199 protein-coding genes, 2 tRNA genes, 3 rRNA genes, 1 pseudogene and 1 riboswitch (2 of these 206 only partly in view) are annotated in these 230,686 nt (G+C 69.7%); of the genes and pseudogenes, 121 read left to right on the top strand and 84 right to left on the bottom strand.

Going from position 1 to position 230,686, the window contains the following annotated elements; all coding sequences use genetic code 11:
• From nrdE to P6897_RS09805, 4 genes are all read left to right on the top strand, one after another.
• Nucleotides 1-1,479, top strand: the 3' portion of a protein-coding gene (gene nrdE, locus P6897_RS09820; RefSeq protein WP_023954601.1) for a class 1b ribonucleoside-diphosphate reductase subunit alpha. The gene continues 690 nt to the left of window position 1, outside the view; 1,479 of the gene's 2,169 nt are visible here — the last part of the coding sequence; the start codon falls outside the window, past its left edge; the stop codon is at nt 1,477-1,479.
• 35 nt (nt 1,480-1,514) lie between these two features.
• Nucleotides 1,515-2,492 carry a class 1b ribonucleoside-diphosphate reductase subunit beta gene (gene nrdF, locus P6897_RS09815; protein ID WP_094259728.1) on the top strand — a complete coding sequence of 326 codons (978 nt, stop codon included), beginning with the start codon at nt 1,515-1,517 and terminating at the stop codon, nt 2,490-2,492.
• A 337-nt stretch (nt 2,493-2,829) separates the two neighbouring features.
• Nucleotides 2,830-3,999, top strand: a complete 1,170-nt coding sequence (locus P6897_RS09810) for an RtcB family protein (RefSeq protein WP_282501074.1) — start codon at nt 2,830-2,832, stop codon at nt 3,997-3,999.
• A 169-nt stretch (nt 4,000-4,168) separates the two neighbouring features.
• On the top strand, nt 4,169-5,086 hold the full coding sequence (locus P6897_RS09805; RefSeq protein ID WP_282501073.1) for a nuclease-related domain-containing protein: 918 nt from the start codon (nt 4,169-4,171) through the stop codon (nt 5,084-5,086).
• A gap of 87 nt (nt 5,087-5,173) precedes the next feature.
• On the opposite strand, the gene P6897_RS09800 is transcribed toward P6897_RS09805, so the two are convergent.
• The 3 genes from P6897_RS09800 to P6897_RS09790 form a co-directional block, all read right to left on the bottom strand.
• Nucleotides 5,174-6,481, bottom strand: a complete 1,308-nt coding sequence (locus tag P6897_RS09800; RefSeq protein WP_282502584.1) for an MFS transporter — start codon at nt 6,479-6,481, stop codon at nt 5,174-5,176.
• A gap of 44 nt (nt 6,482-6,525) precedes the next feature.
• Nucleotides 6,526-6,954 (bottom strand): MarR family transcriptional regulator, encoded by a 429-nt coding sequence (locus P6897_RS09795; RefSeq protein WP_282501072.1) that lies wholly within the window; start codon nt 6,952-6,954, stop codon nt 6,526-6,528.
• 114 nt (nt 6,955-7,068) lie between these two features.
• Nucleotides 7,069-7,284, bottom strand: coding sequence for a hypothetical protein (locus tag P6897_RS09790; RefSeq protein WP_282501071.1), 216 nt, complete (start codon nt 7,282-7,284; stop codon nt 7,069-7,071).
• 39 nt (nt 7,285-7,323) lie between these two features.
• On the opposite strand from P6897_RS09790, the gene P6897_RS09785 reads away from it, so the two are divergent.
• From P6897_RS09785 to P6897_RS09720, 14 genes are all read left to right on the top strand, one after another.
• On the top strand, nt 7,324-7,749 hold the full coding sequence (locus P6897_RS09785; protein WP_112617533.1) for a MarR family transcriptional regulator: 426 nt from the start codon (nt 7,324-7,326) through the stop codon (nt 7,747-7,749).
• A gap of 22 nt (nt 7,750-7,771) precedes the next feature.
• Nucleotides 7,772-8,233, top strand: coding sequence for a DUF3817 domain-containing protein (locus P6897_RS09780; protein ID WP_112617002.1), 462 nt, complete (start codon nt 7,772-7,774; stop codon nt 8,231-8,233).
• Nucleotides 8,234-8,242: 9 nt separating this feature from the next.
• Nucleotides 8,243-8,653, top strand: a complete 411-nt coding sequence (locus P6897_RS09775) for a hypothetical protein (protein WP_282501070.1) — start codon at nt 8,243-8,245, stop codon at nt 8,651-8,653.
• A gap of 57 nt (nt 8,654-8,710) precedes the next feature.
• Entirely contained in the window at nt 8,711-9,475 is a 765-nt protein-coding gene (locus P6897_RS09770; protein WP_282501069.1) for a DUF1684 domain-containing protein, read from the top strand.
• 78 nt (nt 9,476-9,553) lie between these two features.
• Nucleotides 9,554-11,068: an ABC transporter substrate-binding protein gene (locus P6897_RS09765; RefSeq protein ID WP_282501068.1), complete on the top strand. Its 1,515-nt coding sequence runs from the start codon at nt 9,554-9,556 to the stop codon at nt 11,066-11,068.
• Nucleotides 11,069-11,103: 35 nt separating this feature from the next.
• Entirely contained in the window at nt 11,104-12,051 is a 948-nt protein-coding gene (locus P6897_RS09760) for an ABC transporter permease (protein WP_282501067.1), read from the top strand.
• Nucleotides 12,048-12,923 carry an ABC transporter permease gene (locus tag P6897_RS09755; RefSeq protein WP_114588264.1) on the top strand — a complete coding sequence of 292 codons (876 nt, stop codon included), beginning with the start codon at nt 12,048-12,050 and terminating at the stop codon, nt 12,921-12,923. Before P6897_RS09760 ends, P6897_RS09755 begins: the two co-directional genes overlap by 4 nt.
• A complete protein-coding gene (locus P6897_RS09750; protein WP_274178554.1) occupies nt 12,920-13,735 on the top strand; it encodes an ABC transporter ATP-binding protein in 816 nt (271 codons plus the stop codon). Before P6897_RS09755 ends, P6897_RS09750 begins: the two co-directional genes overlap by 4 nt.
• The gene (locus P6897_RS09745) at nt 13,732-14,511 is read left to right on the top strand and encodes an ABC transporter ATP-binding protein (protein ID WP_282501066.1); all 780 of its coding nucleotides are present in this window, start codon (nt 13,732-13,734) and stop codon (nt 14,509-14,511) included. The genes P6897_RS09750 and P6897_RS09745 overlap by 4 nt, the downstream gene beginning before the upstream one ends.
• 504 nt (nt 14,512-15,015) lie before the next feature.
• Nucleotides 15,016-16,535, top strand: a 16S ribosomal RNA gene (locus tag P6897_RS09740).
• A gap of 373 nt (nt 16,536-16,908) precedes the next feature.
• Nucleotides 16,909-20,015 (top strand): 23S ribosomal RNA (locus P6897_RS09735).
• Nucleotides 20,016-20,115: 100 nt separating this feature from the next.
• Nucleotides 20,116-20,232, top strand: a 5S ribosomal RNA gene (gene rrf, locus P6897_RS09730).
• The 16S, 23S and 5S rRNA genes sit together here, the layout of an rRNA operon.
• Nucleotides 20,233-20,331: 99 nt before the next feature.
• Nucleotides 20,332-20,988 carry a GntR family transcriptional regulator gene (locus P6897_RS09725; RefSeq protein WP_269266029.1) on the top strand — a complete coding sequence of 219 codons (657 nt, stop codon included), beginning with the start codon at nt 20,332-20,334 and terminating at the stop codon, nt 20,986-20,988.
• 25 nt (nt 20,989-21,013) lie between these two features.
• Nucleotides 21,014-22,036, top strand: a complete 1,023-nt coding sequence (locus P6897_RS09720; protein WP_282501065.1) for a 1-aminocyclopropane-1-carboxylate deaminase — start codon at nt 21,014-21,016, stop codon at nt 22,034-22,036.
• Nucleotides 22,037-22,041: 5 nt separating this feature from the next.
• Here the strand turns inward: P6897_RS09720 and P6897_RS09715 are convergent, their stop codons facing one another.
• On the bottom strand, nt 22,042-23,169 hold the full coding sequence (locus P6897_RS09715) for a methyltransferase (RefSeq protein WP_282501064.1): 1,128 nt from the start codon (nt 23,167-23,169) through the stop codon (nt 22,042-22,044).
• A gap of 67 nt (nt 23,170-23,236) precedes the next feature.
• Here P6897_RS09715 and P6897_RS09710 point away from each other — a divergent pair, with 67 nt between their 5' ends.
• Nucleotides 23,237-23,632, top strand: coding sequence for a hypothetical protein (locus P6897_RS09710; protein WP_274179570.1), 396 nt, complete (start codon nt 23,237-23,239; stop codon nt 23,630-23,632).
• On the opposite strand, the gene P6897_RS09705 is transcribed toward P6897_RS09710, so the two are convergent.
• Together P6897_RS09705 and P6897_RS09700 are read right to left on the bottom strand one after the other, a co-directional pair.
• Nucleotides 23,611-24,264 (bottom strand): response regulator, encoded by a 654-nt coding sequence (locus tag P6897_RS09705; protein WP_269266033.1) that lies wholly within the window; start codon nt 24,262-24,264, stop codon nt 23,611-23,613. The two genes, P6897_RS09710 and P6897_RS09705, sit on opposite strands and share 22 nt — an antisense overlap.
• Nucleotides 24,261-25,934: a sensor histidine kinase gene (locus P6897_RS09700; RefSeq protein ID WP_282501063.1), complete on the bottom strand. Its 1,674-nt coding sequence runs from the start codon at nt 25,932-25,934 to the stop codon at nt 24,261-24,263. Before P6897_RS09700 ends, P6897_RS09705 begins: the two co-directional genes overlap by 4 nt.
• Before the next feature lie 153 nt (nt 25,935-26,087).
• Here P6897_RS09700 and P6897_RS09695 point away from each other — a divergent pair, with 153 nt between their 5' ends.
• The gene (locus P6897_RS09695; protein ID WP_114588223.1) at nt 26,088-27,617 is read left to right on the top strand and encodes a CitMHS family transporter; all 1,530 of its coding nucleotides are present in this window, start codon (nt 26,088-26,090) and stop codon (nt 27,615-27,617) included.
• A gap of 6 nt (nt 27,618-27,623) precedes the next feature.
• Here the strand turns inward: P6897_RS09695 and P6897_RS09690 are convergent, their stop codons facing one another.
• Complete coding sequence (locus P6897_RS09690; protein WP_112617948.1) at nt 27,624-28,637, bottom strand: Gfo/Idh/MocA family oxidoreductase; 1,014 nt, start codon at nt 28,635-28,637, stop codon at nt 27,624-27,626.
• A gap of 51 nt (nt 28,638-28,688) precedes the next feature.
• On the opposite strand from P6897_RS09690, the gene P6897_RS09685 reads away from it, so the two are divergent.
• Complete coding sequence (locus tag P6897_RS09685) at nt 28,689-30,020, top strand: M20/M25/M40 family metallo-hydrolase (RefSeq protein ID WP_282501062.1); 1,332 nt, start codon at nt 28,689-28,691, stop codon at nt 30,018-30,020.
• Here P6897_RS09685 and P6897_RS09680 read toward each other — a convergent pair.
• Nucleotides 30,013-30,525: a hypothetical protein gene (locus P6897_RS09680; protein WP_274179576.1), complete on the bottom strand. Its 513-nt coding sequence runs from the start codon at nt 30,523-30,525 to the stop codon at nt 30,013-30,015. The two genes, P6897_RS09685 and P6897_RS09680, sit on opposite strands and share 8 nt — an antisense overlap.
• Nucleotides 30,526-30,712: 187 nt before the next feature.
• Between P6897_RS09680 and P6897_RS09675 the strand changes: the two genes are divergently transcribed.
• The 5 genes from P6897_RS09675 (at nt 30,713) to mmsB (ending at nt 36,653) form a co-directional block, all read left to right on the top strand.
• Nucleotides 30,713-31,720, top strand: a complete 1,008-nt coding sequence (locus P6897_RS09675; protein WP_114588219.1) for a LacI family DNA-binding transcriptional regulator — start codon at nt 30,713-30,715, stop codon at nt 31,718-31,720.
• Between the two features lie 112 nt (nt 31,721-31,832).
• Nucleotides 31,833-32,594, top strand: a complete 762-nt coding sequence (locus P6897_RS09670) for an L-ribulose-5-phosphate 4-epimerase (protein WP_282501061.1) — start codon at nt 31,833-31,835, stop codon at nt 32,592-32,594.
• 63 nt (nt 32,595-32,657) lie between these two features.
• Nucleotides 32,658-33,773, top strand: a complete 1,116-nt coding sequence (chvE, locus tag P6897_RS09665; protein ID WP_282501060.1) for a multiple monosaccharide ABC transporter substrate-binding protein — start codon at nt 32,658-32,660, stop codon at nt 33,771-33,773.
• Between the two features lie 97 nt (nt 33,774-33,870).
• Nucleotides 33,871-35,400: a multiple monosaccharide ABC transporter ATP-binding protein gene (gene mmsA / locus P6897_RS09660; RefSeq protein ID WP_112617952.1), complete on the top strand. Its 1,530-nt coding sequence runs from the start codon at nt 33,871-33,873 to the stop codon at nt 35,398-35,400.
• A 23-nt stretch (nt 35,401-35,423) separates the two neighbouring features.
• Nucleotides 35,424-36,653 (top strand): multiple monosaccharide ABC transporter permease, encoded by a 1,230-nt coding sequence (gene mmsB / locus P6897_RS09655; RefSeq protein WP_269266039.1) that lies wholly within the window; start codon nt 35,424-35,426, stop codon nt 36,651-36,653.
• A gap of 94 nt (nt 36,654-36,747) precedes the next feature.
• Here mmsB and P6897_RS09650 read toward each other — a convergent pair whose 3' ends face one another.
• From P6897_RS09650 to P6897_RS09590, 13 genes are all read right to left on the bottom strand, one after another.
• The gene (locus P6897_RS09650; protein ID WP_282501059.1) at nt 36,748-37,689 is read right to left on the bottom strand and encodes an NADP-dependent oxidoreductase; all 942 of its coding nucleotides are present in this window, start codon (nt 37,687-37,689) and stop codon (nt 36,748-36,750) included.
• Between the two features lie 20 nt (nt 37,690-37,709).
• Nucleotides 37,710-41,663, bottom strand: coding sequence for an ATP-dependent RNA helicase HrpA (gene hrpA / locus P6897_RS09645; RefSeq protein WP_282501058.1), 3,954 nt, complete (start codon nt 41,661-41,663; stop codon nt 37,710-37,712).
• Nucleotides 41,664-41,694: 31 nt separating this feature from the next.
• On the bottom strand, nt 41,695-42,477 hold the full coding sequence (locus tag P6897_RS09640; RefSeq protein ID WP_258524794.1) for a hypothetical protein: 783 nt from the start codon (nt 42,475-42,477) through the stop codon (nt 41,695-41,697).
• The gene (locus P6897_RS09635; protein ID WP_282501057.1) at nt 42,474-43,895 is read right to left on the bottom strand and encodes a protein kinase; all 1,422 of its coding nucleotides are present in this window, start codon (nt 43,893-43,895) and stop codon (nt 42,474-42,476) included. Before P6897_RS09635 ends, P6897_RS09640 begins: the two co-directional genes overlap by 4 nt.
• A 67-nt stretch (nt 43,896-43,962) precedes the next feature.
• The gene (locus P6897_RS09630) at nt 43,963-44,817 is read right to left on the bottom strand and encodes a protein phosphatase 2C domain-containing protein (RefSeq protein WP_282501056.1); all 855 of its coding nucleotides are present in this window, start codon (nt 44,815-44,817) and stop codon (nt 43,963-43,965) included.
• Nucleotides 44,817-46,115 (bottom strand): FHA domain-containing protein, encoded by a 1,299-nt coding sequence (locus tag P6897_RS09625; protein ID WP_282501055.1) that lies wholly within the window; start codon nt 46,113-46,115, stop codon nt 44,817-44,819. The genes P6897_RS09630 and P6897_RS09625 overlap by 1 nt, the downstream gene beginning before the upstream one ends.
• A 51-nt stretch (nt 46,116-46,166) precedes the next feature.
• Complete coding sequence (locus tag P6897_RS09620; protein ID WP_282501054.1) at nt 46,167-48,671, bottom strand: transglutaminase domain-containing protein; 2,505 nt, start codon at nt 48,669-48,671, stop codon at nt 46,167-46,169.
• The gene (locus tag P6897_RS09615; RefSeq protein WP_282501053.1) at nt 48,668-50,023 is read right to left on the bottom strand and encodes a DUF58 domain-containing protein; all 1,356 of its coding nucleotides are present in this window, start codon (nt 50,021-50,023) and stop codon (nt 48,668-48,670) included. The genes P6897_RS09620 and P6897_RS09615 overlap by 4 nt, the downstream gene beginning before the upstream one ends.
• On the bottom strand, nt 50,020-50,985 hold the full coding sequence (locus P6897_RS09610) for a MoxR family ATPase (protein ID WP_274179557.1): 966 nt from the start codon (nt 50,983-50,985) through the stop codon (nt 50,020-50,022). Before P6897_RS09610 ends, P6897_RS09615 begins: the two co-directional genes overlap by 4 nt.
• Nucleotides 50,986-51,016: 31 nt before the next feature.
• Entirely contained in the window at nt 51,017-56,953 is a 5,937-nt protein-coding gene (locus tag P6897_RS09605) for an Ig-like domain-containing protein (RefSeq protein WP_282501052.1), read from the bottom strand.
• Between the two features lies 1 nt (nt 56,954).
• Nucleotides 56,955-58,106, bottom strand: a complete 1,152-nt coding sequence (locus tag P6897_RS09600) for a serine/threonine-protein kinase (RefSeq protein WP_274179555.1) — start codon at nt 58,104-58,106, stop codon at nt 56,955-56,957.
• 106 nt (nt 58,107-58,212) lie between these two features.
• The gene (locus P6897_RS09595; protein WP_269266051.1) at nt 58,213-59,259 is read right to left on the bottom strand and encodes an FHA domain-containing protein; all 1,047 of its coding nucleotides are present in this window, start codon (nt 59,257-59,259) and stop codon (nt 58,213-58,215) included.
• A gap of 33 nt (nt 59,260-59,292) precedes the next feature.
• On the bottom strand, nt 59,293-60,888 hold the full coding sequence (locus P6897_RS09590) for a phospholipid carrier-dependent glycosyltransferase (protein WP_274179554.1): 1,596 nt from the start codon (nt 60,886-60,888) through the stop codon (nt 59,293-59,295).
• Between the two features lie 22 nt (nt 60,889-60,910).
• Here P6897_RS09590 and rsmI point away from each other — a divergent pair, with 22 nt between their 5' ends.
• Complete coding sequence (gene rsmI / locus P6897_RS09585; protein WP_274179553.1) at nt 60,911-61,735, top strand: 16S rRNA (cytidine(1402)-2'-O)-methyltransferase; 825 nt, start codon at nt 60,911-60,913, stop codon at nt 61,733-61,735.
• Between the two features lie 87 nt (nt 61,736-61,822).
• Here rsmI and P6897_RS09580 read toward each other — a convergent pair whose 3' ends face one another.
• The 5 genes from P6897_RS09580 to P6897_RS09560 form a co-directional block, all read right to left on the bottom strand.
• Complete coding sequence (locus P6897_RS09580) at nt 61,823-64,159, bottom strand: glycosyl hydrolase 53 family protein (protein WP_282501051.1); 2,337 nt, start codon at nt 64,157-64,159, stop codon at nt 61,823-61,825.
• A gap of 107 nt (nt 64,160-64,266) precedes the next feature.
• On the bottom strand, nt 64,267-65,160 hold the full coding sequence (locus P6897_RS09575) for a sugar ABC transporter permease (RefSeq protein ID WP_112617967.1): 894 nt from the start codon (nt 65,158-65,160) through the stop codon (nt 64,267-64,269).
• Complete coding sequence (locus tag P6897_RS09570) at nt 65,160-66,788, bottom strand: ABC transporter permease subunit (RefSeq protein WP_114589280.1); 1,629 nt, start codon at nt 66,786-66,788, stop codon at nt 65,160-65,162. The genes P6897_RS09575 and P6897_RS09570 overlap by 1 nt, the downstream gene beginning before the upstream one ends.
• Before the next feature lie 61 nt (nt 66,789-66,849).
• Nucleotides 66,850-68,085 (bottom strand): extracellular solute-binding protein, encoded by a 1,236-nt coding sequence (locus P6897_RS09565; protein WP_282501050.1) that lies wholly within the window; start codon nt 68,083-68,085, stop codon nt 66,850-66,852.
• Between the two features lie 145 nt (nt 68,086-68,230).
• Nucleotides 68,231-70,252 carry a beta-galactosidase gene (locus tag P6897_RS09560; protein ID WP_282501049.1) on the bottom strand — a complete coding sequence of 674 codons (2,022 nt, stop codon included), beginning with the start codon at nt 70,250-70,252 and terminating at the stop codon, nt 68,231-68,233.
• A gap of 197 nt (nt 70,253-70,449) precedes the next feature.
• Here P6897_RS09560 and P6897_RS09555 point away from each other — a divergent pair, with 197 nt between their 5' ends.
• Genes P6897_RS09555 through P6897_RS09545 form a run of 3 tightly spaced genes read left to right on the top strand, consistent with a single transcriptional unit; the run spans nt 70,450 to nt 74,035 of the window.
• Nucleotides 70,450-71,466: a LacI family DNA-binding transcriptional regulator gene (locus P6897_RS09555; RefSeq protein WP_274179549.1), complete on the top strand. Its 1,017-nt coding sequence runs from the start codon at nt 70,450-70,452 to the stop codon at nt 71,464-71,466.
• 59 nt (nt 71,467-71,525) lie between these two features.
• A complete protein-coding gene (gene metG, locus P6897_RS09550; RefSeq protein WP_282501048.1) occupies nt 71,526-73,094 on the top strand; it encodes a methionine--tRNA ligase in 1,569 nt (522 codons plus the stop codon).
• 2 nt (nt 73,095-73,096) lie between these two features.
• Nucleotides 73,097-74,035: a TatD family hydrolase gene (locus P6897_RS09545; RefSeq protein WP_274179547.1), complete on the top strand. Its 939-nt coding sequence runs from the start codon at nt 73,097-73,099 to the stop codon at nt 74,033-74,035.
• A 4-nt stretch (nt 74,036-74,039) separates the two neighbouring features.
• Here the strand turns inward: P6897_RS09545 and P6897_RS09540 are convergent, their stop codons facing one another.
• The gene (locus P6897_RS09540) at nt 74,040-75,005 is read right to left on the bottom strand and encodes a LacI family DNA-binding transcriptional regulator (RefSeq protein ID WP_274179546.1); all 966 of its coding nucleotides are present in this window, start codon (nt 75,003-75,005) and stop codon (nt 74,040-74,042) included.
• Between the two features lie 8 nt (nt 75,006-75,013).
• The gene (locus P6897_RS09535) at nt 75,014-76,330 is read right to left on the bottom strand and encodes a glutamyl-tRNA reductase (RefSeq protein ID WP_269266062.1); all 1,317 of its coding nucleotides are present in this window, start codon (nt 76,328-76,330) and stop codon (nt 75,014-75,016) included.
• A 164-nt stretch (nt 76,331-76,494) separates the two neighbouring features.
• Here P6897_RS09535 and hemE point away from each other — a divergent pair, with 164 nt between their 5' ends.
• From hemE to P6897_RS09485, 10 genes are all read left to right on the top strand, one after another.
• Nucleotides 76,495-77,517 (top strand): uroporphyrinogen decarboxylase, encoded by a 1,023-nt coding sequence (gene hemE, locus P6897_RS09530; RefSeq protein WP_282502583.1) that lies wholly within the window; start codon nt 76,495-76,497, stop codon nt 77,515-77,517.
• Nucleotides 77,514-78,920, top strand: a complete 1,407-nt coding sequence (locus tag P6897_RS09525; protein WP_282501047.1) for an FAD-dependent oxidoreductase — start codon at nt 77,514-77,516, stop codon at nt 78,918-78,920. The genes hemE and P6897_RS09525 overlap by 4 nt, the downstream gene beginning before the upstream one ends.
• Complete coding sequence (gene hemQ, locus P6897_RS09520) at nt 78,917-79,609, top strand: hydrogen peroxide-dependent heme synthase (RefSeq protein ID WP_274179544.1); 693 nt, start codon at nt 78,917-78,919, stop codon at nt 79,607-79,609. The genes P6897_RS09525 and hemQ overlap by 4 nt, the downstream gene beginning before the upstream one ends.
• Complete coding sequence (locus tag P6897_RS09515) at nt 79,609-80,823, top strand: ferrochelatase (RefSeq protein ID WP_274179543.1); 1,215 nt, start codon at nt 79,609-79,611, stop codon at nt 80,821-80,823. Before hemQ ends, P6897_RS09515 begins: the two co-directional genes overlap by 1 nt.
• Nucleotides 80,820-81,800 carry a hydroxymethylbilane synthase gene (hemC, locus tag P6897_RS09510; RefSeq protein WP_274179542.1) on the top strand — a complete coding sequence of 327 codons (981 nt, stop codon included), beginning with the start codon at nt 80,820-80,822 and terminating at the stop codon, nt 81,798-81,800. The genes P6897_RS09515 and hemC overlap by 4 nt, the downstream gene beginning before the upstream one ends.
• Nucleotides 81,797-82,567, top strand: a complete 771-nt coding sequence (locus tag P6897_RS09505) for a uroporphyrinogen-III synthase (RefSeq protein WP_112617980.1) — start codon at nt 81,797-81,799, stop codon at nt 82,565-82,567. Before hemC ends, P6897_RS09505 begins: the two co-directional genes overlap by 4 nt.
• Nucleotides 82,564-83,559, top strand: coding sequence for a porphobilinogen synthase (gene hemB / locus P6897_RS09500; RefSeq protein ID WP_274179541.1), 996 nt, complete (start codon nt 82,564-82,566; stop codon nt 83,557-83,559). Before P6897_RS09505 ends, hemB begins: the two co-directional genes overlap by 4 nt.
• A complete protein-coding gene (hemL, locus tag P6897_RS09495; RefSeq protein WP_282501046.1) occupies nt 83,556-84,875 on the top strand; it encodes a glutamate-1-semialdehyde 2,1-aminomutase in 1,320 nt (439 codons plus the stop codon). The genes hemB and hemL overlap by 4 nt, the downstream gene beginning before the upstream one ends.
• 58 nt (nt 84,876-84,933) lie before the next feature.
• Nucleotides 84,934-85,779: a 16S rRNA (adenine(1518)-N(6)/adenine(1519)-N(6))-dimethyltransferase RsmA gene (rsmA, locus tag P6897_RS09490; protein WP_269266070.1), complete on the top strand. Its 846-nt coding sequence runs from the start codon at nt 84,934-84,936 to the stop codon at nt 85,777-85,779.
• Nucleotides 85,780-85,879: 100 nt separating this feature from the next.
• Complete coding sequence (locus tag P6897_RS09485) at nt 85,880-86,800, top strand: phosphodiesterase (protein ID WP_274179538.1); 921 nt, start codon at nt 85,880-85,882, stop codon at nt 86,798-86,800.
• On the opposite strand, the gene P6897_RS09480 is transcribed toward P6897_RS09485, so the two are convergent.
• Nucleotides 86,745-88,268, bottom strand: a complete 1,524-nt coding sequence (locus tag P6897_RS09480; RefSeq protein ID WP_274179537.1) for a stealth conserved region 3 domain-containing protein — start codon at nt 88,266-88,268, stop codon at nt 86,745-86,747. The genes P6897_RS09485 and P6897_RS09480 overlap by 56 nt on opposite strands.
• Before the next feature lie 198 nt (nt 88,269-88,466).
• Here P6897_RS09480 and P6897_RS09475 point away from each other — a divergent pair, with 198 nt between their 5' ends.
• The 8 genes from P6897_RS09475 to P6897_RS09440 all read left to right on the top strand — a co-directional run bounded on the left by P6897_RS09475 (nt 88,467) and on the right by P6897_RS09440 (nt 95,382).
• Nucleotides 88,467-89,537: an aldo/keto reductase gene (locus tag P6897_RS09475; RefSeq protein ID WP_282501045.1), complete on the top strand. Its 1,071-nt coding sequence runs from the start codon at nt 88,467-88,469 to the stop codon at nt 89,535-89,537.
• Complete coding sequence (locus P6897_RS09470) at nt 89,534-90,475, top strand: 4-(cytidine 5'-diphospho)-2-C-methyl-D-erythritol kinase (protein WP_274179535.1); 942 nt, start codon at nt 89,534-89,536, stop codon at nt 90,473-90,475. The genes P6897_RS09475 and P6897_RS09470 overlap by 4 nt, the downstream gene beginning before the upstream one ends.
• Nucleotides 90,472-91,785 (top strand): GNAT family N-acetyltransferase, encoded by a 1,314-nt coding sequence (locus P6897_RS09465; RefSeq protein ID WP_282501044.1) that lies wholly within the window; start codon nt 90,472-90,474, stop codon nt 91,783-91,785. The genes P6897_RS09470 and P6897_RS09465 overlap by 4 nt, the downstream gene beginning before the upstream one ends.
• A 113-nt stretch (nt 91,786-91,898) precedes the next feature.
• Nucleotides 91,899-92,189, top strand: coding sequence for a DUF427 domain-containing protein (locus P6897_RS09460; RefSeq protein WP_112617988.1), 291 nt, complete (start codon nt 91,899-91,901; stop codon nt 92,187-92,189).
• A gap of 4 nt (nt 92,190-92,193) precedes the next feature.
• Nucleotides 92,194-93,015, top strand: a complete 822-nt coding sequence (locus tag P6897_RS09455; RefSeq protein WP_114589291.1) for an ATP-binding cassette domain-containing protein — start codon at nt 92,194-92,196, stop codon at nt 93,013-93,015.
• Between the two features lies 1 nt (nt 93,016).
• Nucleotides 93,017-93,700, top strand: coding sequence for an ABC transporter permease (locus P6897_RS09450; RefSeq protein ID WP_282501043.1), 684 nt, complete (start codon nt 93,017-93,019; stop codon nt 93,698-93,700).
• Nucleotides 93,697-94,410, top strand: a complete 714-nt coding sequence (locus P6897_RS09445) for an ABC transporter permease subunit (protein ID WP_112618041.1) — start codon at nt 93,697-93,699, stop codon at nt 94,408-94,410. Before P6897_RS09450 ends, P6897_RS09445 begins: the two co-directional genes overlap by 4 nt.
• 54 nt (nt 94,411-94,464) lie before the next feature.
• Complete coding sequence (locus tag P6897_RS09440; protein ID WP_023950327.1) at nt 94,465-95,382, top strand: ABC transporter substrate-binding protein; 918 nt, start codon at nt 94,465-94,467, stop codon at nt 95,380-95,382.
• A 57-nt stretch (nt 95,383-95,439) separates the two neighbouring features.
• On the opposite strand, the gene P6897_RS09435 is transcribed toward P6897_RS09440, so the two are convergent.
• Nucleotides 95,440-97,257: an ABC-F family ATP-binding cassette domain-containing protein gene (locus tag P6897_RS09435; protein ID WP_274179530.1), complete on the bottom strand. Its 1,818-nt coding sequence runs from the start codon at nt 97,255-97,257 to the stop codon at nt 95,440-95,442.
• Between the two features lie 59 nt (nt 97,258-97,316).
• Complete coding sequence (locus P6897_RS09430) at nt 97,317-97,835, bottom strand: MarR family winged helix-turn-helix transcriptional regulator (protein ID WP_274179529.1); 519 nt, start codon at nt 97,833-97,835, stop codon at nt 97,317-97,319.
• Nucleotides 97,836-97,934: 99 nt separating this feature from the next.
• Here P6897_RS09430 and P6897_RS09425 point away from each other — a divergent pair.
• From P6897_RS09425 to P6897_RS09395, 7 genes are all read left to right on the top strand, one after another.
• Nucleotides 97,935-98,006: transfer RNA gene (locus P6897_RS09425), tRNA-Gln, on the top strand.
• Nucleotide 98,007: 1 nt separating this feature from the next.
• Complete coding sequence (glmU, locus tag P6897_RS09420) at nt 98,008-99,480, top strand: bifunctional UDP-N-acetylglucosamine diphosphorylase/glucosamine-1-phosphate N-acetyltransferase GlmU (protein ID WP_274179528.1); 1,473 nt, start codon at nt 98,008-98,010, stop codon at nt 99,478-99,480.
• On the top strand, nt 99,455-100,489 hold the full coding sequence (locus P6897_RS09415) for a ribose-phosphate diphosphokinase (protein ID WP_112617994.1): 1,035 nt from the start codon (nt 99,455-99,457) through the stop codon (nt 100,487-100,489). Before glmU ends, P6897_RS09415 begins: the two co-directional genes overlap by 26 nt.
• A gap of 126 nt (nt 100,490-100,615) precedes the next feature.
• Nucleotides 100,616-103,321 carry an HAD-IC family P-type ATPase gene (locus tag P6897_RS09410; protein WP_274179527.1) on the top strand — a complete coding sequence of 902 codons (2,706 nt, stop codon included), beginning with the start codon at nt 100,616-100,618 and terminating at the stop codon, nt 103,319-103,321.
• Between the two features lie 88 nt (nt 103,322-103,409).
• On the top strand, nt 103,410-103,904 hold the full coding sequence (locus tag P6897_RS09405) for an FMN-binding protein (protein ID WP_274179526.1): 495 nt from the start codon (nt 103,410-103,412) through the stop codon (nt 103,902-103,904).
• Nucleotides 103,901-104,773 carry an FAD:protein FMN transferase gene (locus P6897_RS09400; RefSeq protein ID WP_282501042.1) on the top strand — a complete coding sequence of 291 codons (873 nt, stop codon included), beginning with the start codon at nt 103,901-103,903 and terminating at the stop codon, nt 104,771-104,773. Before P6897_RS09405 ends, P6897_RS09400 begins: the two co-directional genes overlap by 4 nt.
• Complete coding sequence (locus P6897_RS09395; protein ID WP_282501041.1) at nt 104,770-106,317, top strand: flavodoxin reductase; 1,548 nt, start codon at nt 104,770-104,772, stop codon at nt 106,315-106,317. The genes P6897_RS09400 and P6897_RS09395 overlap by 4 nt, the downstream gene beginning before the upstream one ends.
• A gap of 51 nt (nt 106,318-106,368) precedes the next feature.
• Here the strand turns inward: P6897_RS09395 and P6897_RS09390 are convergent, their stop codons facing one another.
• The 4 genes from P6897_RS09390 to P6897_RS09375 form a co-directional block, all read right to left on the bottom strand.
• Nucleotides 106,369-107,778 carry an HNH endonuclease signature motif containing protein gene (locus tag P6897_RS09390; protein ID WP_282501040.1) on the bottom strand — a complete coding sequence of 470 codons (1,410 nt, stop codon included), beginning with the start codon at nt 107,776-107,778 and terminating at the stop codon, nt 106,369-106,371.
• A 99-nt stretch (nt 107,779-107,877) separates the two neighbouring features.
• Nucleotides 107,878-108,297, bottom strand: a complete 420-nt coding sequence (locus P6897_RS09385; RefSeq protein WP_282501039.1) for a hypothetical protein — start codon at nt 108,295-108,297, stop codon at nt 107,878-107,880.
• Nucleotides 108,294-109,877: an ATP-binding protein gene (locus P6897_RS09380; protein ID WP_323985794.1), complete on the bottom strand. Its 1,584-nt coding sequence runs from the start codon at nt 109,875-109,877 to the stop codon at nt 108,294-108,296. Before P6897_RS09380 ends, P6897_RS09385 begins: the two co-directional genes overlap by 4 nt.
• Nucleotides 109,874-110,605 (bottom strand): response regulator transcription factor, encoded by a 732-nt coding sequence (locus P6897_RS09375; protein WP_274178006.1) that lies wholly within the window; start codon nt 110,603-110,605, stop codon nt 109,874-109,876. Before P6897_RS09375 ends, P6897_RS09380 begins: the two co-directional genes overlap by 4 nt.
• A gap of 88 nt (nt 110,606-110,693) precedes the next feature.
• On the opposite strand from P6897_RS09375, the gene P6897_RS09370 reads away from it, so the two are divergent.
• Nucleotides 110,694-111,707 carry a magnesium and cobalt transport protein CorA gene (locus P6897_RS09370; protein WP_282501038.1) on the top strand — a complete coding sequence of 338 codons (1,014 nt, stop codon included), beginning with the start codon at nt 110,694-110,696 and terminating at the stop codon, nt 111,705-111,707.
• 76 nt (nt 111,708-111,783) lie between these two features.
• Here P6897_RS09370 and gndA read toward each other — a convergent pair whose 3' ends face one another.
• On the bottom strand, nt 111,784-113,376 hold the full coding sequence (gene gndA / locus P6897_RS09365) for an NADP-dependent phosphogluconate dehydrogenase (RefSeq protein WP_274178004.1): 1,593 nt from the start codon (nt 113,374-113,376) through the stop codon (nt 111,784-111,786).
• Nucleotides 113,377-113,445: 69 nt separating this feature from the next.
• Nucleotides 113,446-114,108, bottom strand: coding sequence for a bifunctional 4-hydroxy-2-oxoglutarate aldolase/2-dehydro-3-deoxy-phosphogluconate aldolase (gene eda, locus P6897_RS09360; protein WP_274178003.1), 663 nt, complete (start codon nt 114,106-114,108; stop codon nt 113,446-113,448).
• Nucleotides 114,109-114,204: 96 nt separating this feature from the next.
• Here eda and P6897_RS09355 point away from each other — a divergent pair, with 96 nt between their 5' ends.
• A complete protein-coding gene (locus P6897_RS09355; RefSeq protein WP_274178002.1) occupies nt 114,205-115,647 on the top strand; it encodes an FGGY-family carbohydrate kinase in 1,443 nt (480 codons plus the stop codon).
• 8 nt (nt 115,648-115,655) lie between these two features.
• Nucleotides 115,656-116,612: a phosphoglycerate dehydrogenase gene (locus P6897_RS09350; RefSeq protein WP_274178001.1), complete on the top strand. Its 957-nt coding sequence runs from the start codon at nt 115,656-115,658 to the stop codon at nt 116,610-116,612.
• Here P6897_RS09350 and P6897_RS09345 read toward each other — a convergent pair.
• Nucleotides 116,587-117,282: an FCD domain-containing protein gene (locus P6897_RS09345; protein WP_114589581.1), complete on the bottom strand. Its 696-nt coding sequence runs from the start codon at nt 117,280-117,282 to the stop codon at nt 116,587-116,589. The two genes, P6897_RS09350 and P6897_RS09345, sit on opposite strands and share 26 nt — an antisense overlap.
• Before the next feature lie 163 nt (nt 117,283-117,445).
• Between P6897_RS09345 and P6897_RS09340 the strand changes: the two genes are divergently transcribed.
• The 6 genes from P6897_RS09340 to mfd all read left to right on the top strand — a co-directional run bounded on the left by P6897_RS09340 (nt 117,446) and on the right by mfd (nt 126,041).
• Nucleotides 117,446-118,834: a GntP family permease gene (locus P6897_RS09340; RefSeq protein ID WP_274178000.1), complete on the top strand. Its 1,389-nt coding sequence runs from the start codon at nt 117,446-117,448 to the stop codon at nt 118,832-118,834.
• 40 nt (nt 118,835-118,874) lie between these two features.
• Nucleotides 118,875-119,642 carry a glucose 1-dehydrogenase gene (locus P6897_RS09335; RefSeq protein WP_112618007.1) on the top strand — a complete coding sequence of 256 codons (768 nt, stop codon included), beginning with the start codon at nt 118,875-118,877 and terminating at the stop codon, nt 119,640-119,642.
• A gap of 15 nt (nt 119,643-119,657) precedes the next feature.
• A complete protein-coding gene (locus tag P6897_RS09330) occupies nt 119,658-120,671 on the top strand; it encodes a zinc-binding dehydrogenase (protein WP_274177999.1) in 1,014 nt (337 codons plus the stop codon).
• A gap of 429 nt (nt 120,672-121,100) precedes the next feature.
• A complete protein-coding gene (locus P6897_RS09325; protein WP_269266094.1) occupies nt 121,101-121,739 on the top strand; it encodes a 50S ribosomal protein L25/general stress protein Ctc in 639 nt (212 codons plus the stop codon).
• 65 nt (nt 121,740-121,804) lie between these two features.
• The gene (gene pth / locus P6897_RS09320; protein ID WP_274177997.1) at nt 121,805-122,386 is read left to right on the top strand and encodes an aminoacyl-tRNA hydrolase; all 582 of its coding nucleotides are present in this window, start codon (nt 121,805-121,807) and stop codon (nt 122,384-122,386) included.
• A 58-nt stretch (nt 122,387-122,444) separates the two neighbouring features.
• Nucleotides 122,445-126,041: a transcription-repair coupling factor gene (gene mfd / locus P6897_RS09315; RefSeq protein WP_274177996.1), complete on the top strand. Its 3,597-nt coding sequence runs from the start codon at nt 122,445-122,447 to the stop codon at nt 126,039-126,041.
• A gap of 31 nt (nt 126,042-126,072) precedes the next feature.
• Here mfd and P6897_RS09310 read toward each other — a convergent pair whose 3' ends face one another.
• The 3 genes from P6897_RS09310 to P6897_RS09300 all read right to left on the bottom strand — a co-directional run bounded on the left by P6897_RS09310 (nt 126,073) and on the right by P6897_RS09300 (nt 131,695).
• Nucleotides 126,073-127,512, bottom strand: a complete 1,440-nt coding sequence (locus P6897_RS09310) for a basic amino acid/polyamine antiporter (RefSeq protein ID WP_282502581.1) — start codon at nt 127,510-127,512, stop codon at nt 126,073-126,075.
• 73 nt (nt 127,513-127,585) lie between these two features.
• Nucleotides 127,586-128,944, bottom strand: a complete 1,359-nt coding sequence (gene gdhA / locus P6897_RS09305) for an NADP-specific glutamate dehydrogenase (RefSeq protein ID WP_112618012.1) — start codon at nt 128,942-128,944, stop codon at nt 127,586-127,588.
• Nucleotides 128,945-129,022: 78 nt separating this feature from the next.
• Nucleotides 129,023-131,695, bottom strand: a complete 2,673-nt coding sequence (locus P6897_RS09300; protein WP_282501037.1) for a phosphoenolpyruvate carboxylase — start codon at nt 131,693-131,695, stop codon at nt 129,023-129,025.
• Nucleotides 131,696-131,812: 117 nt separating this feature from the next.
• On the opposite strand from P6897_RS09300, the gene P6897_RS09295 reads away from it, so the two are divergent.
• The 10 genes and pseudogenes from P6897_RS09295 (at nt 131,813) to P6897_RS09250 (ending at nt 140,804) form a co-directional block, all read left to right on the top strand.
• Entirely contained in the window at nt 131,813-132,472 is a 660-nt protein-coding gene (locus P6897_RS09295) for a MazG family protein (RefSeq protein WP_274177993.1), read from the top strand.
• Nucleotides 132,473-132,503: 31 nt separating this feature from the next.
• Complete coding sequence (gene hisS / locus P6897_RS09290; RefSeq protein ID WP_282502580.1) at nt 132,504-133,760, top strand: histidine--tRNA ligase; 1,257 nt, start codon at nt 132,504-132,506, stop codon at nt 133,758-133,760.
• A 76-nt stretch (nt 133,761-133,836) separates the two neighbouring features.
• Nucleotides 133,837-134,532 (top strand): annotated as a pseudogene (locus P6897_RS09285) (SGNH/GDSL hydrolase family protein); the annotation flags it as partial.
• A 144-nt stretch (nt 134,533-134,676) separates the two neighbouring features.
• Entirely contained in the window at nt 134,677-135,354 is a 678-nt protein-coding gene (locus P6897_RS09280) for an O-methyltransferase (protein WP_274178047.1), read from the top strand.
• A 98-nt stretch (nt 135,355-135,452) separates the two neighbouring features.
• The gene (eno, locus tag P6897_RS09275) at nt 135,453-136,733 is read left to right on the top strand and encodes a phosphopyruvate hydratase (RefSeq protein ID WP_274177992.1); all 1,281 of its coding nucleotides are present in this window, start codon (nt 135,453-135,455) and stop codon (nt 136,731-136,733) included.
• Nucleotides 136,734-136,764: 31 nt separating this feature from the next.
• On the top strand, nt 136,765-137,235 hold the full coding sequence (locus tag P6897_RS09270) for a septum formation initiator family protein (RefSeq protein WP_240309863.1): 471 nt from the start codon (nt 136,765-136,767) through the stop codon (nt 137,233-137,235).
• Nucleotides 137,236-137,339: 104 nt separating this feature from the next.
• Nucleotides 137,340-137,810 carry a DUF501 domain-containing protein gene (locus P6897_RS09265; protein WP_274178046.1) on the top strand — a complete coding sequence of 157 codons (471 nt, stop codon included), beginning with the start codon at nt 137,340-137,342 and terminating at the stop codon, nt 137,808-137,810.
• A complete protein-coding gene (locus P6897_RS09260) occupies nt 137,807-139,072 on the top strand; it encodes a S8 family serine peptidase (RefSeq protein WP_274177991.1) in 1,266 nt (421 codons plus the stop codon). Before P6897_RS09265 ends, P6897_RS09260 begins: the two co-directional genes overlap by 4 nt.
• A 43-nt stretch (nt 139,073-139,115) precedes the next feature.
• The gene (locus P6897_RS09255) at nt 139,116-140,552 is read left to right on the top strand and encodes an FAD-dependent oxidoreductase (RefSeq protein WP_274178045.1); all 1,437 of its coding nucleotides are present in this window, start codon (nt 139,116-139,118) and stop codon (nt 140,550-140,552) included.
• Nucleotides 140,553-140,731: 179 nt separating this feature from the next.
• Nucleotides 140,732-140,804, top strand: a tRNA-Leu gene (locus tag P6897_RS09250).
• Here the strand turns inward: P6897_RS09250 and P6897_RS09245 are convergent.
• A complete protein-coding gene (locus tag P6897_RS09245) occupies nt 140,764-141,672 on the bottom strand; it encodes an EamA family transporter (protein WP_274178044.1) in 909 nt (302 codons plus the stop codon). The two genes, P6897_RS09250 and P6897_RS09245, sit on opposite strands and share 41 nt — an antisense overlap.
• A 42-nt stretch (nt 141,673-141,714) precedes the next feature.
• Between P6897_RS09245 and P6897_RS09240 the strand changes: the two genes are divergently transcribed.
• The 4 genes from P6897_RS09240 to ilvA all read left to right on the top strand — a co-directional run bounded on the left by P6897_RS09240 (nt 141,715) and on the right by ilvA (nt 145,308).
• Nucleotides 141,715-142,194: a MarR family transcriptional regulator gene (locus tag P6897_RS09240; protein ID WP_274177990.1), complete on the top strand. Its 480-nt coding sequence runs from the start codon at nt 141,715-141,717 to the stop codon at nt 142,192-142,194.
• A gap of 78 nt (nt 142,195-142,272) precedes the next feature.
• Nucleotides 142,273-142,839 carry a LemA family protein gene (locus tag P6897_RS09235; protein WP_282501036.1) on the top strand — a complete coding sequence of 189 codons (567 nt, stop codon included), beginning with the start codon at nt 142,273-142,275 and terminating at the stop codon, nt 142,837-142,839.
• Nucleotides 142,840-142,903: 64 nt separating this feature from the next.
• Entirely contained in the window at nt 142,904-144,085 is a 1,182-nt protein-coding gene (locus tag P6897_RS09230) for an AI-2E family transporter (protein ID WP_112618019.1), read from the top strand.
• Nucleotides 144,082-145,308, top strand: a complete 1,227-nt coding sequence (gene ilvA / locus P6897_RS09225) for a threonine ammonia-lyase (RefSeq protein ID WP_282501035.1) — start codon at nt 144,082-144,084, stop codon at nt 145,306-145,308. Before P6897_RS09230 ends, ilvA begins: the two co-directional genes overlap by 4 nt.
• A 25-nt stretch (nt 145,309-145,333) precedes the next feature.
• On the opposite strand, the gene greA is transcribed toward ilvA, so the two are convergent.
• Together greA and P6897_RS09215 are read right to left on the bottom strand one after the other, a co-directional pair.
• On the bottom strand, nt 145,334-145,825 hold the full coding sequence (gene greA, locus P6897_RS09220; RefSeq protein ID WP_112618021.1) for a transcription elongation factor GreA: 492 nt from the start codon (nt 145,823-145,825) through the stop codon (nt 145,334-145,336).
• Nucleotides 145,826-145,909: 84 nt separating this feature from the next.
• A complete protein-coding gene (locus P6897_RS09215) occupies nt 145,910-146,305 on the bottom strand; it encodes a DUF4307 domain-containing protein (RefSeq protein ID WP_112618022.1) in 396 nt (131 codons plus the stop codon).
• Nucleotides 146,306-146,385: 80 nt separating this feature from the next.
• On the opposite strand from P6897_RS09215, the gene P6897_RS09210 reads away from it, so the two are divergent.
• Nucleotides 146,386-146,631 (top strand): hypothetical protein, encoded by a 246-nt coding sequence (locus tag P6897_RS09210; RefSeq protein WP_112618023.1) that lies wholly within the window; start codon nt 146,386-146,388, stop codon nt 146,629-146,631.
• A gap of 34 nt (nt 146,632-146,665) precedes the next feature.
• On the opposite strand, the gene P6897_RS09205 is transcribed toward P6897_RS09210, so the two are convergent.
• Nucleotides 146,666-147,358, bottom strand: a complete 693-nt coding sequence (locus tag P6897_RS09205; protein WP_274178043.1) for a hemolysin III family protein — start codon at nt 147,356-147,358, stop codon at nt 146,666-146,668.
• Nucleotides 147,359-147,454: 96 nt separating this feature from the next.
• On the opposite strand from P6897_RS09205, the gene P6897_RS09200 reads away from it, so the two are divergent.
• Nucleotides 147,455-148,231 (top strand): isoprenyl transferase, encoded by a 777-nt coding sequence (locus tag P6897_RS09200; RefSeq protein ID WP_112618024.1) that lies wholly within the window; start codon nt 147,455-147,457, stop codon nt 148,229-148,231.
• Between the two features lie 228 nt (nt 148,232-148,459).
• Entirely contained in the window at nt 148,460-149,779 is a 1,320-nt protein-coding gene (locus P6897_RS09195) for a PhoH family protein (protein ID WP_112618051.1), read from the top strand.
• A 39-nt stretch (nt 149,780-149,818) separates the two neighbouring features.
• Here the strand turns inward: P6897_RS09195 and P6897_RS09190 are convergent, their stop codons facing one another.
• The 7 genes from P6897_RS09190 to xseA are packed head-to-tail and all read right to left on the bottom strand — an operon-like array spanning nt 149,819 to nt 155,747.
• The gene (locus tag P6897_RS09190; RefSeq protein ID WP_282501034.1) at nt 149,819-150,472 is read right to left on the bottom strand and encodes a response regulator transcription factor; all 654 of its coding nucleotides are present in this window, start codon (nt 150,470-150,472) and stop codon (nt 149,819-149,821) included.
• Nucleotides 150,469-151,443, bottom strand: coding sequence for a HAMP domain-containing sensor histidine kinase (locus tag P6897_RS09185; RefSeq protein ID WP_181574278.1), 975 nt, complete (start codon nt 151,441-151,443; stop codon nt 150,469-150,471). The genes P6897_RS09190 and P6897_RS09185 overlap by 4 nt, the downstream gene beginning before the upstream one ends.
• A gap of 10 nt (nt 151,444-151,453) precedes the next feature.
• Nucleotides 151,454-152,848, bottom strand: coding sequence for a class II fumarate hydratase (locus P6897_RS09180; RefSeq protein WP_274177986.1), 1,395 nt, complete (start codon nt 152,846-152,848; stop codon nt 151,454-151,456).
• A gap of 29 nt (nt 152,849-152,877) precedes the next feature.
• On the bottom strand, nt 152,878-153,555 hold the full coding sequence (locus tag P6897_RS09175) for a carbonic anhydrase (RefSeq protein ID WP_274177985.1): 678 nt from the start codon (nt 153,553-153,555) through the stop codon (nt 152,878-152,880).
• Nucleotides 153,552-154,193 carry a DUF4245 family protein gene (locus tag P6897_RS09170; protein ID WP_282501033.1) on the bottom strand — a complete coding sequence of 214 codons (642 nt, stop codon included), beginning with the start codon at nt 154,191-154,193 and terminating at the stop codon, nt 153,552-153,554. The genes P6897_RS09175 and P6897_RS09170 overlap by 4 nt, the downstream gene beginning before the upstream one ends.
• Complete coding sequence (locus P6897_RS09165; RefSeq protein ID WP_023950420.1) at nt 154,193-154,426, bottom strand: exodeoxyribonuclease VII small subunit; 234 nt, start codon at nt 154,424-154,426, stop codon at nt 154,193-154,195. The genes P6897_RS09170 and P6897_RS09165 overlap by 1 nt, the downstream gene beginning before the upstream one ends.
• A 10-nt stretch (nt 154,427-154,436) precedes the next feature.
• On the bottom strand, nt 154,437-155,747 hold the full coding sequence (gene xseA / locus P6897_RS09160) for an exodeoxyribonuclease VII large subunit (RefSeq protein WP_282501032.1): 1,311 nt from the start codon (nt 155,745-155,747) through the stop codon (nt 154,437-154,439).
• A 58-nt stretch (nt 155,748-155,805) separates the two neighbouring features.
• Here xseA and P6897_RS09155 point away from each other — a divergent pair, with 58 nt between their 5' ends.
• Nucleotides 155,806-156,867, top strand: coding sequence for a 4-hydroxy-3-methylbut-2-enyl diphosphate reductase (locus P6897_RS09155; RefSeq protein ID WP_274177982.1), 1,062 nt, complete (start codon nt 155,806-155,808; stop codon nt 156,865-156,867).
• Nucleotides 156,864-157,445, top strand: a complete 582-nt coding sequence (locus tag P6897_RS09150) for a DUF6264 family protein (protein ID WP_112618031.1) — start codon at nt 156,864-156,866, stop codon at nt 157,443-157,445. The genes P6897_RS09155 and P6897_RS09150 overlap by 4 nt, the downstream gene beginning before the upstream one ends.
• 71 nt (nt 157,446-157,516) lie before the next feature.
• Here P6897_RS09150 and fbaA read toward each other — a convergent pair whose 3' ends face one another.
• Nucleotides 157,517-158,545 (bottom strand): class II fructose-bisphosphate aldolase, encoded by a 1,029-nt coding sequence (fbaA, locus tag P6897_RS09145; RefSeq protein ID WP_274177980.1) that lies wholly within the window; start codon nt 158,543-158,545, stop codon nt 157,517-157,519.
• Between the two features lie 210 nt (nt 158,546-158,755).
• On the opposite strand from fbaA, the gene glpX reads away from it, so the two are divergent.
• Together glpX and P6897_RS09135 are read left to right on the top strand one after the other, a co-directional pair.
• Nucleotides 158,756-159,745 (top strand): class II fructose-bisphosphatase, encoded by a 990-nt coding sequence (gene glpX, locus P6897_RS09140; RefSeq protein WP_274177979.1) that lies wholly within the window; start codon nt 158,756-158,758, stop codon nt 159,743-159,745.
• A 130-nt stretch (nt 159,746-159,875) separates the two neighbouring features.
• Nucleotides 159,876-160,058 (top strand): UDP-N-acetylmuramyl pentapeptide phosphotransferase, encoded by a 183-nt coding sequence (locus P6897_RS09135; protein WP_240309861.1) that lies wholly within the window; start codon nt 159,876-159,878, stop codon nt 160,056-160,058.
• 36 nt (nt 160,059-160,094) lie between these two features.
• Here the strand turns inward: P6897_RS09135 and P6897_RS09130 are convergent, their stop codons facing one another.
• Nucleotides 160,095-161,342, bottom strand: coding sequence for a DNA recombination protein RmuC (locus P6897_RS09130; protein WP_282501031.1), 1,248 nt, complete (start codon nt 161,340-161,342; stop codon nt 160,095-160,097).
• 98 nt (nt 161,343-161,440) lie between these two features.
• On the opposite strand from P6897_RS09130, the gene P6897_RS09125 reads away from it, so the two are divergent.
• Complete coding sequence (locus tag P6897_RS09125) at nt 161,441-162,103, top strand: DUF6226 family protein (RefSeq protein WP_282501030.1); 663 nt, start codon at nt 161,441-161,443, stop codon at nt 162,101-162,103.
• A gap of 252 nt (nt 162,104-162,355) precedes the next feature.
• On the opposite strand, the gene P6897_RS09120 is transcribed toward P6897_RS09125, so the two are convergent.
• Both P6897_RS09120 and P6897_RS09115 read right to left on the bottom strand, forming a co-directional pair.
• Entirely contained in the window at nt 162,356-163,750 is a 1,395-nt protein-coding gene (locus P6897_RS09120) for an HNH endonuclease signature motif containing protein (protein ID WP_282501029.1), read from the bottom strand.
• Between the two features lie 73 nt (nt 163,751-163,823).
• The gene (locus P6897_RS09115) at nt 163,824-164,420 is read right to left on the bottom strand and encodes an exonuclease domain-containing protein (protein ID WP_274177975.1); all 597 of its coding nucleotides are present in this window, start codon (nt 164,418-164,420) and stop codon (nt 163,824-163,826) included.
• Nucleotides 164,421-164,529: 109 nt separating this feature from the next.
• Between P6897_RS09115 and ychF the strand changes: the two genes are divergently transcribed.
• The 3 genes from ychF to P6897_RS09100 all read left to right on the top strand — a co-directional run bounded on the left by ychF (nt 164,530) and on the right by P6897_RS09100 (nt 166,743).
• Nucleotides 164,530-165,609 (top strand): redox-regulated ATPase YchF, encoded by a 1,080-nt coding sequence (gene ychF / locus P6897_RS09110; protein ID WP_274177974.1) that lies wholly within the window; start codon nt 164,530-164,532, stop codon nt 165,607-165,609.
• 52 nt (nt 165,610-165,661) lie between these two features.
• Nucleotides 165,662-166,105, top strand: a complete 444-nt coding sequence (locus tag P6897_RS09105; RefSeq protein WP_282501028.1) for a hypothetical protein — start codon at nt 165,662-165,664, stop codon at nt 166,103-166,105.
• A gap of 98 nt (nt 166,106-166,203) precedes the next feature.
• Nucleotides 166,204-166,743 carry a DNA starvation/stationary phase protection protein gene (locus P6897_RS09100; protein ID WP_112614998.1) on the top strand — a complete coding sequence of 180 codons (540 nt, stop codon included), beginning with the start codon at nt 166,204-166,206 and terminating at the stop codon, nt 166,741-166,743.
• Nucleotides 166,744-166,843: 100 nt separating this feature from the next.
• On the opposite strand, the gene P6897_RS09095 is transcribed toward P6897_RS09100, so the two are convergent.
• Both P6897_RS09095 and P6897_RS09090 read right to left on the bottom strand, forming a co-directional pair.
• Nucleotides 166,844-167,884 carry a zinc-dependent alcohol dehydrogenase family protein gene (locus P6897_RS09095; protein WP_282501027.1) on the bottom strand — a complete coding sequence of 347 codons (1,041 nt, stop codon included), beginning with the start codon at nt 167,882-167,884 and terminating at the stop codon, nt 166,844-166,846.
• A gap of 66 nt (nt 167,885-167,950) precedes the next feature.
• A complete protein-coding gene (locus P6897_RS09090; RefSeq protein ID WP_112614994.1) occupies nt 167,951-168,313 on the bottom strand; it encodes a hypothetical protein in 363 nt (120 codons plus the stop codon).
• Nucleotides 168,314-168,505: 192 nt separating this feature from the next.
• Between P6897_RS09090 and P6897_RS09085 the strand changes: the two genes are divergently transcribed.
• Nucleotides 168,506-168,766, top strand: coding sequence for a hypothetical protein (locus P6897_RS09085; protein WP_114589563.1), 261 nt, complete (start codon nt 168,506-168,508; stop codon nt 168,764-168,766).
• Nucleotides 168,767-168,793: 27 nt separating this feature from the next.
• On the opposite strand, the gene P6897_RS09080 is transcribed toward P6897_RS09085, so the two are convergent.
• Together P6897_RS09080 and P6897_RS09075 are read right to left on the bottom strand one after the other, a co-directional pair.
• Complete coding sequence (locus P6897_RS09080; protein ID WP_258524558.1) at nt 168,794-168,919, bottom strand: hypothetical protein; 126 nt, start codon at nt 168,917-168,919, stop codon at nt 168,794-168,796.
• A 238-nt stretch (nt 168,920-169,157) separates the two neighbouring features.
• Complete coding sequence (locus P6897_RS09075; protein ID WP_282501026.1) at nt 169,158-169,556, bottom strand: glucose-6-phosphate dehydrogenase; 399 nt, start codon at nt 169,554-169,556, stop codon at nt 169,158-169,160.
• Nucleotides 169,557-169,723: 167 nt separating this feature from the next.
• Here P6897_RS09075 and P6897_RS09070 point away from each other — a divergent pair, with 167 nt between their 5' ends.
• Nucleotides 169,724-170,638 carry an alcohol dehydrogenase catalytic domain-containing protein gene (locus tag P6897_RS09070; protein WP_282501025.1) on the top strand — a complete coding sequence of 305 codons (915 nt, stop codon included), beginning with the start codon at nt 169,724-169,726 and terminating at the stop codon, nt 170,636-170,638.
• A 50-nt stretch (nt 170,639-170,688) separates the two neighbouring features.
• Here the strand turns inward: P6897_RS09070 and P6897_RS09065 are convergent, their stop codons facing one another.
• From P6897_RS09065 to P6897_RS09030, 8 genes are all read right to left on the bottom strand, one after another.
• Nucleotides 170,689-171,237 (bottom strand): type 1 glutamine amidotransferase domain-containing protein, encoded by a 549-nt coding sequence (locus tag P6897_RS09065; RefSeq protein WP_112614984.1) that lies wholly within the window; start codon nt 171,235-171,237, stop codon nt 170,689-170,691.
• Between the two features lie 302 nt (nt 171,238-171,539).
• Complete coding sequence (locus tag P6897_RS09060) at nt 171,540-173,048, bottom strand: DHA2 family efflux MFS transporter permease subunit (protein ID WP_282501024.1); 1,509 nt, start codon at nt 173,046-173,048, stop codon at nt 171,540-171,542.
• Nucleotides 173,049-173,192: 144 nt separating this feature from the next.
• A complete protein-coding gene (locus P6897_RS09055; protein WP_274177968.1) occupies nt 173,193-174,149 on the bottom strand; it encodes a glycosyltransferase family 2 protein in 957 nt (318 codons plus the stop codon).
• On the bottom strand, nt 174,146-175,276 hold the full coding sequence (locus P6897_RS09050; protein WP_269266130.1) for a cysteine desulfurase family protein: 1,131 nt from the start codon (nt 175,274-175,276) through the stop codon (nt 174,146-174,148). The genes P6897_RS09055 and P6897_RS09050 overlap by 4 nt, the downstream gene beginning before the upstream one ends.
• Nucleotides 175,276-176,133 carry a carboxylating nicotinate-nucleotide diphosphorylase gene (gene nadC / locus P6897_RS09045; RefSeq protein WP_282502579.1) on the bottom strand — a complete coding sequence of 286 codons (858 nt, stop codon included), beginning with the start codon at nt 176,131-176,133 and terminating at the stop codon, nt 175,276-175,278. Before nadC ends, P6897_RS09050 begins: the two co-directional genes overlap by 1 nt.
• Nucleotides 176,133-177,710, bottom strand: coding sequence for an L-aspartate oxidase (gene nadB, locus P6897_RS09040; RefSeq protein ID WP_282501023.1), 1,578 nt, complete (start codon nt 177,708-177,710; stop codon nt 176,133-176,135). The genes nadC and nadB overlap by 1 nt, the downstream gene beginning before the upstream one ends.
• On the bottom strand, nt 177,707-179,020 hold the full coding sequence (gene nadA, locus P6897_RS09035; protein WP_282501022.1) for a quinolinate synthase NadA: 1,314 nt from the start codon (nt 179,018-179,020) through the stop codon (nt 177,707-177,709). The genes nadB and nadA overlap by 4 nt, the downstream gene beginning before the upstream one ends.
• A 10-nt stretch (nt 179,021-179,030) precedes the next feature.
• Nucleotides 179,031-179,726: an NUDIX domain-containing protein gene (locus P6897_RS09030; protein ID WP_274177965.1), complete on the bottom strand. Its 696-nt coding sequence runs from the start codon at nt 179,724-179,726 to the stop codon at nt 179,031-179,033.
• 108 nt (nt 179,727-179,834) lie between these two features.
• Between P6897_RS09030 and P6897_RS09025 the strand changes: the two genes are divergently transcribed.
• From P6897_RS09025 to gcvP, 4 genes are all read left to right on the top strand, one after another.
• Complete coding sequence (locus tag P6897_RS09025; RefSeq protein WP_269266134.1) at nt 179,835-181,007, top strand: MarP family serine protease; 1,173 nt, start codon at nt 179,835-179,837, stop codon at nt 181,005-181,007.
• 75 nt (nt 181,008-181,082) lie between these two features.
• Nucleotides 181,083-181,174: riboswitch (glycine riboswitch) on the top strand.
• A gap of 140 nt (nt 181,175-181,314) precedes the next feature.
• Nucleotides 181,315-182,427, top strand: a complete 1,113-nt coding sequence (gene gcvT, locus P6897_RS09020) for a glycine cleavage system aminomethyltransferase GcvT (RefSeq protein ID WP_282501021.1) — start codon at nt 181,315-181,317, stop codon at nt 182,425-182,427.
• Nucleotides 182,424-182,807: a glycine cleavage system protein GcvH gene (gene gcvH / locus P6897_RS09015; RefSeq protein ID WP_114589552.1), complete on the top strand. Its 384-nt coding sequence runs from the start codon at nt 182,424-182,426 to the stop codon at nt 182,805-182,807. Before gcvT ends, gcvH begins: the two co-directional genes overlap by 4 nt.
• Nucleotides 182,804-185,683, top strand: a complete 2,880-nt coding sequence (gene gcvP / locus P6897_RS09010; RefSeq protein ID WP_282501020.1) for an aminomethyl-transferring glycine dehydrogenase — start codon at nt 182,804-182,806, stop codon at nt 185,681-185,683. Before gcvH ends, gcvP begins: the two co-directional genes overlap by 4 nt.
• A 96-nt stretch (nt 185,684-185,779) precedes the next feature.
• Here gcvP and P6897_RS09005 read toward each other — a convergent pair whose 3' ends face one another.
• Genes P6897_RS09005 through P6897_RS08990 form a run of 4 tightly spaced genes read right to left on the bottom strand, consistent with a single transcriptional unit; the run spans nt 185,780 to nt 189,647 of the window.
• Nucleotides 185,780-186,526, bottom strand: coding sequence for a CPBP family intramembrane glutamic endopeptidase (locus P6897_RS09005; protein WP_282501019.1), 747 nt, complete (start codon nt 186,524-186,526; stop codon nt 185,780-185,782).
• Between the two features lie 48 nt (nt 186,527-186,574).
• Nucleotides 186,575-187,123, bottom strand: coding sequence for an Lrp/AsnC family transcriptional regulator (locus P6897_RS09000; RefSeq protein WP_023950488.1), 549 nt, complete (start codon nt 187,121-187,123; stop codon nt 186,575-186,577).
• Nucleotides 187,120-188,484, bottom strand: a complete 1,365-nt coding sequence (locus P6897_RS08995; protein WP_282501018.1) for a M20/M25/M40 family metallo-hydrolase — start codon at nt 188,482-188,484, stop codon at nt 187,120-187,122. The genes P6897_RS09000 and P6897_RS08995 overlap by 4 nt, the downstream gene beginning before the upstream one ends.
• A gap of 2 nt (nt 188,485-188,486) precedes the next feature.
• Entirely contained in the window at nt 188,487-189,647 is a 1,161-nt protein-coding gene (locus tag P6897_RS08990) for a Xaa-Pro peptidase family protein (protein WP_282501017.1), read from the bottom strand.
• A 374-nt stretch (nt 189,648-190,021) separates the two neighbouring features.
• Between P6897_RS08990 and P6897_RS08985 the strand changes: the two genes are divergently transcribed.
• From P6897_RS08985 to P6897_RS08910, 16 genes are all read left to right on the top strand, one after another.
• Nucleotides 190,022-191,632 carry an ABC transporter substrate-binding protein gene (locus tag P6897_RS08985; RefSeq protein WP_282501016.1) on the top strand — a complete coding sequence of 537 codons (1,611 nt, stop codon included), beginning with the start codon at nt 190,022-190,024 and terminating at the stop codon, nt 191,630-191,632.
• Between the two features lie 117 nt (nt 191,633-191,749).
• On the top strand, nt 191,750-192,679 hold the full coding sequence (locus tag P6897_RS08980; protein WP_023950495.1) for an ABC transporter permease: 930 nt from the start codon (nt 191,750-191,752) through the stop codon (nt 192,677-192,679).
• Nucleotides 192,669-193,619, top strand: a complete 951-nt coding sequence (locus P6897_RS08975) for an ABC transporter permease (RefSeq protein ID WP_023950496.1) — start codon at nt 192,669-192,671, stop codon at nt 193,617-193,619. Before P6897_RS08980 ends, P6897_RS08975 begins: the two co-directional genes overlap by 11 nt.
• Nucleotides 193,616-195,340, top strand: coding sequence for an ABC transporter ATP-binding protein (locus P6897_RS08970; protein WP_274177958.1), 1,725 nt, complete (start codon nt 193,616-193,618; stop codon nt 195,338-195,340). Before P6897_RS08975 ends, P6897_RS08970 begins: the two co-directional genes overlap by 4 nt.
• Before the next feature lie 11 nt (nt 195,341-195,351).
• Nucleotides 195,352-195,906 (top strand): PH domain-containing protein, encoded by a 555-nt coding sequence (locus P6897_RS08965; protein WP_274177957.1) that lies wholly within the window; start codon nt 195,352-195,354, stop codon nt 195,904-195,906.
• A gap of 234 nt (nt 195,907-196,140) precedes the next feature.
• Nucleotides 196,141-197,865: an ABC transporter substrate-binding protein gene (locus tag P6897_RS08960; RefSeq protein WP_269266146.1), complete on the top strand. Its 1,725-nt coding sequence runs from the start codon at nt 196,141-196,143 to the stop codon at nt 197,863-197,865.
• A 112-nt stretch (nt 197,866-197,977) separates the two neighbouring features.
• Complete coding sequence (locus tag P6897_RS08955) at nt 197,978-199,498, top strand: ABC transporter permease (RefSeq protein WP_282501015.1); 1,521 nt, start codon at nt 197,978-197,980, stop codon at nt 199,496-199,498.
• Nucleotides 199,495-200,538 carry an ABC transporter permease gene (locus P6897_RS08950; RefSeq protein WP_269266148.1) on the top strand — a complete coding sequence of 348 codons (1,044 nt, stop codon included), beginning with the start codon at nt 199,495-199,497 and terminating at the stop codon, nt 200,536-200,538. Before P6897_RS08955 ends, P6897_RS08950 begins: the two co-directional genes overlap by 4 nt.
• Nucleotides 200,535-202,190 (top strand): ABC transporter ATP-binding protein, encoded by a 1,656-nt coding sequence (locus P6897_RS08945; RefSeq protein WP_282501014.1) that lies wholly within the window; start codon nt 200,535-200,537, stop codon nt 202,188-202,190. The genes P6897_RS08950 and P6897_RS08945 overlap by 4 nt, the downstream gene beginning before the upstream one ends.
• A gap of 109 nt (nt 202,191-202,299) precedes the next feature.
• Complete coding sequence (typA, locus tag P6897_RS08940) at nt 202,300-204,213, top strand: translational GTPase TypA (RefSeq protein WP_023950506.1); 1,914 nt, start codon at nt 202,300-202,302, stop codon at nt 204,211-204,213.
• A 106-nt stretch (nt 204,214-204,319) separates the two neighbouring features.
• Nucleotides 204,320-205,042, top strand: coding sequence for an AzlC family ABC transporter permease (locus P6897_RS08935; protein ID WP_112614942.1), 723 nt, complete (start codon nt 204,320-204,322; stop codon nt 205,040-205,042).
• Nucleotides 205,039-205,353: an AzlD domain-containing protein gene (locus P6897_RS08930; protein WP_282501013.1), complete on the top strand. Its 315-nt coding sequence runs from the start codon at nt 205,039-205,041 to the stop codon at nt 205,351-205,353. Before P6897_RS08935 ends, P6897_RS08930 begins: the two co-directional genes overlap by 4 nt.
• 9 nt (nt 205,354-205,362) lie before the next feature.
• Nucleotides 205,363-205,764 (top strand): histidinol dehydrogenase, encoded by a 402-nt coding sequence (locus P6897_RS08925; protein WP_114589536.1) that lies wholly within the window; start codon nt 205,363-205,365, stop codon nt 205,762-205,764.
• 9 nt (nt 205,765-205,773) lie between these two features.
• Entirely contained in the window at nt 205,774-206,100 is a 327-nt protein-coding gene (gene fdxA, locus P6897_RS08920; protein WP_023950512.1) for a ferredoxin, read from the top strand.
• Nucleotides 206,097-207,203 (top strand): succinyldiaminopimelate transaminase, encoded by a 1,107-nt coding sequence (gene dapC, locus P6897_RS08915; RefSeq protein WP_282501012.1) that lies wholly within the window; start codon nt 206,097-206,099, stop codon nt 207,201-207,203. Before fdxA ends, dapC begins: the two co-directional genes overlap by 4 nt.
• Before the next feature lie 101 nt (nt 207,204-207,304).
• On the top strand, nt 207,305-208,597 hold the full coding sequence (locus P6897_RS08910) for a citrate synthase (RefSeq protein ID WP_274177950.1): 1,293 nt from the start codon (nt 207,305-207,307) through the stop codon (nt 208,595-208,597).
• 127 nt (nt 208,598-208,724) lie between these two features.
• Here P6897_RS08910 and ppk2 read toward each other — a convergent pair whose 3' ends face one another.
• Complete coding sequence (gene ppk2, locus P6897_RS08905) at nt 208,725-209,525, bottom strand: polyphosphate kinase 2 (RefSeq protein ID WP_282501011.1); 801 nt, start codon at nt 209,523-209,525, stop codon at nt 208,725-208,727.
• 92 nt (nt 209,526-209,617) lie between these two features.
• On the opposite strand from ppk2, the gene P6897_RS08900 reads away from it, so the two are divergent.
• Nucleotides 209,618-211,225 carry an L-lactate permease gene (locus P6897_RS08900; RefSeq protein ID WP_282501010.1) on the top strand — a complete coding sequence of 536 codons (1,608 nt, stop codon included), beginning with the start codon at nt 209,618-209,620 and terminating at the stop codon, nt 211,223-211,225.
• 25 nt (nt 211,226-211,250) lie between these two features.
• On the opposite strand, the gene dapD is transcribed toward P6897_RS08900, so the two are convergent.
• Nucleotides 211,251-212,201: a 2,3,4,5-tetrahydropyridine-2,6-dicarboxylate N-succinyltransferase gene (dapD, locus tag P6897_RS08895; protein ID WP_114589533.1), complete on the bottom strand. Its 951-nt coding sequence runs from the start codon at nt 212,199-212,201 to the stop codon at nt 211,251-211,253.
• A 43-nt stretch (nt 212,202-212,244) separates the two neighbouring features.
• Between dapD and dapE the strand changes: the two genes are divergently transcribed.
• From dapE to P6897_RS08880, 3 genes are all read left to right on the top strand, one after another.
• On the top strand, nt 212,245-213,321 hold the full coding sequence (gene dapE, locus P6897_RS08890; protein ID WP_282501009.1) for a succinyl-diaminopimelate desuccinylase: 1,077 nt from the start codon (nt 212,245-212,247) through the stop codon (nt 213,319-213,321).
• Between the two features lie 10 nt (nt 213,322-213,331).
• The gene (locus tag P6897_RS08885) at nt 213,332-214,537 is read left to right on the top strand and encodes a hypothetical protein (RefSeq protein ID WP_282501008.1); all 1,206 of its coding nucleotides are present in this window, start codon (nt 213,332-213,334) and stop codon (nt 214,535-214,537) included.
• A gap of 73 nt (nt 214,538-214,610) precedes the next feature.
• The gene (locus tag P6897_RS08880; protein WP_023950528.1) at nt 214,611-214,784 is read left to right on the top strand and encodes a DUF3117 domain-containing protein; all 174 of its coding nucleotides are present in this window, start codon (nt 214,611-214,613) and stop codon (nt 214,782-214,784) included.
• Nucleotides 214,785-214,851: 67 nt separating this feature from the next.
• Here the strand turns inward: P6897_RS08880 and P6897_RS08875 are convergent, their stop codons facing one another.
• Nucleotides 214,852-215,487 (bottom strand): class I SAM-dependent methyltransferase, encoded by a 636-nt coding sequence (locus P6897_RS08875; protein WP_112614926.1) that lies wholly within the window; start codon nt 215,485-215,487, stop codon nt 214,852-214,854.
• A 71-nt stretch (nt 215,488-215,558) separates the two neighbouring features.
• On the opposite strand from P6897_RS08875, the gene P6897_RS08870 reads away from it, so the two are divergent.
• Complete coding sequence (locus tag P6897_RS08870) at nt 215,559-215,954, top strand: Sec-independent protein translocase TatB (RefSeq protein ID WP_240309858.1); 396 nt, start codon at nt 215,559-215,561, stop codon at nt 215,952-215,954.
• Here P6897_RS08870 and P6897_RS08865 read toward each other — a convergent pair whose 3' ends face one another.
• The 3 genes from P6897_RS08865 to P6897_RS08855 are packed head-to-tail and all read right to left on the bottom strand — an operon-like array spanning nt 215,955 to nt 218,892.
• Nucleotides 215,955-217,091 carry an Mrp/NBP35 family ATP-binding protein gene (locus tag P6897_RS08865; protein WP_282501007.1) on the bottom strand — a complete coding sequence of 379 codons (1,137 nt, stop codon included), beginning with the start codon at nt 217,089-217,091 and terminating at the stop codon, nt 215,955-215,957.
• Nucleotides 217,088-217,621: a DUF1003 domain-containing protein gene (locus tag P6897_RS08860; protein ID WP_112614922.1), complete on the bottom strand. Its 534-nt coding sequence runs from the start codon at nt 217,619-217,621 to the stop codon at nt 217,088-217,090. Before P6897_RS08860 ends, P6897_RS08865 begins: the two co-directional genes overlap by 4 nt.
• A complete protein-coding gene (locus tag P6897_RS08855; protein WP_112614920.1) occupies nt 217,621-218,892 on the bottom strand; it encodes a CBS domain-containing protein in 1,272 nt (423 codons plus the stop codon). Before P6897_RS08855 ends, P6897_RS08860 begins: the two co-directional genes overlap by 1 nt.
• Before the next feature lie 50 nt (nt 218,893-218,942).
• Between P6897_RS08855 and P6897_RS08850 the strand changes: the two genes are divergently transcribed.
• Together P6897_RS08850 and P6897_RS08845 are read left to right on the top strand one after the other, a co-directional pair.
• Nucleotides 218,943-219,674: a general stress protein gene (locus tag P6897_RS08850; RefSeq protein WP_282501006.1), complete on the top strand. Its 732-nt coding sequence runs from the start codon at nt 218,943-218,945 to the stop codon at nt 219,672-219,674.
• 8 nt (nt 219,675-219,682) lie between these two features.
• Nucleotides 219,683-220,342: an alpha/beta family hydrolase gene (locus P6897_RS08845; protein ID WP_274177942.1), complete on the top strand. Its 660-nt coding sequence runs from the start codon at nt 219,683-219,685 to the stop codon at nt 220,340-220,342.
• A gap of 16 nt (nt 220,343-220,358) precedes the next feature.
• Here the strand turns inward: P6897_RS08845 and P6897_RS08840 are convergent, their stop codons facing one another.
• The 3 genes from P6897_RS08840 to P6897_RS08830 all read right to left on the bottom strand — a co-directional run bounded on the left by P6897_RS08840 (nt 220,359) and on the right by P6897_RS08830 (nt 224,638).
• Nucleotides 220,359-222,080 (bottom strand): gamma-glutamyltransferase, encoded by a 1,722-nt coding sequence (locus P6897_RS08840; protein WP_282502578.1) that lies wholly within the window; start codon nt 222,078-222,080, stop codon nt 220,359-220,361.
• A gap of 62 nt (nt 222,081-222,142) precedes the next feature.
• Nucleotides 222,143-223,579, bottom strand: coding sequence for an aminopeptidase P family protein (locus tag P6897_RS08835; protein WP_282501005.1), 1,437 nt, complete (start codon nt 223,577-223,579; stop codon nt 222,143-222,145).
• A gap of 39 nt (nt 223,580-223,618) precedes the next feature.
• Nucleotides 223,619-224,638 (bottom strand): endonuclease/exonuclease/phosphatase family protein, encoded by a 1,020-nt coding sequence (locus tag P6897_RS08830; RefSeq protein WP_282501004.1) that lies wholly within the window; start codon nt 224,636-224,638, stop codon nt 223,619-223,621.
• A gap of 58 nt (nt 224,639-224,696) precedes the next feature.
• Between P6897_RS08830 and P6897_RS08825 the strand changes: the two genes are divergently transcribed.
• Complete coding sequence (locus P6897_RS08825) at nt 224,697-225,575, top strand: PHP domain-containing protein (protein ID WP_112614912.1); 879 nt, start codon at nt 224,697-224,699, stop codon at nt 225,573-225,575.
• A gap of 28 nt (nt 225,576-225,603) precedes the next feature.
• Here the strand turns inward: P6897_RS08825 and P6897_RS08820 are convergent, their stop codons facing one another.
• Complete coding sequence (locus P6897_RS08820) at nt 225,604-227,058, bottom strand: DEAD/DEAH box helicase (RefSeq protein ID WP_274177939.1); 1,455 nt, start codon at nt 227,056-227,058, stop codon at nt 225,604-225,606.
• 130 nt (nt 227,059-227,188) lie between these two features.
• On the opposite strand from P6897_RS08820, the gene P6897_RS08815 reads away from it, so the two are divergent.
• Nucleotides 227,189-227,905 carry a ferritin-like fold-containing protein gene (locus P6897_RS08815; protein ID WP_023950553.1) on the top strand — a complete coding sequence of 239 codons (717 nt, stop codon included), beginning with the start codon at nt 227,189-227,191 and terminating at the stop codon, nt 227,903-227,905.
• 12 nt (nt 227,906-227,917) lie between these two features.
• Here the strand turns inward: P6897_RS08815 and P6897_RS08810 are convergent, their stop codons facing one another.
• Nucleotides 227,918-228,208: a hypothetical protein gene (locus P6897_RS08810; protein WP_114589527.1), complete on the bottom strand. Its 291-nt coding sequence runs from the start codon at nt 228,206-228,208 to the stop codon at nt 227,918-227,920.
• A 2-nt stretch (nt 228,209-228,210) separates the two neighbouring features.
• Nucleotides 228,211-228,435, bottom strand: a complete 225-nt coding sequence (locus P6897_RS08805; protein WP_064956528.1) for a DUF3107 domain-containing protein — start codon at nt 228,433-228,435, stop codon at nt 228,211-228,213.
• 140 nt (nt 228,436-228,575) lie between these two features.
• Here P6897_RS08805 and P6897_RS08800 point away from each other — a divergent pair, with 140 nt between their 5' ends.
• On the top strand, nt 228,576-230,686 hold the 5' portion of the coding sequence (locus P6897_RS08800) for a PD-(D/E)XK nuclease family protein (protein WP_282501003.1). The gene runs 961 nt beyond the window's last position; 2,111 of the gene's 3,072 nt are visible here — the first part of the coding sequence; its start codon is at nt 228,576-228,578; its stop codon lies off the right edge, out of view.

Genomic DNA, 230,686 nt, shown 5'->3' with positions numbered 1-230,686 from the left:
ATCAAGCAGATCGAGAACCAGTCGTCGGGCATCATCCCCGTCATGAAGCTGCTCGAAGACAGCTTCAGCTACGCCAACCAGCTCGGTGCGCGTCAGGGAGCCGGCGCGGTGTACCTGTCGGCGCACCACCCCGACATCCTCAAGTTCCTCGACACCAAGCGCGAGAACGCCGACGAGAAGATCCGCATCAAGACGCTGTCGCTGGGTGTCGTCATCCCCGACATCACCTTCGAACTCGCCAAGAACGGCGAGGACATGTACCTGTTCTCGCCCTACGATGTCGAGAAGGTCTACGGCGTTCCGTTCGGCGACATCTCGGTCACCGAGAAGTACCGCGAGATGGTCGACGACGCGCGCATCAAGAAGACGAAGATCAACGCTCGTGAGTTCTTCCAGACCCTCGCCGAGATCCAGTTCGAGTCGGGCTACCCGTACATCATGTTCGAGGACACGGTGAACAAGGCCAACCCGATCAAGGGTCGGATCAACATGTCGAACCTGTGCTCGGAGATCCTCCAGGTCAACACGCCGACGACGTACAACGAGGACCTCTCGTACGCCCAGATCGGCAAGGACATCTCCTGCAACCTCGGGTCGATGAACATCGCGCTCGCGATGGACGGCAAGGACCTCGCCCAAACCGTCGAGACCAGCATCCGCGCCCTCACCGCGGTCAGCGATCAGAGCCACATCGCCTCGGTCCGCTCGATCGAGGACGGCAACGACCGTTCGCACGCGATCGGTCTCGGTCAGATGAACCTGCACGGCTACCTTGCGCGCGAGCACGTCCACTACGGCTCGGAAGAGGGCCTGGACTTCACGAACATCTACTTCTACACGGTGCTGTTCCACGCGCTGCGGGCCTCGAACAAGATCGCGATCGAGCGCGGCACGTACTTCGAGGGCTTCCCCGACTCGACCTACGCGTCGGGCGAGTTCTTCGACAAGTACATCGAGCAGGAGTGGGCGCCCCAGACCGACAAGGTGAAGGGTCTGTTCGACGGCATCCACATCCCGACGCAGGACGACTGGCGCGAGCTGAAGGCATCCATCCAGCAGCACGGCATCTACAACCAGAACCTGCAGGCGGTGCCCCCGACCGGCTCGATCTCGTACATCAACAACTCGACGTCGTCGATCCACCCGATCGCGTCGAAGATCGAGATCCGCAAGGAAGGCAAGCTCGGCCGCGTCTACTACCCGGCGCCGTTCATGACGAACGACAACCTCGAGTACTACGAGGACGCGTACGAGATCGGCTACGAGAAGGTCATCGACACCTACGCCGCCGCGACCCAGCACGTCGACCAGGGTCTGTCGCTCACGCTGTTCTTCAAGGACACCGCGACCACGCGCGACATCAATAAGGCCCAGATCTACGCCTGGCGCAAGGGCATCAAGACGATCTACTACATCCGCCTGCGGCAGATGGCGCTCGAGGGCACCGACATGTCCGAGTGCGTCAGCTGCATGCTGTGACGGATGCCGGAACCCGAACCAGGAACTGAAGCGACATGACTCCCGAACCGCTCAAGCTCGTCGACCACGTGCAGGCGATCAACTGGAACCGCATCCAGGACGATAAAGACCTCGAAGTCTGGAACCGTCTGGTGAACAACTTCTGGCTGCCCGAGAAGGTGCCGCTGTCGAACGACATCCAGTCGTGGAACACGCTGACGCCCGATGAGCAGACGCTCACCATGCGCGTGTTCACGGGGCTGACGCTCCTCGACACGATCCAGGGCACCGTCGGCGCCGTCTCGCTCATCCCCGATGCGATCACGCCGCACGAGGAGGCCGTCTACACGAACATCGCGTTCATGGAGTCGGTGCACGCGAAGAGCTACTCGTCGATCTTCTCGACGCTCGCCTCGACCCCCGAGATCGACGACGCGTTCCGCTGGTCGGTCGAGAACCCGAACCTTCAGAAGAAGGCCTCGATCGTCATGGACTACTACCGTGGCGACGAGCCGCTCAAGCGCAAGGTCGCCTCGACCCTGCTCGAGTCGTTTCTCTTCTACTCGGGGTTCTACCTGCCCCTGCACTGGTCGGCGAAGGCGAAGCTGACGAACACCGCCGACATCATCCGCCTCATCATCCGTGACGAGGCCGTGCACGGCTACTACATCGGCTACAAGTTCCAGAAGGGCTACGAGCAGCTCACGCAGGCCGAGCGCGACGAGATCAAGGACTACACGTTCTCGCTGCTCTACGAGCTCTACGACAACGAGGTGCAGTACACGCAGGACCTCTACGACGCCGTCGGCCTGACTGAAGACGTCAAGAAGTTCCTGCACTACAACGCCAACAAGGCGCTGATGAACCTCGGCTTCGAGGCGATGTTCCCCGCCACGGTCACCAACGTGAACCCGGCGATCCTCTCGGCCCTGTCGCCGAACGCCGACGAGAACCACGACTTCTTCTCGGGGTCGGGCTCGTCGTACGTCATCGGCAAGGCCGAGGCCACCGAAGACGAGGACTGGGACTTCTGAGCCGACTCGCGCACGAAAGCGGCGCGTGTGACGGGAGCGCTCCGGCGATTCCCGGCGCACGCGCCGCTTTTTCGTTGACGCCGCGCCACGCCCACGCATAGGGTTGCGACGCCGCGCGAATCCGCACGGCATCACCGGAGGAACGACATGACCACGCGCAACGAGCGCCTGATCGCAGCGGACCTGGGCCAGTTCCAGCTCCGCAATGAGTCGTACCCTCCGGTGCGAGACGTCTGACCCGCCACTGTCAGCACGCCCCGCACCGCACAGGTCCGGGGCGTTCGTGTGTTCCTCTCCATGCGCCCGTTCCCGGACCGTCATCACAAGGAAAGGAACCATGGAGAAGCTCTCGAACAGGCTGCTGTCGTGGGCGAGCATCATCGACGAGAAGACCCTCGATCAGGCTCGCACCGCGTCTGGCATGCCGTTCATCCACCCGCACCTGGCGCTCATGCCCGACGCGCACCTCGGCAAGGGGGCGACCGTCGGGTCTGTCATCCCGACGCTCGGGGCGATCATGCCGGCCGCCGTCGGCGTCGACATCGGATGCGGCATGATCGCTGTCCGCACGCAGTTCACGAAGTCGCAGCTGCTCGGCCGTGACCTCGGGGCGCTGCGTGAGCAGATCGAGCGGGCGATTCCGCTGTCGGCCGGTCGCGACAACCGCAGGATCGTCGCGACGGCTGAGCCGCGCGTCGCCGAGCTGGAGGAGCTCGCCGAGAAGAACGAGTTCGACCCCGCCCGCTATGCCGGGCACTGGCGCAACCAGCTCGGGTCGCTCGGGTCGGGCAACCACTTCATCGAGGTGTCGGTCGACGAGACCGACGCGGTGTGGATGTTCCTGCACTCCGGTTCGCGGGGAGTGGGCAACAAAATCGCGACGCACCACATCGGGGTCGCGCAGCGGCTAGCGAAACAGTGGTGGATCGACCTTCCCGACCCCGACCTGGCGTACCTCGTCGAGGGCACGGAGGAGTTCCGGCGCTACATCCGCGAGCTCCGGTGGGCGCAGCACTTCGCGCTCCTGAACCGCGAGGAGATGATGGACCGGGTGGCTCGTCAGCTGTCCGAGACGATGGGCGTCGACGTCGAGGAGCTCGAGCGCATCAACTGCCACCACAACTTCACCGAGAGCGAGAGGCACTTCGGCAAGCAGGTGTGGGTGTCGCGCAAGGGCGCGATCCAGGCGGATGCTGGCCGGCCCGGCCTCATCCCGGGATCCATGGGCACGGCGTCGTACGTCGTCTCGGGGCTCGCCAACCCGCTCTCGCTCAACTCGTCCCCGCACGGCGCGGGGCGGGAGTACTCGCGGTCGGCCGCGCGCCGGACCTTCACGCACGACCAGCTGCGGGAGGCAATGGCGGGGATCGAGTTCCGCGACACGGATGCGTTCATCGACGAGATCCCGCAGGCTTACAAGCCGATCGATCGCGTCATGGCGGATGCCGCCGACCTCGTCGAGGTGCGGCACACGCTGCGTCAGCTGGTCAACGTGAAGGGCGACTGACCCTCGCCGTGACGGATGGGAGGGGCGGATTCTGCGGCATCCGCCCCTCCCTTATCGATCGCCGACAGCACCTAAGACGGGACGAGCGCATAGGGGTAGTCCGCGCACACCCCTCGGAGATCGCCTCGATTCTTTGCTCTGTGTCACCGGTAGATGGTTGGCTCGATGGATGGTCGAGGTTCTGGCATCCATCGCGGCGCTCCTCGCGCTCGTTCTGGTCGTCGTTGTTCTGGTGTGGAGGTATCGCGCTCGGTCGACTCGCGTGCGCACCGCGGCCGAGCGCGCGGCGAGCGAGCAGCATCTGGCGGAGGTCACCGCGTCTCATGCGGCGGCGGTGAACCAATTGCGGAACGAACACGAGGCTGCAGTGCAGGCCGTGATCGACGAGTGTGATCGCGCCGTGGGCGAATCGGGCCGAGCGCGTGATCAGATGGCGCGTGTCCTCGGAACGGACGCGGTCTCGAAGCGTCTGATCGCGGCGGCCTGCGCTGATGTCGGTCTGTCGGGCGTGCTCGTCACGAATGTCGTCTTCGTGCCTGACGACACTCGGAACACCTTCTTCGCCCAGATCGACCACGTCCTCTTGACGCGGCAGGCCGCGATCCTCGTCGAGAACAAGTACTGGCAGGGCCTGGTCTTCGACGATGTCCGACCGAGTAGCGTGATCCCGGCGTTCCGGGCGATGCTCGACGAGGAAAAGCTCGAGGCGCCTTTCGCGCTGCAGATCCGGCCCATCTCAGAGTCTGCGTGGGAAGTCCTGCGGCACGTCGGCGCTGATTCCCCGGCCGTGCAGGTCCGCCGTCAGGCGAGACGCCTGGCTGAACACCTCAGGGCGCGATGGGGCGAGGCCCCGTTCTTCACCACCGCGGTGCTCTACTCGCACGGCGATGCGTCCGTCCACGCGAAACCGGTGAGTCGGAGCTCCAGCGGCGTGACGACGAGAGTCCTCAGCGGGTCAAAGGGGCTCGTGCGCATGCTCGCCGAGGTCCGGCAGCAGCCACCCACCGCGCTGACGGTGGCACAGCTCGAACAGCTCCGTGCCTACTTCGAGTCACTCGGAGCTCACGTCGAACGCGTCGGCGACTGAACCGCATCCCTTTCGGAGGAGAAAAGCACGTCGGAGGGTGGATTCGAGGAGTCCGCCCTCCGACGTGCAGATGTCCTCCGGAAGCGGTCAGGCGTCGCCCTGGCCGATGTCCGCGGCCTCGGCGATCGCGGTCTCGTGCGGGCGGCCGAGGTGGCGGAGGGTACGGCCGGCGGCGGCGAGGATCGCGATCGCGACGATGAGCGCGGCGACACCGAGCCAGTACGGCGCGCTCGGGGTGATCGCGGCGGCGAGGGGGCCGGCCACGGCGGGGGCGATCGCGCCACCGATGAAGCGCACGCCCGAGTAAGTGCCGCTCGCGACGTTCCGGGGGAGGTCGGTGGCTTCCATGACGGCCTCGGTCAGCGCGGTGTTCAGCACGCCGAGGAACAGACCGGCCACGATGACGGTGACGATCAGCACGGTGGCGCTGTTGATGCCGATCGCGAGCACGGCTTCGGCGACGGCGAGCAGCCCGAGCATCGTGAACAGCACGGGCCGAAGGCCCAGCCGCCGGGTCAGCACGGGAGCGGCGAGCACTGACGTCAGGGCGACGGCGAGCCCCCAGCCGAAGAAGACGAGTCCGAGCTCGTGGGCTCCGAACGTCATCCCGGCCTGCGCCGCGGCGGACTCGATGGGATACGGGCTATAGGCCAGCAGCACGAAGAACGCGACGTTGTAGAAGAACGCCGTCAGCGACAGCGTCAGCAGGGCCGGGTTGCGCAGCGCGCGGAACGACGCGAGAAGCGACACCTTCGCCGGCGCGGCGGCACCAGCCGCCGGCGCGGGGGAGCGGAACACGACGAGGATCGCGAGCAACGCGATGGCCATGAGTGCGGCGGTACCGAAGAAGGGACCGCGCCACGACAGCTCGCCGAGCGCGCCGCCGAGGAGCGGTCCGACCGCCAGGCCGATGCCGAGGGATGCCTCGTACAGCACGATCGCCTGACGGCTTCCGCCGCTCGCGGCTCCGACGATCGCGGCCAACGCCGTCGCGATGAAGAGCGCGTTGCCGATTCCCCAGCCGGCGCGGAAGCCGATGATCTCGACCACGCCGCCGGAGAGTCCTGCTGCCGCGGCGAACACGACGATCAGGGCGAGCCCGAGCAGCAGGGTCTTCTTGACGCCGAGCCTCGACGACACCCAGCTCGCGAACAACATGACGATGCCGGTGATGAACAGGTAGCTGGTGAAGAGCAGCATCGTCTCGGATGGCGTTGCATCCAGCTCGCGGCTGATCGCCGGGAGGATCGGATCGACCAGACCGATGCCCATGAACGACACCGTGCAGGCGAAGGCGATCGCCCATACCGCGACGGGTTGGCGCCAGATGGACGCCTTCGCGGTCTCGGCTGTCGCCTTCGTCTGATCGCCGGTCGCGGACCGTTCTGTATGCATCGCGCTGGTCACGCGCACCTTCCTCTCTTCGGGGTCTGTGGTGGTCATCGCAGTTCCGGCTCCTCGAGCAGCCCTGCAAGGAGCTCGGCAGCGCGCGCGAGGGTCGATCGGTCGGCGGCACTGAGCCTCGCCCATGCCGGCCCGGTCACCTCGAGCGCCTGCGAGCGGAACGCCTCGAACTGGCGCCGCCCCTCCGCGGTGATCGACACGAGCGAGGCCCGGCCGTCCTCGGGGTCGGGTGCGCGCTCGACGAGCCCCTCCGCTTCCATCCGACGCACCAGCGTCGTCATGGTGGGCTGGCTGACGCGTTGCCACTCGGCCAGGTCGCTCACCCGCGTGGGGCCGAGCTCGTTGAGGGCGGCGAGCGCACGCCACGTTCCCGCGGCGGCGGCGACCTCGACCCGGCGGGCCACAGCACGGTTGAACCGGCTCGACGCCGACATCAGGAGGATGGGGGAGTCGGAGAACTGCATAGCTCAACTATACAACATGCATAGAGGAGCTATCTAAAAGGCTCGACCCCCGAAAATGACGAAGCCCCCGGCATCCTCCTCGCGAGAGAGGATGCCGGGGGCATTCGCGTGGCGTCAGCGGCCGCCGTTGATCAGCCCGAGCCATTGACCGAACGGCTTCTCGCCGCGGATGTCGGTGTGTTGCTCGTTCTGCTCTTCGTTCGTGATCATGGTGACCTCCCCGCTTCTTCCGTGGAACTCATCATGAACATCGGCTCGCGTCGGCGCGCGGTCCTTGACGAACGACGCTCGGCGCGTTAGGCGCGCGACACAGCTTTTCTCGGTCGCCATCACCGCATGAGAGAGCCCGCGCCTCCTACAATCGTGACCGTGTCGGAAACTCCTGCCCTCACGCGCGAGCCGCGCTTCAGCCCGGTCATCGCGCTCATCGCCGTCTCGGCGTCGTGGGAAGGCCGGCTCTCCGCAGCCCTGCGCGACCTCGGCCTGTCCACCCGCAAGTTCGGCCTGCTCGGGCACATCGGGTCAGAGCCCGGAATCTCGTTCTCCGAGCTCGCCCGCCGGTCGCACATCACGGTGCAGTCCGCGCACACCGCGGTGCGCACCCTCGTCGACGAGGGGCTCGTCGCCGATGCGACCGCGCACGCCGGCTCGGCATCCGATCTGCGCATCACAGCGAAAGGCATCGCAGTCATGGAGCAGGCCCACCAACGGCTGCTCGAGCTCGACGCGACGCTCAGCGACAACATGCCGGGGCTGGCCTCGTCGATGGACGGCATCCGCGCAGGAATCGTCTGAGTCGGCTGGATAGGGTTCGAGGGTGTTCCGAACCCCGCTGACCGCATTCCGTTCGCTCGCGATCGCCGAGGCATTCTCGTGGACGCTGCTCATCCTGGGCCTCATCCTCCGGTCCGCCTTCGACCTTCCGATCGCCGTGACGATCGGCGGGGGCATCCATGGCTTCGTGTTCCTCTGCTACGGCGCGACCGCGGTCCTCGTCGCGTGGAACAACCGGTGGTCGCTCGTCCCGACGATCTGCGCCGTCGCCGCCGCCGTGGTCCCGTACGCGACCGTGCCGACGGAGATCGTGCTGCGTCGTCGCGGGCTCCTCGAGGGGGAGTGGCGCACCGAGGCGACCGACGACCCGCGCGACCAGCGGGCAGTCGACCGATTCCTCCGGTGGTTCGTCCGCCGTCCGGCGGTGCTCGCCGTGATCCTCGCGGTCGGCATCATCGCGGCGTACGTCGTGCTGCTGGTGATCGGACCTCCCGGACGGGCGTAACGTGATCGAATGCTGCGCATCGTTGCCCGCTTCGCCCTTGCCGCTCTGCTGATCGTCGCGGGAGCCGCGCATCTGACCGTGCTCCGGCGGGGGTATCGCATCGCGGTGCCCGACTGGGCGACGCGGCTGCTGCACACCGACAAGGACATGTTCGTCGTCGCCAGCGGCGCGGTCGAGATCATGCTCGGCACCGGGCTCATCGCGCTGCCGCGCGAGCGCCGACGCATCGCCGCCGCGATCGCCGCCTTCTTCGTCGCGGTGCTCCCGGGCAACATCCACCAATGGCGCACCGGAGCCGCGGCTCCCGGCCTCGACACCGACGCGCGGCGATTCGGCCGCCTCTTCCTCCAGCCGGTGCTCGTCGCCTGGGCGCTGTGGGTGGGCGGCCCCGCGCGCGACACGTCAGCGTCGTCGCGCTGACGACGCAATACGCGGACACGGAATTTCTCGGGACGGCCCCGCGTTTGGTTGCCTGTCATGGTGAGCACATCCGCATCCGCAGCAGCATCCGTCTCTTCGGCTGAGTCCGACTACCGAGCCTGGGCGGCCTACCGCCGGGAATCGGTCTCAGCTCCGCAAGGGTCCCTCGCCCTCGTGCTCACGCACTGGTCGGCTCCGGGCGAGCCCGCCGTCGACGACGAGACGGCGCGTGCGGGGCATCCGGTCGACGCGCTGCTCACCCGACTGCAGCGAACCGACATCGAGACCGGTCTTCCCCAGGAGGGCTACCGCATCTGGCGGCAGGACTCGCCCGCCAACGAAGCGTTCGAAGACATCGAGCGCTGGGAGTACGACCCGGCCTGGGTGATCGAGGGCCGCTTCGAGCTCGTCGACGAAGACCGCGTGGTCCCCTTCGAGCACATCAAGGACGGCGGCGCGACGCGCGGCCTCCCGGTCTCGGGCGACCTGGTCTTCGAGATCGACGGCACCGAGTACCGGCTCGCCGCGTTCGACACCAACTACGGCGGTCCCAAGCTGCACCTCGTCTTCGGCGACCAGACCAACGGGGCCGAGTCCTACGGCGCCGGTCGCTTCCTCTTCCTCGACCACCCCGGCGCGACCGGCGACCTGGCCCCCGGCGACAGCACGCCGGTCACGGTCGACTTCAACCGGGCCGTCGTTCCGCCGTGCGGCTTCTCGAACCAGATGAACTGCCCCCTCCCGCCGCTGCAGAACCGCCTGCCCTTCCCGGTCCGTGCCGGGGAGAAGAAGGTCCGGTTCGCCGGCGACTTCTCGCTCTGACCTTTCTCCCGCACCACTCGAAACGGCGAGCGCCCGCACCTCGCTCCGCCGCCCCCTCCACACAGCAAAGGAACACCCGTGACTTCACGCGGCTTCTCCCGGATCGTCGCCGCCACCGCGGCAGCGACGGCCGGTCTTCTCGTCCTGGCCGGATGCTCCGGATCCACCGAGCCGGCCGGTTCGGCCGGCGCGAGCGACCCGAATGCCGAGATCGTCGTCGGATCGCAGAACGAGCCGACCAACCTCGACCAGATCTTCGGCGGCTCATCCGGGGTGACCGAGGTCTTCACGGGGAACGTGTACGAGGGTCTGTTCCGGATCACCGATGACGCTCAGGTCGAGCCCCTTCTGGCAGCCGAGACGACGGTGTCGCCAGACGGGCTGGTGTACACCTTCACCCTCGAGGACGCGACCTTCCACTCGGGTAAGGAGCTCACCGCGGATGACGTGAAGTACAGCCTCGAGCGCTTCGTGAGCGACGAGTCGATCGCGGCGCGCAAGCGCCAGCTGAGCGTCATCGACACCGTCACGGCGGTCGACGACAAGACCGTCGAGGTGACCCTCTCGCAGCCCTCGATCAGCTTCACCTACAACCTGGGCTACGTCTGGATCGTCAACGAGGATGCCGGCGACCTGACGGCGACTGCCGACGGCACCGGTCCCTACGAGCTCGGTGACTACCGCAAGGGCGACTCGATCACCCTCGACGTCAACGACGCGTACTGGGGCGACGCGCCGAAGAACGGCGGAGTCGTCTACCAGTACTACGCCGACCCGACGGCCCTGAACAACGCTCTGACGACCGGCGCGGTCGACCTCGTCACGAGCCAGTCGAACCCCGACAGCATCGCCGAGTTCGAGGCCGCCGGCTTCCAGGTCATCGAGGGCACCTCGACGACGAAGGAGCTGCTGGCGTTCAACGACCGGATCGCTCCGTTCAACGACGCGCGCGTGCGCAAGGCGATCTACTCGGCTATCGACCGCGAGAAGCTGCTCGATGCGATCTGGGACGGCCGCGGCGAACTCATCGGCTCGATGGTGCCGCCCTCCGAGCCCTGGTACCTCGACCTCGCGGACAACAACCCCTACGACCCGGCGCTGTCGGAGAAGCTCCTCGCCGAGGCCGGCCAGCCGGGAGGGTTCACGTTCACCGTCGACACCCCCGACTCGGGCGTGCACTCGACGGTGGCGGAGTTTCTGAAGTCGGAGCTCGCGAAGGTCGGAATCACGCTGAACATCAACATCATCACCGACGACGAGTGGTACCAGAAGGTCTACACCGAGAAGAACTTCGAGGCCACGCTGCAGGGCCACGTCAACGACCGCGACATCAACTTCTACGGCAACCCCGACTTCTACTGGGGCTACGACAACACCGATGTGCAGACGTGGCTCGCGGACTCCGAGGCGGCCGCATCCGTCGACGAGCAGACCGAGCTGATCAAGAAGGCGAACCAGCAGATCTCGGATGACGCGGCCAGCGTGTGGCTCTACCTCAACCCGCAGCTGCGCATCGCGGCCGAGGGCGTGTCGGGCGTGCCCAAGAATGGACTGAACTCGTTGTTCTACGTCTCCGACATCACGAAGGCCTGATCTCCATCACCCGGTATCTGATTCGACGGACAGGATTGCTGCTGCTGGCCTTCGCGCTGGCGGTGGTGATCCTGTTCGTCGTGCTGCGCGTTCTCGGCAACCCGGTTTTCGCCCTCATCTCGGTGGGGGCGACGGACGCCGAGATCGCGGCCGCCGCCGCGCGGCTCGGCGTCGATCGGCCGATCCCGGAGCAGTTCCTGGCCTACCTCGGCCAATTCGCGAGCTTCGACCTGGGGCGATCGTTCACGAACAACCTGCCGGTCGGCGACGAGATCCTCCGTCGGCTGAACGTCACGCTGCCCCTGACGCTCATCGCGTTCGTCCTGTCGGTGCTGATCGCGGTGCCGGTGGGGTTCATCGCGGCCTGGAAGGCGCGCACCTGGTACGGGACCGCGTTCTCGGCCGTGTCGCAGCTGGGCGGAGCGATCCCGGTCTTCTGGGTCGGCATCCTGCTCGTCGCGGTGTTCGCGCTGAACTGGCGATTGCTGCCGGCAGGCGGCTTCCCGCGGCGCGACTGGGAGGACCCCGGCGCCGCGCTCGTCTCGCTCACGCTCCCGGTGCTCACGATCGCGCTCGTGGCGGGCAGCGATCTCGCGCGGTACGTCCGCAGCGCGACGCTCGACGTGCTCGGCCAGCAGTATCTGCGCGCGGCTCGGGCCACGGGGCAGAGCTTCGCCACGGCGATATGGCGTCACGGCGTGCGCAACGCCGTCGTCCCGTTGATCTCGATCCTGGCGATCCAGCTGTCGACGACTTTCGTCGGCGCCGTCATCATCGAGCGGGTCTTCGCGCTCCCCGGTCTCGGCGACATGCTGCTGGTCGGCATCAAGGAGCAGGACTTCCCGAGCGTCCAGGGGGTGCTGCTCTTCTCGACCGCCCTCGTGCTGCTGCTCGGCTTCGCGGCCGACATCACGCAGCGCATCATCGACCCGCGACTGCGCGACACGATCTCGGGCAATCGCAGAGCGAAGGCGGCGGCATGACAGCGACGACCCTTCCGGACTCGGGTGCCGTCAGGGCGCCCGGGCGCGGGCGCCCGCGACGCCGGCGCTCGGTGAACCTCGCCGTCGGCGGCATCCTGTTCGGTGCCATCGCGGTGATCGGCCTGATCTCGCTGCTGTGGACCCCGTTCACCTTCGACGACACCAGCGGCGGCCGGCTGCAGCCGCCGTCCGCCGAGCACTGGGCCGGAACCGACCGCCTCGGGCGCGACCTCTTCACGCAACTCATGATCGGGGCGCGGCTCGCGCTGACCGTCGGATTCGGGTCGGTGCTGATCGCGGCCATCGTCGGCATCGGGCTCGGTCTGCTCGCGGCTGTGGCCCGGCGGTGGGTCGATGATGCGCTCACGAGCCTGCTCGACATCGCGATCGCCTTTCCGACCCTGCTGCTGGCGATGCTGATCGTCGCCTGGCGCGGGGCATCGGTCGACTCGGCGATCCTCGCGATCGGTCTCGCCGGCTCGGCGGTGATCGCCCGGCTCACCCGCATCGCCGCGACACGCGTCCTCGCGATGGACTACGTCACCGCCGCTCGAACCTCGGGCACGAGCAGGCTCGGCATCGTGTTCCGACACGTGCTGCGGAACGTCTGGCCGACCCTCATCGTGCCGCTCGCCCTGCAGTTCGGCGGCGCGGTCGGCGCGGAGGCGTCGCTGTCGTACCTCGGGCTCGGCTCCCCGCCGCCCAACGCATCGTGGGGCCGGATGCTCGAGGAGGCGCAGAGCACGGTGCTCGTCGCACCGACGGCGGCGATCCTCCCCGGCGTCCTGCTGGTCGCCTTCATCATCGGCGCGAACCTGCTGGCCGACGGCCTGCGCGACATCGCCGATCCGACCACGAGGAGCATCGGATGACCGCCGCGCTGACCGCATCCGGTCTCGGCGTCCGGATCGGCGACGACCGCACGCTCGTGCACGGCGTCGACGTGACGCTCGAGCCCGGCGAACGTCTGGGCATCATCGGCGAGTCCGGCTCGGGCAAGTCGCTGACCGCGCTGGCGATGCTCGGTCTGCTCGCGTTTCCGCTGACGCCGTTCGGTTCGGCGACGATCGCGACCCCCGACGGCCGGGTCGAGGTTGTCGGAACCGCCTCGCGCCGCCTCGACCGGGTGCGCGGCCGGACGATCTCGGCGGTCTTCCAGGAGCCGCTCGCCTCGCTCGATCCGCTCATGCGTGTCGGCAGACAGCTGGCGTGGCCGCTCGCCAAGCACCGCGGCCTGAGCGGTGACGGGCTGCGTCGCGGCGTGCTCGATGCGCTCGCGGACGTGCAGCTGCCCGACCCCGAGCGCATCGCGCGATCGTTCATCCACGAGATCTCCGGCGGCCAGCGACAGCGCGTCGCGATCGCGCTCGCCCTGGCCGCCGGGCCGAGCATCCTCATCGCCGACGAGCCGACGACCGCGCTCGACGTGACGGTCCAGGCAGGCATCCTCGATCTCCTCCAGCGCGAGGTGAGCGAGCGAGGGATGACGCTGCTGTTCATCAGCCACGACCTGCCGGTCGTCTCGCGTATCGCCGACCGCGTCCTCGTCATGCGTGATGGGCGTCAGGTCGAGCTCGGCGACACGGCGCAACTGCTCCGGTCTCCCCAGCACGAGTACACCGCGCAACTGGTCGCCGCCTCGCGCGCTCTCGACGACTTCCTGCCGGCGAAGGGAACCCGATGACGGCCGACGGTCGCGCGACACTCGCGCTCGAGCATGTCGACTTCGCCTACGGTCGCGGCGCGAATGTGCTCCACGACGTATCGCTCTCGCTCGCTCCCGGCGAGACCGTCGGGCTCGTGGGGGAGTCGGGCGCGGGGAAGACGTCGGTACTCCGGCTGCTGCTGGGCCTGGCGACGCCGACATCGGGGCGCGCGCTCTTCGAGGGCGCGCCGCTTCGCGGCGCGGACCGTGCACAGATGCGTTCGCTGCGCCGAGCGGTGCAGCCGGTCTACCAGGACCCGTTCTCGTCGCTCGACCCGCGGATGACGGTGGGGCAGTCGATCGCCGAACCGCTGCGGTCCCTCCGCATCACCCGCGACCGATCGCAGCTCGACGCCCGGGTCGCCGAGCTCCTCACGGCGGTCGACCTCGACGCGGATGCCGCGGGCCGCTACCCGGACGCGTTCTCCGGAGGACAGCGCCAGCGGATCGCCATCGCTCGCGCCCTCGCGCCGCGGCCCCGACTGCTGCTGGCGGATGAGCCCGTGAGCGCTCTCGACACGTCTGTGCGCATGCATGTCATCCAGCTGTTCCAGCGGCTCGCGGCAGAGCAGGGCATCGGAATGCTGCTGGTCTCGCACGACCTGACGATCGTGTCGGCGCTGTGCGAGCGGATGACGGTGCTCCGCGCCGGTCGCGTCGTGGAGGAGGGCCCGACGTCGCGGCTGCTCACTTCGCCGGCGAACGAGTACACCGCGCAGCTCGTCGACGCCGTGCCCCGTCTTCCCGCGGAATGACGCGGATCTGCGGACGCGACACGCCCGGGATGTCGCGTCGCTTTGCCACGATGCCGGGAGCCGCGTAACTTATTACTTGTTCGCCCCACAGGGAAGAGCGAGAGGGCCGGAAGGTCCCGCCTCCCTCAAGCGGAGAACAACCCGAAACAGACGCTTCCGAGCGTCGCAGGTCCAAGACCTGCCACAGGGTCCCCATCACACCCCCACAACTGACTCGGTCTCCGAGTCTCGTTCTGGAACAGGTCGTCGGTGGGGTATGGTTGTGAAGTTGCCCTCTGGGCTGGCTGTGAGGTCAGTTGGGGGAGCGTCCGATCCTTGAGAACTCAACAGCGTGCACTTGTCAAATGCCAAATAACCTCGACTCCACTTCGGTGGGGTGAGATTCCTTTGGATCAAAGACCTTCCCTTCGGGGGAGGCAACGGATAGTCAGCAATGATTTATCTCTTTGGTCAGCATCAAACTCGCTGCTCCAGTCTTTTTCCGGCTGGTCGCAGCAAATTTTCTTTACGGAGAGTTTGATCCTGGCTCAGGATGAACGCTGGCGGCGTGCTTAACACATGCAAGTCGAACGGTGAAGCAGAGCTTGCTCTGTGGATCAGTGGCGAACGGGTGAGTAACACGTGAGCAATCTGCCCCTGACTCTGGGATAAGCGCTGGAAACGGCGTCTAATACCGGATACGAGCTGCGACCGCATGGTCAGTAGCTGGAAAGAATTTCGGTCAGGGATGAGCTCGCGGCCTATCAGCTTGTTGGTGAGGTAATGGCTCACCAAGGCGTCGACGGGTAGCCGGCCTGAGAGGGTGACCGGCCACACTGGGACTGAGACACGGCCCAGACTCCTACGGGAGGCAGCAGTGGGGAATATTGCACAATGGGCGAAAGCCTGATGCAGCAACGCCGCGTGAGGGATGACGGCCTTCGGGTTGTAAACCTCTTTTAGCAGGGAAGAAGCGAAAGTGACGGTACCTGCAGAAAAAGCGCCGGCTAACTACGTGCCAGCAGCCGCGGTAATACGTAGGGCGCAAGCGTTATCCGGAATTATTGGGCGTAAAGAGCTCGTAGGCGGTCTGTCGCGTCTGCTGTGAAAACCCGAGGCTCAACCTCGGGCCTGCAGTGGGTACGGGCAGACTAGAGTGCGGTAGGGGAGATTGGAATTCCTGGTGTAGCGGTGGAATGCGCAGATATCAGGAGGAACACCGATGGCGAAGGCAGATCTCTGGGCCGTAACTGACGCTGAGGAGCGAAAGGGTGGGGAGCAAACAGGCTTAGATACCCTGGTAGTCCACCCCGTAAACGTTGGGAACTAGTTGTGGGGTCCATTCCACGGATTCCGTGACGCAGCTAACGCATTAAGTTCCCCGCCTGGGGAGTACGGCCGCAAGGCTAAAACTCAAAGGAATTGACGGGGACCCGCACAAGCGGCGGAGCATGCGGATTAATTCGATGCAACGCGAAGAACCTTACCAAGGCTTGACATATAGAGGAAACGTCTGGAAACAGTCGCCCCGCAAGGTCTCTATACAGGTGGTGCATGGTTGTCGTCAGCTCGTGTCGTGAGATGTTGGGTTAAGTCCCGCAACGAGCGCAACCCTCGTTCTATGTTGCCAGCACGTAATGGTGGGAACTCATGGGATACTGCCGGGGTCAACTCGGAGGAAGGTGGGGATGACGTCAAATCATCATGCCCCTTATGTCTTGGGCTTCACGCATGCTACAATGGCCGGTACAAAGGGCTGCAATACCGTGAGGTGGAGCGAATCCCAAAAAGCCGGTCCCAGTTCGGATTGAGGTCTGCAACTCGACCTCATGAAGTCGGAGTCGCTAGTAATCGCAGATCAGCAACGCTGCGGTGAATACGTTCCCGGGTCTTGTACACACCGCCCGTCAAGTCATGAAAGTCGGTAACACCTGAAGCCGGTGGCCCAACCCTTGTGGAGGGAGCCGTCGAAGGTGGGATCGGTAATTAGGACTAAGTCGTAACAAGGTAGCCGTACCGGAAGGTGCGGCTGGATCACCTCCTTTCTAAGGAGCATCTGACTCTTCGGAGTCCAGAACCCAGATCGAAGGCACATGTTCTTCGCTGGGAGCTCATGGGTGGAACATTTGACATGGTGCGAAAGATGAGGTTCTTCTCTAGTACGCCGCTTGCGGTGGGAACGGGGAGGGTTTCGGAGGTCGCACCTGCACGCTGTTGGGTCCTGAGGGACCGGATGAGAGTCCGCAACCTCTGGGCCTTTTCTTCATGCTGCTTGGGTGGCATGTGGGAGGGTACCGCCCGTACTTTGAGAACTACACAGTGGACGCGAGCATCTTCGATGCGACACCTTCGGGTGTTGTGTCGTGAAGATGATCTTAAAGATCATTAGTCAATTTTTTGACGATTCAACTCATGTGATTTCAAGTCTTTAAGAGCAAACGGTGGATGCCTTGGCATCTGGAGCCGAAGAAGGACGTAGCAATCTGCGATAAGCCTCGGGGAGTGGATAAGCACACTGTGATCCGAGGGTGTCCGAATGGGGAAACCCCGCTGGGCGGCGTGCCGACCTAGTGACTCCCGCCTGAATATATAGGGCGGGTAGAGGGAACGTGGGGAAGTGAAACATCTCAGTACCCACAGGAAGAGAAAGCAACAGCGATTCCGTTAGTAGTGGCGAGCGAAACCGGATCAGGCTAAACCTTGCGTGTGTGATAGCCGGCAGGCGTTGCACGTTGGGGGTTGTGGGACTTTTCTGATCATTCTGCCGAGTGGTCGACGTTACAAGAAGGTATAGACGAACAGGTTTGAATGCCTGGTCATAGAGGGTGCGAACCCCGTAGTCGAAATGCTTCTCTTGGCGTGAAGAGTATCCCAAGTAGCACGGGGCCCGAGAAATCCCGTGTGAATCTGTCAGGACCACCTGATAAGCCTAAATACTCCCAGATGACCGATAGCGGACAAGTACCGTGAGGGAAAGGTGAAAAGTACCCCGGGAGGGGAGTGAAATAGTACCTGAAACCGTTTGCTTACAAACCGTTGGAGCCTCCTTAGTAGGGGTGACAGCGTGCCTTTTGAAGAATGAGCCTGCGAGTTAGCGATACGTGGCGAGGTTAACCCGTGTGGGGTAGCCGTAGCGAAAGCGAGTCTGAATAGGGCGATTCAGTCGCGTGTCCTAGACCCGAAGCGAAGTGATCTATCCATGGCCAGGTTGAAGCGACGGTAAGACGTCGTGGAGGACCGAACCCACTTAGGTTGAAAACTGAGGGGATGAGCTGTGGATAGGGGTGAAAGGCCAATCAAACTTCGTGATAGCTGGTTCTCTCCGAAATGCATTTAGGTGCAGCGTTGCGTGTTTCTTGCCGGAGGTAGAGCTACTGGATGGCCGATGGGCCCTACAAGGTTACTGACGTCAGCCAAACTCCGAATGCCGGTAAGTGAGAGCGCAGCAGTGAGACTGTGGGGGATAAGCTTCATAGTCGAGAGGGAAACAACCCAGACCACCAACTAAGGTCCCAAAGCGCGTGCTAAGTGGGAAAGGATGTGGAGTTGCTCTGACAACCAGGAGGTTGGCTTAGAAGCAGCCACCCTTGAAAGAGTGCGTAATAGCTCACTGGTCAAGTGATTCCGCGCCGACAATGTAACGGGGCTCAAGCACGCCACCGAAGTTGTGGCATTGACATTATTGGTAGGCCTTCGTGGTCCAGCCGTGTTGATGGGTAGGAGAGCGTCGTGTGCCGGGTGAAGCGGCGGGGTGACCCAGCCGTGGACGGCACACGAGTGAGAATGCAGGCATGAGTAGCGAAAGACGTGTGAGAAACACGTCCTCCGAAAGACCAAGGGTTCCAGGGTCAAGCTAATCTTCCCTGGGTAAGTCGGGACCTAAGGCGAGGCCGACAGGCGTAGTCGATGGACAACGGGTTGATATTCCCGTACCGGCGAAGAACCGCCCAAGCTAATCCAGTGGTGCTAAGAGTCCTAACCCGGGCTTAGTTGATCCCTTCGGGGTGAGACGGTCCGGTCTAACGCTCGACCCCATGCTGGTGCGGCTAGCGTATTAACAGGTGTGACGCAGGAAGGTAGCCCAACCCGGGCGATGGTTGTCCCGGGGCAAGTGCGTAGGCCGAGTCATAGGCAAATCCGTGACTCATCAAGGCTGAGACACGATGCGGATAAAAAGTGGGTGATCCTATGCTGCCGAGAAAAGCATCGACGCGAGGTTCTAGCTGCCCGTACCCCAAACCGACTCAGGTGGTCAGGTAGAGAATACCAAGGAGATCGAGAGAATCGTGGTTAAGGAACTCGGCAAAATGCCCCCGTAACTTCGGGAGAAGGGGGGCCTTCCACTTATTAGGATTTACTCCGAAAGGGTGTGGAGGCCGCAGAGACTAGTGGGTAGCGACTGTTTACTAAAAACACAGGTCCGTGCCAAGTCGCAAGACGATGTATACGGACTGACGCCTGCCCGGTGCTGGAAGGTTAAGAGGACCGGTTAGCCGCAAGGCGAAGCTGAGAATTTAAGCCCCAGTAAACGGCGGTGGTAACTATAACCATCCTAAGGTAGCGAAATTCCTTGTCGGGTAAGTTCCGACCTGCACGAATGGCGTAACGACTTCCCAACTGTCTCAACCGCGAACTCGGCGAAATTGCACTACGAGTAAAGATGCTCGTTACGCGCAGCAGGACGGAAAGACCCCGTGACCTTTACTACAGCTTGGTATTGGTGTTCGGCGTGGCTTGTGTAGGATAGGTGGGAGACTTTGAAGCGGTGACGCCAGTTACCGTGGAGTCATTGTTGAAATACCACTCTGGTCACTCTGGATATCTAACTTCGAACCGTAATCCGGTTCAGGGACAGTGCCTGGTGGGTAGTTTAACTGGGGCGGTTGCCTCCCAAAAAGTAACGGAGGCGCCCAAAGGTTCCCTCAACCTGGTTGGCAATCAGGTGGCGAGTGTAAGTGCACAAGGGAGCTTGACTGTGAGACTGACAGGTCGAGCAGGGACGAAAGTCGGGACTAGTGATCCGGCAGTGGCTTGTGGAAGCGCTGTCGCTCAACGGATAAAAGGTACCTCGGGGATAACAGGCTGATCTTGCCCAAGAGTCCATATCGACGGCATGGTTTGGCACCTCGATGTCGGCTCGTCGCATCCTGGGGCTGGAGTAGGTCCCAAGGGTTGGGCTGTTCGCCCATTAAAGCGGTACGCGAGCTGGGTTTAGAACGTCGTGAGACAGTTCGGTCCCTATCCGCTGCGCGCGTAGGAAATTTGAGAGGATCTGACCCTAGTACGAGAGGACCGGGTTGGACGAACCTCTGGTGTGCCAGTTGTTCCGCCAGGAGCACCGCTGGTTAGCTACGTTCGGGATGGATAACCGCTGAAAGCATCTAAGCGGGAAGCCGGCCTCAAGATGAGATTTCCATGCCTTCGGGCGAGAGGCTCCCAGCCAGACTACTGGGTTGATAGGCCGGATGTGGAAGCGTGGTAACACGTGAAGCTGACCGGTACTAATAAGCCGATGACTTGATAACACACCGTTTTTGGTGCTTGCGTCCACTGAGTGGTTCTCGATGTACGGTCGAGAACCGCATAACGAATTGATCGTTGTGCAGACTGAAACATCAATAGTGTTTCGGCGGCCATAGCGTGAGGGAAACGCCCGGTTACATTCCGAACCCGGAAGCTAAGCCTCACAGCGCCGATGGTACTGCAGGGGGGACCCTGTGGGAGAGTAGGACACCGCCGGACTTCTTTCGTAAGAGGGCCACCCAATGCTGGGTGGCCCTTTTTCGTGCCCCCGGGGCCGTTCGCTTGACGTACTGAGCCAGGTAGTGTGCAATATATTGCATGCCGCTCGTTCCCGTCTCTCGCCCAGCCTCTCTGCGCGACCACGCGTACACGGCGCTTCGCGACGCGATCGTGAGTGGCAGGCTCGAGCCGGGCGCTCGTCTCCGCGATAGCGAGCTCGAGGAGTGGCTCGGGGTCAGCCGTACGCCGATTCGTGAGGCGATCGCCCGTCTGGAGGCCGCGGGGCTCGTCCGGACGCGGCGGGCGAAGGCCACGGAGGTGGCGCCGCTCGATGAGCGCGAGGCTCTCTCGGCGCAGCGTATTGCGGCATCACTGCATGAGTTGGCGGTGCGCGAGGGAGTGCGCCAGCTCACGGCGTCGGACCTCGATGCGATGCGTGCTGCGAACGACCGGTTCGCGGACGCACTGCGCGCGGATGACATCGACGCAGCGCTCGCGGCCGACGACGACTTCCATCGCGTCGCGGTTTCGGCGAGTGCCAACCCTCTTCTCGGCACTCTGCTCGAGCAGGTGACACCCCTTCTGCGACGCCTGGAGCGTGCTCGGTTCTCGAGCCTCGCCGGCCGCGACTCGGTGGCGGCCCATGCCCGCATCATCGAGCTCTGCGCCACCGGCGAGGGCGAGGCGGCCGCTGCAGCGACGCGTGAGAACTGGCTGACGCTCGAACGACTGTTGACCCATCCCGATCCCGCCTGAGCTCCACCCGACCCCAGGAGAACCGATGTCCCTCGCCGACTTCCCTCGTCACCCGCTCACCTTCGGACCCAGCCCCGTGCACCCGCTGGATCGCCTCTCAGCCCATCTCGGGGGTGCCCGTGTCTGGGCGAAGCGAGAAGACGTGTCGAGCGGCCTCGCATACGGCGGCAACAAGACTCGCAAGCTCGAATACATCATTCCGGATGCTCTCGCTCAGGGCGCCGACACGCTCGTCTCCATCGGCGGGATCCAGTCGAACCACACTCGCCAGGTGGCGGCGGTCGCGGCGCACCTGGGGCTGAAGGCCGTCGTCGTTCAGGAGAACTGGGTTGACTGGCCGGACGCTGTCAACGACCGGGTCGGCAACATCCTGCTCTCGCGGCTCATGGGAGCGGATGTCCGCCTGTCGCCCGCGGGCTTCGACATCGGATTCCGAGACTCGTGGAAGGAAGCGATCGCCGATGTGGAGGCCTCCGGCGGCAAGCCCTATGCGATCCCGGCGGGCGCGAGTGATCACCGCCTCGGCGGACTCGGGTTCGCCAATTGGGCGCACGAGGTGCGCCAGCAGGAAGAGCAGCTCGGTGTGTTCTTCGACACGATCGTCGTCTGCACCGTGACGGGGTCGACCCACGCCGGGATGGTGGCCGGGTTCGCCGACCTCGCGGAGAACTTCGGTGACCGTCCCCGGCGGGTCCTCGGCATCGACGCCTCGGCCACGATCGACAAGACCCGTGACCAGGTGCGCCGGATCGCGCGTCGCACGGCGGAGCTGATCGGTGTCGGCCGTGAGCTGCGCGAGGATGAGATCCAGGTTCTCGAGGGCTGGGCGGGGGAGCGCTACGGCATACCCGTGGACTCGACGGATGAGGCGATCTACCTCACGGGGCGCCTGGAAGGAGTCATCCTCGACCCGGTCTACGAGGGAAAGTCCATGGCGGCTCTGATCGACCTGGTCTCTTCCCGCGACATCCCCGCTGACTCGAACGTGCTCTATGCGCACCTCGGCGGGCAGCAGGCGATCAACGCCTACAGCGGCCGCTACCACTGAGACGGTCAGCGGCGCGTGGACACCGTGACCGTGAACTTCGGGTCTCGGGCCACCTGCCGGGTGGGGCCGACAACGCGCTCGAGCTCCGCTCGGTACTGCAGCGCGGAGTTCCAGACGCACCACAGTTCGCCGCGCGGCCGCAGCACACGCGCCGCATCGCGGAACAAGCGCGGGGCGATGCGGTCGCTCATCGCGGCACCGGAATGGAACGGCGGGTTCAGCGCGATCAGCGACGCGCTCGCATCCGGGCGCCGGGCGAGCAGGTCATCGCGTACCACCTCGACGCGCTCGGACACACCGTTGGCCCGCATCGTGGCCGCCGTGGACGCCACGGCTGCGGCCGATTGATCCGAGGCATACACGCGGACGTCGGGGTGACGGGTGGCCCACGCGGCCGCGACGACTCCCGTGCCGCAGGCGAAGTCGATCCACGGGTCGTCTGCCGTTCCGCCCGGTGCGGTCTCGGGCAGGTTCGCGAGGAGGAGTCGTGTCCCGATGTCGAGGCGCGGACCCGCGAACGCGCCGCCGTACGCGCGGATCTCGATCCCGTCGCTGCGTCCAGATCGCGCCTCGGGAAGCGTCGTCTGCGGGAGTGGACCGCGGGCGACGAGCACCCGGGACTTCCCACGCGCATGCGTGACGTCGAGGCGCTCGAAGGAGCCGCGGAGAACGTCGTTCATCGCGACCGTCATGTGCTTGATTCGCCCTCCGGCGTAGACGACGACGTCGGGGGAGGCCGCCGCCGCGATGGTGGCGGCGATGTCGGCGAGAGCATCGAGCGAGCGTGGCAGCCGAAGCAGCACGACTCGCGCGCCCGCGACGAGCGCGGCATCGAGCGGGAGAGAGGTGAATGTCGCCTGGGGGACGAGACGCTTCGCGTTCGCGGCGAGAGCGGCCTCGCCGCTGAGGGGGTCCTGGTGGACTCGGATGCCCTCGGCTCCGGCGGCCGCAGCGCCCAGGGTGAGCGCGCCGTAGCTGTCTCCGATGACGGTGACCTCGTCGGGGCCCGTTTCGGCGCGGGCAGATTCCGATTCATCCAGGATCAGGAGATCGGCGGCATCGGCGGCGACGAGACCGGGCGCTTCGACGTCGGGCCAGCGGCGGAGAAGAGAAAGATCGAGCGCGCCGGACACCCGGGTAAGCCTAGTGCGGAGAAAGCAAGGGTTCGCCGGGCGGCCGTGGAGCGCGCAGACTGAACGCATGAGAACCGCGCTCCGCTGGCTGCTCGCCGGCGCCATGATCTTCGCCGGCCTGAGCCACCTGTTCTGGGCGCGCCGTGACTTCCAGGCCCAGGTGCCTGACGCGGTCGTCGAGAAGCTCCCGATCGATCGTGATGGCGTCGTCGTCGCCTCCGGAGCGGTGGAGGCACTGTTCGGGGTGGCGCTGCTCGCCTTGCCGCGCGAGCGCTCGCGCATCGGTGCGCTGCTCGCCGCGTTCTTCATCGCCGTCTTCCCCGGCAACATCGATCAGTGGCGAAAGGGACGCAGCGCCTTCGGGCTCGACACCGATCGGCGTCGATTCGTCCGGCTCTTCTTCCAGCCCGTTCTCGTCACGTGGGCCTGGTGGTCGACGCGTCAACCGCGCGACGCTGCGTAACGGTGCTCCGGGCGGCCCGTCGATCCGTAACGCAACCGCACGTCGACGACCCCGCGCGCGGCCATCGCCGCGAGGTGGCGCTGAGCCGTCGCCCGTGAGATACCGCATTCGGTCGCGATCTCGCCCGCCGATGCCTCCCGCGCCCCGAGGGTCGTGAGGATCATCTGCTCGGTCGCCGAGCGCGTCGTGGTGGCGGGACCGCCGTGGACGATCGACAGGGCGCGATCGATGTCGTCCTGCTCCACGTCGGCGGTGTCGAGGACGTTCCGGTAGCGGGCGTACCGCTCCAGGCGCTCGCGGAGAGCGCGGGAATCGAACGGCTTGATCAGGTAGCCGATGGCCCCCGCACGCAGGGCGCGGCGCACCGTCTCGGCATCGGAGGCCGCCGACAGCACGATGGCATCGGTGTCGATCGAGCGCACGAGCTCGACGCCCTCGCCGTCGGGCAGGTAGTTGTCGATGAGAACGAGGTCGGGGCGGTGCTCGGCGATCGCGGAGCGAGCTGTGCCGATCGACCGGGCCGGCTCGAGCGCGCGGAACCCGGGAACCGCGTCGACGGCGTCGCGGTGGAGATCCGCGACGCGGAAGTCGTCGTCGACGACGAGGACCCGGAGCGGGGCTGTCGTGGTCATGAGTCGTCCTCCTCGGGGCGGGGTGCGGTCGGCTCGGTAGTCGCGGTCGTGTCGGGCGCCGCGGTGCGCAGCACGCCCGGCAGCCGGGCGGCGAAAACCGCTCCGGATGCCGCGGAGCCGCGGCCGCCCGGATCGATCAGCCACACGTCGCCGCCGAGACGGCGCGCCAGCTCGCGCGAGAGCGGCAGGCCGATCCCGCGCCCGCGCACGCGGTCGTCGCCCGGCTCCGCAGACGGCGCGAAGACATCGCGGCCGTCCGCCACACCGGACCCCGAGTCGGCGACGGTCGTCACGAGCGCGTCGCCGTCGCCGAAGAAGGTGACCTCTACCCAGCGGGGTTCGGCTTCGTGCGCCGCGGCGGCGACGGCGTTGTCGATGAGATTCCCGATGACGGCCGCGGCATCCTCGACACGCGAGAGCTCTCCGAGGACGAGGGTGTCTTCGCCGACGGCGATGCCCACTCCGCTCGCGGCTGCTTCGGTCGCTTTCGCCGCGAGGAGCGCCTGGAGGAACAGGTCGTCCACCCGCTCGATGCCGGCGACGGCGATCGGAACGCTGCCGCGCTCGAGGAGTTCGTCGAGGAACGCTCGGGCGTCGCCGACCCGCTCGGCGTCGATCAGGCCTGCGGCGACATGCAGGCGGTTCGAGAACTCGTGCCGCTGCACCCGCAGCGCCCCGGTCACGGTCTGAACCGACGAGAGCTGTTCGCCGAGCTCGGCGACATCCGTGTGATCCCGAACGATCACCACGTCCCCGAGCTCGCGGCCACCGCGCCGCACCGGATGCACGTCAACGGCCAGCACGCGGGGGCCTACGACGACACGGTGCAGCGGAAGCCCTTCCATGATCGCGGAGACGACAGCCGCGGGCAGGGGCAGAGCGGAGAGCGGCTGCCCCACGGAGCGCTCGAGACCGAGCAGCTGTTCGGCAGTCGTGGACGCGACCCGCACGACACCGTTCTCGTCGAGGGCGAGCACGCCGTCTCCGATGCCGTCGAGGACCGCGCTCTGCTGCTGCACCAGCGCGGTCAGCTCCTCGGGCTGCAGACCGAGCGTCGTCTTCTCCCAGCGGCGTCGCAGAACCGAGCCCGCGGCGATGCCGATGCCGAGTGCAAGAAGCGCGGCGATCCCGATCGCGAGAAGCACGGACGGCAGGTCGTCGAGCACGCTGCCCTCTTCGAAACCCACACTCACCTCACCCACCGGCTCGCCGCCGTCGGGCGGGAGGACGGGCACCTTGGCGCGTGCGGAGCGCCCGAGGGTTCCGACCTCCCAGTCGACGACCTCCTCGCCGCCGAGAACGCGGTCGAACGGGGTCGACACGGTCTCGCCGAGACGACGCGGATCGGGGTGGGCGAGCCGGATGCCGTGGTCGTCGGTGATCACGACGAAGAGCGCGTCCGTGCGCTCGGCGATCGCGAGAGCCGTGCTCTGCAACGATCCGCCGACGAGGTCGGCAGCATCCGGGGTACCGGGGTCGTCGGACCACCGGGCGACGGCGGTGCGCACCTCCGGGGTCGCTGCGACCGAGCGCGCGATGTTGAGGGCGCTCTCTTCCGCGGCGTTTCGCACCTGCGTCACCGCGATCACCGCGAACGCCGCCGTGCACACGAGCAGCACGGTCGCGACGACGCCGAGCTGCACGAGGAAGAGCCGCGTCGTGAAGCGCATCCGACCTCCCCTTGCTCGCGCGCAGAATGCGCAGAACACACGCTACGCGCTCAAGTCGCCGGAATGAGCCCAAGCGCGCGGGTCGACGGCGAAGCGACCTAGATTCGACCGATCGCACCGTGGGTCCGTGCGCCCGCCGACGAAGGAGTCGACATGACAAATCCTGTGAACCTCGTGGCCGCCGCCGCGGCCGAAGAGGGGTACGACCTCGCCTTCATCCCGCCCGAGGGCGTTCTCGTCGCGCTCGGGTTCACGATGGTGCTGACCTTCATGGCGCTCATCATGACGCGCCGGCTCACCCCGATGGTCGCGCTCATCATCGTGCCGACGGCATTCGGCCTCTTCGCCGGCGCCGGCCTGGGGCTCGGCGACATGATCATCGACGCCATCACGAGCATGGCGCCGACCGCGGCTCTGCTGATGTTCGCGATCATGTACTTCGGCATCATGATCGACGTGGGGCTCTTCGACCCCCTCATCCGGGTGATCACCCGCGTGCTCAAGGACGATCCCGCCAAGGTCGTGCTCGGGACCGCTGTGCTCGCGGCGGTGGTCTCGCTGGACGGCGACGGCTCGACCACGTTCATCATCACGACCTCGGCGATGCTGCCCATATACCTCCGCCTGGGTATGAGTCCCGTCGTGCTCACCTGCGTCGCGGGCCTGATGAACGGCACGATGAACATCGTCCCGTGGGGCGGGCCGACTGTGCGTGCGGCGTCGGCGCTCGGTCTGCAGCCGACCGACGTGTTCGTGCCGATGCTGCCCTCGCTCGCGGCAGGCATCGTCGTCTCGCTGACCTTCGCCTGGTTCCTGGGACTTTCGGAGCGTCGACGGCTCGCCGGCAGCATCGACACGTCCCGTCTCGGCGGGGGAGACGGCGTGCTCGGTGGGCCCAAGCTCTTCCGCGGTGCCGACCCGCGACCGGGCGCGCTGGCAACGCTGCGCACCGGGAACGTCGTGACCGTGCGCGGCCGGAAGCCCGTTCCGGCGGCGCAGTGGGTCGAGGAGCGCGACACCGCTATGGCCGACACGATGCTGGACCCGAATCGGGCGACACTGCGTCCGCGCCTGGTGTGGGTCAACCTCGCGCTCACGCTCGTGGTCATGGTCCTGCTCGTCCTCGACCTGTTCCCGCTCGCGTACGTGTTCATGGTGGGTGCGGCGCTCGCCCTCGTCATCAACTTCCCGAAGCTCAAGCAGCAGGCGGACGAGATCGTCGCCCACGCGCCTTCCATCGTCGGCGTGGTCTCGATGGTGCTCGCGGCGGGCGTGCTCGTGGGCGTTTTGAACGGTACGGGGATGGTGGCCGCGATGGCCTCGTGGGTCACCGAGGTGATCCCGTCGCAGCTCGGACCGCACCTCGCAGTGATCACGGGCGTCCTGTCGATCCCGTTCACGTTCTTCATGTCGAACGACGCCTTCTACTTCGGCATCCTCCCGATCCTCGCCGAGAGCGCCGCGACCTATGGCATCGAGCCGGTCGAGATGGCGCGTGCGTCGATCACGGGGCAGCCTGTCCACCTGCAGAGCCCGCTCGTGCCCGCCATCCTGCTCCTCGTGTCGCTGGCGAACGTGAATCTGGGCGACCACCACAAGAAGGTGCTGTGGCGTGCGTCGATCGTGTCGCTCGTCATGCTCGCCGTCGCGGTGCTCGTGGGCGTGGTGCCGTTCGCCGCCTGAGCGGGATCACCCTTCCTGCGGGTAGCGCACGCCGATCTGATCGCGGATATCGTCGAGCACGCCCATGATCGCGACGGTCTCTGCGATCGGCAGAACGTCGCCGTCGGTCCGTCCGGCGGCGACGAGGGCCTCCGCCTCGAGGGCCTGGAACTGCATGCCGCGCCCCTCGATCTCCGAGCGGTACTCCTCGAGGATCGTGCCGTCGTGCGATACGACGCGGAAGTCGGTGGCCGCGTACCAGACGCCCGAGATCTCGACCCGCGCTTCGGTACCGACGATGTGAGCGGTGTTCGGCCCGGCCCCGCGGGAAGACGACACGGTCGTCGAGACCGCACCCGAGGGGTGGGTCATGACCGTCGCGACCTCGGCGTCGGCGCCTGTCTCCATCAGCCGCGCGAGCGCCCTCACCTGCGTCGGGAGCCCGAGGAGGTCGCAGACGAACGACACGGGGTAGATGCCGAGGTCGAGCAGCGCGCCGCCACCCAGCGAGAGATCATTGAGACGGTGCGTGGGATCGTCGGAGATCCGCTGCGTGTGATCGGCGAACACCGTCCGGACCTCGCCCAGGGTTCCGGCGGCGACGATCTCGCGCAGGCGGACCATGTGCGGGAGGTAGCGAGTCCACATCGCCTCCATGACGAGGACGCCCGCGTCGGCTGCCAGATCGCGCAGCGCCACGGCCTCGTCACGGTTGAGGGTGAACGGCTTCTCCACCAGCACGTGCTTGCCGTGCTGGATCGCGAGCGCGGCGGCGTCGCGATGACCCGGATGCGGGGTGGCGATGTAGATGATGTCGACGTCGGGGTCGGCCGCGAGCTGCTCGTACGAGCCGTGAGCGTGGGGGATGCCGTATTCCTCGGCGAAGCGTGTCGCCGAGTCCTGTGTGCGTGAGCCGACGGCCACGACCTCCCGGCCCGCTGTTCGCAGATCGCGGGTGAACGCGTGGGCGATTCCGCCGGTCGCCAGAATGCCCCATCGCAGGCCGGTGTCGGAGCTGCCGGACGTCGTCTGATTCGTCATAACGCGAGCCTAGCCAGCGGCTGACCGACCCGCGCGGCGTAGGCTCGCAGGGTGGACACCGCTGCCGTCGATCGCTTCCGCGAGCTGTTGCGGATCCCCACCGTCTCGCACGCGGAGCCGGCCTCGTCCGATGGGGCTCAGCTCGTGCGCTTCCGCGAAGCGGTGCGTCGGCTCTACCCACGCCTGCACGACGAGCTCGAGTACGAGACGGTGGGGGAGCACGCGATGCTCTACCGGTGGCGGGGCCATGCCTCGGACGCGTCGCTCGTACTCATGGCGCACTACGACGTCGTTCCGGTCGTTCCCGGCGAATGGATGCATCCGCCATTCGACGCCGTCCTGGCCGGCGAGGGCGAGGAGAGGACGATCCATGCGCGCGGTGCGATCGACGATAAGGGCTCACTGGTGGCGATTCTCGAAGCCGTCGAGGCTCTCGTCGAGGAAGGATGGCGGCCGGCGCGCGACGTGTATCTCGCCTTCGGGCACGATGAGGAGGTCGCCGGTCTCGGTGCTCCCGCGATCGTGGAGGTGCTGCGCTCCCGTGGCGTCCGGCCGGCGCTCGTCCTCGACGAGGGCGGGGCAGTCGTCTCGGGTGCCGTGCCCGGCGTCGACGTCGAGACCGCGATGATCGGCGTCGCCGAGCGCGGGGTGATGACGCTCGGGCTCACGGCGCGCGAGGCGGGAGGGCACGCGTCCACTCCGCCCCCGCTGCCGGCCACCGCGCGACTGGCGCGGGCGATCGACCGGTTGCATCGACACCCGGCGCCCGTGCGGCTCGTGCCGCCGGTGCGGGCGATGTTCCGCACCCTGGCGCCATTCGCCCGCGAGCCGTTCCGCTCCATCTTCACCAACCTCTCCGTCACCGGAGCGCTGCTCGCGCGGGCGCTGCCTCGCTTCGGCGCCGAGACCAACGCACTGGTGCGCACGACCGCGGTCGTGACGGAGCTCGACGGGGCGGATGGCGAGAACGTGCTCGCCACGGCTGCTCGCGCAGCCGTCAACATCCGCCTGCTCACGGGCGACTCGGTTGCTGCGGCAACCGAGCGCGCGCGGCGAGCGATCGCCGATCCCCGGATCGAGATCGAGGTTCGCCACGGCTCGGACCCATCGCCCGTGTCACCCTGGCGCGGCGAGGGATGGCGCCGGATCGCGAGTGCGGTCGGTTCCGCTCTCGGCGAGGACGTCGTCGCCACGCCGTACCTGCAGCTCGGGGCGAGCGACAGTCGGTGGTTCACCGCGATCTGCGAGAACGTCTACCGATTCGCGCCGTTCCGGCTGACCGCCTCCGAGCGCGAAGCGCTTCACGCGCACGACGAGCGGATCCGTGTGCACGTGTGGCTTCGCGGGATCGAGTTCTACCGCGACCTGCTGCGACTCAGCTGACGGGGGAACGCCGGGGCGGCGAATCGGAGACGCCGGTGAGGAACGCGACGATCTCGTCGGCGCTCGCCGAGATCTCGGGTCCGCGACCGAAGGTCCAGCCGGCGTCGGTCGCGCGCACGGTGTGGCCTGCGATGGCGGCCCGTCGTGCGAACGGGGCGCTCGTCGAGGCCGCGAGCGCGACCGCGCCCGCGATATCGAACGGGAGCGGACGCCGGTCGCTCGGCAAACGGAGGTAGGCACGCGCGACCGCCGTGAGTTCTCGGACGCTGCGCCGTCGCCCCCGCGCGATACGGCCGGCGAGTTCGGCGAGGGAAGCGCCGTCGCCGTCGCCCGACAGGCCTGCTTCGTCGACGAAGGCGCGGCGGCGATCGAATGGAGCACCGTCGAGCGCGGAGGCTGCGAGGGCGACCACCGTCGCGATCTGCCCACGACGGTCGGAGGGGGCCGCCGCGGCGTCATCCGCCGACCGGTGACTCAAAGGCAGGAAGCGCGCCAGGTCGGACATGCGGTCAGCATACGGCGGTGTCGGGGCGGGAGGGCTTCTCGCCGCTGGTGTGACGCGAACCGCGGTCGTCACATGGCCGCGGAGCGCTCCGTGTGACTGTCACATAGAGCGGACCACGTGTTTTCGAAACCCGCGGTGCATAATGGGCACGAGCCGATGTGAACGTGCGCATCGGGCCGGAGGAACCATGAGCGAAGACGCTACGGGCCGTCGCCCGAGCATTCGCGATGTCGCGCGTCTGGCCGGTGTATCGCATCAGACGGTCTCGCGCGTGCTCAACAATCATCCGAGCATCCGCGCGGAGACGAAGGATCGCGTGCTCGCGGTCATGGCGGAACTGGACTACAGCCCCAATCGGGCGGCCCGCGCGCTCGTCACGAGCAGGTCGCACACGATCGGAGTGCTGACGTCGTCGGCGACCCAGTACGGTCCCGCGTCCTCGATCGCGGCGATCGAGGCGGCCGCGCGCGAACGCGGCTACTGGGTCTCCACCGCCAACGTCGACGCCCGGGATCCGAGCTCGATCCAGGCCGGGCTCGCGCACCTGGTGGCCCAGGCGGTCGAGGGACTCGTCGTGATCGCGCCGCAGGTGCGCGTGTTCCGTGCCCTGGCCGCCCAGCCGATCGGCATCCCGTACGTCACGCTGCAGTCCACCGAGGTGGATCCCGGCCACGCCCTGTCGGTCGACCAGATCGCCGGCGCCCGGCTGGCCACACGGCACCTCATCGAGCTCGGCCACCGGTCGATCTACCACATCGCCGGCCCCCAGGACTGGATCGAGGCTGAGGCGCGGATGCGCGGATTCCTCGAGGAGATGAGCGATTCCGACATCCCGACGACGGCGCCGGTGCTAGGCGACTGGACGGCCGAATTCGGCTACTACGCCGGGCGCGAGCTGCTCCGGGTCCGTGACTTCACAGCGATCTTCTCGTCGAACGATCAGATGGCGCTCGGGCTCCTGCACGCCATCCGCGATGAGGGGCTGGACTGCCCGCGCGACATCAGCATCATCGGGTTCGACGACATCCCCGAGGCCGCGCACTTCTGGCCGCCGCTGTCGACCGTGCGTCAGGACTTCGCCGAGCTGGGGCGTCGTTGCGTGGATCTGTTGCTCGGCCAGGGCTCAGGCGAGGTGGACCCGGCGGTGCTCGTGCCCGAGCTGGTCGTTCGCTCGTCCACCGGGCCGCGCCGCTGAGTCGTCGTTATCGATCCGAGACACGCCGGGAGTTGACACTCCCGTTCGGACCGTGGCTATAGTGTCGCAATGTGAACGGTCACATCGATCGTCACACGATCGAGGCCCGCCGATGGTGGCCGGGCGAAGGAGCACTCGAGTGGCACGCAACGCAGCGATCAGCAGCGAGTACGTCGACGGCGTGAAGGTCGAAGTCGCGGTGGCGCGGGTTCGGGCCGAGGTGGCGTCGTTGCACGCGGAGCTGGTGCGTTACGGGCTGGTCGTGTGGACCGGTGGCAACGTGTCGGGGCGGGTTCCGGGGGCTGATCTGTTCGTGATCAAGCCGTCGGGGGTGTCGTATGACGAGTTGGCTCCGGAGAACATGATCGTGTGCGATCTGGACGGCAATGTGGTGCCGGGGACGCCGGGCAGTGACCGGTCGCCGTCCAGTGATACGGCGGCGCATGCGTATGTGTATCGGAACATGCCCGAGGTGGGTGGTGTGGTGCACACGCATTCGACGTATGCGGTGGCGTGGGCGGCGCGGGGTGAGGAGATCCCGTGTGTGATCACGGCGATGGCTGATGAGTTCGGGGGGCCGATCCCGGTGGGGCCGTTCGCGATCATCGGTGATGACTCGATCGGCCGGGGGATCGTGGACACGCTTCGGGGGCATCGTTCCCGGGCGGTGTTGATGCAGAACCATGGGCCGTTCACGATCGGGTCGAGTGCGAAGGATGCGGTCAAGGCTGCGGTGATGGTGGAGGACGTGGCTCGCACGGTCCACATCGCCCGGCAGGCGGGGGAGTTGCTCCCGATTCCGCAGGACGCGATCGATGCGCTGTACGACCGGTATCAGAACGTTTACGGACAGACCACCGACGACCGCCGGTAGCCCCGCACCGGGGCGCGGTCACCATTTCCCGCAAGACAGTGAAGTCACTGGAAAGGACACACAGTGAACAAGAAGTTCCTGTACGCAGCAGCGACGCTCGCCGTCGGCGCCCTGGCGCTCTCGGCATGCTCCAGCACCGGCGGCGGTGAGGGCGGCGGAGACGGCGGCCTCATCGGCGTCGCGATGCCCACCAAGAGCTCGGAGCGCTGGATCCAGGACGGCAACGCCGTCAAGAAGGCCCTGGAGGACCAGGGATACCAGGTCGACCTCCAGTACGCCGAGGACGACATCCCGACCCAGGTCTCGCAGATCGAGAACATGATCACCAAGGGTGCCGAGGCGCTCATCGTGGCCTCGATCGACGGCACGACGCTGACCGAGGCGCTGCAGAACGCCGCGGACGCGGAGATCCCCGTCATCGCCTACGACCGACTGATCAAGGGCACCGAGAACGTCGACTACTACGCGACGTTCGACAACGCGCTCGTCGGCCGTCAGCAGGCCTGGACGGTCCTGAACGGCCTCGGGCTGACCGACCTCGAGGGCAAGCCGCTCGACGGCGCGCCGGCCGGTCCCTTCAACATCGAGCTGTTCGCCGGCTCGCTCGACGACAACAACGCGTTCTTCTTCTGGGACGGCGCGATGGAGGTCCTGGAGCCGCTGATCGACGACGGCACCCTCGTGGTCAAGTCGGGTCAGACCGACATCGAGCAGGCCGCAACGCTGCGCTGGGACGGCGAGACCGCCCAGAGCCGCATGGAGGACATCCTGACGGCCAACTACTCCGACGGCACGCAGGTCGACGCCGTCCTCTCGCCCTACGACGGCATCTCGCGAGGCATCATCTCCGCGCTCGAGGGTGCGGGATACTCCACCGGCGCCGAGTGGCCGATCATCTCGGGCCAGGACGCCGAGGTCGACTCGGTCAAGGCGATCCTCGCCGGTGAGCAGTACGCGACCATCTTCAAGGACACCCGCGAGCTCGCCAAGGTCGCGGCCGACATGGCCGCCGCCGCTCTGAAGGGCGAGGAGCCCGAGGTCAACGACACCGAGACGTACGACAACGACGTCAAGGTCGTGCCCTCCTTCCTTCTGGCGCCGGTTCCCGTCGTGAAGGACAACGTGGAGTCGTCGCTCGTCGACACCGGTTACTGGACCGCCGAAGAGCTCGGTCTCTGAGCCGCGGCATCCGCCCATCCTCGGAACGGCGGCGGGAGCGAACCGCTCCCGCCGCCGCACCCGAGAAATCATCCACCCCCACAAGGAAGTCGGAGACGTGAGCGAAACCATCCTCGAGATGCGCGGGATCACCAAGACCTTCCCCGGCGTCAAGGCGCTCTCGAATGTCAATCTCGCCGTCCAGCGCGGCGAGATCCATGCGATCTGCGGTGAGAACGGCGCGGGGAAGTCGACCCTCATGAAGGTGCTGTCCGGGGTCTACCCGCACGGCACCTACGACGGCGAGATCGTCTACGCGGGCGACACCGTCGAGTTCAAGAATCTGCGCGACAGCGAGGCGCGCGGGATCGTCATCATCCACCAGGAGCTGGCGCTCAGCCCGTACCTGTCGATCGCCGAGAACATCTTCCTGAACAACGAGCGGAAGGGCGCCGGCGGCCTCATCGACTGGAATAAGACCAACTTCGCCGCGGCCGAGCTGCTGCGTCGCGTCGGGCTCAAGGAGAACCCGACGACGAAGGTCAACCAGATCGGCGTCGGCAAGCAGCAGCTCGTCGAGATCGCCAAGGCCCTGTCGAAGGAGGTCAAGCTGCTGATCCTCGACGAGCCGACCGCCGCGCTCAACGACGAGGACTCCGACCACCTGCTCGATCTGATCCTGAGCCTGCGCGAGCAGGGCATCACGTCGATCATCATCAGCCACAAGCTGAACGAGATCAAAAAGGTCGCCGACACCGTCACGGTCATCCGCGACGGCAAGACGATCGAGACGATCTCGAAGAACGACGTCACCGAGGACCGCATCATCAAGGACATGGTGGGCCGCGACCTCGAGCACCGCTATCCCGATCACGAGCCGCAGATCGGCGATGAGCTGCTGCGGGTCGAGAACTGGACCGCGCACCACCCGCAGGACCCCACCCGCGTCGTCGTCGACGACGTTTCGGTGACGGTCCGGGCGGGCGAGATCGTCGGCATCGCCGGGCTCATGGGCGCCGGGCGCACCGAGTTCGCGATGAGCCTGTTCGGCCACAGCTACGGCACGCGCATCTCGGGCAAGGTGTTCATGCGCGGCAAGGAGATCCGCACGCGCACCGTCTCGGAGGCCATCGCCAACGGGCTCGCGTACGCCACCGAGGATCGCAAGACCTACGGGCTGAACCTCATCGAGGACATCAAGCGCAACATCTCGATGGCGTCGCTGAAGAAGCTCGAGAAGGCGGGTCTGGTCGACGACAACGAGGAGTTCTCCGTCGCGAACCAGTACCGCAAGAGCATGAACATCAAGGCGCCGACCGTCCTCGCCAAGACCGGGAAGCTCTCGGGCGGCAACCAGCAGAAGGTCGTGCTGTCGAAGTGGATCTACTCCGACCCTGAGGTGCTCATCCTCGACGAGCCCACGCGCGGCATCGACGTGGGGGCGAAGTACGAGATCTACACGATCATCAACAAGCTCGCCGCAGCGGGGAAGGGGATCATCGTGATCTCGTCCGAGCTGCCCGAACTGCTCGGCATCTCCGACCGTGTGTACGCCCTCTCCGAGGGGCGCATCACCGGTGAGCTGCCCATCGCCGACGCGACTCCCGAGTCGGTCCTCAAACTCATGACCATGGAGAAGCCCCGCTGAGCGGGGCCGCAGGAGATCCTCGAATGTCTCAGAACAACGCCCCTGAAACCGCCGCCGGCGGCGGGCTCAACCCGACCGAGAACCGTTTCACGCGCTGGATCGGACACATCCTCGCCGACCTCGGCAAGAACGGCATCTTCATCGCGCTGATCGCGGTGGTCGCCCTGTTCGCCATCCTCACCAACGGCATCCTGCTGCGCCCGCAGAACCTGTCGAACCTGGTCGTCCAGAACGGCTACATCCTGGTGCTGGCCATCGGCATGGTGATGATCATCATCGCCGGCCACATCGACCTCTCCGTCGGCTCGGTCGCAGCCTTCATCGGCGCCGTGTCCGGTGTGTTCGCGGTCAAGATGGGGATGCCGTGGTGGCTCGCCATCGTCCTGTCCCTCCTGATCGGCGCGCTCGTGGGAGCCTGGCAGGGCTTCTGGGTGGCCTACGTCGGCATACCCGCGTTCATCGTGACATTGGCGGGCATGCTCATCTTCCGCGGTCTCGCGCTCGTGGTGCTGGGCAACGCGAACATCGGCTCGTTCCCCACCGAGTACCGAGCGCTCGGCAACGGCTTCCTGGCGGGCATCTTCGGTGAATCCGATCCCGACCTGTTCACCCTCGTCATCGGTGCGCTCGGCATCGTCGCGCTGATCGTGCAGCAGTGGCGGACTCGCGCCGGACGCCAGAAGTACTCGCAGGACGTCGAGCCGCTCGTCTGGTTCGTCGCGAAGCTCGCGCTCATCGCGGTCGTCATCGGGTGGTTCACGTGGGCCCTCGCCTCGTACAAGGGCATCCCCGTCACCCTGATCGTGCTCGCGGTGCTGGTGCTGGTGTACGGCATCGTCATGAACCGCACCGTGTTCGGCCGTCACATCTACGCGATCGGCGGCAACCGCCACGCGGCCGAGCTCTCGGGCATCAAGACGCGCCGCGCGGACTTCTGGCTGTTCGTCAACATGGGCGTGCTCGCCGCTCTCGCCGGTCTCATCTTCACCGCCCGACTGAACCTCGCCGGGCCCAAGGCCGGTGACGGATTCGAGCTCGAGGCGATCTCCGCGGCCTTCATCGGCGGTGCGGCGGTGCAGGGTGGTGTCGGCACCATCGGCGGCGCGATCATCGGTGGTCTGATCATCGGTGTGCTGAACAACGGCATGTCGATCATGGGCATCGGCATCGAGTGGCAGCAGGCCGTGAAGGGTCTCGTGCTGCTGCTGGCCGTCGCCTTCGACGTCTACAACAAGCGGCGCTCGGGCAACTGACGACCCGCGCCTGAGCGAAGCGGCGCCCGCGCCGGCATCCTTCCGAGGATCGCCGGTGCGGGCGCCGCTTCGCTGTGGTCGGGGGAGCTGCCGGTCAGGGCAGGAGCGTGATCTTGCCCGGAGTGTGTGCGGCGACGAGACGGTGCGCCTCTGCGGCCTCGGCGAGGGGCAGTTCGGGTCCGAGCTCGACGCGGAAGGCGCCGGCGGCGAGCAGCGCCGCGGCCACCGGGATCGCCTCGGCCCGCCAGGCCACCTGCTGCTCGGTGAGCGGCTCGGGGCTTCCCCCGGAGAACGCGCGGATGCCGAGCCCCGCGGCATCCGCTCCGCGCACGATCGTCGCGATGCGGGAGCGGTCGGCGACCAGCTCGAGCGAGACGTCGAGCGCCTCGTCGGTGCCGGCGCAGTCGAGGGCCACGGTCACCCCCTGCGGGGCGGCCGCGCGGACACGGTCGGCGAGGCCGTCGCCGTACCCGACGGGCGTCGCGCCAAGATCGCGGACACGGTCCGAGCGGGCCTCGCTCGCCGTGGCGATGACAGCAGCTCCCCTCAGCCGGGCGAACTGGATCGCCGCCTGACCGACCGAGCCGCTGCCGCCGTGCAGCAGCAGGGTGTCGGCGGGTCCGACGTCGAGCGAGCGCAGCGACTGATACGCCGTCGCCACGGGGATGCCGAGAGCGGCCCCGACCGCGGGGGAGACCCCGGCGGGGAGCGGCGTCAGCTTGTCGGGCGTGACGACGATGTCGGTCGCATAGACACCGCTCGCCCCGAAGACCACGACCTCGTCCCCGACACGGAAGCCGTCGACATCCGCGCCGACCGCCGTGACAACGCCGGCGCCGTCATTACCGACGCGCCGCGGCTTCGAGATCGTGGCCGACGGCCGCAGGCCCGCCCGCAGCTTGTGGTCGATCGGGTTCACACCGGCCGCTGTCACGCGTACACCCACCTGACCGGGGCCCGGAGCGGGCACCTCGATGTCGCTGAGGGAGAGGACCTCGGGTCCGCCGAACTCGGAATACGTCACTGCGTGAGCCATGGGGCCACGCTACCGACTGATCAGCCCGTGCCGGCCAGCGTCTTCGTGATCCGCTGGATAGACACGGGCTCGGCGGTGCCGAGACGCTGTGCGAAGAGGCTGACGCGGTACTCCTCCAGCAGCCAGCGTGCGTGTCGCAGGTTCGGCGGAGCGTCGTCCGCTGGTGGGATCGTCCCGCCTGCTTCGGTGAACAGCGTCGCGGCGCGCTCGTACTCGGTGAGGCGCTGCCGGTCGCGTCCGGGGTTGTCGCTCAGGGACGACACCCGTTCGAGAGCGCCCTGGAGGTACCGCGGCAGGTGCGCGAGCCGGGACGTGCCGGTCCGCGACAGGAAGCCGGGGAACACCAGGCCGGCCAGTTGCTGCTTCACGTCGCCGAGAGCGGCGAGCAGGACCATCGAGTTCTCCTTGCGGATCGCCCGCTCGACGTCGCGCTGAAGGGTGAGGATCCGCGCGCTCAGCGAGACGGTCTGGAACAGCTCCTCGACCACGGCCGCCGAGAACGCGGCGCGCACCGCCTGGAACTGCGCCGGCGTGCGGACGGATGCCGCGGTGCGGTCGATGACAGCATCCGCGACAGCGACACGCGCATCCTCGATGAGAGCCTTCGCCGACGCGTACGGGGATGCCGCGAGCGCGAGCTTCTCGGGCGCAGTGAGGTGGTCGAGGACGTACGTGGCCGGAGAGGGGACGGAGAGCAGGACGAGTCGCCTGACGCCCGCGCGGGTCAGGCGATGGGCTCGCTCGGGGGTCGCCTCGATGCGCAGGGCGACGGATGCTCCCTCGTCGACGAGGGCGGGATAGCCCCGCACGACGCCGCCGGCGACCCTGGTGTCGACGAGCTCGGGAAGATCGCCGAAGGTCCAGTCGGTCAGGCCGGTCTGCTCGACGATGCCGGTCCGCTGGTCGCCTTCCGGTCCGGCACCCGTCGGCGCGGCCGGTGACGCTGCGGCGGGCTGCGCGCCGGGACGCGGGGCGGCCTTCGCGAGGGAGCGGGCGACGGAGGCCCGGCTGCGGTTCGCGAGTCGCTGCTGCAGCTCGGCGAGGTCGCGCGACGAGCCGAGCGGGCGCCCGCGCTCGTCGACGGCGCGGAAAGACATCGACAGGTGCGCCGGCACGCGTTCGAGGTCGAAGTCCGATGACGTGACCGGCTGATTCGCGACCCGCTGGATGCGCGCAGCGAGCGCGTCGCGCAGCGTCAGGGCGGGCAGGCCGTTCCGCGACTCGGGCCCATCGCCGGCGAGTTCCTCGGCGAACCGGGAAGCCCAGTCCGCGGCGGGCACGACGTGCCGGCGGATCGCCTTGGGGAGAGCGCGCAGGAGGCCCGCGATCAACTCGTCGCGCAGCCCCGGCACCTGCCAGTCGAACCCGTCCGGGCGGAGCGAGGCGAGCAGCGCGAGGGGGACGACCACGCTGACGCCGTCGTCGGGCGCCCCGGGTTCGAAGCGGTACGCGAGCGACAGCACCTGATCGCCCTGGCGCCAGCGGGCGGGGAAGGCGCGCTCGTCGCTTCCCGCGGCATCTCCGGCGAGGTCGCTCTCGGTCATGTCGAGCAGACGCGGCGTGCGAGCGGCGGCGTCACGCCACCATGCTTCGAACGATCGGACATCGAATACGTCGCGCGGGATGCGGGCGTCGTAGAACGCGAACACCGCTTCGTCGCCCACGAGGATGTCGCGACGCCGTTCGCGTTCCTCGATCTTCTCGAGGCGTCGCCGGAGCTCGAGGTTGCGGCGCTCGAACGCCGTCAGGCGCTTGTCGAGGTGCGCGGAGTTCCAGTCGCCCTCGACGAGCGCGTGCCGGAGGAACAGCTCGCGGGCGAGCTCACGGTCGCGCCCGGCCAGCTGCACTCGCCGGCGGGGCACGATCTCGACCCCGAAGAGGGTGACCTTCTCGGCGGCGACGGCGGCTCCGGCATCCTTCGACCAGTGCGGATCGCTCATCGAGCGGTGCGCGAGGTCTCCGGCGAGTTCTTCGGCCCACGCGGGGTCGATCGCCGCCACCGTACGGGCGTACAGGCGCGAGGTCTCGACGAGCTCGGCTGCCATCACGGCGTCCGGTGACGCCTTGCGCAGACCCGAGCCGGGGAAGATCGCGAACTTCGCGCCGCGGGCGCCGCGGTACTCGGCACGGGGGCGCTGGGGCTTGCCGCCGCCGCTTCGACCGGCCGCGGTCCGCGTGGCCGAGGTGCTCCGGGTGTCGAGGATGCCGATCTGCGAGAGGAGACCGGCCAGGATCGCACGGTGCACACGGTCGGGATGCGCGGCGCCCGTCGTCGCGATGGGCTCGTCGCGTCCGCGCTTCCCGCGGTCGCGGTCTCCGCGGGCGAGCGCGCTCAGCTGGCGGTGGACATCGAACCATTCCCGCACGCGGACGTAGTTCAGGTGTTCCGCGCGGCAGGTGCGGCGGAACGCGCTGGAACCGAGCTCGCGCTGCTGGTCCTGCAGGTGGTTCCACAGATTGAGCAGCGTCAGGAAGTCGCTCGTCGGATCGGTGAACCGGGCATGCAGCCGGTCGGCTTCCTCGCGCCGCTCTTCGGGGCGCTCCCGCACGTCCTGAATCGACATGCCCGCCACGATCGCGAGGACGTCGCGCGTCACGCCGAGGGTGCGTGCCTCGACGAGCATGCGCGCGAAACGCGGATCGATCGGAAGACGCGAGATCTCGCGGCCGGTGTCCGTCAGGCGCCAGGCGCCCTTCTCGTCGCGGCGCACCGCCCGCAGCTCCACGAGCAGATCGAAGGCCGCCTTCACACCGCGGGAGTCCGGCGGCGTCAGGAACGGGAAGTCGGCGATGTCGCCGAACCCGAGCGCGAGCATCTGCAGCACCACCGACGCGAGCGATGTCCGCAGGATCTCCGGCTCGGTGAACTCGGGTCGCGAGATGAAATCGTCCTCGGCGTAGAGGCGGATCGCGATACCCGCCGAGGTTCGGCCGGCACGCCCGGCGCGCTGCTGAGCGGAGGCCTGCGACACGGCCTCGATCGGCAGCCGCTGGATCTTCGACCGGTTGCTGTAGCGCGAGATGCGCGCCGTGCCGGCGTCGACGACGTAGCGGATGCCGGGGACGGTGAGGCTCGTCTCGGCGACGTTGGTCGCGAGGATGACCCGGCGCCGGACTCCGGCGACCCGCGAGGGCTCGAAGACGCGGTGCTGTTCCGCGGCGGAGAGTCGCCCGTACAGGGGGAGCACCTCGGTGGGGCGTGCGTCTTTCGCGTACGCGGAACGTACGGCGTCCATCGCGTCGCGGATCTCCGCCTCGCCGGGGAGGAAGACGAGCACATCGCCGTCGGGCTCGCGGTCGAGTTCGCGCAGCGCCGCGACGAGCCCGTCGACATCGTCTGCGGTCGTCTCGTCCTCGCCGCTGTCGTCGTGCGGCCGGTACCGCACCTCGACGGGGTAGGTGCGACCCGAGACCTCGATGATCGGCGCGGGGGCGCCCTGGGCGTCGGCGAAATGCGCGGCGAAGCTCTCCGGATCGATCGTCGCCGAGGTGACGATGACCTTCAGGTCGGGACGGCGGGGGAGGATGCGGCGCAGATAGCCGAGGAGGAAGTCGATGTTGAGCGAACGCTCGTGCGCTTCGTCGATGATGATCGTGTCGTACCGGCGCAGCATCCGGTCGCGGTGGATCTCGTTGAGCAGGATGCCGTCGGTGACCAGCGCCACCTGCGTGTCGGCGGAGACCTGGTCGGTGAACCGGACCTTGTAGCCGACGGCGCCGCCGAGGGGCACCTCCATCTCGGCGGCGATGCGCTCGGCCACCGTCCGCGCGGCGATCCGACGCGGCTGAGTGTGGGCGATGCTCGTGCGTCCGAGCTCGAGACAGATCTTCGGCAGCTGAGTGGTCTTGCCCGACCCGGTGGCACCCGCGACGATCACGACCTGGTGGTCTCGGATGGCGCGCGCGATCTCTTCCCGTGCCCCGCTGACGGGCAGCTCAGGCGGGAAGGAGATCACAGGGGCGGGCGAGGACACAGCCCTCCATCGTACGGCGCTGCGGCGCGGTTCAGGCCTGTTCGCTGCGGATCTCGTCGAGCAGTGGCAGATCTGCGGCGGTCACGAGGCGTGAGAGCACCGCGTGCTCGACGAGTCGCGCCCGCCGATTGGTGGCCAGCTTGCCCACGCCGCCGCGGAGGCCGCGCACGCCCTCACGGTCGAGCTTGTCGCAGACGTTGTCGAGCTTGCGGTTGAAGGTTGTCAGCGGCCAGCCGAGACGCTCCGCCGCCGCAGCCGACGTCGGCACCTGGCTCGAGCCGACCATGCCTCCCCGGAGGATCGGCTCGCACATGGCCAGCAGCAGCAGACGCTGGCTGGAGGTCAGCGCGACGGCGCCCACGGTCGTCGTGCCGACGTGGTCGTCCGTCGTGCGAGGGAAGCTGTCACGGACGGTGAATCGAGACCCGTCGGTGTGGACCGTCAGCTCGTAGGTGTACGCGCCCGCCGTGAACATGACCACGAGAGCGGGGAACACGAGGGGAACCCGCGCTCCCGGGCCGAGTACGGCCTGATAGGCGCCGTCGGGAGTGGCGAGACTGACGGAGATCGACTGTCCGATGTTCGACAGCCACCACAGGCCGTGCTCGGCATCGATGGCGAGCAGCCGACGGTGCAGGTACGGGTTGGTGTCGATGACGAGGTCGGCGTCGCGGCCGATCGCGTAAGTGGTCCCCGCGACCGGACGGAACCACTCGCCGCAGAACTCGATCGCGACGCTCTCGGCGGTCTCGCCGGCGGCGGCGCCCACCTCCTCGCGGTCGTGCTCGTCGGTGTCGTGCTCGATGGCTGTCATGCTCCTCCTCCGATGATCATCACGATGGCCGTCGCGGCGGCGCCGAGGAGGATGACCCCGGCCCCGACGACCGCGATGACCGTGCCGTTCCCGCGGCGCTTCGCGGCGGTCGCCGCGGGCTGGCGGACGGGCGCCTCCACGCGGACGCGCGCGACCTCGGGGACCTCGCGCGGCGCGCGGGCCCGGTAGCGCTCGCCGTCGGCATCCGGCCCGACCGCGAGACGCTCGGTGTCCACTCGGCCGCGCACCACCTCATCGCGCAGCGCTCGCCGCACGAGGGTCGTCGGCTCGCTGTCGGGACCAGCCAGGGGGAGGTCCTGCGGCGGCCGGGATCCCTGCGCGCCGGGGAGGGACCGCGACACCAGACGCGTGTGATCGTCGTCGGGGTCGCTGCTCCGGGCCGACAGGACGGTGCGGTCGTCAGCCTCGGCGGTGCGACGGACGGCCAGAGCGGTGCGGTCGTCGTCGGGGCCGGTGCGCCGCGCGGCCAGCACGGTGCGCTCGTCGGAATCGTCGTCGACCGGGGCGCGGCGGCGTTCGGCGAGCACGGTGCGGTCGGCGAGCACGGTGCGGTCGGTGAGCACGGTGCGGTCGGCGAGCACGGTGTGGTCGGCGTCGTCGTCGTCGCCTTCGGGTCGGCGCCGACTCGCCAGCACGGTCCGCTCGTCCTCGTCGGGCGTAGGCGCAGCCGCAGCGTCCTCTTCGACCGGCTCGCGGACGTCGAGGTGCGTGACCGGGAGGTGACAGTCCGACTCGATGCGCTGCAGCTCGAGACCGAACTCGGCGGCAGACGGACCTCGCCCCGCCTCCGTCGACTCGAGGGTCGCGAGGACGAGCGTCTCCAGTTCGGCAGGAACCGAGTCGACCCCCTCGAGCGGCGATGCCGTGTCGGCCACGGGGCGCCCCGTCAAAAGCTCGGCGGCCGCCGCGGCGAGGCCGTGCACATCGGTGGCTCGCGCACGAGGCGACAGGTCATGCCTGTCGCGAAGAAGCAGATCGTCACTGTCGAAGCCGATCATGGCGGGCCAGCCGTAATCGGTCGTCAGAACGTTCTCGATACGCATGCGGCCGTGGGCGATTCCGCTCCTGTGGGCGGTCTCGACAGCGCCGCAGAGGCGGACGAGCAGCCGGAGGGTCTCGGGCACGCTCATCGGACGCCGCGAGGCGGTCTCGGCGAGGGCAGCGCGCGAGCAGTACTCCATGACGAGGTACGGTCTGCCGTCGTCGGTCGTGTCAGCGGAGTGCACCGTCGCCGCGCTCGGATGCGTCGTCAGGGCGATCAAGCGCGCGGCGGCTGCGGCGAACGCCGTGCGCTCGCGCTCGCCGAGCGGATGGCGGAAGACCTTGACCGCTACCGGCTTCCTGCCGGCGGCATCCCGGTACAGGTGAACGTCCGCGCGGTCGCTCGACGAAAGCACTCGGTCGGGGTTTCGGCCGTCGATGGCCGCAGGGACCGGGACCGGCGGGCGGGACCGACGACGCAGCTCAGCCATGGTCCGCTCGGCGGCGTCGAGAGCGCGCCGTGGCGACCTCGACCGTCGCGGTGACGGACTCGCTGTTCATGAAGCCGCCGGTCGTGTCCTCGAGCCGAGGACTGATGCCGCCGGCGACGACGTCCAGGACGATCGTGCTGATGTTGTCGCGGCCGCCGTGAGCCAAGGCCTGCGTGACGAGGGACTCCGCGGTCTGCGCGGGGGAGCCGCCCATCATGAGCCCCGCGCGAAGAGCCTCGTCGGAGAGCTCTCCGGTGAGCCCGTCGGAGCAGACGACGATGCGCTCACCGGTGACGATCGGGATGAGCCAGAAATCGGCGCGGCTGCGCTCGCCGCCGATCGCTCGGGTGATGACGTTCCGGCCCTCGTACGTCGACATCTGATCACGGGTCAGCTGCCCGGCATCCACGAGCTCCTGCGCGACCGAGTGGTCGATCGTCAACTGCTCGAGGCGCTCGGCGAGCAGACGGTAGACGCGCGAGTCGCCGACGTTGACGATGAGCCAGCGCCGCACCCCGCCCTGCTGCACGGCGACGACGCCGGACAGGGTCGAGCCCGCACCGCGGGAGGTTCCGGCGGCGACGACGGACACCGCGGAATGGGCCCGTTCGACAGCGTCGGCGACCTCCTCGGGGCGCAGGTCGTCGCGGCCCACGAGCGGCCGGAACACCTCGATGACCGCGGCAGATGCGCGATCGCCGGCATCATGTCCGCCCATGCCGTCGGCCACGACGAACACGGGGTACTCGGCCAGCAGAGCGTCCTCGTTCACCGACCGGCGGCGCCCCGTGTCGGTGCGGCTGCCGCTGGTCACATGGACGTCGATCGGAGGAGTGGTGGTGGTCATCAGGCCTCGGTGAGCTGGAGCTCGGCGTCGCCCAAGTGGAAGACGCCCGATACCGGCGTAGGCCCGGAAGCCTCGACATCGTCGGGACCGACGAAGACGCCGTTGGTGGACGCCAGGTCGGTGATCGTCCAGACCGTACCGGTGTGCTGCAACAGCGCGTGCGTCTTCGACACCGTGCGGGTGACATCGTCGATCGCGATGATCTGCGCGTCGGGCGCTGCGTCGGGGGCGACCGGGTTCCGGCCGAGGACGACGGCCGCAGCGGAGAGCGCGACGGACGACCCGTTCGGCAGACGGAGCGTGGCCTGCGGTCCGCGGCGGGCCGCGAGCACGGTGCGCTCATCGACATCCGCCTCATCGTCGACGGGCGCGGCCACCGGGGCGGCCACCGGGGCGGCCTGCGCGACCGGTGCCGCAACCGGCTGCGGTGCCGGCGAAGGCGAAGCCGTCGGAGCGGACCACGACTGGGGGGCCGGATCCGCAACGCCGGGCCCGGCGGGCGGAGGCGGCGGAGCCCAGGGGCTCGCGCTGATCGGCTCGGCTGCGGGGGCGGCGGGCGTCGGCACGCCGGGCGCGGCGTTCGACGGTGCGGCGCTCGCGGGAGCGAAGAGCGGCGGTGCCGGTGGCGCGGCCGGCGCGGGCGACGCGAGAGCGGCCGTGGCCGGGGCGGACGGGACACAGGCATCCGTCGGGGGACTGCGGAAGGGTGCCGGCTCGGCGGGCGCCTCGCGGCCGAGCCACCGGGCGGAACCCCACCCGACGACGCTCGCCCACACCGGGAAGAGCAGGGCGCCCAGCACGACGAACCCCGTGCCCAGGCCGAACCCGCGGCACAGGGAGCGCAGCATGCGGATCTGGATCACCAGCGCGAAGGCGAGGAAGCCCAGCCAGATGAGAGCGGGCACGACCGCCGCGGCAGCCAGGGCGCCGGCGGCGCTGCCCGCGTCGCCGCCGAAGCCGGCGTTGAGGGCGATCCCGGCGAAAACCCCGGCGACGACCCCCGAGATGATCGTGACCAGCACGGCACCGCCTGCCAGCACCGCCGCCCACCAGCCGCGCATTCCGGCGAGGACGTAGAGCTCCCAGAAGTTGAGCACCGGGACCCACGCCCGCCAGGGATCGACACCGGTCTTGCGGAACACCGCCGTCAGCGCGAGCGCGGTCCACACATAGATGCCGATGCCGAGCACCACCTGGACGATTCCGAGCGCCGCGAACGCGCCCGAGGGCCCGCCGTTCCCACCGCCGAGCGCCATGACGGTCGTCGCAGCGTCGATCGTGAAGCCGTGTGCCTTCACCTGTTCTCCTGCCCTCGAGCGCGGTGCATCCCGCGCGTGCCGCGTGCCACCTTATCGATCCCGTCGGCTGCGCGGCAGTCGTTGCGCACGGCTGATGCGACGTTCCCGTCGCATCAGCGAACGCAGCGACACCCGCGCGCGCAGCCGAGCCCAGAAGCTCAGCCCCTCGTCGAGCCGCGAGCGCTCCGACTCGACGATCCGCCAGAAGCGATCGGCGTCGTCCTCATCGGGCGGTGCGACATCGAACACGGAACGGTCCGCGAGCGTCGCCAGCTCGGCTGCTCCGGCCGAACCGCCGTACGCCGTGACGAGCTCGTGCCGCGTCCGTGAGCCGGGGCCGGGGAGACCGTGGTCGACCGCGGAATCGACGAACTCCTGCCAGCCGCCGGTGAATCGCGCGACCGGGTCGGTGCTCGTGCGGCGACCGCGGCGCCGCGCAAGCTTGACCAGCACGATGAGCGCGAACGGTCCGAAGAGCAGCAGCAGGACGAGCAGCGAGACCCCGCCGATGCGAAGCGCCGTCCACAGGGCGGTGAGGTCCTGCGAGGTTGCGGAATCGTCGTTCGGACTCCGCCCGCCGTCGCTCGGATTGGCGTCGGCGGGCTGCACCGTCTCGGCCTGCTCCTGTCGCACGTCGGTCGGGATCTTCGGGTCCTGCCGCTGCTGCGTATCGGGAGAGGGGAACACCGCGTGCTGGGGAGTGACGTCGACGGCAACCCACTCGGGGCCGACGCCGCGTACCTCCAGCCAGGCCGAGACGTCGCCTGCCGCGCAGACCCCCTCGTCACAGGTCGTGAGCGTGTCGTCGGTCGAATCCAGCCGCGCGCCCACGACGATCCGGGCGTCGAAGCCGAGCCGATCGGCGATCATCATCGCCGCCACGGCGAACTGCTCGTCGTCGCCGACCGCGGCGACCAGCGCCGCGTCGTCGTCACCGCCCACCTCGTCCTCGCGTGCGAGGAGATCCGCGAAGAGCTGGTCGATGCGATCGGTGGAGTGCCCGGCCCGGCTCGGCTGGAACGCGTAGTCGCCCAGCTCGGCAGTCCACGCCGGCGGTGCCGCCGGATCGATCGTGAGCGCATGGCTGAGGAAGCCCCGTGCGCGCAGCAGCTCCACGAGCTGTTCGAGGCTTGCGCCTCCGGACCCGCTCGCGTGCTCGTCCACCCACCGCACGAGAGTCTCGGGCACGACATCCTCGCTGAGCGTCGGACCCGATCGTGCCGGCTCGAGCGAGCCGAGAGTCGGCGGATCCTCGCGATACGCGGTGCCCTGTCGGTACTCCGCCCCGGGCGCGAGCCCCGGCGGGGCCAGCTGGACCCCCGCGGCCGTCTCGGCGTTGTAGTAGAAGCCGTCGGCGAGGGTTGCGGCATCCGATCCGTCGAAGTCGACCGAGGTGACGGCGCCGAGCGTCGGCATCCAGACCTCGTTCCACCCCTCGATGACGATGCGCCCGGCACCGGCCGCGGAACCGGGGTCGGCAGGCAGCGCCGACGGAACCCGGGTGAAGGAGGAGCGCGCGTCACCCGGCGCCGCGGCGGGGTCGACGACCCGGGCCGACCGGCCGTCGTAGTACGGCAGCGTGGCCAGGCGCACGCGGTCGACACCCGCCGGCGCGGCCACACGGAACATCGTCTGGTCGAACCGGTCGTCGCCGAACCAGGTGCGGTACTGCCCGAGGGGGCTCAGCTCGGCGGCGATCTCGAGTCGCGGGTCGACCTCGGCTCGCAGAACGTCGCGCGAGGTGCCGGCGAGCGCCCACGGCGCGACGACGGTCGCCGCGACCAGCCCGACGGCGACCATTCCCGCCGCGGTCGCGGCGCGGCCGGCGAGCCCTCGGATGGGGCGGTTTCCGCTCCGTACCCCCGTCGCGGCCGTCGCGGCCGCTATCGCGCGTCGGCGATCCGCCGTGGTGCGCCACACGATCGCGACGAGAGCCATCACGAGCGCGGCCATTCCGACCAGCGCCTCCCGGCTCAGCGACACCGGCCCGACGCTCAGGCCCGGCATCGGTGCGGTGGCGCCGAAGGCGATTCCGAAGACGGTCGGGAGGAGTGTCGTGACGACGGCCAGCGGCCACCATCGTCCGCCCCGCCACGCGATCGAGAGGGCGAGCACCGTCGCAGCGAGGAAGACCAGAAAGGCCGGTGCGAGTGTCGCCTGGTAGCTGCCGAGCGGCAGCTCGAGCGTCAGCAGGTCCTTCCATCCGGTGACCGGGGCCGTCACGACTCCCCGCAGTCCCTGAAGGGCCTGAGACACCGAGCCGAGCGAGCCGGGGGCCGCGAGCGGGAGGCCGAGGACGACGTACGTCGCGATCGTCGCGAGCGCGAGCCACCAGCCGTTCAGGCGCCAGCGCAGGCCGGCTGCTGCGAGAGCCGTCCCCGCGAGCATCGCGGCGACGACGACGATGACGAACGCGGCGCTGCGATAGATCGGCCAGGCCGCGAGAGCGCCCACGGAGATCACGAGCAGGAGGACCGCGGCCTGCGCGATGAGGAATCGCCACGCGGTTCGGGGGGTGCGTCGAGCCCGCAGGTCGCGCCGTGCCGGGGCGCTCACGACTGCGCCGCCCGCGACAGCAGCTGACGGAGGTCGTCGAGGAGCCCGATGGAGAGCACCGACATCGACCCGAGGGCCTTGAAGCCGGGCTCGGCCTCGAGTGAGCAGGTCACCGCGATGACCCCGACGTCGGCGGGGAAGGCCAGCGCGGCGGACTGCAGCTGCGCGGGGGTCAGGGGCGAGCCGCAGACGAGGAACGCGATCGACACGTCGGGGTGGCTCTCCGCAGCGAGCGACGCGGCATCGCGAAGGGGGCTGACGTGCTCGATGCGGTCGAGCCCGGCGAGGTCGTCGAGCAGCGTGCGGGTCGTGATGGTGGTGAGCTCGCGGATGGTGCGGATGCGCCGACGTGCGAACTCGGGCACCTCGCCGCCGACGACGACGTCTACGTCGCGGCCGTCGCGGATGCCGCGGATGCCGAGTGAGGCGGCGGCGCTGACGGCGAGCTCGAACTCCTCGTCGGAGGCGTACTCGTCGTCACCGACCGCGAGGGCGATGACCATACGACTGCGCCGGGTCTCCTCGTACTGGCGCACCATGAGGGTGCCGGTCTTCGCCGTCGACTTCCAGTGGATCTGGCGCTGCGAGTCACCGGCGACATACGGCCGGATGGCATGGAAGGAGAAGTCCGCGTCGACGACGGTGCGCGACGCGCTGCCCTCGAGATCGCGGATGTAGCCGGTCGTGGTGCTGCGCAGCGTGGTGGTGACGGGGTGGATGTAGAGCGTGTGCACGTCGTCCCACGTCCCCTCCCGCTTGAGGATGCCGAGGGGGTCGCCCCGCACGGTGCGAGCGGGGCCGACCGTGATGATGCCGCGCCGGTGCGTCGGCACCACGACCTGTTCGGTGTGGGTGTGTCCGTGGCGCAGCAGGGGAACGTGCACATCGACGATGCCGTCGCCCACCGGGACGTCGATGCGACCGGGCAGGGCGGGCGCTGTGCCGACGTTGGTCACGACGAGCGTCCCCTCGACCTGCGTTCCGGCGACGACCCGGTCGTGCTCGAGCTGCAGGTCGACCTGGTAGGCGCGTGCGCTGAAGAGGAAGGGCACCGACAATGCGAGGAGCACGAGGGCCGCCACACCGGCGGCGGCGAGCTCCATGAGACCGAGCGGCAGTCCGACACCGAGCCCGACGACAGCGGTGATGACCATGAGCCACCCGGCCACCGTGACCGTCTCGGAGATCCATCGCGCCGTGGCCGTGGCTGCGCGTCGCAGACGCCGCCACGATTGCACGCCGCGCACCGCGAGCACGGTGGTGCGGCCGGTCGTGCCGAACCGCGTGCGCGCGAAACCCGTGCCCTCCGAGAAGGAGGTGCGGGTGAGGCGGGACTCGGTGTCGAAGCTCACACGGTCTCTCTCTGGCTGGGCGGCACCGTGTCGAGGAGCACCTGCCCGATGACGGCGCCGGCCGTCACACCGTCGAACTCGGCCTCGGGGTCGAGGATCAGCCGGTGCGCGAGCACCGGCTCGGCGAGGGCCTTCACGTCGTCGGGCGTGACGTAGCTGCGACCGTGGGCGATCGCCCAGGTCTTCGCCGCCTTCGTCAGCGCGATCGCGCCGCGGACGCTCACCCCGAGGCGCACTTCGGTGGCGAGGCGGGTGGCCTCGATCAGACGGGCGATGTAGTCGAGGACGAGCGCGTCGAGGTAGACCCCGCGCGCGATGTCGGCCATGCTCACGACGCCCTGGGGGGTGATGACGGGGGAGACCTCGCGGCGGGTCTCGGCAGCACCCTCGAGGATGCGCACCGTTGCCGCGTGGTCGGGATACCCGAGCGTCGTCTTCATCAGGAAGCGGTCGAGCTGCGCCTCCGGCAGCCGGTAGGTGCCCGCCTGCTCGACGGGGTTCTGCGTCGCGACGACGAGGAAGGGCACACCCACCCGGCGGCTGACGCCGTCGACGGTGACCTGGCCCTCTTCCATGACCTCCAGCAGCGCGGACTGCGTCTTGGGCGAGGCGCGGTTGATCTCGTCGGCGAGCACGACGTTGGCGAAGATCGGACCCTGGTGGAATTCGAACTCGCCGCGGCTCTGGTCGTAGACCGTGATGCCGGTGACATCGCCGGGCAGCAGGTCGGGGGTGAACTGGATGCGGCTGCTCGTGCCCTGCACGGTCTGCCCCATGGCGCGGGCGAGCGAGGTCTTGCCGGTGCCGGGGTAGTCCTCCAGCAGCAGGTGTCCCTCGGAGACCATCGCGGTGAACGCGAGCTCGATGACATGCCGCTTGCCGAGGACGACCTTCTCGACGTTGTCGACGAGCGTCGCGAACGTCTCCTGGAACCAGGAGGTCTGCTCCGGTGTGATGCTCATGGGGTCCTCTCGCTTCGCCGTGCGGCGGGGGTCAGGGGGTGCCGTCGCCGGCACCGCCGGCGGGGTCGGTGGGAGTCGGTTCCGGTGCGGCGATCTGCTCGCAGGTGCGTTCGAGGGTGAGCTTCTGCAAGCTGGACAAAGGCCCCGCCCACGTGATCGTGTAACGGTTGCTTCGTACCGCGCCCGTGCCGCCGACGGCCTCGGAGGCCACCGAATACGTGCCCGACGGGAGACCGGGCGGATTCCAAGCCGGAACCGACGTCTGATCCGAACGGCACGACGGTAGCGAGTTCGCGGACACCTGAACCGGGAAGGAAGCCGTGGACGACGCAGGACCGATGGGTGAAGCATCCGAGCAATTGGTCGGGTAGCCGAGGAACGTGTCGCACCACTGTCCCGACCAGCCAGTCACCGGTCCGTTGTAACTCGGCGCGAAGTCGCGGGCCGGGTTGCCACCCTGCAGCAGGCGGAACTGCGCGTCGTCAAACGGGGGGTTGGTCGGCTGATTGAGCTGGGCGTCATAGGTGTACGTCGTCCCATCGCCGTTCGGCCGCGTGTTCACGGAGAACGTGATCCCGTCCGGCGCCTCGACGTTGCCGACGGGACGCGCAGAGATCTCGGCGCCGGTGACGCCGAAGCCCTTCTTGCCGTTGAACGTGTGCTCAGCGCATGCCCACACCGTCTTGCGTTTGAACGCCTGCGCTTCGAACTGCTGACTCGTCGCCGAACCGGTGGGCACGCATGCGTCGGCCGAGACGTCGCTGAAGCCGATGAGGGTCTGCGTCCCATCGCCGTTCGAGGTCACCGATGCGGTCACGCGCATCGAGTTCGACGTGTTGGTCTCCGACAGGGTCAGGCCCGGGGCCCCGACTCCGTGCGCCGTCACGGCACGCGACTGTCCTTCGCTCGAGCCCGCCGCGATGGGAGGCAGGTCGAAGGTCGTCAGCGGCGTCGCAGTGAGCGTGGTCGCGGAGTTGGAGCCGACGTCGTAGTTCGTGAAGGTCGCGGTACCGCCGACCACCGGACGCGTGTCCGATCCCTGGCGGCCGCCGGTCAGTCGGACGCTGCCGGTCGTGGCGTCGAGTCCTGTCACCGTGATCGTCGCGCGGCCGCCGTCGCGGCCGTTGGGCGCCGGCTCGAACGACGAGCCGGCGGGCTGTGCCGGCGGGCGGTAGGCCCAGGCCTGCGCGCGCACGGTCGATCGCGACTCGCCGACGGAGCTGTACGCCCGGGCTTCGTATGTGATCTTCTCGCCGACGGGGGCGGAGATCGGCGAGCACGACCCGGAGGCTGGGCACGTGGCGACCTCGCGACCGTCCGCCGTGATGCGGTAGCCCTGGACCGCGGGGTAGGAGCCGCCGTCGGAGGTCACACGCAGGCTCACCGAGTCGCCGGTGTACGCGGTCCACTCCATGCGGGCGGGATTCGCCGGAAGGCCTTGCAGGTCGAGGATGACCTGTCCGTTGCGGGCACCGCTGGACTGCCGCCCCTGCGCGTCCTCGACGGTGAAACTCCCCGTGCACTCGGCCGCGCCCGGCGCATCCGAGCTCCACGTCGCGCGCACCGCAGTGTCGCTCGCCCGGGAGAAGGACACCCCGGTGCAGTTGCCGGGGCCGCTTGCTCCGACGAGCCTCAGGGGCGTGCCGGGCAGCGGGTTGACTTCGCCGGCGCCGCCGATCACTTCGATCGTGCACGAAGTCGCGCCGCCGGACTGCGAGCAGGTCTGCACCGCCGACCCGCCCTTGGGGAGCGTCGACGGTGCCGGACCGACGGTCAGGAGGAGGTTCGCCGGTGCGGCGTCGGAGTGACTCGGGAGCGAGATCGCGACGGGTTCCTGGCGACCGGGGCGCGCGGCATCCGCTGCCGTCACCGTCGCCGTGTTTCCGTCGACCGTGACGGTGAACTGGTCTCCGCCGTACGAACCGGCGTAGCGGACCGACTCCCAGTCGGCGCGGCCGGCCCACTGGACCATCTGCGCGAGGTCGTAGGTCTGCGTCGATCCGGGACTCACGGTGAGCGACGCGCTCCGCAGAGTCGGCTGCGGGATCTCGGCCTCGACGGTCACGCGGAGCGTCAGGAACGTCGGGACGTCTTGCGTGCTCAGCCGCGCCGGCACGATGCAGCTGTCGGTCCACGGTGCACCGGCGCCCGCGGTGTAACGGATCGTGGTGCCCGATACGACGCTGCAGACGGCTTCGCCGCGCGCGCCGCCCGTGCGGATGCCGTCGTCGATGACCAGGGTCGCGCCGCGGGGCACGCGCACCGCGTCGGCGAGGTCGACCTCGACGCTCTCCTTCTCGCGCACCTGCAGGGGCGGGTAGCCTTCACGCAGCGCGAGCCGGACGTCGGCCTCACCGGGCACACGGAGGAATCCGTAGGACGTGACCTCGGTGCCGTCGAAGGCGGTTCCGGTGACCTCGAAGGGGATGAGGCGTGATCGCTCGGGCAGCTCACCCGAGATCTTCCAGCCGTCGACGTCGAGATCCGTCGGTTCGCCCCAGAGCGAGAGACGCAAGCCCGAGGCGTCGCCGGTGTTCCACGACACCTGTCCGTCGAGGACATCGACGCCCTGCGGGAAGTCCTCACGGTTCTCGAGCGTCAGCACGGTGTCGCGCACGACGGGATAGTCGGGAACCGGCTCGCGCACCGTCTTGACGACGATCAGTCCGATGGCGGTGTCGCCGCGCTCGTTCCTCACGGTGTAGGTGTACGAGAAGGTGCCGAGCACGTCGCCGGCCCGCAGCGTCACGGCGCCGTTGTCGACGGTTCCGATCAGGCTCTGCAGGGTCTCGTACTCGCTCGAGCCTTCCTGAGCGTTGGGGGCGACGCCGATCAGCTCGAGGTCGCTCCCCGCGGGATCGATGTCGTTGTCGGTGGGCCGCACGACCGCCGTGCTCTCGGCGCCGACCTGCACCTGCAGGTAGTCGCTGTAGGTGACCGGGCTCGGGTCGGTCTGCGTGTCGATGACACCGACGCGGACGTCCGCGGTGCCGGTCGCGCCACTGGGGTCACGGACGGCGTACGGGAACCTGACCTGACCGCTGAAGCCGTCCGGGCTCGTGTAGATGATGGCCGAGCCGTCTGCGGAGATCGTCGCCGACCCCTGCTCGGGCTGCGCGACGATCCGATCGAGCACGACCGGGTCGCCGTCGGGGTCGACCGCGTAACCGTCGAGGGGGATGCTGACCGATTGCCCGCTGAGGACACGGCCGACGAGCGTGCGCGGGAGCGGAGCCTGATTCGACTCGTCGCCCACGACCGTGACCGTCACGCGCGCCGTATCGGTGACCTCGGGGAAGCCCAGCCGGAAGACCGTGTAGGTGAGCGCGTACGTCCCGGCCTGCTCGGGCGCGAGGTAGCGCAGCAGGCGGCTGGTGGCGAAGGCGAGTCCGCCGCCGGTCTCGTTCACGATCGACGACGGGTCGATCGCGATGAGCGCGCCCGACGGGGCCGTGTCGTTCGCGAGCACGGGGATGTCGATCTGCGTGCCCGCTCGCACCGTCACAGCATCGTCGACGGCAATGGGAGGCTCGGCGCTGGCCGAGGGCAGCAGGACCACCGTGAGCTCGCCCTGGGCTGTCGCGGCTGCACTGCCGGTCCCGTCCGAGACGGTATACCGCACGACGCCGAGGCGCCCCGGCTCTCCCGAGTCGGTCGTCCCGCTGACCCGCAGCAGGCTCTGCCCGACCAGGTCGACGCCCAGTGATGCGAAGGGATCGCTCTCGGGGCGGATGTCGCTGAGCAGCAGCACCGAACCGGCGGGGTTCGACACCGCCGAGGCGACGTCGATGGTCGCGTCCTCGTTCGGCCGCACGAACGCCGTGAGAGGCGGGGTCGTGATGCCCGCGGATTCGGGCGCGAGCATCGTGACGCGCACCATCGCGGTGGCCTCTGTCAGCGAATCCCGCACGTTGTACTGCACGAGATACGAACCGGGGGCCGAGGCGCTCACGACCATGCTGAGGGCGGCGGGGTTCGCCGCCGCCGTCGTCTGCGCCTCGTTGAGCGGCACGACGCCGGTGAGGGAGACCGGCCCGGCGGCGCCGGTGACGTACGGCGCCACGGACACATCCAGGGGCTCACCGACGACTCCCGTAACGGCGAACGACTCAGCGGTGAGCTCGGGCGTCGGGGTCACGGTGATCGTGAGCGGCTGCGTCACCGTCGCTCCGCGCGCGTCGGAGACCGTGACCGTGATGGTCACGGCCAATCCCTCCGTCGTGTTGGGATCGGGATGCTGGTAAGTGAGCGTCCCCTCGGGCGACGTCGTCACGGTTCCCACGCCGGTGTCGTTGGTCGCGCCGGCGAGGAAGACCGGATCGCCCTCCGGATCGACCCAGCCCTCGAGCAGCTCCGCTGAGACGGTTCCGCCGGGAGCCACCGTGAGCGATGGCCACGTCGCGAGGCATCCCTCGACGCCGCACCATACCGGCGGGCTGTTCTGATCGTCGGGGACGACCGTGAGGGTGACGGTGGCGACCTCGGAGAGCAGGCCGTCGGCGGCGGTGCCGTCGGTCACGCGGTAGCGGAGCGTCGCCGTGCCGGAGGCCTCGGGGGAGACCGCGACCGTCAGCTGCTGCTGCGCGCCCGTGATGGAGGCCGTGCCGAATGCCGGATCGAGGTTCTCGAGCGAGGCCGGGTCGATGCTCAGCACGTCCTCGTTCGGGTCGTGGTCGTTGAGCAGGACGGGCAGGAGCGTCACCGAGCCGGCGCGGACGCCGAACGCGTCATCGACGGCCACCGGCGGCTTGGGGTCGACCACGCGCTCCGAGGTGGCATCATCCTGCTGCTCGACCTCGACTTGGCGATCGAGGTCCCACTGCTGCGACGATGCGACGAGCGCGCCGTCGGGCACGTTCCAGACCCAGCCCGAACGGCGGTCGTTCAGTGCGAGCCTCGTGCCGTTGCCGATGAACGCGGGGTCGACGTTGTCGCCGATGTCCGCGCCGCGGTAGTCCAGGTCGGTCACGGTGTCGGGGTCGGCGCTCGACCAGAGAGACCCGGCCGACTCGCCGTCGCCCAGCCACGCGGCGTACACCGTCGTGTCGAGCACGGCCGGCTTGGCCGGGGCGCCGGCGCCGGGGCGGTCGAGCACCCGCGATGCGGTGCCGCCGGAGATATCGACGGCCACGACGCCCTCGGCGTCGGCGACGTAAGCCCGGTCTCCGTCGGGAGCGGCATCCTGCAGCCGCGCGCCGGTGGCGAGGTCGGTCGTGATGGGCTCGTCGCGGCCGCGCAGCCAGACGTCGCCGGTCGCTTCGTCGAGGAGCACCCAGCGGGTTCCGACGACACTGAGCTGCGCCGTCTCGAGCTCCGCCGGTCCGGTGTCTTCGCCGAGGATGCTGCCCGTGCGTGAGTCCGCGCGGACCACACGACCATCGTCGGCCGAATAGGCGTACACCACGCCTGCCGCGTCGACGGCGACGGCGGTGGCGACGAAGCGGGGCCGCTCCTCGCCCTCGGGCACCTCGGCGTCGGCGTACGGATCGATCGGGATGCCTTCGCCGCCGCCGGACAGGCTCGACCCGAACACGGCGCCGGCGTCCGTCCGGTACGCGATCGCGTCGCCGGTCACGGCGATGTCGGCGGTTCCCGGAGGCGTCGGGGTGAAGGCGTCCTCCGCGTCGTCCGTGAGGTCGGCGGGACGCCCCATGTCGACATCGGAGAACTGGGAGGCGCCGTCGCTGTAGACGAACAGACGGTCCGTCGTCTGCGCGACCGCGCTGCCGTTGTCGACCTGCTTCACGGTGTCGATCTCGCCGAGCTCGAGGTTGACACGGGCGTATCCGCTGCCGGCGCCGTTCTGCAGCGCCCACACGGTCGGGTCGTCGGGCGGCGTCTGCTGCGCGTCGTATCCGGGCCACACGACCGCCAGGGTCGCCGTGACCGCGAGGACCGCCGTCACCGCGCCCGCGGCGATCCAGGTGGTCCGGCGCACGCGGGGTCGCGTGCTCTCGCGCCGTGCCATCTCAGAACCCTCCGCCGACGATGAGGAGCGTCGTCGCCGCTCCGGCTCCGGCCACCAGCAGAGCGCCGCCGGCGATCAGCGCGACCCGCGCGGCGGTGCCGAGACGGCGGGTCGGCTCGGCCCCGGCGAGGATCGTTCCCTCATCGGGGCGACGGTCGACGGCCTTTGCTGCCCGCGCCGGGCGACGCGACTCGTATGCCACCGACGGACGGACGGGTCCGCGCGCACGGTCGTCGGCGAAGTCGACGCTGGCGCCAGCCGCGGCCCACTCGTCGACGGCGACCTCCATCGGAGTGTGCGGCAGTCCGAGTTCGTGCTGGACGAGCTGCAGGTCGTGGGCGAGGTCGGCTGCCGTGGCTTGCCGCGCACCCGGATCGCGACTCATCGCGCGTGCGAGGACCTGTTCCAGGCGCTCGGGCACGTCGCCGCGGCCGATCGGTGTGTACGACGCTTTCCGGATGCGCGACTTCAGCTGCTCGCGGCTGTTCTGGCCGCTGCCGGCACGCTCGAACGGGCTGCGGCCGGCGAGGAGTGAGTACAGCGTCGCCCCGAGCCCCCAGACCTCGGCCGTCACCGAGCCCGAGATGCGCTCGTCGATGATCTCGGGAGCACTCCAGGGCACCGACATCGCGAACACCTCGTCGCCGTCGGAACGACCCGAGATGGCGGCGGCGATGCCGAAATCCGACAGCACCGGAGTGCCGAAGGTCGTGATGAGGATGTTGGACGGCTTGATGTCGCGGTGGAGCAGTCCGGAACGGTGCGCGGTCTCGAGCGCCGAGCCGATCTTCACGCCGAGCTGCAGCACCTCCGCGACCGGGATCACCTCGCGGCGGTAGCGATTGGTGAGGGAGGTGGGGCAGTACTCCATCACGATGTAGGGCCGACCATCGGAGGAGATCGAGGCCTCGTAGATGGTCAGGATCGAGGGATGCGAGCTCAGACGCGCCATCACGTCCGCTTCGGCATTGAACATGCGGAGCAGGCTCTCGTCGACGATGTCCTCGAGGAGCACCTTCACGGCGACAGGACGGCGCGGGAGGTTCTGCTCGAAGAGGAAGACATCGGCGAACCCACCGGTTCCGAGGGGGCGGACGTAGGTGAATCCCGCAAGACCGGGCGGCGCGGAGGGCAGTCTCGACGCCACAGTCATGCACCCCCTGTCAACGGGGGCGCGATGTCATCGTCCCCCGGAATCCGAATCCGGTGAGATTTTTCTAACACACCGAGGTCGGGCCGGGAAATCGCTTGTCGTCGCCTCACGAGAGCGACTCGAAAGTCGCGCGGATCCCGTCGCCGAGATCGAGCACGGCCCCGGGGGAGACGCGCGAGGCAGCGCCGCTCCGCAGCAGGCCGGCTTCGCCCGAAGCGTCGCGCACGATGGTGCCGTTGGTCGAGCCGAGGTCGCGCACGACGAGCGCGCCATCGTCGAGCCGGACCTCCACGTGAGTTCCCGACACCTCTTTGCGGGGCGAGGGCACGGCAACGATCCGGGCGCCGGGATGCTGCGCCGCGCGGGGCGCCCTCCCCAGCACGATGGGGCGGTCGAGCGGGTAGTCGCCGCCGGGCTCGAGACGCAGGACATACCGGTGGGATGCGGGTGCGTCGGCTACGGGGGCGGGGGCGCGACGGGACCCGAGGACGGTGCTGTCGTCGACCTCCGCCTCCCGAGGCGACTCCGGTTCCGATACCAGTTCGGGCTCGGGTTCGGGCTGCGGGCGCCGTCGCGGCCCGAAGGGCGGGGTCAGCGCGCGTCGGTCGACGGCGACGGTCTCGAGCGGGTCGGCGTCTTCGAGCGCGGCAACGGGGGCCGCGGAGGATGCTGCGGAAGCCGGGATCGCCGCGACGGCGGCGCGTGCGGTCGCGCCCCATTCGAGGGCGTCGGTGCGGACGACGCCCCGACCGATCGGGAGCAGTGAGCGACCGGGCTCGGTGCCGAGCCCGAGCGAGATGCCCGCCACGTGCTGAGCCGATCCCTCGACCCAGGTCCCGACCCCGGTTCCGGCATAGCTGCTGCGCTGCGGACCGTGCAGGTCGATCGTGGCCGCGCCGCGGACGGCGACCGAGACCGCGCTCGATCCGGCGTCGACGACCTCGACGAGGGCGAAATCGGGCAGGGCTCCGATGCCGACGGCCGCGATCGCCGAGAGGACGTCCTCGAACGCGGCATCCCTCCCCGTCATCGCCTCCCACACCGCAGCGGCGAGCGCCTCGCCGGCACCCGGACCGAGCAGCAGGGCGAAGCGATCGGTGACCATCGCGAACCCCGCGCCGCGGGTGTCGTCGGGCGTCGGGTAGCGGAACACGCGCCTAGCCTACGGTGCCGCGCGCGGCGGGCGTCAGACCCAGCCGGGCAGCCAGTTGTGCAGCCGGTAGAACTCGTAGGGCACCGAGATCGCCGACCACAGCGGGAACCAGAATGCGGCGAGGACCAGGACGAGGCCGAGGAACACGACGACGACGCGTTCGACGCCGCGGGTGGTTCCTCGATCGCGACGCGCGGACCGGACCGCCGATCGGATGACGAAGACCAGAGCGAGCAGGAGGAACGGCTGGATCAGGACCGTGTAGAACTGGAAGATCGTGCGCTCGGGGAAGAGCAGCCACGGCGAGTACGTCGCGACGACACCGGTCAGGACGATGCCGTACGCGCCGTCACGGGTGCGGAACAACAGGTAGACGAGGTACAGCACGCTCGCGACGCCCGCCCACCAGACGATGGGGTTCGGCATGCTGTACAGGATCTCCCAGCAGCCGTTGGGGTCGGTGCACGAACCGGTTCCGCCGGGCGTGCTGCCCGCGTACATCGAGGTCGGGCGCAGAAGGAGCGGCCATTGCGCCGCGGGGCTCGCGTAGGCGTGGGGAGTCGACATCCCGGCCGTCGACCCGTACATCGACTCGTGATATCGCCACAGGCTCTGCAGCGACAGGGGTACCCATGACCAGAATCCGGTCGCGGGGTTCGCGTCCGCAGCGTGCCGGTCGTACCCGCCGTCGGTCACGAACCAGCCGGTCCACGACGCGAGGTACACCACGAGCGCCACCGGCACGAGCAACACGAACGACACCGCCCCTTGCCGGACCGTCGCGTCGGCGGGCCAGAACAGGATGCCGGCGCTGCGGCGGGCGAGGGCATCGCTGACGACGAGGTAGATGCCGATCGCCGCCAGCACCCAGACGCCCGACCACTTCACCGCGGTCGCCGCGCCGGCCGCCGCACCCGCGGCGATCACCCACGGGCGGTTCCACAGCACCGGTCCCCAGGCGGGGGCGCCGACGTCGTCCCATCGCGCCGCGATGCGCTCGGCGAGAACGACCCGGCTGCGTTCGCGGTCCAGCACGACGAACCAGAACGCCAGCAGGGTGAACAACGTCAGGAAGATGTCGAGCAGCGCCACCCGGCTCATCACGATCCCGAGGCCGTCGATCGCGAGCAGGCCGGATGCCAGCGACGCGAAGACGATCGAACCGGTGAGGCTGCGTGCGAGGAGGTAGAGCACGAGCACGCACGCCGTGCCGGCGAGAGCCGTGCCCAGGCGCCAGGCGAAGGTCGAGTCGGCGCCGAACAGGGCCATCGGCAGACCGATGAGGTACTTGCCGAGCGGGGGGTGCACGACGAAGCTGCCCGTCGTCGTGAAGATGTCGGTCTCGCCCGCGAGGAAGCGTTCGTCGGCGCCGTCCGGCCAGGTTGCGGCGTACCCGAGCACCCACTGGCTCCAGGCATCCTTGACGTAATAGGTCTCGTCGAAGACCACGGCGTGGGGATGAGCCAGGTTCCACATCCGCAGGACGGCGGCGATCAGCGTGATCACCAGCGGTGCGATCCAGGCCATTCGCCGCGCGAAGACCGGGTCGCCGCTGAAGCGGGCGTGCCACCGGTCGAGAAGGGTCGGCCGACGCTTCTCGGGGAGCAGCGGCTCAGCGGTCGTCGTCACGCCGCCAGCCTATGCTGGGGCGGTGATCATCCTCGCCGCGACGCCCATCGGCAACCTCGGCGACGCCACGACGCGGCTCGTGACCGCGCTCGAACAGGCGACGACCATCGCGGCCGAGGACACACGCACCACCCAGCGCCTGCTCCAGGCCCTCGGGGTGACCAACCGTCCCCGTCTGATCGCCCTTCACGACCACAACGAGAAGCAGCGAGCCGTCGAGCTCGTCGAGCGCGCCCGTACCGAGGACGTCCTCGTCCTCAGCGATGCCGGGATGCCCACGGTCAGCGACCCCGGGTTCGGGCTCGTCGCCGCGGCGGCGGCAGCGGGGGTCACCGTGACCGTTCTGCCCGGTCCGAGCGCCGTGCTCGCCGCGCTCGCCGTCTCCGGGCTTCCGACGGACCGGTTCGCCTTCGAGGGCTTCCCGCCCCGCAAGCCGGGGGACCGGCGCCGGCTCTTCGACCAGCTGGCCGGCGAGCAGCGCACGCTCGTCTTCTTCGAGGCGCCGTCGCGCATCGCCGAGGTGCTGCGGGCGATGGCCGAGGCGTTCGGAGGCGACCGCCGAGCGGCCGTCTGCCGCGAGCTGACGAAGCTGCACGAGGAGGTGGCGCGCGGCACGCTCGATGAGCTCGCCGCGTGGGCTGCCGACGGCGTCCGCGGCGAGATCGTCATCGTGGTGGAGGGCGCCGGGGCGCGCGAGATCGACCCCGCCGACGCGCTCGCGCAGGTCCAGCGGCTCGTCGCCGACGGCATCCGGCTCAAGGAGGCCGCCGTCGAGGTCGCGGCCGCGACCGGCCTGTCGTCCCGCGACCTGTATCAGGCCGCCCTCGCCGCCCGCGCCGGGTCCTGACGCGGGCCCGTTCGCGCGAGAACGCACCGACCCCGCGAGAACGCACCGTATCGGGCACGTTCTCGCGACGACGGTGCGTCTTCGGCGTCAGCTGCGCCGCATGCGGGCGCCCCGCCGGACGGCGAGGGGCAGACCGACGAACACGAGAAGCGCGGCGGCCGTGAGCGCGGCGAGGGGGAGTGCGCCGCCGGATGCTGCCAGGGCATCGGGTCCGGCGGTGAGCGCGGACGCCGTGCCGGGCAGCGCAGGTGCGGATGCCTCGGGGGCGGGCACCAGCCCGACGAGCGCATCGAGCGCAGCCCGGAGCGTCGTCGTCGAGGCGTCGACCTCCGCCTGCGGCGTCGCCGGGGCCGCCAGGACCGAGCGCGCAGACGCCAGTGCCGCGTCGACCGCGGCGAGGGATGCCGCGGTGTACATCGACCGGTCCAGCGAGGCGGCCTCGACCGTCGCCGCGGTCAGCGCCGCGAAGTCCGCCGCGGGTGCTGCGCGGACGAGCGCGACGTCGTCGATCGTCCCCCAGGCGCCGGCGGGCAGGTCGCCTGCGATCCGGACGGTGAGCGTATCGCCCGCTGACGCGAACACGGCGTCGGTGACCGGGGTCGACCACACGCGCCAGCCGTCGAGGGCGAAGCCGGTCTCCGCAGGCAGCGCGCGGGCAGCAGCCGCTTCGTTGGACAGGCTGAGCTGCAGGCGTCCGTCGGCCCCGGCGGCCCCACCTTGGGCGGCCGCGGAGGCGGTGTACCAGCCCGCCTCCGGCACGACGACCTCCTGCGCGAGGGAGAAGCCGTACGCGGCGTCGGCCCAGAAGTGCGCCGAGTACGTGCCGGTACGAGGATCGTCCTCCGCCCGCACGGTCAGGCCGCCTCCTTCCGAGCGCCACATCGAGACGTCCGCGTCTTCGAAGCCGCCGTTGCGGAGCAGGTTCCGCGCGATGACGGTGACCGTCGCCGACGTGGCATGGCCTGCCGAGGTGGTGCCCGAGAAGGTGTGCACGCCCACGCCGTCGACGGCATCCGGTCCCGGGGTCCAGTCGACGCTCTGCTCCTCGGTCGTCCCATCGGTGTAAGACACGGTGACGGTGTCGGGCAGCGCGATCGGGTCGCCGTCCGTGACGGTGAGCGCGACACGCTCGACATCGCTGACGGTCCGCGGAGCGATCGCGCCGGTGCGCACGTACGAGAACACGTTCAGCGACGCGAGGGGGTAGCCGTCGTGGTCGAACAGGGCCTGGTTGTCCCACGCGGAACCGCCGAACCACTGTCCCGCGTCATGGGGCTCGTAGCCGCCGGCGTAGCTCGACGCCCAGCCGGATCCGTCGCGCTCCCAGAGCACGCGGTTGGACTCGAGCTGCTCGGGCGGACCGACCGGCAGCCACGCGGGCTCCCAGTAGAAGACGCCGAGCCCGGCCTCGCCCACGTTCGCCACGGCTTGCACGACGTCGCGTACGGCGGCGGCCTGGCCCTGCACGCTCACGGGGTAGCGCGTCGCGTCTTCCGGGGTCTTCACGACGTTCGGGTGTCCGTCGCCGTCGTCGAGCGTGTACGCCCACGACGTCTCGGCCACGAGCACCTTCTTGTCGTACGTCTCGGCGATCTGCGACAGCACCGCCGTGAGGTTATCGGGCGTGCCGTGCCAGAACGGGTAGTACGACGACGCGAACACGTCGTAGTCGACATCCCGCGCCTTGAGCTCCCGGGCGACGCCCGCGTAGAACCCGGGGCGCTCGGGGTTGGTGAAGTGCAGCACGACGCGGGCGTCGGGCATGACGTCGCGGATCGCGGCCGACCCGGCGCTGAAGATCCGCGCCATGTCATCCCACCCGGTCACCCCGGCGATGCCGCCATTGGTCTCGTTTCCGACCTGCACCATTCGCACGTCGACCCCGGCGTCGCGGAATCGTATGAGCGCGTCGCGCGTGAACGCCCCGGTCGCCGCGACCTTCTCGTCGACGGTCATGCCCGCCCAGGCCTTCGGAGCCTGCTGCTTGGCGGGGTCTGCCCAGAAGTCCGAGTAATGGAAGTCGACCAGGACGCCCAGGCCCGCCGCCGTCGCGCGACGGCCGATCTCGATCGCCCGGGTGACGTCGACGTCGCCACCGCCGTACCCGTTGCCGTCGGCGTCGAAGGGGTCGTTCCAGACGCGGATCCGGATGTCGCTGACCCCAGCATCCCGAAGGATCCTGAACAGGTCGCCCGGGTTGCCGTCGGCGTCACGGAACACCACGTCCGACTCCTCGAGCGACAGCACCGACGACACGTCGACGCCGCCGATGAAGTCGGCCGGCAGGTTCTCGACCCGCGGCACGGTGATCGTGCTCGGGACTGGCGCCGGGTCGTCGGCTGCCGACGCCGGCAGCGCGAGCGCCCCCAGCGACAGGACCGCCGCAGTGACGGCCGCGGTCAGCCGCGGGATGATTCGTGGCATGTGCCTCTCCTTCGAGGTCGGCGCGCGCGGGCGCGCGAGAGCGTACGGTCCCGGCGAGTGCGTACCGGGGAGGGTGTTGTTTGGGCGAGAGGGTGCGTTCTCGGGCGTCAGCCCTTGACGGAGCCGGCGGTCAGCCCGCCGATGATGTAGCGCTGCAGGCCGAGGAACAGTGCGAGCACGGGGATCGCGGCGAGCACCGCGCCGGCCGCGAAGAGGCCCCAGTTGCTCGCGAGCTGGTTCGACACCCACTGGTACATGCCCACGGCGAGGGTCCAGTTGTCCTGCGACACCAGCACGATCTTCGAGATGATGTAGTCGCCGAACGATGCGATGAACGCCAGTAGGGCCACGACCGCGAGGATCGGGGTGACGAGCGGCATGATGATCCGCCAGAACACCTGGGCGTGCGTTGCGCCGTCGATCTTGGCCGACTCGTCGAGCTCCATCGGGATCGTGTTGAAGAACCCGTACATGAGGAAGGTGTTCACACCCAGGGCGCCGCCGAGGTAGACGCAGATGAGCGCGATCTTCGAGTTCAGGCCGAGGGCGGGGAACACCTCGCCGAGGGCGAGGAGCATCAGGAAGATCGCCACGAAGGCGAGCGCCTGCGGGAACATCTGGATGATGAGCAGGGCCGTGAGGCCCGGACGGCGACCGCGGAAGCGGAACCGGGAGAAGGCGTACGCTGCCGCGGCCCCCATCAGGACGGCGCCGACCGCCGACGCCCCGCTCACGATCAGCGTGTTGCCGTACCAGGTCCAGTACGACGTGCCGCTGAGGGAGGCGAAGTTCGCGAGGTCGAAGACGCCGAACAGCTGGTTGCTCGCGGCGAGGCTGCCGCGCGGGTTGAGCGCGGCCGAGACGACGTAGAGCAGCGGGAACATCGCGTAGAAGAGGATGACGAGCGCGACGAGGTACTTCCAGCCGACTTCGAGCAGCCACCGGCGGCGGCGAGCGCCGACGCGGCTGGGCGGGGTGGCGACGGTGGTGGTTGCGGACATCACTGGTACTCCTCCAGCTTGCGGGTCTGGCGGAACGCCAGGGCGGAGATCGCGCCGACCACGATGAACACGAGGATCGACAGGGCGCTGGCCAGGCCGTAGTCGGCAGCGCCGCCCGAGACTCCCGAGATGTCCCAGATCGCGGAGATCAGGATGTCGGTGGATCCGAGCGCATAGGGCGCGCCGGGGATCGCCGGCCCGCCGCTGTTGAACATGTAGATGACGGTGAAGTTGTTGAAGCTGAAGGCGAACGACGAGATCAGCAGCGGGGCGGTCGCGACGAGCACGAGGGGGAGGACGATCGCACGGAACTGCCGGAACCGGCCCGCGCCGTCGATCGACGCGGCCTCGAGCGTGTCGGACGGCAGTGCCTGCAGCGCGCCCGTGCACACGAGGAAGTAGTACGGATAGGTCAGCCACACGTTGACGAAGAGCACCGCGATGCGAGCCAGCCACGGGTCGCCGAGCCAGTCGATGTTCGCGCCGCCGAAGAAGAACTCATTGATGACACCGAACTCGGCGTTGAACATGCCGCGGAACAGCAGGGCCGACATGAACGCCGGGAAGGCGTACGGGAGGATGAACAGCGTCCGAAGGATCTTGCGGCCCTTCACCCGCGGGTCGTTGAAGATGAGCGCCACCACGAGCCCCATCGCGAACGGAATGAGCACCGACAGCGCCGCCCAGACGAACGTCCAGAGCGTGACGAGCGCGAGCGGCTCGAGCAGGCCCGGGTCTGTGACGAGGCGCAGGAAGTTGTCGAACCCGACGTTCACGACCCAGCCGGTGGGCAGGGCCGCTCCGTCCGCGGAGACGAATCGGCCGTCGTCTGTTGCCGTGTAGACGGCACCGGATGCCGTATCGGTGATGGTCTGCGCGTCGGCATCCCACGTCAGCGTCGAGAGGTACACGGCGCCGGTCGAGCCGTCGCGCGTGCGGATCGAGCCGTCGTTGGGGTCGTCCGAGACCGGTACGCGCAGCTCGACGATCTGCTCCTGCAGCGCGGGGTCGCCGAGGAAGGTGCCGCGGGGAACGACATTCCAGCCGGGAACGTCGGTGGGGGCGCCCGAGCCCGACGCGTCACCGACGACCTCGAGCGGCCGGTCGGTGGCCCCGGCCTTGATCTCGCCGTCGTCGACGATCGCGAAGCCGTACTCGCCGCCCTGTTCGACGACCGAGAGCGGGTACGAGGGCGAGGTGTCGATGCGTCGCTCGCCCTGGGCCAAAGCAGCGGCCACCGCCTGGTCCTGCGAACCGACGTGGCCGGCGCCGTAGTTCGTGAAGGCGATGTACGCCGTGTAGCCGAAGATGAAGACCTGGAACACCAGCAGGAAGGCGAGTCCCGGGAGCAGGTACTTCAGCGGCAGTGCGCGCTTGGTGAAGTACACGATGTCGGCGGCGACGAGCAGGACGGCCGCCGCGGTCGCGATGAGCCACGACTCGGCTTGGACGGCGGCGAACACCCCCATCAGGCCGAAGGCATTGACGATCGCCATCAGCACGAGCTTCACGACGAAGCCCCAGCCGATGCCCGACCAGCGTCGGCCATGCGGTTCTGACTGCTGCGAGCGGTCGGGGGAGCGAGGCGGCGGTGCGCTCTCGCTCACGGTTCCCTGGGGGACCGACATGTGCATCTCCTTCACGAGAGAGGTCCGGGGGCGGAGCGGTGTGCTCCGCCCCCGGAGGGGGTCAGCCGATCGCGGCCTGGACGTCGGTCACCATGGTGTTCCAGGTGCTGACGGGGTCGCCGCCCTTGATGATCTGCACCTGTGCGGCGTTCCACAGGTCCCAGACCGAACCCATCTCGGGGATCGAGGGCTGCGGCACGCCGTTCGCGGCGGAGGCGAGGAAGCCGGCGACGACGGGGTCGGACGAGACCTCGGCGGCGAGGGTCTTCCACGCGGGCAGGCGCGGGTCGGCCTCGTAGAGGGCGCGCTGCGCGTCATCCGTTGCGAGGTAGGTGGTCAGGAACTCCTGGGCCAGCAGCTTGTTCGCGCTCTCCGAGCTGATGTAGAAGCCCTGGACGCCCACGAACGGCGCGGCGGTCTCGCCGCCGGCCGACGGGATCGGGTTGACCTTGACGTTCACACCGTTGGCGGTGAGGGCCTCGATCGCCCACGGGCCCTGAACCGTGTACGCGGCGGTACCGGCGGCGAAGAGCTCGTTGTTGGTGTCGTAGTCGATCGTGGTCGAGATCTCGCCGGAGCCGGCCTCGCCGTGCGCGCCGAGCCAGGTGGCGAAAGCCTCGCCGCCCGCGCCGCCCATGCCGACCTCGGTCGTGTAGGAGCCGGTGGCGTCCTGCACGAACACCGGGGCGCCGAACGACGTCTGGAACCCGTACATCGTGTACGCGTCGCCCTTCTGACCCGCCGTGTTGATGACGAACGGACGCTCGGCGCCCGCGGTCTGGGCGCGGGCGATCATGTCGTCGAAGGACGACGGCGCCTCTTCGCCGACGAGGTCGGTGTTCTGCACGAGCGCGATCGTCTCGAGCGCGTAGGGGAAGCCGTAGAGCTGCCCGTCGTAGGTGAACGCGTCGACGGCGACCTTCTCGATCTGGTCGGTTTTGTCGCCGAGGTCGATCGTGTCGACGACGCCGGCCGAGACGAAGGAGCCGAGGAAATCGTGGGCGCCCACCGTGATGTCCGGACCCTCGCCGGTCGGCACCTGGTTGATGAAGTCGTTGCGGATGTCCTCGAAGTTCTTCTGGACCAGCTCGATCTTGGTGCCGGTCTCGTCTTCGAAGGCCTTCGCCGCCGCCTCGATGGCCGGCGCGCGGTTGGCGTCGGTCCAGACGACGAGCGAGCCGCCGGCCGAGCCGCCGTCGGCGTTGCCGCTGTCGGTGGGGGTGCTGCCGCCGGAGCAACCGGCGAGCAGGACGGTGGTCGCCGCGATGGCGACGATTCCGGTCCCGATCTTGCGCATGGATCTTCCTTCCGAAGTGGTCGATCGGAAGGGCCTCGTGCGAGGTCGCTCCGTCACGACCGATGTGGATGCCGCTGCCGGGTGGCGGCGGCGCTTTCTCAGTGCATGCCGTGAGACGTCGGCTGTCTCCCGGCGTCGGGGTGGGTCAGTGACCACCCCCGGGTGCTGTGCGCGGTGCGCGGATGACGGCGACGTCGCCCGCACTCACCTCCAGCGTGCCCCGGACGGCGCGCCCTGAGAACAGGTCGACACCTTCCAGGGCGAGCTCAGCGTCCGTCGCCGCATGGTTGATCGCGATGACGTAGTCATCGGCGTCGCCCGCGCGGCGGACGATCTCGAGGCCGGCCGGCGCGCCGACCGGGGCGATGCCCGCGTCGGCGTAGACCTCCGCCATGATGGCGGCGAGGCCGGCGGCATCCGGTCGCGTACTGACGTACCAGCCGGTGCCCGCTCCGTGCCGCTTGCGCGTCACCGCGGGCATCCCGGCGCCCGGTCCGTCGACGTAGGTCGCGCGGGTCTCCGCGTCCGACACCACCAGGTGCTCGTGCCAGACGTCGGCGGTATGGGACGCGCCGCCGAACTCGATCGTCGTGGTCGCGCCCGCGCGCAGCGGCAGGTGCTCCTCGACGCGGACTCCGAGCGACGGCTCGAGGGGAGCGGCGAAGCCGCCCGGGTGCACGGCATCGTTCTCGTCGACGACGGCCGAGAAGAACGAGACGACCAGCGTGCCGCCGGCTTCGACGTACCGGTTGAGGTTGTCGGCGTCAGCCTGACGCAGGAGGTACTGCGCGGGGGCGATGACGAGCTTGTAGCCGGAGAGATCGTGGCCCGGCAGGGCGAAGTCGACCGTGATGTTGTCGCGCCACAGGCGCTCGTAGAACGCCCGGATCCGCTCGTCGTGCGAGACGTCCTCCGAGGGACGCCACTCGAGGTCCTGCGCCCAGAACGACTCGAAGTCCCACAGGATCGCGACGTCGGCGTGGACGCGCGAGCCGCGCACCTCGGTGAGGCGATTCAGCTTCGCGCCGAGATCGACGACCTCGCGGAAGACGCGTGACTCGGTGCCGGCGTGCGGCAGCATCGCCGAGTGGAATTTCTCGGCGCCCGAGCGCCCGGCGCGCCACTGGAAGAAGAGGATGCCGTCGGCACCGCGGCCCAGGTGCGACAACGAGTTGCGCGCCATCTCGCCCGGTCGCTTGGCGACGTTGCGCGGCTGCCAGTTGACCGCCGAGGTCGAGTGCTCCATCAGGATCCAGGGCTTGCCGCCCCCGACCGAGCGTGAGAGGTCGGCGGCGATGGCCAGGCCGATCTCGCCCTCGACGTCTGCAGCCCACAGGTAGTGGTCGTCCGAGACGATGTCGACCTCACGCGCCCAGGCCCACAGATCGCAGCCGTGGTGCTGATTCGCCATGAAGTTCGTCGTCACCGGAAGGGACGAGAACCGCCGGATGGCGTCGCGCTCCGCGATGAAGCACGCGCGCAGCTGGGCGTCGGTGAACCGCGCGAAGTCGAGCCGCTGCGCGGGGTTGACGACCGAGGGAGCGGCAGCGGGGACGCCGACGTGCTCCCAGACGCCGTAATGCTGCCCCCAGAAGGCGGTGCCCCACGCCGCGTTGAGGGCGTCGAGCGAGCCGTACTTCTCCTGCAGCCAGCCGCGCCAGGCGCGCTGGGCGTGCTCGGAGTAGTCCTCACCGACGGGGACGCCGTACTCATTGTGGACGTGCCACATGACGACGGCCGGGTGGTCGGCGTAGCGCTCGGCCAGCGTCGAGGCGATGCGCACGGCCGCCTCGCGGTAGGCGGGGGCCGAGTGCGACGCCATGCCGCGCGACCCGAAGCCCATCACCACGCCGTCGCGGTTGACGGCGCGGGCATCGGGGTGCTCGGCGAAGAACCAGGCCGGCGGGGATGCCGTCGGGGTGCCGAGGTCGACGGCGATGCCGTTCTCGTGGAGAAGGCCGATGATCTCGTCGAGCCAGTCGAAGTCGAAAACGCCCGCGCTGGTCTCGATGAGCGCCCACGAGAAGATGCCGACGCTGACGAGGTTCACTCCGGCTTCGCGCATGAGGCGGACGTCCTCGCGCCAGACCTCGCGGGGCCACTGCTCCGGGTTGTAGTCGCCGCCGTAGGCGATCCCGTCGATGGCGGGCCAAACGCTCGCAGGCATGAAACGCTTCCTCGTGTCTCTCAGATGCGCCGGTCGTACTGTGACCGGTCACAGAGTGTGTGACCACTGTAAGCGCGCGACCGATCCGCGACCCGCCCCGTTATCGAACTGTGACCGGTCCCAGAAGGATTGCCAGCCTCGGCGCGTCCTCGAGGGCGCGAGACGGGTGAACGTCCCGTCCGGAGTAGGCTCGCGACGTGAACGGCTCCACCGGCGCGTCGCGCAAACCGACCATCCGCGACGTCGCGGCAGCGGCCGGCGTCTCGCACGGCACCGTGTCGCGGGTCATCAACGGCGGGCACTGGGTGTCGCCCGAGGCGCGGGACGCCGTCGACCGCGCGATCCGCGAGACCGGCTACACCGCGAACCACGCGGCCCGGAGTCTCGCGACGGGGCGGTCGAACTCGCTGGCCTTCCTGCTGACCGAGCCCCAGCACCTGCTTTTCGCCGACCCGACCTTCGCCCTGCTGCTGCGGGGAGCGACCGAGGCACTGGCCCAGCGTTCGATGACCCTCGTGCTCATGATCGCCGACACCGCGGCCGAGCGGGCGAACGTCGAGCGGTACGTGCGCGCGGGGCACGTCGACGGCGTGCTGCTCATCTCGTCGCACGAGTCGAACCCGCTGCTCGCCTCGCTGATCTCCGCGGGCGTGCCCACCGTGTGCACCGGTGTCCCGCTCGGCGATCGCGCGCACGTGCCCACCGTCTCGGTCGACGAGCAGGAGTCGGCACGCATCATGACGCGTCACCTCCTCTCGCGTGGTCACCGCCGCATCGCTGTGATCACCGGGCCCGACGACACCCCGGGCGGTCGGTACCGCCTGCAGGGGTTCCGTGAGGAGATGGGCGATCTGTTCGATCCCGAGCTCGTCGAGCAGGACGTCTATTCGAGCGACGCCGGCGCGGCGGCCATGACCCGTCTGCTGGAGCGCGCCCCCGACATCGACGCCGTCTTCGCGGCATCCGATGTCATGGCGGTGGGCGCGATCGCCGCCATCCGCCGCAGCGGACGGCGCGTTCCGGACGACATCGCCGTCGCCGGCTTCGATGATTCGGGCCTCGCGGCGACGCACGATCCGCCCCTGACGACGATGCGTCAGCCGTGGAACGAGATCAGCTCGGCGATGGTCGACATGGTGCTGCAGGTGATCGCGGGGGGTGACCCGGAGCCGCTCGTGCTGCCGACATCCCTCATCGTGCGCGAGACCGCGTGACGCGTCGCTGTGTCGACACACGGCCGCGGCGGTCCGCGCACTCGAACTAGAATCTCGGGGTGAGCAACGGCCGCAGCTTCTACATCACCACACCGATCTACTACCCGAGCGACCTGCCCCACATCGGGCACGGCTACACGACGGTGGCGGTGGATGCGCTCGCGCGCTGGCACCGCCAGGCGGGCGACGACACGTGGATGCTGACGGGCACCGACGAGCACGGTCAGAAGATGCTCCGCGCCGCGGCGGCGAACAACGTCACCGCTCAGGAGTGGGTCGACAAGCTCGTCGAGGAGTCCTGGTTCCCGCTGCTGCGCACCCTCGACGTCGCGAACGACGACTTCATCCGCACGACGCAGGAGCGTCACGAGGAGCGCGTGAAGGTATTCGTGCAAACGCTGTTCGACCGCGGATACATCTACGCGGGCGAGTACGCGGCGCTGTACTGCGTCGGCTGCGAGGAGTTCAAGCCCGAGGCCGAGATCGTCAACGGCACCGGTGCCTTCGAAGGCCTCAAGGTCTGCGCGATCCACTCCAAGCCCCTCGAGCTGCTGCAGGAGAAGAACTACTTCTTCAAGCTCAGCGAGTTCCAGGACCGCCTGCTCGAGCTGTACAAGACCGTCCCCGAATTCGTCCGCCCCGAATCGGCGCGCAACGAGGTCGTGTCGTTCGTGAAGTCGGGCCTCAAGGACCTGTCGATCTCGCGGTCTGCGTTCGATTGGGGCATCACGGTGCCCTGGGACCCCTCGCACGTCATCTACGTGTGGGTAGACGCTCTGCTGAACTACGCCACTGCGATCGGCTACGGCACCGACCCCGACGAGTTCGCGCGGCGCTGGCCCGCGTATCACGTCGTGGGCAAGGACATCCTGCGGTTCCACGCCGTGATCTGGCCCGCGATGCTGATGGCCGCCGGGCTCGACGTGCCGCGCGGCGTCTTCGCGCACGGCTGGCTGCTCGTCGGCGGCGAAAAGATGTCGAAGTCCAAGCTCACCGGCATCGCGCCGACCGAGATCACCGACGTGTTCGGCTCGGACGCCTACCGGTTCTACTTCCTCTCGGCCATCGCGTTCGGCCAGGACGGCTCGTTCTCATGGGAAGACCTGTCGGCCCGGTACCAGGCCGAGCTCGCCAACGGGTTCGGCAACCTCGCGTCGCGGACGATCGCGATGATCGAGCGCTATTTCGAGGCGATCGTGCCGGCGCCCGCCGAGTACACCGAGAGCGATCTCGCGATCCAGCGCATCGTCGCCGACGCCGCCGTCGCCGCGGACACTGCGATGGAACGGTTCCGGCCCGACGAGGCGATCGCTGCGATCTGGACGATCGTCGACGCGCTCAACGGCTACATCACCGAGAACGAGCCGTGGGCTCTCGCGAAGGACGACGCCCAGCGGGCGCGTCTGGGCACCGTCCTGTACACCGCCGCCGAGGGGCTGCGCGCCCTCGCGGTGCTCCTGTCTCCGGTGATGCCCGAGTCGACGCGCAAGCTGTGGGTGGCGCTCGGCATCGACGCCCGGCTCGAGGACCAGCCGCTGCGCGACGCCGGCACCTGGGGTGTGCTCCCCGCCGGTACGACGGTCAACGGCCTCGCGCCGCTGTTCCCCCGGGTCGAGCAGCCCGCCTGAGCATGGCCGACTCGCCAGAGAACACCGATCCAGCCGGCCCGGCATCGTCACTTCGTGGCGAGTCGACGGATGACGTGTCGCAGTACGTGCGCCAGCGCTCCCAGGCGGCGCGGGATGTGCGCTGGCCGGAGGCGCCGGAACCGCTTGCGGTGCCGGTCTACGACAACCACACCCACCTCGAGATCGAGGACGGTGACGAGCCGCGCACCCTGGAGGAGCAGCTCGAGCTCGCGGCATCCGTCGGTGTGATCGGCGTCGTCCAGGCCGGCGGCGATATCGACTCGTCGCGCTGGTCGGCGTGGGCGGCGGCATCGCATCCGCGCGTCCTCGCCGCCGTCGCCATCCACCCGAATGAGGCGCCGCTTTACGCTGCGGCGGGCCGGCTCGGCGAGGCCATCGCCGTCATCGACGAGCTGGCCGCGCAGCCGCGCGTGCGGGCGATCGGCGAGACGGGGCTCGACTTCTTCCGCACCGATGAGGACGGGCTGCCCGCCCAGTTCGAGAGCTTCGAGGCGCACATCGAGCTCGCGAAGAAGCACGGCGTCGCGATGCAGATCCACGACCGCGACGCGCATGACGCGGTCCTCCAGACGCTCGAGCGGGTCGGTGCGCCCGAGCGCACGGTCTTCCACTGCTTCTCGGGCGACGCCGACATGGCGCGGATCGCCGCCGACCGCGGTTACTGGCTGAGCTTCGCCGGCAACGTGACCTTCAAGAACGCGCAGAACCTGCGCGACGCCCTCGCGGTCACGCCCCGCGAGCGCATTCTCGTCGAGACCGACGCCCCGTTCCTCACGCCGGCTCCGCACCGGGGGCGGCCCAACGCGCCGTACCTGATCCCGGTGACGCTGCGCTTCATGGCCGCCGAGCTCGGGGTCGACGTCGAGGAGCTGTCCGCTCAGGTCGCCGCGAACACGCTCGAGGTCTACGGCGAGTTCTGACGCGTCAGCGCGTCGACGAGCCGCGGACGATCTCCCACGGAAGGTCGACGACGTCGGGCGACGCGGCATCGCGGATGCTGCTGAGCGCCTGGAACATCGCGGCGGGGGCGAGCTCCGGGTGCACGCAGACGTGCGTGACGCCCAGGCGGGTGTTCACGGCGCAGTCACTGGTGCACAGCGCGACGAACTGCATGTCGCGTGGGATGACGAAGTCCATCTCTTCGAGCTGCAGGTAGATGGCCGGCCCCTCTTCGGCGAAGGAGAAGATCGCATCCGCGCCGGCATCGCGGAGCTCGCCGACCCGGCGGGGGAGGGTGCCGTGCTCCGCGTCGAGGTACGCGACGAGGGGTTCACGGCCGCGCACGGTGCTCCACGCGTGGTACGCGGTCTCGCCGATTTCGTCGCGGGGCGAGCCCGCATCGTCGACGAGGAACCCGATTCGCCGGGCCCCACCGGCTTCGAGCAGGGCGAGCGCCGCGCGCACCGCCTCGTCGTAGCCGGTGCGGACGGTGATGGACAGCTCGGTGTCGACGTAGAGGTCATTGGTCGCGACGGGGATGCCGCGGGCGATGGCCTCGCGCAGCAGCAGGTCGTCGGCGGCCACCTCGGCGAAGTAGACGACGTCGATCTGCGCACCACGGAGCAGATCGGGTCGTGCCGCGGGCAGCATCGTGACCGTGAAGCCCTGATCGGCGGCAGCGCTGACGAGCGCGCCGATGTGCCGGCTGCGGTGGAGGGCGCCGCGCTTGGACAGGTCCAGCTCGGCATCCTGGGGAACGACGAAGCCGACCGACATCGTGCGGCCGCTCCGCAGCGCCGCGGCGTACTTGTTCGGCTGATAGCCGAGCTCGGCGGCGATCGCCTTGATGCGCTCCCGGGTCTCGGGGCGCAGGCTTCCGCGATCGTTAAGCGCCTGACTGATGGCGGCCGTCGAGACACCCGCGCGCAGCGCGATGTCTTTCAGGGTCACCGGCCGGCTCATGACCGACCGGCTCCCGCTTCGGCGTCGCCCGGGGCGCGCTCGGTCGGGACGGTGCCGCCCGGCGAGGTCGCTCCGGTCGCGGCGGGGAAGACGGTGGCCACCGCATCGGCCCAGGCTGCACCCGAACCGGAGGAGGCGAGCGTGTGCCCCTGCGCGATCAGGCGATGCAGCAGGACGCCGGAGAAGTGGCGCAGCGCAGCCTCGACCTGAGGCGACTCGCCCCGCAGGTGAGCCCGCTCGAGCTCGTCGTCGAGGATGCCGGTGATGTAGCCGCGCATCGCCACGACCGACGGGGCGACCTCGTGCACGCGACGCGCGGCGGCGTGCCGTGCTGCGGCTCCCGCGACGATCTCGCGCGCCTCGTCGAGCGTCGCGAATTCGTCGATCGGCGCGTGGATGCGGATCGTCTCGAGGTCGAGCAGCTCGATGTCGGGAACATCGCGCAGCGCCGGGTCGACGTTGCGGGGCAGACCGAGGTCGATGATCAGCTGCGTGCGGTCGGCGCCGCTGCGCCGTGCCGCGTGCTCGGCAGCGGTCAGAGCGTAGGTGTCGGTCGTGGTCGTGCAGGTGATGATGACATCGGCGGCTGCCGCCTCTTCGGCGTAGTGCTCGGCGTCGACGGCGACGAGGTGCTCGCGCTGGGCGAAGCGGCTGCGGCCCGAGCGCGAGTGCACGCGGACGTCGACGGCACCCTTGTCGCGCAGAGCGGCGAGGGATGCCGCGGCGTAGCGGCCGGTGCCCACGAGCAGAACCCGTGCAGTGGACCAGTCCGCCACCCGCGAGGATGCGAGCTCGAGGGCGAGTCGCACGAGCGAGCGGCCCGACTCGCCGATGCGTGTGCTGTTCTTCACGGCGCGCGAGGTCTCGGTGGCCCGCTGGAAGAGGTGCTCGAGGGGCGCCGTGGTCAGTCCGCCGCGCCGCGCGTCGTCGAGGGCGCGGCGCACCTGGCCGGCGATCTCGTCCTCGCCGACGGCGACGGAGTCGAGTCCGGATGCGACGGAGAAGAGGTGGTGGGCGACCTTGTTGCCGTGAGCGAAGTCGACGGTCTCGCGAACGGTCCGGTACGGAAGATCGCTCAGCTTCGCGATCTCTTCCATCGCGGCATCCATCGCCGGGATCGTCGAGGGGAAGTCGGCGTCGTCGCGCAGGTCGAAGTACGCCTCGAAGCGGTTGCAGGTCGCGAGCACGACGGCACCCTGGATGGCGTCATGGGCCTCTGTCAACCGGGTGCCGACTTCGTCTCCGATGACGGAGAGTCGCTCGAGTGAAGCGAGCGGCGTGGAGCGCTGATGCGCGGTGAGAGCGACGAGCACGTGCGGAAGAACCCCCTGGAATCGTGACTAGTATATCGATTAACTCATTCGAGGAGATCATCATTCCGGCATCCGCCCACCCTCTCGTCACGCACGCCACCGGCTCGAGCCGGCTCGTGCGCACCCTGCTCGGCGAACGCGTCGAGAAGACCCCCGTCTGGTTCATGCGCCAGGCCGGCCGGTCACTGCCCGAATACCGTGCGCTGCGCTCGCAGGGCACGATGCTCGACGCCTGCCTGACGCCCGAGCTCGCCAGCGAGATCACGCTCCAGCCGGTGCGCCGGCACGGCGTCGACGCGGCGATCTTCTTCAGCGACATCATCGTGCCGTTGGCGATCCTCGGCATCGAGGTGGAGATCGCGGCGGGTCGCGGACCCGTCTTCGCCCAGCCGCTGCGGACGGCGGCCGACATCGCCCGCGCGGTCGAGATCGATCCCGCTCTCGTGCGCGAACGCGGCGAGGCCATCGCCCGCGCCGTCGAGCTGACGACCGGGATGCTGGCCGAGGAGTCCGAGTCGCGCGGCGAGCCGCTGCCGCTCATCGGCTTCGCCGGAGCCCCCTTCACCCTCGCCGCCTACCTCGTCGAGGGCGGACCGTCCAAGGACCACCTGGCCGCCCGCCGTCTGATCCACGAGGACCCGGCTGCCTGGCGAGCGCTGACGGAGTGGCTCGCCCGCGTGACGGGGGAGTTCCTCGCGCTGCAGGTCGAGTCCGGCGCCAGCGCCGCGCAGCTGTTCGACTCGTGGGCGGGCGGTCTCCCTCCCGAGGACTACCGCGCGGCGGCTCTGCCGGCATCCGCGGCGTCGTTCGACGCCGTGCGAGCTCTCCCGGTCCCCGTCGGCTCGGGCATCGACCACATCCCGCTCGTGCACTTCGGTGTCGGGACGGGCGAGATCCTGCGTGACATGGCCTCGATCGGCATCGACGCCCTCGGAGTCGACTACCGCGTGCCCCTCGACGAGGCCGCTCGTCGGGTCGGCGGCGACCTGACGCTGCAGGGCAACCTCGATCCCGCGTTGCTCTTCGCTCCGACCGAGGTCCGCGACGCGGCGATCGCGCGCATCCTCGAGGCCGGGCGTGCGGCCCGCGCACACGTGTTCAACCTCGGGCACGGGGTGCCCATGGAAGCCGATCCCGACGCCATCAGCTCGGTGGTGCGGACAGTTCACGCCTGGCGGTCGGCATGACCGTCGAGACCGACGTCGTCGTCGTCGGGGCCGGTATCGCCGGGCTGGTCGTCGCGCTCGAAGCCGTGACAGCGGGGAAGCGCGTCACCGTCCTCGAGTCCGATGACCAGATCGGCGGGATGCTGCGCCGTGGGCGCATCGCCGGAATCGACGTCGACCTCGGGGCGGAGTCCTTCGCCAAGCGGACCGATGCGGTGCCGCGACTCATCGCCGACTTCGCCCTGCCGCTCGAGGTCGTCGCACCGCGGTCGGGTCCCGCGCACCTGGTCTCGCAGCACGGCGTCGGCCTGCCCGGCACCCGGTGGAGCCGTCTGCCGTTGCCGCGACGCACGGTCATCGGCATCCCGGCCGACCCGCTCGCTTCGGATGTGGTCGCGATCATCGGCGACCGCGCGGCCGAGCGGGCCGCCGCCGAGGTGCTCGACGCCCCGATCGACCCGACCGCCTCGCTCGCCGACGTCGTCGAAGAACGCCTCGGCGAAGGCCTCCTCCGTGCTCTCGTGGATCCGCTCTGCCGCAGCATCTACTCGCAGCCGGCCGCGGCCGTTCCGCTCCCGCGTCTTCACCCGAAGATGTGGGCGGCGTTCGAGCGAACCGGATCGTTGCTGGCCGCGGCCGCGGAGGTCGCCCCGAACGCGCCCGGCGGAACCGCTGTGGGCGGGATCTCCGGGGGCATGTGGCGGCTCGCCGACGCCGTCGCGAGCCTCGCCGCCGAGCGAGGCGCGGTGATCCGCACCGGCACCGCGGTCGGCCGGGTCGAGTCGGCGCGGGGCTCCGGCGTCACGGTGGCGCTCGCCGACGGCGGGACGATCCGTGCCGAGCACGTCGTCATCGCGACCGGCCCGCGAGGCGCCGCAGCCCTGCTCGGGCAGGACAGCGGCGCCATCGACGCAGCCGCCACGGCGCCGATCCAGCCCGCGGTTCGCCTGCTCACCGCGGCGGTCACCTCCGACGACCTGTCTGCGGAGCCGGTCGGCTCCGGCGTCATCGTCGCTCCTGACGCGCGCACCGCGGCCAAGGCTCTCACCCACATCGACGCGAAGTGGGCCTGGGCCCGGGAAGCGCTGCCCGAGGGAACGCATGTCGTGCGCCTCTCAGCGCGTGCCGACGACACCGCCGGCCTCGACTCCGCCGCAGCCGTTGCCCGCGAGATCTCGCATCTCACCGGTGCGCGCGTCGACCGAAGCGACGTCGGTGAGATCATCACCACCCGCTGGCGCGATGCCGTCGTCCCGGCCGAGTCCGAGGCGTGGACGGCGACGGTGATGGATGCCGCCGCCCGCGGCATCCACGTCACCGGCGCCGTCGCCGCCGGGACCGGACTCGCCTCGGTCATCCCGCACGCCCGCGCGCTGGCCCATGAGCTCTTCGCCGTTCCCTCCGTTCGAAAGGACTCCCGATGACCGAAGAACAGATCCCGCTCGGTTACACCCTCTTCGCGATCCTCGCGGGCCCGCGCCCGCGGCCGCAGACGCCCACCGACGCCGACCTCGCCGAACTCGAGCGCGTCGTCGCCGGACTGCCCGACGCAGGAGTGACGGTGCGTGGCCTGTACGACGTCACCGGCATGCGTGCCGGCGCCGATCTGATGGTCTGGCTGCACACCGCCCCCGGCTCCGACGACGACCCGGCGGCGCTGCAGCGCGCCCTGCGCGAACTTCGGCGGACGGCCGCGCTGGCCGCCTTCGACCTCGAGTGGAGCGCCATGGGCGTGCACCGCGAGGCGGAGTTCAACAAGCGGCACGTTCCCGGTTACCTTCGCGGCGAGCACGCCCGCGACTGGCTCTGCCTCTACCCGTTCGTGCGCAGCTACGAGTGGTACCTGCTGCCCGAGGAGGAGCGCTCGGCGATGCTCGCCCAGCACGGCCGCCGCGGCGCGAAGTTCTCGGACGTCATCGCCAACACCGTCTCGACCTTCGCCCTGAGCGACTACGAGTGGCTCCTGCCCCTCGAGAGCGACGAGCTGATCAGTCTCGTCGACCTCATGCGCGACCTGCGCGCCACCGATGCGCGGCGGCACGTCCGTGAAGAGGTGCCCTTCTACACCGGCCGACGCGTCGAGGTGTCCGAGCTGGCGGAGGTGCTGTCCTGATGAGCGCGAACGAGTTCCGCCCCAAGCCCCCGCGTGCCCAGAGCGCGCCGCCGTGCGCCCCCGGCTGCGCGGTTCCCGCCGCCGGTCCGGCGTCGTGCGGGGGAGCGCCCCACGTGAGCGAGCCCACGTCGTACGACGCGCTCCTCCTCCTCGGCTTCGGTGGCCCCGAGGGCCAGGACGACGTTCTGCCGTTCCTCCGCAACGTCACCGCCGGGCGCGGCATCCCCGACGAGCGCCTCGAAGAGGTCGCGCACCACTACCGCCACTTCGGCGGCGTGTCGCCGATCAACCAGCACAACCGCGAGCTCAAGGCCGCCCTCGAGGCGGAGATCGCCGCGCGCGGCCTCGGGCTGCCGGTGTACTGGGGCAACCGCAACTGGATGCCGTACGTCGACGATGCCCTGCGCGACCTGCACGCCGACGGGCATCGTCGCGTCATCGCGATCGCGACGAGCGCCTACAGCTCCTACTCGTCGTGCCGCCAGTACCGCGAAGACCTGGCCGACGCGATGGAGGCCACCGGACTGGCGGGCGAGGTCGAGATCGATAAGGTCCGGCAGTTCTTCGACCACCCCGGGTTCGTCGCTCCGTTCGTCGACGGCATCCGCGACGGCCTGGCGAAGGTGCGCGAGCGCGGCATCGCCGAGGAGGACATCGAGATCCTCTTCTCGACGCACTCGATCCCGAACTCCGACGCCGACCGTTCCGGCCCGCCCGAGCGCGGCTTCGGCCCCGGTGGCGCGTACGTCGCGCAGCACACCGCTGTCGCGGAGGCGATCGTGGCCGAGCTCGGCACGACGAGCCCGTGGCAGCTGGTGTTCCAGAGCCGGTCGGGCCCGCCGTCCGTGCCGTGGCTCGAGCCCGACATCAACGACGCGATCGCCGAGCTGCCCGCCGCGGGGCGCAAGGCCGTGCTGATCGTGCCGCTCGGGTTCGTCAGCGACCACATGGAGGTGCTCTGGGACCTCGACACCGAGGCGATGGAGACGGCCGAGGAGCACGGGCTGTTCGCGGTGCGCACCGCGTCGCCCAGCACGCACCCGGCCTACGTCGCGGGTCTGGTCGACCTCGTCGAGGAGCGGCTCGAGGGGACGCCCGTCGAGGAGCGTCCCGCGGTGACCTCACTGGGCCCCTGGTACGACGTGTGCCGTCCCGGATGCTGCGAGAACAAGCGCCTGGGCTTCCAGCCGGCGCTCGCGGGGGTGGCGCCGTGACAGCCGGTGCACACGACGTCGACAGGTCCGCGGCGCCGGTGCTCCGTCTCGGGACACGGGCGAGCCTGCTCGCCACGACCCAGTCGCGCCACGTCGCCGACGCGATCACGGATGCAACCGGGATCACCGTCGAGCTCGTCGAGATCACCACTGACGGCGATGTGCTGACCGGCTCGCTCGCGCAGATGGGCGGTACCGGTGTGTTCGCCACCGCCTTGCGCGAGGCGCTGCTGCGGGGCGACTGCGACCTCGTCGTGCACTCGATGAAGGACCTTCCCACCGCGCCCTACCCGGGATTGACCATCGGTGCCGTGCCGCCGCGGGCTCCGCAGCGCGACGTGCTGTGCGGTCCGAGCGAGGAGACGACTCTCGACGGTCTGCCCGAGGGGGCCGTCATCGGCACCGGGTCGCCGCGCCGCGTCGCGCAGGTCCTCCGGCGCCGGCCCGACCTGCGTGTGCGCGACATCCGCGGGAACATCGACACGCGCCTGCGCAAGATGCGCGACGGTGAGTACGACGCGATCGTCCTCGCCGAGGCGGGGCTGCGGCGCATCGAGCGCGACGCGGCGATCGGCGAGGTCTTCGGGCTCGACCAGTGGCCGACATCGGCCGGTCAGGGAGCCCTCGCGGTCGAGATCCGCACGGTCGACCTCGACGGACCGATCGGTCGCGCGGTCGCGCTGATCGACGACGCCGAGTCGTCGTCGCGCGCCCTCCTGGAGCGTGCGGTCCTCCGCCGCCTGGAGGCCGGGTGTGCCGCGCCGGTGGGGATCTCGGTCACCGGGCTCGCGGCCGAGTCCGTCTTCGTCGCCGAGGTCTACGCGCCCGGGGGCGACCGCACGGTGCGCGCCCAGCGTGCCCTGCGCGCCGACCTGACCTCCGAGGGCGAGCGTGAGTCGGTCGCCGCCGATGTCGTCGCCGAGCTGCTGGACGGCGGTGCCGCGGACATCGCCGATCTGCCGGGGACGAGCCGATGACGGGCGGCCTGAAGGGACGCCGCATTCTGATCCCCCGCGGGGGATCCTGGGGCGAGCGCGTGCGCGATGAACTCGAGCGCCGCGGCGCGACCGGCGTGATCGCGCCCCTCATCCAGTCGCGGCCCCCGCGCGATCTCGCCGCCCGCGACGCCGCCTTCACCGCTCTGGCTGCGGGGGAGTACGCCTGGGTCTTCATCACGAGCGCCGCGACCGTCGAGCAGCTCGTCGCCCAACGAGTGAGCATCCCGATCGGAACGCGCATCGCCGCGGTCGGCCGCCCGACTGCGCGCGCCGTGGCCGACGCCGGCTTCGAGGTCGAGTTCGTGCCGGTCGGCACCTCGTCGGCGACCAACATGATCGCGCAGTGGTGCGCCGGACGCTCGCCGCGATCGACGGGGCGCTGTCTCGTGCTCCGCTCCGACCTGGCGATGGCCGTCATCAGCGACGAGCTCGAGCTCCAGGGCTACGAGGTCGACGTCTGCATCGCGTACCGGACGGTCGGGGTCGACCTGACCCCCGAGATCGCCGAGGAGGTGCGCACCGGGAAGATCGACACCGTGCTCCTCACGTCGCTCAGCGTCGGGCGCGAGCTCCGCCGTCAGGTCGGCATCCCCGGGCCCGAGGTGTTCATCGCCTCGATCGGTCCCGGCACCACGCGCGACGCCGAGAAGCTCGGCTACACCGTGCACCACACCGCACACTCGCAGAGCGTCGACGCCCTCATCGCAGAGCTCGACGCGCGACCCGCACCAGAGGATTCCCCATGAGCACCTTCCCCGAGCGGCGCCTGCGCCGCACGCGCCGCACCCCCGCGATGCGCCGCCTGTCGACCGAGCACCACCTCGTCGCCGCGCAGCTGGTGCTGCCGGTCTTCGTGAAGGAGGGCATCGACGAGGCGCTGCCGATCGCCAGCATGCCGGGCGTCATGCAGCATCCGATCGAGGCCATCGCGAGCGTCGTGACGGATGCCGCGGACGCGGGCATCGGCGGGATCATGCTCTTCGGCGTTCCGGCCGTCCGCGACGCCGAGGGATCGGGGGCGGTCGCCGAGGACGGCATCCTCAATCGCGCGATCCGCGTCGCGCGAGACGCCGCTCAGGGACGCATCACGGTGCAGGCCGACCTGTGCCTCGACGAGTTCACCGACCACGGTCATTGCGGGCTGCTCGCGGCCGACGGGTCGGTCGACAACGACGCGACCCTCGAGGTCTACGCGCGGATGGCGCTCGCCCAGGCTCGGGCCGGTGCCGAGGTGCTGGGGCTGTCGGGGATGATGGACGGCCAGGTCGCCGTCATCCGAGCCGCGCTCGACGAGGCCGGTCACAGCGACGTCGCGCTGCTGGCGTACTCAGCGAAATACGCCTCGGCCTATTACGGGCCCTTCCGCGACGCCGTCGAATCGACTCTGCAGGGCGACCGCCGCACGTACCAGCTCGACCCCGCCAACGCGCGTGAGGGGCTGGCCGAGGCGATGCAGGACATCGCCGAGGGCGCCGACTACGTCATGGTCAAGCCCGCGGGCCCCTACCTCGATGTACTCGCGCGCGTCGCGGAAGCCGCCACAGTGCCGGTCTGGGCGTACCAGGTGTCGGGGGAGTACGCGATGATCGAGCTGGCCGCGCGGGCCGGCGCGATCGATCGTGACCGTACGATCGCCGAGTCGCTCGTCGGCATCCGGCGCGCGGGTGCCGATGTGATCCTCACGTACTGGGCCCGCGAGGTGGCGGACTGGATCCGCGCTGGAAAGGACTTCGCATGACCCGCAATGACGAACTGTTCGACCGTGCCCGGGCTGTCATCCCCGGAGGTGTGAACTCCCCGGTCCGCGCCTTCGGCTCGGTGGGGGGCACACCGCGCTTCTACGTTTCCGCGACCGGTCCCTACGTCACCGACGCGGAGGGACGCGACTACGTCGACCTCGTCGCGAGCTGGGGGCCGGCGCTGGTCGGACACGCTCATCCCGAGGTCATCGACGCCGTCGTCGACGCTGCCCGCCGCGGTCTGTCGTTCGGTGCGTCGACCCCCGCCGAGACCGAGCTGGCGGAGGAGATCCGCCGCCGCGTGCCGATCGCGGAGAAGATCCGTCTCGTCTCGACGGGCACGGAAGCGACCATGACCGCCATCCGGCTCGCGCGGGGTGCGACCGGACGTGACCTGCTGGTGAAGTTCTCGGGCCACTATCACGGTCACTCCGACGGGCTCCTCGCTCAGGCCGGCTCGGGACTCGCGACCCTCGCCCTGCCCGGATCGGCGGGCGTCCCCGCTCCGATCGCCGCGCAGACCCTCGTGGTGCCCTACAACGACCGGGCCGCCCTCCAGGCCGTCTTCGCCGAGCACGGCCCGAACATCGCCGCGGTGATCACCGAGGCCGCCGGCGCGAACATGGGGGTCGTCCCGCCCGTGCCCGGCTTCACGACGTTCCTCCGCGAGCTCACGACCCGGCACGGCGCGCTGCTCATCAGCGACGAGGTCCTGACCGGATTCCGCTCCGGACCCTCGGGCTACTGGGGAGTCCTGCGCGAGACGGGCGAAGACGTCGCTCCCGACCTGCTCACCTTCGGCAAGGTCGTCGGAGGTGGTCTTCCGGTCGCGGCGCTGGCGGGACGCGCTGAGATCATGGATCTGCTCGCGCCCCTCGGCCCCGTCTACCAGGCCGGCACGCTCTCGGGGAATCCCGTCGCGGTCGCGGCCGGTCTCGCCACCCTCCGGCTCGCCGACGCCGACGTCTACGCGCGCATCTCGCGAGCGGCCGACACGGTCTCCGTCGCGGCCTCGGCCGCCCTCGATGCGGCCGGTGTGCCGCACATCGTCCAGCGCGCGGGAACGCTCTTCAGCGTCTTCTTCGGCTCGGCGGTGGTCGCGGGCGTCCCCGACTACGAGACGGCGACGCGTCAGGATGCCGGCGCCTACGCGGCCTTCTTCCACGCGATGCTCGACGCGGGGGTGTCGCTTCCCCCCTCGGCGTTCGAGGCATGGTTCCTCACCGCCGCGCACGACGACGTCGCCCTCGGCCGGATCCTCGAGGCGCTGCCGGGCGCCGCTCGGGCTGCCGCTGGCGTCTCCGCGGACGTATGACCTGCAGCGCCGCGCCGTCCGCCGGGCGACGCGGCGCCGCGCAACTAGGCTGGTCCTCATGCCTGTGACCCTGCTCGGTGCCGCCGAGATCCGCGCCCTCGCGGCCGAACTCGACGTGACGCCGACCAAGAAGCTCGGGCAGAACTTCGTCGTCGACGCCAACACCGTCCGCAAGATCGTGCACGCCGCCCGCGTCCAGCCCGGTGAGCGGGTCGTCGAGATCGGACCCGGTCTGGGGTCGCTGACGCTCGCGATCCTCGAGGCCGGAGCGAGCGTCACAGCGGTCGAGATCGACCACCGCCTCGCCGCGCACCTTCCGGTCACCGCGGCCCGGCACGGCGTCGCCGACGGCGCGCTGACGGTCGTCGACGCCGACGCGCTGCGCGTCACCGAGCTTCCGGGCGAGCCGACCGTGCTCGTCGCGAACCTGCCGTACAACGTCAGCGTTCCCGTCCTGCTGCATTTTCTCGAGACCTTCCCGTATCTGCGGCGCGGTGTGGTGATGGTGCAGGCCGAGGTGGCCGAACGCCTCGCCGCTGCGCCCGGGTCGAAGATCTACGGCTCGCCGAGCGCGAAGGCCGCGTGGTACGGATCGTGGCGTCTCGCCGGCACGGTCTCGCGGCAGGTGTTCTGGCCCGTCCCGAACGTCGACAGCCTGCTGGTCGCCTTCGAGCGGGATGCCGAGGCGCGCGGCGACGAAGCCCTCCGCCGCCGCACATTCCAGATCATCGACGCGGCCTTCGGCCAGCGGCGCAAGATGCTCCGCCAGGCGGTCTCGCCGCTGTTCGGCGGAACCGCGGCGACGGCGTCGGCGGCTCTCGAGGCCGTCGGCATCGACCCGACCCTGCGCGGCGAGCAGCTCACGATCGACGATTTCGTGCGGCTCGGGGCATCTGTTCACTGAACGCTCATCAGCGCGTCATCGGGTTCTCCCGAAACATGCCGGTAACATTCGGGACGAGCCGCGAGCGTCGCGGCGAGCATCACCCGACCCGGAAGAGACGATGCGAACCGCCGAGTACCCGGCACCCGAAAGGGTGCTGCTGCACCTGAGCGACACCCACCTGCGAGCCGCCGGCTCCCAGCTCTTCGACCGCGTCGACGCGGCCGCGCACCTGCGCCGGGCCCTCGATGCGATCGAGACGGCCGCCCTTCGCCCCGACGGGATCGTCTTCACCGGCGACCTCGTCGATCTCGGCGAGCGCGGTGCGTACGCCGAGCTGCGCGACCTGGTCGAGCCGTTCGCCGAGCGTCTGGGGACCCGCGTCTTCTGGGTCATGGGCAACCACGACGACCGCGCAGGATTCCGCGAGACGCTGTGGCGCGAGCCCGGTACCGCTGATGCCGCCGATCGCGTCGACGAGATCGACGGGCTTCGGCTCATCACGCTCGACACCAGCGTCCCCGGCGCGCATCACGGCGAAGTGCGCCCCGCGCAGCTGGCGTGGCTGCGCGAGGTGCTGTCGACCCCGGCCCCGCTGGGGTCGATCCTCGCCATGCATCATCCGCCGGTCCCGAGCGTCCTGCCGCTGGCGGCCAGCGTCGAGCTCCGCGACCAGCGCTCGCTCGCCGCTGTGCTCGCGGGCTCGGACGTGCGCGCCATCATCGCGGGCCACCTGCACTATTCGACCTTCGCGACGTTCGCCGGCATCCCGGTCTCGGTGGCGTCCTCGACCTGTTACGCGCAGGACCTCACGGTTCCCGTGGGAGGCACGCGCCCGCAGGACGGCGCGCAGTCGTTCAACTTCGTCCACGTGTACGACGACACGGTCGTGCATTCGGTCGTGCCGGTCGATGCGCCGGCCACCCTCGAGTACACCGACGCGGGCGAGGCTCAGCGGCGGCTTGCCGAGGCCGGGATCGCGCCCGTCAGCGCTTCACGCCGGAGCGCGCCGCCGACGCGTCCCGTGCCCGTCCTTCGCTGACCGCCGGGATCTCCCAGGGCGCGCGGATCGGGAACATCCGCTCCAGCACATCGCGCAGCGATGCGACCCGGATCTCCTCCGGAACCTCGGTCTCGCCGCCGTCGTTCAGGCAGAACATGTCGATGTCGCGACGCTTCGCCAGCCGCTCCATTCCGGCGAGCGAGCGGGCGAGCGTCGTCTGCACGTACCGGGTGCGCGGCACCGATGTCGGCAGCGCGCGCCCCGTGAACATCGCGTAGTAGTGGTAGAGCGAGTTGGTCACGGAGATGTCGGTCGCAGCGCGGAAGCGGGATGCCGCGGTGCGGCGGAAGTCCTCGGGGAACGTCTCCTCGAGCTCCTGCATGACGCTGCGGCGCAGGGGAGCGGCGCAGTGCTCGAGGTCGCGGACGATGACGCGCCCGAAGCGCTCCTGCAACAGGGCTCGGTTGACGCGCAGGCCGTTGTCGTGGCCCGAGCGCTCCAGGCGCGGGTCGCCCGCGCCGATGCGCACGTCGCACTCGACGAACGACGAGATGCCGCCGGGCGAGAAGAAGAGCTCGGGACGCACGGGGCGACCGAAGAACATGTCGTCGTTCGAGTACAGGAAGTGCTCGGCCAGCCCGTCGATGCGGTGCAGCTGGGCCTCGACCGCGTGCGAGTTGTGCGTGGGCAGAGTGGAGGGGTCGGCGAAGAACTCCTCGCTGCGCACGATCGTCACCTTCGGGTGGTCGGCGAGCCATGCGGGCGCGGGGGAGTCCGTCGCGATGAAGATCCGCCGCACCCACGGCGCGTACATGTGCACGCTCCGCAGGGCGTAGCGGAGCTCGTCGACGTGCCGATAGCGGGCCGGACCGTCATCTCCCTCGCCGACGACGTACTCGGAGAGCTGGGCGGCGCGCTGCCGCTGGAACTCGCTCGCCGAGCCGTCGACCCACGAGAACACCATGTCGATGTCGTGGGTGACCTCGCGGGGGTGCGGGTCGAGCATTCCGACCACCGTCTGCCATTCGCGTCCGTACCGCGACCCGCTCACGATGTGCACGTCCTGCGCCGGCGTGATGCGCCGCATGAGCGCATTCGCCTGCGGAGCCTCGACGGCCGTCTCGCCGAACCGCCAGAACTCCACGCGCACGCCGTACTCGTGGTCGTACCGCCGGCCTCCGCCAGCGCTGACGCGGGGGCGGTAGGCCCGGAGCGCGTGGGGTGCGGAATCGGGGATGTCCGCATCGGCCGCGAAAACAGGGGCCGTGCCTTTCGCCTTGAGATACAGCGGCTCGCGCTGACCGAGGCTGCGCAGGGTCGCCGCCGTCCTGTGCGCGTCGGCGAGGTCGATCGCGAGCGCGGGCGTGTGGAGATCGTGCCGGATGAGCAGCGTGCGGATGCCGGCGGACTCGAGCGCGTCGGCGATCAGCAGCAGGTCGGCGGTGCGGGCGCCGTCCGGCGTCGTGGTCTCGTGGACGAGGCGCAGGACGCCTTCGTCGAGGATCACGTCGTCGCGGCTCGCGGGCAGATCGATCCAGGGGTTCTCGCGGCGGGGCAGAGCGGAAAGGGCCAGGGTTTCCTCCTCGGGGGATGATTGTCTCGGTAGGCAGACTAGACATTCTCCGTTACATCGGTGTTTCCGCGCACCTCGGAGACTCTGCGCGAATGAGGACGCAGGCGGGTGCGCGCTCGATAGGCTCGGACGGTGACCGCCTCGCCCCGCTTCCCCGCCTCGCGCGGCGGAGACCTGCACCGTCCCTATACCGCAGCCCCCGATCGCTACGAGAGCAGCGGGTACCGCCAGGTCGGGGCCTCCGGGCTGTTCCTGCCGCCGATCTCGCTCGGGCTGTGGTGGAACTTCGGCGACAACATCCCCTTCGACCGTCAGCGCGAGGTGCTGCGCCACGCCTTCGACCGCGGCATCACGCACTTCGATCTCGCCAACAACTACGGGCCGCCCTACGGTTCGGCCGAGACGAACTTCGGACGCATGATGCGCGAGGATTTCGCGCCCTACCGCGACGACCTGATCATCTCGTCGAAGGCGGGGTACGACATGTGGGACGGCCCCTACGGCAACCACGGTTCACGGAAGTACCTGATCGCGAGCGCCGAGCAGTCGCTGAAGCGGATGAGCGTCGACTACGTCGACATCTTCTACTCGCACCGCGAGGACGACACGACCCCGATCGAGGAGACGGTGGGAGCGCTCGACGCGCTCGTGCGTCAGGGCAAGGCGCTCTACGTCGGGATCTCGTCGTACTCGGCCGAGAACTCCGCTCGAGCCGCCGCGGTGGCCCGCGACCTCGGCACGCCGCTGGTGATCCACCAGCCTTCGTACTCCATCCTCAACCGCTGGATCGAGGACGGCCTGACCGACCAGCTGCGCCGAGACGGGATGGGCGCCATCGGCTTCATGCCGCTGCAGCAGGGTCTGCTGACGGGGCGGTATCTCGACGACGGCACGTCCGAGCGGTCGATGCAGCGCTTCTCGCTGCCCGATGACGGGCGGCTGTCGGCGTCCGCACTGGCGGGCCTGCGCGAGCTCGGCGACCTCGCGCGCGATCGTGGGCAGACCCTCGCCCAGCTCGCCATCCGGTGGACGCTGCGTGACCCGGTGGTTGCTTCGGCTCTCATCGGCGCATCGCGCACCGCTCAGCTGGACGAGAACCTGGCGGCGCTCGACGGGCCCGACCTCACCGAGGACGAGCTCGAGCGGATCGACGACATCGCCTCCCGCATCGGCTCGATCTGGGACGGGCCGGACGGCTCATGAGCCTCAGCGCCGTCCCCGACCGCGTGCGTGTGCGGGCTCCCGGCAAGATCAACCTGTTCCTCGACGTCGGGTCCGTCCAGGACGACGGCTACCACGACGTCGCCTCGGTCTATCAAGCCGTCTCGCTGTACGAGGACCTGGTCGCCACACCGGCGGACGACTTCAGCGTGAGCGTCGTCGATGAGGCGGGTGCGCCCGTGCCCGGCGTTCCGCTCGATGATCGCAACCTCGCTCTGCGCGCCGCACGGATGGTGGCGCGCGAGGTGGGGTATCTCGGCGGCGTGCACCTGGAGATCTGCAAGGCGATCCCGGTGGCCGGCGGCATGGGCGGAGGCTCGGCGGATGCCGCCGCCGCCCTCGTGGCCTGCGACGCGTTGTGGGGCGCCGGGCTCACCTCCCCGGCACTGCAGGAGCTGGCAGCGCGACTGGGCGCCGATGTCCCCTTCTCTCTCATGGGCGGCAGTGCCGTCGGGACGGGACGCGGCGATCGCTTGAGCCCGGCGCTGGGGCGGGCCCGCTTCGACTGGGTCGTGGTGATCGACGAAGCCGGACTCTCCACCCCCGAGGTGTACGCGCAGCTCGATCGGCTGCGAGCCGAACGCCGTCCCGACATCGCGCCACGGCCCGAGCCGCCGGAGGTCGACCCGGTCGTCCTGCAGGCCCTGCGTTCGGGTTCCCCCGACCTGCTCGCGGGCGCGTTGCGCAACGATCTGCAGGATGCCGCGTGCGCGCTGCGCCCCGACCTGGGCGAGCTGCTCGATCGCGCCGTCGAGATCGGCGCGCTGGCCGGCCTCGTGTCGGGCTCCGGCCCCACGCTGGCCTTCCTCGCCGCCGACGCCGACGCGGCGCGCGGCATCGAGCAGAACCTGTCCGCGATGGGCCACCGTGCCCGTCACATCTCCGGCCCGGTGACGGGCGCGAAAGTGGTGACCCGATGACCGAGCCCCAGACCTCCTTGCTGAACCGTGACGTCGACGAGGCGTCGCATCGCGCGCTCGCCGAGCGCGGCTTGACGTACCTGACCGTGGCCGCCGGCGAACCGGCGTTCGAGGGCTGGATCCAGGCCGTCTCGCGCGGTTTCCAGGACGGCGAGCGCTCGCCCGAGCAGATCGCCGGCGCACGCGGCAGGAACAGCGGTCGGCGCCTGACCGGCGTGTTCGACGAGAGCGGGCCGATGCCGGAGGTGGCGGTCGGCACGATCGCGTCGTGGCCCTCCGAGCTCACCGTGCCGGGCGGAACGATCCCCGCCGGTGCGATCAGCGCCGTGACCGTCGCGCAGACGCACCGGCGCCGAGGCATCGCGCGGGCGCTCCTGGAGGGCGAGGTGCGCACCGTCGCGGCGGCCGGGCTTCCCATCGCCATGCTCACGGTGACCGAGTCGACGCTCTACGGCCGTTACGGCTTCGCCTCGGCGGCTTCCGCCGCGATCCTCGACATCGACACCCGCCGGGTGCGCTGGGCGGGTCCGACGCCCGACGGGCGCCTCGATTTCATCGATCGGACGGCCGCACGCGACCTCGTGGCGACGCTGCACGAGCGCACGCGTCACCGCACCCCCGGCGACATCGCGCTGCCGCCGGGACACGGCGACCGCTTCACCGGCACGGATCCCGACGAGAAGGACGGGGGAGCGATCCGCTGCGTGCAGTATCGCGACGCCGCGGGCGAGGTGCGCGGCATCCTGACCTACTCGCTCGCGCCTCATGAGCGGGACATCGTCAAGGGCACCGCGAAGGTGACGATCCTCATCGCCGAGACCGACGATGCGTACGCGGCGCTCTGGCGGTTCCTGCTGGAGCTCGACCTGGTGGCCCACGTCCGCGCGGAGCTGTGCTCGGTCGACGAGGCGGTGCTGTGGATGATCGGCGATCGGCGGGCCGCCTCGGTCTCGGTGTTCGACCACCAGTACCTGCGCATCCTCGACGTGCCGGCCGCCCTCCGCGCGCGCACCTACGGCTCCGCGGGGCGCGTGCTGCTGCGAGTGAGCGACCCGCTCGGGATCGCCACCGGCGAGTACCTCCTGACGGTCGATGACGACGGCGAGGGCGCGGTGGCGACGGCGGCGGATGCCGATACGGCCGGCGCCGATGTGCTCGAGCTGTCGGTCGTCGCGCTCGCGGCCGTCTATCTCGGCGGTGTGTCGCCCGAGACTCTCGGGCGCGCTGGACGCCTGACCGGCACCGACCTCGCGGCATCCTCGCGCATGTTCGCATCGACGATCGTTCCCCGCGTCGGCCTCTGGTACTGATCGCTCCGCCCGAGCCGGGATGCGCTGTTTAGTCCATTTCGCGACATGACGCAACACGGCCCGAGTGTCGGCTCCGAACGCTAGCGTGAGAGACCACAACGGAGGGCGGCGCCATGCGTGCACGACTGGGCGACACGATCATCGCCGAAGCCGACGAGAGCGATCTCGTGCGGATCGAGGGCAACTGGTACTTCCCGCCGCGGAGCATCGCTCCGGGCGTCCTGACCGAGAGCGACACCGCGTACACGTGCGCGTGGAAGGGTGACGCCCAGTACTTCGACGTCGCCGGTTCCTCGGACAAGGCGTGGTCCTACCCCACGCCGTACCCGACCGCGATCGAGCGCGTCGGCACAGATTTCTCCGGCTACGTCGCATTCGACCGCTCGGTCGTCATCGAGAGCTGAACGCGTGATCGAGTTCCGCGACGTCGTCAAGGAGTTCCCCGACGGCACCCGCGCGGTGCAGGACTTCTCTCTGGTCATCCCCTCGCACAAGACGACCGTCTTCGTCGGATCGTCGGGATGCGGCAAGACGACGCTGCTCCGCATGATCAACCGCATGGTCGAGCCGACCTCCGGAGCCATCGAGATCGACGGCGAGAGCGTCGCGACCGGTTCGCCGGTGCATCTGCGCCGCCGTATCGGATACGTCATGCAGAACTCGGGGCTGCTGCCGCACTTCACCGTCGCCGACAACATCGCCACGGTGCCCGTGCTGACCGGCACGAGCCGGCGTGACGCGCGTCGCCGGGCGCTCGAGCTGATGGAGACGGTCGGTCTCGACACCCGGATGGCCGATCGCTACCCGAGTCAGCTGTCGGGTGGCCAGCAGCAGCGCGTGGGAGTTGCCCGGGGCCTCGCGAACGACCCCAACATCCTCTTGATGGACGAGCCGTTCGGCGCGGTCGACCCCATCGTGCGTGACGAGCTGCAGCAAGAGCTGCTGCGTCTGCAGCGCGAGCTCGGCAAGACCGTCGTCTTCGTCACCCACGACATCGACGAGGCGTTCCTCCTCGGCGACCAGGTCGTGATCCTCGCGGCCGGCGCCCGGAAGCTGCAGGTCGGCTCGCCCAGCGAGATCATCCGCGACCCGGCCGACGAGTTCGTCGCGAGCTTCATCGGCGTCGACCGGGGCAAGCGCGCCCTGCGCGTCGAGCGGACGGCCAACGGCGCGGTTCTCGTCGATTCCGAGGGGCGCACGCAGGGCACCCTGGTCGAAGGCGACGCCTGACGTGTCGTGGATCTGGTCGAATCTCGACCTCATCTTCTCGCTCGCTCTGGATCACATCCGGCAGAGCGTCATCGCGATCGTGCTCGGGTTCGTCCTCTCGGTGCCGCTCGGGTGGGTCGCGTGGCGCTATCGCCTGCTGCGCGGGTGGGTCATCACCCTGACGGGGCTTCTCTACACGATCCCCTCGCTCGCGCTGCTCGTTCTGCTGCCGAGCGCGCTCGGGTACGGCATCCGCACCGAGACGAACCTCATCGTCGGGCTGACGATCTACGCCATCGCGATCCAGACCCGCTCGGTCGCCGACGGCTTCGACTCGGTCGACCCCGGCGTCCGGCAGGCGGCCACGGCCATGGGATACGGCGGGTTCCGTCGTTTCTGGGCGGTCGACCTGCCGCTGTCCGGACCCGTGCTGCTCGCCGGCCTGCGGGTCATGGCCGTCTCGACGGTGTCGCTCGCGACCGTCGGCATCCTCGTCGGCGTCACCAACCTGGGGTATCTCTTCACCAACGGCATCCAGCGCCGCCTGCTCGAAGAGGTGTTCGCCGGCATCGTCGCCGTCGCGATCATCGCGCTCGTTATCGATGCGCTGCTCGTACTGATCGGACGACTCGTGATGCCTTGGGCGCACGCGGGCTCGGCCCGCCGCGATCGTCGCGCGCGCCGCCGACGGGAGGTGACCGCATGAACGTCTTCGTCGACGCGATCGCCTGGATCCTCGACCCCGCCCAGTACACGGGCAGCAACTCGGTGCCGTTCCTGATCGGCCAGCAGCTGTTCTACACCTTCGTCTCGGTCCTGATCGCCGCGCTCATCGCCGTACCGATCGGCTGGGCCATCGGCCACACGGGGAAGGGCCGCGAGTTCGCCGTGGCCGTCTCGGGAGCGGCCCGCGCCATCCCCTCGTTCGGACTGCTGATCCTGCTGATCCTGCTGCTGGGCGTCACCCAGAAGACCGAGGCGGCGTTCATCACGTTCGTCGTGCTGGCGATCCCGCCGCTGCTCGCGGGCGCCTACAGCGGACTGCAGGCGATCGATCGCCGCACGATCGACGCCGCCCGGGCCGTCGGCATGACGGAGTGGCAGATCCTCTGGCGCGTGGAGGTTCCTCTGGGCCTGCCGCTCCTGATCGGCGGACTGCGCTCCGCGGTGCTGCAGGTGGTGGCGACCGTGACGATCGCGGGGTACACCGACCTCGGGGGGCTCGGCTTCCGCATCATCCAGGGCATCGACCTCCGCGCGATCGACCAGGTGCTCGGCGCCGCACTGATCCTCGCGCTGCTCGCCCTCCTGCTCGACGCCGTCTTCGCCCTCCTGCAACGTCTCAGCGCGCCACGCGGTGTGCGCGCCGCCGACGCCCCGCAGCGGAACCGCCGGCCCGTCGCCGCGACCGCCTGACCGACCTTCCCGACCCACAGCACCGAACTCCCGCACCATCGAAAAGAGGAACCCATGTCCCGCTTCACCACCCGCCGCCTGCTGACGGCCGGTGTCGGCGTGCTCGCCGCCACCACCCTGTTCGCCGGATGCGCGAGCTCCGACCCGCTCGCGGAAGGCGGCGGCGAGTCGGCGGCCCCCGCCGACGGCACCATCGTCATCGGCTCGCAGGACTACTACTCCAACGAGATCATCGCCGAGATCTACGCCCAGGCGCTCGAGGGCGCAGGCAAGACCGTCGACCGTCAGTTCACGACCGGCCAGCGCGAGGCGTACCTGCCCGAGCTCGAGAGCGGCTCGCTGACGCTGTTCCCGGAGTACACCGGCAACCTGCTGCAGTACTTCGACGAGGACACCACCGCCCGCACCTCCGAGGACGTGTATGCCGCTCTCGCCGACGCGCTCCCCGAGAACCTCACGGTGCTCGACCAGGCGACCGCGAGCGACCAGGACTCGTACACCGTGACGGCGGCGTTCGCCGAGCAGTGGAACCTGACCACGATCGCCGACCTCGCGAACGTCACCGAGCCGCTGACCCTCGGCGGCCCGGCCGAGCTCGAGCAGCGTCCCTACGGCCCGACGGGCCTCGCCGACACCTACGGCATCGAGGTCGGCTTCCAGGCGACCGGCGAGACCACGGTCGACGACCTCGTCGCCGGCACCGTCAACGTCGCGAACGTCTTCACGGCCGACCCGCGCATCCAGACCGACGACCTCGTCGTGCTCGAAGACCCCGAGGGGCTCTTCCTCGCGTCCAACGTCGTCCCGGTCGTCAACAAGGACCTCGCTGGCGAGGTCGAGGACACCATCAACGCCGTCAGCGCGAAGCTCACCCCCGAGGCCCTGGTCGCCCTGAACGTCCAGAGCACGGTCGACAAGCTCGAGCCGGCCGCGATCGCGAAGAAGTTCCTCGAGGACAACGGACTCGTCTGATCCGCAATGAAGCCCCCGGTGCGCACAGCGCCGGGGGCTTCGTCGTGCGGCGCGCACTCAGCCGTCGATGGCCTCGCCGAGCTCGAGCCAGCGTTCCTCGAGGGTCGTCGTCTCGGCGACGAGTTCATCGCGCCGGCGCTGCAGGCTCATGATCCGCTCGAAGTCGTCGTGAGCCTCCGCGAGCTGGGCGTCGACGGCCGCGATCTCGCCCTGGATCTTCTCGAGACGGCGGTCGATCGCCGAGATCTCCTTCTCGGCCGCTCGCCGCTCCGCGCCGCTCAGAGTGGGGGCCGCCGGGCTCGCCGCCCCGCCACCCGATGCCGGAGCGGATGCCGCTGAGGTCGACCCCGTGCGCCCGGGCTGCTCGCGTCGCAGCCGCAGGTACTCGTCGACACCGCCGGGAAGATGTCGCAGCCGCCCGCCGAGGATCGCGTACTGCTGATCGGTCACGCGCTCGAGGAAGTAACGGTCGTGCGAGACGACGATGAGTGTGCCGGCCCACGAGTCGAGCAGGTCCTCGATGGCCGCCAGCATGTCGGTGTCGAGGTCGTTGGTCGGCTCATCGAGGATCAGCACGTTCGGCTGGTCGAGCAGGATGAGCAGCAGCTGGAGACGCCGCTTCTGCCCGCCGGAGAGGTCCTTGACCGGCGTCGAGAGCTGCGCCGAGCTGAACCCCATGCGCTCGAGGAGCTGCCCCGGGGTCAGGTCCTGCGCCTTCGATCCCGAGCCGATCGTGTAGCTCGTCCGCAGATTCGAGATGACGACGCGGACCGGCTGGTCGAGGTGCTCGTCCAGTTCGCTCATGCGCTGGGAGAGGGTCGCGACCTTGACGGTCTTGCCGTGCTTGACGCGTCCCGCGGTCGGCTCGACGGTACCGGAGATGAGCCCGAGGAGCGTCGATTTGCCCGCGCCGTTCACGCCGAGGATGCCGGTGCGCTCGCCCGGCGCGATGCGCCACTCGACCTTCTCGAGCACGACGCGATCGCCGTAGCTGACACCGGCGTCGAGGACGTCGACGACATCCTTACCCAGTCGCGACACCGCGAGCGACTGCAGCGCGACCCGATCGCGGATCTCGGGAACGTCGGCGATCAGCTCGTTCGCCGCGTCGATGCGGAACTTCGGCTTCGAGGTGCGGGCGGGGGCGCCGCGGCGCAGCCACGCCAGCTCCTTGCGGGCGAGGTTCTGCCGTCGGGCCTCGATGGCGGCGGCTTGCCGGTCGCGTTCGACCCGCTGCAGGATGTACGCCGCGTAGCCGCCCTCGAACGGTTCGACGATGCGGTCGTGGACCTCCCAGGTCGCGGTGCAGATCTCGTCGAGGAACCAGCGGTCGTGCGTCACGACGAGGAGCGCACCGGAACCGGCCGACCAGCGGCGCTTGAGGTGCTCGGCGAGCCACGAGATGCCCTCGACGTCGAGATGGTTCGTGGGCTCGTCGAGGAAGATGACGTCGTGATCGCCCGCGAGGAGCGCGGCGAGCGAGACGCGACGGCGCTGACCGCCGGAGAGCCCGCGGATCGGACCTTCCCAGTCGAGGTCGCCGAGAAGGCCCGCGATGACGTCGCGCACGCGGGCGTCGCCCGCCCACTCGTGATCGGCGAGGTCACCGACCACCGCGTCGCGCACCCGGAGGTCGTCGTCGAGGTCGTCCGCCTGCGCCAGGACGCCCACCCGGGTGCCGCCGCGAACCGTCACGCGGCCCGAATCGGGCTCGACGAGCCCCGCGAGCATGCGCAGGAGGCTCGACTTGCCGTCGCCGTTGCGGCCCACGATGCCGATGCGGTCGCCCTCGTCGACTCCGAGGGAGACCCCGTCGAACACCACTTTGGTCGGATACTCGAGGCGAAGGCCCTCGGCTCCCAGAAGATGCGCCATATTGCTTCCAGGCTAGGCCACGCCCGCGGCGGGGCCGCTGTCAGCCGGAGCGGGATGCGTCAGGCGGACGCCGGCGGGGGAGAGCCGTCGAACCCCAGCGACAGCTTGCGCAGCAGCGACGCCAGGCGGTCCCGGTCGCCCTTCGACAGGCCGGACAGAAGCACGGCTTCCGCGTCGACGAGACGCGTGATGGCCGCATCCACGCGGATGCGTCCGTCGTCGGTGAGGGTCACCAGGACACTGCGCCCGTCGCCCGGATCGGCCTCGCGCCGAACGAGCCGGCGCGCGACGAGCCGGTCGATGCGGTTGGTCATCGTGCCGCTCGAGACGAGGGTCTGCTGCAGCAGCTGCTTCGGGCTCAGCTGGTAGGGCTCGCCCGCGCGGCGCAGGGCCGAGAGCACGTCCCACTCCCACGGCTCGAGATCGCTGCGGCGAAACGCCTCGCGCCGCGCCCGGTCGAGGTGACGCGACAGCCGGTCGACGCGCGAGAGCACCCCGAGGGGGGAGAAGTCGAGGTCGGGGCGCTGCAGCGACCACGCACCGACGATGCGGTCCACCTCGTCGGTCTCGTGTGCCATGGCACCATTATCCCGACCCGCGGGGCGGGACTCAGCCGCGGCGCAGACGCGACCCCGCGCGCTCTGGCAGACTTGTCGGGCTGCACCTGCGTGCGGCGTTCCGCCGTGGTGTAATGGCAGCACGACAGCCTTTGGAGCTGTGAGGTCTAGGTTCGAGTCCTGGCGGCGGAGCATGAGCGACACCCCACTCGACCCCCGTCTCGCTGTCGTGATCCTCGCCGCGGGGCAGGGGACGCGGATGAAGTCCTCCCTCCCGAAGGTGCTGCACCGCATCGGCGGTCGCCCCCTCGTCGGCCATGTGCTCGACACGGCACGCGACCTCGCACCCGCTCACGTGCTCGTCGTCGTCCGGCACGAGCGCGATCGCGTCGCCGAGGCCGTGCTCGGCGTCTCGCCCGAGGTCGTCGTCGTCGACCAGGACGAGATCCCCGGCACCGGCCGGGCCGTCGAGGTCGCTCTCGACCAGCTGCCGGACTTCGACGGTGACGTGCTCGTACTCAGCGCGGACGTCCCCCTGCTCGATGACGCGACGCTCGGCGAGATGCTGCGCACCCATCGTGCATCGGGCGCCGCCGCCACGATGCTGAGCGCACGCCTGAGCGACCCGACCGGTTACGGTCGCGTCATCCGTGACACCGCGGGCAGCGTCGACCGCATCGTCGAGCACAAGGACGCGTCGGATGCCGAGCGCGCCGTCGACGAGGTCAACGCCGGGGTCTACGTCTTCCAGGCAGCGCCGTTGCGCGAGCGGCTCGGCCGCATCAGCATCGCCAACGTGCAGGCCGAGAAGTACCTCACCGATGTCGTCGGCATGCTCCGCAACGACGCGCTCGCGGTCGCCGCGCAGCTCGTCGCGGACGCGAATCTCATCGTCGGCGTCAACGACCGGGTGCAGCTGGCCGAGGCCGCGCGCCTGCTCAACGCCCGCACCGTGCGCCGCTGGCAGCTCGAGGGGGTGACCGTGCAGGACCCCGCCACGACGTGGATCGACGTCACGGCGACGCTGGCCCCCGACGTGACCGTTCTGCCGAACACGCACATCCTGCGTGCCACGGTGATCGCGGAGGGTGCGACGATCGGGCCCGACACCAGCCTCTCGGACTGCGAGGTCGGCGCGGGCGCGACCGTCACGCGGAGCGACGCGACCCTCGCCGTCATCGGGGCCGACGCGACCGTGGGGCCCTTCTCGTACATCCGGCCGGGCACGCAGCTCGGCGAGCGCGGCAAGATCGGCACGTTCGTCGAGACGAAGAACGCCGTCATCGGGGAAGGCAGCAAGGTCCCGCACCTGTCGTACGTCGGCGACGCCGAGATCGGCCGCGGCGTGAACCTGGGGGCGGGTGCCATCACCGCGAACTACGACGACCTCGCCAAGCACCGCACCGTGATCGGCGACGAGGTCCACGCCGGCTCGCACAACGTCTTCGTCGCGCCGGTTAAGATCGGTGAGGGCGCCAAGACGGGCGCCGGAGCGGTCATCCGCAAGGACGTCCCGGCCGGTGCTCTCGCGCTCAGCGTCGCCCCCCAGCGCAATGTCGCAGGGTGGGTCGAGAAGAACAGACCCGGTACTGCAGCCGCCGCAGCAGCGGCACGCGTGCGGTCTTCACAGGAAGCGGACGATGGCTCGCAAGAAGAACACGGTTGACCTCGACGTCTCGCGGGGCATCGCCCCGGGACTGGTCGCCAAGACCAAGAAGCGTCTCGTCGTGGCATCCGGTGGCTCGCACCCCGCGCTGTCGGCCGATGTAGCAACGCAGCTCGGCACGGAGCTCGTCCCGACCGAGCACCGCACCTTCGCATCGGGCGAGATCCTCACCCGCTTCGAGGTGTCGATCCGCGGATGCGACTTCTTCCTGGTGCAATCGTTCGGACCGCCGGTCAACGAGTGGCTCATGGAGACGCTGATCATGCTGGATGCCGCCAAGCGCGCGTCCGCCAAGCGCATCACCGTCGTCGCGCCGTACTACCCCTACTCGCGGCAGGACAAGAAGGGTCGCGGCCGCGAGCCCATCAGCGCGCGTCTCGTCGCCGATCTGTTCAAGACGGCCGGCGCCGACCGCGTGATGAGCGTGGACCTTCACGCCGCGCAGATCCAGGGGTTCTTCGACGGTCCCGTCGACCACCTGTTCGCCAAGCCGGTCCTGCTCGAGCACTTCGAGCGCACGCTGAGCCCGGAGGACCGCGAGAAGCTCACCGTCGTGTCGCCGGACACCGGCCGCGTCCGCGTCGCCGACACCTGGTCCGACAGCCTCGGCGCTCCGCTCGCGATCATCCACAAGCGGCGCGACCCGAACGTCGCCAACCAGGTCACCGTCAACGAGATCGTCGGTGATGTCCGGGGTCGTGTCTGCCTGCTGGTCGACGACATGATCGACACGGGTGGCACGATCGTCAAGGCCGCGCAGGCCCTGAAGAACAACGGCGCCGAGCGCGTCATCGTCGCGGCGACGCACGCCGTCTTCAGTCACCCCGCGGTCGAGCGTCTGCAGGATGCCGCGATCGACGAGGTCGTCGTCACCGACACGATCCCGCTCGGTGACGACAAGCGCTTCCCCGGCCTCACCATCCTCCCGATCGCCCCGCTCCTGGCGCGCGCGATCAAGGAGGTCTTCGAGGACGGCTCTGTCACCAGCATGTTCGACGGCGCCGCCTGACTCGACCTGACCCCGGCAGGGTGACCCCGGCGCTGCATCGAGCGTCGGGCTCGGGACGGGGCCGCACCGGGATCTTCTCCGGCGGCCTCCGGTGTACCGCAAAGCCGCACGCCGTAGGATCGGCCCATGGCTGCCCCTGTCTCCGAGGCGGATCTCGAGTCGCCTCGCTCGTACGCCCGCCCCGTCGACGAGGTCGCCGCGGCGCTCAGAACCAGTGCCGACGGCCTGAGCTCGGATGAAGCAGGGCGGCGCCTCGACGCGGTGGGGCCGAACGTCCTTCCCGAGGCCAAGCGCACGCCCGCGTGGCTGCGGTTCCTCTCGCACTTCAACGACACGCTGATCTACATCCTGCTGGCCGCCGCCGCGATCAAGGCGGTCATGGCGGACTGGCTCGACGTGTGGGTCATCCTCGCCGTCGCCATCATCAACGCGGTGATCGGGTATGCCCAGGAGGGGCGCGCCGAGAAGGCTCTCGCGGGCATCCGCGGCATGCTGTCGTCGGATGCGAGCGTGCGCCGAGACGGCTCGTGGCGGAGTGTGCCCGCCGCCGAGCTCGTGCCCGGCGATGTCGTGCGCCTGTCACCGGGCGATAAGGTTCCGGCCGACCTCCGGCTCGTCCAGGCGAGCCAGCTGCGCATCGACGAGGCGGCGCTGACCGGCGAGTCGGTACCGGCGTCGAAGCACACCGATCCGGTCGACGCGGATGCCGGCGTCGGCGACCGGGCGTCGATGGCGTTCTCCGGCACGATCGTGTCGGCGGGACAGGCCCGCGGAATCGTCACGGGCACGGGCGCTCGTACCGAGATCGGCAAGATCCAGGAGCTCGTCGGGGGCGCTGGAGCCCTGACGACGCCTCTCACGAAGCAGCTGGACGCGTTCGGGCGGGTCCTGACCCTCGTCATCCTCGGGATGGCGGCCGCCATGATGCTCGTCGGCCGATTCGTGCACGGGATGCCGTTCGGCGAGCTCGTCTCGGCCACGATCGGTTTCGCGGTGGCGGCGATCCCGGAAGGGCTGCCGGCGCTCGTGACGATCACTCTGGCGATCGGTGTCCAGCAGATGGCCCGGCGTCGCGCCATCACGCGGAAGCTTCCCGCTGTCGAGACGCTGGGCTCGGTGACGACCGTCTGTTCCGACAAGACGGGCACGCTGACGAAGAACGAGATGACGGTGCGGCGGATCGTCACCCCGGTCGCCCGCTACGACGTCTCGGGGCTGGGCTACGAACCGGCGGGCGAGATCGAGCGGACCGACGGGGACGGGCGTTCCGGCGGTGATCTGTCGGCCGTCCTCGCCGTAGCGGACCTCTGCAACGACGCGAACATCGTCTCGGATGACGACGGTTGGAAGCTCGTCGGTGAGCCGACCGAGGGTGCGCTGCGCGTCGTCGCGATGAAGGGCGGACACGACGGTGAGGCAGAGGGCGTCCGTCGCGTGGACGTGCTCCCGTTCGACTCGGAGAACAAGTTCATGGCGACCCTGAACGAGGGCGCCGACGGGTCGCGCGCTCTCCTCGTCAAGGGCGCGCCCGACCGGCTGCTCGACCGCTCGACGCGCCAGCGCGGGGCCGCGGGGCCGGAGGAACTCGACCGCGAGTTCTGGGATGCGGTCATCGCCGAGCTGAGCGCCGAGGGCCTGCGCGTGCTCGCCGCCGCGCGCAAGCCGTCGCGCCTCGACGAGGTCGGGATCGACGACGTCGATGAGCTGGAGTTCCTCGGCCTCTGGGGCATCCTCGACCCCCCGCGGCCCGAGGCCGTCGAGGCGATCGCCGACTGCCACCGGGCCGGCATCCGCGTGAAGATGATCACGGGCGACCATGCGGGAACGGCCGTCGCGATCAGCCGTGAGATGGGGCTGGTGTCGGATGACGAACCCCGCGTGCTCACCGGCGGCGAGCTCGAGTCGCTCAGCCAGGAGAAGCTGAAGGATGTCGTCCGCGACGTCGACGTCTACGCGCGGACGAGTCCCGAGCACAAGATCCGTATCGTCCGAGCGCTCCAGTCGCACGGCGAGGTGGTCGCGATGACCGGTGACGGCGTCAACGACGCCCCCGCGCTCACCCGCGCGAACGTGGGAGTCGCGATGGGGATCAAGGGCACCGAGGCGACGAAAGAAGCCGCCGAGATCGTACTCGCTGACGACAACTTCGCCACCATCCGTTCCGCGATCCGCGAGGGGCGCCGGATCTACGACAACCTGCGCAAGTCGATCGTGTTCCTGCTGCCCACCAACGGGGCCCAGTCGCTCGTGATCCTCGTCGCCGTCGTCTTCGGGTTGGCGCTGCCGTTGTCTCCCGTGCAGGTGCTGTGGGTGAACATGGTCACGGCGGTGACGCTCTCGCTCGCCCTCGCGTACGAGCCGGCCGAGCCGGGGATCATGTCGCGACCGCCCCGGTCGAGCGGCGGGTCGATCATCTCGCTGCGCGAACTTCTGTTCGTCCTCATCGTGTCGGTGATGATCGGGGGAGCGACGCTCGCGGCGTTCGCGATCGTTCGAGCAACGGGCGCCGAGCTGGATGTCGCCCGGACGGTCTCGGTCTCCGTACTCGCGCTCGGCCAGCTGGCGTTCCTGTTGAACTGCCGGTTCTTGCGCCGTTCGAGCCTGACCCGGGATGTCCTGCGCGGCAACCGGGTGATCTGGTGGTCGGCTGCAGCCCTCGTCGGCTTGCAGCTCATCTACACGTACGTGCCGTTCATGAACGCGCTGTTCGACTCGCGGCCGCTCTCGGCGCAGGCCTGGCTGCTTCCGCTGGGGTTCGCCGTGGCGATCTTCTTCGCGGTCGAAGGGCTGAAAGCGCTGTGGCGCGCGCCGGAACTCGATGCAAACGCATAGGAACGACAGAGGGGAGCCATGGCGACGGGCCGCTAGCGTGAGATCAGCCCACCTCCCCCCGGAGGGGCACGACACAGGAGGACCCATCATGATCCGCGCCACTGCCGTACCCCGTTCGCTCCGCGTGACCGCCGCCGCGGCGTCCGTCGCCGGCCTTGCGCTCCTCGCCGGCTGCGCGGGCCAAGCCGAAGGCGAGCAGCCCGCATCAGGCACGGCGCCCTCCGCCGACGCGACGACCGAGACCGGTTCGAGCAGCCCGAGCGGTTCGTCGGGGGCGACCGGCGGCACTTACACCGACGGCACGTACACGGCCGAGGGGACCTATCAGACCCCCGAGGGCCCCGAGACGATCACCGTGACGCTCACGGTCGAATCCGATGCCGTGACCGCGGTCGAGGTCACCGGTGAGCCGACCCGCCGCGAGAGCAAGCAGTACCAGTCGCAGTTCATCGGCGGCATCTCGGATGCCGTCGTCGGCAAGAGCCTCGACGACGTGAAGGTCGACCGCGTGGCGGGCTCGTCGCTCACGAGCGGTGGTTTCAACGCGGCGGTCGAGGAGATCCGCACCGACGCGGCAGCATGATCGTCGCGACTGCCGGCTTCGGGCGGTGGGAGTTCGGCGCCATCGGAACCGCGTGGTGCGTCGACAGCGAGGTGCCGCTGCGTGACGGCGATCGGTCAGCGGTGATGTCGCTCGTGGAGTCGTTCGATCGGGACTGGTCGAGATTCCGCGCGGACTCGACCGTGAGCCGGCTGGCGTCGGGCGGATCGGTCGCGGCGCCTCCCGACGCCGCGGCCTTGCTGGCGCTGTACGGCGACCTGGCCGACGTCACGGACGGCGCGGTGAACCCGCTCGTGGGTGACGCACTCGCCCGGCGCGGTTACGACGGCTCGTACTCCCTCCGCGATCGCGGGGCGATGGCCGCGCCGGACCGGTGGCGCGATGTCGTCGAGCTGGCGGACGACCGACTCACGCTTCACAGCCAGGCGACGATCGATGTGGGCGCGGTGGGCAAGGGTCGCCTCGTCGATCTCGTGATGTCGGAGTTGCGGCGGCGCACGGCCGGCTGGCTCGTCGTCGATGCGAGCGGCGACCTCGCGATCGACGGGGTGCAGCAGCGTGTCGCGCTCGAGCACCCGTATGACGGGTCCCGGGCGGTCGGAGTCTGGACGCTTGACGCCGGGGCGCTGTGCGCCTCCGCGACCAACCGTCGAGCGTGGGGCGATGGTCTGCATCACGTTCTCGACGCGCGCACGGGCGAGCCGGTTCGGGAGTACGCAGCGACGTGGGCGGTCGCTTCGGACGCCATGACGGCGGATGCCGTCGCCACCGCCCTTTTCTTCGACGGCGGCCCGCGGTTCGCGCAGGCGCAGGGGGCATCGTGGGTGCGGATGCGCACCGACGGTTCCGTCGAATGGTCACCTCACTGCGAAGCGGAGTTGTTCGTATGACGTCCCTGACAGCCTTTCGGAATCGGACCGTCGGCGCGCTCGGGCGAGTGTCGATGTACCGGTTCGTCCTCGTCGCACTCTCCGCGCTGACGGTGATCGCTTTCGTGCTCACTCTCGTGGGTCAGATCGCCGGCGACCCGCTCGCGCTGCCGGTGTCGCTCATCGTGCTGGCCGTCGCGATCATCGCGGTCGATGCCGTTGCGCAGCGGATGCTCGGTCGCACCTGGCGCATCGAGTCGGCGCTCATCACCGCGCTCATCCTGTTGTTCGTCCTGCGCCCGACGCTCGAGCCGGTCGGACTCCTGGGGCTCGCCGTCGCGGGAGCGGTGGCCTCGGCCTCGAAGTACCTGCTGGCCTGGCGCGGGCGGCACATCTTCAACCCCGCGGCGGCGGGCGCGACCGTGCTGACGGTGCTCAGCATCCCGTTCCCCGACCTCGGCGCATCCGCATGGTGGGTGGGTTCGCCTGTGCTGGCCGTGCCGGTCATCGTGCTCGGCGGGCTGGTGCTCGTGCGCACGGAGAAGGTGCGGGTGGTCGCGGTCTTCCTCATCGTCGCGGTGGCCGTCGCGCTCGTGCGGACGTTCGTGCAGTACGCGCAGGTGTCGCTCCCCGTCGACGCGTCCGTCATCGCGCAGGTGCTGTGGTCGTCGCCGTTCCTGTTCCTCGGCGCGTTCATGCTGTCGGAGCCGTTGACCCTGCCGCCGCGTCGGCGGCAGCAGTACGCGGTCGCGGCTCTCGTGGGGGCTCTCGCGGGATGGCCGATCCTCGTCGGCGACGTGAGCCTCGGGCAGGAGCGTGGGCTGCTGATCGGCAACCTGCTGGCGTTCTTCTTCGCGTACCGCGCCGCGGTGCGGCTGACCTTCGTCGAGCGCACAGCCCTGACTCCGTCCGTTCGCGAGCTGACCTTTCGGGCGCACCGGGGTTTCCGATTCCGCCCGGGTCAATACCTCGAGCTCGAAGTGCCGCATCGCCGTCCCGACGCGCGGGGCACGCGGCGCGAATTCTCGATCGTTTCGGCGCCCGCGGAGCTGCCGGAGGTGCGGATCGCCATCCGCGAGGGGTCGCAGTCGAGCTACAAGAAGGCGCTCGCGCTGGTCGAGCCCGGTCGCGATCTTCCCGTCACCGGCGTGTGGGGCGATTTCGTGCTCCCCGCACGGACCGATGCCAAGGTGTTGCTCGTCGCGGCCGGTATCGGGGTGACGCCCTTCGTCTCGCAGTTGCGCGAGATGCGTCTGGCGGGGGAGCGGCGGGATGTCGTCATGGTCTACGTGGCATCGGATGCCGACGAGCTGGCCTTCCGCGATGACATCATCGCTGCGGAGATCCCGGTGATGGTCGTGACGCGAGACGAGCCTCGGAACCTGCCCGACCACTGGACGTGGACGGGCGGGGCGCGGCTGACCGCGGCATCTCTCGCCACGCTCGTGCCGGACCTCACCGAACGGCACGCGTTCATCTCGGGACCGCCGCGGCTCATCGCCGACCTCGCCCCGGCGCTCTCGAAAGCGCGGTCGCTCACCACGGACGCCTTCGCCGGATACTGAATTCGCAGTGCGTGTCGAGATCGCGCGACGCATCAGAAGGGTCGCGACGCATCAGAAGGGTGGAGCGAGATCCGGCGGCGGCCCGCCGGATCCGACGCGAGATCGCGGTGGGCCGGAGGTGTCGATGGTGAAGCAGACGGCGGGTATGGGGACGTCTTCGCGGTAGATCCGGCCGAGGGGTGAGGTCCATTCGAGAACGCCGCCGCCGACCTGCCTGACCTCCCACTTGGTGAACTGCTTCATGGAGTGGTGTCGTTGGCAGAGGTGGGCGAGGTTGAAGATGTGGGTGTGGCCGCCGAGGGCGTAATCGACCGTGTGGTCGAGTTCGCAGCGGATCGCGGCCCGTCGGCATCCGGGGAACCGGCAGTGCTGATCCCGCGCCATCAGGAGCTTCTTCATCGACGCGGTCGGCCGGTAGGTGTCGATCTCGACGGGAGTACGGCTGACGGGGTCGATGAAGAGCCGGTCCCACTCCGACACCTGCCCCGCGAGCTCGCGCGCCGTTTCGGCATCGACAAGCCCCGCACCCACGGCTTCGGCGGGGTTCTCGTCACGCCCCATCAACGTCTCGGCGGTGACCGCCACCTGCACGCGTGCCCGGATCGCCCCGAGCCCACCAGCCCGATCGATCCCATACGTCGGGTCAACGACCGGCGCCCCGCCGAGCACCAGGTCGCCGAGGATGTCGGCCCGCAGCTGATCCATCGTCCGCGTATCGGCGGGCTCGCCCGCCCCGACGGCATCCGCCCCGGCGGCATCCGCCCCGGCACCCGCACCCGCACCCGCATCCGCATCCGCACCCACGGTCCGGGCGTCCTTGACGGACTGTCCCATCTGCGTGAGCCGGTCGAGCATGCCCACCGCGATCACGGTCGGGACGGTCGCGATGACATCCGACATCCCGTCCGTTCCGTGTGAGACCCGCACACACCGCCCGGCGGCGGCGTCGCGGTGCCGGTCGGTGAACGTGCGCTCATGAAGTCTCTCCGCGAGGGCACGCAGCGCCGGTTTCACCCGGGTGGCGATGTCGCGCTCGCACACCGCGATCGCCGCGACCTCGAACTCGCCCCGCACCTCATCGGGCAGCCCGGTCCCCGCTGTGACGACCGCGTCGACGTGGTCGCGGGTGATCCGCCGCTCCTCCCACGCCGAAAAGACGGTCGGGTAATCGTCGACGATCGTCAGCGCATGGTCGATGTCGGCCTGCAGGCGCCTGTCGGTCCGCCGGGCCAGCCCCGCAGCTTCAGCCGCGACCGACCGCAGCTCCATGTCCGAGGCCATCCCACGCACTCCGTCACGGCGCGCCTCACGCAACGCGGACCGGCCCAGCTCGGCCAGAGCCCGCACCGAAGCGACATCCGCGTCATGCACCAGCGCGAGCGCCTCGCCGTAAGCCGCGATCGCGGGGCCGTGCGGCGAGACCTCGATCTCGTCCGAGCCGCCACCCCTGTTCGCTGACATGTTCCCATTGTGGCAGCCGGGTCAGACATCCACATCGAACATAGCTACGAAATGCAAAACTCGTCAGACCCCACCCCTGGGGAGGAATCGCCGACCGGCTCAGCCGCCCGCCCGACCGCGCCCGTCGATCTCGGAACAACGGTGTTCGACAGCACGTGCGATGTCATCCACCGCGCGCCACAGCGCCGTCGATGCATCCGTCGGCGACGGGCTGGCATCCCCGCGGAGACGGCGCTTGAGGAGGTCCTTCGCTTCAGCGCGTTCGATGTCGGCGGCGAGCTCGAAAGCGAGAACGTCGAAGTCGCGCTCCGCATATCCGTCTACGGTCGCTCGTACTCTGCCCAGCTGCGCATCGTCGCTCTCGAGGTGCAGGTGAGTGCGGAGCGCTGGGTCGTACGGTGTCGCACCGACGTAGGCGATGTCGCCTGTCGCCGCGTCGACCCAGACGTAGATCCATGAGCTGGACGGCTGCACCCGCCCGCGGCGGACCGCCACGATCCGCGGCTCACCGAGCGTCACGGCATGTCCTGCGTTCCGCTCGCCTGCTCATTCGTGGTCGGTCCCGTCCCGGCATCCGACGGCTCGCCCGTCTCCGGGGCGGCCGGTCTCGCGGTCAGGCGCAGTTCGAAGGTGGTCGAGCCGGGCTCGCTCTGCACGGTGAGCGAGCCTCCGTGCGCGGCAACGATCGCGCGCGCGATCGACAGGCCCAGCCCTGTGCCGCCGGTCTGACGCGCGCGGGAGCGATCACCGCGTGAGAAGCGTTCGAAGATTTCGTCAGCCACGGCGGGGTCGATACCCGGGCCGTCGTCGTGCACCGACAGGATCGCCGTGCCGTCCGCAACGCGCACGGAGGTGGTGACGGTGGTCCCCGCCGGGGTGTGCACGCGGGCGTTCGCCAAGAGGTTCGCGACGACTTGCGTGATGCGGGTGGCATCCGCGGCGACGATGACCGGATCGTCGCCGACGTCCAAGCGCCATTCGTGGTCCTGGCCCGCGGCACGCGCGTCGGCGACGGCATCGACCGCGAGCGCCGTCAGGTCGACGGTGCCGTAGACGAGCTCCTGGCCCTCGTCGAGGCGGGCGAGGAGCAGCAGGTCTTCGACGAGCCTGGTCATGCGCAGCGACTGCGCCTGGATGCGCTCGAGGGCGGCCGTCGTCGTCTCTTCGACCCCGGGCACGCCCTGGCGCATCGCGCGCAACGAGAGCTCCGAGTATCCGCGGATCGAGGCGAGCGGGGTGCGCAGCTCGTGGCTGGCGTCGGCGACGAACGACCGCATGCGCTCCTCGTTGCGCTGGCGTGCGATGAGGGATGCGTCGACATGGTCGAGCAGCGTGTTGAGGGCGGCGCCCACGCGGCCGATCTCATCATGGTCGTCGGTCTCCTCTGCGGGCACGCGCTCGGTGATGGAGACAGCGCCCTGCGCGAGGGGGAGCGACGCGACCCTCGTCGCGGTGTCAGCCACAACGCGCAACGGCCGGAGTGAGCGCTGGATGACAACCGCGATCGCCGCGCTGAGGAGGAGCAGGCCGCCGACGGTCACGATCGTGATCGTGGTGACGACGATTGCGACAGTCGTATCGACCTGTGCGAGCGGAAGAGCACCCAGCCCGGTGATGTCGCCCGCTTTAAACGACACGACGCGGAACGCGCCGAGATCGCCGATCTCGATCGTCGCCGGAAGGGCGCTGAGGTCGGTCGAAGCCAGATCGTTGAGCTCCGCGGTCGTGAGGCTGCGCACTCCCTCGTCGCCGTCGAAGGTCGCGCCGGTGACGGGACCGCGCGGGTCCTGCACCAGCAGCGTGTAACCATACGGGAGACCCGTCGTGCCGGCGATCGTCTCCTCCGCGGAGCGCACACGCACGACGTAGCCGCTGCTGTCGAAGAGTTTGAGCCCGCGCGTGAGCGATTCGGCGTTGGTGGTGACGGTTGAGACCAGCACAGTTCCGATCGTGGTCGCGAGCCCGACGGCGCTCGAGATGAGCGTCAGCGCGACGACACCGACCACCGTGACCATCAGCCGCGTCTGCAGCGTCCAGCGCTTGCGGGCGCGCCGGTCCGTGCGCCCGTGCGCGCCGGCGCCATCCGGGGCGGACGTCACTGCGGAGCTTTGATCATGTAGCCCACACCCCGGACGGTGTGGATGAGCGGCTCGCGACCCGCATCGATCTTCTTGCGCAGGTACGAGATGTAGAGCTCGACGACCGAGGATCGCCCGCCGAAGTCGTAGTTCCACACGCGGTCGAGGATCTGGGCCTTCGACACCACGCGGCGCTGGTTTCGCATGAGGTAGCGCAGGAGCTCGAACTCGGTGGCGGTGAGCTCGATGCTCGTCCCGCTGCGTTCGATCTCGTGCGAGTCCTCGTTGAGCGTGAGGTCCCCGACGCGTAGCACGGGGTCGGCGCCACCGGCTGTCGCGGTTCCGGCGCGCCGCATGAGACCCCGCAGCCGTGCGACGACCTCCTCGAGACTGAAGGGCTTCGTGACGTAATCGTCGCCGCCCGCTGTGAGCCCAGCGACGCGGTCGCCCACGGAATCCTTCGCGGTGAGGAACAGCACGGGAACATCGTCGCCGGACTGACGAAGGCGCTGCAGCACCGACATCCCGTCGAGGTCGGGCATCATGATGTCGAGCACCATGGCGTCCGGCTCGAATTCCCGGGCGAGCGAGAGCGCCTCGAAGCCGGATGCCGCGGAGCGGACCTCCCAGCCCTCCATCTTCAGTGCCATCGAGAGCAGATCGGTGAGCATCTGCTCGTCGTCGACGACGAGGATGCGCAGCGGGGAGCCGTCGGGACGCTGCAGTGCCGTGGGAGCGGGAGTGGTCATGAGCCCATTGTGAGGCGTTCGCTATGGAGAAGCTATGGACGATGCTATGTGCGCGCTGTGAGCTCGGGATGTGGCATACGGTGACGTCATGACGAACGTTGAGGCGGCGGTGTATGTCGACGGGTCGCGGATCGGCGACGGTCTGGCGCCGCGCGACGCCGCGGTGCTCGCGCGCGAACGGGGCGGCTTCGCGTGGGTCGCGTTGATCGACGTCGACGACGCGCAGATCGAGTCTCACGCGGCCGAGCTGGGGGTACCTCCCATCGCGGTCAAGGAAGCCCTCCGCCCGCATCAGCGGTCGATCTTCGAGCGGTACGGCGACCACGCCTTCGTGGTGCTGCAGCCCGCGCATTACGACGATGCCTCCGAGACGGTCCGCTGCGACGAGATCGACGTGTTCCTCGCACCGCACCTCATCGTGACCGTGACGCGCTCGGATCGCATCGACCTCAGCGAGCTCCAGGGTCGTCTCGACAGCCACCCGGACCTGCTCCGCCGCGGCCCGGCATCCGTCATGTGGGTACTCGCGGAACTCGTCACGACCGGTTACCGCGTCGTGCTCGACGGCGTCGAGAACGACATCGACGAGATCGAGGATCAGCTGTTCGGCGACGACCCCGGAGTGTCGAGGCGCATCTTCGACCTGCAGCGGGAGGTGATCGACCTCGCTCACGCCACGACGCCGCTGCCGGACGTCCTGACGCGGCTCGCTTCGACCCTCACGGATGCCGCGGCCGGCGCCGAACCGGCCGGATGGGACGACGTCCGCGGCCGCGCGCAGTACGTGGCGGAGCGCGTGCAGTCGATGCGACACACGCTCGACGACGCGTTGACGATCCACGCGACCCTCGTCAACCAGCGGCTGGACGAGAAGATGGCCGACCTCACCGTCGTCCAGGTGCGCCAGAACGAACAGGTCAAGAAGATCTCGTCGTGGGCGGCGGTCGGATTCGCCCCGACGTTCGTCGCGAGCGTTTATGGCATGAACTTCAGATTCATGCCCGAGCTGGACCAACCGTGGGGCTACCCGATGGCGCTCGGGCTGATGGTGCTCCTGAGCGCCGGTCTCTACGGGATCTTCAAGCGCAACGACTGGCTCTGACGTCTCGTCGTCGCGTACAGCGAAGGCCCCGCCGAGCGGAGATGCTCGACGGGGCCTCGTGACCTCAGGAGTGGGGTCAGTGCGTGTCTTCGGCCTCGACCTCGGAACGGTCTCCCGACCACAGCGTGTGGAAGGTGCCGTCCTTGTCGATGCGCTTGTAGGTGTGCGCACCGAAGAAGTCGCGCTGGCCCTGGATGAGGGCTGCCGGCAGGCGCTCCGCACGCAGGCCGTCGTAGTACGACAGCGACGAGCTGAAGGCGGGAGCGGGGATGCCGGCGCCGGCCGCGGCCTGCACGACGTGGCGCCACGCGTCCTGGGCGCGGCCGAGCGCCTCGACGAAGTACGGCGCGGTCAGCAGGACGGGGAGCTCGTCGCCGGTCGCGTACGCGTCGGCGATGCGGTTGAGGAACTGCGCGCGGATGATGCAGCCGCCGCGCCAGATCTTCGACACCGCGCCGAGGTCGATGTTCCAGCCGTACTGGGCAGCGCCGGCACGGATCTCGTCGAAGCCCTGCGAGTAGGCGACGATCTTGGAGGCGTAGAGCGCGAGGCGCACCTGCTCGATGAAGGCGTCGGCGTCCTCGACCGTGAACGACGCGTCGTCAGGGCCGGGCAGCGAGCCGGACACGTCGCGCTGCTCGCGGTGGCTCGAGAGCGAACGCGCGAAGACGGCCTCCGCGATGCCCGAGACGGGCACGCCGAGGTCGAGCGCGGTCTGCACGGTCCACGCGCCGGTGCCCTTGGCACCGGCCTGGTCGACGATCACGTCGACGAGGGGCTGACCGGTGGCGGCATCCGTCTGACGCAGCACCTCGGCGGTGATCTCGATGAGGTACGACTCGAGCTCGCCGCGGTTCCACTCGGCGAAGATGTCGGCGATCTCGGCGGGCGATTTGCCGGTGCCGCGGCGGATGAGGTCGTAGGCCTCGGCGATGAGCTGCATGTCGGCGTACTCGATGCCGTTGTGCACCATCTTCACGAAGTGGCCGGCGCCGTCGTGGCCGACGTGCGTCACGCACGGCTCGCCCTCGGCGACCGCGGCGATCGACTTCAGGATGGGGCCGAGGGTCACCCACGACTCGTCGGGGCCTCCGGGCATGAGCGAGGGCCCGAGGAGGGCACCCTCCTCACCACCGGAGACGCCCATGCCGACGAAGTTGAAGCCGGCCTCGCGGACCGCCTTCTCACGACGGATGGTGTCGGTGAACAGCGAGTTGCCGCCGTCGACGATGATGTCGCCCGGCTCGAACACCCGCATGAGCTCGTCGATGACGGCGTCGGTGGGGCGACCCGCCTTGACCATGATGATCGCGGTGCGCGGCTTCTGCAGGTTCGCTGCGAACTCCTCGTAGGAGAAGGCGGGGATGAAGTCCGCCTCGGGGTGAGTCTCGATGAGCTCGTCGGTCTTCGAACGCGACCGATTGAACACGGCGACCGTGTTCCCTTCGCGGCTCGCGAGGTTGCGGGCGAGGTTCGAGCCCATGACGGCGAGTCCGACCACACCGATGTTCGCGGAGCCGGACCCGGCCTCGGCGGGAGCGCTGCTCTCGTCGGGGGTCGGGCGGTCGACCTCCTCGGGACGCGGGGCGCCCTCGTGGACCGTGGCCGCTTCGTGCGGCGCCTGATCCTGATCGGTCGAGGGTCCTGTCGGTGAGGGGGTCGACGCCATGCGTAGCTCCAGGTTCGCGTGCGGGTGGGGTGGCCAGGTGCTGCGAGAGAGCCCGGCTCTCTCGCCACTTTATCCGTTCGGGAGGCCGGCCGGAGCGGCTTGCGACAAGGCGTCGACACGTGCGACCGCGTCGGATGCGGCGCGGGTGATGGCGGCGGCATCGCGTGCTCGGACGGCGGTCCGCGGCAGCATCCACGAACCGCCGACGGCGGTCACCTGCGGGTGCGCGAGATAGGCGTCGAGGTTCGTGGCGTCGATGCCGCCGGTCGGCACGAACCGCAGGTCGCCGAAGGGGCCGGCGAGAGCACGCAGGGCGGGGAGGCCGCCCGAGGTCTCGGCGGGGAAGAACTTGACCGTGGTGATCCCGGCCGCGAGCGCCCCCATGATCTCGCTCGCGCTGACGGCTCCGGGAATGAGGGGAACCCCGAGGTCGGCGGCGCGGTCGGCGACCGCGGGGTGGAAGCCGGGGGAGACGAGGAAGCGGGCACCGGCGGCGACGGCGGTGTCGACCTGGGCGGGCGAGACGATCGTGCCCGCGCCGACGAGCACGTCGCCTCGTTCGGCGATGGCTTCGATGGCGGCCGGTGCTGCGGGGGTGCGGAAAGTGATCTCGGCCACCGGGAGCCCGCCCTCGGCGAGCGCAGCGGCGATGAATAGGCCCTCGTCGGCGGTGTCGGCCACGACGACCGGAACGAGGCGGTGGCGGGCGATCTGATCGAGAACAGCGACCATGATGTTTCTCCTCGGGGTGTCCATCGTCGGCCGAATGATCATATCATTGAGTCTCGGCGACGCTGCTGCCCGCCGGACACCCGACGATGGGCCCCTATGAAGATCCTCGCTCTCGAAGCCAGCACCACCTCGGCGAAGACCATGCTCTTCGACACGGACACCGGCGCGGTCGCCGTTCGCAGCCGCCGGTTCGAAGTCGATGGGCCCGATTCGGCCGTCCGAGATGCCGACGCGATCTACATCCAGCTCATGGCCCTCGGTCGCGAGGCCGCAGCCGGCCAGCGGATCGACCTCATCGTGCTGAGCGGCACGTGGCACGGCCTCACCCTTCGCTCCGACGACCTCTCGGCGGTCACCCCGGTGATGGAGTGGCCCTACACCGGCGCGCAGGACCTCAGCGCCGCCCTCCGTGCGGACGACGACTTCACGTGGTGGTTCTACGAGCGCACGGGCTGCATGGTCAATGCCATCTATCCCGTGTTCAAACTTCAGCACCTCCGTGCGCAGGGGCTCGACATCGACGGGCTGCTGGCCCTCGACCAGGCCAGCCTCATCTTCGCTCGGATGACGGGTGAGGTCTGGACGAACGATTCCCTGGCCTCAGGCAGCGGGCTGCTCTCCGCCACCGATGCGACGTGGGACAGCGAGGTCATCGACCGGTTCGATCTCGGTCGCGTCCGGCTGCCCGAGCTGCACGAGACCACTGCCACGGCGCCCCTGTCGGCCGAGGCCGCGGTGCTCCTCGGACTCGCCGCGGGCATCCCGGTGCTCACCCCCGGCCCGGACGGCGGCTTGAACCAGATCGGCGACCTCGCGACCGAGCCCGGCGAGATGACCTTCTCGATGGGGACGAGCGGCGCCCTCCGCGTCGCGTCGCGTCATCCGGCGTTCTCGCCCACGCTGAGCACCTGGTCGTACCGCTCGCCGCTCGGTGCGCTGAGCGGCGCAGCGACCTCGGGATGCGGCAACTGCGTCGACTGGGCGCGCGACCGCCTGTTCGGGGCTTCGACCGACTACCTCGACATCGAGCCGTCGCTGTCGACCGACCGGGTCGACCTGCCCGTCTTCCTGCCCTTCTTGTTCGGCGAGCGGAGCCCGGGCTGGCAGGACCAGCGCCGCGGCGGCTTCGTCGATCTCGCGCCGGCACACTCGCGCGTGGACATGTACCAGTCGGTGCTCGAGGGCATCGTGTACTCGCTCTACCACTGCTACAAGGAGCTCACCGCCCTCGGTGGGACGCCTCGTCGCATCGTCCTCTCCGGCGGCGTCCTGTCGTCGCCGTTCTGGACGCAGCTCACGGCCGACGTGTTCGGGGTCGAGATGCAGGTCTCGGCGCAGCAGCACACCTCGATCGTCGGTGCGGTGCGGATGGGGATGCTCGCGAGCGGGCTCGACCTGCGGCATCCGGCCTTCGACGACGTCGAGGTGCGGACGATCACGCCTCGTGAGCAGCACCGAGATCGATACGACGAGGGGTTCGCCCGGTACCTCGATCAGTATCAGCGCACTGTGCCCGGATCGTTCGAGGCAGTCCGATGAAGGTCCTGGTGACGCCGACGTCTCTGTGCCGCGACCCGCACGGCGCATCGCTCCGCCGCCTCCGCGAGCAGGTCGGCGAGGTTATCCTCAATCCTCACGGGCGGCCACTCACGGCGGCGGAGCTCATCCCGCTCGTCGCCGATGTCGACGGCATCATCGCCGGGCTCGACGAATACGACGGGGCCGTCTTCGCGGCCGCGCCCCGATTGCGTGTTCTCGCTCGCTACGGGGTGGGTGTCGACCGGGTCGACCTGGACGCCGCCGCGTCGAGAGGCGTCATGGTCACTCGGACTCCCGGCGCGAACGCGATCGCGGTCGCCGAGCTCGCGATCGGCCTCGTGCTCGCCGCAGCGCGGGGCATCCCGCGGCTCGACGAGGCGGTGCGTGCGGGGGAGTGGCCGCGCCTCGAGGGCAAGGAGCTCACGGGCACCACCGCGGGGGTCGTGGGCTTCGGCGCCATCGGCCGCCTGGTCGCCGAGCGTGCGCGAGGGCTCGGTATGGAGGTGGTCGCGTACGACCCGATGCTGCCCGACGAGGCGTTCGCGCAGGCCGGGGTCGAGCGGGTCGGCATCGACGAGCTGTGCCGCCGCAGCGATGTGGTGAGCCTGCACGTCCCGCTGCTGCCCGAGACCCGTCATCTGCTCGATGCGCGCCGACTGAGCCTGCTGCCGCCGGGAGCGATCGTCGTCAACACCGCGCGAGGCGGCCTGCTCGACGAGGCCGCGGCGCGCCGCGCACTCGACGAGGGGCGCCTCCACGGGGTCGCCGTGGATGTCTACGAGACCGAGCCGCCGTCCAGTTCGCCGCTCGTCGGGCATCCCGGCGTGGTGGCGACGCCGCATGCGGGAGGGCACACGAGCGGTGCCGTGCAGCGAATGACGGATCAGTCGATCGATGCGCTGCTGGCGGCGCTGCGCGGCGAGCAGCCCGACGGCCTGGTCACACCAGCGCCCGGACCTCGCTGAGGACCGCGTCGACGTAGCCACGGGTGTGGCGCTCCGCACCGTCGGCGTCGCCGCGCGCGATCGCCGCGGCGGTGCGCACGTGGTTGTCGAGCGCCGCTTCGTAGGGGATCGCGGGAGTGAGTCCCACGTCGGAGCGCCCGGCGATGACGGCGGCGATCGCCGCCTTGTTCGCGGCGAGCATGAGGTTGCCGCTCATGTCGAGGATGAGGTCGTGGAACTGGATGTCGACCTCGAGGTACTCCGGCGATGCGCCCTTGCCGCTGCGACCGAGCTCCTCGAGACGCGCCGCGAGGCCGAGGAGCTGCGAGCGCTGCACGTCGGTGCCGCGCTGGGCGGCCAGTCGTGCGGCGATCGGCTCAACGGCGGACCGCAGCTCGTTCACCACGACGATCTGGTGGTCGCGGCGCGGTGATGCGAGCTGCCAGCCGATGAGGCGGGTATCGAGCGCGCTCCACTCGTTCGTCGGCGTCACGGTGAGACCGACGCGCCGGCGCGACGAGAGCATCCCCATCGCCTCCAGCACCCGAACCGCTTCGCGGATGACGGTGCGAGAGACCCCGAACTCGGCTTCGAGATCGGCGAGGGTGCATACCGACCCGGGTGCGAGCTCACCCGACGCGATACGCAGCCCGAGGGCGTCGAGCACGGATCCGTGGGATGCCTGCGCCATGACGCCTCCGATAAATACGATCAGTGGTTGTAAAAGATACGATCATTGTGCGAGGATCGCTCTGCTCCGCTGCCGTGGCACGGGGCAGCTCGAATCCTAACGCGGGACGATCCGCGGGGCTCAGCCCTCGGTCGTCCGCTTCCCGACATCAACGGAGATACCGATGGAAGACTGGACCCAGACCCTGGGTGCCGGACCGCTGCTGCTCATCGCAGTCGGCGCGATCGCCCTCATCCTGTTCCTGATCATCGTCTGCAAGGTCCACGCCTTCCTGACGCTGATCATCGTCTCGCTGCTCACCGCGTTCGTCGCGCAGGTGCCGGTCTCGGCGATCGCGAAGACGCTCACCGATGGATTCGGTGGGACACTCGCCGGAGTCGCCCTCCTCGTCGCCCTCGGCGCGATGCTGGGCAGGCTCATCGAGCACTCCGGCGGCGCCAAGGCGCTCGCCGACAAGTTCGTCGAGGTCTTCGGCGAGAAGCGAGCACCCTTCGCGCTCGGCATCGCCTCGCTCATCCTCGGCTTCCCGATGTTCTTCGACGCGGGCCTGGTGATGATGCTCCCGATCATCTTCGCGATCGCCCGCCGCGTCTCGAAGGCGAACGTCCTGCTCTTCGGCATCCCCGCCGCCGCGGCGTTCTCCGTCATGCACGTCTTCCTGCCGCCGCACCCCGGCCCCGTCACGGCGACCGAGGCGTACGGAGCCAACCTCGGTCTCGTCCTTCTCCTCGGCCTCGTCGTCGTCTTCCCCGTCTGGTACGTCTCCGGTTACCTGTGGGGCAAGTTCATCGCCGCGCGCATCCCGCTGCCGGTGCCGGCTCTCTTCGGCGAGAAGGATGACGACCAGCCGGCGAACCCGCCGCGTCCGCTGACGATCGTCCTGCTCCTGCTCCTGCCGATGTTCCTCATCTTCATGAACACGGGGCTCACGACCCTCGCCTCCGCCGGCGCCGTGTCGACGGACGACCTGTGGGTCCAGGTGCTGGTGCTCCTCGGCAACTCCTTCGTGGCTCTGCTCATCACCGTCATCGTCGCGACCTTCGTGCTGGGCACGCGCCGCGGCGAGAACGGCACGGCGCTCGAGAAGGTCGTCGACTCGGCTCTCGGTCCTGTCGCCTCGGTCATCCTCATCACCGGCGCCGGCGGCATGTTCGGCGGCGTCCTGCGCGCCTCGGGCATCGGCGACGCGCTCGCCGACACGCTGTCCGACCTCGGCCTGCCGATCATCGTGGCCGCATACGTCATCGCCGTCATCATCCGCCTCGCGCAGGGGTCGGCCACCGTCGCTCTGGTGACGGCAGCAGGCCTCGCGGCGCCGGCTGTCGCTGCGGGTGACTTCAACCCGCTCCAGGTGGCCGCCATCGTCCTGGCCACCGCGGCCGGCTCGGTGTTCGCCGGACACGTCAACGACTCGGGCTTCTGGCTCGTGGGCCGCCTCATGGGCATGGACGTGAAGACGACCCTGAAGACGTGGACCGTGCAGCAGGCCATCGAGTCCGTGACCGCGTTCGTGCTCGTGCTCGGTCTGTTCGGGCTCGCGTCCCTCATCTGAGCCGCTGCTGACGGCTCTGCCCTGACGTTAAGGAGTTCCGATGTCCTCTCTGTTCGATGTGACCGGACGCGTCGCCCTCGTGACGGGCTCGTCGCGCGGGCTCGGGCGCTCCCTCGCGCTCGCGCTCGCCCGCGAAGGCGCACGTGTCGTCGTGCACGGCCGTGATGCCGAGGCGGTCGAGCGCACGCGGCGTGAGGCCGCCGAAGCCGGTTCGCCGGAACCGGTGGCGGCGGTCTTCGACGTCACGGATGCCGCTGCCGTCGAGGCGGGGGTCGCGGCCATCGTCGCCGAGGTCGGGGTGCCCGACATCCTCGTCAATAACGCGGGGATCCAGCGGCGTGCCCCCTTCGCGGAGTTCTCGGTGTCCGACTGGGACGAGATCGTCGCGGCCAACCTCAACGGCGTCTTCTACGTCGCGCGCTTCGTGGCCCCGGGAATGGTCGAGCGCGGGTCGGGGAAGATCGTCAACATCGCCTCGGTGCAGTCGGCGCTGGCGCGCCAGACGATCGCGCCGTACTCGGCGACCAAGGGCGCGGTAGCGCAGCTCACGAAGGGGATGGCGGCCGACCTCGCTCGACACAACGTGCAGGTGAACGCGCTGTCGCCCGGCTACTTCGCGACCGAGATGAACCGCGCCCTCGTCGACGACGCCGATTTCAGCGCGTGGCTCACGCAGCGCACCCCGGCACAGCGCTGGGGCGACTTCAGCGAGCTCGATGGGGCCCTGCTCTTCCTCTGCTCGGATGCCTCGAGCTTCGTGTCGGGGCAGAACATCTTCGTCGACGGCGGCATGACCGCCGTCGTCTGATCCGGAAGGACCGCCATGCGCGCAGCGCACATCCATGGAAAACAGCACATCGAGATCTCGGACGTCCCCGAGCCGTCGCCCGGCGAGGGAGAGGTGCGGATCCGGGTGGACTTCGTCGGCATCTGCGGGTCCGACCTCCACTACTACTACGAGGGTGCCAACGGGGCTTTCGTCGTGAGGGAGCCGCTGATCCCGGGGCATGAGCTCAGCGGCCGCATCGATCTCGATCCGACCGGGGAGTGGGAGTCCGGCACGCCCGTGACGCTTCACCCCGCCACCTTCGGCCGCAAGGTCGAGGCGATCGCCGACGACCCGCACCTCTGGCCGGGCGGAGCGTATCTGGGCAGCGCCTCGACGACGCCGCACACCCAGGGCGCCCTCGCCGAGCTCATCGTCGCCGATCGGTCCATGGTGCGACCCCTCCCGCCGACGCTGCCGGTCCGTCGTGCCGTGCTGGCCGAGCCGCTCGCGGTCGCCCTGCACGGGCTGAGCAAAGTAGGCGACGTCGCGGGTGCGCGGGTCCTCGTGACCGGTGCCGGGCCGATCGGACTGCTCGCGGTGGCAGCGGCGACCGCTGCCGGGGCGGCGGAGGTGCACGCCACCGATGTGCTGGCCGGACCCCTCGACCGTGCGAGCCGACTCGGCGCGACCCGAACGTTCGACGTCACCACGGAGCAGCCCCCCGCCGACGCCTACGACGTCGTGCTGGAGTGCTCGGGCGTCGCGGCGTCGGTGTCCGCCGCGTTGCGCGCCGTGCGGCCGGCGGGGCGCGTCGTACAGGTGGGCATGGTCCCCAACGAGCCGCGACCGGTCAACCTGGCGCCCTTCATCTCCAAGGAGGTCGTCTACGTCGGCACGTTCCGCTTCAAGGACGAGATCGACGAGGCGGTGCGCCTCCTCGACGAGCGACCCGAGATCGAGCAGGTGATCACCCACGTCGTCGACGCCGCCGACATCGTCGAGGCGTTCGCGACGGCGAGGGACTCGGAGGCGTCCGGCAAGGTCGTCGTCGCGGTCTGGCCCGCCTGAACTCGACACGAAAGCGCGAGGCGCGCCACCTCACCCGGTGGCGCGCCTCGCGCTTTCGTCGATCGGGCCGTCGCGGCGACGCCCGCGGGCGGGTCAGCCCTTGCGGTAGCCCTGTCGTCCCATCGCGAACAGCGCGAGGCTGACGGAGACGATCGACCCGAGCGTCATCGCTCCGATGACCCACAGAAGCATGTGAGAGAACCAGCCGTATTCCATTTTTCCTCCGGGCGTAGACGACGTCTCACCCACCCTACCCAGCGCTGGTAGAGTAGGGGTGTACTTCGGCGAGGGATGCCGCGTGCCCGCTGTGCGGGAACCGGGATCCGTGATCGACGAGGGTGTGTGCAGGACGTTTCCTCTCCACGCGCTCGCGTTCGCGTCGAACCCGCATACCGCTGAGCAGGGCCCCGGGCCCACAAGGAGAAACGCATGTCCACCGAGACCGACACCAAGGTCGTTGCAGAGACGCGCACCAACTTCGGCAAGGGCTTCGCCCGCCGTCTGCGTGCCGCCGGTCAGATCCCCGCCGTCATCTACGGGCACGGCACCGACCCCGTGCACGTCGCCCTGCCGGGCCACCAGATGCTGCTGCTCGTCCGCCGCGCTAACGCCGTCATCGAGCTGACCATCGACGGCAAGGAGCAGCTGGTCCTCGTCAAGGACGTCCAGCGCGACCCCGTGCGCCAGATCATCGAGCACATCGACCTCCTCGTCGTGAAGAAGGGCGAGAAGGTCCAGGTCGACGTTCCCGTCGTCGTCACCGGCGAGCCGTTCTCGGGCACCATCGCGACGCAGGACGCGTCGTCGATCACGCTCGAGGTCGAGGCCACCCACATCCCCACCAACGTCGAGGTCGACGTCGAAGGCCTCGAGGACGGCGCGCGCATCACGGCCGCCGACCTGACGCTGCCCCGCGGCGCCACGCTGGTGACCGACCCCGAGACGCTCGTCGTCGCCGTGTCGGTCCCCGCAGCGACGCTCGCCGCCGTCGACGAGATCGAGGCCGCCGACGAGGCGACCGCCGCCGAGCAGTCCGACGAGGCTGAGGGCGACGAGAAGTCCGAGTAATACTCACCCCTGCGGAGCCCGTTCTCACCTCGTGAGGACGGGCTCCGTCGTTCGAAAGGCGCGCCATGGCGGATACCTGGCTCATCATCGGTCTCGGCAATCCGGGGCCGCGCTACGAGGCGACCCGGCACAACATCGGCCAGATGGTCATCGACGAACTGGCGAGCCGGCGCGGTGAGACGCTTCGTTCGCACAAGGCCAACGCCTGGGCAGCCGAGTCCTGGCTCCGGCCCGGTGCTGCCAAGATGGTGCTGGCCAAGCCGAAGACGTTCATGAACGTCTCGGGAGGCCCCGCGGCTGCGCTGGCCTCCTTCTACGGCGTCGACCCGGACCACGTCGTCGTGGTCCATGACGAGCTCGACATCCCCTTCGACACCATCAAGCTCAAGACGGGCGGCGGCCACGGCGGCCACAACGGCGTCCGTGACATCGCCAAGGCGCTCGGCACCCCCGAGTTCGCGCGTGTCCGCGTCGGGATCGGGCGGCCCACGGGGTCCCAGGATCCGGCCGACTGGGTGCTCGACCCCTTCTCGGCGACCGAGCGCAAGACGCTCGGCATCCTTGTCTCGGATGCTGCGGACGCGGTCGAGGCGGTCGTGGGTGATGGTCTCCTCGCCGCGCAGCAGCGCTTTCACGCACCGCGCTGAGCACGCTGCCCGGGCACGGCGAGGCGCCCGTGTCGGCGGCCGGCGGTAGGCTTCTGTGGTGACAGTTCCCGGGATCGTGCGCGCCCTTTCGCAGGCTGACTCCTTCCGGGAGGCGGTGACATCCGGTGCGGTCGGCAGCGTCGACTACTCGCTGGCCGACGGCCTCGACGCCCCGCTCCTCGCCGCGCTGCTCGAGCAGCGCCGGAGCGAGGGCCGACCCGCTGTCGTCCTCGCCGTCGCGCCCACCGGTCGTCGCGCCGAAACGCTCGGTGCTGCGCTGCAGTGTCTCGTCCCCGAGGCCGAGATCGTTCACTTCCCCGCCTGGGAGACCCTGCCGCACGAACGTCTGAGCCCGAGCCCCGAGACGGTGGGGCGTCGGCTCGCCGTGCTCCGCCGTGCAGCGGCCCATGATGGCGGCACGCCGTTGATCATCACCGCCTCGGTGCGCGCCGCTCTGCAGCCGCTTGCCGCGGGCCTAACCGACGCCGAGCCGATCTCGCTCACGGTGGGCACGCGCGGGAGCGACCTCGAGCAGGTCGTCCGCCGTCTCGTCGAACTCGCCTATCACCGTGTCGACATGGTCTCCCGCCGCGGCGAGTTCGCCGTGCGCGGCGGCATCCTCGACGTCTTTCCGGCCGCGGCCGACCACCCGCTGCGCATCGACTTCTTCGGTGACGAGGTCGACCAGATCCGCGCGTTCTCGATCGCCGACCAGCGGTCGCTCCCGGGCGAGGTCGAGAAGGCCGAGCTGCTTCCGGCCCGCGAGCTGCTCCTGACGCCGGCCGTCCGCGAGCGCGCTGCGGCGATGGCGCCGACGTTCCCCAGCCTGACCGGCATGCTCGAGAAGATGTCGCAGGGCATCCCCGTCGAGGGGATGGAGTCGCTCCTGCCCGCGCTGGCGGAGGGGGTCGTGCCGCTCGTCGACTACCTGCCCCGAGGCTCCGCGATCGCGCTGGTCGATCCCGAGCGCTCGCGCACTCGGGCGCGCACGCTCGGCGAGACGAACCGTGAGTTCCTCGAGGCGGCGTGGAGCGCGGCCACCGCCGGGGCGGACAGCCCGGTCGATCTCGGCGCGGGCGACTTCCTGACGCTCCCCGCGCTGCGCGAGGCGATGCGTGAACGCTCCGGCGTGTGGTGGACGCTCAGTGCGTTCGACTCGGGAGCAGCGGATGCCGCGGACGAGGGGCTGACCGACACGGGCGACGACCTGCGCATCGACGGCAGTGCGGTGCCGTCTTTCCAGGGCAACGTCGACGGCGCCACTGCTCATATCGGTGACCTCCTCTCGCGCGGCTGGCGCGTCGTGGTGTGCGCGTCCGGTCCCGGGCTCGTCGACCGTGCCCGCGACGTGCTCGCCGAGCGCGGCATCGCCGCACGCACGAGCGATGGGGTCGCCGAATTGGCCGACGAGGCCGTCGCGGTCTGCGTCGTCGCGTCGCTCGAGCGCGGCTTCGAGTCGGCGGAGGCGAAGCTCGCCGTCCTGACCGAGAGCGAGTTCTACGGGCGCACGATCGGCAGTGACGGCCGCGTGGTGAAGAAGCTCGCGACACGACGGCGCAACGTCGTCGATCCGTTGCAGCTCAAGCCCGGTGACGTCGTCGTCCACTCGACCCACGGCATCGGAAAGTTCGTCGAGCTCGTGCAGCGCGAGGTATCTAGTGGCGGACGCAACGCGGTGAAGACGCAGCGCGAGTACCTCGTGCTCGAGTACGCGCCCGCCAAACGCGGCTATCCCGGCGACAAGCTCTTCGTGCCGACCGATCAGCTCGACCAGCTCTCGCGCTATGTCGGTGGTGAGGCGCCGGTGCTCTCGAAGATGGGCGGCAGCGACTGGGCGGCCGCGAAGGGCAAGGCGCGCAAGGCCGTTCGTGACATCGCCGTCGAGCTCGTCAAGCTGTACTCGGCCCGCATGGCGTCGAAGGGTCACGCGTTCGGGCCCGACACCCCGTGGCAGCGCGAGCTCGAAGAGGCGTTCCCGTTCGCGGAGACGCCCGACCAGCTGCAGACGATCGACGAGATCAAGGCCGACATGGAGAAGCCGATCCCGATGGATCGCCTGCTCTCGGGCGACGTCGGGTTCGGCAAGACAGAGGTCGCCGTCCGCGCCGCGTTCAAGGCGATCCAGGAGGGGAAGCAGGTCGCGATGCTGGTCCCGACCACGCTTCTCGCGAAGCAGCATCTCGAGACGTTCACCGAGCGCTTCGCCGGATTCCCGGTCAAGGTGCGCCCCCTGTCGCGGTTCCAGACTGCGAAGCAGGCCCGCGAGACGGTCGACGGGCTCGCCGACGGCACCGTCGACATGGTCATCGGCACCCACCGCATCCTGACCGAGAAGGTCGCCTTCAAGGATCTCGGGCTCCTCATCATCGACGAGGAGCAGCGGTTCGGTGTCGAACACAAGGACTCGCTGAAGAAGCTGAAGACCGGCGTCGACATCCTCGCGATGAGCGCGACGCCGATCCCGCGCACGCTCGAGATGGCCGTGACCGGCATCCGCGAGATGTCGACCCTGGCGACCCCGCCCGAGGAACGGCATCCGATCCTGACCTATGTCGGACCCCGCAGCGACAAGCAGATCGCGGCGGCCATCCGACGCGAGCTGCTGCGCGAGGGCCAGGTGTTCTTCGTGCACAACCGCGTGCAGTCGATCCAGCGGGTCGCGGCGCAGCTCGGTGAGCTGGTGCCCGAGGCGCGCATCGCCGTCGCGCACGGCCAGATGGGGGAGAACCAGCTCGAGCAGGTCGTGGACGATTTCTGGGAGCGGCGTGCCGACGTCCTCGTCTCGACGACGATCGTCGAGACCGGACTCGACATCTCGAACGCCAACACCATCATCATCGACCGTGCCGACAAGTACGGACTGAGCCAGCTGCACCAGCTGCGCGGCCGGGTCGGGCGCGGGCGCGAGCGCGCTTACGCGTACTTCCTGTACGACGAGAACAAGCCGCTGAGCGAGACCGCCGCCGACCGGCTCGAGACGATCGCGGTCAACAACGACCTCGGCTCGGGCATGCAGGTCGCGCTGAAAGACCTCGAGCTGCGTGGCGCGGGCAACCTGCTGGGCGCCGAGCAGGCCGGTCACATCGCCGGTGTCGGATTCGACCTCTACCTGCGGATGATCGGCGAGGCCGTCTCGACCTTCCGGGGCGAGGAGGTCGACGGGCCGGCCGAGCTGCGGCTCGAGCTCCCCGTGGCGGCGCGCATCCCCGAGGACTACATCGACAGCGAGCGCCTGCGCCTCGAGGCCTATCAGAAGCTGTCGGCTGCGGCAGCCGTCAGCGCGAAGGATGACGCGATCGATCTCGTCGTCGAGGAGCTGACCGACCGGTACGGCCGCCCGCCGGCCGAAGTGGAGGGACTGCTCGCGGTCGCTCGTCTGCGTCGTCGGGCCGCCCAGTCGGGGCTCACCGACGTCGTCGCGATGGGGCCGAACCTGCGGGTCGCGCCGGCGCGCCTGCCCGAGTCGATGCGCATCCGACTGCAGCGGCTGTACCCCAAGGCCAAGCTCCTCGCCGGCGGCGAAGCCCTCGTGGTCCCGCTGCCGACGGCAGGCGGCACCGTGCTCGGCGATGCGGATCTCATCGCCTGGACCGGTCAGCTGCTCGAGCAGCTCTTCCCCGTCGCCGCGCCGACGACGCCCGCCGCGACGTCCTGACGCGTCTCGGCCTCCTCGCCGGGGGCGCGCGTCAGAGGGTGATGCGGCCCGTCGCCAGCAGCACGACGGCGCACACGGCACCGAGCACAGACGCGCCGAAGAACACCCATTCGATGCGCGTGAAGACGCGGGCTCCAGCGCGCCGACGCGCCGCGGCGAAGAGTGCTGTGCCCGGCACGATGATCAGCAGCGAGAGCAGGAGGTAGTGCGCGCCGGCAGCGATCAGGAGGAACGTCGTGTACGCCGTCGCGATCACGGCGACGACGAGGTCGCGCATCCGCGCACGGTCGCCCGGGCGGTAGGTCTCGCCGGTGACGGTGAGCTTGAGCGCGTACCCGGCGGAGAGGACGAACGGGATCAGCACGAGGACACTCGTCAGATCGAGTGCCACCGAGAACGCGTTCTCGGCGAAGAGGACCACGACCAGCAGCACCTGCACCAGCGTCGTCGACAGGAGGAGCGCACCGACCGGCGTGTCGTCGGCATTGGTCCGCGAGAGGAATCTCGGGAGATCGCCCGACCGCGACGCCTCCAGCAGGACCTCCGCGGCCATCAGGGTCCACGACAGGTACGCGCCGAGCACGGCGACGATGAGGGATGCGCCGATGAAGACCGCACCGGCCGGGCCGACGATCGTCTCCAGGACTCCGCCCAGCGACGGCTCGGGCAGAGCGGCGATCTCCTCCCGCGGCAGCACGCCGAACGAGACGATGGTCACCGACGCGAACACCGCGAGCACGCTGAGGAAGCCGAGGAGGGTCGCGCGGCCCACGTCGCGGCGCGACCGGGCGTGCCGCGAGTTGACGCTCGCGCCCTCGAGACCGATGAAGACGAAGACGGTGACGAGCATCGTGGCGCGGATCTGGTCCCACAGCGGAGCGCCCGACGGGCCCGCCCAGTTGGCGGCGAACACCGCGGGATCGAAGACGGTGGCGCAGAGGATGACGAACACGACGATCGGCAGCGTCTTCGCGATGCTGACGACGCGGTTGACGGCGGCCGCCGATCGCACTCCGCGGCGGATCAGGATGAAGAACAGCCAGAGCCCCGCCGACGACACGGCCACGGCTGCCACCGTGTCGCCTGCGCCGAGGGCCGGGAACACCGCTCCGAGGGTGGAGGTGATGAACACCCAGTAGAAGACGTTGCCCGCGCACGCGCTGGCCCAGTAGCCGAACGCCGAGAAGTATCCGAGGTAGCTCCCGAAACCGGCTCGCGCGTAGCTGTAGACGCCCGCGTCGAGATCCGGCCGACGATTGGCCAGAAGCTGGAACGCGAAGGCGAGCGCGAGCATGCCCCCGCCCGCGACCGCCCACGCGATGAGCGTCCCGGCGACCCCGGTCTCGGCCGCGAAACCAGCGGGGAGCGAGAACACGCCCGCTCCCACCATCGACCCGATGACGAACGTCGACAGGGTGAGCATCGACACGGTCGCCGGGCGGGCTCCGGGGCGCGTGAGAGCGGACTCCATGGGGGAGGAGGGATCGGAAGGCACGGGGTGAAAGCCTAACCCGGCTCGCACCCCGCCCCGCCCCGCGGCAGCGTCAGATGACGCCCTGGGCGAGCATCGCGCGCGCCACGCGCTCGAACCCGGCCGCATTCGCCCCGACGACGTAGTCGCCCGGGTGGCCGTAGCGCTCCGCGGCCGCGAATGCGGCGTCATGGACGTTCTTCATGATCTCGCGGAGCTTGTTCTCGCTGTCGGCGAAGCCCCACCGCTGGCGCGACGCATTCTGGCTCATCTCCAGCGCGGATGTCGCGACACCGCCCGCGTTCGCCGCCTTACCGGGGCCGAAGAGCACTCCGGCCGCACGGAACGCGTCGACAGCCTCGGGGGTCGAGGGCATGTTGGCTCCCTCGACGACGACCCGGACGCCGCTGTCGACGAGCGCGCGGGCGTCGTCTCCGTCGAGCTCGTTCTGCGTCGCGGACGGGATGGCGACGTCGACCGCGGTGCGCCACGGACGGCCACCTTCGATGAACGTCGCGCGGGGCCGGTGGTCCAGGTACGCCGAGATGCGTCGGCGGTCGATCTCCTTGACCTGCTTGAGCACGGCGAGGTCGATCCCGTCCTCGTCGACGATGGTGCCCGACGAGTCGGATGCCGTGATCGGGGTCGCACCGAGCTGGTACGCCTTCTCGATGGCGTACGTCGCGACGTTGCCCGAGCCCGACACCGCGACGCGCTTGCCCTCGAGCGAGTCGCCCGCGACGGCGAGCATCTCCTGCGCGAAGAAGACCGCGCCGTAGCCCGTCGCCTCGGTGCGGACCTCGGCCCCGCCCCACTGCACGCCCTTGCCCGTGAACATGCCCGACTCGTGGCGGTTGGTGATCTTGCGGTACTGCCCGAAGAGGTACCCGATCTCGCGCGCACCGACGCCGATGTCGCCGGCCGGGACGTCGGTGTGCTCGCCGAGGTGGCGGTACAGCTCGTTCATGAACGACTGGCAGAAGCGCATGATCTCGGCATCCGAGCGACCGTGCGGGTCGAAGTCGCTGCCGCCCTTGGCGCCGCCGATGCCCTGACCGGTGAGGGCGTTCTTGAAGATCTGCTCGAAGCCGAGGAACTTCACGATCGACAGGTTCACGGTCGGGTGGAAGCGCAGCCCGCCCTTGTACGGTCCGAGCACTGAGGAGAACTGCACGCGATAGCCGCGGTTGACGCGAACGGTGCCGGCGTCGTCGAGCCACGGCACGCGGAACATGATCTGTCGCTCGGGCTCGACCAGACGTTCGAGGATGCCGTCGCGCGCGAGCTCGGGCTGGACCTCCACGACCGGCGCGATCGCCTCGAGCACCTCGTGCACGGCCTGCTGGAACTCGGGCTCGTGCGGATTGCGCTGGAGGACGGTGTCGAAGACCGGCTGAACGGAGGAGGGCAGGGGAGCGTGGTGTTCGGTCATGGTGGAGCTTTCTGGCCGAGCGGGCGGGACCCGATCCACGCTAGCGGGCACGACGGTGCGCGCCCGGCCATATGACGATCACCCGGTGTTCTGGAGGCCCGCCGCGACGCCGTTGACGGTGATGAGCAGCAGGCGCTGCCACTCGGGCGGGGTGGGTGCGTCCTGCTCGGTCGAGCGGAGCACACGCAGCGCCCGCAGCTGCAGGAGCGAGAGGGCGTCGACGTACGGGCTGCGCATCTTCACGGCGCGCTGGAGCACGGGCTTGTTGGCGAGCAGACCGTCGCCTCCCGCGATGCGCACGACCCAGTCGCGGGTGAGCAGCATCTCGTCGACGACGAGCTGTGCGAGATCATCGCGGTCGGCGAGCGCGAGGTGCCGACGAGCCATGCGCGGGTCGGCCTTCGCGAGGCTCATCGCCACGTTGTCGATGACCGTGCGCAGCAGGGGCCACTGCTGGTACGCCTCACGCAACAGCGCTTCGTCCCCGACCGCCTCGAGTGCGGTTCCGAGCCCGAACCAGCCCGCGAGGTTGATACGCGCCTGCGTCCAGGCGAAGACCCACGGGATCGCGCGCAGGTCTTCGAGCGACTCGACGGACAACCCGCGGCGCGCCGGGCGCGAGCCCAGGGCGAGGAGGCCGATCTCCTCCATCGGCGTGACGGCGGCGAACCACGGGGCGAACCCGGGTGCCTTCACGAGGGAGAAGAAGCGCTCGCGCGAGGCGGCATCCATCGTCGCCGCCACGTCGGCATACCGCTCGGCGGCTCGGCTGTTGCGCTCTTCGATCGACGGCGCGGAAGCGAGCAGGATCGCGGCGGCCACCTGATCGATGTGGCGCAGGGCGATGTCGGGGTCGCCGTAGCGGGCGAAGATGACCTCGCCCTGTTCGGTGAGCTTGAAGCGACCGTCGACCGAGTGCGGCGGCTGGGCGAGGATGGCGGAGTTGGCGGGCCCGCCGCCGCGGCCGAGAGCGCCGCCGCGGCCGTGGAACAGAGTGAGCTCGATGCGCTGCTCCTGCGCCCATGCGGCGATGCGTGCCTGCGCCTCGTAGAGGGCGAGGTTGGCTGCGACCGGTCCGACGTCCTTCGACGAGTCGGAGTAGCCGAGCATGACCTCCAGGCGCCGGCCGGTGGCTTCGAGGCGCGCGGCGAACGCCGGGTGGTCGACGATCTCGGCGAGGATTCCGGGAGCTGCCTGCAGATCGGCGAAGGTCTCGAACAGCGGGATGACGTCGAGGACCGGCGGGGTCCCGTCGGGACCGACGGCGTGACGCGCGAGGGCGTGCACGTTCGCGAGGTCGTCCGCCGACTGCGTGAACGACACGATGTAGCGGCCCGCGGCCCGCGGGCCGAAGCGCTTCTGCACCTGCGAGATGGTGCGGAAGACCTCCAGGACCTCGTTCGCGAGATCGCTCAGCTCGCCGCCCGCCTCGCACTCGGCGAGAACCTTGGCGTGGACGGCGGAGTGCTGCCGGACCTCGAGCTCCGCGAGGTGGAAGCCGAAGGTCTCGACGGCCCAGATCAGCTGCTGGAGCGCGCCGAAGGCCTGGCGCTTGGCGCCGGCCTCGTCGAGCGAGCTCTGCACGACACGCAGGTCGGCGAGGAACTCCTCGGGGTCGCTGTAGGCGAGGTCGGCGTTGCGCGCACGGGTGGCGCGGATGCGGCGTGCGAGCAGCATCATGACGCGCTTGTGGTGCTCCCCGGGGGCGCGCTTCACGGCGTCGGCGGCGCCCTCGTCGTCGGACGCGGCGAGGCGATCCCACAGTGCTCGCAGCGCGGGACTCGGGGGCGTCGTGTCTCCCGACATGGTCAATCCGCGGCCGACGCGCTCGGTGCTGCGCTCAAGGCCGAGGAGCACGTGCTCGGCGGCGATGCCGGCGGCCTTCTTCGTGACCGACGCGGTGACGAAGGGGTTCCCGTCACGGTCGCCGCCGACCCATGTACCCAGACGCACGAACGGCGCCACCACCGGGGGACGGCTGCCGGCGACCTCGCCCTGCAGGGCGTCGTCGAGACGACGGTAGACCAGCGGGATCGTCGTGTAGAGGGTGTCGTCGAACACGGCCATGACGGCGCGGACCTCGTCGGTCGGCGTCGGCTTCTCGGCGCGCAGCGGCGACGTGCGCCAGAGCGTGTCGATCTCCTCGAGCATGCGGCGGCGGGCCCGTCGGTGCTCGGCGCCACCGGCAGCGGAGTTCTCGAGCGTCTCGAGCAGGGTCACGAGCCTCCGGATGCTCTGCGAGACCGCGCGGCGACGTGCCTCCGTGGGGTGCGCCGTGAAGACGGGGTGGAAGCGCAGTTCGCGCAGCCGGCGCGCCGCTTCGTCCTCGCCCACCTCGGACGACAGCTGCGCGTATGCGGCGGGGATGGAGTCGCTCGCGCTGTCCTGGTCGGAGATGCCCGCGCGCTCGCGCAGGAGGCGCACGCGCTGGTGCTCCTCGGCCAGGTTCACGAGGTGGAAGTAGACGGTGAAGGCGCGTGCCACCTCGTCCGCACGCGCGACGCTGAACGACTCGGCGATGGCTGCCGCGCGCTCGAATGCCTCGGGGGAGTCGTCGGTGTACGCCTGGATCGTGGCGCCTCGCAGGCGTTCGACGTCGTCGAAGAGGCCGGGCGAGCCGCTCTCTCGCAGCACCCGGCCCAGCATCGAGCCGAGCATCCGCACGTCGGCGCGCATCGCCTCGGGGATCTCCTGCTCGGCCTCGTATCGGCCGACGAGATCGATGGCTTCGGTTCGGGTCAGCTCGCGCATGCCTCCAAAGTACTGGCACGCGCGACCGCGCTTTGACACGGGCGTCACACACGCGCCGTCGGCTGCCGCTGTGTTACGGCGGGGCTAGCCTGGGACCGTCCCGTACGAAGGAGCCCGATGTCCGATCCGCTGCGTGACGCCGCCGAGACGATGCGCGCCGTGCGCGACCGATGCGTGTGGACGGCGCAGATCTCCCATCGCGATCTCGTCCCGTACCTCATCGAGGAGTCGGCGGAGGTGGTGGATGCCGTCGAGGCGGGCACGGTGGACGACCTCCGGGAGGAGCTCGGAGACCTGCTGTGGCAGGTGCTCTTCCACGCTGAGATCGCGTCGCGTGCGGCATCCGATCCGTTCGACATCGACGACGTCGCCCGGGGTCTGACTGAGAAGATGGTGCGGCGGCATCCCCACGTTTTCGGCGACGCGACGGCCGAGACTCCCGAGCAGGTGCTCGTGCTCTGGAACGCCGCGAAGTCGGCCGAGAAGCGCGCGCGCACGAGTGTGCTCGACGGAGTGTCCGCCCACATGCCGACGCTCGCCCTGGCCCAGAAGATGCTCGCCAAGTCGGAGTCCGTCCTGTCTGCCGCACCGGCGCCACCCGCGGAACCGCCCGCCGACGAAGCCGGGCTCGGTGACGCGCTGCTCGCGCTCGTCGCTCACGGCCGCGCCCAGGGCTGGGATGCCGAGCGCGCCCTGCGCGAACGACTGCGCACCCTGGGCGCCGACATCCGCGAGGCCGAGGGCACCAGTGGCGCCGCCGCCGACCTGGAAGGATAGGACGGTGCCCACCGTGAACCCGCCGCGCGGCATGCGCGACTTCCTTCCCGCCGACAAAGCCCGCCGCGAGCGCGTTCTCGCCGTCGTCCGCGAGCGCTACCGAGCGCACGGCTTCGACGAGATCGAGACACCCGTCATGGAGGAGTACGGACGTCTGCACGCCGGAATCGGCGGCGACAACGAGAAGCTCGCGTACAACGTGCTCGCGCGCGGACTCGACGCCGACGGCATCCGCGCCGCGGCGGACGACCCTGCCGCGCTCACCGATCTGGGGCTGCGCTACGACCTGACGGTGCCGCTCGCCCGCTTCTACGCCTCGCACCGTGCCGAGCTGCCCACGGTGTTCCGCGCGATCCAGATCGCGCCGGTGTGGCGCGCCGAGCGGCCGCAGAAGGGTCGCTACCGGCAGTTCGTGCAGTGCGACATCGACATCATCGGCGACGCGACCTCGCGAGCGGAGACCGAGCTGATGACGGCGAGCCTCGACGCTCTCGACGCGCTCGGTCTGACCGGTGCGTCGGTGCGCATCAACGACCGGCGCGTGCTCGATGCGATGCTCGCGACGTTCGGGTTCGCCGAGTCCGAGCGCCCGGGAGTGCTCATCACGATCGACAAGCTCGACAAGCTCGGGACGGACGGCGTCGTAGCCGAACTGCGCGAGCGTGGTGCCACCCCGGCCGCCGCGGACGCGTTCGAGGCGTTCCTTCGCCGCCCGCAGTCGGATGCCGCGGCCTTCGACGCCGACGGCATCCGCTCGCGACTTCCCGAGGGCGTGGGCGACGACGTGATCTCGCACCTCGTCGGCATCGGCGAGGCCGTGCGGTCGGCGCGGGGCGGGTCGACCGAGGTGCCGCTCGTCTTCGACCCGTTCCTCGTGCGGGGCATGGGCTATTACACCGGCACGATCTTCGAGCTGGCGCACCCCTCGGTGTCGTACTCGCTCGGCGGGGGCGGCCGCTACGACGGCATGATCGGCCGGTTCCTCGGCTCGGACGTGCCGGCCGTGGGCTTCTCGCTGGGGTTCGAAAGGCTCGTCGACCTGCTGGGCTCGTCGGCGGGCGATGACCGCACCGGCGTCGTGCTCGTCCACGATCGTGACGTGCCGCTGCCCGAACTCCTCGCCGCGAAGGCACACCTTCTGGCGACCGGTTCGCGGGTGCGGCTCGAGCAGCGCCCGAAGAACCTCAAGGCGCTGCTCGAGCGCGCCGCTGCCGACGGCTACGCCGCCTTCGTCACGCTGCGTGCGGGGGAGGACGTCGGATCGGTCGAGCCACGCCCGATCGGCTGAGGGACTCCCGACGTCGTTCGCGCGAGCGTCGGATAGTCTTCCGCGCCCGTTCACTCGACGGTGTTGTGCTGGCGTCATGACCACACCTGTCGTGCGCATCGCCGCGGCCGTCGGCGGCGCCGTTCTCTCGGCTGGAGCCGTCGCGCTGGCCTCGGGCGTCGTGCTGGCACGGCAGGCCGCGCTCGCGCGAGAGCGAATCGGCAAGCCCCTGGGTGAGCTCGCCCTCGACGCCGACCGGCTGTGGCGCCGCTCCTATGCGGGCGAGCCGGTGCGTCTGGTCATGCTCGGCGACTCGCTCGCCGCGGGCCTCGGGGCCGAGCGTCGGAAAGACACTCTCGGCGGACGGCTCGCGCGCGGACTGGCGAAGCGTGCGCGCCGCCCCGTGCGGCTCCGGACCGGCGCCGTCGTGGGCGCGGAGTCATCGACGCTGCCGGACCAGATCGCAGCCCTCGGCGGCGATGCCGCGGCCGATGTCGCGGTGATCGTGGTCGGCGGAAACGACGTTACGCACCGCATCCCCGCCGCTGACGCGGCTCGCAGCCTCGCCGACGCCGTCGAGACGTTGCTTGCTCGGGGGTGTGCGGTCGTGGTGGGCACCTGTCCGGACCTCGGGGCCCTCCGACCGGTCCCGCAGCCGCTGCGGAGCTTCGCATCGCGGGCGTCGCGGGCGCTCGCGCAGGCTCAGGAGACCGGCGCGCGGGCAGCCGGCGCGCGGGTCGTCTCACTCCGCCGCGCTGTGGGACCGGTGTTCGTCGACAATCCGGACGAGATGTTCTCCCTCGACCGATTCCACCCGAGCGCACTCGGGTACCGGCGCACCGCTGACGCGCTGCTCCCGGCGGTCGCCGCCGCCCTCGACGAGGTGATGGCGGAGCGGATGCTGGCGCGGGCGGACGCCGTGCGGTTGGCTGAGAGCATGACGACCGACCCCACTCCCGACAGCTGGCGGCGTACCGACGCGTACCTGACGGCGACTCTCGTGACGCCCGATCCGGATCTGGATGCCGCCCTCACCGATCAACGCGAGGCCGGGCTTCCCGCCATCGAGGTCTCACCGCTCAGTGCCAAGCTCCTGCAGCTGCTCATCCGGATCGGTGGCGTTCGCCGGGTCCTCGAGATCGGCACGCTCGGCGGCTTCTCGACGATCGCGATGGCGCGCGTCCTGCCGGCGGACGGACGGCTGCTGACCATCGAGGCCGAGCCCCGGAACGCGGAGGTCGCCCGAGCGAGCATCGCGCGCGCCGGCGTCGACGACCGCGTCGAGGTGCGCGTCGGACGCGGCGCGGACGTGCTCCCCGACGTCGACGAGGAGTTCGATCTGGTCTTCATCGACGCCGACAAGGAATCCAACACGATCTACCTCGATCACGCCGCGCGGCTGACCCGGCCGGGCGCGATCGTCGTCGTCGACAACGTCGTGCGTGCGGGCCGCGTCAGCGACCCGGCGACGGAGGACGAGCAGGTGGCCGGCACCCGCCGAGGACTCGAGATGCTCGCCCGTGATCCGCGCTTCGAGGCGACCGCGCTGCAGACGCTCGATCTCAAGGGCTGGGACGGGATCGCGGTCGCGCTGCGGGTCGACCCCGCGTCATAGTCCCGGCAGACCCGGTGGCGGCGGCTCCGGTCATCACTAGACTCAGAGTGGACCGACGACGCTCCACGACTCACCCTCCACAAGCAAGGAGTACCCCTGTGGCACTGATCGAGGCTGTAGGCGCACGCGAGATTCTGGATTCGCGTGGCAACCCGACCGTCGAAGTGGAGGTGCTCCTCGACGACGGCATCGTCCAGCGCGCGGCCGTCCCCTCCGGCGCATCCACCGGCGCGTTCGAGGCGTACGAGCTCCGCGACGGCGACAAGAGCCGCTACGGCGGCAAGGGCGTGCTCAAGGCCGTCACCGCCGTCATCGACGAGCTCGGCCCCGCCATCGAGGGCGTCGACGCGAGCGAGCAGCGCATCATCGACGAGATCCTCATCGAGACCGACGGCACCGAGAACAAGTCGCGCACGGGCGCGAACGCCATCCTCGGCGTCTCGCTCGCCGTGGCCAAGGCGGCCGCCGATTCGGCCGACCTGCCGCTGTTCCGCTACCTCGGTGGCCCGAACGCGCACGTCCTACCCGTGCCGCTGTTCAACGTCATCAACGGCGGCGAGCACGCCGACAACGGCATCGACATGCAGGAGTTCTTCCTCGCGCCGATCGGCGCCGAGACCTTCAGCGAGTCGCTGCGCTGGGGTACCGAGGTCTACCACGTCCTCAAGGGCGAGCTGAAGGCCGCCGGCTACGCCACCGGTCTCGGCGACGAGGGCGGCTTCGCGCCCGACCTGCCCAGCAACCGCGAGGGCCTCGAGTTCCTCGTCAAGGCGATCGAGAAGGCCGGTTTCAAGCCCGGCTCCGAGATCGCCCTCGGCCTCGATGTCGCGGCGACCGAGTTCTTCAACGACGGCGTCTACCGCCTCGACAACAAGGACTGGAACGCCGAGCAGCTGACGGACTACTACGTGCAGCTCGTCAACGACTTCCCGATCGTCACGATCGAGGACGCCCTCGCCGAGGACGACTGGGACAACTGGACCGCCCTCACCGAGAAGCTCGGCGACAAGGTGCAGCTGGTCGGCGACGACCTCTTCGTCACCAACCCGGCGCGCCTGGCCGACGGCATCCGCCGCCAGGCCGCCAACTCGCTGCTGGTGAAGGTCAACCAGATCGGCACGCTGTCCGAGACGCTCGACGCGATCGCGGTCGCTCACCGTGCGGGCTACACGACGATGCTCTCGCACCGTTCGGGTGAGACCGAGGACACGACCATCGCCGACCTGTCGGTGGCGGTCAACGCCGGTCAGATCAAGAGCGGCGCGCCCGCGCGATCGGAGCGTGTGGCGAAGTACAATCAGCTTCTGCGCATCGAGGAGGAGCTGGGTGACGCCGCGGAGTTCATCGGCCGCGCTGCGTTCCCGCGATTCCAGGGCTGATCTGCGCTGAAACGTGACGAGAGGGGGAGCCGTGGTCAAGACGACGGCTCCCTCTCCTCGTTCCCGGCGGCGGGTGGACGTCCGCGAGTGGATGGGCGGCATCCGCGTGTCGGGCTTCGCCTTCATCATGCTCGGGCTCGTCGTGCTGGCCGCGTGCGTGCTCGTCCCCTCGGTCAGCACCTACCTCGATCAGCGCGCTCAGATCGCAGCGCTGGAGGAATCGGTCCGTGTCAGCCAGGAAGAGGTCGACGCCCTCTCCGCGGAGCGCGAGCAGTGGCGTGATCCGGCCTTCATCATGACGCAGGCGCGCGAGCGCCTGTACTACGTCCGTCCCGGCGAGGTCGTCTACCTCATCGACGACGATCTGCCGGCATCCGCCCTGCCCGATGATCCGGCCGCAGTCTCGAGCGACGTCGAACGCACCCGCACCGACTGGATGTCGCAGTTCGTGCGCTCGGTCGTGACCAGCGGATCCGCTCGAACGGCAGCCACCGGCCCCTGAGCACCGCTGCCGTGCCGCCCCAGGAGTCGGCCAGCGGCGGACGGTAGCCTGTCAGAGTGACTGCTCCTGCTCTGACGCCCGCGACCGACGCCGACCTCGAGGTCATGCGCGAGCAGCTGGGACGCCCGATGCGCGGCGTGGTGGGGATCGCGGCGCGTTGCGTGTGCGGCAACCCGACGGTCGTGTCGACCGAGCCGCGGCTGCCCGACGGCACGCCGTTCCCGACGTTCTACTACCTGACCCACCCCGGTGCCACCGCCGCGATGTCGGCCCTCGAGGCGACCCACGTCATGCGCGAGCTCTCCGACCTGCTGGCCGACGACTCCGACATCGCCGCGGCCTATCGGAGCGCCCATGAGAAGTACCTCGCCGACCGCGCCGCGTACGGTGAGGTCGAAGAGATCGCGGGGATCTCCGCCGGGGGCATGCCGACGCGCGTCAAGTGCCTGCACGCCGTCGCGGCCCACGCCCTCGCGGCGGGGCCGGGGGTCAACCCCATCGGCGACCTCGCGCTGGAGCGATCCACCTGGTCGCCCGAGCGGTGCACGTGCGCGAACCCCCGGGTGGCCGCGTGACGCGGCGCGTCGGGCGGCTTCTGCGCGCGGCCGTCGTCGGCGTGCTCGTCGTCACCACGACGACGGCCGGTGCGGTGGTGCCTCCGACAGACCCCGCGCGTCAGGCGGAGTACTGGCTCGACGACTACGGCATCCGCACGGCGTGGCAGACCACGCGCGGTGCAGGTACGACGATCGCGGTCATCGACACCGGCATCGGACGCGGACCGGCCGAGTTCGAGGGGGCGGTCACCGCCGGAGCGGACTTCTCGGGCTCGGGCAGCGCCGACGGCCGCACTCCTGTGGGAGGCGACGACCGCGACCACGGCAGCTGGGTCGCCTCGCTCGCGGCATCCCGCGGCACCGGCCCGGACACCGGGATGATCGGCGTGGCTCCCGAGGCGAAGCTGCTGTCGCTCTCGATCGGCTTCGGCGGCAGCTCCGACATCCCGTTCGCCACGCAGGTCGCCGATGCCATGACGTGGGCCGTCGATCACGGGGCCGACATCATCAACCTGTCGTTCACGACGAACCTGCTCGAATGGGATCCGTCGTGGGACACGGCCTTCCAGTACGCGTACGACCACGACGTCGTGGTCGTCGTCGCCGCCGGCAACCGGGGGACCGGAACCGACCGCGTCGGGGCGCCGGCGACGATTCCGGGTGTGCTCACGGTGGGTGGCGTCGACCGAGGCGGGGTCGCGAGCCAGGAGGCGTCGACGCAGGGCATCACGATCGGCATCTCCGCGCCGAGTGAGGGACTGCTCGGGGTTTCCGCCGACGGACGCATCGTCGTATGGGACGGCACGAGTGGCGCAGCCCCCATCGTCGCGGGCGTCGCGGCCCTGGTGCGCTCGGCGCACCCCGGGCTCGACGCGAACAACGTCATCAACCGCATCATCAAGACCGCGCGCGCGGTGCCCGGCGTCTCGGCGAAGCCCGACCCGCTCTACGGCTACGGACTGTTGGATGCCGCTGCCGCGGTGAACACCGCCGTTCCGGCGGTTTCGGAGAACCCGATGGGTGATCTCGCCGAGTGGGTGCGCATCTACCGTCGGGCAGAGCAAGCGCCGGCGCCGCAACCCTCGACATCGCCGGTCGCGCTTCCGGAGCTCCCGGCCGCGGATCCGCCGTCCGAGGCTGGTTCGCCGCTGCTGCCGAGCCTGAACACGCTCCTGTACGGGACCGTCCCGCTCGTGGGTGTGACCATCGCCGCTATACTGGTGGCGCTCGGCGTCACTGCTGCTGTCCGGCGCATCCGATCGGCCCGCGCGTCGCGCTAGCCGAGCCCCCGATCAAGGAGTTCTTCCGAACGTGTCCACATCTGTGCCCCAGATCCTCGTCGTCGGTGGCGGCTACGCCGGCTTCTACACTGCGTGGAAGCTCGAGAAGCACCTCCGCAAGGGTGAGGCCGAGGTCACCATCGTCGACCCGCTGCCGTACATGACCTACCAGCCGTTCCTCCCCGAGGTCGCGGCCGGTGAGATCGAAGGCCGCCACGTCGTCGTCGGCCTCCGTCGTCATCTCAAGCGCACGAACGTCGTCAACGCGAAGGTCACCAAGATCGACCACGCGAACAAGGTCGCCACGATCACCCCCGCTCAGGGCGAGCCGTGGGAGCACCGTTACGACCAGATCGTCGTGACCGCGGGTGCTGTCTCGCGCACGTTCCCGATCCCGGGCATTGCGGACAACGCGATCGGCCTGAAGACGGTCGAAGAGGCCATGGCCATCCGCGACCGCATCCTCACGAACTTCGACCGCGCGGCGAACCTGCCGGCCGGTCCCGAGCGCGACCGCCTGCTGACCGTCGTCGTGGTCGGCGGCGGCTTCGCGGGCATCGAGGTGTTCGCCGAGCTGCGCGCGATGGCGTCGTCGCTCCTCAAGAGCTACCCCCAGCTCCGTTTCGAGGACACGCACTTCCACCTCATCGAGGCGATGGGCCGCATCATGCCCGAGGTCTCCCTCGAGACCAGCCAGTGGGTCCTCAAGGACCTCGCGAAGAAGGGTGCCAACGTGCACCTCGACACGCAGGTGCAGGGCGCCGAGGGCGGCAACGTCGCGCTGTCGACGGGTGAGGTCATTCCCACCGACGTCATCATCTGGACCGCCGGCGTCATGGCGAACCCGACGGTCGTCCGCGGCAGCGACCTGCCCGTCGAGGAGCGCGGTCGCATCCGTACGCGCGCTGACCTGCGCGTCGGGACGCCCGAGGAGATCGTCGAGGGCGCCTGGGCTGCCGGTGACATCTCGGCCGTTCCCGACCTCACCGGCGGCGGCGTGGGCGGGTACTGCGTGCCCAACGCGCAGCACGCCGTACGCCAGGCCAAGCTGCTCGCGAAGAACCTCGTCGCGGTTCTCCGCGGTGAGACGCCTCGCGAGTACTTCCACAAGAACCTCGGCGCAGTCGCCGGTCTCGGCCTCGGCAACGGTGTCTTCCAGTCCGGCAAGATCGCGATCAAGGGCTTCTTCGCCTGGGTCGCGCACCGCGGCTACCACGGCCTCGCGATGCCGTCTTGGGAGCGCAAGTGGCGCGTCGTCGGCGACTGGTGGATGAACTTCTGGCTCGGCCGCGACAACGTCGCGCTCCAGGGCACGCTCGCCCCGCGCGCCGCGTTCGAGGAGTTCGCCGCGCGTCCGCGTCCCACTCAGCCGGCCGCGGAGAACCCGCAGCCGCCGATCGACCCGAAGAGCGTCGCGAAGGACGAGGGCGCCGCAGCGGTCGCTCCCGCCGAGAAGGACAACAAGGTCGACGCGAACTGATTTCGCCCGTCACGACGAGGCCCCCGCACCGCACGGTGACGGGGGCCTCGTCGTTTCTGCGCAGTGCGCTCAGTTGGCAGGTTGCGCCGCTTCGTGGGGTGCGAGTGGGCGTGTGCTGCCAGATGAAGGGTCACCCCTGGGCCTGAGCGGCCACCCGGGGGCCGGTAACGTGGGACCGGGCCCCCGTAGCCCAATGGCAGAGGCAGGCGACTTAAAATCGCTTCAGTGTGGGTTCGAGTCCCACCGGGGGTACGTCGGGGATCTTCGGGCCGCGCTGTGCGACGGCGGCGGTCACCGACGCGAGCACCGTGACGAGGCCGGCGGTTTGGAGGGCGCTCAGCGTCTCGCCGGCGACGAGCAGCCCGAGCAGGACCGCCACGACGGGGCTCAACAGCCCCAGGAACGCCGGAAGGCGCGTCGGCAGCGCCCGCACGCCGCGGAACCACAGCAGGTAGGCGAGCGCCGTGCCGATGAGCGTGAGGTACGCGTAGGCCCCGAGTTCGGGCGCGGTGGGAAGCGCGTCCGGCAGCGGCTCGAGGAACGCCGTGAGCACCGCGAGCAGGATCCCGCCCGTGACGAGCTGCCACGCTGTGATCGTGAGCGGCGGCTGCCCCGCGCCCCAGCGCTTCGTCAGGACTGTGCCGACGGCCATCGAGACTGCGCCGCCGAGCGCCGCGGCGATACCGATCGGGTCGAGGTCGGCGCCTCCGGGCGCGACGATCATCCCGACGCCGATGACACCGGCGACTCCGGCGATCGACGTCAGCACGGTCAGCCGCTCGGAGAGGATCCACCAGCCGAGCATTGCGACGATGAGCGGCTGGATCCCGCCGACGACGGCTGCCACGCCGCCGGGTAGCCGGTCGGCGGCGACGAAGAGGCACCCGAAGAAGACCGTGAAGTTGAGGGCGCCGAGGATCCAGGCGCGCCACCACCACGACCCGGTGGGCAGACGTCGGGCCACGAGAAGCAGGATCAGCCCGGCCGGCAGCGCGCGCACGGTCGCGATGAGCAGCGGATGCCCCGGCGGAAGGAACGTCGTCGTGGTCAGGTACGTGGTTCCCCAGACCAGGGGCGCGATGGCGGTCAGGGGAACGAATGCGGTCCGATTGCTAAGCACTTAGTGACTATAGCTCAGTGCTTAGCCAGTAGGATCGAGGACATGGACCGCGTCGACCGGATTCTGGAACAGTGGGCGCGTGAGAGGCCCGGCCTCGACGTGACCCCGATGGCGGTCATCGGGCGGCTCGGGCGGGCGGCGGCCGCCGTCGATGCGCGCCTCGCGGCCACATTCGTGCGTCACGGTATCGACGCGGCGACCTTCGATGTGCTTGCGACGCTCACCCGGCAGGGGAAGCCCTATGAGCTGACGCCCGCTGAGCTCGCGGCGGATGCCATGATCACCTCGAGCGCCGTCGCCCAGCGGCTGAACCGGCTCGAGGGCCTGGGCTACGTCAGCCGCCATCCTGACCCCGCGGACGGACGGGGGAAGATCGTGCGCCTGACCCCGAAGGGGCTCCGGGTGGTCGACCGCGTCCTCCCGGACCATCTGGAGAGCGAGCGTGCGGTGCTCGCGCCGCTCACCGAGAGCGAACGGTCTCAACTCGCCGTGCTCCTGTCCCGGCTCGCCCCGGGTGGGTAAGACCTGCGAGTTCGCGTGCGTGGCCGGTTCGGCCGGATACGCCCTGGTTAGACTGGTCGCGGAGAAGGGGGACATGCAATGGAGTGGCTGATCCCGGTCATCGTCATCGTCGCACTGCTTGCCGTGATCGGCATCTACCTGTGGGCGACCTACAACTCGCTCGTGGCGTTGAACGTCCGCGTCGACGAGGCCTGGAGCGACATCACCGTGCAACTGAAGCGGCGCGCGGACCTTCTCCCGAACCTCATCGACACGGTGCGCGGCTATGCCGCACACGAGAAGGCGGTCTTCGAGAACGTCACCCGTGCTCGTGCCGAGATCCTTTCTGCGAACGGGCCGGCCGAGGCGGGAGTAGCCGAGGGGCACGTCCAGCAGGCGCTGAAGTCGCTGTTCGCGGTCGCCGAGGCGTATCCACAGCTCCAGGCGAGCCAGAACTTCCTGCAGCTGCAGCAGGCGATCGTCGACACCGAGGACAAGATCCAGGCGTCGCGTCGCTTCTACAACGGCGGCGTGCGAGAAATGAACACGAAGATCAAGGTGTTCCCCAACAACCTCTTCGCGCGCAGCCTCGGGTTCTCCGAACGAGAGTTCTTCGAGGTTCAGAACGGCGCGGCGATCGCGGAGCCGCCGCGCGTGCAGTTCTGAGCGGACGCTCTGAGACCGCCCCCGACGGTCGGACGCGCCCGCGGCGCAGTCTTAGACTGGCCGGATGAGCGACGACAAGGTCGGGCGGTCCTTCTTCGACGCCCTGCGCACCCGAACCGTTGCCACCGAGACGTCGACGGGAATTCCCCGGGGCCTGCGTTTGGCCACGGCGTACTCCTGGCGGCTGCTCGTGGTCGCTGCCGCCGCGGGCGTGGCCATCTGGATCATCATCCAGCTCAAGCTGCTCGTCATCCCGCTGCTCATCGCGATCCTGATCGCGGCGCTGCTCTGGCCGGGTCTGCTCTGGATGCTGGAGCACCGTGTGCCGCGCTGGGCGGCGATCGTGGTGAGCGTGCTCGCGACCATCGCCGTCATCTCGGGCCTCCTCTGGCTCGCGATCTGGCAGATCAGCCGGCAGTGGTCTTCGGTTCAGGCGAGAACGGTCGAAGCCGTCGGCCAACTTCGTCAGTACCTCATCGACGGTCCGCTCCATCTCACTTCGACGGAGATCGACGGTCTGCTCCAGCAGGGCTGGGGCTTCCTCGAACAGCAGGCGTCACTCCTGTGGTCGGGCGCGCTCGCCATCGGCTCCACCGTGGGGCACGTCGCGACCGGAGCGCTGCTCGTGCTCTTCATCCTGCTGTGCATCCTCGCCGACGGCGGGCGCATCTGGCGTTGGGTCGTCCGGCTCTTTCCCCGTCAGGCTCGTCCGGCGGTCGACGGCGCCGGCCGGACGGGGTGGCGCACCGTCGTGACCTACGCGCGCACCCAGCTGCTCGTCGCGACGATCGACGCAACCGGTATCGGTCTGGGCGCCCTCTTCCTCGGCGTGCCGCTCGCGGCCCCGATCGCTGTGCTCGTGTTCCTCGGTGCCTTCATCCCCTTCGTGGGGGCCGTGGTCACGGGCGCCCTCGCCGTCTTCCTCGCGCTCGTCTACAACGGCCCCTGGATCGCGCTGTGGATGCTCGTCATCGTGCTCGGCGTGCAGCAGCTCGAGGGGCACATCCTGCAGCCGCTCCTCATGGGCTCGGCGGTGAAGGTCCACCCGCTCGCCGTCGTCATCGTCGTCGCCGGCGGTGCGATGATCGCCGGCATTCCCGGGGCCCTGTTCGCGGTTCCGCTGGCCGCATTCGTCAACGTCGTCGTGCTCTACGTGTCGCGACGTTCGTGGGAGACCGGGGTCGCCCCGCGGCCCGATGAGATGATCTGGAGCACCGTGCCCCGAGACCGGAGGAAGAACGCATGACCGGACCCACTCCGGCCGACCTCGACGCCGCAGCGGCCGTGCTCGACGGCGTCGTCACCCGCACGCCGATGGAGTACTCCGAGCACCTCTCGGATCTCCTGGGCGTGCCCGTGCACCTGAAGCTCGAAAACCTGCAGCGCACCGGCTCGTTCAAGATCCGCGGAGCGACCTACCGCCTCTCCCGCCTCACCGAGGAAGAACGCGCGCGCGGCGTCGTCGCGGCGTCGGCCGGCAACCACGCCCAGGGCGTCGCGCTCGCAGCGCAGAAGCTCGGTATCCGGGCGACGATCTTCATGCCGCTCGGCGTCCCCGTCCCCAAGCTCCTCGCCACCCGCGGTTACGGCGCCGATGTCGTGCTCGAGGGCGCGACGGTCGAGACGCCCCTGCGCCTGGCCGCCGAATTCGCCGAGCGCACCGGTGCCGTGCTGATCCATCCGTTCGACCACCCCGACGTCATCACGGGCCAGGGGACTCTCGGACTCGAGCTCGTCGACCAGGTGCCCGACATCGAAACACTCCTGATCCCGATCGGGGGAGGCGGTCTCATCGCCGGCGTCGCCGCCGCAGTGAAGGGCCGCGCCGCCGCCGAGGGGCGCCGCGTGCGCGTGATCGGGGTGCAGGCGGAGAACGCGGCTGCGTATCCATCGTCGCTGGCTGCAGGGATGCCGCTCGCGGTCGAGACGACCCCGACGATCGCCGACGGCATCGCGGTCGCCCGCCCCGGCGACGAGACGTTCGCGGTCATCCGCGAGCTCGTCGACGAGGTCGTCACGGTCTCGGACGACGACATCGCCCGTGCGCTTCTGGTGCTGCTCGAGCGCGCGAAGCAGGTCGTCGAGCCCGCCGGCGCAGTGGGTGTCGCAGCCATCCTCGCGGGCAAGGTGACGGCGTCCGGTCCGACGGTCGCGGTGCTCTCGGGCGGCAACATCGACCCTCTGCTGCTGCAGCGCGTCGTCGCCCACGGCCTCGCGGCATCCGGTCGGTACATGACGCTGCAGATCCCGCTTCCCGATCGGCCCGGCCAGCTGGCTCGCGTCTCGGAGCTCCTGTCGGTCGCGGGCGCGAACGTCATCGAGGTGCTGCACACCCGCCACGGGCAGGGGCTGCAGATCAGCGAGGTGATCCTCCAGCTGAGCGTCGAGACGCGGGGTGAGGAGCACCGCGCTCAGGTCATCGCGATCCTCGAGGATGCCGGCTTCGCGCCGACGGTCGTCGCCGATTGACGGACGCCGGCGCGAAGCTCGCGGGTCACTGGCCCGAGTAGGTCTCGACCTTGACGATCTCGACGGAGATGTCGCGCCCGTTCGGCGCGGTGTACGAGGTCTTGTCGCCCTCCTTGAGGCCGAGGATGGCCTCGCCGAGCGGTGACGCCTCGCTGTAGACATCGAGCTCTGAGCCGGCCGCGATCTCGCGGCTGCCGAGGAGGAAGACCTCCTCGCCGCCGGCGACGAGCGCGGTGACGACGGTGCCCGAGAGCACGGTGCCGTCGGATTCGGGAGCCTCTCCGACGGTCGCGTCCTTGAGCAGCTGCTGCAGCGTGCGGATGCGCGCCTCCTGCTTGCCCTGCTCGTCCTTCGCGGCATGGTAGCCGCCGTTCTCCTTCAGGTCGCCCTCCTCGCGCGCGGCCTCGATGCGCTTGGCGATCTCCTCGCGGCCCGTCGTCGAGAGGTGTTCGAGCTCCGCGACGAGACGGTCGTAGGCGTCCTGCGTGAGGAAGGTGACGGGAGCGTCGTTCGACATGTGATCTCCTTGGACTGGCGCGGCGCACAGCCGCCTATGGCGAACGCCCCGGCATCCGACCGGGGCGCACAAGAAATGCCTAGACTACGGGATCCAGCAAGAGGTCACCAAACCATTGGTCGCCAGCGCCACGGTCGGGATGGTCTCGGTGAACGCTCGTGAGACACCGTCAGCGGCCGGATACTCGACGACCCGCCACCCGACGACGCCGTGCTCGGTGTCCTGGGCCTCGAGGGCGCACGCGAGCGGCTTGTCTCGCGCGCCGCTGACCTGGAACGAGACGACCACCGAGTGCTCGTCGATCACCTGGAATCCGGTCGCGTCGGTGTCGACGGAGTCGATGGCGCCGGTCACGGTCGTCCAGGCGACGAGTCCGAGAACGCTTGCCCCCACCACCGCAGCGGCACCGATCAGAATCCGCCGGGACCGCTTCTCACGCGTCCGACCGTAGCGCTGGTCGAGCTTGAGCTGCGTGGTCATGATGACGGTCTCCGGGGTGGTTCTGACGGGATTAGGCTGGTGGTTCCAGGCTAAGCGCTTCTCGCGCAGATCGAGGAACCATGAACTCCCTCCTGTGGCTCACGTCGGCGGCGACACCGCTCCCCGAGATCACGGTCGACCCCACGTCGGTCACGCCCGGCCCGTGGGGCTTCGGAGCGATCGTGATCCTGACGATCGCCGTCGTGCTCCTCCTGCTCGACATGCTGCGACGGGTACGTCGGGGCCGATACCGTGCCGAGGTGCGCGAGCAGCTCGACGAAGAGGATGCCGCAGCTCGCGGCGAACGGGACGCCGACACGCGCTGACCTACGGGGCCGTCGGCCTCGTCCCTCCGCGACCTCAGCCCGCGTGATACGCGGGCTCGAGCGCGATGAGGAGGCACGCCGTCCAGTGGCAGAGGAATGCCAGGACCGTGCAGACGTGGAAGATCTCGTGGAAGCCGAAGTGGCCCGGCCACGGGTTCGGCTTCTTCAGCGCGTAGACCACCGCGCCGCCGCTGTAGAGCAGGCCGCCGATGATCACCAGGATCATCATGGCGGCGTTGGCCTGGAACAGCGGAACGATGTACATCACCGCGGCCCAGCCCAGCGCGAGATAGAGCGCGACATAGAGCCAGCGCGGTGCGTGTATCCAGAACACGCGGAAGAAGATGCCCGCGATCGCTCCGCCCCACACCAGCGACAGCAGCAGCACCGTCTGCTCGGTGGGAAGGGCCAGCACCGCCAGCGGCGTGTACGTTCCGGCGATCAGGAGAAGGATGTTCGCGTGGTCGATCCGCTTGAGGATCGCCTTGGTGCGCGGCTTCCAGTCGAACCGGTGGTAGAGCGCGGAGTTGCCGAACAGTAGCAGCGAGGTGGTCATGAACACGGCGCTCGCCCACTTGGCCGGCGCGCCCTGTGCGAGCACGATCAGAACGATGCCTGCGGCGATCGCGACGGGGAAGGTCGCCGCGTGGATCCAGCCCCGCCACGACGGGCGCAGCTCGACCTGAGCGCTGACGGCAGCGGCGTCCAATAGGGGAAGCTGGGGCATCTCGACGCCCTCATCGGGTGCGGGTCGGGTCACAACACGAGCGTACGCTCTGGCATATGCCAGCGTTCACATGAGGGCGAGGAGTAACGTAGGGGAGTGGCTGCGAACCGCGGACGAGGACCCCTCTATCGCCTGTATGCGTCCCGGCTGCGCCGGCACCTGACGCCGGAGACCGTTCCGCATCACGTCGCGATGATGATCGACGGCAACCGTCGGTGGGCGCGCCAGGCGGGTTACCCCACGCCCGCCGAGGGCCACCGCGCCGGAGCCGCGAAGATGCACGAGTTCCTGCGCTGGTGCGACGAGCTCGGCATCCGCGTCGTCTCGCTCTATCTGCTCTCGCACGACAACCTCGCCAAGCGCGACTCGCGCGAACTCGCCGACCTGCTCGAGATCATCGCCGAGCTGGCCGAGACGCTCTCGAGCGAGCCGGGGTGGCGCGTGCAGCACGTGGGCCGCGCGGGCCAGCTGCCCGAGGATCTCGCCCGCGTGCTCGCCAAGGCGGAGGACCGCACGCGCGAGAACACCGGTCTGCACGTCAACCTCGCCGTGGGTTACGGCGGGCGGGGCGAGATCGTGGATGCGGTGCGGAGCATCATCACGAGCCACCACGAGCGCGGCGGATCTATGGAGGAGCTCGCGGAGAGTCTGACGCCCGAGCAGATCGGCGAGCACCTCTACACCGGTGGCCAGGCCGACCCCGATCTCGTCATCCGCACCTCCGGCGAGCAGCGCCTCAGCGACTTCCTGCTCTGGCAGTCGGCGCACAGCGAGTTCTACTTCGTCGAGGCGCTCGGACCCGACCTGCGTGAAGTGGACTTCCTGCGCGCGATTCGCGACTTCGCGACGCGCGACCGCCGCTTCGGCGGCTGACGCGCCAAGCACGGCACGCAGAGTTCACGTTGGCGAAACCTCCGCGGGCGTGTCGCGCTGGCGGGCTGCCGGTCGCCCGCCGTACTGTCATCGCAACGGGCACGGCGCCCGTTCGAGTCGGCCTTCTCACGACTCGTGACCCCTGGTCGACTCGTGTGAATCGGGTGAGACACCCGAGGCGGGGAGTGGGTTGTGGCCGCACGAGCAACAGAGCAGCAGCGTCGCGTCATCCACGGCGGAGGTGACGAGCTCGACCAGGAGCTGCGCACCTACGTGCTGGACACGTCGGTCCTGCTGAGTGATCCGCGAGCATTGTTCCGCTTCGCCGAGCATTCGGTCGTCGTCCCCGTCGTGGTTGTCACCGAGCTCGAGGGCAAGCGGCACGATCCCGAGATCGGCTATTTCGCCCGCCAGGCGCTGCGCCACCTCGACGACCTGCGGGTCGAGCACGGCCGGCTCGACTTCCCCGTTCCCGTCGGCGAGGGCGGCACCCTGCGGGTGGAGCTGACGAACACCGACCCCTCGGTGCTCCCCGCCGGGATGCGGCTGGGTGACAACGACACGCGCATCCTCGCCGTCGCGATGCACCTCGCTCAGGAGGGGCAGCCGGTCACGGTCGTCTCGAAAGACCTGCCGATGCGGGTCAAGGCGGCTTCGCTGGGCATCAGCGCGGAGGAGTACCTCGCCGAGCAGGCCGTGGACTCCGGATGGACCGGCATCGCGAACATCGACCTCTCCGGCGACGAGATGAGTGATCTCTACGAGAGCGAGGTCGCCACGAGCGACGAGGTGCGCGGCGTCCCGGTCAACACCGGGCTCGTCATCCACTCCGAGCGGGGGTCTGCCCTCGGGCGCGTGACGGGCCCGGGCTCGTTCCGCCTCGTGCGGGGCGATCGTGACGTCTTTGGACTGCACGGACGCTCGGCGGAGCAGCGGATCGCGATCGATCTCCTGCTCGACCCGGATGTCGGCATCGTCTCGCTCGGCGGTCGCGCGGGCACGGGCAAGTCAGCGCTCGCGCTGTGCGCTGCCCTCGAGTCGGTGCTCGAACGGCAGCAGCAGCGCAAGATCATCGTCTTCCGTCCGCTTTTCGCCGTCGGCGGTCAGGAGCTCGGCTACCTTCCCGGCGACGCCCAGGAGAAGATGAACCCCTGGGGTCAGGCCATCTTCGACACCCTGGGGTCGGTCGTCTCGGGCAACGTGGTCGAGGAGATCATCGCGCGCGGGCTGCTCGAGGTGCTGCCGCTGACGCACATCCGCGGTCGCTCGCTGCACGATGCCTTCGTCATCGTCGACGAGGCTCAGTCGCTCGAGCGCAATGTGCTGCTGACGGTCCTCAGTCGCATCGGTCAGAACTCCCGCGTCGTCCTCACCCACGACGTCGGCCAGCGCGACAACCTGCGCGTCGGACGGCACGACGGCATCGCCTCCGTGATCGAGACGCTCAAGGGCCACGACCTCTTCGGCCACGTGACGCTCACGCGCTCGGAGCGGTCGGCGATCGCGGCGCTCGTGACGGATCTGCTCGAGGCGGGCGAACTCAGCTGATCCCGGATGAGGTCGGCCTCGGGAACAACGGGGCCGACCTCAATCCCAGCGGTACCCCTCGCCGCGTACCGTGACGATGCGCGAGGCGCCGACCTTGCCCCGCAGGTAGCGCACGTAGACGTCGACGACGTTCGACCCCGGGTCGAAGTCGAGCTCCCAGACGCGGCTCAGCAGTGTCTCGCGGCTGAGCACCTCGCCGGCATGGCGGAGGAACTGCTCAGCGAGCGCGAACTCTCGTGCGGAGAGGTCGATGTCGCGACCGTCGACGGTCGCGCGTCGGGTCAGCATGTCGAGGCTGACGCCGTCGCGGGTGATCACGGTCGTCGGGCCCGCGCTCTCGCGCAGCCGCGAGCGTACCCGCGCGAGGAGTTCGGCGACGACGAACGGCTTGGACACGTAGTCGCTCGCCCCCGCATCCAACCCTTCGACGGTGTCGTTCGTTCCGCTCCGAGCGGTGAGCATGATGACGGGCACGGCCGATCCGAACGCGCGGAGGCGGCGCAGCACCTCGAACCCATCGATTCCCGGAAGCCCGACGTCGAGGATGACGAGGTCGACCTCCTCGCCCTCGAGCATCTCGAGCGCCGTCTCACCGTCCTCGGCGACGAGCGGCTCCATGTCGGCGGTGCGTACCGCACGCTCCAGGAGGCCGATGATGTGGGGCTCGTCGTCGACGAGCAGGATGCGGGTCATCCGATCTCCTTGCGCTGGAGGACGACCTCGTCGGCCCGCACCGGCGCAGGGAGGCGCCGGGCCGAGCGGAGCGGGATCGTGATGGTGAAGGTAGCGCCGCCGCCCGCGGTCTCCGTGACCGTGCAGGAACCGCCGTGGCCCTTGGCGATCGCATCGACGATGGCGAGGCCGAGACCCGAGCCGCCGACCGACCGCCGGCGACCGCCGCGATCGAATCTGCGGAAGATGCGATGCCGGGCCGCGGGCGGGATGCCGGGGCCGTGGTCGCGCACCCAGAGGTGGAAGGCGCCCGCGTAAATGCCGCTGCCGAGCTCGATCGCGGTTCCCACCGGGGTGTGCTTGGCGGCGTTGTCGGCCAGCTGCAGCCATGCCTGGAGCAGGCGGTCGGCGTCGCCGTGGATGATCCCGCGCTGCGTCGATTCGACGGCCCAATCGTGCCCGGGGATGACGGTGACGAGGTCGACCACGCGCTGGGTCAGGCTCTCGATGTCGACCTCGTCGAGGGCGAACCGCTCGCCCTCGACCGAGGCCAAGAGATCGATGTCACCGATGAGGCGGGTCATGCGATCGAGTTCGCCGATCGAGATCTCGCGGACGGCGTCGACATCCGCCGGGTCATCGGCATCGACGAGTTCGAGGTGCCCCCTCACGATGGCGATCGGTGTCTTGAGCTCGTGACGCACGTCGTCGAGCAGACGTCGTTGGGCCTCGACCGCCGCGTCGAAGGCGTCCTGAGCCGCCGCCTCGCGCGGCGGGGTGGCCAGGAGCGGCCAGCCGACGAGCCATACCGTCACAAGAGTGCCGGCGCCGGCGACGGCGAAGACCAGAACAGCCGCCCAGGGGAGCTCGACTCCGAGCAGCAGGAACACCAGCAGCGAGCCGATCGCGGCGACGACGAAGCCGGCGCACACGATCGCGAGGACGATCCCCAGGATGCGTGCGCGCCGGGCTTCCGACCGCGACGGGTTCACCCTCCGATTATCAACCAGGGTGCGTCATCGAGAGCAGATCGAGCTTCTCGTCGAGCTGCGCCTCGGTCAGCTCGCCCCGCTCGACGTATCCGAGGTCGATCACGGCCTCGCGGACCGTGATGCCCTTGGCGACGGAGTGCTTGGCGATCTTCGCGGCGGCCTCGTACCCGATGAGCTTGTTCAGCGGGGTGACGATCGACGGCGACATGCCTGCGAACGCGGCGGCGCGTTCGACGTTGGCCTGCAGACCGGCCACCGTTTTGTCGGCGAGCACGCGCACGGCGTTCGAGAGCAGGCGGATCGACTCGAGCAGCGCCGTGCCCATCACCGGGATGGCGACGTTCAACTCGAACGAGCCGGATGCCCCGGCCCACGCGACCGTCGCGTCGTTGCCGATGACCCGGGCCGACACCATCAGCACGGCTTCGGGAACGACCGGGTTGACCTTGCCGGGCATGATGGACGAGCCGGGCTGGAGGTCGGGGATGTGGAGCTCACCGAGACCGGTGTTCGGGCCCGAGCCCATCCAGCGGATGTCGTTGTTGATCTTCGTCAGCGATACCGCGATCGTGCGCAGGGCGCCGGATGCCTCGACGAGGCCGTCTCGGTTGGCCTGCGCCTCGAAGTGGTCCTTCGCCTCGGTGATCGGAAGCTCGGTCTCGGCCGCGAGCAGCTCGATGACCTTCTGCGGGAAGCCGAGGGGCGTGTTGATGCCCGTCCCGACGGCGGTGCCGCCGAGGGGGACCTCGCCGACGCGGGGCAGCACGGCCTGGACGCGCTCGATGCCGAGGCGCATCTGGCGTGCGTAGCCGCCGAACTCCTGACCGAGGGTCACGGGCGTGGCATCCATGAGGTGCGTACGACCTGACTTCACGACGTCCTTCCACTCCTCGGCCTTCGTCTCGAAGGCGACCGCCAGGTGGTCGAGGGAGGGGATGAGGTCGTCGATGAGCGCCTGGGTCACGGCGATGTGCACCGACGTCGGGAAGACGTCGTTCGACGACTGCGACGCGTTGACGTGGTCGTTCGGGTGCACCGTGCTGCCGAGCGCGCGGGTCGCGAGGGTGGCCAGCACCTCGTTCATGTTCATGTTCGACGACGTGCCGGAACCGGTCTGGTACGTGTCGACGGGGAAGTGCGCGTCGTAGCGCCCGGTGACGACCTCGTCGGCTGCTCCGGCGATCGCATCGGCGATGGCGGGGTCGAGCGTGCCGAGCTCCTTGTTGGCGAGCGCGGCGGCCTTCTTGATCCGCGCGAGTGCGGCGATCTGGCTCGACTCGAGCCCCGAGCCCGAGATCGGGAAGTTCTCGACCGCGCGCTGGGTCTGCGCGGCGTAGAGGGCGTCTTTCGGGACGCGGACCTCTCCCATGGTGTCGTGCTCGATGCGGTACTCGATGTCGGTCACGTCGTTGTTCCTCTCTCGGTGGGATGTCGTCAGGATGCGGCGTCGTCGTGGACGTCGCCGAGGATGATGGAAGCCTCAGCGGCGCCTTCGCCGAGGCGGTAGTTCGCTCCGATGATGGCCAGTCGGCCCTCGGCGACGGCGGTGCTGATGAGCTCGGACGCGTGGAGCAGCTGACCGACCGTGTCGCGCAGGTGCTCCCGGCCCACGACCTCGGCGTCCACGTTCTCGGCGGTGACGCCGGCGTCGGCTCCTGCCCGCAGGACGCGGCGCACGGCGGGCACGATGGGGGAGATCTGACGCCAGATGAGCGGCGGCAGCGGGGGAGCGTCGATGCCTGTGCTGTCGATCGCGGCACGCACGGCGCCGCAGGCGTCGTGGGCGAGGACGACGATCAGCGGCACGTTCAGCACGGCGACGGCGTACTCGAGGCTGCCGACGACCGAGTCGGAGATGACCTGACCGGCGTTTCGGATCACGAAGAGGTCGCCGAGGCCCTCGTCGAAGATGATCTCAGCCGCGAGGCGCGAGTCGGAGCAGCCGAAGAGCGCGGCGCGCGGAGTCTGCGAGCCGGCGATCTCGTGGCGGCGCTCGACGTCCTGCCGGGGGTGGCGCGGGGCGCCTTCGACGAATCGGATGTTTCCCGCGCGCATCTCGTCCCAGGCTTCCTGGGGCGTAGGGGATGCCGGAGCGGCCGCGGTCGACGTCATGGTGTCTCCTCCTGCAGTTCGACGATCTGGGTCGCGAGGCCGCGCGCAGCGGTGCGCACGGTCTCGGCGTCGATGGCCCCGCCGCCGTAGACGAGGATGGTGTCGGCTCCCGCCTGGGTCGTCAGGGCAAACGAGATGTTCCCGGCGCGCGCGGGATCGGGGATCTCGAAGACTTCCCACGACACGCCGTCGATGGTCTCGGTCGACGTCGTGCGCGAGCCGCTGACCTGCCGCGACGCCCAGCCGGCGTCGGCGTCGAACGCCTGCTGCACGTTGACGTATCCGCTGGCGGGCGCGTAGACGATCTCCCAGGTCTGGACGTCGTCGCCGGCGAGCTCCGCCTTGTTCACGCGCCACGCTTCCGGCACCTCGGGGGCCACGAGCTGGCGACCGATGCCGGAGCCGACATCCGTCGCGACCGCGGCGACGTCGATGCCGGGCTGTTCGGGGACCGAGCCGCGCGGCACGGCGAACACGATGACCGCGACGACGGCCACCGTGACGATGAGGGCGGCGAGCAGGTTCCGCACGTTCTGGCTCGAGCGGTAGACCTGCGACGACGCCGCCTTGCGGGCGGCGGTCTCGTCGGGCGTCTCGGGGCGGCCGAGCTCCGCGACGACGCGGGGCCCCTTGGCCATCACGCGTCGTCCGCGCGCGTGGCGCGCGCTTCGTCGAGCCGGCGCTTGGCGCCGAGCAGCCATTCCTCGCATCGTGCGGCGAGCTGCTCGCCGCGCGTCCACAGGGCGAGCGACTGCTCGAGAGTCGGCGCACCTTGTTCGAGCTCGGCCACGACGCGCACGAGCTCGTCGCGCGCCTGTTCGAAGCTGAGGGTCTCGACGTCGGCGGAGAGCCCTTCGGCCGGCGGAGTCATGTCAGCCATTCTAGGACGGGTCCGCCGGTGCGCCCGCCGCCTCAGCGGGCGCGGCCCCGTCGTCGACGACGCCTTCGGAGCGCGCCGCGAACGCGCCGCGGCCGACGGTGACGGTGACGTGCGAGCCCGCCGGGGCCTGCGCGGCGTCTCGGATGATGACTCCCGCATCGAGATGAGCGATGGCGTAGCCACGGTCGAGTGTGGCGCCCGGCGAGAGCGCCCGGAGTGTGGCGCGGAGCCGGGCGATGTCGTGGCCCGCGGCATCCATGCGGCGCGTCACGACGTCTCGACCGCGCGCCGTGAGGACGTGCAGTTCGTGCGCGCGGGTCGTCATGAGCGATTCCGGATTGCGCAGCACCGGCCGCGATCGCAGTTGCTCGAGCTGCGCGAGATCGTGCGAGACGCGCTGCGTGAGGCGCGTACGGGCGCGGCTGCGCAGCTGCTCGACGAGCGCGCGCTGCTCCACGACGTCGGGCACGACCCGCTTGGCGGCATCCGTCGGCGTCGACGCGCGGAGGTCGGCGACGTCGTCGAGGAGCGGATGGTCGTTCTCGTGGCCGATCGCCGACACCACCGGCGTCGTCGCCGCGGCCACGGCCCGCAGCAGCCTCTCGTCGCTGAAACCGAGGAGCGTCTGCGGGTCGCCGCCGCCGCGCGCGATGACGATCACATCGACCTCCGGGTCGGCGTCGAGTGCGCGCAGAGCCGCGATCGTCTCGGGAACGCACCGATCGCCCTGCACCGCCGCGTGCACCGTGCGGAAGGCGACGTGCGGCCAGCGCAGCTCGGCGTTGCGGTGCACGTCGCGTTCCGCGTCGCTGCGCTCACCCGTGATCAGGCCGATCATGTGGGGGAGGAACGGCAGGCTCTGCTTGCGGGACGGATCGAACAGACCTTCCGCCCGCAGCTTCGCGCGTAGACGCTCGAGCTGGACGAGCTGATCGCCGAGACCTGTCGGTCGCATGGCCGACACCGTGAACGAGAAGTCGCCGGACTTCACGAAGTAGTCGCTCTTGACGCACGCGACGACGCGGTCGCCGACCTGCGGGCTCGAGCCGAGGCGCTGCAGGGTGCTCGACCAGAGGCGGAACGAGAACGCGGCATCCGCTTCGGCGTCCTTCAGGCGGCCGAAGACATGACCGCCGCGGAGGTTCCAGGAGGTGATCTCGCCCTCGACCCACACGGCGTTCCACCGCTGCACGAAGTCGCGGATGGTCTCGTTGAGCCGCGAGATCGAGGTCGGCGTCTGCGGCGACGAATCGCGAGGATGGACGGCATCCGGCGGCGGCGTCTGATCGGGCGCGGTCTCGAACGACGGCATGGGGCTCCTCACGGCCGGTTCCGAGCGGCTGGCAGGATGCGCCTCGTAGAATCGAGGAGTGAGCACTCCCGCCGTCCGGCTGCCCGTTCCCCGCGTGCCGGGGCGTCACGGCCGTCTCCAGGATATCCCTGTGGGCGCCGCCAAGCGGGTGCTCCTGGCAGCTCCGCGAGGATACTGCGCCGGAGTCGACCGCGCCGTCGTTGCGGTCGAGAAGGCGCTGGAACGCTTCGGTGCGCCCGTCTACGTGCGCAAGCAGATCGTGCACAACATCCACGTCGTGCGCGAGCTCGAGGAGCGCGGCGCCGTCTTCGTCGACGAGGTCGACGCGGTGCCCGAGGGCGCGCACGTCGTCTTCAGCGCGCACGGGGTGTCTCCCGCGGTGGTCTCGGCGGCGTCCGATCGGGGGCTGCAGGCGATCGACGCGACCTGCCCGCTCGTGACCAAGGTGCACCGTGAGGCCGTGAGGTTCGCGCGCGACGACCGCGAGATCCTGCTGATCGGCCACGAGGGGCACGAGGAGGTCGAGGGGACCGCCGGCGAGGCGCCCGAGCACATCACGATCGTGACGTCGCCCGAACACGCAGACACCGTCGAGGTGCGCGACCCGTCGCGGGTCGTCTGGCTCTCGCAGACCACGCTCTCCGTCGACGAGACGATGGAGACCGTTCGGCGGCTGCGCGTGCGGTTCCCCGAACTGCAGGATCCGCCCTCGGACGACATCTGCTACGCGACCCAGAACCGCCAGGTCGCCATCAAGAAGATCGCCGCCGAAACCGACCTGGTGATCGTCGTGGGGTCGGCGAACTCGTCCAACAGTGTGAGGCTCGTCGAGGTCGCGCTCGAGTACGGCGCTCGCGCCGCGTACCGCGTCGACTATGCCGATGAGATCCGGCAGGAGTGGCTCGACGGCGTCCGGACGGTCGGGGTCACGAGCGGCGCTTCGGTACCCGAGGTGCTCGTGCAGCAGGTGCTCTCCAGTCTCGCGGATGCCGGTTACGCCGATGTCGACGAGATCCGAACGGCCGAGGAAGACCTCATGTTCTCCCTGCCGAAGGAACTGCGGACGGATGCCGCCGGGAAGCAGGACGCCCGCGCACGCGGCGGACGGGGGCGGTCATGAGCGAGCAGGAACGTCCGCGCCCGCAGTACGGCGAGTACGCCACCCCCGAGGAGCAACGCGCCCGCATCGCGGCACTGGGCGGGGAAGCACCGCACCCCGATGTGGTCGAGACGGCGCAGGTGCCGGCCGGCTCAGCGGCACCCCGTCCCCATGAGTCCGCACGACAGCAGCTTCCCTCGCCGCGCCCGACCACGTCGGCTGCGCGCCCCACGCGGCTCGCCGACCGGATCATCACGGTCGCGCTGCTCGCGTACGGCCTGGTGACGGTGCTCGGAGCCATCCCGCAGCTGGTCGACTTCACGGGCTTCGCGCAGACGTGGATGGACATGGCTGGTATCGACGGGACGCTCGCGGACCCGGCGGGCGGACGGGCGTGGGGCATCGCCGCCGCCGTCGTCTACGGCGCGGGGTGGCTGCTGACCGCGGTGCTGTCGTGGTGGTCGCTGTCGCTGCGGCGGCTGTCGTGGTGGATCCCGCTCGTCGGCGCGATCGTGACATTCATCATCGTGAGCCTGCTGCTGGCGGTGCCGCTGCTGTCCGACCCGGCTGTGCTCGACGGGTTCTCGACCAGCCGCTGACGCGCACCCGAGAACGACAGAACGGCGCCCCGCGAACGAATCCGCGGGGCGCCGTTCCGTGTGGCCGGCGGTCAGCTCTGGGACTGGCCGAACGAGCCGAGCTGGCGGGTCGCCTCGACGACGCGAGCGGCCATCGCCGACTCGGCCTTCTTGCCCCAGGCGCGCGGGTCGTAAGCCTTCTTGTTGCCGACCTCGCCGTCGACCTTCAGGACGCCGTCGTAGTTCTGGAACATGAACCCGGCCACCGAGCGCGTGAACGCGTACTGCGTGTCGGTGTCGATGTTCATCTTCACGACACCGTTCGCGACGGCGAGGGCGATCTCCTCGTCGGTCGAGCCGCTGCCGCCGTGGAAGACGAGGTCGAGGGGCTTCTCGCCGGTGCCGAACTTCGACGCGATGCCGGCCTGGATCTCGCCGAGCAGCTCGGGCTTGAGCTTGACGTTGCCCGGCTTGTAGACGCCGTGGACGTTGCCGAAGGTGAGCGCGGCGATCCAGCGGCCCTGGTCACCGAGTCCGAGAGCCTCGACGACCTGCGAGACGTCACCGGTCGTGGTGTAGAGGGCGTCGTTCGAGCCCTCGTGCTGCACGCCGTCCTCTTCGCCGCCGACGACGCCGATCTCGACCTCGAGGATCGCGCGGATCGCCTTGATGCGGGGAAGCAGCTCCTTGGCGATCTCGATGTTCTCGGCGAGCGGCACGGCCGAGCCGTCCCACATGTGCGACTGGAAGATCGGCTGACCGCCGTCGGCGACGGCCTCCTCCGATGCCGAGATGAGCGGCAGCAGGAAGTCGTCGAGGGCGGGCTTCGGGCAGTGGTCGGTGTGGAGCGCGACCGTGACGGGGTAGTTCTTGGCGACCTCGTGGGCGAACTTCGCGAAGGCGAGCGCACCGGTCGCGCGGCCCTTGACGGTGTGTCCGGCGAAGTAGTCGGCGCCACCGGTCGTGACCTGGATGATGCCGTCGGAGCCGGCCTCGGTCAGGCCCTGAAGAACGGCGTTGATGGACTGCGAGCTGGCGGCGTTGATGGCGGGGTAGGCGAAACCACCGGCCTTCGCGCGATCCAGCATCTCTGCGTACTGTTCGGGGGTGGCGATGGGCATGAGAGCTCCTCAAATCGGCGGTGTTACCGAGCCCACTTTATCGAAGGCCGCTCTCGCCGTCCGCGGGGCGGCCGGAGAAACGACGCTGCTTGTTGTCACGTGTTCGCGACGCGGCTGGATGTACGGATTCGTTAAGAATCCCGATTCCTTCGTGGGCGCGCGGCCGAAAGCGGCGGATCCTCGCGCCTGCCCGCACCTATGCTGTGGCGCATGGTGAGTTTGACCGCCGACATGAGTCCGCTGCATCCCGATCGAAACCTCGCGCTCGAGCTCGTGCGCGCGACAGAGGCGGCGGCGATCCGTTCGGTGCCGTTCATCGGCCGCGGGCAGAAGGAGCTCGCCGACGGGGCGGCCGTCGACGCCATGCGCGCGTTCCTCACGACGGTCAACTTCGACGGCGTGATCGTCATCGGCGAGGGTGAGAAGGATGCCGCACCCATGCTCTTCAACGGCGAGAAGGTCGGCACCGGTCGCGGGCCCCAGGCCGACATCGCCGTGGATCCGATCGACGGCACGACCCTCACCGCGGAGGGGCGCAACAACGCGCTCTCGGTCATCGCGGTCGCCGACCGGGGAGCGATGCTCGACGCCTCGTCGGTGTTCTACATGGACAAGCTCGTCACCGGCCCTGCGGGTGTCGGCGTCGTCGACATCCGACTGCCCATCGCCGAGAACATCCGGCGGCTCGCGAAGGCTCTCGGCAAGCCTGTCGATGAACTGGTGGTCTCGGTCCTGAACCGTCCGCGTCACGCGCAGCTGATCCAGGAGATCCGGGATGCCGGCGCGGGCACGCGGCTGATGAGCGACGGCGACGTCGCGGGTGGGATCAACGCGGCCCGGCACAACGCGCGCACGGACATGTGCGTGGGTGTCGGCGGCAGCCCGGAGGGCATCGTCACCGCGTGCGCCATCAAGGCCCTCGGCGGTCACATCCAGGGCCGGTTGTGGGCGCGCGACGACGACGAGAAGCAGCGCGGCATCGACGCCGGGCTCAACCTCGACGGTCACGTCTACGAGGCCGACGATCTCGTCCGCGGCAAGAACACGATCTTCGTGGCGACCGGTGTGACCAACGGCGAGCTCGTCGGGGGCGTTCGGCGCGAAGGCGACTACGTGTACACCGAGAGCGTGGTGCTGCGCGGCGCGTCGGGGACGCTGCGTCGGATCACCTCGGAGCACCTCACATCCAAGTGGCTCTGAACTCGGGCGGGTAACTATCACGACACGACTGCGTGTCAACCACTGATGCTCCCAGCAAGGCTCTGTCAGAATGGCAGCGGTATCAACGGCGATGACCACCCTTACGTCAGCACCCGGGAGAACCATGTCGATGACAGCAAACAACCCGCCGACCGGCCAGGTCGCGGTGACGATCGACCCCGCTCGACGTCCGGACGTGCTGCTGCGTCGGCGCCACCCCGAGGGACATCAGATGAGTGCCTGGTGGATGATCGGCGCCTTCCTCGCCGTCTCCGTCGCCGTCGTCGGCCTCGTCAACATGTTCCCGGCCTGACCGGACAGCTCGCCTCCCTTCCCCTCCGCCGACGCGTCACAGCCGTTCGCGAAGCTCGCCGACGTCCGCGCTGAGCAGCTCGGGAGCCGTCGTCATCCGCGTCGACGTCTCGATCGGGCTCGGCGCGCTCGTTGCCTCGAGCCGTGTCTCGTCGATGCCCGGGAACTTCCGCGCCGTCACGAGCACCCTGCTCTCGAGCGTCCCCACGAACTTGTTGTAGGACTCGACCGTCCGCTCGATCGCACGGCGCAGGTCGCCGGCGTGGGAGGCAAGCCCTCCGAGACGCTGGTACAGCTCGTTGCCGAGGTCGAACAGGCGCCGGGCCTCGTCGGAGACGTCTTGCTGGGTCCACGTGTATGCCACGGTCTTCAGCACCGCCCACAGGTTGACCGGTGACGCGAGTGCGACGCGCCGGCTGAAGGCGTAGTCGAGCAGCGCGGGGTCTTCGTCGAGCGCCGCCGCGAGAAGCGATTCGCTCGGGATGAAGCAGACGACGAACTCGGGACTCGAGCTCAGGCCCTGCCAGTAGGCCTTCTTCGCGAGGGCGTCCACGTGGGCGCGCACCGCCTTGACGTGCGCCGTCAGCAACGCTTTGCGGCGTCGCGCCTCCTCACCCTGCGCGGTGACGGGTATCGCGCTCGCCTCGAGATACGAGTCGAGCGGCACCTTCGCGTCGACCGCGAGCGCCTTGTCGCCGGGGAGACGGACGATCAGGTCGGGGCGCCCCGCGCCGCTGTCGGACGAGATGCTGGACTGCAGCTCGAAGTCGACGTAGCGGGTGAGGCCGGCGGACTCGACGATGCGTCGCAGCTGCGTCTCGCCCCAGACGCCACGGGCCGCGCTCGAGCGCAGGGCGCCGGCGAGCGACTCCGTCGTCGAACGCAGCGCCTCGTCGGTCTCGCGTCCGAGTCGCAGCTGCTCCGCGACCGAACCGAACTGCTCGCTGCGTTCGCGTTCGAGGAGCTCGACCTTGGCCTGCATCGCCTGCAGCGACTCCTGGACGGGGGCGAGCGCTCGCAAGACCGCCTGCTCGCGGCGTTCGCGTTCGTCGCGAGCGGCCTGGTCGAGCCGCGCCTGGGTTCCCAGCTCGCGCTGCAGCTCGCGCTGTCGTTCCAGTTGCTCGGCGTGGGCGTCGCGCTCGGCCTCAGCGACGGCCGCGCGAGCCTCGAGACGGACTCGGTCGGCTGCTCCCTCGCGTGAGGCGCGAGCGGAGCCCGCGAACCAGCCGCCGGCGGCGGCGATCGCGGCGACGACGATGAGGATGAAGACGAGAGCGGCGTCCATGTGTCCAGGATGCCCGGTGGCTCTGACATCGCACGGAGGCGGGGCGTGCGGCGCGGCTCTCTCCGCGCCCGGAGCGGACGGTGCGGCAGGATGTCGGCATGAAAGGCTACGTGCGCCCGACCATCGACACGCCGGTGTTCCGCGATGCCGACGGCGCGGTCATCGAGTACGGCAGACGTTGGCCGGGATCGCCTCCAGAAGACGCCTATTCGGTCGACACGCACCCGGAGCGCTTCGCGCCGCTGCATGCTGTCGGCGATGCGCTCATCGCTCACCTAAGCGAGACATTCGAGGTCGACGTCGAGGAGGGTGTTGAGGTCGCCTCAGATCTGAACAGACCGAGCTCTTTCGCTGTGCTCCGTGCGGTGCGCCTGCAGCCCGCCGACCCGCAGTGCGCATCGGTGACTTTCGTTTTCGATGCGTATCCGGGTCTCTCGGTGCACTCGGGACTGCTGCATGACGCTCACTACCCCCATTGCGGGTGCGACGCATGTGACGAGGAATGGCGGTCTGTCGCAGACGAACTCGAGGAGCAGGTCTTCGCGGTCGTGACGGGGAACTTCCGCGAGGCTATCGTGCCCGGCGCCGAGCTTCCGGTGGAGCACGCGTTCACATTCCCCGAGGGCAGCCGATCCGGCCAATCGCGCGTGGAGGACTTTCCGGTGCAGCGGCTGTCGAGCGCCGCGGAGGTGCTCCGCACCGCGGCGGACGGGTGGGCACCGTGGCCGCGCACGCAGGCGTCGCCGGGTGATGGCGCGTAGTCCCGCACTCCCGCGCGCGGCGCTGACATGGAATCATCAATCGGCCGCGCTGAGCAGGCGACCAGGGCGAACCGAACGATGGACTCGTCAGAACCGTGGAAGCCGGGGTCGGGTGGGTCTGTGCACGCTCAATCGGTGACCGGTACCGGCGAAACGGCGAGCTGCGTACGCGCGAGTGCGCCAGCGAGCGCAGGCCGAACCCGGTCCGTGCACGCCGAACCCACGACCAGCGCCAACCGAAGGGCGAACTCGTCAGAACGGTGGAAGCCCCGGTCCGGGTGGAGCCGCGACGGTGAATGCGACGAGTGGTGGTGGTGCGTCTTCGCGGTAGACCCGTCCGGTGGGTGAGGTCCAGATCAGCCTCCCGCCCGGGAGCTGTTGGACTCGCCATCGGGTGTGGTGTTTGACGTCGTGATGGCGTTTGCAGAGGTTCGCGAGGTTGCACACGTGTGTCGCTCCACCGTCGGATGCGGCGATCGTGTGGTCGAGTTCGCACCGGATCGTGGGTTGCCGGCATCCGGGGAACCGGCAGTGCCGATCGCGGGCCCGCAGCAGTCGCACCATCGCGGCGGTGGGCCGGTAGCTGTCGCACTCGAGCACCGTCCCGGTGACCGGATCGGTCAGCAGCCGGTCCCACGAGGTCGCGTTGCCGGCGAGCTCGCGTGCGGTCGCGGCGTCGATGGGCGAGCGTCCCGCCAGATCCGCGGGCCCCTCATCTTGACCCATCAGCGTGAGTGCCGACAGGGCCACCTGCACGTGTGCCCGGATCGCGCCCAGTGTTCCGCCGCCGTCACCGGTGCCGGTGGGATCGAGGGCCGGTGTCCCGGCGAGGAGCAGGTCGGAGAACACGTCGGCGCGAACCTGATCGATCGTGCGGGCATCGTCGACGAACGACGACCCGTCGCGAATCGTCGTGTCGGCATCGGGTAAAGCGCCGTTCGCGTCGGCTCGAGTGTCAGGCGTGCCAGGCGCATCAGCCTGAGCCCGCGCGGTGATGATCTCCCGCGCCTGCCGCGTCAGCCGGTCCACGATCCCGTCCGCGATCACCGTCGGCAAGGTCGCGATCAGGTCGGACATCCCATCCGCCCCGGGCTGCACCCACACGCCCCGCCCCGCCGCTGCTTCCTCGTGCCGCTCGGTGAACGTCCGCGGGTGAATGCGCTCGGCGATCATCCGCAGCGCGTCCCGCACCCGGTTGGGTCTCTCGCCCTCGCAGCGCTCGATCGCGACGCGTTCGAACTCCGCGCGATCTCCCGCGGGCACGATGCATCCGATCTCGTGGATCACCCGCACGTGGCCGCGGACGATGCGTCCGTCCTCCCACGCCGCCATCGTCACCGAATAGTTCTCCACCAGGTCTCGCGCCTCGTCGATGCGCCGCTGCAACGTCCGGTCGGTCGCCACGAACACCCCGGCCAGCTCCGCCGCGATGCCGCGCAGAGCCATCTCGCGCGCCTTGACCTTCTCCGGTGCTCCCGCGGACTGGGACTCCGCCAGCTGGCCGGCGGCAGCGAGGAGACGAACCTCCCGGACCTGTGCCGCGCGCGCGGTATCCGCTATGCCCTCGGCATCCGCGACCAGCTGAGCGAGTGTGTCGACGTCTGCGTCGCTGCCCATCCCGCTACCACGCCCGCCATTCGAATGCATGTTCGAATCATGTCATGAACCTCCGACATCGTGCCGGAACCTCCCACAGACCCGCGGACGACCAGCGACTCCGTCAGGCCGGGCTGAGCAGCGAAGCCCCGATCGGCTCGTGCTCGGGCACGCGCACCCCCAGCAGCATCGCGAGTTCGACGAGATCGTGCGCGCCGGCCCGGCGAGCCGCGTCGATGGTGATGTGTGCGCACGCGAGCGCGTCCGCGAGGGCATCGTGATGCGCGAAGTCGAGGAACCCGACGGCAGCAGCAACGAGCGGCAGCCGGTAGGAATCGAGCTGGTACGTCTTCCGTGCCAGCTGCACGCTGCACACCGAGCGGATCGCGGGGAGCGCGGCATCCGTCGCCTCGCACGCGCGGCGCAGCACGGCCATGTCGAATCCGGCGTTGTGTGCCACGAGTACGTCGTCGCCGATGAAGTCGAGAAGGCGGGGGAGCTGCGCGACCCAGCTGGGGGCATGCGCCACCGCGTCGGCGGTGATGCCGTGGATGGAGACGTTGATGTCGAAGAAGCGGTCGTGGCCCGACGGCGGGCGAATCAACCAGCCGTCGGAGGCGACGACCTCGCCGTCGCGGACGCGAACCAGGCCGACAGAGCATGCGGATGCACTGGAGGAGTTCGCCGTCTCGAAGTCGATCGCGGTGAAGTCCAGTGCCACGGGACAAGCGTCACCCGTGTCCGGAGGACGAGAAGGGAGGCGCGCCGCCGAGCCGGGCGATCCGGATCGGTCGGAGGCGATGTCGGTGGGCCACGTAGACTGGATGCCCGTGGCTCTCACCATCGGAATCGTAGGACTGCCCAACGTCGGCAAGTCGACCCTCTTCAACGCCCTGACCAAGAACCAGGTTCTCGCGGCGAACTACCCGTTCGCGACGATCGAGCCGAACGTCGGCGTGGTGAACCTCCCCGACCCGCGCCTGAAGGTGCTGGCCGAGATCTTCCACTCCGAGCGCATCCTCCCCGCCGCGGTGTCGTTCGTCGACATCGCCGGCATCGTGCGCGGTGCGTCGGAGGGTGAGGGGCTGGGCAACCAGTTCCTCGCCAACATCCGCGAGGCCGACGCGATCGCGCAGGTCGTCCGCGGCTTCGCCGACGACGACGTCGTGCACGTCGAGGGTGCGGTGAACCCGCAGAACGACATGGAGACCATCAACGCCGAGCTGCAGCTCGCCGATCTCCAGACCCTCGAGAAGGCGATCACGCGCTACGAGAAGGAGGTTCGCGGCAAGAAGCTCGATCCCTCCGTGCTCGAGGCTGCCAAAGCTGCGCAGGATGCGCTTCAGCGCGGGGAACTGCTGTCGGGAGCCGACTCCAAGATCGACCTCGCGCCCATCAAGGAGCTCGGGCTGCTGACCGCGAAGCCCTTCATCTTCGTCTTCAACGTCGACGAGGCCGTGCTTACGGATGAGGCGCGCAAGGCGGAACTCGCCGCGCTCGTCGCTCCTGCCCAGGCGGTGTTCCTCGACGCGAAGATCGAGTCGGAGCTCATCGACCTCGACCCCGAGGAAGCCGCCGAGCTGCTCGCCTCGACCGGTCAGGACGAGTCGGGCCTCGACCAGCTCGCGCGCATCGGATTCGACACGCTGGGCCTGCAGACCTACCTCACCGCGGGCCCGAAGGAAGCGCGCGCCTGGACGATCGGCAAGGGCTGGAAGGCTCCGCAGGCTGCCGGCGTCATCCACACCGATTTCGAGAAGGGCTTCATCAAGGCCGAGGTCATCTCGTTCGAGGACCTCGTCGCGACCGGCTCGGTCGCCGAGGCCCGCGCGAAGGGCAAGGCGCGCCTCGAGGGCAAGGACTACGTCATGCAGGACGGCGACGTCGTGGAGTTCCGCTTCAACGTCTGACGCCCTGCCGCTATCGGTGAAGCCCACCGCCCACGGCTGGCACAATCGAGGCATGCCACGCGAGCGCGCCGGAGACCCGCAGTACGACGGGTCGCCCGGTGTCGACACGCCCACAGATGACACTCTGCGGGCGTACGACCGACGAATCGGAGCGCTCGTGATCGAAGACCAGGTCGTCGGTCATGTGGCGAGCGTCGTCCGCGAGATGCGATTTCCGTCGAGGCAGCGCTGGTTGTGGTTCACCGTCGTGTGGCCCGATGGATCGCGTGAGCTCCCCTTCGAGGACTACGGTCCTGGATGGCACACGGTTCGTGAGCTCGAGGCCGGGTACCTTGCTTACCACCTGCAAAGCACGGTGCACGAGCGGCGTCTGTTGGGCCGCCACTGGCTCTCGGCGAGGTGGGGTGCGTCGCAGACGTTCGGCGTGCGATGGCTCGAGGGAGACGTCGCCGCTCGTCGTTGGCTCGAACTCGGTCTTCGTGACGAAGACTTCTGAACACCCGTTACCAGCCCCCGCACGTTCCATCAACCGGTGGGCGCCGCGCCCTCGCCCTGCCTAGCGTGGATGTCATCTCGACTCGAGGAGGCAACACTATGGCCACGAACACCACCACCACGCGCAACAAGCGCCGCGCTTCCGGCGCCGGTCTGACCAACGAGCAGAACGCCGAGAGCGGCTTCCGCGCCTCGCAGAAGCTCAGCGAGAACACCCAGAAGGTGCTCGTCGACCTCATCGAGCTGTCGCTCCAGGGCAAGCAGGCGCACTGGAACGTCGTCGGACGCAACTTCCGCGACACCCACCTCCAGCTCGACGAGATCATCGACGCCGCCCGCGAGTTCGCCGACACCGTCGCCGAGCGCATGCGTGCGCTTCACGCCCTCCCGGATGGCCGCAGCGACACCGTCGCCGAGACCACGACGCTGCCCGAGTTCCCGCAGGGCGAGATCGACACCGCCGAGGTCATCGACCTGATCACCGAGCGCCTCGAGGCGACGATCGGCACGTGCCGTGATGTGCACGACGAGGTCGACGAGGAAGACCCGACGACCGCCGACATCCTGCACTCGATCCTCGAGCGCCTCGAGCAGCTCGCCTGGATGGTCAGCGCCGAGAACCGCAAGCCCCAGGGCTGATATGCCCCAGGGCTGACCAAGTCCCGGCCGGGTAGTCCCGGCGACGAAGACCCCGCTCGTGACCACTGCGTCCGGGCGGGGTCTTCGCGTATCGCGTGTGTCAGACCAGCCGCGGATCGATCATCGTCATGCCCGCCGCTGCCGCGGTGTCCATGGCCGGCAACAGTCGCGCACCTTCCTCCAGTCCGACGACCCGCTGCACGAGGTCCTGCGGGCGCAGGCTGCCGTCGCCGATCAGCGCCATCATTCCGGGGTAGTCCACTGCTGCCATGCCGTGGCTGCCGAGCAGGTCGAGCTCCCACGCGATGACGCGGGCCAGGGGAGCGGCGCTACGACCGGATGCCGAGGGCAGCAGCCCGATCTGCACATGACGTCCTCGACGACGAAGGCTCAGAATCGCATCGGATGCGGTCTGCTCGCTGCCCACCGCATCGACCGAGACGTGGCTGCCCCCGCCCGTCAGCTCGTGAACGACGGCGGGGACGTCCTGCCCGTCAGCGGCGACGACGTGTTCGGCGCCGAGCTCCGAGGCGGTCTGCAAAGCGCCAGGCGACCGGTCGACCGCGATGACCCGCGCTCCCAGAGCCCGTGCGATCATCACGGCGCTGAGGCCGACACCGCCTGCGCCGACGATCGTGATCCACTCGCCGCCGCTCAGGGTCGCCCGGGCGATCAGCGCGCGGTACGCCGTGGCGAAGCGGCATCCGAGCGCCGCCGCGGCTTCGAACGAGACGCCGTCGGGGATGCCGACGAGGTTGACGTCGGCCGCCGGCACGACGACCCGCTCGGCGAACGAGCCGGCGTAGGTGAAGCCGGGCTGCTGCTGGTGCGGGCAGACCTGGGCGTCCCCGCGTGCGCACCACTCGCATCGACCGCAGCCGATCACGAACGGCGTCGTGACGCGATCACCCACCTGCCAGCCCGCGACGTCCGCACCGACCTCGGAGATGACACCTGAGAACTCATGCCCGGGGGTGTGGGGGAGTGCGATGTCGTCGTGGCCGGCCCAGGCGTGCCAGTCGCTTCGACAGAGCCCGGTGGCGCGCACCGACACCACCACCCCGTCGGCGGGGACGCTCGGATCGGCCACCTCGCGAACCGTCACCGGCCCGCGGATGCTGTCCATGACCATCGCTCGCACGTTCGGCCACGCTACGCCATCGAGCGAGTCAGCGCCGCACGGTCGACGGCAGTGTGACGCGAAAGGTCAGGCGTCGCGGAAGCCCTCGAGGTCGGGGTCCCACTGTGCGGGTGCCTCGTCGTCGAGGGCATAGAGGTGAGCGCCCTCGGAACGGCGCTGAGGGTAGCTCTCGTGTGCTCGAAGGTCTTCCGCCCCCTCGGAGAAGTCCGGTTCATCGGCGTCCCAGTCGATGGGGGCGGACAGCACGTCGTTGCCGACCCCGATGACAAGTTCGGCCTCATCGACACGCCCGCTCGGTTCGAGCACGATCGGAATCCGCACGGCTTCGGCGCGGCCGTAATTGGCGACCGCCGCCGTGAGCTCCACCAGTGCCTCCGCAACGTCATCCGTCGTGATCACCGTGTCGCCCGCGTACGTGATTCGTCTCATGACAACACTGTGTCGGCTAGCGCCGCCGGGCACCTCGCACTTGCGCTGACGATCGTCATCGGATACGGCTCGCATCGGCCGAGGATCATTGCACGAGGCTCCCGGCTGGTCAACGCGCCTGACGCGATCGGCGGCGCTGCCTAGCGTGGTCGCGAGCGTCGGAATCGGCGCGCCGACAGCGAGGGAGACGTGATGAGCCAGCAGGACCCGGCGACCGACCAGGAACCGCTCTCCGAGCCGGAGGCGGTCCGCAAGGACATGCGCTACAGCCCGGCCAGCGACACCGAGACCCGTGAGAAGCAGGACGAGGCCCCGACCAGCCCCGACGAGGACGTCGATGACGAGCTCGTGCGTGCGCGTCCGGGAACCGGCGGTCCCGACGATGTCGGCGACGTCGATGTGCCCGCCGAAGACCTCAATCTGCCGTGGCGCGACGACGAAGCGGGCGCCTGACAGTCCACCGTCTGTTGGCGCGGGCGGTCAGTTCCATCCGACGGTGTTGAACCACTGAGCCCGGGCCTCGGCCTCGGCGGCATCCGTCGTGCCGCGGAAGGCGTCGTGGCGGTCGATGCGACCCTCGCTCAATTCGACGAAGGCCGTGCACACGGGGCACAGTCCCCGTCCGAAGGGAAACCCGCCGGGCAGTGTCGGCGACGGCTGCGCAGGCTCACCGCTGCCCGAGCATCGTGGCGGATCGGCCTGCGCGTCTGACCACATCTGCGACGTTCCGAGCCGGTTATGCAGCCCCGCGTGTCCCCTCGGGCGGGTGCACAATGCCGATCCGCGGCGGGACCGGCACCACAGCGCGGTCGGATAGTTCGCGGCGGCCGGTTCGCTCACGCCGTCAGATCCGGATGCCGCAGACGCCGCACTCGCCCGCGGCGGACACCTCGACGAAGCAGTCCGGGCACATCGCGCGGACGACATCCGAGGGTGCGGGCGGCTTCGGAGTGCGCGGCGCTGCAGCGCGGGGCGCGGCACGTCGCGCGGGTGCCGAACGTGTCGCGACCGTGACGGGTTGCTTGCGCTCCGGAACGTGCGACTCGCAGTAGAACCGGACGAAGCCGCCGTGGTTGGTCGGGTGGCGGTGCTTGACCGCCCAGAGGTGGTCGCGATCATGGGCACCGGCGTCGGCGGGGCAGGCAGCGCATCTCGCGGGATCACCCGGCATGACGTCGGCGACGCGGTAGGGCGTCTCGTAGGTGAGGCGATCGCGCCAGTCGGCCGAGTCGACGATTCTCATGGTGGTCCTCTCCGGCACGCGCGCGCCGGATTCCAGCGTACCCGCGGCGCCGGGGAGGCGGTCCGCCCACCATCCGGTGAACATTCGCGAAACGGCGTGCGCCGCCGCGCCGCGGGCCCGGCGGCCTTTGCGACAGTGAGGGGGTCACCACGGGCGAGAGGGCGCGAATGGAACTGGCGACCCCGGCACCGATGGACGTGCTGCTGCGTCCTGCTGCACTGGCGCGCGCATGGATGGGGCCGGGCCGCGACCAGGAGACGATCGCCGTGCCCGGCGTCGTGCTCGGGCCGGGCGAGGTGCTCGTCCGTGTCGAGCTCGTCACGATCACCGAGGACGACATCGCGATCACGGACGGTGAGGAGCAATGCCCGGTGCCGACGGTCCTCGGCCGTGAGTTCGTCGGCAGGGTCGCGGCGCTCGGCGGCGCGGTCGCGGCGGCGGACGGCATTCCGCTCGAGCTCGGGGAGCGCGTCGTGAGCGCCGTGGGACCGCATGAGCGCATCGGAGCCCATCGCGAACTCGTGGGCGGCTTCGCGACGCACGTGCATCTGGTCACGGGCACGCCGATCGTCCGTGTGGGCGAGGCGCTCCCCGCCTGCATCCTGGCCCCCGTGTCGGGCGCGGTCGCGCGAGCGGCCGGGCTCGTGCGACGGCTGGAAGAGATCGCCGATCCGGAGGACCTCCTCGTGACCATCGCCGGCACCGGCGCCGATCCGCTCGTGCTGTCCGCCATGATCGCCGAGCGGGGTGGACGAGCGCGGCTCGCCTCAGCCGATCCGCGGGTCCGCGCGCGGGCCGAGCGCTTCGGTGCTGCGCTGGCCCCCGAGCACGTGCCCGAGACGGATCTGAGCGCGCGCTTCCGTACCGCGAGCGAAGCCTCACCGGAAACGACCCTGCGGGTCGGCGTGCCGACATCCGCCGACCTCGAGGCTGCCGTCGCCTTCATGCGCGCCCCGGGCACCCGCCGCTACCCGTTCGCCGACCTCGTCTCGACGCCCTTGCCGCTCGACCGGCTCGACGACGCGATCGAGCTTGCCCGGTCGGGTCGCCACCTGCGCGTGGCGATCGCCCCCGGAGCCTGAGCTCGCGGGGGCGATCGGAAGCCGTGTCGGCGGCGTTCAGGACCGACGGGTCACGCGGTCTGGCCGGCGTGCTCGCCTTCTTCGATCTCCTCGATGACCTTCGCGTTGAAGGCCGGGAGGTCATCGGGCGTTCGGCTCGAGACGAGGCCCTGGTCCACGACGACCTCCTCGTCGACCCAGGTGGCACCGGCGTTCATCAGATCGGTGCGCAGGCTCGGGAAGCTCGTCAGGGTGCGGCCCGAGAGGACGTCGGCCTCGGTCAGGATCCACGCCGCGTGGCAGATCGCGCCGACGGGCTTGTGCTGTTCGAAGAACGCGCGCGCGAAGTCGACCGCGTTCGCGTCGAGTCGCAGGTTGTCGGCGTTGACGACGCCGCCCGGAAGCACGAGCGCGTCGTACTCGTCGGCCTCGGCATCCGCCGTGACGACGTCGACCTTCTGGGTGTGGCCGTTCTTGCCGGTGATCTCGCCCGATTCGGGGGCGATCATGACGACGGTCGCGCCCGCGTCGGAGACGGCCTGCCACGGCGAGGTCAGCTCGCTGTCCTCGAAGCCGTCGGTTGCCAGGAATGCGATCTTCTTGCCATCGAGAGTGCTCATGTCGCCGACGCTACGCGCGGCCGACGGCGGCTGCGACGCGCTTGACACGCTCCGCGACGCATGGTCCCCTGCGGGGTTACGATGGCGATATGTCCACAGCATCCACGCCCCAGCCTCAGACACTGCAGCCGGTTCCCGATGAGAAGAACCTGCTGGTCACCGCGAACGACGACGCAGGTTCCTGCTGCGGCGGAGGGTGCTGCTCGACCTCTTGAACCTCGCCTCGAGGCGTACGACGAAGCCGCCGGTGCATGACGCACCCGGCGGCTTCGTCGTTCTCGCGCGATGGCGGCGAGGCCGGCTCAGTGCGCCGCGGGCACGCCTTCGGGGCTGTCGGCCGGCTTGCGGATGAGCAGCGCCCCGATGATCAGCGGCGACGCGATGATCGCGGCCACGAAGAAGGCCGCCCGCGCGCCCGCGGCGCCGGCCGCCGTCGTCCCCGGATCGGCGGCGCCGGCCTCGGCAGCGGCCATCACCGTGATGAGCAGAGCGATGCCCGCGGCGCCCGCGACCTGCTGGATGGTCGAGACGATCGCGCTGCCGTACGAGTAGAACCGCGGCTGCAGAGAGCCGAGGGATGCCGTGAACAGCGGCGTGAACGACATCGCCAGGCCGAGCGAGAGACACGTCTGCAGCGTGAGCAGCAGCCATACCGACGTGTTCTCGGTGAGGGTGGTGAAGCTCCACAGGATGCCGGTGACGATGACGGCTCCGGGGACGAGGAGCACGCGCGTGCCCCAGCGGTCGTAGATGCGCCCGATGAACGGGCCGGCGATGCCCATCGCGAGCGAGCCCGGCAGGACGATCAGCCCGGACTCGAGCGCGGAGAGCCCGAGGACGTTCTGCATGTACAGCGGCAGCAGGGTGATCGCGCCGAAGAACGCCATGGACATGACGCCCAGCTGGGCCACCGAGAGCGAGAAGTTGGCCGAGCGGAACACGCGCAGGTCGAGCAGCGCCTCGTCGTTGCGCTGCAGCACGAGCTGACGCCACACGAACGCGCCGAGCGCCACGACCCCGACCGACAGGGAGATGATGAGCGGCAGGTTCGACGCGGGCGCCGCGGCCGCGGCATCCCCGCCGCCGTGGCCTCCGGCGCCGATCTGGCTGAGCCCGAACACGAGGCCTCCGAAACCGAAGGCCGAGAGCACGACGGAGAAGACGTCGAGTGGCGCGCGCCGGGTCTCGCCGAGGTTGTGGATCCAGCGGACGCCGATCGCGAGCGAGACCAGGGCGATCGGGAGGACGACGCCGAAGATCCAGCGCCAGCTGAGGGTGTCGAGGAGGAACCCGGACAGCGTCGGCCCGATCGCGGGAGCGAGCGACATCACGATGCTGACCCGGCCCATCATGCGGCCCCGAGCGTGCGGCGGGACGACCGTCATCAGCGTCGTCATCAGCAGCGGCATCATGATCGCGGTTCCCGAAGCCTGCACGACACGCGCGACGAGGAGGAAACCGAAGCTCTGCGCCAGGACGGCGATGAGCGTTCCCGTCGAGAACAGGCTCATCGCAGCGGTGAAGACAGCCCGCGTCGTCAGACGTTGCAGCAGGAAGCCGGTGATCGGGATCACCACCGCCATCGTGAGCATGAACGCGGTCGTGAGCCACTGCGCCGCCACCGCCGTGATGCGGAAGTCGGTGATCAGGTGCGGGATCGCGACGCCCATGGTCGTCTCGTTCAGGATCGCGACGAAGGCGGCGACGAGCAGGAGCCAGATCACCCGGTTCGCCTCGGCGGTCACGACGGTGGGCACGGCGGGCGATGCGGCGGATGCGGGGGCGTTCGTGGACGACGGCGCGACGGCCATGGGCAACTCCTCGGTCGGAAGATCGGTCGTCACCCGAGGGCGGACTCCGCAGGGCCAACGCCCCGACGGATCGATTATTCCCGGGGCCGACGACACGGCGCCAGCATCAGCTTCCGGTCGGTCGACGCGGATGCGCGCGGCGGATCACCAGAGGCGGGCGATGTCCCACAACTCGGCGGCTGCCGGGTCGGCGGCCCGGTGACCCGGTGCTCGTTCCCGGAAGTCGCGGACCAGCCCGCCGATCCGCCGACGGTACTCGGGATCGGGATGGGTCGCGGCGATGCGCACGAGCGGCGGAACGTCCATGTCGAGCACGAGCCGGACCCGGGCCGTGGCCGCGGCACGGGCATCGGCGGCGTCGAGCACCGCCAGGCCCGACCGCAGCGCATCGAGATAGTCGATGAGCACGGGCAGCTGTGCGCGGTGCTGCGTGATCGACGACCCGTCCGCCCGCTCGCGCCAGTGCACGACGACGTCCGGAATCACGTCGAACGCTCGGGCGCGGGTGTACATCTGCTGTGCGACCAGCTGGTCCTCGTACAGCCGGTTCTCGGGGAAGCGCAGTCGGTGACGTCGCCAGAACTCGATGCGGCTCGCTTTAGACCACGCGACGATGTTCCCCGATGCCTCGGGATGGTCGGCGAGGGTGGTCCCGATGCGGGCAGGCCGAGTGGATGCCGCGACCCAGGGTTGCACGGGGCCCGGGACGTAGCCCTCATCGGTCGGACGCAGTCGCACGTAGGCCCCGGCGACGAAGTCGGAGCCCGAAGCGTCGAGCGTTCCGATCCAGCGCTCCAGGGCCGACGGGGTGAGGACGTCGTCCGCGTCGAGGAAGGCGACGAACGGGGTGTCGACCCGATCGAGCCCCGCGTTCCGTGCGGCACCCAGCCCGACGGCGCGATCGTGTGCGATCACGCGGAACCGCTCGTCCGACGCGGCCGCTTCCGCGAAGATGCGTCCGGTCGTGTCGCGCGATCCGTCGTCGATGAGGATCGCGGTCCACTCGCCGAGGGTCTGGGCCTTCAGGGAAGCCAGCGCTTCCTCGGCGTAGGGGGCGACGTCGCGGCCGGGGACGATGACGGTGACGACGGGCGAGCTCACGACCCCGATCGTACTGCCGAGACGGCGTCGGCCACCGCGCCCGCGAGCGCTCCCGCATCCGGCACCGTCGCGCGATCGAAGCTGAACCGCACCGCGGTGCGGGCGTCATCGGCGTCGAGACCCATCGCCGTCAAGACGTGCGACGGCTCGTCGCTGCCCGCGGCGCATGCCGACCCGCTGCTCGTGACTATTCCACGCCGTTCCAGTTCGAGGAGCACGGCCTCGCCCGAGGTCGCGGCGAACGTGAACGAGGCGAGGCCCGGAAGCCTCCGATCAGGGTCGCCGGTCGCGCGCGATCCGGGGACGGTGCCGAGCACGCGGCTCGTGAATGCGTCGCGCGCCGCCGCGGCCCGCGCAGCGGCCTCGGGGCGCTCGCGCTCGGCCAGCTCGAGCGCGAGCGCGAGGCCCACCGCCCCCGCGACGTTCTGCGTGCCCGAGCGCCGGCCGCGCTCCTGGCCGCCGCCGTGGATCACGGGCTCGAGGGGGAGCCGGCCGCGGACCGCCAGCACACCGATGCCCTGCGGCGCGCCGATCTTGTGGCCCGCGACCGACAGAGCCGAGGCGCCCGTGCCGGTGAGGGGAAGCCACCCGGCCGCCTGCACGGCATCGGTGTGCACCGGGACCGAACCCGCTGCTCGCGCGATCGCCGCGACATCCTGAACGGTTCCGACCTCGTTGTTGGCGTAGCCGATGCTCACGACGGCGGTGTCATCGCGCACGGCTCGGGCGACGGCGTCGGGGTCGACGCGTCCGAGCGAGTCCACGGGCAGGACGTCGACGTCGTATCGATGCATGCGCTGGAGGTAACGACAGACCGCCAATACCGAATCGTGCTCCACCGCCGTCGTGACGATGTGGCCGGGAGCGCGTCCGCGGGCCCCGAGGGCGGTGCCCGCGATCGCGAGGTTGTTCGCCTCGGTTCCTCCGGACGTGAAGACGATGTCGCCGGCGCGCATGCCGAGCACTGCCGCCACCCGCCGCCGCGCGTCGTCGAGGGCGCCGGCGACGTCTTCACCGACCGTGTGGATGCTCGACGGGTTGCCGAATCGCCCGGTGAGGAATGGTGCCATCGCCTCGAGCACCTCACGACGCACCGGACCGCCCGCGGCGTGGTCGAGGTACAGCATCAGCGCGCGTCGACGACGAGGTCGAGCCCGAGGTCGAGCGAGGGCGCGGAGTGCGTGAGCGCTCCGACGGAGATCACGTCGACACCGGTCTCGGCGATCGCACGCACGCTCTCGAGCGACACTCCGCCCGACGCCTCGACGACCGCGCGACCGGAGACGATGGCGACCCCGCGGCGCAGATCGTCCAGCGAGAAGTTGTCGAGCATGATCGTGTCCACGCCGGCGGCGAGCACGGGCTCGATCTGATCGATGCGGTCGACTTCCACCTCGACGTGGGTCGTGTGAGGAAGGTCATCCATCGCGCGTCGCAGCGCTTCGGTCAGCCCCGTCCCATCGGCGGTGATGACACCGAGGTGGTTGTCCTTGAGCATGACCGCATCCGACAGGGAGAACCGGTGGTTGTGGCCGCCGCCGTCCCGGACGGCCTGCCGCTCGATCAGACGCAGCCCCGGTGTCGTCTTGCGGGTGTCGACGATGCGGGCACCGGTCCCCGCGACTTCGTCGACGTAGCGACGGGTCAGCGTGGCGATCCCCGACATCCGCTGGGTGAGGTTCAATCCGACGCGTTCGGCGGTCAGCACGGCGCGCGCCGGACCGCGGACGGTGGCCAGCGTGTCACCGGGGCGGATGCGCGAGCCGTCGGGCACGTCGATCACGACGTCGCAGCTCGGATCGGTGAGCGCGAAAGCCGCGGCGAAAACTGCCCCGCCGCTGAGGATGCCGTCGACGCGCGAGACGAGCGCGGCCGTGGCCCGCGCCGCCCCGGGGATGAAGGCGGTGCTGGTGAGATCGCCCCATGGGGCGTCCTCGTCGAGTGCGGGACCGACGAGGGCAGCGATCTGTCGGGGTGTGAGCATCATGCGACCTTCTCGGGAGCGGCGGCGGGTCGGACGGATTCGTCGGCGGTCAGCGGACGAGCGGTGGTGTCGTCGCTGCGGTGGTGTGCGCCGATCGATCGGGTGCGTGCGAGCGCGGCGGTGGTCATCGAGCTCGCGACGAGGAGCAGGTTGGCGTCCTCGTGTTCGCGCCGGGAGCGGGGTGCGACTGCGGCGCGCGACCACTCATCGAGGATGTCGAGCGCGAGAGCGAGCCCGGAGGCGTCCCGCTCGAGTCCGACGTGCCGCCACATGAGCGACTGCAGGGCCGCCCGGCTGAACGGTCCGTTCGCCGGTATCCGTCGCGGCGCACGGGACCGGCCCGCCACGGCGCGAGGTGACGACGAGACGCTCGGAGACGCCGTTGCGACCCGCGGGTCGCCGCCGACGACGGCATCCGCGGTGCGCAGGCCGAACACGACGGCTTCGAGCAGCGAGTTGGAGGCCAGCCGATTGGCACCGTGCACGCCCGTGCGCGCGACCTCGCCGACCGCGAACAGCCCGTCGACGTCGGTCCGACCGTCGAGATCGGTCACGACGCCGCCCATGAGGTAGTGCGCGGCGGGAGTGACGGGAACCGGATGCCGCGACCAATCCCATCCGCGCGCCCGCACGGACTCGTCGATCGTCGGGAACCGGTGGGCGAGGAAGGCAGCCGTCGCCGACGGAGTCTCGCGCAGGCCGGTCGCGTCGAGCAGCACCGGCCGGCCGCCCTGACGCGCCATCGCCGCCGCGATCGCGCGCGCCACGACGTCTCGTGGAGCGAGTTCCGCATCGGGATGTGCATCGACGCAGAAGCGGCGCCCGCCCTCGTCGATCAACACAGCACCCTCGCCGCGCACGGCCTCCGACACGAGCGTCCCATCGGTCAGGGCGGTGGGGTGGAACTGCACGAACTCCAGGTCGGCGACGGTCGCGCCGGCGCGCAGGGCGAGCGCGATCCCGTCGGCGGTCGCCACCGCGGGATTCGTCGTGTGGGCGTACAGCTGTCCCGCCCCACCGGTCGCGAGGACCACGGCATCCGCGGCCAGCGTCTCGGTGCGGCCCTCCGAGAGCACCCGCACACCCCGCGCCGCCCCGTCGGAGACCACGACGTCGGTGACGAGAGCGTCGGAGCGGATCTGGACGGGCGCGAGAGCCAGCGCGCGGTTCAGAGCGCGCTGGATCGCGGCTCCGGTCGCATCGCCGCCGGCGTGCAGGATTCGCGGAACCCGGTGCGCACCTTCCAGGCCGAGTCGCAGCGCGCCGCTGTCGTCGCGGTCGAACGCGACCCCGATCGCCTCGAGCGTCGCGACGGCGTCCGGCCCCGCCGATGCGAGCGTGTGCACGGCGTCGCGCTCGCCGAGGCCCGCGCCGGCGCGCAGAGTGTCGTCGACGTGGGCGAGAACCGAGTCGCCCGTGGCCGTCACGGCGGCGATGCCGCCCTGCGCGTAGGCGGTGTTGCCGTCGCCGAGCGCTCTCTTCGTGACCAGGACGACCTCGCAGCCGGCGTCGGCGGCGCGCAGGGCGCACATGCCGCCGGCAAGACCGGAGCCCACGACCACGACACGCCGGGTCATGGCCGCGCCGCCAGCATCCGTTCGAGGGCGGCCCGTGCCGGCACGGCGACGTCGTCGGAGACCCGGATGCGGTTGGGGGTCCGTCCCGCGCAGAGCTCGTCGAGGACCCACGCCAGGTAGCCCGGGTGGATGCGGTACATCGTCGAGCACGGGCAGACGACGGGATCGAGGCAGAAGATGCGGTGCTGCGGGTATTGCGCGGCGAGCCGCTGGACGAGGTTGATCTCTGTGCCGACCGCGAAGATTGTGGGCTCGGTCGCGCCGTCGATCGCGCGGCGGATGTACTCCGTCGATCCCGCCTCGTCCGCGGCGTCCACGACCGGCATCGGGCACTCGGGGTGGACGATGACGCGGACGCCCGGGTTCTCCGCACGCGCTTGCGCGATCTGCTCGACGGTGAAGCGGCGGTGCACCGAGCAGAAGCCGTGCCAGAGGATGACCCGCGCATCGCGCAGGGACGCCTCGTCGTTGCCGCCGAGCGGGCGGCGGGGGTTCCACATCGGCATGCGGTCGAGCGTGACCCCCATCGCCTTGGCGGTGTTGCGTCCGAGGTGCTGGTCGGGGAAGAACAGCACCCGGCGGCCGCGTGCGAAGGCCCACTCGAGCACGGTGCGGGCGTTCGAGGAGGTGCACACGATTCCGCCGTGCCGGCCGACGAAGCCCTTGATGGCGGCGGAGGAGTTCATGTACGTGACGGGGATGACGGGGAGAAGTCCTTCGGCGTCGGGGCTGCCGAGGTCGCCATAGATCTCGCCGAGCTGCTCCCAGCACTCCTCGACCTCGTCGATCGACGCCATGTCGGCCATCGAGCATCCGGCGGCGAGGTTGGGCAGGATGACGGACTGCTCGGGCCGCGACAGCAGGTCGGCGGTCTCGGCCATGAAGTGGACGCCGCAGAAGACGATGGCCTCGGCCTCGGGGTGGGCCTTCGTCGCTTCCGCGAGCTGGAACGAGTCGCCCACGTAGTCCGCGTGCCGCACGACCTCTTCGCGCTGGTAGAAGTGCCCCAGGACGACTACCCGGTCGCCGAGGGCGGCCTTGGCGGCGGAGATGCGGTCGTGCAGCTCGTCCTCGTCCGCGGTCCGGTAGTACTCCGGGAGCTCGCCCTGGCGCGGCGCCCCGGTCGGGATGACGTCGCCCATCGACGAGCCCGGGCCGTACCCCGGCCGTGCGTCGAAGCTCCACGGTCCCGCGGCGAGATCGGTGTTGCATGTCTCGGCGTTCGACGCGCCGGCGACGATCGCCTGGATCCCGTGATCGACGCTCGGGTCGATCGGTCGCGGCGACAGCGTGAGCGGAGAAGTGGTCATGCGCGTTCCTTCATCGGGGGAGCGGCCCGCGGTCGGCGAGCTCGACGTCGTGGTTGTAGCGGTAGAGCCGGGCGGGGCGGTGGCTGCCGGTGCGGAACTCGCGTGTCGGGATGAGGGTGCCCGACCCCTCGACCTGGCGGCGGAAGTTCGCCGGATCGAGGCGCTTGCCGCCGATGGCCTCGTACACCTCGCGAAGCTCGGCGAGGGTGAACAGGTCAGGCAGAAGCCCATGCGCGATACGGCTGTAGCCGACCTTGTTGCGCAGCCGCCAGAGCGCGTACTCGATGATGCTCCGGTGGTCGAACGCCAGCTCCGGCAGATCGGCGGCGTCGAACCAGGCGACGTTCTCGTCCTCGGGCAGCGGTGTCGATGCGACGTCCTCGCGCACCAGCGCCCAGTAGACGATCGACACCACTCGCGAGGGAGAGCGGCCGACGTCGCCGAAGACGTAGAGCTGCTCGAGATAGCTCGGAGCCAGCGCGGTCGTCTCGGCCAGGGTCCGGGATGCCGCAGCCTCGAGGTTCTCGGACACATCGAGCCATCCGCCAGGGAGCGCCCACTGTCCGGCGTGGGGATCGCGTGTGCGACGCACCAGGGGGAGCACGACGGAGGGAAGCTCGCCGCCGTCGTGGCGCAGGCTGAAGATGACCGTCGAGACGGCGACCCGGATGTCGTCCTGCGGCCCATCCGCGGTGGTTCGTGTCATTGTGACCCTAACTGTCGCACCGATCTTATAGTCATCGCGACACGAAGCGCAAAATGGGGGACTCACAGCGGGACGCCGTACGCTGGCCTCCGTTCCCGAGGAGGTCCTGTGCTGCTGGTCGACGTCATCGTCGTGATACTCCTCGTCGGCTTCTTCGCCATCGGCGTGACACGAGGCCTCGTCGCGATCGCGGGCTCGCTCGCCGGGCTCGTCATCGGCTCGCTCCTCGCCGTATGGGCTGTGCCCCTCATCGCGCCCGGCGTCGCCGACTGGGAGTACCGGTCGCTCGTGCTCGCCATCTGCGCCATCGCGATCATCATCCTGTGCACCGCGCTCGGCACCGCTGTCGGTGCGGCGCTGCGCCGCGGCGTCGACCGAGCCAAGCTGCGCATCCTCGACCGCATCCTGGGTGCCGGCGGGGCGACGATCGCCGGCGGACTCGTCCTCCTCCTCGGCGCCGGCGCGGTCACCGCGAGCGGCATGCCGCTCGTATCCACCGCCGTGGCCTCATCGCGCGTGCTCTCGTTCATCGACGGTCTCACCCCCGACCCCGTCGACAGCGCGCTCGCCGAGGTGCGCGGATTCGTCGTCGACGAGGGGATCCCCCGCATCGGCGAGCTTCTCCGGCCCGAGGTCGCGCCGACCGCGCCCGCCGTCGCGCTCGATGATCCCGAGCTGCAGCGCGCGGCGGCATCCGTCGCCCGCATCAGCGGCACGGCCTACGCCTGCGGTGTGTCGATGACCGGGTCCGGATTCGTCGCCGCCGACGACCTCATCGTGACCAACGCCCACGTCGTGGCGGGCGTCGACACCCCCGTCGTCGAGCTGCCGGGCCGCGACGCGCGTGAAGGGCGCGTGGTGTACTTCGACCCGATCGACGACCTCGCCGTCATCGCGGTCTCGGACCTGGGCGTGGCGCCCCTGCCGGTCGTTCCGCCGGTCGCCGCGGGAGCAGCGGTCGCGGTCCAGGGATACCCGCTCGGCGGGCCCTTCACGAGCGGAGCCGCCTTCGTCCTCTCGGTGGGCTCGGCCCCCGTCCCCGACATCTACGACGAGTCCAGCGCTCCGCGTGAGATCTACGCGCTCGATGCCGACGTCCGCCCGGGCAACTCCGGCGGGCCGCTGTTGACCGACGCCGGTGAGGTCGCCGGCGTCGTGTTCGCGCGCGGCGCCGAGGACGAGCGGCGGGGCTACGCGATGACGACGACGGAGCTGCTGCCGGTGCTCGCGGGCGCCTCTGCGGACGCTCCGGCCGTGACGGCGGGGAGCTGCACGCGCTGAGCGGCCCAGTACAGCGGAGCCTGCGCGGTCTCGCGCGGTGACGCTATGCTGATCGCGCAACTGAAGACAGGCCGCATGACGCACGCGGGAGAGCCCCGGAGAATTCCGGGCACCGAAGGAGCAAGCCTCCCCGCCAATCTCTCAGGTCCGCGTACCGCGCGCGTCCGGCCGCTCTGGAAAGCGATCCCCTCGGGGATCCGCCGACGGTGAAAGCCGGGTTCGCCCGGTGAAACTCTCAGGCCCAAGACAGAGGGGGAGTTCCGGATGCCGCAGCCGTGGCAGCCGCCCGCCCGCAACGGGAGAACTCATGTCAGATCCCCGCTCCACCGTCCTGCACCATCGTCACGCTGCGCTCGGCGCATCGTTCACCGACTTCGGCGGCTGGCTCATGCCGGTCCGCTACACGTCCGACCTCGCCGAGCACCACGCGGTGCGCTCCGCCGCCGGATTGTTCGACATCTCGCACATGGCGGAGTTCGAGGTGACCGGCTCGGTCGCCGGGGACTGCCTCGACGCCGCCCTCGCCGGCAGGATCTCGACGATGGCCGTCGGGAAGGCGAAGTACTCGCTCGTCCTCGCCGACGACGGCGGGATCATCGACGATGTCATCGTCTACCGCCTCGGCGACGACCGCTTCCTCATCATCGCGAACGCGGGCAACCGCGAGCCCGTGTGGGCGGCGTTGCAGGAGCGTGCCGAAGGCTGGGACGTCGAGGTGCGAGACCTCACCGATGACTATGCGCTCCTGGCCGTCCAGGGCCCGGCGGCGCTGGCGGTCCTCGAGTCCACCCCGGGCCTGTCGACGCCCGACGTCGCGCTCGCGGACACGCGGTACTACGCGTGGACCGCCGGCGAGTTCGCGGGTGAGTCGCTGCTTCTCGCACGCACCGGGTACACCGGCGAAGACGGGTTCGAGCTGATGATCCCGGCCCGCGCGGCCGAAGCCCTCTGGGATGCCGTGCTCGCGGCCGGGTCACCGCTCGGGCTCGCTCCGGCGGGCCTCGCGTCGCGCGATACGTTGCGGCTCGAAGCCGGGATGCCGCTGTACGGACACGAGCTCTCGCGCGACGTCGCTCCTGCGCAGGCGGGTCTCGGCCGCGTCGTCGCCACGGACAAGGGCGCCTTCGTGGGCCGCGAGGGCCTCCAGTCCCGTGACTCCTCCGGTGGGCCGGTGCTCGTCGGTCTCGTCTCGGAGGGCCGCCGCGCCGGCCGCGCCGGCTACGCCGTGCTCGGCCCCGACGGCGAGCGCGTCGGTGAAATCACGAGCGGCGCCCTGAGCCCGACCCTCGGGCATCCCATCGCCATGGCCTACGTCGCACCCGGACACGCCGCACTCGGCACCGAGCTGGCGCTCGATGTCCGCGGTACCCGCATTCCCGCCACCGTCACCACGCTGCCGTTCTACCGGAGGAAGAAATGACCGATCTCGACGCCCTGAAGTACACCGCCGAGCACGAGTGGGTCGCCCTCTCGGGCACCACCGCGACGGTGGGCATCACCGACTACGCCGCCGAGAAGCTGGGTGACGTGGTGTTCGTCGATCTCCCTGCCGTCGGAACCGCGGTGACCGCCGATGCCGTCTGCGGCGAGATCGAATCGACCAAGTCGGTCGGCGAGCTCTACGCGCCGCTGAGCGGAACTGTCGTCGAGGTCAACGAGGCCGTCGTCGACGACCCGTCGCTCGTGAACGCCGGGCCGTTCGGCGACGGGTGGCTCGTTCGCATCGAGATCGATCCCGCCGACGCGGACGGTTTGCTCGACCGCGCCGCCTACGTCGAGCTCACCGGCGGAGACCGATGACCTCCGCTTTCGTCGCCCGTCACATCGGCACCGACGGCGCCGCGCAGCAGCGCATGCTCGAGGTCCTCGGTTATCCGGACGTCGACGCTCTGCTCGCCCGAGCCGTGCCCGCGGCCATCCAGGTCGATGCGGTGCCCGACAGCGTGATCCCGGCCGCGGCCGCCGAGCACGAGGCGCTCGCGGAGCTGCGCGAGCTGGCATCGCGCAACCGTCCGGCACGGGCGATGATCGGCCTGGGGTACTACGACACGCTCACGCCTGCCGTCATCCAGCGCAACGTCCTCGAGAACCCGTCCTGGTACACCGCGTACACGCCGTACCAGCCGGAGATCTCGCAGGGCCGCCTCGAAGCGCTCATCAACTTCCAGACGATGGTCACCGACCTGACCGGGCTCGCGACGGCGAATGCGTCCATGCTCGACGAGGCCACCGCCGTCGTCGAGGGCATGCTCGTCGCACGGCGGGCCTCGAAGTCGCGCAGCAACGTGTTCCTCGTCGACGCGGATGCGCTGCCGCAGACGAAGGCGCTGCTCGGCCATCGAGCGGCGGCGCTCGGCATCGAACTGCGCGAGATTGACTTCGCCGGCGGCGCGGGCACGACCCCGTCCGACGAGCCGGTCTTCGGTGCATTCGTGCAGTATCCCGGTGCGTCCGGCCGTGTGTGGGATCCGAGCACGGTCATCGCGGAGGTGCAGGCTGCGGGCGGTCTCGTCGTCGTGGCGGCGGATCTCCTCGCGCTGACCCTGCTGCGATCGCCCGGCTCGCTCGGGGCGGACGTGGCCGTCGGCACCACCCAGCGGTTCGGCGTGCCGATGGGCTTCGGCGGACCCCACGCCGGGTACATGGCGGTGCGTGCCGGCCTCGAGCGCCAGCTGCCCGGACGGCTCGTCGGCGTCTCGGTCGACGCGGCGGGCGATCCCGCCTACCGGCTCTCGCTCCAGACGCGCGAGCAGCACATCCGTCGCGAGAAGGCGACGTCGAACATCTGCACCGCACAGGTCCTGCTGGCGGTCATGGCGTCGATGTACGCCGTGTACCACGGCCCGGACGGGCTCCGGCGCATCGCCGAGTCCGTCGCCGGTCACGCGGCCCTTCTCGCGGAGTGGCTGGCCGATGCGGGGGTCGAGGTCGAGCATGATGCGTTCTTCGACACGCTCGTGGTGCGCGCGCCGGGCCGGGCGGCAGGCGTCGTCGCGGCGTCCCGCGAATCCGGTTACCAGCTGTGGCACCGCGACGACGACACGGTCGGTGTCGCCGTCGACGAGACGACGACCGTCAGCGATCTGCACGCGATCGTCCGAGCATTCGGCGGTCCCGAGCAGCGCGCATTCGCATTCATCGGCGGATCGACGTGGGCTGACCGGCACGCACCGGCGTCGCTTCGGCGCGAGGACGAGTACCTCACCCATCCGGTGTTCAACAGCCACCACTCCGAGACGGCGATGATGCGCTACCTCAAGCGCCTCGCCGACCGCGACTACGCGCTCGACCGTGGCATGATCCCGCTCGGGTCGTGCACGATGAAGCTGAACGCCGCGACCGAGATGGCCGCCGTGACCTGGCCGGAGTTCGCCCGCGTGCACCCGTTCGCACCCGCCGACGACGTGCGCGGCTATCTCGAGCTCATCGAGCAGCTCGAGGGGTGGCTCGCCGAGGTGACCGGTTACGACGCCGTGTCGCTGCAGCCCAATGCCGGCTCGCAGGGCGAGCTCGCGGGGCTGCTCGCGATCCGCGGCTATCACCGGTCGCGAGGCGACGACGACCGGACCGTCTGCCTCATCCCGTCGTCGGCGCACGGCACCAACGCCGCGTCTGCCGTGCTCGCCGGTATGCGCGTCGTGGTCGTGGCCTGCGACGAAGCGGGAAACGTCGACCTCGACGATCTCCGCGCCAAGATCGACGAGCATGCTGCGGCGCTCTCCGCTCTCATGATCACCTACCCCTCGACTCACGGGGTGTACGAGCACGAGGTGCTCGCGATCACCGATGCGGTGCACGCGGCGGGCGGTCAGGTCTACGTCGACGGCGCCAACCTCAACGCCCTCCTCGGTTTCGCTCGCTTCGGCGACCTCGGTGGCGACGTCTCGCATCTCAACCTCCACAAGACCTTCGCCATCCCGCACGGGGGCGGCGGACCGGGCGTGGGCCCCGTGGCTGCCAAGGCGCACCTGGCGCCGTTCCTGCCGTCGCACCCGCACGCCCAGCGGGCCGAGCACGCGGGCGGGTTCGTCTTCGAGGGCGGTCCGGTCTCGGCCGCGCCCTACGGCTCGGCATCCATCCTTCCGATCTCGTGGGCGTACGTGCGCATGCTGGGGGCAGCCGGGCTGCGGGCGGCCACGGGAGCTGCGGTGCTCGCGGCGAACTACATCGCGGCGCGGCTGCGCGAGCACTATCCGGTGCTCTACGCCGGCGAAGGCGGACTCGTCGCGCACGAGTGCATCCTGGATCTGCGTCCTCTGCGGGAGCGCACCGGCATCACCGTGGACGACGTCGCGAAGCGGCTGATCGACTACGGCTTCCACGCGCCGACGATGTCGTTCCCGGTGGCGGGGACGCTCATGGTCGAGCCGACGGAGTCGGAGGACCTCGCCGAGATCGACCGTTTCGTCGAGGCGATGATCGCGATCCGCGCCGAAGCCGACCGGGTCGCCGCGGGGGAGTGGCCGGCCGATGACAACCCGCTCGTCGGCGCGCCGCACACGGCTGAAGCGGCGGTCGCGTCGGCCTGGTCGCACGCTTACTCGCGCGAAGAGGCCGTCTATCCCGTGCGGTCCCTCGTCCGCGGCAAGTACTGGCCACCGGTGCGTCGTATCGACCAGGCCTACGGCGACCGCAACCTCGTGTGCGCCTGCCCGCCGCCGGAGGCCTTCGCCTGACGCCCCCGGCGTCGCGAGAACGCACCGTCCCGTCGAGCTCGCACCGTTCAGCGTGCGTGCTCGACGCGGGGGTGCGTGCTCGGTGAGCGCGACGTGTCAGAAGAGCCCGGGCCACCACGATGCGGCCAGCGGGTAGCCGATGAACGCGATGAGGTCGATCACGACGTGCGCGACGACGAGCGGCATGACCCGGCCCCAACGGTGGTAGACCCACCCGAAGACCACGCCCATCGCGATGTTCCCGAAGATCGGGCCGACGCCCTGGTACGCGTGGTACATCCCGCGGAGCGCGGCGGTCGACAGGATGATCGTCCACGTGCTCCAGCCGAGACGGCGAAGCCGGTCGAACAGGTAACCAATGAAGATGACCTCCTCGGTGAGTCCCGCCCGCAGGGCGGCCAGCGCGAGGAGCATGACGGCGGTCCAGCCGCCGTCGAGCGGTGCGGCCCCCACCTGGACGGTGATCCCGAGCGCCCGTCCGAGTGCGTACAGCCCGAGGCCCGGCCCGCCGATGAGAACGACGAGCAGGATGCCGGCGCCGGCATCCTTTCCGAACACCCGGAAGTCCAGACCGATCCGGCGCAGCGCCGAGCGGCCGGGCTCCCAGAGGAAGTAGATCGCCAACGCGACGGGCGCGAGGTTGAAGAGGTTCGAGAAGACCTGCGACACCACCTGCCACGGGTCGATGGTCGCTGCACCGGGATTGAGCGAGGTCGACTGGTCGCCGAGGCTCACCGGGCTCGTCACCGCCTCGAGGAACGACAGCACCGAGAAGAACGCCGACCGGCCGACCGAGAGCGCCAGAACGAGGGCGATCTCCCACCACAGTCGGGTCCGTGACACGTGCGTCATTCTTCCTCCCGGGTCGATGTTAAGCCGGGGGATGGCGGGTCACGGGCGGCGGCGTTTGCGCGCGGGGGTCTCGGTCGCCAGGACGTGCTGCAACGGCTCGGGATCGGCGAGGCGGCCGATGGCGAGCATGGTCTCGACGCGGTCGATGCCCGGGATCGGCCAGACCTGCTCGACGAGCAGTCGCTGCAGATCGGCGTGGTCGCGGACGCGGAACCGCGCCATCAGGTCGTACCCGGCCGCCAGGACGATGACCTCGGTCATGGCGTCGATCGCCTTGAGCGCGGTCAGCACTGCGGCAGCGTCGGCGTTCCCGGTCAGCCGTAACGGCATCACGACGAGCATCGGATAGCCCAGCGCCGCCCAGTCGAGCTCGATCGTGTGCCGGCGGATGACGTGCCCGCGTTCCATCCGCGCGATGCGTTCCGCGACAGCCGGAGCCGACATCCCGACGTCCGCCGCGATGCTGCGCATCGACGCACGGGCGTCCTCGTGCAGGCGATGCAGGATCCGCCGATCGACGTCGTCGATCTCGAGGACCTCGCGCTCGGGTTCGAGCAGCGAGCGCAGGTGCGCTGGATCGGTCGTCATGCCCCTCCCCGGGGTGTGTCGGCGAAGCCGCTGCGTTCGAGCTCCCGGAGGACGTCGAGGGTGAACTGGACGTGGTCGAGGAAGTCTTCGACGTAGCCGTGCTCATCGTAGCCGTGCATGTTCCCGGCCGGTCGCAGGGTGCCCGTGGGGGAGATGATGGGGGCTCCGAGGTGCTCGAGGAACAGGGCGCCGGGACCCGCTCCCGTCATCACGTCGTAGACGACCGCGTCGGCGCCGAAGGCATGCCCGGCAGCGCGCACGACGGCCTCGCCGAAGGCGGACTCGACCGGTGAGTACGCGGGCGCGAGGGCGCGGATGACGGATACCGAGATGTCCGGATGCCGTGCGGAGAGGTGGGCGCGGACAGCATCCACCACGCGCTCCGGCTGCATCCCGGGGACGAGCCCGAAGCGCACGCGTGCAGACGCCGACGCCGGAATGCTCTGCCGCACGCCGTCGTCGAGGTCGAACCCGGAGAGGCTCATCGACGGCTCGAAGACGAACCGCGTCGAGAGCTCCGCGTCCGTCCCCGGCAGATAGGGCGACACGCCGTCACGCGCGATCGAGGGTCCGGGCAGGGTGATGTCCGCCGTGCGGCGACGCGCGCTCTCGTCGGGGACGAGAGCCTCATCCCGCACACCGGCGACGGCGATCCGGCCGTCGTCGGTGCGCATCGACGAGATCGCCTTCATCAGCTCGAGCGGTGCGGAGCGCAGGATCGAGGAGTACGACGGATGCTGCGCCGCGGCGAGGATGTCGAGCGACAGCTCGATCTCGAGCGAGCCTCGGCATCCGAACCCGACGGCGGGGCGCCCGTCCTCCTCGCGGAGGTAGCTCTCCCACAGGCACGCGTCGGCGCGCAGCTCGGCCGCGTGCGCGGCGAGGACCGCGTCCAGGCCCGGGCTGCCGATCTCCTCGCACGGGTCCGCGAGGTAGATGACGCCGAACGGAGTCTGCCCGTCGTGGTCCTCGATCCAGAGGCGGAGCGAGGCGAGACGGCCCGCCACGTCGGCCTTGTCGTCGCACGCGCCGCGCGCGTACATCGCACCGTCCCGGATCTCCGCGGCGTACGGCGGCGAGGTCCAGCGCGACGGATCGCCCTCGGGCTGGACGTCGTAGTGGTTGTACAGCAGCAGCGACGCATCGCTCGCCCCGGCTCGGAAACCGACGACGACGGGTCCATAACCGGGGATGTCGTAGCGCACGACGCGATCCATCAGCGGCGCGAGGCGCTCCTCGATCCAGTCGGCGGCCGCTGCGATCGCGTCGAGTCGACCGGCGACTGTCGGGAACCGGCACAGTTCCCGCCAGCTCTCGACGATCTCGTCGGCGCGGTCGTCGATCCGGGCGTCGCGCGCCATCCTCACTTGCCCCGGGGCAGCGAGACGGGCACGAGGTCGTAGGGGTAGTCCGAGATGAGCTCGTAGCCGTCCTCGGTCACCAGCACGATGTCCTCGAGGCGAACGCCTCCGAAGCCCTGGCGGTAGCAGCCCGGCTCGATGGCGATGACGTCACCGGCCACGAGGACGGCATCGTTCTGGTTGAGGCTCGGCGGTTCGTGCACCTCGAGGCCCACGCCGTGTCCGAGCGAGTGGAAGTACCCCTCGTCGAGCACCTCGCCCGGCTTCTTCGTCAGCTGGGTCGGCTGGCCGGCGGCCTCGATGGGCTCGCACGAGATGCGGTGCAGCTCCGCCACCGGCAGTCCCGGACGGATCGCCGCGAGCGTCGCGTCGAACGACTTCTTGACGATGTCGTAGTAGAAGGCGAGCTCGTCGTCGATGTCGCCCGTGACGAACGTCCGGGTCATGTCCGAATTGCCGCCCGAGGCGATGTCGCGCGGGCAGATGTCGACCGTGACCGGCTCGCCTTCGAAGATCTGACCCGATCCGGCGTGGTGTCCGATGCACGTCTGGGCTCCGTGGGCGACGATCATGCCCGCGTCTTCGCAGCCGTTGCGGAGGAAGACCGACCGGATGCGGTCCTTGAGGTCCTCGCAGGTCAGCGGCGTGCCGTCGAGCAGAAGGCCGCCGTCGGCGTCGACGGTGGCGCGGTGCATGGCATCGGCGACGAGCGAGACGCCCGCCTCAGCGGCGACCTGCGCGCGGCGGATGCCGGCGAGCTCGTGCGGAGTCTTCACGCGACGGCGCTGCACGAACAGGTCGCGGTCCACGCGGACCTCCACCCCGTTGGCGCGCAGGTGGTCGGCCACCTCGAGGGGGAAGGTGGGCGGCACTGCGGCGTGTGTCACGCCGAGCCTGCGGCAGGCGGCGACGAGAGTGGAGAGTTCCGCGAGGTCGGGGTCCTGGCCTGCGGCGCGGAAGTCGTCGAAGCCGAGCTCGTCGAGGGGGAACACGGTCATACCCGGCACGTCGCGCATGCGCGCCGCCTCGAGCGACTTGATGGCCACGTGCGGCGCGCCGTCGACCTCGATGTAGAGGAACGGGTCGTGCACGTCGTGGGGGATGACGTGGCGCATGTCGGCGGCCAGCGTGCTCGCGTAGATGAGGATGGCGTCGTCCACCACAGCGGCTCTCCTTCGGTCGTGAGTTCCGGTGGGATCCGGAACGACTCGACCTTACATCAGAGAGGTGGTCGCGCCCGTTCACCTTCATATCCAAAGCTCACGTGGGCGCTCGCGAGTGAAGTGGAAGGTTCCCGCGGATGGTCGCGATCGGGTGGCCGGCAGCCCGGTTGACGCACCGCCCAGAGGGCGAGGCTCACCCGGTGCACGATGACAACCCCGCGGGCGCGATTGTTGCCGACATGTAACGGTTTGGGCCTGGATGCGGTCACAGGGCGGGAGCGCGCTTATCGTCGGGGGTATATCCCGTGCTCCGGACACCGGTGTGTCTTCGCCGCCGTCGACCGTGAGCGCGTACCCGTCACCCAGGAGGAAACATGTCGAGACGACGTTGGGGAGTCGGCGCGATCGCGCTGGTGTCCGCCGTCACGCTCACGCTGGCCGGTTGCTCGGCCGGCGGCGACAGCAACACGGGCGGGGGCTCCAACGCCTCCGCAATCATCACCACGAACGGCACCGAGCCGCAGAACCCGCTGCTGACCTTCGGCACCACCGAGACCGGCGGCGGCCGCATCCTCACCTCGATGTACGCGGGCCTGGTCAGCTACAAGGCCGACGGCACGATCGAGAACGAGGTCGCTTCCTCGATCGAGAGCGACGACAACGTCGTCTGGACGATCACCGTCGCCGACGGCTGGAAGTTCACCAACGGTGAGGAGATCACCGCTCAGACGTTCGTCGACACCTGGACCGCGGGCGCGCAGGATGAGAACGGCGCGTACTGGTTCTACACGATCGAAGGCGCGTCCGACGACGGCAGCACCGCCCCGACCGGCCTCGCTGTCGTCGACGACATGACTTTCACGGTCACGCTCAAGGCTCCCGACGCGGACTTCCCGCTGCGCCTCGGCTACACGGCTTACATGCCGCTGCCGTCCGTCGCGTTCGAGGACCTCGAGGCGTTCGGTGAGAACCCCGTGGGCAACGGCCCGTACATGCTCGACGGCGAGGGCGCATGGCGCCACAACGAGGGCATCAACCTCGTTCCGAACCCCGACTACAAGGGTGTGCGCGAGGTCAAGAACGACGGTCTGAACATCGTCTTCTACACCTCCCTCGAGTCGGCCTACGCCGACGCGCAGGGCGGCAACCTCGACGTGCTCGACACCGTTCCCGACACGGCTTTCGCGACCTACGAGACGGACTTCCCGGAGCGTTCGGTCAACCAGCCCGCGGCGATCTTCCAGGGCTTCAACATCCCCTTCTACCTGCCGAACTTCGGCAACGACGAAGAGGGTCAGCTGCGTCGCGCGGCGATCTCGATGGCGATCAACCGCGAGGAGATCACCGACACGATCTTCCAGGGCACCCGCACGCCGGCCACCGACTTCACGTCGCCGGTCGTCGAGGGCTGGAGCGACGACCTGCCCGGCTCCGAGGTCCTCGAGTACAACCCCGAAGAGGCGAAGGCGAAGTGGGCCGAGGCCGAGGCGATCAGCCCGTACGCCGGGCCGTTCACCATCACGTACAACTCCGACGGTGGCCACCAGGCCTGGGTGGATGCTGTCGCGAACAGCATCGCCAACACGCTCGGCATCGAGGCGGTCGGCTCGCCGCAGCCGACGTTCGCCGCTGCGCTCGACCTGCGCACGACCGGCACCCTGACCGGCGCCACCCGCGCCGGATGGCAGGCGGACTACCCGTCGCAGGGTAACTTCCTGTCGGCGCAGTACAGCACCGGCGCCAGCTCGAACTACGAGGGCTACACCAACCCGGAGTTTGACCAGCTGCTGACGCAGGCCGCATCGGCTCCGTCCATCGAGGACGCTGCCGGCCTGTACGAGCAGGCTCAGGAGATCCTGATGCGCGATCTGCCCAGCGTTCCGCTGTGGTACCAGAACGCCGTCGGTGTCTGGGGCGAGGGCGTCGACAACGTCGTCTTCGGCTGGGACTCGGTGCCGCTCTACAACCAGGTCACCAAGGGCTGAGTTCGGCTCCAGGCGATCATCGAGTACGGTGTCCGGGGCGCATTCGCGTCCCGGACACCGTGCTGACCGGGGCCCTCTCGCCCTCACTACCCGAACCCATTTAGGAACTATTCGTCGATGCTCTGGTTCATCGGTCGACGGCTGCTGCAGCTGATCCCCGTCTTCTTCGGGGCGACCCTTCTCATCTACGCCCTCGTCTTCCTCTTGCCGGGAGACCCGATCGCCGCCCTGTACGGCGAGCGTCAGCCGTCTCCCGCCGTCATCGAGGCGGTGAGGGCGCAGTACAACCTCGACAAGCCGTTCATCGTGCAGTACTTCCTGTACATCGGGGCGCTGCTGCAGGGTGACTGGGGCACGACGTTCTCGGGCCGCCCCGTCATCGACGTCATGGCTCAGGCGTTTCCCATCACGCTGCGACTGGCGGTCCTCGCCCTCGCGATCGAAGCGTTCTTCGGCATCGTCGTCGGTCTCATCGCGGGCCTGCGCAAGGGCAAGCTCTTCGACGCCACCGCTCTGGTCGTCAGCCTGCTCCTCATCTCCGTGCCGACCTTCGTCATCGGTTTCGTTCTGCAGTACATCCTCGGCATCCAGCTCGGCTGGTTCCGCACCACCGTCAGCGCGGGTGCGCCCTGGAACGAGCTCCTCCTGCCGGCGATCGTGCTCGCGACGGTCTCGTTCGCGTACATCGTCCGGCTCACCCGCTCTTCCGTCGCGGAGAACCTCTCCGCTGACTTCGTCCGCACGGCGACGGCCAAGGGCCTCAGCCGCCGTCGCGTCGTCACGGTGCACGTCCTGCGCAACTCGCTCGTCCCCGTGGTGACCTACCTGGGCGTGGATCTCGGATCGCTGATGGTCGGCGCGATCGTGACCGAGAGCATCTTCAACATCAACGGCGTCGGCGGCACGATCTATCGCGCCATCACGATCGGTGAGGGACCCACGGTCGTGTCCTTCGTCGCCATCATGGTGATCATCATCATGCTGGCGAACCTGCTCGTCGATCTCCTGTACGCCTGGCTCGACCCGAGGATCCGCTATGCCAAGTAATCTCCGCCGGAATCAGGAACACTTCGTCGCTCCCGAGGAGGAGACGCCGCTCCAGGCGATCGACGCCGTCTCGACCGACGACAAGCCGCGCACCGTCTGGAGCGACGCGTGGCAGTCGATGCGCCGCCGGCCCATGTTCTGGGTCTCCGCCGTGCTCATCGTGCTGATCCTCGTCGTCGCGATGTTCCCCGGGCTCTTCTCGCCCGTGTCGCCGACCGCGAACTGTCAGCTGGCCGACAGCAACGCCGGTCCGCGTGCCGGACACATCTTCGGATTCACCCGCCAGGGCTGCGACGTCTACGCCCGCGTGATCTACGGCACGCAGTCGTCGGTCATGGTCGGCTTCATCGCGACGCTCATGGTGACGATCTTCGGCTCGATCGTCGGCGCCCTCGCCGGATACTACGGCGGCATCCTCGACGCGATCCTGTCGCGCGTGGCGGACATCTTCTTCGCCATCCCGACCGTGCTCGGCGCCATCGTCTTCATGTCGGTCGTGCCCGACCGGACGCCGCTCGTCGTCGCCCTCGTGATCGCGGTCTTCGCGTGGCCGCAGATCGCTCGCATCATGCGCGGCGCGGTCCTGACGGCGAAGCAGGCCGACTACGTCGTGGCGTCCATCGCGCTCGGCGTCTCGCGCTGGCGCGTGCTGCTGCGTCACGTGCTGCCCAACGCGATCGCACCCGTCATCGCCGTGGCCACGGTGTCGCTCGGAACCTTCATCGTCGCCGAGGCGACCCTGTCGTTCCTCGGCATCGGCCTGCCCGGGACGGTGATGAGCTGGGGCAACGACATCAACTCCGCGCGCCAGTCGCTCACCACGAGCCCCATGGTGCTGATCTACCCCGCCGCCGCCCTGTCGGTGACGGTCCTGTCCTTCCTCATGCTGGGTGACGTCGTGCGCGATGCCCTCGACCCGAAGGAGCGTGCGCGCCGATGAGCGACACCACGTCCTCGGATGCCACGCCGCTGCTGGACATCCGCAACCTCCACGTCGGGTTCCAGACGAAGGCCGGACTCGTCCCGGCCGTCCGCGGCGTCGACCTGACGATCTACCCGCGCCAGTCGGTCGCGATCGTCGGCGAGTCCGGTTCCGGTAAGTCCACGACGGCTCAGGCGATCATCCGGCTGCTCCCGGGCACCGGGCGGATCACGGACGGCCAGATCATGTTCGAGGGCCGCGACCTCGCGGCGCTGTCGAACCGCGAGCTGCAGGCCGTGCGCGGGGCGCAGATCGGCTACGTCCCGCAGGATCCCATGTCGAACCTCAACCCGGTGCTGACCGTCGGGTTCCAGGTGCGCGAGGCTGTCCGCTCGAACCGCAGCGCGACCGGTCGCGCCGCGGTCCGCGATCGTGCCGTCGAGGTCCTCACCGAGGCAGGGCTGCCCGACGCTGCCGACCGGATGCGGCAGTACCCGCACCAGTTCTCCGGTGGTATGCGTCAGCGTGCGCTCATCGGGATCGGTCTGTCGGCGCGTCCGAAGCTCCTCATCGCCGATGAGCCGACGTCGGCTCTGGACGTCACCGTGCAGCGCCAGATCCTCGACCACCTCGGCACGCTCACGACGGACTTCGGCACGTCGGTGCTGTTCATCACCCACGACCTCGGCCTGGCGGCCGAGCGCGCCGAGCACCTCGTCGTGATGTACCGCGGTCGCGTGGTCGAGTCGGGCCCGTCGCAGGAGATCCTCGCCGATCCGAAGCATCCCTACACGAAGCGACTCGTGTCCGCGGCCCCGAGCCTCGCCTCACGTCGCATCCAGGCGGTGCGCCACCACGAGGACGTCGACGTCTTCGGCGCGGGGGAGCAGTTCCTCGCACGCGCCGAGGAACGCGAGGCCGAGGCAGAGGCGGTCGCTGCGCGCAGTGACTTCATCGACATCCGCAACGCGCGGCGTGTCTACAAGGTGCGCACCGGCGGCCTCTCATCGAAGCAGATCGTCGCCGTCGACGACGTCAGCATCCAGGTGGCGAAGGGAACGACGACCGCGATCGTCGGCGAGTCGGGGTCGGGCAAGTCCACGCTCGCCAAGCTCTTCCTGCAGCTGGAGCAGCTGACGTCGGGTGAGATCCGCTTCGACGGCAAGAAGCTCGGCGGGCTCAGCCGCGCCGAGGAGCTCGCTTTCCGCCGCCGGGTCCAGCCGGTCTTCCAGGACCCGTACGGCACCCTCGACCCGCAGTACAGCGTCGGCGACACGATCGCCGAGCCCATGCGGGTGCACAAGTTCGGCACCCAGAAGGAGCGGTCGGCGCGGGTACGCGAGCTGCTCGACCAGGTGTCGCTGCCGGCAGCGGCGAAGGATCGCTATCCGAGCGAGCTCTCGGGCGGGCAGCGTCAGCGCGTCGCGATCGCCCGTGCCCTCGCGCTCAAGCCCGACGTGCTCGTCCTCGACGAGGCCGTCTCGGCGCTCGATGTGCTCGTGCAGGGTCAGATCCTGAACCTGCTGACGGAGTTGCAGACGGAGCTCGACCTGACCTATCTGTTCATCACCCACGACCTCGCGGTCGTGCGTCTCGTGGCCGACAACGTCTCGGTCATGCGACGGGGTCGCCTGGTGGAGTCGGCGACGACCGACGAGGTCTTCGACCACTCGACCGAGGAATACACGCGCGAACTGCTCGCGGCCATTCCCGGCGCCGGATTCCAGTTCGGCGTCTGAGCCTCCGCAGTATGCGCAAGACCTACCGGCCGGCGTCGGCGACCATCGCGGTCGCCGGCGCCGGTCTGCTCGGTGCGTTCCTCCTCGGTGACGCCTTCGTCCGGGGCGGCGTCGTGCAGGGTCTGCTGCTGGCCCCCTGGGTCCTCCTGGCGGTCTGGATCATCTACACGCTGCTCTACGCGCCGTTCATCGCGACCGACGAGAACGCGATCGTCATAGCGAACCCGCTCCGGGTGACGCGTGTGCCCTGGCCGTCCGTCACCGACATCCGATTGCGCTGGCAGGTCATTGTCGACACCGCCCAGGGGCGGTCGATCTCCGCCTTCGGCGGCCCCTCTCCGAGCCGGCCGTCGCGCGTCGGCCGTGGTGCCTGGTCGAGCGTCCGGGAGGAGGCGGAGCGGATGCCGGCGGCGGTGCGGGAGATCGAGGAGATCCGCTCGGCGTGGGAGGAGCACGCGCCCGAAGCCCCGGACGAGGCCGTGACCACCGCCTGGAACCGCGCGGTCCTGTTCCCGCTCGCGGTCATCGCGGTCTGGGCCGTCATCGCCCTAGCCTTCGGCGGCTGACGACGCCGGGGCTCCCGGCTGCCTATGTGCTCAGCCGTCGCCTTCCGCGATGAGCAAGGCGTGCGCCGACGGCGGCATGGGTAGGACACATTTTGCTAACGAACTCGTTTCGCGCAACACGTTGGAAACGAACGCACGCAAGGGTAGTGGTCATCTGAACTCGGCGACCGTGTCGCCGAGCGGGGAGCGGAAAGGTCTTCCGTCGCCCGGATCATCAAGAGAACAGGAGTGGGAATGCGTTTCACGCGTATCTCCATGGCGGGCGCGAGCGCCGCTGCCCTGGCGCTCGTCGTCGCCGGCTGCGCGCCGGCGGACGGCGGCGAACAGGAGACGACGACGGCGAGCCAGTCCATCGCCGTTTCGGTCGGTCCGAACGACTTCATCAGCTACAACGGCTTCACGCCCGAGACGTACTCGACGTACAACTCGGCGATCGTGGACCGGCTCCTCGCGGGCTTCAGCTACTTCGACGAGGTCGGCGCCATCCAGCCGAACACCGATCTGGGCTCGTACGAGCTGATCTCGGAAGACCCGATGGTCGTCGAGTACACGATCGCCGACAACGCCGAGTGGTCCGATGGCACGCCCATCACGGTGGCCGACGCCGTTCTCGCCTGGGGTGTCCAGAACCCCAACCTCGCCGGCGCCGAGGGCCCGCTCTTCAACTCCGTCTCGCAGGACTTGGGTGACACCGTCCCCGAGGGCCCGCAGGGCGACGCTGACGCCAAGTCGTTCACGGTCCAGTTCGCCGCGCCCGACCCCGACTGGCAGATCCAGACCTGGATGCTCAGCCCCGCGCACGTCGTCGCCGAGCAGGGCGGTCTGTCGACCGAGGAGCTCGTCGAGGCGATCCGCGGCGGCGACGCCGCTGCTCTCGCAGACGCAGCCGAGTTCTGGAACACCGGATGGAACACCGCCCCCGGCACGCTGCCGGACGAGGCGCTCATCCCCAGCTCCGGCCCGTACGTTCTCTCGTCGTGGGAGGCCGGCCAGTCGGTGACCCTCAAGCGCAACGAGAACTACTACGGCACGCAGGCAGCCAATGACGAGCTCGTCATCCGCTTCGTCGCGCAGGACGCGATGGTCCAGGCGCTGCAGAACGGCGACCTCGACGTCATCGCCCCCCAGCCCACGGTCGACACCGTCTCGCAGATCGAGGAGCTCGGCGACGCCGCTCAGCTGCTCACCGGCCAGACGCTGACCTGGGAGCACCTCGACTTCAACTTCAAGGGCAACGCGTCGCTCGCGAACAGCCTCGAGCTGCGTCAGGCGTTCGCGATGTGCGTGCCGCGCCAGCAGATCGTCGACAACCTCATCAAGCCGGTCAGCTCGGACGCCGAGGTCATGAACGCGCGCGAGGTGTTCCCCTTCCAGGAGAACTACGACGAGGTCGTCTCGGCCGCGTACGACGGCCGCTACGACGAGCCGAACCTCGAAGAGGCCAAGGCTCTCGTCGACGCCGCCGGCGCTGCCGGCACCGTCGTGCGCATCGGTTACTCGGCCCCCAACCCGCGCCGTGCTGACGAGGTCGCTCTCATTAAGTCGTCTTGCGACCAGGCCGGCTTCGACATCCAGGATGTCGGCAACGCCGACTTCTTCCAGCCCGGTGGTACCCAGGAGCGCGGCGATTACGACGTGGCGCTATTCGCCTGGGCCGGCTCCGGCCAGATCACCTCGGGCCAGAACATCTACGCCACCGACAAGCCGCAGAACTACGGCGGTTACTCGAGCCCGGTCGTCGACCAGGCGTGGGAGACGCTCGCGACGAGCCTCGACGAGTCGGTGCACCTCGAGCAGACGAAGATCATCGAGAAGCAGCTGTGGGACGACCTCTTCGGCATCCCGCTGTTCGCTCACCCCGGTGTCGACGCCGCTGCCGCCGACATCGAGAACGCACAGCACTCGGTGGGCCAGAGCGGCATCATGTGGAACGCCGAGAAGTGGTCGCGCGCAGAATAAACGTATTCTGTCTCTGACACGACCAGAGTGTGGGCCGTCGCTGCGGTGACGGCCCACACTCCCGTGAGGGGCACATGCGTGCCCCGCGTACGACCAAGGGACCTCGACTTCCGTGCTGAAATTCATCATCCGCCGTCTGGCGGCAGCGGTGGGCATCATGCTCGCCGCATCCCTCTTGATGTACGTCCTGACGATCAACTCCGGCGACCCGCTCGCCGATCTGCGAGAGAGCAACGCGGACAACCGCGAACAGTTGATCGCTCGGCGTATCGAATACATGAACCTCGACCAGCCCTGGTTCCAGCGCTATCTCGGCTGGCTCGTGGGCGCGAGCAAATGCCTCATCGGCCAGTGCGATCTCGGACTCACCCGGCAGGGCGTCGAGGTCACCACGCTCGTGGGACAGGCGGCTGCCTCGACGCTGAGGCTCGTCCTGCTCGCCACGATCCTGGCGCTGATCATCGGCATCGCCATCGGCATCATCACCGCGATCCGGCAGTACTCCGGCCTGGACTACGCGGTGACGTTCCTGACGTTCCTCTTCTTTTCGCTGCCGGTCTTCTGGGCGGCGGTGCTCTTCAAGGAGTACCTCGCGATCGGATACAACGACTGGATCCGTGATCCGGAGCTCTCGCCGATACAGATCATCGTGATCGCCGTCGTCATCGGCTTCGTCGTGCAGGTGCTCGGCGGCGGCTCGCTGAAGCGCCGGGCGATCACCTTCGCCGCCACCGCCGCGGTTCTGGGGGCAGCGCTGCCCCTCATGCTGGCGACGAACGCGTTCCGCGAGCCGCGCCTCACCGTCATCGGTGTGGCCGTGCTCACCGTTCTGCTCGCGCTCAGCGCGACAGTGGCATCGGTGGGACTGCACAACCGGCGGGTGCTCGTCATCGGCCTGGCCAGCGCAGGACTCGTGGTCGTCATGCACCTGGCGCTGACCAACGTGTTCATCTATTACATGAACTGGGGCGTGCTCGCCGGCGGTGCACTGCTGGCGATGATCGTGCCGTTCCTCATCGGACGGTTCTTCGGCGGGCGTTTCCGAGGGCCGGCGACAGTCGTCGCGTTCGTCACGATCTTCGGCGGTGCCCTCCTGACGGTCGTGGACGCGCTCTTCCGCGTGTGGCCCTCGTTCCTGCAGCGCAAGCCGCGTCCGATCTCGACGATCGGCGCGCAGACGCCGAACTTCGACGGGACGTTCTGGCAGACCTTCCTCGACATCGGCACGCAGATGCTGCTGCCGACGCTGCTGCTGACGGTCATCTCGCTGGCGTCGTACAGCCGCTATACGCGGACGTCGATGCTCGAGGTGGGCAACCAGGACTTCATCCGCACGGCGCGGGCGAAGGGCGTGCCGGAGCGGCTGGTCATCTTCCGCCATGCATTCCGCAACGCCCTCATACCCATCGCGACGATTGCGGCGTTCGACTTCGCCGGACTCATCGGCGGGGCCGTGGTCACCGAGCAGGTGTTCGGGTGGAAGGGCATGGGCGACCTGTTCGCGACCGGACTGCGCGAGGTCGACCCGAATCCCGTGATGGCCTTCTTCCTCGTGACCGGCCTTGCCGCGATCGTCTTCAACATGCTGGCGGACATCTTCTACGCCGTCATCGACCCGAGGATCCGAGTATGACGAACCCGAACGACAACGTGCCGACCACGACGTCGGTCCTCTCGGTCGCGGAGGCCGAGGACGCTGCGCTCGCGAAGAGCACGGCCGCGCCCCGCTCACAGGCCCGCATCGTCTGGGGACGCTTCCTGCGGCACCGCGCGGCGACGATCTCCGCGGTGATCCTGATCTTCCTGACGCTCCTGAGCTTCACCTCGGTCGGTTTCTTCGGCATCCCGGGATGGTGGCCGCACGACTACCGCGCCGCCGGTGACGTGGTCAACGGGGGCGCCCCGACGCTGAGCCTGATCCCCGAGTGGCTCGGTGGCGACGGCATCCGCATCGGCGAGCACCCGTTCGGGCAGGAGAACACGGGCAAGGACTTCTTCGCACTGACCATGATGGGCACGCAGCGTTCGATTCTGCTGGGCCTCGTCCTGGGCATCTCGTCGACCGTCATCGGAAGCATCGTCGGCGCTGTCGCCGGCTACTACCGAGGCTGGGTCGACTCCATCCTGATGCGCATCACGGATCTGTTCATCGTCATCCCGCTGCTCGCCCTCGCAGCTGTCGTGGGTCAGATCGCGGGGAACATCGGCAAGAACCCGATCGTGCTGGCTTTCATGCTGTCGCTCCTGACCTGGACCGGTCTCGCGCGTCTCGTTCGTGGTGAAGTGCTCTCGCTCCGCGAGCGCGACTTCGTGCTCGCCGCTCGCGCCTCGGGCGCCGGGGGAGCGCGCATCATCTTCCGACACCTCATGCCGAACGTCGTGGGCGTCATCGCCGTCAACGCCACGTTCGCGATCGCCGGCGCGATCTTGCTCGAGAGCTCGCTGTCTTACCTCGGATTCGGCGTCGTCCCCCCGGAGACGTCGCTGGGCCTGCTGATCAGTCAGTATCAGGGCAGCTTCACCAGCAGGCCGTGGCTGTTCTGGTGGCCGGGCATGATGATCCTCGCGATCGCCCTGTCCATCAACTTCCTGGGCGACGGCATCCGCGACGCGTACGACCCGCGCCAGTCGCGCAGCGTGCGTCGGGAGATCAAGAGGAGGAACCGCGCATGAGCGTCACCGCCACGCGTACCGCACTGAAGTTCACCGACCTTTCGGTCACGTTCCTCACCGGATCGGGCGATGTCAACGCCGTCAAGGGCATCTCGCTCGAGGTGCGCCCGGGCGAGGTCGTGGCCGTGGTCGGCGAGTCCGGCTCCGGAAAGTCGGTGACCTCTCTCGCCGCCATGGGGCTCCTCGCGGAGAACGCCATCACGCGAGGATCCATCACGGTCGGCGAGACCGAGGTGATCGGGCTCCCGAACGAGCGCATGCGCAAGCTCCGTGCCAGCGAGATCGCGATGATCTTCCAGGAGCCGATGACGGCGCTCAACCCGGTGCTCACGATCGAGCGTCAGCTCACCGAGATCTTCGAGCTCCACGACGTCGCCTACGGCGAAGACGCGCGGGACCGGTCGATCGGCCTGCTGCGCGACGTCGGCATCCCCGAGCCGGAGCGGCGCATCAAGCAGTACCCGCACCAGTTCTCGGGTGGTCAGCGTCAGCGCATCGTCATCGCGATGGCGATCGCGCTCGACCCCAAGGTCATCATCGCGGACGAGCCGACCACCGCCCTCGACGTCACCGTCCAGGCGGAGATCCTCGACCTGCTCCGGCGGCTGAAGGACCACCGCGATGCGGGCATTCTGCTGATCACGCACAACATGGGCGTCGTCGCCGACATCGCCGATCGCGTCGCTGTGATGTACCGCGGTGACTTGGTCGAGGTCGGCGACGTCGAGGACGTCCTCACCCGGCCGCAGCATCCCTACACGAAGAAGCTGCTCGCCGCCGTTCCCCGTCTCGACCCCGAGCTGACGGCGCGAGTCGCCGCCAGCGCCACGCGCGACGTGGTGCTGGAGGCGAAGGGACTCGTCCTCGAGTACGCCGGGCGCGGCAAGACGTTCCGCGCCGTCGAGGACGTCTCGTTCGACCTCGCCGCCGGCGAGGTGCTCGGCATCGTCGGCGAGTCCGGCTCGGGCAAGTCGACGATCGCGCGCGCCGTGCTCGGGCTAATGCCGGTCGCGGACGGGACGCTGAGTCTCGGCGGACGAGACCTCGCGAAGCTGCGCGGGCGCAAGGCGAAGAACGTACGGCGCGAGATCGGCGTCGTCTTCCAGGACCCCGCGGCATCCCTCGACCCGCGGTTCCCGATCGGCGACTGCATCATCGAGCCGATGGCCATCCACCGTGTCGGCACCAAGGCGGAGCGGCTGGACCGGGCCCGCGAGCTGCTCGACGCCGTGCGGCTGCCGCGCGACGTGCTCGAGCGCTACCCGCACGAGCTGTCGGGCGGTCAGCGTCAGCGCGTCTCGATCGCGCGGGCTCTCACGCTGCGGCCGAAGCTCTTCGTCGCCGACGAGCCGACGTCGGCGCTCGACGTGTCGGTCCAGGCCGCGGTGCTCGACATGCTGAAGGAACTGCAGGAGACGTACTCGTTCGCCTGCATCCTCGTCAGCCACGACCTCGCCGTGGTCGACCAGCTGTCGGACCAGATCCTCGTGCTCAAGTCGGGGCGAACGGTCGAGCAGGGGCCGACGTCGCGGGTGCTGCTGCAGCCTCGCGAGTCGTACACCCGGGAACTGCTGGCCGCCTCGCCGGTGCCGGATCCGATCGAGCAGCGCCGGCGCCGCGAGGAACGCCGGGCCGCTCTCGACGCGTCCTGAGGGTCGGACTCCGACCTTCTCGCAGGCGCCCCGCGAACTCGCAGGGCGCCTGCGTTAAACTGTCCCGTCGGCATCCCGGCGTTTTCCCTTCATCCTGAGGACCCCCTTCATGGCGCATGCCCTTCGTCCTGACCTCCGCAACGTCGCGATCGTCGCGCACGTCGACCACGGCAAGACGACGCTCGTCGATGCCATGCTCCGCCAGACCGGCTCGTTCGGCGACCACGCGCACGTCGAGGAACGTGCCATGGACTCGAACGATCTCGAGCGTGAGAAGGGCATCACGATCCTCGCCAAGAACACGGCGATCACCTACAACGGCGTCCACACCGACGTGCCCGTGACGATCAACGTCATCGACACCCCGGGTCACGCCGACTTCGGCGGAGAGGTCGAGCGCGGCCTGTCGATGGTCGATGGTGTCGTGCTGCTCGTCGACGCGTCGGAGGGTCCGCTGCCGCAGACCCGTTTCGTGCTGCGCAAGGCGCTCGAGGCCAAGCTCCCCGTCATCCTGCTCGTCAACAAGACCGACCGCCCCGACGCCCGCATCGCGGAGGTCGAGGAGGAGGCCCACGACCTGCTGCTGGGCCTCGCCGGCGACCTCGTCGACGACGTGCCCGACCTCGACGTCGACGCGCTGCTCGACGTGCCCGTCGTGTACGCCTCGGGCCGCGCGGGCGCGGCGTCGCGCAACCGTCCCGACAACGGCGAGCTCCCCGACAACGAAGACCTCGAGCCGCTCTTCGAGGCGATCCTCGAGCACGTGCCGGCGCCGTCCTACGACGACGAGGCGCCGCTGCAGGCCTGGGTGACCAACCTCGACTCGAGCCCGTTCCTCGGACGCCTCGCCCTGCTCCGCGTCTTCAACGGCACCCTCAAGAAGGGCCAGACGGTCGCGTGGGTCCGCCACGACGGTTCGCACTCGAACGCGCGTATCACCGAGCTCCTCAAGACGAAGGCCCTGGATCGTTTCCCGGCCGAGTCCGCCGGCCCGGGCGACATCGTCGCGATCGCGGGTATCGAGGACATCACGATCGGTGAGACCATCGCCGATCCCGAGGACGTCCGGCCGCTCCCGGCGATCACCGTCGACGACCCGGCCATCTCGATGACGATCGGCACGAACACCTCGCCGCTGATGGGCAAGGTCAAGGGTCACAAGCTCACCGCGCGCATGGTCAAGGACCGGCTCGACCGCGAGCTCATCGGCAACGTCTCGCTCAAGGTCGTCGACATCGGACGCCCCGACGCATGGGAGGTGCAGGGTCGAGGCGAGCTCGCGCTGGCGATCCTCGTCGAGAACATGCGTCGCGAAGGCTTCGAGCTGACCGTCGGCAAGCCGCAGGTCGTGACGCGCCGCGATGAGAACGGCAAGCTCACCGAGCCGTTCGAGCACCTGACCATCGACGCCCCCGAGGAGCACCTCGGCGCGATCACGCAGCTGATGGCAGCTCGCAAGGGTCGGATGGACACGATGACGAACCACGGCACCGGCTGGGTCCGCATGGAGTTCGTCGTTCCGTCGCGTGGCCTGATCGGGTTCCGCAGCGAGTTCCTCACGATCACGCGCGGCACCGGTATCGCGAATGCCATCTCGCACGGCTATGACGAGTGGGCGGGCGCGATCTCGACCCGTCAGAACGGCTCGATCGTCGCCGACCGCTCCGGCGTCGTCACTCCCTTCGCGATGATCGCCCTCCAGGAGCGCATGAGCTTCTTCGTCCAGCCCACCGAAGAGGTCTACGAGGGCATGGTCATCGGCGAGAACTCGCGCGCCGACGACATGGACGTCAACATCACGAAGGAGAAGAAGCTCACGAACATGCGTTCGTCGACCTCGGACTCCTTCGAGTCGATGACGCCCCCGCGCGTGCTGACTCTGGAGGAGTCGCTCGAGTTCGCGCGCGACGACGAATGCGTCGAGGTCACCCCCGAGAAGGTGCGCATCCGCAAGGTCGTGCTGGATGCGACCGAGCGCGGCCGCGCCGCGTCGCGCGCGAAGCGCCAGGACGCCAACGCCTGATCCGGCTCCCCGAAGCCCGCCACGACCCCGGAGTGCCGATCCTCGGCCTCCGGGGTCGTGGCATTCGCGGCGGCCTCCGGTTCGGCGGGTCGATAGCATCGGAGCGATGGAGCAGGATGCCGCGACGCGGCGCGCGTGGCGCGATGGGATCGGCGTATCCGTCGCGACGAGCGCCTACGGCGTATCGTTCGGCGCGCTCGGGGTCGCCGCGGGGCTCGATGTCTGGCAGACCTGCGTGCTCAGTCTCCTGATGTTCACGGGCGGCTCGCAGTTCGCCTTCGTCGGTGTCGTCGCGACGGGTGGCTGGGCGGCGCTGCCCGCGGCCATCGCCTCCGCAGCGCTCCTGGGCGTTCGCAATGTGGCATACGGTCTTCGCATGGCGCCGGTGGTCGGCGGGAGCATCGCGCGGCGGCTGAGCGCCTTCCCGTTCACGATCGACGAGTCGACGGCAGTCGCCCTCGCGCAGTCGGGCCCCCGCGCACGCCGCATCGGCTTCTGGGTGACCGGAGTGGGCATCTATATCGGATGGAACCTCTTCACACTCCTCGGCGCGCTGCTCGGTGACGTCCTCGGCGACCCCCGGGCTTATGGACTCGACGCGGCCGCCGCGGCAGCCTTCCTCGCGCTGCTGTGGCCGCGGCTCCGCCGGCTGGACGCGGTCGTCGTCGGAGTGGCCGCCGGAGTCGTCGCCGGTGTCGCGACGCCCCTCACGATGCCCGGGATCCCCGTCCTCATCGCGGGCGTCGTGGCCATCGTGGTCGCCGCGGCCATGCCGGGCCGGCGTTCGTCGCGGGGCGATGACGCGAAGACGACGGGGGAGGCCCGATGAGCCCGTGGACCGGCATCCTCGTCGCCTCGATCATCTGCGTGGCGCTGAAGGCCCTGGGGTACCTCCTTCCGCCTCGATGGTTCGACGGGGCACGCGCGCAGCGCATCATCGATCAGCTGACGATCGCCTTGCTCTCCGCGCTGGTCGTCGTGCAGACGCTCGGCGCGGGCGCCGCGATCGTGGTGGACGCGCGCCTGCCTGCCGTGGCGGTGGCCGCCGTCCTGCTCGCCGCGCGCGCCCCTTTCCTCGTGGTCGTGGCGGGGGCGGCGCTGGTGGCGGCGGTGCTTCGGGCGGGCGGATGGGCCGCTTAGACTGGCTCGGTGAATCAGACCTGGACCCGCTTCGCCGGGTGGCTCGTCGCCGCGATCGCGGGAGCCGTCTACGGTGTCGCGGGGACGATCACCCAGGCGTACTCCTGGGGTGTGCTGCCGGTGGGGCTCATCGTCGCTGTCGCGGGCGTGACCGCCCTCGTCGCGGGGCTGCGGCTGCTCACCGACGACCGGTGGACGGCGCTCGCCTGCGGGCTGGGCGCTCTCGTCGCGACCGTCGTCTTCTCCGGACGCGGGCCCGGCGGCTCGGTCGTCGTGCCTGCCCCGCCGGACGGGCAGCTGAGCACCGGGCTGATCTGGACGTTCGCTGTGCCGGTCATGGTGGCCGTCGTGGTCGGTTGGCCCTCGTTCGCGGGAGCACGCCGGGCGGCCGCGTCCGATCGCACGAACTAGACTCGTCATGTGACTTATGTGATCGCCCTCCCGTGCGTGGACGTGAAGGACCGCGCCTGCATCGACGAATGCCCCGTGGACTGCATCTACGAGGGTGAGCGCTCGCTGTACATCCACCCGGATGAATGCGTCGACTGCGGCGCATGCGAGCCGGTGTGCCCGGTCGAGGCGATCTACTACGAAGACGACCTGCCGGACGAGTGGCAGGACTACTACACCGCGAACGTCGAGTTCTTCGACGACCTGGGATCTCCCGGAGGCGCCGCGAAGGTCGGCGTCATCGCGAAGGACCACCCCCTCGTGGCCGCGCTGCCGCCGCAGGGGGAGGGGCATTGAGCGTCCGCGACCTCGCCGACTACCCCTGGGACGCCGTAGCGCCCTACGCCGAGAAGGCCCGCCGCCACCCGGGCGGCATCGTCGACCTGTCCATCGGGTCGCCGGTCGATCCGACGCCTGAGGTCGTCGCCCGCGCCCTGCGCGAAGCGACCGACGCGCATGCGTACCCGCAGACCGTCGGCACCCCCGCGCTTCGGGAGGCCGTCGTGCGGTGGTACGAGCGTCGCCGCGGTGTCACCGGTCTGGCCCCCGACAGCGTGCTGCCGACGATCGGGTCGAAGGAGCTCGTCGCGCTCCTCCCGCTGCTGCTCGGCCTCGGTGCCGGCGATGTCGTCGTGCATCCCCGCGCCGCCTACCCGACGTACGAGGTCGGCGCCCGCCTGGTCGGTGCGACGCCGGCAGCCGCAGACGATCCGGCCGACTACCCGGAGGGCACCCGACTCGTCTGGGTCAACTCGCCCGGAAACCCCGACGGACGCGTGCTGGACGTCGCGGAGCTGCGGCGGATCGTCGCCCGCGCACGCGAGCTCGGCGCCGTCGTCGTCTCGGACGAATGCTACGCCGAGCTCGGCTGGGACGGGCCCTGGGCGAGCGAGACGGTGCCGAGCGTGCTCGACCCGCGGGTGAGCGAAGGCGACGTCAGCGGTCTGCTGTCGGTGTACTCGCTCAGCAAGCAGTCGAACCTCGCGGGTTATCGGGCGGCGTTCCTGGCCGGCGACCCGACGATCGTGGCCCGGCTTCTCACCGCGCGGAAGCACCTGGGACTGATGCAGCCCCTGCCCGTGCAGCGGGCGATGGTCGCAGCCCTGGGCGACGACGATCACGTCGCCCGACAGAAGGACCTGTACCGCCGCCGTCGCGATGTGCTCCGACCGGCGCTCGAGCGCGCGGGCTTCCGTATCGATCACAGCGAAGCGGGACTCTATCTGTGGGCGACGGCGCAAGAGGACGCGTGGGAGACGCTCGGCCGGCTCGCCGAACTCGGCATCCTCGCGGGCCCCGGCCACTTCTACGGAACGCAGTTCCCGCAGCACGTTCGTTTCTCGCTGACCGCGTCGCAGGAGCGGATCGACGCCGCTGCCGCACGCCTGACGGGGTCGTAGGTTCTCTCCTACCGATCCGCTGATCCTTTGGCGCCGTACGGAGTAGGCCCGTGCGCCCGATAGGCTGTAATGACCGCACCGGACGATCGCAAGGAGGCTTCGTGAACGACACGGGCACCCCGCAGAAGGCCACCGTCACCATCGGTGACCGCACCGCCGAATTGCCGGTGCTGCACGGAACCGACGGAGTTCCGAGCGTCGATTTCTCGACGTTCACCAAGCAGACGGGCCACACGAGCCTCGACTACGGCTTCGTCAACACCGCGGCCACGCGGTCCGCCATCACCTACATCGATGGTGACCAGGGCATCCTGCGTTACCGCGGCTACCCGATCGAGCAGATCGCCAAGCACTCGACGTACCTCGAAGTGGCCTGGCTCCTGCTCTACGGCGACCTGCCCACGGCTGACGAGCTGGCTGACTTCGACGACCGCATCCGTCGTCACACGCTGCTGCACGAAGACCTCAAGCGCTTCTTCTCGTCCCTACCGCACACCGCGCACCCGATGTCGGTGCTGTCCGCCGCCACCGCCGCCCTGTCGACGTATTACGAGGACCAGTCCGACCCGAACAACCCCGAGCACGTCGAGCTCAACACGATCCGGCTCCTCGCGAAGCTGCCCGTGATCGCCGCGTACGCGCACAAGAAGAGCGTCGGGCAGGCCTTCCTCTACCCCGACAACTCGCTGAGCTTCGTCGACAACTTCCTGCGCCTGAACTTCGGCGTCCTCGCCGAGAACTACGAGGTCAACCCGGTCGTCTCGCGCGCGCTCGAGCGTCTGCTCATCCTGCACGAGGACCACGAGCAGAATGCCTCGACCTCGACCGTGCGCCTGGTCGGGTCGACCGGTGCGAATCAGTTCTCCTCGATCTCGGCCGGTATCAACGCGCTCTACGGGCCGTTGCACGGCGGCGCGAACGAGGCCGTCCTCGACATGCTGGCCCGCATCCGCGACTCCGGCGAGAGCGTCGAGCGCTTCGTCGCCCGCGTGAAGAACAAGGAAGACGGCGTGAAGCTCATGGGCTTCGGGCACCGGGTCTACAAGAACTACGACCCGCGCGCGAAGCTCGTCAAGGAGTCCGCGGACGAGGTCCTCAACGAGCTCGGCGTCGTCGACCCGTTGCTCGATCTTGCGAAGGAGCTCGAGGAGATCGCCCTGAGTGACGACTACTTCCGCGAGCGTCGCCTGTACCCGAACGTCGACTTCTACACGGGCGTCATCTACAAGGCGATGGGCTTCCCCACGCGCATGTTCACGCCGCTGTTCGCGATCGGTCGGCTGCCCGGCTGGCTCGCGCACTGGCGCGAGATGCAGAACGACCCGCAGACGAAGATCGGGCGTCCGCAGCAGCTGTACGTCGGCTCGGCGGAGCGGGACTACCCCACCTCCTGAACAGCGCTCGACGATCACGAGAGGCCGGCACATCACAGCGATGTGCCGGCCTCTCCCATGCGGTCGCGGATCGCGCCACGTTACCTCGACGTCCGCGGGGTGCCGCTGGACCGGGGCACCCCGTGTGTCACTTGTCGATCAGTGTCGCCGCGTAGTCGGGGACGTATCCGTCGAGCTGCTGCGGCGGGCGGTCGTAACCCCCGGATGGCGGGCGCGGTGGGATCTCGATCTCAGGCCGCTCGACCACTTCGTAGGGGATCTGTCCGAGCAGATGGTGGATCATGTTGATCCGGCCTCGGCGCTTGTCCTCGTTGTCGACCTCGTGCCAGCGCGCCTCCGGGATGTCGGTGTGCACGAACATCGTGTCCTTCGCGCGCGAGTAGTCCTCCCACTTGGTGATCGAGAGCACGTCGTTGGGGGAGAGCTTCCACCGCCGCATCGGATCCTCGTTGCGCGACCGGAACCTCTTCTCCTGCTCGATATCCGAGACACTGAACCAGTACTTCAGCAGCAGGATGCCGTCCTCGACGAGCATCCGCTCGAAGATCGGCGCCTGATGCAGGAACCGGTGGTACTCCTCGTTGGTGCAGTAGCCCATGACCCGCTCGACCCCGGCGCGGTTGTACCAGGACCGGTCCATGAGGACGATCTCGCCGGCGGCCGGCAGATGCGCGACGTATCGCTGGAAGTACCACTGCGAGCGTTCGCGCTCGGTCGGCGCGGGAAGCGCGACGATGCGCGCGACCCGAGGATTGAGATACTCGGCGACGCGCTTGATCGTGGATCCCTTGCCCGCGGCGTCGCGCCCCTCGAAGATCACCACGATGCGGGCGCCGGTGGCCTGCACCCAGGCCTGCATGTCGACGAGCTGCGCCTGCAGCCGCCGCAACTCGGCTTCGTACACCTTCTTCGGCAAGCGATCGGCCATCGAGCCACCTCCTGACGCGAGCATACGCCCCCCTCGCGCGGGTGTGCGGCCCGGTCTAGGGTGGGCCGCACGCACGAGCAGGGGAGCGAAGCATGTGGATGCAGACGACCGATCCGCTCGGCTCGCTGGCGCTGTCGGCACTCGTCGCCGCCATTCCGATCATCGTCTTCCTCGTCGCGCTCGTCGGACTTCGCCTCAGCGGCATCCTCGCCGGTCTCATCGCGCTCGTCGCGCAGCTGCTGGTGGCCGCACTCGGATTCGGGATGCCGCTCACGGCAGTCGGGGGTGCGGGCCTGCTGGGCCTGCTCACGGCGGTCTGGCCGATCGCCTACATCATCGTGATGGCGGTGTGGCTCTACAAGCTCGCTGTCGCGAGCGGTCGCTTCGACGTCATTCGTTCATCGATCGGGGGCATCTCGAAAGATCAGCGGATCCAGGTGCTGCTCATCAGCTTCTCCTTCGGTGCCTTCCTGGAGGGCGCCGCCGGGTTCGGCGTGCCCATCGCCATCTGCGCCGCGCTCTTGGTGCAGCTCGGGTTCCGCCCGCTGCGGGCGGCCATGATCTCGCTCGTCGCCAACGCGGCGGCGGGGGCATACGGCGCCATCGGCATCCCCGTGATCGTGGGTGCGCAGGTCAGCGGCCTCGAGGTGCAGGAGCTGTCGCGTGCAATGGTGCTGGTGCTGCAGCCCCTGACGCTGCTCATCCCGTTCTTGCTCGTGGTCATCCTGGACGGTTTCCGCGGGCTGCGTGAGACGTGGCCGGCCACGCTGCTGGTCACCATCGTCTTCAGCGGCGTGCAGGCGGGCGTGCTGTGGTTCCTCGGCCCCGAGCTCGCCGACCTCGGAGCAGGCCTGGCTGCGATGGTCGCGCTCTTCCTCCTCGGCCGGGTCTGGCAGCCTCGGCGGGTCCATCGTGAAGTCGGCGCGCCCGAGCCGGAGCCGCACAGCGCCAATGTACGTGAGGTGATCGCGGCATGGAGCCCGTTCTACATCCTCACGGCGGTCATCCTGGTCTGGAGCCTGCCGGTGTTCAAGAATCTGTTCGCCGCGGGCGGGCCCTTGGCCGCGCTGGTGTTCGCGGTTCCGATGCCCGGGCTCACCGGCAGCGTGCAGACCCCCGGCGGTGATGTCGTCACGGCGACGTGGGGCTTCACTCCCATCAACGCGACGGGCACGGCGATCCTGCTGGCGGTGATCGTGTCGTTCTGGACGACGCCGCGCCTGCGCGCGGCCGACCTGGTGTGGACACTGGTGGAGACGGTGCGCGGCCTCTGGCGCGCGTTGCTGCTCATCGCGATCATTCTCGTCCTGGCCAACGTCGCGAACTACTCGGGCGGCTCGGCCTCGATGGGCACGGCTCTGGCGGCGGTCGGGCCGCTCTTCCCGTTGCTCGCACCGACCATCGGCTGGATCGGTGTCTTCCTGACGGGGTCGGTCGTCAACAACAACACGCTGTTCGCGCCCCTCCAGGTCGCCACCGCCGAGCAGATCTCCGTCGACCCCGGGTTGCTCGTCGCTGCGAACACGGCAGGCGGCACAGCCGCCAAGGTCATCTCGCCTCAGTCGATCGCGATCGCGGCCGGCGCGGTCGGACTCGCCGGACGCGAGTCGGAGATCCTCCGGGCGTCGCTCTGGTACAGCCTCGGCATGCTCGCCGTGGTGTGCCTGTGGGGCGGTCTGCTCTCGGCGCTCCTGCTCTGAGCGCCGCCCGGATCACGCGACGCGATCAGGCGTGCAGAGCCTCGTTGAGCGTGACTCCGACCCCCGCGCGGCGAACAGCCTCGATCGCGCCGGTCAGCGAATTCCGGCGGAACAGGATGCCGTCGCGCCCGGACAGCTCTGCGCCCTTGACGCTCGGACGCGCACCCGAGGCCGTGGCGGGCTCGTCGGCGAGGACGATCTTCGACCCTGCCGTGACGTAGAGCCCGGCCTCGACCACGCAGTCGTCGCCGAGCGAGATGCCGATGCCGGCGTTGGCGCCGAGCAGCGTGCGACGGCCGATCGACACCCGGTGGCTGCCGCCGCCGGACAGCGTGCCCATGATCGAGGCGCCGCCCCCGATGTCGCTCCCGTCACCGACCACGACGCCCTGCGAGATGCGACCCTCCACCATGGAGGCGCCGAGCGTGCCGGCGTTGAAGTTCACGAAGCCCTCGTGCATCACGGTGGTGCCCGGTGCGAGGTGCGCGCCCAGGCGGACGCGGGAGGCGTCGGCGATGCGCACACCGGGGGGAGTGACGTAGTCGAGCAGACGGGGGAACTTGTCGAGGCTGTGCACCTGGATGCCGTCGCGCTGGAGCAACGGCCGACGGCGCGTCGCGTCATCCGGGTGCATCGGGCCCGCGGTCGTCCAGGCGACGATCGGGAGGTGCCCGAAGATCCCGTCGAGATTGACGGTGTTCGGTGCCGCGAGGCGGTGTGAGAGCACGTGCAGGCGGAGGTACGCATCCGGGGTCGACGCCGGCGCCGCATCGAGGTCGATCGAGATGGTGACGGCCTCGACCGTCACGCCCCGGCGCTCGTCGTCCGCTGCGAGCGGCGCCCAGGTCACCATCGCGGCGGCGGACTCGGCGGCCGCCGGTGTCCCGAGCGCGGGCTCCGGGAACCAGGTGTCGAGTGTCGTGCCATCGCTGCTCGAGGTCGCGAGTCCCACGCCCCATGCCCACCGTTCGCTCATGGCTCCAGGTTATCGGTGCAGTCGCCGCCGATAGAATCGCCGCATGCCCGAGCTCGATCTGACCGTGTCCAGCGCCGATCTGACTCGGGCGGTGTGCGACATCCCCAGCGTGTCGGACGACGAGACGGCCCTCGCCGACGCCATCTTCGCCGCCGTATCGCCGTTGGCGCACCTCGAGGTCATCCGCGACGGCGACACGATCGTCGCGCGCACGCAGCTCGGTCGCGCGCAGCGCGTCGTCATCGCCGGTCACATCGACACCGTTCCCATCAACGCGAACCTGCCCGTTCGCGAGATGGTCGAGGACGGGCAGGAGTTCCTGTGGGGGCGAGGGACCGTCGACATGAAGGCGGGCGTCGCGGTGCAGCTGAAGCTCGCGGCAGAGCTCGTCGACCCGCGCGTCGACATCACGTGGATGTGGTACGACCACGAGGAGGTCGCCGCCGAGCTCAACGGCCTGACGCGGCTCGCGGCGAACCGTCCCGACCTGTTCGCGGGCGACTTCGCGATCCTCGGCGAGCCCTCCAACGGTCAGGTCGAGGGCGGCTGCAACGGCAATCTGCGCGCGATCGTGCGGACGCACGGGGTGCGTTCCCACAGCGCCCGCGCGTGGATCGGCGACAACGCCATCCACCACGCGGCCCCGATCCTCCAGCGACTGTCGGAGCACACGCCCGCCGACGTCGAGGTGGAAGGACTCGTCTATCGCGAGGGGCTCAACGCCGTCCGGATCTCGGGCGGCATCGCCGGGAACGTCATCCCCGACCTCTGCGAGGTCGAGGTCAACTACCGCTTCGCGCCGAGGCGTTCGCCCGAAGAGGCCGTCGCGATCGTCCGCGAGTTCTTCGACGGCTTCGAGGTGGAGGTGGTCGACCTCGCCGGAGGTGCACGACCGGGCCTGGATGCGCCGCTCGCCCAGGAGTTCGTCGCCGCGGTGGGAGCCGAGCCTCGCCCCAAGTACGGCTGGACGGATGTCGCCCGGTTCTCGGCGTTGGGAGTGCCCGCCGTCAACTACGGCCCGGGCGACCCCTCGCTCGCGCACCACGACCAGGAGCGGGTGCCGGTCGAGCAGATCGACGCCGTCGAGCGCGGCCTGCGCACCTGGCTCTCGAACCGGTGACCCGGCGCGCATGAGGTGGCTGCGTCGCGCCGCGATCGCGCTGCCTCCCGCGGTTGCGATCGCGCTGATGTACCTGCTCTCGCGCGCTGTCACGACGGGCTTCCTGCTCGGAGCGGCCGAGCTGAGCGGACCCCGGTCCCGCTTCGGCGCCGACGCGACTCTGGGCACTCTGACGATGGGGTGGGACGCGCAGTGGTACTGGCTCATCGCGTTCAGCGGATATCCCGCCGAGCTGCCGCTCGACGCGGCGGGCGACGTCGCCCAGAACGCGTGGGCGTTCATGCCGGTCTACCCCGTCATCACCGGCGCCGTGGGGTGGGTCGTCGGCGGATTCCCGGTCGCTGCGCCCCTGGTGTCGGCAACGGCCGGCTATCTCGCGTGTCTCGTCCTCTTCGCTCTGCTGCGCCGCCGCGTCGGCCGCGCGGCAGCGATGTGGGCGGTCGCCTTCTTCAGCTTCGCGGGCCCGATGGCCGCACTGTTCCAGCTCGGCTACGCGGAATCGCTTTTCCAGCTCTGGCTGCTCCTCGCGCTCCTCGCCGTGGAGCGCCGCCGGTGGTGGTGGCTCTACCTGTGGATCCCGCTCATGGCTTTCACGCGGCCCGGTGTCCTCGCCTTCTCGCTGATGCTCGCGCTGTACGGGATCTGGCGGTGGTCGCGGCGTCAGCACGACGACCTGCACCCGCCGGAGATCGCCCACGTCGTCGCGAGCGGGCTGCTGGCGGCCGCCTGCGGATTCGCTTGGCCCGTCATCACCGGCATCGTGACGGGTGATCCCGGGGCCTACCTGCAGACGGAACTCGCGTGGCGACGATCCTGGATCGGGGATCACGGGGGGTTCGTGCCCTTCGACGGCACAATGCAGGCCGCCGTGCTGTGGTCTGGAATCTGGGGGATTCCGGCGTGGGTGTGTCTCGCGGGGCTTGCGGCGATCGTGGTTCTCGCCACGCTCCTGCTCGTCGCTGATCGCCGCGTGCGTCGCCTCGGTGTTCCGATACGTCTGTGGTCGGCCGCGTACGTCCTCTACCTGCTGGCGGTCTTCTTCCCCCAGTCGAGCACGTTCCGACTGCTCGTCCCGCTGTCACCGCTCTGGGGCGCCGTCGCGCTGCCCCGCGCGCTCTGGTGGCGCATCAGCGTGCTGGTGCTCGGTATAGCCGCGCAGTGGTGGTGGATCCACACGATGTATGCGCTCGGAAGCACCTTCGCTCAGATTCCCTGAGGGACGTGTCCGCGCTGTGCCTGCGCTGCACGATAAACTCTTCAGGTAGTCCTCATGACGAAAGGGAGCCGCGATGGCAGCCATGAAGCCGCGAACCGGAGACGGACCGATGGAGGCCGTGAAGGAGGGGCGCCTGATCATCGTGCGTGTCCCCCTCGAAGGCGGAGGGCGTCTGGTCGTCTCGGTCAATGATGAAGAGGCCAAGGAACTCCACAGCGTGCTGAGCGGAGTCGTCGGCGCAGCCTGACGATGCTGCACGGAAACGGCCGGTCCCTCTGGGGCCGGCCGTTTCCGTCTCTGCCGCTGAGCCGCCGTCAGGCGGTGGCTGCCGTCGTGAGTTGCAACAGTCCCTCTCCGACGATCGACAGCGCACCGAGCACCGCCGGCGACGACTGCGTCTCGTGGATGAGCGAGCGGTAGGCGCGGGTGATGTCGTCGCGGCGGACGGGGTCGGCGACGGCCCCACCTGCCAGCACACGGGGCACGAGGACCATCCCGCCCGGGCGTACGAGCCGAAGCCCATGCTCGACGTACTCGATGACACCGTCGGGGTCGGCGTCCACCAGCACGATGTCGTACGAGGCCTCATTCATGCGGGGGAGCACATCAGCCGCGCGGCCCGTGATGAAGCGGGCACGAGCCGGAGGGATCCTCGCTTCGGTGAAGGACTGCCGGGCGACGGCCAGATGCTCGGGCTCGATGTCGATCGTGGTCAGCGTGGCGCGTGGCGCCCCATGGAGCAGCCAGAGCGCGGAGACGCCGCCGCCGGTACCGATCTCGACGATGTTGAGTGCGCCCGTCGCGGCGGCGAGCACAGCGCATTGCGCGCCCACCGGCGCACTGATCGGCGCGGCTCCGATCTCGAGGGCGTGTGCACGCGCGCGAGAGATGTGCTCCGGTTCCACCGTCGCCTCCATCGCGAACCTGCGGATCGCTTCCTGATCACCCATGCATTCCTCCTTGTTCCAGCGTAGGCGCGCGGATGGCTCCGGCCGCTGAGGCGCACGGGTAATCTGGGGTCATGTTCTTCGGCCTAGACGGGGACAAGCTCATCCTCATCGGGGTCGCCGCTGTCCTGCTCCTCGGACCCGAGCGCCTTCCGCAGCTCGCCGAGATGCTCGCGCGTTTCACCGTCCGGGCACGTGATTGGGTCAACGGCGCGAAGGACCGCGTCAAGGACGAGATGGGAGAGGACTTCTCCGACGTCGAATGGCGCAAGCTCGACCCTCGGCAGTACGACCCGCGTCGCATCATCCGCGACGCTCTCCTCGAGGACGCCCCCGTACCGACGGTGCGCGCGGCCGCCGCGGGTGCGGCGATCAGCACGGCGACCGCCGTCGGGATGGATGCTGCGGGCGAGGCGGCGAAGCGATTCGAGCGCGGTGCCGACGTTCCGTTCGACGACGAAGCGACCTGATCAGCCCACACGCAGAGGCAGCGGGCGGCCGCGGAGATCGCGTCCGGTGCCTGCGATGGTGTCGGCGATGCGCGCGATCGCCTCGGCGGCGGCGTCGTCGGGATGCGCGACGACGACCGGAACTCCGCTGTCGGCGTCGCTGCGCAGAGCCGGGCTGAGCGGCACGGAGCCGAGCATCGGCACCGGCTGGTCGGTCGACAGGGCCTCGGCGACCCGCATCCCGCCGCCGCTGCCGAAGAGGTCGAGCGATGTCCCGTCGGGAAGCGTCATCGCCGACATGTTCTCGATGACCCCGATCACGCGCTGCCCGGTCTGCCGGGCGACGAGGCCGCTGCGCACCGCGACGTCGGCGGCGGCCGTCTGCGGAGTCGTGACGACCACGACGTCGGCGTGCGGGAGCAGCTGACCCACGCTGATGGCCACGTCGCCGGTGCCGGGGGGCATGTCGATCAGGAGGACGTCGATGTCGCCGAAGAACACGTCGGTCAGGAACTGCGAGACCGTGCGATGCAGCATCGGCCCGCGCCAGGCGACCGCGCCGGGGCTCCTCTGATCGCGCGGCAGGAACATGCCGATCGAGATCGTCCGGACCTCGTGCGCGATGGGCGGGATCATGAGCCCGTCGATACGCGTCGGCTGCGGTGGCAGGCCGTCGGCATCGACGAGACCGAGCAGCGCGGGAATCGAGAAACCGTGCACATCGGCGTCGATCAGCCCGACGGCGAGGCCGCGCTGCGCGAGGGCGACAGCGAGGTTCGCGGTGAGGGTCGACTTGCCGACGCCCCCCTTGCCGCTCGTGATGGCGATGACGCGTGTGAGCGAGTCCGGACCGAACGGGTTCTCGCGGGCGGCCTTCCCACCGCGCAGCCGCTCGGTGAGTGCGGCGCGCTCCGCCGGGGTCATCACCCCGACCTCGACCGAGACCGTCTCGATGCCCGGGGCGGACAGCGCGGCATCCCGGACGTCGCGCTCGATCCGATCGGCTGCAGGGCAGCCGACGATGGTCAGCGCGATGCCGACACGAGCGTGGGCGCCATCCACGGCGATGTCGCGCACCATGTCGAGCTCGCCCAGGGGCTTGCGCAACTCGGGATCGCGCACCGCCGCGACGGCCGCGCGGACGGCGTCCGTGCTCATCGCGTGTCCGGGCGCTCGTCGGAGTCGAGGCGGTCGAGCGCGGTACGCAGCTCGGCGCGCAGCGTCTCTTTGGTGACGAGTCCGTCGGTCAGGTCGGAGATCGCCATGCGCAGGGCGACGACCTCGCGTGCCAGGTACTCCGTGTCGGCCAGGTTCCGCTCGGCACGCTGACGGTCCTGCTCGATCTGCACGCGGTCGCGGTCGTCCTGCCGGTTCTGCGCGAGCAGGATCAGGGGCGCGGCGTACGACGCCTGCAGCGAGAGCATGAGCGTCAACGCCGTGAAGCCGTTGGCCGCGGAGTCGAACCGGAGCTCGACGGGCATGAGCGTGTTCCAGGCGAGCCACGCCGCACAGAACAGCGAGAGCGCGACGAGGAAGCCGGGCGTGCCCATCGCCCGGGCGATCCACTCGGTGAACCGACCGAACCGGTCGCGGGACGGCTGCGACGTCCGCTGACCGAGCACACCGCTGACACCGCTGCGCCGTCCACGGGGCGCCTCGAGCGAGGGGGTCTTCGACGAGCGGGCCATCAGCGGCGCCCCCGCATCGCAGCGGCATCCTGGGGCTCGACGTCTTGCGACCGCCAGTCGTCCGGAAGCAGATGATCGAGCACATCGTCGACGCTCACGACCCCGACGAGCCGGCGGGCCTGGTCGACGACGGGAACCGAGACCAGGTTGTAGCTGGCCAGCATGCGTGCGACCTCGGCCGCGGACGATGACGCCGCGACCGGGTCGACGGTGTCGTCGATGATCGCGCCGAGTCTCTCGTGAGGCGGGTAGCGCAGCATCCGCTGGAAGTGCACGGTGCCCAGAAGTCGCCCCGTCGGCGTCTCGTACGGGGGGAGCGTCACGAAGACGGATGCGGCGAGGGCCGGATGCAGCTCGTGTCGGCGGATGAGCGCGAGCGCCTCAGCCACCGTCGCCTCCGCCGACAGCACGATCGGGTCGCTCGTCATGAGGCCGCCCGCGGTGTCGGGACCGTACTCGAGGAGGGCGCGGACGTCCTCGGCCTCCTCCGGCTCCATGAGGTCGAGCAGCTGCTCGATGCGGCCTTCGGGGAGCTGACCGAGCAGGTCCGCCGCGTCGTCGGGCTCCATGGCGTCGAGGATGTCGGCGGCGCGCTCGTCGCCGAGCCGCTCGAGGATGTGGACCTGCTCATCCTCGGGCATCTCCTCGAGCGCGTCGGCGAGGCGCTCGTCGGGGAGTTCCTCGGCGACTTCGAGCAGGCGCTCCTCCGGAAGGTCGAGCAGCGTGTTGGCGAGGTCTGCGGGCTTGAGCTCCGAATAGGTCGCGACCAGCTGCTCGGCGGACTGGGCGGCGCCCGAGGACTGGTCCTCGCGCACGTCTTTCCAGGCCGCGAAGGTCGTCGGCCCCTTGGCGAACGGCGACGCACTCGTCTTGGGACGGCGGAGGAAGAGCTGGCCGATGTCCCATTCGCCGAGCCGGTTGCGCTCGATCGCGACATCCTCGATCACTGCGCCGCCCGACCCGTCGCGCAGGTAGACCTTCCGACCTAGGAGCTCGGCCATGACCCGCACCTCACCGCCGCGTTGCTGGAAGCGCCGCACGTTGATGAGACCGGTGGTGATCACCTGGCCGGTCGCGATCGAGGTGACACGGCCGATGGAGAGGAAGACGTTGCGTCTGCCCGGGATCTCGACGACGAGGCCGATGACTCGCGGAGGGTCCGATTTACGGAAGATCACGACCACGTCGCGGACCTTGCCGAGACGGTCGCCTGCGGGATCGAACACGACGCACCCGACCAGGCGCGCGACGAAAACCCTCTGCGTACTCACCGCTCCAGCGTAGTCGGCGACCGCGAAGGTGGCCGTGACACAATGACGGAATGAGCATGATGGGCGGGACGCCCGCGGTCACGGGTGAGAAGGTCGCCGAGTACGCAACGTACGAGGCCGCGCAGAAGGCGGTGTCGACTCTCATCTCGGCCGACATCCCGGCCCGTGAGATCGCCATCGTCGGCTACGGACTGCGGTCGGTCGAGACGGTCACCGGCCGGCTCGGATATGCGACGGCGGCGCGGACGGGTGCGATCAACGGCATCCTCCTGGGGCTGATCTTCTCGCTGATCTTCGTCTTCGGCACTCCTGACGCCGCCATTCAGCTTTTCCTCGGCGTGATGCTGGTCGGCGTCGCGATCGGCATGATGATGAGCCTCGTCATGTTCGCTCTCGTGCGCCGTCGTCGCGACTTCGCATCGGTGACGCAGGTCGTCGCCGACCACTACGAGGTGACCGTGCAGGCGAGCAGCATCCATCGCGCCCGTGGCGCGCTGAACGTCGCGCCGGCCCGGCCCGCGGCGCCGGCCACGCCGGTGCCGGACGGGCCGCCCCGGTACGGCGAGCGCATCGACCCCGTGCCCGCTCCGTCGGGCGATCGGCCCGCCCCCGGTCCGGCGGCACCCGCGGGCAACCCGATCGCGCCGCCGTCGGGATCGCCCGCCCCCGGCCCCGCCGACGCCCCGCTGCCGCCGGCCGTGGGCCCGGTGCCCGGCGGCGAGGCCCCCGGCCCGCAGACTCCGGGTACGCTCGAGCCCCCGGCGACCGATCCGCAGCGATGATCGACGCGGTGCCGGTCGACATCGCGGCCGGGACCGTCGACCTGCCGCTGACGTACGACCGCGCTGAGCGTGCGGACGCTGTGATGATCCTCGCTCATGGCGCGGGCGCCGGACCCGAGCATCCGTTCCTCGGCGGTTTCGCGCATGCCGGCGCGGCGGCCGGGATCGATGTCGTGCGCTTTCCGTTCCCCTATGTGGTGGCGGGCCGCCGACTGCCCGGCGCCGCCGGTGACGCCATCGCGTCGTGGGCGGCGGTCTTCCGCGCCATCGCCGACGCGCACGCCGGGGTGCCCATCGTCGCGGCGGGGAAGTCGTACGGCGGCCGGATGGCATCGATGGCGGCCGCTTCCGGAGCGATCGACCCGGCTCTGCTCGTCTACCTCGGGTACCCGCTGCATGCGCCCGGTCGGCCCGACCGTCCGCGTGCGGCTCATCTGCCGGAGGTCACGTCGCCTCAGCTGTTCGTGTCCGGGACCCGCGATCCGTTCGTCGACCCGGTGACCGACCTCGAGAGCGTCGTCGCCGGATGCGCCGACGCGGAGTTGCTCTGGGTCGAGGGCGGCCGCCACTCCTTCGAGGTCGCGGGACGCAAACGGGATGCCGAGGAGGTCGGCGGCGCCGTGGCCGAGCTGGTCGCGCCGTGGTGCCACCGCCGGTTGTCGCAATGAGGGCGGGCGCTCCGCTTCAGCGACCGGCCGCGTAGCCCTGCATCCCGCGCGGGTTCGACGCCGCCCAGAGCAGTCCCCGCGAGCGGTCGATGCCGACGGCCGAGAGACGTCCGAGGCTCCACGGCCCGACCACGGTGACGTCGTGCCCCCGCGCGCGCAGGCCCGAGGCGACCTCGTCGCCGAGCCGGTCTTCCATCACCACTCCTGCGGGCGTCCAGGTGCGCGGCCAGAACGAGTCGATCATCGCGGTCGTGTGAAGCGTCGGCGCATCGATCGCCGATTGCGCGTCCCAGCCCCCGACCAGCATGCGCAGCAGCATCGGCAGCTGCCACTGGTCCTGCTGGTCGCCTCCGGGCGTCCCCATCGCGATGTCGGCCCGGTCGCCGGTCATGACGAGGGTCGGGGAGAGGGTCGTGCGCGGGCGGGCGCCCGGGCGGAGTGCGGCGGGCGACGTCTCGTCGAGCCAGGTCATCTGCAGGCGCGTGCCTAGCGCGAAACCGAGTTCCGGGATCGCGGGGGACGACTGCAGCCAGCCGCCGGACGGCGTCACCGAGATGATGTTGCCCCACCCGTCGACGACGTCGATGTGACAGGTGTCGCCGCGCGTCTCGCCCGCTCGCCCGACCGTCGGTTCGCCTGTGCCGGCGACGCTCGTCCCGTCGGGACGCACGAGCGGCGGACGATGCGGTGCGCGCCCCGCCACGGTACCCGGGCGCCATTCGTGCGAGGCATCCGGGAGCAGCTGCGCACGACGCGCGGCGAGGAAGGCGGGGTCGAGGAGCTCGCTGACCACGCTGTCGTGGCCGAAGTGCGCGTCGCGGTCCGCGAGGGCCAGCTTGAAGGCCTCGACGATCGTGTGCGCGCCCTCCGGAGTCGCGGGGTCGAGGCGCTCATCGGGCACCGGATCGAGCAGGGCGAGCGCCTCGAGCAGTGCGGGACCCTGCGTCCACGCGCCGGCCTTGACCACGGTCCGTCCGCGGAAGGTCGTCGTGAGAGGCTCCTCGTACCCTGCGGAGAAGTCGGCGAAATCGGCCTCCGTGATTACCCCGGCGTGGTGGCCTCCGGTCGAGTGTCGATGGGGTCGGGCCGCGAACGCGGCCGTCGCGTGCGCGACCGTGCCCGTCCGCCACTCGGTGCGAGCAGCCTCGATGCGCGCGGCCCGGTCTGCGGCGTCTCGTCCCGCCGCCACGAGACCCTCGAACACCGCGGCGAGCGCGGGGTTCCGGAACACATCGCCGGCCCGCGGCACGGTGCCCCCGGGCAGCCACAGATCGGCCGAGGACGGCCATTCGTCGCGGAAGAGCTGCGCGACGCGTGCAATGGTCGCTGACGCGGACGCGAGCAGAGGGTGCCCGTCGCGGGCGTAGCCGATCGCGAAAGCGAGGACGTCGGCGAGCTCCCACGTGCCGTAGTCGCGCAGCAGGACGAGCCAGGCGTCGACTGCTCCCGGCACCGCGGCCGCGAGGGCGCCGGCGCCCGGCACGGTCTCGAGCCCCTCCGCGCGGTAGTGCTCGATCGTCGCGCCGCGAGGCGCCGGCCCCTGGCCCATGAGCACGCGGGGCCGCGGATCCTCGGCCGCCTGGAAGAGGCCGACGAGATCGCCCCCGGGCCCGTTGAGGTGGGGTTCGACGACCTGCAGGACGAAGCCGCCCGCTGCGGCGGCGTCGAAGGCGTTGCCCCCGCGTTCGAGCACAGCCTGGGCCGTGGCGGTGGCGAGCCAATGGGTCGCCGCAGCCATCCCGAACGTGCCGGTCAGCAGCGGGCGCGTCGTCTGAGCGGGCGGCGGCGAGAACCGATCGGTCACGAGGTCGCGCGTGCGATCCAGGCTTCGACCTCGTCAGCTGTGCGCGGGATGTCCGCAGAAAGGTTGACGGGTCCGCTCTCGGTCATGAGGATGTCGTCCTCGATCCGGACCCCGATACCGCGGTACTCCTCGGGCACGGTGAGATCGTCGATCTGGAAGTACAGACCGGGCTCGATCGTGAACACCATGCCGGGCTCGAGGATGCCGTCGTAGTACATCTCACGGCGCGCCTGCGCGCAGTCGTGCACGTCGATCCCGAGGTGGTGGCTCGTGCCGTGGACCATGTAGCGCCGGTGCTGGCCGCCCCGGTCGGCGTCGAGCGCCTCGTCCGCCGTGACGGGGAGCAGACCCCAGTCCGCGACGCGGGCGGCGATGACCGTCATGGCGGCCTCGTGGATCGAGCGGAACGTCACACCGGGCCGGGCAGCGGCGAACGCGGTGTCGGCCGCCTCGCGAACGGTCTCGTAGATGCGGCGCTGGATCTCGGTGAAGCGTCCCGACACGGGCAGCGTGCGCGTGATGTCGGCGGTGTAGAGGCTGTCGACCTCGACGCCGGCATCGACGAGAATGAGGTCGCCGGGCACCACGGGCCCGTCGTTGCGCGTCCAGTGCAGGTAGCAGGCGTGAGGTCCGGAGGCGGCGATCGTGTCGTAGCCCTCGCCGTTGCCGTCCGTGCGCGCGCGCAGGTGGAACACGCCCTCGACGACGCGCTCGCCCCGGGGGGTGGCGATGATGCGGGGGAGGTCGGCCACGATGTCGTCGAAACCACGTGCGGTCGCCGCGACAGCGAGACGCATCTGCTCGATCTCGTACTCGTCCTTCGTCAGCCGCAGCTCGGACACGGCCCGCGTCAGGTCGGGATCTGCTTCGAGGACCAGGTCATCGGTGCGTAGCTCGACATCCGCGAGATGCGCGGTCGCAACACCGAGATCGGCGGCGACGTCGGCGAGCGCCGGGCGCGGTCCGATCCAGAACTCGCCGACCGAGGCGTCGGCGTAGAACTCGGCCGTGGTGCGATCGGCTCGGTCGCGGAGGTACAGGGTGACATCGTGTCCCCCGGCGGTGGGCTCGAAGACGAGCACCGAGTCGGGTACGGCGTCGCTGCCCCAGCCCGTCAGATGCGAAAACGCGGAGTGCGCGCGGAAGGGGTAGTCGGTGTCGTTCGAGCGCTGCTTGAGAGAGCCCGCGGGGATGACGAGGCGCCGACCGCGGAACTCGCGTGAGAGCCGTTCGCGGCGAGCGGCGGCGAAGCGCGCCGCGTCGCGGGGCGGCGTCGTCGTCTCGGGCCGCGATCCCCAGCCCTCGGAGATCGTGTCGAGGAAGCCCTGCGGGAACGGCTGACGCCGGTTGGTGTTCTCGGCGGGCGCTTCGGTCTCGGCGGTCGCGGTTCCGATCGTGTCGGTTGCGGTCGGCTCGGTCTCGCTCGTGGTCATGCCTCCAGTCTCGCACCCGGAGGCGGCCGCCGCGACGGTTCAGCGCCGCGTGTACTGCACGACGAGCGGGCGATGGTCGCTGCCGGAATGATCGAGCGACGAGATGACGACCGAGCCTTCGGGCTTCCAGGACGCGGTTGCCATGATGTGGTCGATCGGCGCTCCGAGCGGAGCCGGCAGGTCGGTCGGCCAGGTCCCGATACCGCCGTTGCCGGTGGACCGGGCGGCGTCGTGGCAGCGACCCAGATCGGCGTCGTCGACTCCGAGACGCGCCATGTGGTCGAGCGTCGCGTTGAAGTCACCGGCCATGATGACATCGTCCGTGGCGCACTGGTCGGCCAGCCACTGGAGGTCGCTGCGCCAGCTCGCCATCTCCTCCGGCCGCGGGGCGACCGCGTGCACCGCCACCACCACGGGGCCGTCGCCGTCGACGGGCATGGCGACGGCGCTCGGGACGATGGTGGTGTTGGTCGTACCGGCTGCCTCGGACTCGATGACCGCGTAGTCGCCGAGCTCGGGTGAGATCAGCAGGGCCGTCGAGTTCGCGTCCCAGCTGTCCGGCCCCTCGTAGCTGTCCACGTGCGCCCACATCGGGCGCCCGCGCTCGCGCATCGCCACCGCGACCGCGCGTCCGGTGTCCATCGTCGTCTCGGGCAGCGCCACGATGTCGGCCTGCATCGCCACGGCGGTCTCGGCGATTGTCTGCGCATCGGTCGCGGGACCGGCGGTGTTCCAGGTCATGACGCGGATGCTGTCCTCCGTCTTCGGCGGCAGCGTCTCCGCGCCGAGCCCCCTCACCGCCAGGGTTCCCGCGCCGCCGATGGCGACGACCACGGAGACGAGCACGACCCACAGGCAGAAGGCACGGATGCGGCGGCCCAGCGAGAGGACGAGGAAGATCAGGGCGATCGCGACGAAGGCGCCGATCAGGAACGGACGCAGCGCGACCGCCTGCGCGAACGGGAACTCGCGTTCGAGGCGAAGAAGCTCCGGCCAGGTGGCCACGATGGCCCCCGCTGCGAACAGGGCCACCACGAGGGCTCCGAACACGCGCTTCACGCCTCGACTCTAAGAGAGCGAGCCTGGACGATCGCCGGGCACGGCTACGCTGTGGAGGATGGGTACGGCAGAGCGCGCGCACGGCTTCCACGGCCCCAGCGATCTGCATCTGCACTCGGTCCGCTCCGACGGGACGGAGCCTCCCGCCGGAGTCGTGCAAGCCGCCCACCGTGCGGGTGTGCGAACGATGGCGCTCACCGACCACGACACGACGGCCGGCTGGGCCGAAGCGGCCGAGGCCACGGCGTCGCTCGACATGACCTTCCTCCCGGGTATGGAACTCAGCGCCCGCCACGAGTGGCGAACCGTGCACCTGCTCGCGTACCTCTTCGATCCCGACCATCCGCGGTTGCGCGCAGAGATGGAGCGCATCCGCGAGGACCGCATCGGCCGGGCCGAACGGATCGTCCGCAGCATCGCCCGTTCGCACGACCTGACGTGGGACGACGTGCTCGCGCAGACCGGTGCCGGCGCCACGGTGGGACGGCCCCACATCGCCGACGCTCTCGTCGCGCGCGGCCTCGCCGTCGATCGCGCGGCGGCGTTCGCCGGCATCCTGCACCCCAGCCAGGGACATTTCACGCCGCACTACGCTCCCGACCCCGTCACCGCGGTGGAGCTCGTCGTCGCCGCCGGGGGAGTGCCGATCCTCGCGCATCCCTCGCCGAGCGGACGCGAGCGGATGATGCCGCCCGCGGTGCTCCGCGAGCTCGTCGCCCACGGCCTCGCGGGCTTCGAGGTCGGGCACCGCGAGAACACAGCGGACGGCAAGCGCGTCCTGCGTGCTCTCGCCGCAGAGCTCGACCTCATCGTGACGGGGTCGAGCGACTACCACGGTCTCGGCAAGCCGAATCAGCCCGGTGAGAACACGACCGACGATGACATGGTCGCGCGCATCATCGCCCGGGCAAGCGGAACGGCGCCCGTCTACGCGTAGTCGGGCGCCGTCGCGCGAGATGGCCGTATCAGCCTGCGGCGGGAGCCGTCGAGCCTGCCGCGCCGGATCCCGATCCGCCACGACGACGGCGACGCCGGCGGGGGGAGGTCTTGCCATCGCGGTGCTCGGATCCGCCACCATCGTGCGTGCCCGTCCCGGCATCCGTCGACGCGGCCGCCGAGCCCTCAGCGGCCGCCGCACCGTCGCCCGAGCCGCGCGAGCGGCGGCGACGGGGACGCTTCGTATCGCCCTCGGACGATTCCGTCGAGACCGTCTTGACGCTCTGCGTCGTGGGCAGCTTGCGGAGGCGTCCCTTGGTTCCCGCGGGGATGTTCAGGTCCTCGAAGAGGTGCGGGCTCGACGAGTAGGTCTCGACGGGCTCGGGCTGACCGAATTCGAGCGCTCGGTTGATGAGGGCCCACTTGTGCAGGTCTTCCCAATCGACGAAGGTGACCGCGATGCCGGTGCGGCCGGCGCGACCGGTGCGGCCCGCGCGGTGCAGGTATGTCTTCTCGTCGTCGGGGATGGTGTGGTTGATGACGTGGGTGACGTCGTCGACGTCGATGCCGCGCGCGGCGACGTCGGTCGCGATCAGGACGTCCTTCTTGCCGGCCTTGAACCCGGCCATCGAGCGCTCCCGCGCTTCCTGGCTCATGTCGCCGTGGACCGCGCCGGCGTTGAAGCCGCGGTCGTTCAGCTCGTCGACGAGCTTCTGGGCCGCGCGCTTGGTGCGCGTGAAGATGACGGTCTTGCCGCGGCCTTCGGCCTGGAGGATGCGGGCGATGACCTCGTCCTTGTCGAGCGAGTGCGCGCGGTAGACGAGGTGCTTGATGTTCGCCTGGGTCAGGCCCTCGTCGGGGTCGGTCGCGCGGATGTGGATCGGGTTCGACATGAACCGGCGCGCCAGCGCGACGATCGGTCCCGGCATCGTCGCCGAGTAGAGCATCGTGTGACGGACGGGAGCGACCTTCTGGAAGATCTTCTCTATGTCGGGGAGGAAGCCGAGGTCGAGCATCTTGTCGGCCTCGTCCAGCACGACCTCCGTCGCGTTGGACAGGTCGAGCAGACGCTGGCCCGCGAGGTCGATCAGGCGGCCCGGGGTGCCGACGACGATCTGCGCTCCGGCCTTCAGCTGGTCGATCTGGCCCTCGTAGGCCTTTCCGCCGTAGATGGCCACGACACTCGTGGACCGGTTGCGGGTGAGCATGTCCATGTCCTCGAACACCTGGACGGCGAGCTCGCGGGTGGGGACGACGATGAGGGCCTTCACGCCGGGCGCGGGGTCGAGTCCCAGGCGCTGCACGACGGGGATGCCGAAACCGAAGGTCTTACCGGTGCCGGTCTTGGCCTGGCCGATGATGTCCTGGCCGGGCAGGCCCAGCGGGATCGTCTGCTCCTGGATGGGGAAGGCGTCGACGATGCCCTTGTCGGCGAGGGCGTCGACGATGTCCTGGTCGACGCCGAGGTCAGCGAATGTGGTCATGGGTGACGTGCCTGTCTGGCGGTGAGAAGCCGCCGGTGATGTGGGTCCACGCCCTTCACTCAGCCACAGGCGCGGGGCCCCGGTCCGATGCCGGGGCGCATCCAGCCTACCGCGACCCTAGGCTGGACCCGTGGTGAGCTGGTTCTTCAAGCGCAAGCGTCCTGTCGGTCGCACCCTGCGGCTGCGATCCCGAGGCGACTACGGGGATGTCCGTCGCGTCGATTTCGAGGAGCTCGCTCCCGATGTCGACACCTTCCTCGGTCAGGCCGCGTATCTGCAGCTCGGCTACTTCGAGACGCTGAGCGACCTGATCGCCTCGACCCCCGAGCTGTCGCAGAAGGAGTCGCTGTCGTTGGCGGCGGGCACAGCCCTGCTCAAGCACCGCGAGCTCGTCGGCGTGATCCGCGATCGCGGCGCCGATCCGCTCGAGCTGATGCTGCCCTTCCGTGAGCCGCTCGATGCCTTCCGCCGCGCGACGCACGGCGCACGGCCACTCGAGACGATGCTCTCGGTGCACCTGACGGCCGGCATGCTCGACGACTTCTACCTCGCGCTGTCGGCGAGCTACGGCGACACCGGACGGCAGGTCGCCGTCATCCTGCGGGCGCACGACGACCGCAGTGCTCTGGTGCGCATCATCACCGATGCCATCGCCGCGGACGAGCAGTGGCGGGGACTGCTGTCGCTCTGGGGCCGCCGCCTCGTCGGGGACACCCTGCTGATCGCCCGGGCGGCGCTGCGGTCGACATCGCTGCAGCCTGCGGACGAGAAGAGGGTCGAGCCCACCTACGCCGACGTGATGGCCGCGCATTCGCGCCGCATGGCCGCGATGGGCCTCGAGGCCTGACGCCTCGGGCGGTCAGCCGATCCGGAGGCGACGACGCTCAGCGGCATCCGTCCGGGCCCGCGAGCGCGTCAGCAGCAGGAGGACAGCGGGCACCAGCACAGCCGGAGTCACGATGGCGACGACCCAGATGACGGGGTTGTCGACCGCGAGACCGGCCCAGGTCATCACTGCCCACGCGACGCCGCCGATGACGGCGCCGAGAACAGGCGCGAGCGCGGCACCACGGGCCTCGCGCCCGCGAATCGCGAACTCGGCGGCGAGGCCGATCGCGGCGCCCATGATCAGCGCCAGGACGATCTGCACGGTCAGGCCACGAAGCCCACGCGGCGGGTCTGGTCGGTGCCGACCTCGACGAATGCGATGCCCGCGGTCGGCACGATGTAGGAGCTGCCCTTCGCGTCGCTGAGCTCGACGAAGGGAGCGCCGGAGGTGAGAGCCTCGGAAACGGTCGCCCGAACGGCGTCCGCCGACTCGTTGGATTCGAGGCTGAGCTCGCGGCCGGTGTTCGCGATGCCGATACGGATCTCCACGGATACATCCTCCTCCGCGCCCGTGCATCGGGCGCTCTTCGACTCTACGACACCGGTCGGACCGGGATGCCGGCCGGGTCACGCCCTGGGCGAACGCCGACGGCGAACCGGTGTCGGCGGTGCCGGTTAGCGTGGAAGACATGGGTCAGGTCTCCGTCGGCGTCGTGCCCGACGCCGCGCAGTCGCGCGCGCTCGAGCTCCCGGCCGAGGCGAGCGCCGTCGTCGTCGGCGCGCCGGGCACAGGTAAGACGCGGACCATCGTCGAACGGGTCCGACGGCTGGTCGTCGACGGACTCGACCCCGACGCGCTCGTCGTCCTGACGGCCACGCGCCAGGCGGCCACGGACCTGCGCGACGACCTCGGCGTCGCCGTCGGCGTGGCGACGGCCGGCCCCCTGGCCCGGTCGGTTCCGGCCTTCGCCTTCCAGATCGTGCGTGCCGAAGCGGTCAGACGCGGCGTCGAACCGCCGCGTCTGCTGACGGGCGGCGACGAGGACGCGATCATCCGCGACCTTCTCGACGGCGACGCGGAGGACGAGCGCGACGGGCGGTCGCGGTGGCCGGGCGAGCTTCCCGCGCACGTGCGCGACTCGCGCGGCTTCCGCGCCGAACTGCGCGCTTTCATCGCGGAGTGCACGGCCTCGGGCATCGACCCGAGCGCTCTCGCCGCCCGCGCCGTTCGCGAGGGGCGACCGGCCTGGCGGGCCGCGGCGTCCTTCATGTCCGAGTACTTCGCGGTCCGCGACGCCATGCGCGGCGCCCACCGTGACGCAGCCGGGCTCATCCGTGAGGCGGTCGAGATCGTCTCCCATCGAGGGATCCCGCAGCTGCGGGTCGTGCTCGTCGACGACGCGCAGGAGCTGACCGCCGGCGGCGTCGACCTCCTCCAGGCTTGTCGCGCTCGCGACATCGCCGTCGTCGCGTTCGGTGACCCCGATGTGGGCTCCGGTGCGTTCCGAGGCGCGACGCCCGAGAACTTCGCCCGTCTCGCCGCGGGCCGCGACGTCGTCGTGCTCGAGACGGTCCACCGGGCCGAGGCCCGCCACGCCCCGCTCGTCTCCGCCATCACCGCCCGCATCGGCGCGGTCGGGCTGGTGGCGCATCGACGGGCTCCAGAACCGGATGCTCCCATGGTCGGTGTCCGGGCGCTGGCGCTGCGATCGCGCTCGGAGGAATTCGACGCCGTGGCGCGGCTGCTTCGCGAGCGGCACGTGCACCACGGAGTGCCGTGGGAGGAGTGCGCGGTCATCGCCCACGACAGTCGTCAGGTCACCGCGCTCGAGGCCGAACTGGCTGCGCGCGACGTCCCGACGGCGACCTCCGGCACCGGTACCTCGCTCGGGGAATCGCCCGTCGTCCGCGACCTGCTGCGGCTCGTCGATCTGGCGGCACGTCCGGGTGAGACCTGGGAGCGCGACGAGGTCATCGCCGCACTCTCCGGCGCCGGGCTCGACGCCGTCGACCAGCGCCGGCTCCGGTCTGCGCTCCGTCAGGCGTTCCCGCCGCGCGAGGGCGAGCCGGTGTCGGCGTGGGAGCTGCTGCGCTCAGCGATGCTCCACCCCGCCGAGCTCGCACTGCTCGATCTGCGTGAGGCGCGTCGGGCGGCGCGTGTTGCGGACACTCTGAGGACCGTCGCCGACCTCATCGCCGACGGTGCGACGGCACACGAGCTGCTCTGGGCGTCGTGGGAGGGGTCAGGCCGGGAACGAGCCCTGCGCGAAGCCGCTCGCGGCCACGGGCCGCTGGCCGCGCAGGCGGATCGAGATCTCGACGCGGTCGTCGCCCTGTTCCAAGCCGCCAAACGCCACGGCGAGCGCGAGGACGGCACGACCCCCGTCGTCTTCCTGCGGGGCATCCTCGACGCAGACGTCGGCGACGACCGGTTCGTTCCGCCGCCGGTGAGCGGAGCGGTGCGGGTGCTGACACCGGCCGCGGCTCTGGGCACCGAGTTCGACACCGTCGTGGTGGCCGGGGTTCAGGAGGGCATCTGGCCGAACCTTCGCGTGCGCGGCGGACTGCTCGACACCTGGCGGCTGCCCTTCGACGACCCCGCGGTCGCGGACGCGCTCGATCGCCGTCGCGGTGTCCTGCACGACGAGCTGCGGCTTTTCGCGCGTGCGGTCTCGCGAGCACGCGAGCTCGTCGTGGTCACGGCCGTCGATGACGACGACACGGGACCGAGTCCGTTCTTCGAGCTGCTGCCCGAGGCGGAAGGGGCCCCGCCGGAGGCGGCGCACCCGCTGACCCTGCG

Origin of the sequence: Microbacterium sp. BDGP8 (assembly GCF_029991045.1) — a bacterium.
GTDB classification, from domain to species: Bacteria; Actinomycetota; Actinomycetes; order Actinomycetales; family Microbacteriaceae; genus Microbacterium; species Microbacterium plantarum.
Note: the sequence above shows the minus strand (reverse complement) of the source record. Positions and strands in the feature narration are given on the sequence as shown.

What these genes read in the sequence shown, in the direction of transcription:
- P6897_RS09205 (WP_274178043.1), bottom strand. Translation starts at nt 147,358, where the DNA reads ATGCCCCAGCTTCCCCTATTGGACGCCGCTGCCGTCAGCGCTCAGGTC.
- P6897_RS09395 (WP_282501041.1), top strand. Translation starts at nt 104,770, where the DNA reads ATGACGTCCCTGACAGCCTTTCGGAATCGGACCGTCGGCGCGCTCGGG.
- P6897_RS09800 (WP_282502584.1), bottom strand. Translation starts at nt 6,481, where the DNA reads ATGCATACAGAACGGTCCGCGACCGGCGATCAGACGAAGGCGACAGCC.
- P6897_RS09690 (WP_112617948.1), bottom strand. Translation starts at nt 28,637, where the DNA reads ATGACGAATCAGACGACGTCCGGCAGCTCCGACACCGGCCTGCGATGG.
- P6897_RS08840 (WP_282502578.1), bottom strand. Translation starts at nt 222,080, where the DNA reads ATGGCTGCGGCGACCCATTGGCTCGCCACCGCCACGGCCCAGGCTGTG.
- P6897_RS09470 (WP_274179535.1), top strand. Translation starts at nt 89,534, where the DNA reads ATGAGCCTCAGCGCCGTCCCCGACCGCGTGCGTGTGCGGGCTCCCGGC.
- nadC (WP_282502579.1), bottom strand. Translation starts at nt 176,133, where the DNA reads ATGCTCACACCCCGACAGATCGCTGCCCTCGTCGGTCCCGCACTCGAC.
- P6897_RS09340 (WP_274178000.1), top strand. Translation starts at nt 117,446, where the DNA reads ATGGAAGACTGGACCCAGACCCTGGGTGCCGGACCGCTGCTGCTCATC.
- P6897_RS08945 (WP_282501014.1), top strand. Translation starts at nt 200,535, where the DNA reads ATGAGCGTCACCGCCACGCGTACCGCACTGAAGTTCACCGACCTTTCG.
- P6897_RS09240 (WP_274177990.1), top strand. Translation starts at nt 141,715, where the DNA reads ATGGACCGCGTCGACCGGATTCTGGAACAGTGGGCGCGTGAGAGGCCC.
- P6897_RS09370 (WP_282501038.1), top strand. Translation starts at nt 110,694, where the DNA reads ATGACGAACGTTGAGGCGGCGGTGTATGTCGACGGGTCGCGGATCGGC.
- P6897_RS09445 (WP_112618041.1), top strand. Translation starts at nt 93,697, where the DNA reads ATGAACGTCTTCGTCGACGCGATCGCCTGGATCCTCGACCCCGCCCAG.
- hemB (WP_274179541.1), top strand. Translation starts at nt 82,564, where the DNA reads ATGAGCACCTTCCCCGAGCGGCGCCTGCGCCGCACGCGCCGCACCCCC.
- P6897_RS08820 (WP_274177939.1), bottom strand. Translation starts at nt 227,058, where the DNA reads ATGACCACATTCGCTGACCTCGGCGTCGACCAGGACATCGTCGACGCC.
- P6897_RS09460 (WP_112617988.1), top strand. Translation starts at nt 91,899, where the DNA reads ATGCGTGCACGACTGGGCGACACGATCATCGCCGAAGCCGACGAGAGC.
- P6897_RS09560 (WP_282501049.1), bottom strand. Translation starts at nt 70,252, where the DNA reads ATGCCTGCGAGCGTTTGGCCCGCCATCGACGGGATCGCCTACGGCGGC.
- P6897_RS09355 (WP_274178002.1), top strand. Translation starts at nt 114,205, where the DNA reads ATGAAGATCCTCGCTCTCGAAGCCAGCACCACCTCGGCGAAGACCATG.
- P6897_RS09085 (WP_114589563.1), top strand. Translation starts at nt 168,506, where the DNA reads ATGAGCCAGCAGGACCCGGCGACCGACCAGGAACCGCTCTCCGAGCCG.
- P6897_RS09150 (WP_112618031.1), top strand. Translation starts at nt 156,864, where the DNA reads ATGAGCGAGCAGGAACGTCCGCGCCCGCAGTACGGCGAGTACGCCACC.
- P6897_RS09345 (WP_114589581.1), bottom strand. Translation starts at nt 117,282, where the DNA reads ATGGCGCAGGCATCCCACGGATCCGTGCTCGACGCCCTCGGGCTGCGT.
- P6897_RS08950 (WP_269266148.1), top strand. Translation starts at nt 199,495, where the DNA reads ATGACGAACCCGAACGACAACGTGCCGACCACGACGTCGGTCCTCTCG.
- P6897_RS09075 (WP_282501026.1), bottom strand. Translation starts at nt 169,556, where the DNA reads ATGAGAATCGTCGACTCGGCCGACTGGCGCGATCGCCTCACCTACGAG.
- P6897_RS08935 (WP_112614942.1), top strand. Translation starts at nt 204,320, where the DNA reads ATGGAGCAGGATGCCGCGACGCGGCGCGCGTGGCGCGATGGGATCGGC.
- P6897_RS09175 (WP_274177985.1), bottom strand. Translation starts at nt 153,555, where the DNA reads ATGACGTCGACCGCGGCCGCTCCGGCATCCCCTACGCCCCAGGAAGCC.
- P6897_RS09400 (WP_282501042.1), top strand. Translation starts at nt 103,901, where the DNA reads ATGATCGTCGCGACTGCCGGCTTCGGGCGGTGGGAGTTCGGCGCCATC.
- P6897_RS09705 (WP_269266033.1), bottom strand. Translation starts at nt 24,264, where the DNA reads ATGACCACGACAGCCCCGCTCCGGGTCCTCGTCGTCGACGACGACTTC.
- P6897_RS08985 (WP_282501016.1), top strand. Translation starts at nt 190,022, where the DNA reads ATGTCGAGACGACGTTGGGGAGTCGGCGCGATCGCGCTGGTGTCCGCC.
- pth (WP_274177997.1), top strand. Translation starts at nt 121,805, where the DNA reads ATGGCGGATACCTGGCTCATCATCGGTCTCGGCAATCCGGGGCCGCGC.
- P6897_RS09745 (WP_282501066.1), top strand. Translation starts at nt 13,732, where the DNA reads ATGACGGCCGACGGTCGCGCGACACTCGCGCTCGAGCATGTCGACTTC.
- P6897_RS09545 (WP_274179547.1), top strand. Translation starts at nt 73,097, where the DNA reads ATGGCCGACTCGCCAGAGAACACCGATCCAGCCGGCCCGGCATCGTCA.
- P6897_RS09410 (WP_274179527.1), top strand. Translation starts at nt 100,616, where the DNA reads ATGGCTGCCCCTGTCTCCGAGGCGGATCTCGAGTCGCCTCGCTCGTAC.
- P6897_RS09065 (WP_112614984.1), bottom strand. Translation starts at nt 171,237, where the DNA reads ATGAGCACTCTCGATGGCAAGAAGATCGCATTCCTGGCAACCGACGGC.
- xseA (WP_282501032.1), bottom strand. Translation starts at nt 155,747, where the DNA reads ATGCCGTCGTTCGAGACCGCGCCCGATCAGACGCCGCCGCCGGATGCC.
- P6897_RS09415 (WP_112617994.1), top strand. Translation starts at nt 99,455, where the DNA reads ATGGCTCGCAAGAAGAACACGGTTGACCTCGACGTCTCGCGGGGCATC.
- P6897_RS09790 (WP_282501071.1), bottom strand. Translation starts at nt 7,284, where the DNA reads ATGGCGACCGAGAAAAGCTGTGTCGCGCGCCTAACGCGCCGAGCGTCG.
- P6897_RS09565 (WP_282501050.1), bottom strand. Translation starts at nt 68,085, where the DNA reads ATGCGCAAGATCGGGACCGGAATCGTCGCCATCGCGGCGACCACCGTC.
- P6897_RS08885 (WP_282501008.1), top strand. Translation starts at nt 213,332, where the DNA reads ATGAGGTGGCTGCGTCGCGCCGCGATCGCGCTGCCTCCCGCGGTTGCG.
- P6897_RS09630 (WP_282501056.1), bottom strand. Translation starts at nt 44,817, where the DNA reads ATGACCACCACCACTCCTCCGATCGACGTCCATGTGACCAGCGGCAGC.
- P6897_RS09295 (WP_274177993.1), top strand. Translation starts at nt 131,813, where the DNA reads ATGTCCGATCCGCTGCGTGACGCCGCCGAGACGATGCGCGCCGTGCGC.
- P6897_RS09235 (WP_282501036.1), top strand. Translation starts at nt 142,273, where the DNA reads ATGGAGTGGCTGATCCCGGTCATCGTCATCGTCGCACTGCTTGCCGTG.
- P6897_RS09030 (WP_274177965.1), bottom strand. Translation starts at nt 179,726, where the DNA reads ATGACACGAACCACCGCGGATGGGCCGCAGGACGACATCCGGGTCGCC.
- P6897_RS09670 (WP_282501061.1), top strand. Translation starts at nt 31,833, where the DNA reads ATGGTGGCCGGGCGAAGGAGCACTCGAGTGGCACGCAACGCAGCGATC.
- P6897_RS08825 (WP_112614912.1), top strand. Translation starts at nt 224,697, where the DNA reads ATGGGTACGGCAGAGCGCGCGCACGGCTTCCACGGCCCCAGCGATCTG.
- P6897_RS09100 (WP_112614998.1), top strand. Translation starts at nt 166,204, where the DNA reads ATGGCCACGAACACCACCACCACGCGCAACAAGCGCCGCGCTTCCGGC.
- P6897_RS09310 (WP_282502581.1), bottom strand. Translation starts at nt 127,512, where the DNA reads ATGGAGTCCGCTCTCACGCGCCCCGGAGCCCGCCCGGCGACCGTGTCG.
- P6897_RS09335 (WP_112618007.1), top strand. Translation starts at nt 118,875, where the DNA reads ATGTCCTCTCTGTTCGATGTGACCGGACGCGTCGCCCTCGTGACGGGC.
- P6897_RS09375 (WP_274178006.1), bottom strand. Translation starts at nt 110,605, where the DNA reads ATGACCACTCCCGCTCCCACGGCACTGCAGCGTCCCGACGGCTCCCCG.
- nadA (WP_282501022.1), bottom strand. Translation starts at nt 179,020, where the DNA reads ATGACCACTTCTCCGCTCACGCTGTCGCCGCGACCGATCGACCCGAGC.
- dapE (WP_282501009.1), top strand. Translation starts at nt 212,245, where the DNA reads ATGCCCGAGCTCGATCTGACCGTGTCCAGCGCCGATCTGACTCGGGCG.
- glmU (WP_274179528.1), top strand. Translation starts at nt 98,008, where the DNA reads ATGAGCGACACCCCACTCGACCCCCGTCTCGCTGTCGTGATCCTCGCC.
- gndA (WP_274178004.1), bottom strand. Translation starts at nt 113,376, where the DNA reads ATGGCGTCGACCCCCTCACCGACAGGACCCTCGACCGATCAGGATCAG.
- P6897_RS09610 (WP_274179557.1), bottom strand. Translation starts at nt 50,985, where the DNA reads ATGAGCATCACACCGGAGCAGACCTCCTGGTTCCAGGAGACGTTCGCG.
- P6897_RS09465 (WP_282501044.1), top strand. Translation starts at nt 90,472, where the DNA reads ATGACCGAGCCCCAGACCTCCTTGCTGAACCGTGACGTCGACGAGGCG.
- P6897_RS09710 (WP_274179570.1), top strand. Translation starts at nt 23,237, where the DNA reads ATGAGAACCGCGCTCCGCTGGCTGCTCGCCGGCGCCATGATCTTCGCC.
- mmsB (WP_269266039.1), top strand. Translation starts at nt 35,424, where the DNA reads ATGTCTCAGAACAACGCCCCTGAAACCGCCGCCGGCGGCGGGCTCAAC.
- P6897_RS09725 (WP_269266029.1), top strand. Translation starts at nt 20,332, where the DNA reads ATGCCGCTCGTTCCCGTCTCTCGCCCAGCCTCTCTGCGCGACCACGCG.
- P6897_RS09000 (WP_023950488.1), bottom strand. Translation starts at nt 187,123, where the DNA reads ATGACGACCGATCCAGCGCACCTGCGCTCGCTGCTCGAACCCGAGCGC.
- P6897_RS09135 (WP_240309861.1), top strand. Translation starts at nt 159,876, where the DNA reads ATGACAGCAAACAACCCGCCGACCGGCCAGGTCGCGGTGACGATCGAC.
- P6897_RS09755 (WP_114588264.1), top strand. Translation starts at nt 12,048, where the DNA reads ATGACAGCGACGACCCTTCCGGACTCGGGTGCCGTCAGGGCGCCCGGG.
- P6897_RS09170 (WP_282501033.1), bottom strand. Translation starts at nt 154,193, where the DNA reads ATGGCCAAGGGGCCCCGCGTCGTCGCGGAGCTCGGCCGCCCCGAGACG.
- P6897_RS08880 (WP_023950528.1), top strand. Translation starts at nt 214,611, where the DNA reads ATGGCAGCCATGAAGCCGCGAACCGGAGACGGACCGATGGAGGCCGTG.
- P6897_RS08870 (WP_240309858.1), top strand. Translation starts at nt 215,559, where the DNA reads ATGTTCTTCGGCCTAGACGGGGACAAGCTCATCCTCATCGGGGTCGCC.
- P6897_RS09795 (WP_282501072.1), bottom strand. Translation starts at nt 6,954, where the DNA reads ATGCAGTTCTCCGACTCCCCCATCCTCCTGATGTCGGCGTCGAGCCGG.
- P6897_RS08865 (WP_282501007.1), bottom strand. Translation starts at nt 217,091, where the DNA reads ATGAGCACGGACGCCGTCCGCGCGGCCGTCGCGGCGGTGCGCGATCCC.
- P6897_RS09050 (WP_269266130.1), bottom strand. Translation starts at nt 175,276, where the DNA reads ATGCTGTACCTCGACCACGCCGCGGGCGGTCCGGTGCGTCGTGAGGTG.
- P6897_RS09515 (WP_274179543.1), top strand. Translation starts at nt 79,609, where the DNA reads ATGAGCGCGAACGAGTTCCGCCCCAAGCCCCCGCGTGCCCAGAGCGCG.
- P6897_RS08875 (WP_112614926.1), bottom strand. Translation starts at nt 215,487, where the DNA reads ATGGGTGATCAGGAAGCGATCCGCAGGTTCGCGATGGAGGCGACGGTG.
- P6897_RS09105 (WP_282501028.1), top strand. Translation starts at nt 165,662, where the DNA reads ATGCCACGCGAGCGCGCCGGAGACCCGCAGTACGACGGGTCGCCCGGT.
- P6897_RS09680 (WP_274179576.1), bottom strand. Translation starts at nt 30,525, where the DNA reads ATGTCCGACCTGGCGCGCTTCCTGCCTTTGAGTCACCGGTCGGCGGAT.
- typA (WP_023950506.1), top strand. Translation starts at nt 202,300, where the DNA reads ATGGCGCATGCCCTTCGTCCTGACCTCCGCAACGTCGCGATCGTCGCG.
- hemQ (WP_274179544.1), top strand. Translation starts at nt 78,917, where the DNA reads ATGACCGAAGAACAGATCCCGCTCGGTTACACCCTCTTCGCGATCCTC.
- P6897_RS09770 (WP_282501069.1), top strand. Translation starts at nt 8,711, where the DNA reads ATGGTGAGCACATCCGCATCCGCAGCAGCATCCGTCTCTTCGGCTGAG.
- P6897_RS09580 (WP_282501051.1), bottom strand. Translation starts at nt 64,159, where the DNA reads ATGCCACGAATCATCCCGCGGCTGACCGCGGCCGTCACTGCGGCGGTC.
- greA (WP_112618021.1), bottom strand. Translation starts at nt 145,825, where the DNA reads ATGTCGAACGACGCTCCCGTCACCTTCCTCACGCAGGACGCCTACGAC.
- P6897_RS09165 (WP_023950420.1), bottom strand. Translation starts at nt 154,426, where the DNA reads ATGACTCCGCCGGCCGAAGGGCTCTCCGCCGACGTCGAGACCCTCAGC.
- P6897_RS08995 (WP_282501018.1), bottom strand. Translation starts at nt 188,484, where the DNA reads ATGGCGCGCGACGCCCGGATCGACGACCGCGCCGACGAGATCGTCGAG.
- hisS (WP_282502580.1), top strand. Translation starts at nt 132,504, where the DNA reads ATGCGCGACTTCCTTCCCGCCGACAAAGCCCGCCGCGAGCGCGTTCTC.
- P6897_RS09675 (WP_114588219.1), top strand. Translation starts at nt 30,713, where the DNA reads ATGAGCGAAGACGCTACGGGCCGTCGCCCGAGCATTCGCGATGTCGCG.
- ilvA (WP_282501035.1), top strand. Translation starts at nt 144,082, where the DNA reads ATGACCGGACCCACTCCGGCCGACCTCGACGCCGCAGCGGCCGTGCTC.
- P6897_RS09210 (WP_112618023.1), top strand. Translation starts at nt 146,386, where the DNA reads ATGAACTCCCTCCTGTGGCTCACGTCGGCGGCGACACCGCTCCCCGAG.
- P6897_RS09430 (WP_274179529.1), bottom strand. Translation starts at nt 97,835, where the DNA reads ATGGCACACGAGACCGACGAGGTGGACCGCATCGTCGGTGCGTGGTCG.
- gcvH (WP_114589552.1), top strand. Translation starts at nt 182,424, where the DNA reads ATGACCGATCTCGACGCCCTGAAGTACACCGCCGAGCACGAGTGGGTC.
- P6897_RS09280 (WP_274178047.1), top strand. Translation starts at nt 134,677, where the DNA reads ATGACGACCGACCCCACTCCCGACAGCTGGCGGCGTACCGACGCGTAC.
- P6897_RS09215 (WP_112618022.1), bottom strand. Translation starts at nt 146,305, where the DNA reads ATGACCACGCAGCTCAAGCTCGACCAGCGCTACGGTCGGACGCGTGAG.
- P6897_RS09650 (WP_282501059.1), bottom strand. Translation starts at nt 37,689, where the DNA reads ATGGCTCACGCAGTGACGTATTCCGAGTTCGGCGGACCCGAGGTCCTC.
- P6897_RS08835 (WP_282501005.1), bottom strand. Translation starts at nt 223,579, where the DNA reads ATGACCACGAGCGAGACCGAGCCGACCGCAACCGACACGATCGGAACC.
- P6897_RS09390 (WP_282501040.1), bottom strand. Translation starts at nt 107,778, where the DNA reads ATGTCAGCGAACAGGGGTGGCGGCTCGGACGAGATCGAGGTCTCGCCG.
- P6897_RS09695 (WP_114588223.1), top strand. Translation starts at nt 26,088, where the DNA reads ATGACAAATCCTGTGAACCTCGTGGCCGCCGCCGCGGCCGAAGAGGGG.
- P6897_RS09125 (WP_282501030.1), top strand. Translation starts at nt 161,441, where the DNA reads ATGAAAGGCTACGTGCGCCCGACCATCGACACGCCGGTGTTCCGCGAT.
- nrdF (WP_094259728.1), top strand. Translation starts at nt 1,515, where the DNA reads ATGACTCCCGAACCGCTCAAGCTCGTCGACCACGTGCAGGCGATCAAC.
- rsmA (WP_269266070.1), top strand. Translation starts at nt 84,934, where the DNA reads ATGCCTGTGACCCTGCTCGGTGCCGCCGAGATCCGCGCCCTCGCGGCC.
- eda (WP_274178003.1), bottom strand. Translation starts at nt 114,108, where the DNA reads ATGGTCGCTGTTCTCGATCAGATCGCCCGCCACCGCCTCGTTCCGGTC.
- P6897_RS09720 (WP_282501065.1), top strand. Translation starts at nt 21,014, where the DNA reads ATGTCCCTCGCCGACTTCCCTCGTCACCCGCTCACCTTCGGACCCAGC.
- P6897_RS09600 (WP_274179555.1), bottom strand. Translation starts at nt 58,106, where the DNA reads ATGACTGTGGCGTCGAGACTGCCCTCCGCGCCGCCCGGTCTTGCGGGA.
- P6897_RS09575 (WP_112617967.1), bottom strand. Translation starts at nt 65,160, where the DNA reads ATGTCCGCAACCACCACCGTCGCCACCCCGCCCAGCCGCGTCGGCGCT.
- P6897_RS08980 (WP_023950495.1), top strand. Translation starts at nt 191,750, where the DNA reads ATGCTCTGGTTCATCGGTCGACGGCTGCTGCAGCTGATCCCCGTCTTC.
- fbaA (WP_274177980.1), bottom strand. Translation starts at nt 158,545, where the DNA reads ATGCCCATCGCCACCCCCGAACAGTACGCAGAGATGCTGGATCGCGCG.
- nadB (WP_282501023.1), bottom strand. Translation starts at nt 177,710, where the DNA reads ATGACCCGGCGTGTCGTGGTCGTGGGCTCCGGTCTTGCCGGCGGCATG.
- P6897_RS08960 (WP_269266146.1), top strand. Translation starts at nt 196,141, where the DNA reads ATGCGTTTCACGCGTATCTCCATGGCGGGCGCGAGCGCCGCTGCCCTG.
- P6897_RS09440 (WP_023950327.1), top strand. Translation starts at nt 94,465, where the DNA reads ATGTCCCGCTTCACCACCCGCCGCCTGCTGACGGCCGGTGTCGGCGTG.
- P6897_RS09325 (WP_269266094.1), top strand. Translation starts at nt 121,101, where the DNA reads ATGTCCACCGAGACCGACACCAAGGTCGTTGCAGAGACGCGCACCAAC.
- P6897_RS08970 (WP_274177958.1), top strand. Translation starts at nt 193,616, where the DNA reads ATGAGCGACACCACGTCCTCGGATGCCACGCCGCTGCTGGACATCCGC.
- hemE (WP_282502583.1), top strand. Translation starts at nt 76,495, where the DNA reads ATGCGCCAGGCCGGCCGGTCACTGCCCGAATACCGTGCGCTGCGCTCG.
- P6897_RS08975 (WP_023950496.1), top strand. Translation starts at nt 192,669, where the DNA reads ATGCCAAGTAATCTCCGCCGGAATCAGGAACACTTCGTCGCTCCCGAG.
- P6897_RS09265 (WP_274178046.1), top strand. Translation starts at nt 137,340, where the DNA reads ATGCGCGAGCAGCTGGGACGCCCGATGCGCGGCGTGGTGGGGATCGCG.
- P6897_RS09090 (WP_112614994.1), bottom strand. Translation starts at nt 168,313, where the DNA reads ATGAGACGAATCACGTACGCGGGCGACACGGTGATCACGACGGATGAC.
- P6897_RS08965 (WP_274177957.1), top strand. Translation starts at nt 195,352, where the DNA reads ATGCGCAAGACCTACCGGCCGGCGTCGGCGACCATCGCGGTCGCCGGC.
- P6897_RS09230 (WP_112618019.1), top strand. Translation starts at nt 142,904, where the DNA reads ATGAGCGACGACAAGGTCGGGCGGTCCTTCTTCGACGCCCTGCGCACC.
- P6897_RS09810 (WP_282501074.1), top strand. Translation starts at nt 2,830, where the DNA reads ATGGAGAAGCTCTCGAACAGGCTGCTGTCGTGGGCGAGCATCATCGAC.
- P6897_RS09190 (WP_282501034.1), bottom strand. Translation starts at nt 150,472, where the DNA reads ATGACCCGCATCCTGCTCGTCGACGACGAGCCCCACATCATCGGCCTC.
- P6897_RS08930 (WP_282501013.1), top strand. Translation starts at nt 205,039, where the DNA reads ATGAGCCCGTGGACCGGCATCCTCGTCGCCTCGATCATCTGCGTGGCG.
- P6897_RS09805 (WP_282501073.1), top strand. Translation starts at nt 4,169, where the DNA reads ATGGTCGAGGTTCTGGCATCCATCGCGGCGCTCCTCGCGCTCGTTCTG.
- P6897_RS09570 (WP_114589280.1), bottom strand. Translation starts at nt 66,788, where the DNA reads ATGTCGGTCCCCCAGGGAACCGTGAGCGAGAGCGCACCGCCGCCTCGC.
- P6897_RS09505 (WP_112617980.1), top strand. Translation starts at nt 81,797, where the DNA reads ATGACGGGCGGCCTGAAGGGACGCCGCATTCTGATCCCCCGCGGGGGA.
- ppk2 (WP_282501011.1), bottom strand. Translation starts at nt 209,525, where the DNA reads ATGGCCGATCGCTTGCCGAAGAAGGTGTACGAAGCCGAGTTGCGGCGG.
- P6897_RS08860 (WP_112614922.1), bottom strand. Translation starts at nt 217,621, where the DNA reads ATGGCCCGCTCGTCGAAGACCCCCTCGCTCGAGGCGCCCCGTGGACGG.
- P6897_RS09435 (WP_274179530.1), bottom strand. Translation starts at nt 97,257, where the DNA reads ATGGCGCATCTTCTGGGAGCCGAGGGCCTTCGCCTCGAGTATCCGACC.
- P6897_RS09485 (WP_274179538.1), top strand. Translation starts at nt 85,880, where the DNA reads ATGCGAACCGCCGAGTACCCGGCACCCGAAAGGGTGCTGCTGCACCTG.
- gcvT (WP_282501021.1), top strand. Translation starts at nt 181,315, where the DNA reads ATGTCAGATCCCCGCTCCACCGTCCTGCACCATCGTCACGCTGCGCTC.
- P6897_RS08900 (WP_282501010.1), top strand. Translation starts at nt 209,618, where the DNA reads ATGTGGATGCAGACGACCGATCCGCTCGGCTCGCTGGCGCTGTCGGCA.
- P6897_RS09070 (WP_282501025.1), top strand. Translation starts at nt 169,724, where the DNA reads ATGGAACTGGCGACCCCGGCACCGATGGACGTGCTGCTGCGTCCTGCT.
- gdhA (WP_112618012.1), bottom strand. Translation starts at nt 128,944, where the DNA reads ATGACCGAACACCACGCTCCCCTGCCCTCCTCCGTTCAGCCGGTCTTC.
- P6897_RS09700 (WP_282501063.1), bottom strand. Translation starts at nt 25,934, where the DNA reads ATGCGCTTCACGACGCGGCTCTTCCTCGTGCAGCTCGGCGTCGTCGCG.
- hemL (WP_282501046.1), top strand. Translation starts at nt 83,556, where the DNA reads ATGACCCGCAATGACGAACTGTTCGACCGTGCCCGGGCTGTCATCCCC.
- P6897_RS09525 (WP_282501047.1), top strand. Translation starts at nt 77,514, where the DNA reads ATGACCGTCGAGACCGACGTCGTCGTCGTCGGGGCCGGTATCGCCGGG.
- P6897_RS09605 (WP_282501052.1), bottom strand. Translation starts at nt 56,953, where the DNA reads ATGGCACGGCGCGAGAGCACGCGACCCCGCGTGCGCCGGACCACCTGG.
- P6897_RS09300 (WP_282501037.1), bottom strand. Translation starts at nt 131,695, where the DNA reads ATGCGCGAGCTGACCCGAACCGAAGCCATCGATCTCGTCGGCCGATAC.
- gcvP (WP_282501020.1), top strand. Translation starts at nt 182,804, where the DNA reads ATGACCTCCGCTTTCGTCGCCCGTCACATCGGCACCGACGGCGCCGCG.
- P6897_RS09640 (WP_258524794.1), bottom strand. Translation starts at nt 42,477, where the DNA reads ATGACAGCCATCGAGCACGACACCGACGAGCACGACCGCGAGGAGGTG.
- glpX (WP_274177979.1), top strand. Translation starts at nt 158,756, where the DNA reads ATGGTGAGTTTGACCGCCGACATGAGTCCGCTGCATCCCGATCGAAAC.
- P6897_RS09405 (WP_274179526.1), top strand. Translation starts at nt 103,410, where the DNA reads ATGATCCGCGCCACTGCCGTACCCCGTTCGCTCCGCGTGACCGCCGCC.
- P6897_RS09330 (WP_274177999.1), top strand. Translation starts at nt 119,658, where the DNA reads ATGCGCGCAGCGCACATCCATGGAAAACAGCACATCGAGATCTCGGAC.
- P6897_RS09775 (WP_282501070.1), top strand. Translation starts at nt 8,243, where the DNA reads ATGCTGCGCATCGTTGCCCGCTTCGCCCTTGCCGCTCTGCTGATCGTC.
- P6897_RS09750 (WP_274178554.1), top strand. Translation starts at nt 12,920, where the DNA reads ATGACCGCCGCGCTGACCGCATCCGGTCTCGGCGTCCGGATCGGCGAC.
- P6897_RS08850 (WP_282501006.1), top strand. Translation starts at nt 218,943, where the DNA reads ATGAGCATGATGGGCGGGACGCCCGCGGTCACGGGTGAGAAGGTCGCC.
- P6897_RS09060 (WP_282501024.1), bottom strand. Translation starts at nt 173,048, where the DNA reads ATGGCCGTCGCGCCGTCGTCCACGAACGCCCCCGCATCCGCCGCATCG.
- P6897_RS09120 (WP_282501029.1), bottom strand. Translation starts at nt 163,750, where the DNA reads ATGCATTCGAATGGCGGGCGTGGTAGCGGGATGGGCAGCGACGCAGAC.
- P6897_RS09130 (WP_282501031.1), bottom strand. Translation starts at nt 161,342, where the DNA reads ATGGACGCCGCTCTCGTCTTCATCCTCATCGTCGTCGCCGCGATCGCC.
- dapD (WP_114589533.1), bottom strand. Translation starts at nt 212,201, where the DNA reads ATGAGCGAACGGTGGGCATGGGGCGTGGGACTCGCGACCTCGAGCAGC.